Annotated in this window: 198 protein-coding genes, 1 tRNA gene, 4 pseudogenes and 1 riboswitch (2 of these 204 cut by a window edge); of the genes and pseudogenes, 95 read left to right on the plus strand and 108 right to left on the minus strand. The window is 68.2% G+C overall.

Annotated features, from left to right (window positions below; genetic code table 11):
* Positions 1–517: the 3' portion of an ATP phosphoribosyltransferase gene (hisG, locus tag ASF34_RS08445; protein ID WP_056160521.1), read on the plus strand. It extends 503 nt beyond the left edge of the window; the window shows 517 of its 1020 coding nt (coding positions 504–1020); the start codon falls outside the window, past its left edge; the stop codon is at positions 515–517.
* Between the two features lie 55 nt (positions 518–572).
* Here the strand turns inward: hisG and ASF34_RS08450 are convergent, their stop codons facing one another.
* The 4 genes from ASF34_RS08450 to hemE form a co-directional block, all read right to left on the minus strand.
* On the minus strand, positions 573–911 hold the full coding sequence (locus tag ASF34_RS08450; RefSeq protein ID WP_056148738.1) for a hypothetical protein: 339 nt from the start codon (positions 909–911) through the stop codon (positions 573–575).
* Between the two features lie 81 nt (positions 912–992).
* Complete coding sequence (locus ASF34_RS08455) at positions 993–1349, minus strand: lysozyme inhibitor LprI family protein (protein WP_056160523.1); 357 nt, start codon at positions 1347–1349, stop codon at positions 993–995.
* Complete coding sequence (gene hemJ, locus ASF34_RS08460; protein WP_056160525.1) at positions 1346–1798, minus strand: protoporphyrinogen oxidase HemJ; 453 nt, start codon at positions 1796–1798, stop codon at positions 1346–1348. The genes ASF34_RS08455 and hemJ overlap by 4 nt, the downstream gene beginning before the upstream one ends.
* 9 nt (positions 1799–1807) lie before the next feature.
* Positions 1808–2878: a uroporphyrinogen decarboxylase gene (gene hemE, locus ASF34_RS08465; protein ID WP_156465671.1), complete on the minus strand. Its 1071-nt coding sequence runs from the start codon at positions 2876–2878 to the stop codon at positions 1808–1810.
* 604 nt (positions 2879–3482) lie between these two features.
* On the opposite strand from hemE, the gene ASF34_RS08470 reads away from it, so the two are divergent.
* From ASF34_RS08470 to ASF34_RS08495, 6 genes are all read left to right on the plus strand, one after another.
* On the plus strand, positions 3483–4313 hold the full coding sequence (locus ASF34_RS08470; RefSeq protein WP_018045933.1) for a pyruvate, water dikinase regulatory protein: 831 nt from the start codon (positions 3483–3485) through the stop codon (positions 4311–4313).
* 20 nt (positions 4314–4333) lie between these two features.
* On the plus strand, positions 4334–4948 hold the full coding sequence (locus ASF34_RS08475; protein WP_056160530.1) for a Maf family protein: 615 nt from the start codon (positions 4334–4336) through the stop codon (positions 4946–4948).
* Between the two features lie 26 nt (positions 4949–4974).
* Positions 4975–5814: a shikimate dehydrogenase gene (locus ASF34_RS08480; RefSeq protein ID WP_056160531.1), complete on the plus strand. Its 840-nt coding sequence runs from the start codon at positions 4975–4977 to the stop codon at positions 5812–5814.
* Positions 5811–6416: a dephospho-CoA kinase gene (coaE, locus tag ASF34_RS08485; RefSeq protein ID WP_018045936.1), complete on the plus strand. Its 606-nt coding sequence runs from the start codon at positions 5811–5813 to the stop codon at positions 6414–6416. Before ASF34_RS08480 ends, coaE begins: the two co-directional genes overlap by 4 nt.
* 35 nt (positions 6417–6451) lie before the next feature.
* Entirely contained in the window at positions 6452–7177 is a 726-nt protein-coding gene (dnaQ, locus tag ASF34_RS08490; protein WP_056161142.1) for a DNA polymerase III subunit epsilon, read from the plus strand.
* Between the two features lie 207 nt (positions 7178–7384).
* Entirely contained in the window at positions 7385–8602 is a 1218-nt protein-coding gene (locus ASF34_RS08495) for an extracellular catalytic domain type 1 short-chain-length polyhydroxyalkanoate depolymerase (protein ID WP_156465672.1), read from the plus strand.
* A gap of 13 nt (positions 8603–8615) precedes the next feature.
* On the opposite strand, the gene panC is transcribed toward ASF34_RS08495, so the two are convergent.
* The 9 genes from panC to ASF34_RS08540 form a co-directional block, all read right to left on the minus strand.
* A complete protein-coding gene (gene panC / locus ASF34_RS08500; protein WP_056160536.1) occupies positions 8616–9479 on the minus strand; it encodes a pantoate--beta-alanine ligase in 864 nt (287 codons plus the stop codon).
* A gap of 92 nt (positions 9480–9571) precedes the next feature.
* Positions 9572–9988: a hypothetical protein gene (locus tag ASF34_RS08505; RefSeq protein ID WP_244478944.1), complete on the minus strand. Its 417-nt coding sequence runs from the start codon at positions 9986–9988 to the stop codon at positions 9572–9574.
* A gap of 111 nt (positions 9989–10099) precedes the next feature.
* Positions 10100–11353, minus strand: a complete 1254-nt coding sequence (locus ASF34_RS08510) for a BatD family protein (RefSeq protein WP_056160538.1) — start codon at positions 11351–11353, stop codon at positions 10100–10102.
* Between the two features lie 299 nt (positions 11354–11652).
* Entirely contained in the window at positions 11653–12564 is a 912-nt protein-coding gene (locus ASF34_RS08515) for a tetratricopeptide repeat protein (RefSeq protein ID WP_018045942.1), read from the minus strand.
* Positions 12564–13493, minus strand: coding sequence for a vWA domain-containing protein (locus tag ASF34_RS08520; RefSeq protein WP_056160541.1), 930 nt, complete (start codon positions 13491–13493; stop codon positions 12564–12566). Before ASF34_RS08520 ends, ASF34_RS08515 begins: the two co-directional genes overlap by 1 nt.
* Positions 13490–14503, minus strand: coding sequence for a VWA domain-containing protein (locus ASF34_RS08525; protein ID WP_056160543.1), 1014 nt, complete (start codon positions 14501–14503; stop codon positions 13490–13492). Before ASF34_RS08525 ends, ASF34_RS08520 begins: the two co-directional genes overlap by 4 nt.
* Positions 14504–14507: 4 nt before the next feature.
* Entirely contained in the window at positions 14508–14975 is a 468-nt protein-coding gene (locus tag ASF34_RS08530; protein ID WP_056160545.1) for a DUF4381 family protein, read from the minus strand.
* 3 nt (positions 14976–14978) lie between these two features.
* Entirely contained in the window at positions 14979–15911 is a 933-nt protein-coding gene (locus ASF34_RS08535) for a DUF58 domain-containing protein (RefSeq protein WP_056160547.1), read from the minus strand.
* Positions 15912–15937: 26 nt separating this feature from the next.
* Positions 15938–16951, minus strand: coding sequence for an AAA family ATPase (locus ASF34_RS08540; RefSeq protein ID WP_056160548.1), 1014 nt, complete (start codon positions 16949–16951; stop codon positions 15938–15940).
* A gap of 337 nt (positions 16952–17288) precedes the next feature.
* Between ASF34_RS08540 and ASF34_RS08545 the strand changes: the two genes are divergently transcribed.
* The 3 genes from ASF34_RS08545 (at position 17289) to ASF34_RS08555 (ending at position 19731) form a co-directional block, all read left to right on the plus strand.
* The gene (locus ASF34_RS08545) at positions 17289–18191 is read left to right on the plus strand and encodes an alpha/beta fold hydrolase (RefSeq protein WP_056160551.1); all 903 of its coding nucleotides are present in this window, start codon (positions 17289–17291) and stop codon (positions 18189–18191) included.
* Positions 18192–18239: 48 nt separating this feature from the next.
* Complete coding sequence (locus ASF34_RS08550) at positions 18240–18956, plus strand: MgtC/SapB family protein (RefSeq protein ID WP_018045949.1); 717 nt, start codon at positions 18240–18242, stop codon at positions 18954–18956.
* Between the two features lie 88 nt (positions 18957–19044).
* Positions 19045–19731, plus strand: coding sequence for an SDR family oxidoreductase (locus tag ASF34_RS08555; RefSeq protein ID WP_018045950.1), 687 nt, complete (start codon positions 19045–19047; stop codon positions 19729–19731).
* A gap of 4 nt (positions 19732–19735) precedes the next feature.
* Here ASF34_RS08555 and ASF34_RS08560 read toward each other — a convergent pair whose 3' ends face one another.
* Positions 19736–20068, minus strand: a complete 333-nt coding sequence (locus ASF34_RS08560) for a hypothetical protein (RefSeq protein ID WP_018045951.1) — start codon at positions 20066–20068, stop codon at positions 19736–19738.
* 289 nt (positions 20069–20357) lie between these two features.
* Here ASF34_RS08560 and ASF34_RS08565 point away from each other — a divergent pair, with 289 nt between their 5' ends.
* Entirely contained in the window at positions 20358–21245 is an 888-nt protein-coding gene (locus ASF34_RS08565) for a C40 family peptidase (RefSeq protein WP_056161144.1), read from the plus strand.
* Here ASF34_RS08565 and ASF34_RS08570 read toward each other — a convergent pair.
* From ASF34_RS08570 to ASF34_RS08585, 4 genes are all read right to left on the minus strand, one after another.
* Positions 21223–21684, minus strand: a complete 462-nt coding sequence (locus tag ASF34_RS08570; RefSeq protein WP_018045953.1) for an arsenate-mycothiol transferase ArsC — start codon at positions 21682–21684, stop codon at positions 21223–21225. The genes ASF34_RS08565 and ASF34_RS08570 overlap by 23 nt on opposite strands.
* A 39-nt stretch (positions 21685–21723) precedes the next feature.
* Positions 21724–22221, minus strand: a complete 498-nt coding sequence (locus ASF34_RS08575) for a UPF0262 family protein (RefSeq protein WP_056160552.1) — start codon at positions 22219–22221, stop codon at positions 21724–21726.
* 529 nt (positions 22222–22750) lie between these two features.
* On the minus strand, positions 22751–24046 hold the full coding sequence (hisD, locus tag ASF34_RS08580; RefSeq protein WP_056160554.1) for a histidinol dehydrogenase: 1296 nt from the start codon (positions 24044–24046) through the stop codon (positions 22751–22753).
* Entirely contained in the window at positions 24046–24555 is a 510-nt protein-coding gene (locus ASF34_RS08585) for a DUF2948 family protein (RefSeq protein WP_018045956.1), read from the minus strand. Before ASF34_RS08585 ends, hisD begins: the two co-directional genes overlap by 1 nt.
* 216 nt (positions 24556–24771) lie before the next feature.
* Here ASF34_RS08585 and ASF34_RS08590 point away from each other — a divergent pair, with 216 nt between their 5' ends.
* Positions 24772–25137, plus strand: coding sequence for a hypothetical protein (locus tag ASF34_RS08590; protein WP_056160556.1), 366 nt, complete (start codon positions 24772–24774; stop codon positions 25135–25137).
* 45 nt (positions 25138–25182) lie between these two features.
* On the opposite strand, the gene murA is transcribed toward ASF34_RS08590, so the two are convergent.
* Together murA and ASF34_RS23085 are read right to left on the minus strand one after the other, a co-directional pair.
* The gene (gene murA / locus ASF34_RS08595; protein ID WP_056148788.1) at positions 25183–26472 is read right to left on the minus strand and encodes a UDP-N-acetylglucosamine 1-carboxyvinyltransferase; all 1290 of its coding nucleotides are present in this window, start codon (positions 26470–26472) and stop codon (positions 25183–25185) included.
* Between the two features lie 138 nt (positions 26473–26610).
* Positions 26611–26778 carry a hypothetical protein gene (locus ASF34_RS23085; RefSeq protein WP_200913237.1) on the minus strand — a complete coding sequence of 56 codons (168 nt, stop codon included), beginning with the start codon at positions 26776–26778 and terminating at the stop codon, positions 26611–26613.
* A 343-nt stretch (positions 26779–27121) separates the two neighbouring features.
* On the opposite strand from ASF34_RS23085, the gene hemA reads away from it, so the two are divergent.
* A complete protein-coding gene (hemA, locus tag ASF34_RS08600) occupies positions 27122–28465 on the plus strand; it encodes a 5-aminolevulinate synthase (RefSeq protein WP_056160558.1) in 1344 nt (447 codons plus the stop codon).
* A 7-nt stretch (positions 28466–28472) separates the two neighbouring features.
* Here hemA and ASF34_RS08605 read toward each other — a convergent pair whose 3' ends face one another.
* Genes ASF34_RS08605 through ASF34_RS08615 form a run of 3 tightly spaced genes read right to left on the minus strand, consistent with a single transcriptional unit; the run spans position 28473 to position 29684 of the window.
* Positions 28473–28988, minus strand: a complete 516-nt coding sequence (locus tag ASF34_RS08605; RefSeq protein WP_056160560.1) for a TspO/MBR family protein — start codon at positions 28986–28988, stop codon at positions 28473–28475.
* Positions 28985–29413 (minus strand): helix-turn-helix domain-containing protein, encoded by a 429-nt coding sequence (locus ASF34_RS08610; protein ID WP_018045962.1) that lies wholly within the window; start codon positions 29411–29413, stop codon positions 28985–28987. Before ASF34_RS08610 ends, ASF34_RS08605 begins: the two co-directional genes overlap by 4 nt.
* Positions 29414–29429: 16 nt before the next feature.
* Positions 29430–29684 (minus strand): type II toxin-antitoxin system RelE family toxin, encoded by a 255-nt coding sequence (locus tag ASF34_RS08615; protein ID WP_056160562.1) that lies wholly within the window; start codon positions 29682–29684, stop codon positions 29430–29432.
* Positions 29685–29790: 106 nt separating this feature from the next.
* On the opposite strand from ASF34_RS08615, the pseudogene ASF34_RS08620 reads away from it, so the two are divergent.
* Positions 29791–30901 (plus strand): annotated as a pseudogene (locus ASF34_RS08620) (trans-sulfuration enzyme family protein).
* 98 nt (positions 30902–30999) lie between these two features.
* Positions 31000–31461, plus strand: coding sequence for a hypothetical protein (locus ASF34_RS08625; RefSeq protein WP_056160564.1), 462 nt, complete (start codon positions 31000–31002; stop codon positions 31459–31461).
* Between the two features lie 159 nt (positions 31462–31620).
* On the opposite strand, the gene ASF34_RS08630 is transcribed toward ASF34_RS08625, so the two are convergent.
* Positions 31621–32643 (minus strand): helix-turn-helix domain-containing protein, encoded by a 1023-nt coding sequence (locus ASF34_RS08630; protein WP_244474588.1) that lies wholly within the window; start codon positions 32641–32643, stop codon positions 31621–31623.
* A gap of 249 nt (positions 32644–32892) precedes the next feature.
* A complete protein-coding gene (gene mdoH / locus ASF34_RS08635) occupies positions 32893–34788 on the minus strand; it encodes a glucans biosynthesis glucosyltransferase MdoH (protein ID WP_156465673.1) in 1896 nt (631 codons plus the stop codon).
* A 238-nt stretch (positions 34789–35026) separates the two neighbouring features.
* Here mdoH and ASF34_RS08640 point away from each other — a divergent pair, with 238 nt between their 5' ends.
* The 3 genes from ASF34_RS08640 to ASF34_RS08650 all read left to right on the plus strand — a co-directional run bounded on the left by ASF34_RS08640 (position 35027) and on the right by ASF34_RS08650 (position 40317).
* Complete coding sequence (locus ASF34_RS08640; protein WP_026176309.1) at positions 35027–36502, plus strand: glucan biosynthesis protein; 1476 nt, start codon at positions 35027–35029, stop codon at positions 36500–36502.
* A gap of 163 nt (positions 36503–36665) precedes the next feature.
* Positions 36666–37769: a catalase family protein gene (locus ASF34_RS08645; RefSeq protein WP_056160566.1), complete on the plus strand. Its 1104-nt coding sequence runs from the start codon at positions 36666–36668 to the stop codon at positions 37767–37769.
* An 83-nt stretch (positions 37770–37852) separates the two neighbouring features.
* Positions 37853–38054, plus strand: a riboswitch (cobalamin riboswitch).
* 112 nt (positions 38055–38166) lie between these two features.
* On the plus strand, positions 38167–40317 hold the full coding sequence (locus ASF34_RS08650) for a TonB-dependent receptor (RefSeq protein WP_056160568.1): 2151 nt from the start codon (positions 38167–38169) through the stop codon (positions 40315–40317).
* 46 nt (positions 40318–40363) lie between these two features.
* Here the strand turns inward: ASF34_RS08650 and ASF34_RS08655 are convergent, their stop codons facing one another.
* Positions 40364–40921 (minus strand): DUF1993 family protein, encoded by a 558-nt coding sequence (locus ASF34_RS08655; RefSeq protein ID WP_056160571.1) that lies wholly within the window; start codon positions 40919–40921, stop codon positions 40364–40366.
* Between the two features lie 264 nt (positions 40922–41185).
* On the opposite strand from ASF34_RS08655, the gene ASF34_RS08660 reads away from it, so the two are divergent.
* A complete protein-coding gene (locus ASF34_RS08660) occupies positions 41186–41824 on the plus strand; it encodes a class I SAM-dependent DNA methyltransferase (RefSeq protein ID WP_056160573.1) in 639 nt (212 codons plus the stop codon).
* Between the two features lie 51 nt (positions 41825–41875).
* Here the strand turns inward: ASF34_RS08660 and ASF34_RS08665 are convergent, their stop codons facing one another.
* Positions 41876–42988 carry a hypothetical protein gene (locus ASF34_RS08665; protein ID WP_056160574.1) on the minus strand — a complete coding sequence of 371 codons (1113 nt, stop codon included), beginning with the start codon at positions 42986–42988 and terminating at the stop codon, positions 41876–41878.
* A 211-nt stretch (positions 42989–43199) separates the two neighbouring features.
* On the opposite strand from ASF34_RS08665, the gene ASF34_RS08670 reads away from it, so the two are divergent.
* Together ASF34_RS08670 and ASF34_RS08675 are read left to right on the plus strand one after the other, a co-directional pair.
* Positions 43200–45530, plus strand: coding sequence for a Tex family protein (locus tag ASF34_RS08670; RefSeq protein ID WP_056160576.1), 2331 nt, complete (start codon positions 43200–43202; stop codon positions 45528–45530).
* Between the two features lie 382 nt (positions 45531–45912).
* A complete protein-coding gene (locus tag ASF34_RS08675) occupies positions 45913–46365 on the plus strand; it encodes a BLUF domain-containing protein (RefSeq protein ID WP_056143771.1) in 453 nt (150 codons plus the stop codon).
* A gap of 108 nt (positions 46366–46473) precedes the next feature.
* Here the strand turns inward: ASF34_RS08675 and ASF34_RS08680 are convergent, their stop codons facing one another.
* From ASF34_RS08680 to ASF34_RS08715, 8 genes are all read right to left on the minus strand, one after another.
* Positions 46474–47820, minus strand: coding sequence for an L-serine ammonia-lyase (locus ASF34_RS08680; protein WP_018045977.1), 1347 nt, complete (start codon positions 47818–47820; stop codon positions 46474–46476).
* A gap of 119 nt (positions 47821–47939) precedes the next feature.
* Complete coding sequence (locus ASF34_RS08685; protein ID WP_056160579.1) at positions 47940–48446, minus strand: phosphate-starvation-inducible PsiE family protein; 507 nt, start codon at positions 48444–48446, stop codon at positions 47940–47942.
* A gap of 70 nt (positions 48447–48516) precedes the next feature.
* A complete protein-coding gene (locus tag ASF34_RS08690; RefSeq protein ID WP_018045979.1) occupies positions 48517–49074 on the minus strand; it encodes a DUF4337 domain-containing protein in 558 nt (185 codons plus the stop codon).
* A 93-nt stretch (positions 49075–49167) separates the two neighbouring features.
* The gene (locus ASF34_RS08695; protein ID WP_018045980.1) at positions 49168–50214 is read right to left on the minus strand and encodes a sulfate/molybdate ABC transporter ATP-binding protein; all 1047 of its coding nucleotides are present in this window, start codon (positions 50212–50214) and stop codon (positions 49168–49170) included.
* A gap of 4 nt (positions 50215–50218) precedes the next feature.
* Positions 50219–51100 (minus strand): sulfate ABC transporter permease subunit CysW, encoded by an 882-nt coding sequence (gene cysW, locus ASF34_RS08700; protein WP_056160580.1) that lies wholly within the window; start codon positions 51098–51100, stop codon positions 50219–50221.
* Positions 51093–51950, minus strand: coding sequence for a sulfate ABC transporter permease subunit CysT (gene cysT / locus ASF34_RS08705; protein ID WP_026176312.1), 858 nt, complete (start codon positions 51948–51950; stop codon positions 51093–51095). The genes cysW and cysT overlap by 8 nt, the downstream gene beginning before the upstream one ends.
* A 316-nt stretch (positions 51951–52266) precedes the next feature.
* Positions 52267–53349, minus strand: a complete 1083-nt coding sequence (locus ASF34_RS08710) for a sulfate ABC transporter substrate-binding protein (RefSeq protein ID WP_443136528.1) — start codon at positions 53347–53349, stop codon at positions 52267–52269.
* Positions 53350–54036: 687 nt separating this feature from the next.
* Complete coding sequence (locus ASF34_RS08715; protein ID WP_026176314.1) at positions 54037–54225, minus strand: hypothetical protein; 189 nt, start codon at positions 54223–54225, stop codon at positions 54037–54039.
* Between the two features lie 395 nt (positions 54226–54620).
* Here ASF34_RS08715 and ASF34_RS08720 point away from each other — a divergent pair, with 395 nt between their 5' ends.
* Positions 54621–54842 carry a hypothetical protein gene (locus ASF34_RS08720; RefSeq protein WP_018045985.1) on the plus strand — a complete coding sequence of 74 codons (222 nt, stop codon included), beginning with the start codon at positions 54621–54623 and terminating at the stop codon, positions 54840–54842.
* Positions 54843–55101: 259 nt separating this feature from the next.
* On the opposite strand, the gene ASF34_RS08725 is transcribed toward ASF34_RS08720, so the two are convergent.
* Positions 55102–55497, minus strand: coding sequence for a hypothetical protein (locus ASF34_RS08725; protein WP_018045986.1), 396 nt, complete (start codon positions 55495–55497; stop codon positions 55102–55104).
* Positions 55498–55571: 74 nt separating this feature from the next.
* Positions 55572–56018 carry a MerR family transcriptional regulator gene (locus ASF34_RS08730; protein ID WP_056160582.1) on the minus strand — a complete coding sequence of 149 codons (447 nt, stop codon included), beginning with the start codon at positions 56016–56018 and terminating at the stop codon, positions 55572–55574.
* Positions 56019–56086: 68 nt separating this feature from the next.
* Here ASF34_RS08730 and ASF34_RS08735 point away from each other — a divergent pair, with 68 nt between their 5' ends.
* Positions 56087–56860: a cation transporter gene (locus tag ASF34_RS08735; RefSeq protein WP_056160584.1), complete on the plus strand. Its 774-nt coding sequence runs from the start codon at positions 56087–56089 to the stop codon at positions 56858–56860.
* A 224-nt stretch (positions 56861–57084) separates the two neighbouring features.
* On the opposite strand, the gene ASF34_RS08740 is transcribed toward ASF34_RS08735, so the two are convergent.
* The 3 genes from ASF34_RS08740 to zapE all read right to left on the minus strand — a co-directional run bounded on the left by ASF34_RS08740 (position 57085) and on the right by zapE (position 61701).
* Entirely contained in the window at positions 57085–59436 is a 2352-nt protein-coding gene (locus ASF34_RS08740; protein WP_056160586.1) for a xanthine dehydrogenase family protein molybdopterin-binding subunit, read from the minus strand.
* Complete coding sequence (locus ASF34_RS08745) at positions 59433–59912, minus strand: (2Fe-2S)-binding protein (protein WP_018045990.1); 480 nt, start codon at positions 59910–59912, stop codon at positions 59433–59435. The genes ASF34_RS08740 and ASF34_RS08745 overlap by 4 nt, the downstream gene beginning before the upstream one ends.
* 643 nt (positions 59913–60555) lie before the next feature.
* A complete protein-coding gene (gene zapE, locus ASF34_RS08750) occupies positions 60556–61701 on the minus strand; it encodes a cell division protein ZapE (protein ID WP_018045991.1) in 1146 nt (381 codons plus the stop codon).
* Between the two features lie 332 nt (positions 61702–62033).
* Between zapE and ASF34_RS08755 the strand changes: the two genes are divergently transcribed.
* The 3 genes from ASF34_RS08755 to ASF34_RS08765 all read left to right on the plus strand — a co-directional run bounded on the left by ASF34_RS08755 (position 62034) and on the right by ASF34_RS08765 (position 63380).
* Entirely contained in the window at positions 62034–62624 is a 591-nt protein-coding gene (locus ASF34_RS08755; RefSeq protein ID WP_056161147.1) for a GNAT family N-acetyltransferase, read from the plus strand.
* Positions 62625–62746: 122 nt separating this feature from the next.
* Complete coding sequence (locus tag ASF34_RS08760) at positions 62747–63040, plus strand: hypothetical protein (protein ID WP_026176318.1); 294 nt, start codon at positions 62747–62749, stop codon at positions 63038–63040.
* Positions 63041–63110: 70 nt separating this feature from the next.
* A complete protein-coding gene (locus ASF34_RS08765) occupies positions 63111–63380 on the plus strand; it encodes a hypothetical protein (protein ID WP_156465674.1) in 270 nt (89 codons plus the stop codon).
* Positions 63381–63395: 15 nt separating this feature from the next.
* Here the strand turns inward: ASF34_RS08765 and ASF34_RS08770 are convergent, their stop codons facing one another.
* The 3 genes from ASF34_RS08770 to ASF34_RS08780 all read right to left on the minus strand — a co-directional run bounded on the left by ASF34_RS08770 (position 63396) and on the right by ASF34_RS08780 (position 66324).
* Complete coding sequence (locus ASF34_RS08770; RefSeq protein WP_056160590.1) at positions 63396–64082, minus strand: spermidine synthase; 687 nt, start codon at positions 64080–64082, stop codon at positions 63396–63398.
* Positions 64083–64195: 113 nt separating this feature from the next.
* Positions 64196–65869 (minus strand): formate--tetrahydrofolate ligase, encoded by a 1674-nt coding sequence (locus tag ASF34_RS08775; RefSeq protein ID WP_018045996.1) that lies wholly within the window; start codon positions 65867–65869, stop codon positions 64196–64198.
* Between the two features lie 233 nt (positions 65870–66102).
* Positions 66103–66324 carry a heavy-metal-associated domain-containing protein gene (locus ASF34_RS08780; RefSeq protein WP_018045997.1) on the minus strand — a complete coding sequence of 74 codons (222 nt, stop codon included), beginning with the start codon at positions 66322–66324 and terminating at the stop codon, positions 66103–66105.
* 283 nt (positions 66325–66607) lie between these two features.
* Between ASF34_RS08780 and ASF34_RS08785 the strand changes: the two genes are divergently transcribed.
* Positions 66608–68110 (plus strand): EAL domain-containing protein, encoded by a 1503-nt coding sequence (locus ASF34_RS08785; RefSeq protein WP_056160592.1) that lies wholly within the window; start codon positions 66608–66610, stop codon positions 68108–68110.
* 117 nt (positions 68111–68227) lie between these two features.
* Positions 68228–69142 (plus strand): TIGR01459 family HAD-type hydrolase, encoded by a 915-nt coding sequence (locus tag ASF34_RS08790; protein WP_056160594.1) that lies wholly within the window; start codon positions 68228–68230, stop codon positions 69140–69142.
* A 58-nt stretch (positions 69143–69200) separates the two neighbouring features.
* Here the strand turns inward: ASF34_RS08790 and ASF34_RS08795 are convergent, their stop codons facing one another.
* A complete protein-coding gene (locus ASF34_RS08795; protein WP_018046000.1) occupies positions 69201–69740 on the minus strand; it encodes a protein phosphatase CheZ in 540 nt (179 codons plus the stop codon).
* A gap of 55 nt (positions 69741–69795) precedes the next feature.
* On the minus strand, positions 69796–70179 hold the full coding sequence (locus tag ASF34_RS08800) for a response regulator (protein WP_018046001.1): 384 nt from the start codon (positions 70177–70179) through the stop codon (positions 69796–69798).
* Positions 70180–70455: 276 nt separating this feature from the next.
* Here ASF34_RS08800 and ASF34_RS08805 point away from each other — a divergent pair, with 276 nt between their 5' ends.
* Positions 70456–71469: a bifunctional riboflavin kinase/FAD synthetase gene (locus tag ASF34_RS08805; protein WP_018046002.1), complete on the plus strand. Its 1014-nt coding sequence runs from the start codon at positions 70456–70458 to the stop codon at positions 71467–71469.
* A gap of 39 nt (positions 71470–71508) precedes the next feature.
* Here ASF34_RS08805 and ASF34_RS08810 read toward each other — a convergent pair whose 3' ends face one another.
* The 3 genes from ASF34_RS08810 to ASF34_RS08820 all read right to left on the minus strand — a co-directional run bounded on the left by ASF34_RS08810 (position 71509) and on the right by ASF34_RS08820 (position 74171).
* Positions 71509–72279 (minus strand): anti-sigma factor family protein, encoded by a 771-nt coding sequence (locus tag ASF34_RS08810; RefSeq protein WP_043765038.1) that lies wholly within the window; start codon positions 72277–72279, stop codon positions 71509–71511.
* Between the two features lie 92 nt (positions 72280–72371).
* A complete protein-coding gene (locus ASF34_RS08815; protein ID WP_056160596.1) occupies positions 72372–73013 on the minus strand; it encodes a sigma-70 family RNA polymerase sigma factor in 642 nt (213 codons plus the stop codon).
* Positions 73014–73061: 48 nt separating this feature from the next.
* Positions 73062–74171, minus strand: coding sequence for a patatin-like phospholipase family protein (locus tag ASF34_RS08820; protein ID WP_244478946.1), 1110 nt, complete (start codon positions 74169–74171; stop codon positions 73062–73064).
* A 425-nt stretch (positions 74172–74596) separates the two neighbouring features.
* On the opposite strand from ASF34_RS08820, the gene ispG reads away from it, so the two are divergent.
* Together ispG and ASF34_RS08830 are read left to right on the plus strand one after the other, a co-directional pair.
* Positions 74597–75910, plus strand: coding sequence for a flavodoxin-dependent (E)-4-hydroxy-3-methylbut-2-enyl-diphosphate synthase (ispG, locus tag ASF34_RS08825; protein WP_187273356.1), 1314 nt, complete (start codon positions 74597–74599; stop codon positions 75908–75910).
* Positions 75911–76238: 328 nt separating this feature from the next.
* Positions 76239–78191: a potassium transporter Kup gene (locus tag ASF34_RS08830; RefSeq protein ID WP_018046007.1), complete on the plus strand. Its 1953-nt coding sequence runs from the start codon at positions 76239–76241 to the stop codon at positions 78189–78191.
* Between the two features lie 10 nt (positions 78192–78201).
* Here ASF34_RS08830 and ASF34_RS08835 read toward each other — a convergent pair whose 3' ends face one another.
* The 5 genes from ASF34_RS08835 to ASF34_RS08855 form a co-directional block, all read right to left on the minus strand.
* The gene (locus tag ASF34_RS08835) at positions 78202–79074 is read right to left on the minus strand and encodes a cell wall hydrolase (RefSeq protein ID WP_018046008.1); all 873 of its coding nucleotides are present in this window, start codon (positions 79072–79074) and stop codon (positions 78202–78204) included.
* Between the two features lie 160 nt (positions 79075–79234).
* Positions 79235–80074, minus strand: a complete 840-nt coding sequence (locus ASF34_RS08840) for an aldo/keto reductase (protein ID WP_056160597.1) — start codon at positions 80072–80074, stop codon at positions 79235–79237.
* Between the two features lie 59 nt (positions 80075–80133).
* Positions 80134–83031, minus strand: a complete 2898-nt coding sequence (gene secA, locus ASF34_RS08845; protein ID WP_056143710.1) for a preprotein translocase subunit SecA — start codon at positions 83029–83031, stop codon at positions 80134–80136.
* A gap of 158 nt (positions 83032–83189) precedes the next feature.
* Entirely contained in the window at positions 83190–84032 is an 843-nt protein-coding gene (locus ASF34_RS08850) for an aspartate dehydrogenase (protein WP_244478947.1), read from the minus strand.
* Positions 84033–84151: 119 nt separating this feature from the next.
* Positions 84152–84496, minus strand: coding sequence for a hypothetical protein (locus ASF34_RS08855; RefSeq protein ID WP_156465676.1), 345 nt, complete (start codon positions 84494–84496; stop codon positions 84152–84154).
* Positions 84497–84728: 232 nt separating this feature from the next.
* On the opposite strand from ASF34_RS08855, the gene ASF34_RS08860 reads away from it, so the two are divergent.
* A complete protein-coding gene (locus ASF34_RS08860; RefSeq protein ID WP_056160601.1) occupies positions 84729–85637 on the plus strand; it encodes a peptidylprolyl isomerase in 909 nt (302 codons plus the stop codon).
* Positions 85638–85733: 96 nt separating this feature from the next.
* Here ASF34_RS08860 and phbB read toward each other — a convergent pair whose 3' ends face one another.
* Positions 85734–86462 carry an acetoacetyl-CoA reductase gene (gene phbB, locus ASF34_RS08865; RefSeq protein WP_026176322.1) on the minus strand — a complete coding sequence of 243 codons (729 nt, stop codon included), beginning with the start codon at positions 86460–86462 and terminating at the stop codon, positions 85734–85736.
* Between the two features lie 226 nt (positions 86463–86688).
* Positions 86689–87870, minus strand: coding sequence for an acetyl-CoA C-acetyltransferase (locus tag ASF34_RS08870; protein ID WP_056143698.1), 1182 nt, complete (start codon positions 87868–87870; stop codon positions 86689–86691).
* Between the two features lie 326 nt (positions 87871–88196).
* Between ASF34_RS08870 and phaR the strand changes: the two genes are divergently transcribed.
* Both phaR and ASF34_RS08880 read left to right on the plus strand, forming a co-directional pair.
* Complete coding sequence (phaR, locus tag ASF34_RS08875; RefSeq protein ID WP_056161148.1) at positions 88197–88811, plus strand: polyhydroxyalkanoate synthesis repressor PhaR; 615 nt, start codon at positions 88197–88199, stop codon at positions 88809–88811.
* Between the two features lie 114 nt (positions 88812–88925).
* Positions 88926–89201 carry a hypothetical protein gene (locus tag ASF34_RS08880; RefSeq protein WP_056160603.1) on the plus strand — a complete coding sequence of 92 codons (276 nt, stop codon included), beginning with the start codon at positions 88926–88928 and terminating at the stop codon, positions 89199–89201.
* A gap of 97 nt (positions 89202–89298) precedes the next feature.
* On the opposite strand, the gene rpmF is transcribed toward ASF34_RS08880, so the two are convergent.
* Positions 89299–89487 carry a 50S ribosomal protein L32 gene (gene rpmF / locus ASF34_RS08885; RefSeq protein WP_018046018.1) on the minus strand — a complete coding sequence of 63 codons (189 nt, stop codon included), beginning with the start codon at positions 89485–89487 and terminating at the stop codon, positions 89299–89301.
* A 326-nt stretch (positions 89488–89813) separates the two neighbouring features.
* Between rpmF and ASF34_RS08890 the strand changes: the two genes are divergently transcribed.
* From ASF34_RS08890 to ASF34_RS08950, 13 genes are all read left to right on the plus strand, one after another.
* Positions 89814–90194 (plus strand): ComEA family DNA-binding protein, encoded by a 381-nt coding sequence (locus ASF34_RS08890; RefSeq protein WP_056143689.1) that lies wholly within the window; start codon positions 89814–89816, stop codon positions 90192–90194.
* 107 nt (positions 90195–90301) lie between these two features.
* Positions 90302–90928, plus strand: coding sequence for a ribonuclease D (locus ASF34_RS08895; RefSeq protein ID WP_018046020.1), 627 nt, complete (start codon positions 90302–90304; stop codon positions 90926–90928).
* A gap of 282 nt (positions 90929–91210) precedes the next feature.
* Positions 91211–91975 (plus strand): hypothetical protein, encoded by a 765-nt coding sequence (locus tag ASF34_RS08900; protein WP_056160605.1) that lies wholly within the window; start codon positions 91211–91213, stop codon positions 91973–91975.
* On the plus strand, positions 91972–92712 hold the full coding sequence (locus ASF34_RS08905; protein WP_018046022.1) for an LptA/OstA family protein: 741 nt from the start codon (positions 91972–91974) through the stop codon (positions 92710–92712). Before ASF34_RS08900 ends, ASF34_RS08905 begins: the two co-directional genes overlap by 4 nt.
* A gap of 92 nt (positions 92713–92804) precedes the next feature.
* Positions 92805–93602 (plus strand): LPS export ABC transporter ATP-binding protein, encoded by a 798-nt coding sequence (gene lptB, locus ASF34_RS08910; RefSeq protein WP_373321342.1) that lies wholly within the window; start codon positions 92805–92807, stop codon positions 93600–93602.
* Between the two features lie 505 nt (positions 93603–94107).
* Entirely contained in the window at positions 94108–95655 is a 1548-nt protein-coding gene (gene rpoN / locus ASF34_RS08915) for an RNA polymerase factor sigma-54 (protein ID WP_026176325.1), read from the plus strand.
* A 156-nt stretch (positions 95656–95811) separates the two neighbouring features.
* A complete protein-coding gene (gene hpf / locus ASF34_RS08920) occupies positions 95812–96423 on the plus strand; it encodes a ribosome hibernation-promoting factor, HPF/YfiA family (RefSeq protein ID WP_056160607.1) in 612 nt (203 codons plus the stop codon).
* A 123-nt stretch (positions 96424–96546) separates the two neighbouring features.
* Positions 96547–97014 (plus strand): PTS IIA-like nitrogen regulatory protein PtsN, encoded by a 468-nt coding sequence (ptsN, locus tag ASF34_RS08925; protein ID WP_027171308.1) that lies wholly within the window; start codon positions 96547–96549, stop codon positions 97012–97014.
* The gene (locus ASF34_RS08930; protein ID WP_156465677.1) at positions 97011–97346 is read left to right on the plus strand and encodes a hypothetical protein; all 336 of its coding nucleotides are present in this window, start codon (positions 97011–97013) and stop codon (positions 97344–97346) included. Before ptsN ends, ASF34_RS08930 begins: the two co-directional genes overlap by 4 nt.
* A gap of 137 nt (positions 97347–97483) precedes the next feature.
* Positions 97484–98896, plus strand: coding sequence for a Wadjet anti-phage system protein JetA family protein (locus tag ASF34_RS08935; RefSeq protein ID WP_056160608.1), 1413 nt, complete (start codon positions 97484–97486; stop codon positions 98894–98896).
* Positions 98897–99047: 151 nt separating this feature from the next.
* Complete coding sequence (locus tag ASF34_RS08940; RefSeq protein WP_018046029.1) at positions 99048–99314, plus strand: hypothetical protein; 267 nt, start codon at positions 99048–99050, stop codon at positions 99312–99314.
* Between the two features lie 91 nt (positions 99315–99405).
* The gene (locus ASF34_RS08945) at positions 99406–100041 is read left to right on the plus strand and encodes a DUF4194 domain-containing protein (RefSeq protein ID WP_056160611.1); all 636 of its coding nucleotides are present in this window, start codon (positions 99406–99408) and stop codon (positions 100039–100041) included.
* A 209-nt stretch (positions 100042–100250) separates the two neighbouring features.
* Positions 100251–103706, plus strand: coding sequence for an SbcC/MukB-like Walker B domain-containing protein (locus ASF34_RS08950; RefSeq protein WP_056160613.1), 3456 nt, complete (start codon positions 100251–100253; stop codon positions 103704–103706).
* 46 nt (positions 103707–103752) lie between these two features.
* Here ASF34_RS08950 and ASF34_RS08955 read toward each other — a convergent pair whose 3' ends face one another.
* From ASF34_RS08955 to ASF34_RS08980, 6 genes are all read right to left on the minus strand, one after another.
* Positions 103753–104691, minus strand: coding sequence for an ABC transporter ATP-binding protein (locus ASF34_RS08955; protein WP_056160615.1), 939 nt, complete (start codon positions 104689–104691; stop codon positions 103753–103755).
* Positions 104692–104716: 25 nt separating this feature from the next.
* On the minus strand, positions 104717–104980 hold the full coding sequence (locus ASF34_RS08960) for a hypothetical protein (protein WP_043765043.1): 264 nt from the start codon (positions 104978–104980) through the stop codon (positions 104717–104719).
* A gap of 213 nt (positions 104981–105193) precedes the next feature.
* Positions 105194–106885, minus strand: coding sequence for a SpoIIE family protein phosphatase (locus ASF34_RS08965; protein WP_056160619.1), 1692 nt, complete (start codon positions 106883–106885; stop codon positions 105194–105196).
* Complete coding sequence (locus ASF34_RS08970; RefSeq protein ID WP_056160621.1) at positions 106882–107742, minus strand: GGDEF domain-containing protein; 861 nt, start codon at positions 107740–107742, stop codon at positions 106882–106884. Before ASF34_RS08970 ends, ASF34_RS08965 begins: the two co-directional genes overlap by 4 nt.
* 5 nt (positions 107743–107747) lie before the next feature.
* On the minus strand, positions 107748–108143 hold the full coding sequence (locus ASF34_RS08975; RefSeq protein WP_018046036.1) for a DUF1987 domain-containing protein: 396 nt from the start codon (positions 108141–108143) through the stop codon (positions 107748–107750).
* Positions 108144–108156: 13 nt separating this feature from the next.
* Positions 108157–108708 (minus strand): SiaB family protein kinase, encoded by a 552-nt coding sequence (locus tag ASF34_RS08980; RefSeq protein WP_018046037.1) that lies wholly within the window; start codon positions 108706–108708, stop codon positions 108157–108159.
* Positions 108709–109054: 346 nt separating this feature from the next.
* Between ASF34_RS08980 and ASF34_RS08985 the strand changes: the two genes are divergently transcribed.
* The 6 genes from ASF34_RS08985 to ASF34_RS09010 all read left to right on the plus strand — a co-directional run bounded on the left by ASF34_RS08985 (position 109055) and on the right by ASF34_RS09010 (position 115269).
* A complete protein-coding gene (locus ASF34_RS08985) occupies positions 109055–110128 on the plus strand; it encodes an HD-GYP domain-containing protein (protein WP_338011528.1) in 1074 nt (357 codons plus the stop codon).
* A 319-nt stretch (positions 110129–110447) separates the two neighbouring features.
* Positions 110448–111071 carry an FMN reductase gene (gene msuE, locus ASF34_RS08990; protein ID WP_018046039.1) on the plus strand — a complete coding sequence of 208 codons (624 nt, stop codon included), beginning with the start codon at positions 110448–110450 and terminating at the stop codon, positions 111069–111071.
* Between the two features lie 71 nt (positions 111072–111142).
* Complete coding sequence (ssuC, locus tag ASF34_RS08995) at positions 111143–111931, plus strand: aliphatic sulfonate ABC transporter permease SsuC (RefSeq protein WP_018046040.1); 789 nt, start codon at positions 111143–111145, stop codon at positions 111929–111931.
* Positions 111932–111982: 51 nt separating this feature from the next.
* On the plus strand, positions 111983–112828 hold the full coding sequence (locus ASF34_RS09000) for an ATP-binding cassette domain-containing protein (protein WP_056160625.1): 846 nt from the start codon (positions 111983–111985) through the stop codon (positions 112826–112828).
* 46 nt (positions 112829–112874) lie between these two features.
* A complete protein-coding gene (gene ssuD, locus ASF34_RS09005) occupies positions 112875–114038 on the plus strand; it encodes an FMNH2-dependent alkanesulfonate monooxygenase (RefSeq protein ID WP_056143646.1) in 1164 nt (387 codons plus the stop codon).
* Between the two features lie 256 nt (positions 114039–114294).
* Positions 114295–115269 (plus strand): sulfonate ABC transporter substrate-binding protein, encoded by a 975-nt coding sequence (locus tag ASF34_RS09010; RefSeq protein ID WP_056160627.1) that lies wholly within the window; start codon positions 114295–114297, stop codon positions 115267–115269.
* Between the two features lie 7 nt (positions 115270–115276).
* Here the strand turns inward: ASF34_RS09010 and ASF34_RS09015 are convergent, their stop codons facing one another.
* A complete protein-coding gene (locus ASF34_RS09015) occupies positions 115277–115993 on the minus strand; it encodes a hypothetical protein (protein WP_200913241.1) in 717 nt (238 codons plus the stop codon).
* Positions 115994–116277: 284 nt separating this feature from the next.
* Between ASF34_RS09015 and ASF34_RS09020 the strand changes: the two genes are divergently transcribed.
* Both ASF34_RS09020 and ASF34_RS09025 read left to right on the plus strand, forming a co-directional pair.
* The gene (locus tag ASF34_RS09020; RefSeq protein WP_056160629.1) at positions 116278–116988 is read left to right on the plus strand and encodes a L,D-transpeptidase family protein; all 711 of its coding nucleotides are present in this window, start codon (positions 116278–116280) and stop codon (positions 116986–116988) included.
* A gap of 307 nt (positions 116989–117295) precedes the next feature.
* The gene (locus ASF34_RS09025) at positions 117296–118705 is read left to right on the plus strand and encodes a hypothetical protein (RefSeq protein ID WP_156465678.1); all 1410 of its coding nucleotides are present in this window, start codon (positions 117296–117298) and stop codon (positions 118703–118705) included.
* Positions 118706–118800: 95 nt separating this feature from the next.
* Here the strand turns inward: ASF34_RS09025 and pbpC are convergent, their stop codons facing one another.
* Positions 118801–120852: a penicillin-binding protein 1C gene (pbpC, locus tag ASF34_RS09030; RefSeq protein WP_443136529.1), complete on the minus strand. Its 2052-nt coding sequence runs from the start codon at positions 120850–120852 to the stop codon at positions 118801–118803.
* Between the two features lie 157 nt (positions 120853–121009).
* The gene (locus ASF34_RS09035; protein ID WP_056161152.1) at positions 121010–126262 is read right to left on the minus strand and encodes an alpha-2-macroglobulin family protein; all 5253 of its coding nucleotides are present in this window, start codon (positions 126260–126262) and stop codon (positions 121010–121012) included.
* A 285-nt stretch (positions 126263–126547) separates the two neighbouring features.
* On the opposite strand from ASF34_RS09035, the gene ASF34_RS09040 reads away from it, so the two are divergent.
* Positions 126548–127993: a trypsin-like peptidase domain-containing protein gene (locus tag ASF34_RS09040; protein WP_056160635.1), complete on the plus strand. Its 1446-nt coding sequence runs from the start codon at positions 126548–126550 to the stop codon at positions 127991–127993.
* Between the two features lie 87 nt (positions 127994–128080).
* Here the strand turns inward: ASF34_RS09040 and ASF34_RS22725 are convergent, their stop codons facing one another.
* On the minus strand, positions 128081–128236 hold the full coding sequence (locus ASF34_RS22725; protein ID WP_018046049.1) for a hypothetical protein: 156 nt from the start codon (positions 128234–128236) through the stop codon (positions 128081–128083).
* 133 nt (positions 128237–128369) lie between these two features.
* Positions 128370–129419 carry a cysteine synthase A gene (locus ASF34_RS09045; protein ID WP_056160637.1) on the minus strand — a complete coding sequence of 350 codons (1050 nt, stop codon included), beginning with the start codon at positions 129417–129419 and terminating at the stop codon, positions 128370–128372.
* A gap of 188 nt (positions 129420–129607) precedes the next feature.
* Here ASF34_RS09045 and ASF34_RS09050 point away from each other — a divergent pair.
* A tRNA-Arg gene (locus ASF34_RS09050) sits at positions 129608–129684 on the plus strand.
* Positions 129685–130298: 614 nt separating this feature from the next.
* A complete protein-coding gene (locus ASF34_RS09055; RefSeq protein WP_018046051.1) occupies positions 130299–130655 on the plus strand; it encodes a hypothetical protein in 357 nt (118 codons plus the stop codon).
* Positions 130656–130858: 203 nt separating this feature from the next.
* Here the strand turns inward: ASF34_RS09055 and ASF34_RS09060 are convergent, their stop codons facing one another.
* Positions 130859–131068 (minus strand): hypothetical protein, encoded by a 210-nt coding sequence (locus tag ASF34_RS09060; protein WP_018046052.1) that lies wholly within the window; start codon positions 131066–131068, stop codon positions 130859–130861.
* Between the two features lie 281 nt (positions 131069–131349).
* Between ASF34_RS09060 and ASF34_RS09065 the strand changes: the two genes are divergently transcribed.
* The 4 genes from ASF34_RS09065 to ASF34_RS09080 all read left to right on the plus strand — a co-directional run bounded on the left by ASF34_RS09065 (position 131350) and on the right by ASF34_RS09080 (position 135955).
* Positions 131350–132015 (plus strand): HAD family hydrolase, encoded by a 666-nt coding sequence (locus tag ASF34_RS09065; protein ID WP_056160639.1) that lies wholly within the window; start codon positions 131350–131352, stop codon positions 132013–132015.
* A 142-nt stretch (positions 132016–132157) separates the two neighbouring features.
* Entirely contained in the window at positions 132158–132610 is a 453-nt protein-coding gene (locus tag ASF34_RS09070) for an anaerobic typically selenocysteine-containing protein (RefSeq protein WP_081612715.1), read from the plus strand.
* Between the two features lie 483 nt (positions 132611–133093).
* A complete protein-coding gene (locus tag ASF34_RS09075) occupies positions 133094–134905 on the plus strand; it encodes a M10 family metallopeptidase (protein WP_056160641.1) in 1812 nt (603 codons plus the stop codon).
* 309 nt (positions 134906–135214) lie between these two features.
* Positions 135215–135955: an SDR family oxidoreductase gene (locus ASF34_RS09080; RefSeq protein ID WP_056160643.1), complete on the plus strand. Its 741-nt coding sequence runs from the start codon at positions 135215–135217 to the stop codon at positions 135953–135955.
* Between the two features lie 192 nt (positions 135956–136147).
* Here ASF34_RS09080 and ASF34_RS09085 read toward each other — a convergent pair whose 3' ends face one another.
* Complete coding sequence (locus ASF34_RS09085) at positions 136148–139897, minus strand: AAA family ATPase (RefSeq protein WP_056160644.1); 3750 nt, start codon at positions 139895–139897, stop codon at positions 136148–136150.
* Positions 139898–140567: 670 nt separating this feature from the next.
* Between ASF34_RS09085 and ASF34_RS09090 the strand changes: the two genes are divergently transcribed.
* From ASF34_RS09090 to ASF34_RS09105, 4 genes are all read left to right on the plus strand, one after another.
* Entirely contained in the window at positions 140568–140804 is a 237-nt protein-coding gene (locus ASF34_RS09090) for a hypothetical protein (RefSeq protein ID WP_018046058.1), read from the plus strand.
* A gap of 56 nt (positions 140805–140860) precedes the next feature.
* Positions 140861–141238, plus strand: coding sequence for a hypothetical protein (locus tag ASF34_RS09095; RefSeq protein ID WP_018046059.1), 378 nt, complete (start codon positions 140861–140863; stop codon positions 141236–141238).
* A 338-nt stretch (positions 141239–141576) separates the two neighbouring features.
* On the plus strand, positions 141577–145113 hold the full coding sequence (locus tag ASF34_RS09100) for a hybrid sensor histidine kinase/response regulator (RefSeq protein WP_056160646.1): 3537 nt from the start codon (positions 141577–141579) through the stop codon (positions 145111–145113).
* A 203-nt stretch (positions 145114–145316) separates the two neighbouring features.
* Positions 145317–146654 carry a calcium-binding protein gene (locus ASF34_RS09105; protein WP_244478948.1) on the plus strand — a complete coding sequence of 446 codons (1338 nt, stop codon included), beginning with the start codon at positions 145317–145319 and terminating at the stop codon, positions 146652–146654.
* 85 nt (positions 146655–146739) lie between these two features.
* On the opposite strand, the gene ASF34_RS09110 is transcribed toward ASF34_RS09105, so the two are convergent.
* The 3 genes from ASF34_RS09110 to ASF34_RS09120 form a co-directional block, all read right to left on the minus strand.
* Positions 146740–147720, minus strand: coding sequence for a catalase family peroxidase (locus ASF34_RS09110; RefSeq protein WP_056160647.1), 981 nt, complete (start codon positions 147718–147720; stop codon positions 146740–146742).
* Between the two features lie 122 nt (positions 147721–147842).
* On the minus strand, positions 147843–149069 hold the full coding sequence (locus ASF34_RS09115; RefSeq protein ID WP_056160649.1) for an exonuclease SbcCD subunit D: 1227 nt from the start codon (positions 149067–149069) through the stop codon (positions 147843–147845).
* A 109-nt stretch (positions 149070–149178) separates the two neighbouring features.
* Entirely contained in the window at positions 149179–149565 is a 387-nt protein-coding gene (locus tag ASF34_RS09120) for a hypothetical protein (protein ID WP_056160651.1), read from the minus strand.
* Between the two features lie 298 nt (positions 149566–149863).
* Here ASF34_RS09120 and ASF34_RS09125 point away from each other — a divergent pair, with 298 nt between their 5' ends.
* On the plus strand, positions 149864–150832 hold the full coding sequence (locus ASF34_RS09125) for a L,D-transpeptidase (protein WP_156465680.1): 969 nt from the start codon (positions 149864–149866) through the stop codon (positions 150830–150832).
* 362 nt (positions 150833–151194) lie between these two features.
* Here the strand turns inward: ASF34_RS09125 and ASF34_RS22730 are convergent, their stop codons facing one another.
* Positions 151195–151887: a hypothetical protein gene (locus ASF34_RS22730; RefSeq protein ID WP_156465681.1), complete on the minus strand. Its 693-nt coding sequence runs from the start codon at positions 151885–151887 to the stop codon at positions 151195–151197.
* 443 nt (positions 151888–152330) lie between these two features.
* Between ASF34_RS22730 and ASF34_RS23755 the strand changes: the two are divergent.
* The 3 genes and pseudogenes from ASF34_RS23755 to ASF34_RS09135 form a co-directional block, all read left to right on the plus strand.
* A pseudogene (locus ASF34_RS23755) lies at positions 152331–152738 on the plus strand (hypothetical protein); the annotation flags it as partial.
* Between the two features lie 201 nt (positions 152739–152939).
* A complete protein-coding gene (locus tag ASF34_RS23425) occupies positions 152940–153653 on the plus strand; it encodes a calcium-binding protein (RefSeq protein ID WP_082494120.1) in 714 nt (237 codons plus the stop codon).
* A 315-nt stretch (positions 153654–153968) separates the two neighbouring features.
* Positions 153969–154505 carry a Dps family protein gene (locus ASF34_RS09135; RefSeq protein ID WP_018046072.1) on the plus strand — a complete coding sequence of 179 codons (537 nt, stop codon included), beginning with the start codon at positions 153969–153971 and terminating at the stop codon, positions 154503–154505.
* Between the two features lie 98 nt (positions 154506–154603).
* Here the strand turns inward: ASF34_RS09135 and ASF34_RS09140 are convergent, their stop codons facing one another.
* The 13 genes from ASF34_RS09140 to ASF34_RS09200 form a co-directional block, all read right to left on the minus strand.
* Positions 154604–154801: a hypothetical protein gene (locus ASF34_RS09140; protein ID WP_018046073.1), complete on the minus strand. Its 198-nt coding sequence runs from the start codon at positions 154799–154801 to the stop codon at positions 154604–154606.
* Between the two features lie 360 nt (positions 154802–155161).
* The gene (locus ASF34_RS09145; protein WP_026176334.1) at positions 155162–155524 is read right to left on the minus strand and encodes a DUF6481 family protein; all 363 of its coding nucleotides are present in this window, start codon (positions 155522–155524) and stop codon (positions 155162–155164) included.
* 149 nt (positions 155525–155673) lie between these two features.
* The gene (locus ASF34_RS09150; protein ID WP_026176335.1) at positions 155674–155883 is read right to left on the minus strand and encodes a cold-shock protein; all 210 of its coding nucleotides are present in this window, start codon (positions 155881–155883) and stop codon (positions 155674–155676) included.
* Between the two features lie 290 nt (positions 155884–156173).
* Positions 156174–157457 carry a cation:proton antiporter gene (locus ASF34_RS09155; protein ID WP_056160654.1) on the minus strand — a complete coding sequence of 428 codons (1284 nt, stop codon included), beginning with the start codon at positions 157455–157457 and terminating at the stop codon, positions 156174–156176.
* Positions 157458–157722: 265 nt separating this feature from the next.
* Positions 157723–158943: a Gfo/Idh/MocA family protein gene (locus tag ASF34_RS09160; RefSeq protein WP_056160656.1), complete on the minus strand. Its 1221-nt coding sequence runs from the start codon at positions 158941–158943 to the stop codon at positions 157723–157725.
* Positions 158944–159126: 183 nt separating this feature from the next.
* Entirely contained in the window at positions 159127–160302 is a 1176-nt protein-coding gene (locus ASF34_RS09165) for an ABC transporter permease (protein WP_018046078.1), read from the minus strand.
* Between the two features lie 25 nt (positions 160303–160327).
* Complete coding sequence (locus ASF34_RS09170; RefSeq protein ID WP_156465683.1) at positions 160328–160828, minus strand: DUF4112 domain-containing protein; 501 nt, start codon at positions 160826–160828, stop codon at positions 160328–160330.
* A gap of 96 nt (positions 160829–160924) precedes the next feature.
* Positions 160925–162094 carry an aminotransferase gene (locus ASF34_RS09175; protein ID WP_056160658.1) on the minus strand — a complete coding sequence of 390 codons (1170 nt, stop codon included), beginning with the start codon at positions 162092–162094 and terminating at the stop codon, positions 160925–160927.
* A 178-nt stretch (positions 162095–162272) separates the two neighbouring features.
* Positions 162273–162572, minus strand: a complete 300-nt coding sequence (locus tag ASF34_RS09180; RefSeq protein WP_018046081.1) for a S4 domain-containing protein — start codon at positions 162570–162572, stop codon at positions 162273–162275.
* Between the two features lie 22 nt (positions 162573–162594).
* The gene (locus ASF34_RS09185; RefSeq protein WP_056160660.1) at positions 162595–166029 is read right to left on the minus strand and encodes a helicase-related protein; all 3435 of its coding nucleotides are present in this window, start codon (positions 166027–166029) and stop codon (positions 162595–162597) included.
* Positions 166030–166107: 78 nt separating this feature from the next.
* Positions 166108–166473 (minus strand): hypothetical protein, encoded by a 366-nt coding sequence (locus ASF34_RS09190; RefSeq protein ID WP_056160661.1) that lies wholly within the window; start codon positions 166471–166473, stop codon positions 166108–166110.
* Complete coding sequence (locus ASF34_RS09195; protein WP_056160663.1) at positions 166470–167027, minus strand: hypothetical protein; 558 nt, start codon at positions 167025–167027, stop codon at positions 166470–166472. The genes ASF34_RS09190 and ASF34_RS09195 overlap by 4 nt, the downstream gene beginning before the upstream one ends.
* Before the next feature lie 34 nt (positions 167028–167061).
* Entirely contained in the window at positions 167062–167955 is an 894-nt protein-coding gene (locus tag ASF34_RS09200) for a DUF3108 domain-containing protein (protein WP_018046085.1), read from the minus strand.
* A gap of 310 nt (positions 167956–168265) precedes the next feature.
* On the opposite strand from ASF34_RS09200, the gene rpmB reads away from it, so the two are divergent.
* From rpmB to ASF34_RS09220, 4 genes are all read left to right on the plus strand, one after another.
* Entirely contained in the window at positions 168266–168571 is a 306-nt protein-coding gene (rpmB, locus tag ASF34_RS09205) for a 50S ribosomal protein L28 (RefSeq protein WP_018046086.1), read from the plus strand.
* Between the two features lie 142 nt (positions 168572–168713).
* Complete coding sequence (locus ASF34_RS09210) at positions 168714–169643, plus strand: AEC family transporter (RefSeq protein ID WP_018046087.1); 930 nt, start codon at positions 168714–168716, stop codon at positions 169641–169643.
* 73 nt (positions 169644–169716) lie between these two features.
* Positions 169717–170190, plus strand: coding sequence for a nuclear transport factor 2 family protein (locus ASF34_RS09215; RefSeq protein ID WP_056160665.1), 474 nt, complete (start codon positions 169717–169719; stop codon positions 170188–170190).
* A 7-nt stretch (positions 170191–170197) separates the two neighbouring features.
* On the plus strand, positions 170198–170758 hold the full coding sequence (locus ASF34_RS09220) for a TetR/AcrR family transcriptional regulator (RefSeq protein ID WP_056160667.1): 561 nt from the start codon (positions 170198–170200) through the stop codon (positions 170756–170758).
* A 122-nt stretch (positions 170759–170880) separates the two neighbouring features.
* Here ASF34_RS09220 and ASF34_RS09225 read toward each other — a convergent pair whose 3' ends face one another.
* Complete coding sequence (locus tag ASF34_RS09225) at positions 170881–171267, minus strand: winged helix-turn-helix transcriptional regulator (RefSeq protein WP_018046090.1); 387 nt, start codon at positions 171265–171267, stop codon at positions 170881–170883.
* A 106-nt stretch (positions 171268–171373) separates the two neighbouring features.
* Here ASF34_RS09225 and ASF34_RS09230 point away from each other — a divergent pair, with 106 nt between their 5' ends.
* Together ASF34_RS09230 and ASF34_RS09235 are read left to right on the plus strand one after the other, a co-directional pair.
* Positions 171374–172126, plus strand: coding sequence for an NADPH-dependent F420 reductase (locus ASF34_RS09230; RefSeq protein WP_018046091.1), 753 nt, complete (start codon positions 171374–171376; stop codon positions 172124–172126).
* A 598-nt stretch (positions 172127–172724) separates the two neighbouring features.
* Complete coding sequence (locus tag ASF34_RS09235; protein WP_018046092.1) at positions 172725–173129, plus strand: limonene-1,2-epoxide hydrolase family protein; 405 nt, start codon at positions 172725–172727, stop codon at positions 173127–173129.
* A gap of 6 nt (positions 173130–173135) precedes the next feature.
* On the opposite strand, the pseudogene ASF34_RS22200 reads toward ASF34_RS09235, so the two are convergent.
* Positions 173136–173941 (minus strand): annotated as a pseudogene (locus ASF34_RS22200) (IS5 family transposase).
* A 348-nt stretch (positions 173942–174289) separates the two neighbouring features.
* On the opposite strand from ASF34_RS22200, the gene ASF34_RS09240 reads away from it, so the two are divergent.
* On the plus strand, positions 174290–176248 hold the full coding sequence (locus tag ASF34_RS09240; protein WP_082494121.1) for an autotransporter domain-containing protein: 1959 nt from the start codon (positions 174290–174292) through the stop codon (positions 176246–176248).
* A 107-nt stretch (positions 176249–176355) separates the two neighbouring features.
* On the opposite strand, the pseudogene ASF34_RS22205 reads toward ASF34_RS09240, so the two are convergent.
* The 5 genes and pseudogenes from ASF34_RS22205 to ASF34_RS09265 form a co-directional block, all read right to left on the minus strand.
* Positions 176356–176973: pseudogene (locus ASF34_RS22205) on the minus strand (transposase); the annotation flags it as partial.
* A 242-nt stretch (positions 176974–177215) separates the two neighbouring features.
* On the minus strand, positions 177216–179117 hold the full coding sequence (gene cobT, locus ASF34_RS09250) for a cobaltochelatase subunit CobT (protein ID WP_018046096.1): 1902 nt from the start codon (positions 179115–179117) through the stop codon (positions 177216–177218).
* A 5-nt stretch (positions 179118–179122) separates the two neighbouring features.
* Positions 179123–179620, minus strand: coding sequence for a DUF29 domain-containing protein (locus ASF34_RS09255; RefSeq protein WP_056160671.1), 498 nt, complete (start codon positions 179618–179620; stop codon positions 179123–179125).
* Positions 179621–179640: 20 nt separating this feature from the next.
* Entirely contained in the window at positions 179641–180624 is a 984-nt protein-coding gene (gene cobS, locus ASF34_RS09260) for a cobaltochelatase subunit CobS (protein WP_018046099.1), read from the minus strand.
* Positions 180625–180860: 236 nt separating this feature from the next.
* A complete protein-coding gene (locus tag ASF34_RS09265) occupies positions 180861–181493 on the minus strand; it encodes a J domain-containing protein (RefSeq protein ID WP_018046100.1) in 633 nt (210 codons plus the stop codon).
* Positions 181494–181633: 140 nt separating this feature from the next.
* Here ASF34_RS09265 and ASF34_RS09270 point away from each other — a divergent pair, with 140 nt between their 5' ends.
* Both ASF34_RS09270 and arfB read left to right on the plus strand, forming a co-directional pair.
* Complete coding sequence (locus ASF34_RS09270; protein WP_018046101.1) at positions 181634–181912, plus strand: BolA family protein; 279 nt, start codon at positions 181634–181636, stop codon at positions 181910–181912.
* A gap of 31 nt (positions 181913–181943) precedes the next feature.
* Entirely contained in the window at positions 181944–182366 is a 423-nt protein-coding gene (gene arfB, locus ASF34_RS09275) for an alternative ribosome rescue aminoacyl-tRNA hydrolase ArfB (protein ID WP_026176336.1), read from the plus strand.
* Position 182367: 1 nt separating this feature from the next.
* Here the strand turns inward: arfB and ASF34_RS09280 are convergent, their stop codons facing one another.
* Both ASF34_RS09280 and ASF34_RS09285 read right to left on the minus strand, forming a co-directional pair.
* Positions 182368–183102 (minus strand): YoaK family protein, encoded by a 735-nt coding sequence (locus ASF34_RS09280; protein WP_018046103.1) that lies wholly within the window; start codon positions 183100–183102, stop codon positions 182368–182370.
* Positions 183103–183350: 248 nt separating this feature from the next.
* Positions 183351–184307 (minus strand): methyltransferase domain-containing protein, encoded by a 957-nt coding sequence (locus ASF34_RS09285; protein WP_056160674.1) that lies wholly within the window; start codon positions 184305–184307, stop codon positions 183351–183353.
* Positions 184308–184377: 70 nt separating this feature from the next.
* On the opposite strand from ASF34_RS09285, the gene ASF34_RS09290 reads away from it, so the two are divergent.
* From ASF34_RS09290 to ASF34_RS09300, 3 genes are read left to right on the plus strand one after another with little or no spacing between them, the layout of a single operon-like run.
* Positions 184378–185445, plus strand: coding sequence for a ligase-associated DNA damage response exonuclease (locus tag ASF34_RS09290; RefSeq protein WP_056160676.1), 1068 nt, complete (start codon positions 184378–184380; stop codon positions 185443–185445).
* On the plus strand, positions 185442–187337 hold the full coding sequence (locus ASF34_RS09295; protein ID WP_056160679.1) for a cisplatin damage response ATP-dependent DNA ligase: 1896 nt from the start codon (positions 185442–185444) through the stop codon (positions 187335–187337). Before ASF34_RS09290 ends, ASF34_RS09295 begins: the two co-directional genes overlap by 4 nt.
* Positions 187334–187810 (plus strand): secondary thiamine-phosphate synthase enzyme YjbQ, encoded by a 477-nt coding sequence (locus ASF34_RS09300; RefSeq protein WP_056160681.1) that lies wholly within the window; start codon positions 187334–187336, stop codon positions 187808–187810. Before ASF34_RS09295 ends, ASF34_RS09300 begins: the two co-directional genes overlap by 4 nt.
* A gap of 36 nt (positions 187811–187846) precedes the next feature.
* Here ASF34_RS09300 and ASF34_RS22740 read toward each other — a convergent pair whose 3' ends face one another.
* From ASF34_RS22740 to ASF34_RS09320, 4 genes are all read right to left on the minus strand, one after another.
* Complete coding sequence (locus ASF34_RS22740) at positions 187847–188551, minus strand: response regulator transcription factor (protein ID WP_085984291.1); 705 nt, start codon at positions 188549–188551, stop codon at positions 187847–187849.
* Positions 188552–189234: 683 nt separating this feature from the next.
* Complete coding sequence (locus ASF34_RS09310) at positions 189235–190560, minus strand: O-antigen ligase family protein (RefSeq protein ID WP_056147013.1); 1326 nt, start codon at positions 190558–190560, stop codon at positions 189235–189237.
* Positions 190561–190814: 254 nt separating this feature from the next.
* Positions 190815–191990 carry a glycosyltransferase gene (locus tag ASF34_RS09315; RefSeq protein WP_056160683.1) on the minus strand — a complete coding sequence of 392 codons (1176 nt, stop codon included), beginning with the start codon at positions 191988–191990 and terminating at the stop codon, positions 190815–190817.
* 116 nt (positions 191991–192106) lie between these two features.
* Complete coding sequence (locus ASF34_RS09320) at positions 192107–193096, minus strand: NAD-dependent epimerase/dehydratase family protein (protein ID WP_018046111.1); 990 nt, start codon at positions 193094–193096, stop codon at positions 192107–192109.
* Positions 193097–193833: 737 nt separating this feature from the next.
* Between ASF34_RS09320 and ASF34_RS09325 the strand changes: the two genes are divergently transcribed.
* Positions 193834–195225: a UDP-glucose dehydrogenase family protein gene (locus ASF34_RS09325; RefSeq protein ID WP_056160684.1), complete on the plus strand. Its 1392-nt coding sequence runs from the start codon at positions 193834–193836 to the stop codon at positions 195223–195225.
* 290 nt (positions 195226–195515) lie between these two features.
* On the opposite strand, the gene ASF34_RS09330 is transcribed toward ASF34_RS09325, so the two are convergent.
* The 4 genes from ASF34_RS09330 to ASF34_RS09345 all read right to left on the minus strand — a co-directional run bounded on the left by ASF34_RS09330 (position 195516) and on the right by ASF34_RS09345 (position 200776).
* Entirely contained in the window at positions 195516–196673 is a 1158-nt protein-coding gene (locus tag ASF34_RS09330) for a DegT/DnrJ/EryC1/StrS family aminotransferase (protein ID WP_056160686.1), read from the minus strand.
* Positions 196654–197928, minus strand: coding sequence for a glycosyltransferase (locus tag ASF34_RS09335; protein ID WP_056160687.1), 1275 nt, complete (start codon positions 197926–197928; stop codon positions 196654–196656). The genes ASF34_RS09330 and ASF34_RS09335 overlap by 20 nt, the downstream gene beginning before the upstream one ends.
* 111 nt (positions 197929–198039) lie before the next feature.
* On the minus strand, positions 198040–199131 hold the full coding sequence (locus ASF34_RS09340) for an NAD-dependent epimerase/dehydratase family protein (RefSeq protein ID WP_082494122.1): 1092 nt from the start codon (positions 199129–199131) through the stop codon (positions 198040–198042).
* An 847-nt stretch (positions 199132–199978) separates the two neighbouring features.
* A complete protein-coding gene (locus tag ASF34_RS09345; protein WP_162240033.1) occupies positions 199979–200776 on the minus strand; it encodes a response regulator transcription factor in 798 nt (265 codons plus the stop codon).
* Between the two features lie 424 nt (positions 200777–201200).
* Here ASF34_RS09345 and ASF34_RS09350 point away from each other — a divergent pair, with 424 nt between their 5' ends.
* The 4 genes from ASF34_RS09350 to ASF34_RS09365 all read left to right on the plus strand — a co-directional run bounded on the left by ASF34_RS09350 (position 201201) and on the right by ASF34_RS09365 (position 214535).
* Positions 201201–202430, plus strand: coding sequence for a hypothetical protein (locus ASF34_RS09350; protein WP_156465685.1), 1230 nt, complete (start codon positions 201201–201203; stop codon positions 202428–202430).
* A 294-nt stretch (positions 202431–202724) separates the two neighbouring features.
* On the plus strand, positions 202725–207359 hold the full coding sequence (locus ASF34_RS09355; protein WP_056160694.1) for a MupA/Atu3671 family FMN-dependent luciferase-like monooxygenase: 4635 nt from the start codon (positions 202725–202727) through the stop codon (positions 207357–207359).
* A gap of 34 nt (positions 207360–207393) precedes the next feature.
* Positions 207394–213627 (plus strand): type I polyketide synthase, encoded by a 6234-nt coding sequence (locus ASF34_RS09360; RefSeq protein WP_056160696.1) that lies wholly within the window; start codon positions 207394–207396, stop codon positions 213625–213627.
* A gap of 53 nt (positions 213628–213680) precedes the next feature.
* Positions 213681–214535 carry an FkbM family methyltransferase gene (locus tag ASF34_RS09365; protein ID WP_056160699.1) on the plus strand — a complete coding sequence of 285 codons (855 nt, stop codon included), beginning with the start codon at positions 213681–213683 and terminating at the stop codon, positions 214533–214535.
* On the opposite strand, the gene ASF34_RS09370 is transcribed toward ASF34_RS09365, so the two are convergent.
* On the minus strand, positions 214513–216051 hold the full coding sequence (locus ASF34_RS09370; RefSeq protein WP_156465686.1) for a right-handed parallel beta-helix repeat-containing protein: 1539 nt from the start codon (positions 216049–216051) through the stop codon (positions 214513–214515). The two genes, ASF34_RS09365 and ASF34_RS09370, sit on opposite strands and share 23 nt — an antisense overlap.
* A 332-nt stretch (positions 216052–216383) precedes the next feature.
* Here ASF34_RS09370 and ASF34_RS09375 point away from each other — a divergent pair, with 332 nt between their 5' ends.
* Together ASF34_RS09375 and ASF34_RS09380 are read left to right on the plus strand one after the other, a co-directional pair.
* Complete coding sequence (locus tag ASF34_RS09375; protein WP_056160703.1) at positions 216384–218576, plus strand: GumC family protein; 2193 nt, start codon at positions 216384–216386, stop codon at positions 218574–218576.
* Positions 218577–218748: 172 nt separating this feature from the next.
* Positions 218749–220050 carry a lipopolysaccharide biosynthesis protein gene (locus ASF34_RS09380; RefSeq protein ID WP_157196530.1) on the plus strand — a complete coding sequence of 434 codons (1302 nt, stop codon included), beginning with the start codon at positions 218749–218751 and terminating at the stop codon, positions 220048–220050.
* Positions 220051–220210: 160 nt separating this feature from the next.
* On the opposite strand, the gene ASF34_RS09385 is transcribed toward ASF34_RS09380, so the two are convergent.
* Complete coding sequence (locus tag ASF34_RS09385; RefSeq protein ID WP_056160705.1) at positions 220211–221026, minus strand: HugZ family pyridoxamine 5'-phosphate oxidase; 816 nt, start codon at positions 221024–221026, stop codon at positions 220211–220213.
* A gap of 338 nt (positions 221027–221364) precedes the next feature.
* Here ASF34_RS09385 and ASF34_RS09390 point away from each other — a divergent pair, with 338 nt between their 5' ends.
* The 5 genes from ASF34_RS09390 (at position 221365) to ASF34_RS09410 (ending at position 225563) form a co-directional block, all read left to right on the plus strand.
* Positions 221365–222075: a response regulator transcription factor gene (locus ASF34_RS09390; RefSeq protein ID WP_018046124.1), complete on the plus strand. Its 711-nt coding sequence runs from the start codon at positions 221365–221367 to the stop codon at positions 222073–222075.
* Positions 222076–222243: 168 nt separating this feature from the next.
* Positions 222244–224001: a sensor histidine kinase gene (locus ASF34_RS09395; protein WP_018046125.1), complete on the plus strand. Its 1758-nt coding sequence runs from the start codon at positions 222244–222246 to the stop codon at positions 223999–224001.
* 12 nt (positions 224002–224013) lie between these two features.
* Entirely contained in the window at positions 224014–224538 is a 525-nt protein-coding gene (locus ASF34_RS09400; protein WP_056160707.1) for an HPr kinase/phosphorylase, read from the plus strand.
* A gap of 122 nt (positions 224539–224660) precedes the next feature.
* Entirely contained in the window at positions 224661–225062 is a 402-nt protein-coding gene (locus ASF34_RS09405; RefSeq protein WP_026176340.1) for a PTS sugar transporter subunit IIA, read from the plus strand.
* Positions 225063–225236: 174 nt separating this feature from the next.
* Positions 225237–225563 (plus strand): HPr family phosphocarrier protein, encoded by a 327-nt coding sequence (locus ASF34_RS09410; RefSeq protein WP_018046128.1) that lies wholly within the window; start codon positions 225237–225239, stop codon positions 225561–225563.
* A 39-nt stretch (positions 225564–225602) separates the two neighbouring features.
* Here ASF34_RS09410 and ASF34_RS09415 read toward each other — a convergent pair whose 3' ends face one another.
* The 3 genes from ASF34_RS09415 to ASF34_RS09425 form a co-directional block, all read right to left on the minus strand.
* Entirely contained in the window at positions 225603–226457 is an 855-nt protein-coding gene (locus ASF34_RS09415) for a hypothetical protein (protein WP_056160709.1), read from the minus strand.
* 138 nt (positions 226458–226595) lie between these two features.
* A complete protein-coding gene (locus ASF34_RS09420) occupies positions 226596–227714 on the minus strand; it encodes a CobW family GTP-binding protein (RefSeq protein WP_056160711.1) in 1119 nt (372 codons plus the stop codon).
* 31 nt (positions 227715–227745) lie between these two features.
* The gene (locus tag ASF34_RS09425) at positions 227746–229254 is read right to left on the minus strand and encodes a D-alanyl-D-alanine carboxypeptidase family protein (protein WP_056160714.1); all 1509 of its coding nucleotides are present in this window, start codon (positions 229252–229254) and stop codon (positions 227746–227748) included.
* 363 nt (positions 229255–229617) lie between these two features.
* On the opposite strand from ASF34_RS09425, the gene queE reads away from it, so the two are divergent.
* Positions 229618–229749 carry the beginning of a 7-carboxy-7-deazaguanine synthase gene (gene queE / locus ASF34_RS09430; protein WP_056160715.1) on the plus strand. It continues 501 nt past the right edge of the window, so only the first 132 of its 633 coding nucleotides appear in the window; the start codon lies at positions 229618–229620; the stop codon falls past the right edge of the window.

Genomic DNA, 229749 nt, shown 5'->3' on the forward strand with positions numbered 1-229749 from the left:
CGATTACCGCATCGTCGAGAGCCTCGGCGCCACGGAAGGCGCGCCCGCCTCGGGCTCGGCGGAGATCATCGTCGACATCACCACCACGGGGGCGACGCTCGCGGCCAACGCCCTCAAGATCCTCGACGACGGCATCATCCTGCGCTCGGAGGCCAATCTCGTCGCCTCGCTGACGGCGCCCTGGGGCCAAAGCCAGAAGAAGGCGTTGCGCACCGTGCTCGGTCGGATCGCGGCGGAGGAGCGCGCGCGCCTCACCCGCGAGATCCGTGCGGCGATGCCGGCCGACGGCGATCTCGATCTCGCCGGGATCAGCGCCCTGCACGATGCACAGTTGCCCTACGGCGTGCCGGAAAACCGGAGCGCCGAGATCGTGCTCCACTGCCCGGTGGACGCCACGTTTGACCTCGTGGACGATCTCGTGAAATCGGGAGCGAGCGCGGTCAGCGTCAGGCGGATCGACTACGCCTTCGGCCCGGACAACCCGCTGATCGACCGCCTGCTGACGCGGCTGGGCTGAGGCCCGGCCGACGACGACACCAGGAGGGATCCGGGTTCGGCTCCGCTGAAGGCGGTCATTGGCCGTTGTCGGCGAGCCATTCGTCATGGTCACGGCGCTGGCCCGTATCCGCCCAGGCCTGCAACGAGGGGTAGAGGACGGTTTCCGGCCAGCGCGGGTCAAGCTCCGGCGCCTGTTTCCATGTCAGGTGAACCTGCGCGACCCTTCCGTCCTGCATCTGAAAAAGGGCGTCGTCCCGATCGTATCGACGGGCGATCAAGGTGACCGCCAGGCCGTGGAGGACGTGCCCCGGCACGACCTCCTTGCGGAGTTCGGCTTCCCAGCCCCGGCCGAAGGCGGAGGGGTCATCCGTTCGTACCGGTTCCACCGACTCCCACGGCTCCAGCCATTCCACTCGGTGTCTCTCACGAAGCTCTTGCTGCGCCGTCATGCCGTGGGCGAGCACTGACCGGGACCGGGAGTGTTGGGCGGCATTCTAAAGCGGCCCCTGCTTGGCGAACTCCGAAAAGACGCCGCGCAGGGTCTTCAGGCGGGCCTCGTAGGCCTTGGTCAGGCACGTGACGTCCGCCGCGCAGCTGCGCCGTTCCTGCAGCCAGGCTTCCTGGTCGTCGCGCAGCTTGGCGTTGCCGCCCATGGGCAGGAGTCCGCGCAGGATCTCGAACCGGACCGCCATCTCCACGTCGAGGTCGTTGAGGGGGAGATGGCCGCAGATCGCCTTCTCGTCGGGCGTCTCCGCCTTTTCGCACGGGAAGCTCGCGGCCTCGGCGCCGGATGCGACCAGCATCATCGCGGCGGCACCCCACCAGACCCGGAAGCGATGCGATGCGATCATGACGCGAATCCCGGCTTGACGATGACGAGGATGACGATGGCCACCATGAGGAGCGTCGGAACCTCGTTGACCATTCGGTAGAAACGGTGATTCCGCACGTTCCGGTCGGCCGCGAAATCCTTGACCATCCGCGAGAACCAGCCGTGGCAGCCGCTCATGGCGAGCACCAGGGCGAACTTCGCCTGCATCCAGCCCGATGCGTAGAATCCGCTCTGCCAGACGAGGAACAGGCCGAGCAGCCAGGTGACGATCATGGCCGGGTTCATGATCGCCTTCATCAGGCGCCGTTCCATGACCTTGAACGTCTCGGACTGGGCCGAGGAGGCCGGCCCCTTGGGCAGGGACGCGTGGTAGACGAAGAGGCGCGGCAGGTAGAGCAGCCCCGCCATCCAGGAGATGACGGCGATGACGTGGATCGCCTTGATCCAGGGATAGAGCGTGTCGGCCATGGTCCGAGGTCAGCGCCGCAATCTGGCGAGCATCCGCTCCACATGGGCGATCGGCGTCTGCGGGGTGATGCCGTGGCCGAGGTTGAAGATGTGCGGCAGCCCCTCCGTCGCCTCGAGCACCCCGTCCACGGCCGCGTCGAGGGCCTCACCGCCCTCGATCAGCGTTTCGGGGTGGATGTTGCCCTGGGTCACGGTGCGCGGCGTCACGGCACCGCGCAGGGCCTTCAGGTCGACGCTCCAATCGACCCCGACGGCGTCCGCGCCGGTCTCCGCCATCACGCGGGCATGGCCTTCGAGGCCCGAGCCCCGGGCGAAGACGATGATCTTCGCGCCCGGCACACGTGCCCTGACCCCATCGACGATGCGGGCGATGGGAGCAAAACTCCAATGCTGGAGGGCATCCTCCGTGGCACCCGGCGCCCGCGGCAGCGAGCCCGCATGGGATTCGAAGATCTGGACCGCATCGGCGCCGGCTTCGAGCTGGCGCGACAGGTACTCGATCTGCACCGAGACCAGGCGGTCGATGAGTGCTTCCACCAGGGCGGTCTCGGTATCGGCGAGCGCGCGGGCCGGAGCGAGATCGGGCGTGCCGCGTCCGCCGATCATGTAGCTCGCCACCGTCCAGGGACCGCCGCAGAACCCGAGAAGGGTCGTCTCGGCCGGCAATTCGGAGCGCAGGCGCCGGACGGTCTCGAAGACCGGTTCCAGATGCTGGAAAATGCTCGGATCGTTAGCCTGTTTCAGGCGGGCGAACTCGTCTCGGCCATGGACCGGATCGAGACGCGGGCCTTCCCCTTCGACGAAGCGGACATTCTGCCCGAGGGCGTCCGGTACGACGAGGATGTCGGAGAAGAGGATCGCCGCGTCGAAGCCGAACCGCCGGATCGGCTGCAGGGTCACCTCGGTGGCGAAATCCGGATTATAGCAGAGGTCGAGGAAGGAGCCGGCCCTGGCCCTGACCTCGCGATATTCCGGAAGGTAGCGCCCGGCCTGCCGCATCATCCAGGCGGGAGGGATCCGGGACGGTTTGCCGTCGAGAACCTGAAGCAGCGCACGATCGGTGCCGTCACGTCGAGTCATCCGCGTATCCGCCCGGTCCATCTTGATGGGAAGGTACCCTCCCCTTGGAACAGAGCTATGACCTCCCTGCCCCGTCTCGGGAAGATGTTTTGCCGAGGGACGTTGTTTTACCGCAGGACGTCCCCGCTTCTCCGATGCCCACTTCCGAAAGCCCTCTTCCCTGCGAGAGCCTCTGGGCGTGGCCGAAAATCCCTGTCCCCGTCCCGTCTATCTAATAAGAAAAGAGAGATTCTAGGACTCTGTTTTTTCTTTTAGACGGGGGATGACGGGACCGCGAACTTGTCCACACCCCATCCCCGCGCCACTGCCGTTAACGGGGCTTTAACGGGTTCGCGCTAACTTTCGAGAACGGGAAGTCTAATCAGCGACTTGCGCGCCGTGATGGGTCCCCCGTGCCCGAACCCTCCCTGAATCTCCCAAATCGGGATCGGGCCGAGGGTCGTCGGTCTGCATGTTGACGCGAGAGTCGACAACGCGGGGGAAGGTTCCGCCCCCGGCCCGGACAGGGGTGCTTTATCCCCACCTGTCGACTCCGGCCGTCATGTGTGGTGGATAACCCGGAGATCCCTCACGCCCGTCCGCCGGCCTGGGATGGGAATTTCCGATGAGTCGCAGCTACTTCCACCTCCATCTCGTGTCGGATTCCACCGGCGAGACCCTCATCAATGTGGGTCGCGCCGCTGCCGCCCAGTACGAGGGCGTCTCGGCCATCGAGCATGTCTATCCGCTGGTGCGATCCTCGGCCCAGCTCGAACGGGTGATCTCCGAGATCGAGGCGGCGCCGGGCCTCGTCCTCTACACCCTCGTCGGGCACGACCTGACCGAGCGGCTGGAGGCGGCCTGCCGCGAGACCGGCTCGCCCTGCCTCTCCGTGCTCCAGCCGGTCCACGCCCTGCTGCAATCCTATCTCGGCGCGGAGACGACGGCCCGGCCGGGGGCGCAGCACATGCTGAACGCGGAGTATTTCAAGCGCATCGACGCGATGAACTTCACCCTCGCCCATGACGACGGCAACCTGCCCTTCGACATCGATGAATCCGACGTGATCCTCGTGGGCGTCAGCCGCACCTCGAAGACCCCGACGGCGATCTATCTGGCCAATCGCGGGCTGAAGACCGCGAATTTCCCCCTGGTGCCGGGCATGCCGGTGCCTCCCAATCTCGAGAATGCCCGCAAGCCCCTCGTGGTCGGCCTCCTCGCGTCTGCGGAGCGGATCGTGCAGATCCGGCAGAACCGCCTGCTGAGCCTGAAGGCCGACGACACCTCCCTCTACGTCGATCGCGACGCCGTCGCCGACGAGATCGCCGCCTGCCGCAAACTCTGCAACCGGCACCGCTGGCCGACCATCGACGTCACGAGGCGGTCCATCGAGGAGACCGCCGCCGCGATCCTCGATCTCCATCGCGAGCACCGGCTCAAGTTCCTCGTGGCGTGAAACGCGAAGCGAGATCCGTCATGACCCGTCTCTGGCTGCCCGAACGGCCGCTCGTCCTCGCCTCCGGCTCGCCGACGCGCAGGCATCTCCTCGAAGCCGCCGGCCTCGACGTGGAGGTCGTGGTCCCGAATGTCGACGAGCGCGGCATCGAGGCCGATTCAGGCCCCCTCGCTCCCGCCGATCTTGCCCGCCGGCTGGCCCTGGCCAAGGCACGGGCGGTCGCTGAAAAGGCACAAGACAGGATCGTCCTGGCCGCCGACCAGGTTCTCGCCGGCGAGGGGGAGGTGTTTCACAAATCCGCCTCCCTCGACGCGGCGAAACATCAGCTGAGCCGGCTATCCAACAGGACCCATTCCCTGCATTCCGCCGCCGCCCTCATCGTACCGGGACGGGAGCCGGATCTCCTCCACGACGAGGCCCGTCTGACCATGCGGGACCTGAGCGCGTCCGCCATCGACACCTATCTGGCGATCGCCGGGCATGAGCGTGTCACCGGCACGGTGGGGGGATACCAGCTGGAAGGCCTCGGCATCCATCTGTTCGCGGACATTGAGGGCGCCCATGCCACGATCCTCGGCCTCCCGCTGACCGGATTGCTCGACCGGTTGCGCAGCCATGGCTGCCTTGCTTTCTGATCCCGAACGCCGCGCGAGACCCCTTCATGATCAAAGCCTTCGTCGTCGGTCATCCGATCGCTCATTCCCGGTCGCCGATGATCCACGGACACTGGCTCTCGACCCTTGGGCTCGACGGCTCCTATGAGCGGATCGACGTGGCGCCGGAGGATTTCGGGGCCTTCCTGCGCGGCCTGAAGGCTGCCGGGTTCGCCGGCGGAAACGTGACCCTGCCGCACAAGGAAGCCGCCTTCGCCGGGGCCGAGGTGCTGACGGAGGCGGCCAGGCGGATCGGCGCAGTCAACACGCTCTCCTTCGACGAGGGGCGTCTTATCGGCGACAACACCGATGCCGTCGGCTTCACCGCTCATCTCGACGAGACCCTCGGGGCGGACTGGCTCGGCGCCGATGCGGGAGACGTCGTGATCCTCGGAGCGGGAGGAGCGGCACGGGCCGTCGTCGCGGGCCTTCTCGACGGTCCGGCGAACCGCATCCGGGTTGCCAACCGCACGCGCTCGCGGGTCGAGGCCATTGTGGAGCTCGACCCGTCCCGCGTCGAGGCCATCGACTGGGACGGGCTCGACGACGCCCTTCATGGCGCGCGGCTTCTCGTCAACACCACCTCCCTCGGTATGACCGGCAAGCCGCCCCTCGACATCAAGTTGGATCGTTTGCCGGTTGAATGTGCCGTGGCTGACATCGTCTATTCGCCCCTGGAGACGCCGCTTCTGGCGGCAGCTGCGGTGCGGGGGCATCGCGTGGTCGACGGACTCGGCATGCTGCTGCATCAGGCCGTGCCGGGTTTCGAGCGCTGGTTCGGGACCCGTCCGGTGGTCACACCGGAACTGCGTGCCCTCATCGTCGCCGATCTGGTCGCGAAGCGATGACCCGGCCGTTCATCCTCGGCCTCACCGGCTCCATCGGCATGGGGAAATCGACCACCGCCTCCCTATTCGCCCGGTGCGGCGTCCCGATCCATGACGCGGATGCGGCGGTGCGGCGTCTCTACGCGGCGGGAGGAGCCGGCGCCCGCCTCATCGCGGGCCTGTTCCCCGACGCCATCGCGGAGGACGGCTCCGTCGACCGCGCGCGCCTGCGGGACCACGTGCTCGGCCGGCCGGACTCTCTCGCCCGGCTGGAAGCCGCGATCCATCCCCTCGTCCGAGGGGAGGAACAGCGCTTCCTCGAGGAGCACGGCGACGCCTCCTTGGTGATCCTCGACATCCCCCTCCTGTTCGAGACCGGTGGGGAAGACAGATGCGATGCGGTTCTGGTGGTGACGGCCGATCCCGAGGTTCAGCGGCAGCGTGTGCTGGCTCGCCCCGGCATGTCCGAGGCGGCGTTTGCCGCGATCCTCGCCAAGCAGTTGCCCGATGCCGACAAGCGCGCCCGCGCCGACTTCCTCATCGATACCGGGCTTGGCCTTGCTGATGCCGAAAATCAGGTCGACGCTCTCATCCAACGCCTCGTCGGCGCAGGTACGGCCTGACCGCTTGCTTCGTATTCCCTCGAATGGACCGCACCATGCTCCGTGAGATCGTCCTCGACACCGAGACCACCGGGACGGATGCCAAGAACGGGGACCGGCTGATCGAAATCGGCTGCGTCGAGCTCATCAACCACATCCAGACGGGGGTGACCTTCCACCGCTACGTCAATCCGACACGGCCGGTCTCGCAGGGCGCGTTCGGCGTCCACGGTCTCTCCGACGCGTTCCTGGCCGACAAACCCGTCTTCTCGGCGATCGTGGACGATTTCGTCGCCTTCTGCGGCAATTCCCCCCTCGTGATCCACAACGCGCCCTTCGATGTGGGCTTCCTCAACATGGAGTTCGCCCGGCTCGGCGACAGCGGGCCGCCGCAGATCGACCTGGGGGCGGTGGTCGACACCCTGCAGATGGCGCGGCGCAAGCATACCGGAGCCTCCAACAGCCTCGATGCGCTCTGCGTCCGCTACGGGATCGATACGACGCGGCGCACCAAACACGGGGCGCTCCTCGACGCCCAGATCCTGGCCGAGGTCTATATCGAACTCCTCGGCGGCAAGCAGACGAGCCTCGGCCTCGCCATGGTCGAGACCACGGAGCCGGCCCGGGCCATCGCCTCGGGCGACGGACCCATCGCCGTGGAACCGCGCCGATTGCGCAACCGTTTGGACCCCCTGGAAGTGCGTCAGCATGCGGCTTTCGTCGCTACCCTCGGTTCCAGCCCGATCTGGCGCGACTACGTCAGCGAGAACGACGGTGAGTGAAACCCGTTAGGTGCAATGCAATAAAAGACATATTGCATTGCAATAGAACCAGCCTACATCTTTGCACATCGAGTCGGCGCGTAGGCGAATCAAGCCCATCGTCGATGCGGGATGTCTGTGTATCCAGCATCGATCGGATCCGTCTTCCACTCTCCCAGCACCCAAGAAAGCGATCATGCGATGGCTGATCACCCGAACCGGACGCGTATGGACGATCTCTTCGAAGCGACCAAACTGACGGGGGCAGGACGCCTGCAGGAAGCAGCCGATCTCATCCAGCGCGGCCTCTTCGGCCGGCACGATGCCGAGACGTCGGGACAGATGGTCCAGGTCGGAGGCGGCGACGCCGGAAAGCCCGGCCATCCGAAGGCCGGCTCGATGACGGAGGGCCTGCAGGACCATCTGCGCGAGGCATTGGATCAGGTGGCGCGGAAGTTCGGGCTGTCGTCGCCATCCGGGCAGGCGGGTCAGGGCGTGGTCGCGCCGGGATCGGCGCCGTCGGGATTCTCCGGGTTCGATCCCACCAACCTGTTCCGGGACGGCAAGGTCCCGGCTCCTCCCGCCGGCGAGGGGACTTTCACCGAGCATGCCTTCGCCAACGATGCGGGCGCACGCGACTACAAGCTCTACGTTCCGAGCAGGACGGTCGCCGAGCCTCCTCTCCTCGTCATGCTCCACGGCTGTACCCAGTCGCCGGACGATTTCGCGGCCGGCACCGGCATGAACCGTCTGGCCGAAACGGAGGGATTCCTCGTCGTCTATCCCGCCCAGAGCATGAGGGCGCACGGCCAGCGGTGCTGGAACTGGTACCAGCCCGGGGACCAGGAACGCGGTTCCGGTGAGGCCGAGATTATCGCGGGTCTCACCCGCGCGGTGATGAGCCAGTACAAGGTCGATGCGCGCAGGGTGTATATTGCAGGCCTCTCGGCCGGTGGCGCCGCCGCCGCCAACATCGCCCTGGCCTATCCCGACCTCTATGCCGCCGTCGGCGTGCATTCGGGTCTCGCCGCGGGTTGCGCCGGTGACATCTCCTCGGCACTGACGACCATGCGTCTCGGGCCGTCGGGGTCCGTAGTGGTCCCGCCGGCGGAGACCGCGCGGGTGCCGACCATCATGGTCCATGGCGAGAGTGACGGCACCGTCCATCCGCGCAACGGCGATCAGGTTCTCATCCAGGCCGGCGTCGAGGCCCTGCAGCCGTCCGTCTCGGATGGAACCGGCCCCGGCGGCCTGGCCTATATCCGCACGCGCTATGCCGACGCGTCCGATCGGGTCGTGGTGGAAAGCTGGGTGGTGCGCGGCCTCGGCCATTCCTGGTCGGGCGGCGACCCGGCGGGCAGCTACACCGATCCGCGCGGCCCGGATGCGTCACGGGCGATGGTCGACTTCTTCATGGCTCACCGTCTGGACCGGCCGCGCCACTGACCATCCGGTCCCGTCAAACGGCGACGTTGTCGATGAGCCGCGTCGAGCCGAGATAGGCGGCGACCAGGATGCGGGTCGGTCCCGTGGCGTGTTCCACCGGGGCCAGCGTGTCCGCATCGCACACGCTGAGATACTGGACCGTGCTGAACCCGGCCTCGATCAGCCGTTCGGTCGAGGCCGAGACGAGCGCCGAGGCCGCGTTTCCCGCTCTCAACCCTTCGGCGATGGTCGCCAACTCGCGGTGGAGAAGGGGTGCGATCCGCCGCTCGTCCGCATCGAGGTAGCGGTTGCGCGAGGAGAGGGCGAGGCCGTCCTCCTCCCGCAGCGTCGGCACGCCGCCGATGGCGACGGGGATGTCGAGGTCGCGCACCGCGCGGCGGATGACCTGCAATTGCTGGAAGTCCTTCTCGCCGAACAGGGCGGTATCGGGCTGGACCTGATTGACGAGCTTCGTCACCACCGTGGCGACGCCGGAGAAATGGCCCGGCCGAAAAGCGCCGCACAAGCCCTCGCTGATGCCCGCCACCGTAAGGCTGGTGGAGAAATCCGCCGGGTACATCGTCTCCACGGTGGGACAGTAGGCGGCATCGACGCCCGCCTCAGACAGGAGCGCGAGATCGGCCTCGGTGTCGCGCGGATAGCGCGAGAAATCCTCGCTCGGCCCGAACTGCGTCGGGTTGACGAAGATGCTGACGACGACCCGCTCCCCCAGTTCCCGCGCCCGGCTCACGAGGGAGAGGTGCCCCTGGTGCAGGGCACCCATGGTGGGCACGAGGACGACATGGTCGCCCGCCGCCTTCCAGGCGCGGATGCAGGCCCGCATGGGATCCACCGCGTCGAACCGGACCGGGGTGACGGGCGAGGCTTGGCTGCTCATCGGGGCTCTTCGGCAGGGCTCTGAGGGACGTCGATAGGCCTTCGACTATCCCAACTCGGCGCCGGAAAGCCAGATGCCGCGAGCGGCAGAGGTCAGTTGCAATAGGGCAGCAGGGACCGGCCGAAGGGATCGTCCACGCCCAGCGCCGGCTTGAAGCCGTAATAGCTCGGTTTCCCGAGCCCGTAGGTCGATCCGACATAGCTCGGATCGTCCGGCGCGTCGGTGGGGATGGGCACGCTTCTCGGGATACAGGCGAGCCGTCGGGGTCTCGCACGCTCCCGTCGCGGCGTGCTGTCCTCATCCGCGCGTGGGAAGTAACGCGGCGGCGGCTCAGCTCCCGGGACAGGGCGGTTGGCCTCCACGCCGTAGGGGGTGGACCAGCGCTCCCGCGCGTCGGCGGCCCGGGCCGGGCCGCACAAGACGGACGCGACGAGGCCTGTCACGACGAAACTCGCCGCGATCACCACCCTCGCGGTATGGCCTCCTGCTGTCTCGCGCCCTCGGCTCATGTCATCCCGCTGCGTGCTCCCGTCGCCGGAAGCCCTGTCGACGGGCGTTCACCGCCCAACTCACCGTCCCTGGACGAGGGTTGAAATTCTCAGAACAGGGTGAACGAAAGGTTACCGCCGCAAAGCCCGACCATCGAGATCCGCCAACCGGGTGACCGGCTCGTCGGAAGGCCTGTCGATCTTGAACGGCTTCGACAGGTTGCCGGCTAATCGAGCCAGGTCCGGCTTCGCTTCCTCGGCTCGGCCATAGAGCGACGCGTCGAGGGCCGAGAGCGCCTCGGCGATGACGGGAGTGGAGCGCCAGAGGCGCGCGAGGTCGGGTTCGCGCTCGAAGACCGGGTCGAGGGCGGCGCGGAAACCCGGTCCGTCGCCGGCCTCCGCGTGGCGTGTGAGCTCGCGGCGTGTCGCACGGTCGAGGCGCAGGGTCCGCGAGCGTCTCGGAACACCAAAGCCGATGAGGGCGAGGCCGAACCCGAAAGCGCCCACGGCCGCAGCCGCGACCAGCATCGGCGAGGCCGGAGTCACGGGTTTGGCGTCCTCGTCCCGATCGGGCAGGCCGCCACCGATCTGGCGGGCCGGGATTTCCGCTTCGCGCAGGGTCCGCGAGACGGTGTCGAACCAGGAAATGGTGATGGCATCGAGCGGGACGATCTCGGTGACGGCGGGGCGCACGTCCCATTGATAGGTCGCCCGCGCCACCGGCCCCGTCGGGGTGATGATGGTCTCGCGGGTCACGGGACCGGCGAAGGTGAGGATGCCGCGTGTGCGCATCACTGGCCGCGGTGGCAGCCCTTCGGCCACCAGCCCCTGCGCCTCCAGGGTGACGATGCGTCTCGTGGTCTCACCGATCTTCACCGTTTCGGGATCGGGGCTCCAGGAATCGGTGATGGTCACGTCCCGCGCCGGCAGCCACCACGGCTCCTTCACGTCCGGACCGCCCACCGGTTTCGTCCAGGTGGCAACGGGCAGCGAGACCGGTACTGAGGGAACGTCCACCACCTTGCGGGTGCCGCCATCGTTGATGGTGAGGCGGTGGATGAACGGGTCGATGGTGAAATCGCCTGGATGGTGCGGGAAGATCGCGATGGTGCGGTCGAAGGCCACCGCCACCTGTCCGTCCGGCAGGCGGGTCTTCGACCAGGTGTCGCGACCGAGCTGGGTCCAGCTGAAATTCGCCAGCGACGGCTGGAGCACCTCCTCCAGCAGGATCGCTTGGCGGTAGACGCCGCGAATGTGGAGCAGCACCATCTCTCGCGAGAACGGCGCCGCGTTTCCGTTCAGCTCCGGCGTCACCGTTAGGGTGAGGTCACCGGGGGAGATTTCGGCATGGGCCGGAGCGGCGAGGAACAGGAACGCGCCGAGCATGAGGATGCCGCGCCGGGCGTGATCCCTCCCCCCTTCGTGGGCTGGAAGGTCATGATCGGACAGCGTGAGACGTTCCCCTCTCCCCGCACGCGGGGAGAGGGCCGCGACGACCCCGTCGTCGTCGCGGCGAGGCGGCAGCCGAGGGTGAGGGGGCTCGTCCGAAGGAGTCGCTTTCGGACGAGCCCCCTCACCCTCGCTCCGGCTTTCGCCTCCGCTTACCGAAGGCACGACGAGGTGCCTTCGGCCCTCTCCCCGCGAGCGGGGAGAGGGGGGGTACACCGGCATCTCTCCGCTAAAGCTCACCATGGGTTGCTTCCCGCCGGGACCGCCGTGCCCGCTTCCACACGCACCGCCTGCTCGGCTTTCAGGCGCAGCTTGAGATACCGGCCCGGATCGTCGGGCAGGGTCTGGAGCCAGAGGCGGTCGGGGCGGATTTCGTGCGCCTCGAAACTCTTCGTCACGCGCCGCACCTCACGTTCCGGAGCGGCGGCGACCATGGCGGAACCGGCGCCCGTCCGACCGCGGCCAGCCGCGTCGCTGGCCGAGCCCCTCGCTTCACCTTTGCCGGAATCCACCGATTGCTGCTCGGCCTTGCCGCGCCGCGCCACCTTGCTGTTGCCCGGCGTCGAGGAGGAGGTGCCCCCCTCCTTGTTACCGGCCAGTCCCTCACCGACGGAGGAGGCCTTCATGTCGTCGTTCGGGTCTTGGTTCGAGGTCTTGTTGTAGCGCGAGCCCACCGTCGCCGTGGCATTGGCGAGGCCGCCGCCCTTGCCCGGATCGCCCGGCCCCTCGGCGACGAGACGCGCGACGAGGGAGCGGTTGGCCTGCGCATCCGCATCGCGCGGGTTGTATTGCAGGGCGACGTCGTAAGCGTCGATGGCGCCCTGGTAATCGCCGGAACGCGCGAGCGCATTGGCGAGATTGTAGGCGTTGCGCCGGCCGCCGTTCCGGAAGATGGCGATGGCCTCCTCGTAGCGACCCGCCTCGTAGAGCGCGGGGCCGCGCCAGGCCGGATCGGCAAGGATGGTGGCGGCGGCACCGGGCAGGCCGAGGCTCATCAGGCTGCGACCGAGCGTCGTGCGCGGCTCGGAGACCAGGGTGAGGCCGAGAATGCCGGCACCGGCCAGGGTGACGCCGGCGATCCTCGCCCAGCCGGTCCAATGCCGGGGGAGAGGAAGACGATCGGACAGGGAGAGACGCGCCGTGCTCATCAGGCGCTCCTGCGGAACAGGACGAGGGCGGGAAACAGGGCGAGCAGGATCAGCCAGCGTCCGAGATCGGCGAAGGCGAGCACGGTGTAGCCGCCCGCCGCCAGATGCTGCGCCGTGCTGGCACCCACGATGTCGAGGAGGGCGGCGGGCCTGTCGAGATCGACGGTCACGCCATTGCCCGCGCCGGTGACGCGGTCGAGAGCTGTCCGGTCGGGTTTCGGCGAACCGTCCGGCAGGGCCTTGGTGGCCGGCACGAACACCGCATGGAGATGCCAGCCCTTGGTCCGGATCGCAGTGGCCTCGCGCAGGGCCGCATCGCCGATCCCGTCGCCATCGGTGACGAGGACCACGTCCCCGGCGATGACCCCAGCTTCTTCCAGGGTCCGACGCGCAATGGCGAGGCCGCGCTCGGGATGGGTGCCGCGATCGGGCACGGTGTCGCCGTCGAGGGCGAAGAGGACGAGGCTGAGGGCGTCGCGGTCCGTGGTCGGCGGGGCGGCGAGATAGGCGTCGCCGGCATAGACCACCACGGCGACGCTGCGGGTGCCCGCCGCCTGGGCCACGCTGTCGGCGATCTGGCGGACCTCCTTGAGATGACCGCCCTCGGCCACGGAGCGCGAGAGATCGATGACGACCACCGTCGCATCGAGGTTGCGGAAGGTGGCCGCATCGGGACGCTCGATGGCCGGTCCGGTCAGAGCGACGGCGACGATCCCGGCCGCGATGGCGGCGGCGAGGTTGGCTTGGTGCCGCCCGCCGAGGACGGCTCCCCGCGTCTCGAGGAAGGCCATGAGGCCGGGATCGACGGCCTTCGCCCAATCCCCCAGCGGGGCCGAGCGCCAGGCCGCGCGCAGGGCGAGGACGAGGATGACGGGAATCGCCAGGAGCCACCATGGCCGCAGGATGGCGAGGGAGAGAAGGGCGCTCATGCCTTGCGCCTCGCCGCCAGCAGGCCCGCCGCGCACAAGAGAGCGAGGCCGGCCGGCCAGGGCCAGAGGTCCTGGCGCAGGGGGACCGGGGGGGCCTTGGCCCGGCCTCCCTCGATGGCGTCGATGGAATCGGCCATGGCGATGAGGTCGTCGGTGGTCTTCACGCGGAAGAAGGTGCCGCCGGTGGAAGCCGAGATCTCGCGCAGGGTCTCGGCATCGACGACATCCTGCTCGCCGTCGGCATTGGACATGTCGCGGGGGCCGAGCGCGATGGTGTGGACCTTGACGCCGAGTTCCTTGGCCAGGGCCGCCACGTCGCGCGGCGTGGTCTGGCCGGCATTGTTGGCCCCGTCCGTCATCAGCACCACCACCTTCGATGTGGCCTTCGGGATGTCGGACGCCTCGCCGGAGGTCGCCGGCACCAGCCGCTTGAGGGCGAGGCCGAGACCGTCGCCGATGCCGGTGGAACGGCCGACCAATCCGATCGTCGCCTCGTCGAGGGCGCGCGCCACGGTATTGGTGTCGAAGCTCGGGCTCGCGGCCACGTAGGATTCGTTGGCGAAGATCACGAGGCCGATCCGGTCCCCGGCCCGGCGGCGGATGAAGTCGGTGCCCACCCGCTTCACGGCGGTGAGCCGCGTCACGGTCTCGCCGTCGATGGCGAAGTCCCGCCTCTCCATGCTGCCGGACAGGTCCATCACCAGCATGATCTCACGGCCCGAGGCCGGAAGCGCGGTGGCGGGCAGGACGAGGCGGGGTCCGGCGAGCGCCGCGACGAGGGCGGCCCAGAGGGTCCAGATCAGGAACGAGCGACCGCGCCCGCGCGCCGCCACGCCGTCCCCCCGGGCGGAGCCCATCACGACGGTGGCCGGAACGCGCAAGGCGCCGCTCGATCCCATCCGCTCGGGCGGCAGCAGCCGCGCCGCGAGGAAGGGCAGCGGCAGGAGCAGCAGCGCCAGGGGTGCGGCGAGATCGAAGGCCGAGAGGAAGGCGGTGAACCAGGCTGGCATCGGCTCAGGCCCTGATCCGCGCGAAGAGGCGGCCGAGTTCGGAATCGAGGGTCTCGACGTCGGCCGGGGAGGAGCGCCGGTACAGGCCCTCCGTCACGACCCTGCCGACGCCCTCGCTGAAGACATCCGTGGCGAAGAGGCGGTCGAGGGTGGCGGCCCAGTCGCGTCCCTGGGTCGAGGCGGCCTCGTCGCCGGCGAGCGTCCGGGCGAGGCGCCGCAGCAGGCGGGCCTGCGCGATGAGGCGTGCCTCCGGGGGAAGCGCCCGCGTCTCGGCGAGGCCGCGCAGGGCCGAAGCCCGCACCGAGGCTTTCGAGCGCGCCCGCATCAGCCTGACGAGGCCGACGAGAAGGGCCGCGACGAAGCCCAGCGCGATGGCCAGCACCACCTCGCCCTGGGCGCCGCTGCCCGCATCGGCCGGCAGGTGCAGGCCGCGCAGCTGGGTGAGATCGGTGGGGGAGGCGAGGGGGGTCACGCGCTACAGCACCGCATCGAGACGTTCCATCAGCGGAGCATAGGCCTCGGGGCCGGCCTCGGCGTCGAGGCGTAACCCCTCGATCCCTCGCCGCGCATAGGCGATGAGTCGGTCGTCGGGTGCGCCGTCCGTATTGGCGGCGGAACGCCCGACCTGGACCGTGCCGCGCTGCCCATCCGGCGTGGAGAACGGAAAGAACCCCGCCGGCTTCCTGCGCTCGAACGCATCGCTGACGAGGACGAGGCGGATCGACAGGCGCTCGGCCAGCACGGTGAGCAGGTGGTCGAATTCAGGCCCCGGCGCGTCCAGCGCGCTGCCGATGACGAGATGTCCGCCGGACGGAAGCAGGCTCGCCGCCACGGTGAGGCTTCGGTCGAGGGGAGGGTCCGTCCTGTCCGAGGCCGCGAGCGCCTGGGCGTGGGCCATGGCCAGCGCACCCGTCACCGCCGTCATGGCCCGCTCGCCGCCGCCGGGACGGACCACCACCGGCTCCCCCGAGGACGCGGCCACGAGGCCGATCCGGCCGCCATCGCCGACGATGCGCCAGCCCAGCAGCACCAGGGCTTCGGCCGCCGCCACCGAGCGCAGGGCGCGGCGCGTGCCGAACAGCATGGAGGGGCGGAAATCCGCCAGCAGCACCACCGCGCGGTCGCGCTCGTCATGGTGGGTCCGCACGTGGAGGATGCCGGTGCGGGCGGTGGCGTTGCGGTCGATATGGCGGCGGTCGTCGCCCTCGGACCAGAGCCGCACGTCGTCGGGCTCCGATCCGCGTCCGCGCCGCCGCGTGACGATGCCGCCGGGAAGGCCCGCCAGGGTGCGGGTGGCCGGCGAGATTCCGCGCCGCGCAAGGTGGCGCAGGCCCATCAGGGCCTCGCCCGACAGATGGATGCCGGGTCCGTGCGCGGAACCTGTCGGGAGGCCGGGATTGGACGCCATGGCTGTGTCTACGCGACCATTCCGCCTCAGAGCGCCCGGACCCGCTGGACGAGGCCCGTGATGATGCCCCGCGCGGTCTGTCCCTCGGCGGCGGCGCGCCAGGTGAGACCGATCCGGTGCGCCAGGGCGTCGGCGGCGAGATCGGAGATATCCTCCGGGATCACGTGGTCGCGGCCGCGCAGATAGGCCCGCGCCTTTCCGGCGAGCATGAGCGCCAGCGTCCCGCGCGGGGAGGCCGGGTGCTCGATCGAGGCGCGGAGATCCGGCGCGGCCTTGTCGGTGCGGGTGCCGGCCACGAGCCGCACCAGATAATCCTTGAGGGCCGACGAGACGTGGACGTTGAGGGCCGCCGCGCGCGCGGCGCGGATCTCCGCCACGGTGAGCTTCACCGACATCGCCTCGGCATGGTGGTTCAGCTCGCCCTCGACGAGGTCGAGGATGCGGCGCTCGGAGGCTTCGTCGGGCATCTCCACCACCACGTGGAGGAGGAAGCGGTCGAGCTGGGCTTCCGGCAGGGGGAAGGTGCCCGCATGTTCGATGGGGTTCTGGGTCGCCACCACCATGAACGGGTCGGGTAGGACATGGGTGTGCCCGGCGACCGTGATCTGGCCCTCGGCCATGGATTCCAGCAGGGCCGACTGCACCTTGGGCGGCGCGCGGTTCACCTCGTCCACGAGGATCAGCGAATGGAACAGCGGGCCGGGCAGGAATTCGAAGTCGCCGGCATCCTGGCGCCAGACGGTGGTGCCGGTGAGATCGGCCGGCATCAGGTCGGGCGTGCACTGGATACGGGCGAAGCTGCCGTCGAGCCCGTCCGACAGGCGCTTGACCGCGCGGGTCTTGGCGAGGCCGGGCGCGCCCTCGATGAGGAGATGGCCACCGGTGAGAAGCCCGATGAGCAGGCGTTCCACCAGGGTCTCCGCGCCGATGAGTCCGTGGCTCAGCCCATCGCGAAGGGCGAGGATGCGAGCACGCAGGGCCTCGTCGGCGACCGGCACCATCGAGGTGGCGGGACGCGTGGCCAATGTTGCATCACTCATGAGCGGGTCATGATCGTGGCAGGGCCGGCGTACAGCACCATGCGCGTCTCCTCGAGCGGATTCTTAAGAGATCCCTATGTCGATCGGGTGTGCATGCAGCGGAGCACCGGCGTCAATCCCGTGGGACGTTTCCCGTGAAACACGAGGGGGAGATCGGGCAGAATGCCCGACCACCGGGATTTCATGAAGTCGAATGCATGCAGAGCGGATTTCTCTGCCGATCCGTAGGATTCAAGCCGGAATTCGGCGTTATGTCGCATCCCGCGCGACGCCGGTGGAAACCGAGGGACGGCTTCCCGGTTTCCGTCTCAACCCAGCGGGCAGACTGGAGCAGACCATGAGTACAGACCTCTTCCCCGGCTTCAGCGCGGACTGGATCGACATTCCGGAGGGGCGTTTCTTCGCCCGCAGCGGCGGCCGGGAGGACGCGCCTCCCGTGATCCTCCTCCATGGATTTCCGCAGACCCATGCCTGCTGGCACCGCATCGCGCCGGCTTTGGCCGAGACCCATCGCGTGGTGTGCCTGGATCTGAAAGGCTACGGCTGGTCGGAAGCGCCCAAGGGTGACGCCCGCCACGACGTCTATTCCAAGCGCCGCATGGGACGCGACGTGGTGGCGGTCATGGAGCGGCTCGGCCATGTCCGCTTCGCACTCGTGGGTCACGATCGCGGCGCGCGGGTGGGCTACCGCCTCGCCCTCGACGAGCCGGGCCGGATCGAGCGCCTCGCCCTCCTCGATATCCTGCCCACCCTCGTCCAGTGGGAACGGATCGAAGCCGATCCCGACGTGTCGTCGCATTGGGCATCCCTGGCCCGGCCGGCCCCCGGTCCGGAGGAGGAGATCGGCCGCGATCCGGTCGCCTATTTCGAGGGGCTCCTCCGGCAATGGAGCAACGCCCGAAGCCTCGACCCCTTCGCTCGGGAAGCCTTGCGCCTCTATCGCGACAACTGGACCGTTCCCGAGCGCATCCACGCCTTCTGCGAGGATTACCGGGCCGGCGCGACCCGCGACCGCGAGGCGGATCTCGACGACCTCGCGGCGGGCAAGACCCTCTCCTGCCCGACCCTGATCCTCACCGGAGACGGCTATCTCGACCATTCGCACGAGACCCCCCTGGCGGCCTGGCAGCGCACCTTCGCGCCGAAGGCCGAGGCCGTGGACATCACCTCCGGCCATTTCCTGGCGGAGGAGAACGCTCCCGAAACCCTCAAAGCCCTGCGGGCCTTTCTCGATGGCTGACGCGCGAAGCGTCACCGTTTCGTCATCGGCGGACGACATGCAGCGCTCATGACCGCGCTCTTCGCCTCGCCGCTCCCCGAATTCGTCAATTCCGCCATCAGCCTCGTCGTCGCGTTCGTCCTCGGCACGATGATCGGGGCCGAGCGGCAGTATCGCCAGCGCACGGCGGGCCTGCGCACCAACGTGCTGGTGGCGGTGGGGGCCGCGGCCTTCGTCGATCTCGGCATGCGCCTCGAAGGAACGCGCGGCGCGGTGAGCACCGTCGCCTACGTCATCTCGGGCGTCGGTTTCCTCGGGGCCGGCGTCATCATGAAGGAGGGGATGAACGTCCGCGGCCTCAACACCGCCGCCACGCTCTGGTGTTCGGCGGCGGTGGGGGCTTTCGCCGGGGCCGACTTCCCTCTGGAGGCCTGTTTCGTCACGGCGGCGGTCCTGTCCGGCAACACCCTGCTGCGGCCCCTCGTCAACGCCATCAACCGCGTTCCCATCGACGAGAGCCAGACCGAGGCCACCTACGAGGTCCAGGTCACGGTGCAGGCCGAACATGCCGGCCCCGCCCGCGACCTTCTCGTGGAACGGCTGGAGGCGGCGCATTATCCGGTCGGGGGAACCGAAGTGGTGGAACGCGGCGAGGAGACGGTGGAAGTGGTGGCGACCCTGGTGGCGACGGCGGTGGACTCCGCCGAACTCGATGCCGTGGTGGCCGGGTTGGAGCGCGACGAGCGGATCAGCCATGCGACCTGGTCGGTCCAGACCGCCGATTGAGCGCGCTCGCGGCCATTGCCGCCGCGTGGAAACGACCAACCTAGACCCGTGATGCCGGGCTCCGCCCCGGCGGTGGAGAGCCCTTGCCATGACCGAAGCACGCAAGAACGCATTGATCGTCGGGGCCTCGCGCGGCCTCGGCCTCGGATTGGTGGAAACGTTCCTCGCCCGCGGCTGGGCGGTCACCGCCACGCAGCGCTCGCCCTCCGCCGGATTGGCGGCGCTCGCCTCCGATGCGCTCTCCATCGAGACCGCCGATATCGACGATGACGGGGCGGTGGCCGCCCTCCATGGCCGGCTTGCGAACCAGCGCTACGACCTGATCTTCGTGGTGGCCGGTGTGGCGACCCAGGCGCACGACCCGGCCCACGACGTCCCGCGCGATGTCGCCGCGCAGGTCTACCTGACCAACGCCATCAGCCCGATCCGCTTCGCCGAGCTGTTCCGCGACCGGCTGGCGGGCAACGGCCTCGTCGCCTTCATGAGTTCCATCCTCGGCAGTGTCGCCCTCAACGAGAGCGGCGGATGGGAGACCTACCGCGCGAGCAAGGCGGCGTTGAACACGCTGGCGATCAGCTTCGAGATTCGTCACCGCGACGAGGGGTTCGGCGTCCTCCTCCTCCATCCCGGCTGGGTCCGCACGGAGATGGGCGGAGAGGAGGCGGATATCGACGTGACGACGAGCGTCACCGGACTCACCGATGTCATCGAGGCCCGGCTCGGCAAAACCGGCATCGCCTATCTCGACTATACCGGCGCGACCCTGGCCTGGTAGGCGCTCAGCGCCGTCCGTCGAGGGGGCGGCCGCGCCGCTCCACCACCACCGGTGGGCGGGTGCGGCGCTCGACGATGACGGTACGCGGCGCCCGGCTCGGGCCGCCGGCGGTGAGGATGCGCTCGGAGATCCGCTCGGGCTTCGGCTTCTCGGCGGCGAGCACGTGCGGGCGCACCTCGTCGAGGGGAAGACCGATCAGGCCGGCGGCGATCTCGACCTGCTGTTCGAGATCGTCGGCGAGATCCTGAGCGGCGGCGATCGCCTCGGGGATCGTCGGCGGTTCGCGCCGGACACGGATCGGCGGCAGATCCTGAAAGGATTTCGGCGTCTTCTTCACGACTCGGCCCGCGCTCCACACCGACCGAGGATAGCGCGACGGCGGAGAGAGTGCATTGCACCATTTCGACGACGCACCCACGCGTTCCATGCATCCCCCCATCACCGCCGGATTTTCCCGCAGATCCGGCGAAAGTTGCTCTGCCTGCATCCGCATGGTCGTCAAATTGCCCAGGGAACGGGCATCATATGGTGTCGATATGTCGCATCCGTAAAGCGATGAGCGACCCGATCCTCGCGCCGTTGCATGCGGCCACGCCGCCGCCGATACTGGCCGGACCATGTTTCCCATCACCGATCTCTCCGACGCCAGGCTGGTCCCGGCCCGCCCCGATCTGGCCGATATCCGGCTGCGGGGCCGTGTGGATGCCGCCCGCTACGTCGCCGGGCAAAGCGCCCGCCTCATCGCCGCCTCGGCCCCGTTGCGGCGCAGGCCGAGCGGGGACGCGGGGATCGAGACCGAGGCGGTGATGGGCGATCCCGTCACCCTCTACGACACGGGAGAGGGCTTCGCCTTCGTGCAGCTCGAAAGCGACGGCTATGTCGGCTACCTGCCGGAGGCCGCAATCACCCTGGATGTTCCGCCCCCGACCCACCGGGTGACGGCCCTGCGGACATTTCTCTATCCGGCCGCCAACATGAAGCTGTCGCCCCTGGGCCATGTGAGCCTCGGCGCGGGGCTCGGCATCGCCGGGCGGGAGGGCGATTTCCTGCGCCTCGCCGACGGTGCCCATGCCTTTGCCGACAGTGCTTACGTCTTCGCCGATCATTGCACGCCCGTCGGCATCGTGGAGCCCGATCCTGCCGCCACCGCCGAGCGTCTCGTGGGCACCCCCTATCTGTGGGGCGGGCGCACCAGCCTCGGGCTCGATTGCTCGGGCCTCGTCCAGCTCTGCCTCGCCCTGGCGGGCATTCCGTCTCCCCGCGACGCGGACCAGCAGGAGGCGGGTCTCGGCACGGCGCTGCCCACGCGTCTCGACGGCTTGGCTCGGGGCGACCTCGTCTTCTGGCGCGGCCATGTGGGGATGATGCTGGACGAGACCCGCCTCATCCACGCCAACGGCCACCACATGACGGTGGCGGTGGAGCCCCTGGCGGGAGCGGTGGAGCGCATCGCCGAGAAGAGCTACGGCGCCGTGACGTCGATCCGGCGGATCACGCCTTCAACCGGGTCTTGATGCGGGTGATCAGCCCGTCGCGGACGTCGCGGTAGGCGTCGAGGCGCTGCTCGCGGGAGGCTTCCTGCATCAGCGTCGGGTCCGGCGTCGGCCAGTACTCCACGTCCACGGCGTTGGTGCGGGTAACCTCCAGGGCCGCGTGGTGGGCCTCGGGCGACAGGGTGATGATGAGGTCGAAGTTCAGCCCCTCCCATTCCTCGAGTTCGAGGAGGGTCCGGGGCCGGTGCTTGGAGGCGTTGATGCCGATCTCGTCGAGGGCCGCCACCATGAACGGGTCGGCCGGCTCGCCGGAGCGGACGCCCGCCGACTGGACATAGGTGGACTTGCCGAAATAGTGGCGCGCCACCGCCTCCGCCGCGAGGGACCGCACGGCGTTGAAGTTGCACATGAACAGCACCGACTGCACGCGCGTCTTCTTCGGGCCGGCCTCTTCCGCCATCCGGTGACTGCCTCGGGCTTCAAACGACGGGGAGGGCGCTCACGCCTTCCAGTGCAAGGCGAAGACCAAGGTGAACAGGCGTCGCGCGGTGTCGTGGTCGAGATCGACCTTGCCCTCGAGGCGCTGCCGGAGGAGTTCGGAGGCTTCGTTGTGCAGGCCGCGCCGTCCCATGTCGATCGCCTCGATCTGGGTCGGCGAGGCGGTCTTGATCGCGTTGTAGTAGCTCTCGCAGATCATCTCGTAGTCGCGGATCACCCGGCGGAACGGGGTCAGCGACAGGAGGTGGGTCATCACCGGCTCGCCATCCTCGCGGCGGATCGCAAAGGACAGCTTGTTCTCCACGAGACCGAGGGTGAGGGCGTAGGGTCCCTCGCGTCCGGGAATGGAGAAGTGGTTCTCCTCCAGGATGTCGAAGATCGCGATGGCGCGCTCGTGCTCCTGGTCGGGGTTGCCCCGGCCGATGGAATCCTCGTCGAACGTCACCGCCGCGAGGCGGTGGATGGATTGTGACGCATCTTCAGTGGCTTTGGCCGTCATCCTACCCACTTTCTGAGGCCGCGCCGAGCATGCTGTCGTCCCATCATCGAAAACAGCGTCTCGAACCTGCCTGCGCCTATCTTCCACCAAAAACTGCCTTCGTCATGCCCGAGTCGAAGATCCATTCACCTTCATGAGCACAACGCATTAGAACCAGGACATCGTGGTGAGGCTCTAATCGGGCCACGCATTCGTCTTTATGATCGCTTTTACCGAACACCGCCCGTCTGATGAGAATCTTGCCGAGTTGTCTTCTCCAAGACGCTCGAAGATCGCCTCCATCTCCTGCATCAAACCAGAATCCGTCGATTTTCCCATTTGAGCGAAAACAATATGTCAGTTCGCTCGTCGGCCAACGGATCGTAGGAGAAAATCGCTCTCTTTTCCAACATTTGCCCTCTATGCCTGCGTAATCCGCCGAAGCAGTTCCACAAGCGAAAAGCATGGCGGTGCCGTGTAACAGGACGCCTACGACTCGTCTCGGTCTCACGACGGTTGCCAATACTTGAGCGCCGATCCGTAAATATCCTCACAGATTCAGGCGGATCGCCACCGAGCGGGCGTGGCCGTCGAGGCCCTCCGAACGTCCCAGCGCGATGGCTGCCGGCCCCAAGGCCCTCAGCGCCGCGGGATCGCAGCGCAGGATCGTCGTCCGCTTCATGAAATCGAGCACGCCGAGGCCCGACGAGAACCGGGCCGAACGGGCGGTGGGCAGCACGTGGTTGGGGCCGCCGACGTAATCGCCGATGGCTTCCGGCGTATGGCTGCCGAGGAAGATCGCGCCGGCATTGCGGACCTTGGCGGCCAGGGCCTCCGGGTCGGCGGTCTCGATCTCCAGATGCTCCGGGGCGAGGCGGTCCACCAGGGGGACGGCCTCGTCGAAATCGCGGACGCGGACGATCGCCCCGTAATCGCGCCAGCTCGCCCGGGCGATGTCGGCCCGGGGCAGGGTGGCCAGAGCCCGGTCCACGGCGCTCTCCACGGCGTCGGCGAGCTCGGACGAATCGGTGATGAGGATCGACTGGGCGGCCACATCGTGCTCGGCCTGGGCGAGGAGGTCGGCGGCGACCCAATCGGGGTTGGCGTGGCCGTCGGCGAGGATCAGCACCTCGGACGGGCCGGCGATCATGTCGATTCCGACCTGCCCGAAGACCCGGCGCTTGGCCGCCGCCACCCAGGCATTGCCGGGTCCGACGATCTTGGCCACGGGGGCGATGGTCTCGGTGCCGTAGGCCAGCGCCGCCACGGCCTGAGCGCCGCCGACGCGGTAGATATCGCTGACACCGGCGAGGTCGGCGGCGGCGAGCACGAGGGGGTTCATCTGCCCCTCCGGCATCGGCACCACCATGACGACGCGCGGCACCCCCGCGACGCGGGCGGGAATGGCGTTCATCAGGACGGAGGAGGGGTAGCTCGCGGTTCCGCCGGGCACGTAGAGGCCGACCGATTCGAGCGCCGTCCAGCGCCAGCCCGAGGTCACGCCGATCGCGTCGGTGGCCATGTGGTCGCCGGGTACCTGGCCGCGATGGAAGGCCTCGATGCGGGTCGCCGCGAGCCGCAGGGCGTCGAGGGCGTCGGCCGGACAGGCGGCGATGGCGGTGCGCACCTCATCGGGCGTCACCCGCAGGGTGGCGGCGGAAAAATCCTCGCCGAGCCGGTCGAAGCGGCGGGTGTAGTCCACCAGGGCCGCGTCGCCCCCGGAGACCACGCCGGCGATGATCCCGCGCACGGTCTCGTCCACATCCTCGGAAATCTCGCGCTTGACGCTGAGAAGACCGGCGAAGGCGGCGGCGAAATCGGCGTCGCGGCTGTCGAGGCGCATCATCAGGCGGAATCTTTCAAGACGTTGTCCTTGGCGGAGGGGACCGTGCCCGCTTGTCCCCGGATCGCGGCACGGCCGGCTTCCGCCGCCTCGTGGTCGGGGCGGCCTTCCACCTCCCAGACCGGACCGAGATCCTTCAGCCGCGCCTCGATGCATTCCACATCGAGCTGGATCGCCGCTTTGCCGGCAAAGACCAGGGTGACGGTGCCGGAGGGGTCCTCCTTCGGCTCGAAGGTGATGGCCAGCAGGCTGAGCGGCTCGTTGGAGGTGGAGCCGGGCGTGATTCCGCGTGCGCGCACGGCCATGACCCGCTCGAAATGCAGGCCGGTGAGGCGCCGGCGCGGGGCCTCGGCATCCGGCGTCGACCAGTCGAAACGCCGCCCGACCAGCACGAAGCGGTGCGACGACGCCAGATAGGCGAGGTCCTGCGGGCGCAGGACCGCATCCTGGAGATGAGCCGAGAGGATGGCGAGATCCTCCGCGTCGAGGGCAGCGAGCTTGAGGAGCTCCATGTCGGGTTCGCATCTGGCCGGACACCGCCGGATCGGGCGCCGGGTGTGGAAGTGGGTCGGCCGTAGGTAGCGAGGCGGCCGCCCTGCGGCAACCGCGCGGCCCGGAACAATTGCAGCGTGCCGGCGATACGGGCCGTTCGCGGCGGCGACGTCAGACGACGTTCATGCGGAAGGAACTATGCCTTCGCAGACTTCCGAATTGGGATATCCAAAGCCATGACCGCCGGACCTGTAAGTCGTATCGCCCTTGCTGCCGTCACCGTCCTGACGGTGGCGGCCGGCCTGGGGTCAGCCCAAGCCCAGGTTCCGCACTATCCCGACGACGGCTACAACCGGCCGACCTACGAGCGGTCGCCCTACGGCGACGACCGGTCGCGCGGCTACGATCGCTACGATCGCTATGCCCGGCCGTACGACGATGGCGAGCGCCGTCCCCTGCCGCCGCGATACGGACGCCAGCGCATGGGCAGCGTCTGCGTCACCTCGCGCGGCAATTGCCCCGCCTATCCGAGCCCGATCCAGTCGCCCTGCCGCTGCGACATCCCGGGCTTCGGCCCCAAGCGCGGCAACGTGCTGGAATAGGGCCTTCGTCCGGGAGGCGCGGACCGCCTCCCGGGTCGGACAGGGTCAGGAGCGGACCCGGCTGATCTCGGCGCCGCAGCGGCCGAGCTTGGCCTCCAGCGCCTCGAAGCCGCGGTCGAGATGGTAGACCCGGTTGATGCTGGTCTCGCCCTCGGCGGCGAGGCCGGCGATGACGAGGGAGACCGAGGCACGCAGGTCGGTCGCCATGACCGGGGCGCCCTTGAGGCGCTCCACGCCGTCGACGATGGCCAGATCCCCTTCGAGCCGGATCTTGGCGCCGAGACGCGCCAGTTCCTGCACGTGCATGAAACGGTTCTCGAAGATGGTCTCGCGGATGTGGGACTGGCCCTTGGCCAGGGTCATCAGCGCCATGAACTGCGCCTGCAGGTCGGTGGGGAAGCCCGGGAACGGGTCGGTGGTCACGTCCACCGCCGCGATGCCGCCGCCATTGCGCCGGATGCGGATCGTGTCGGCGGTGGAGGTGATCTCGGCACCCGTCGTCGTCAGCACGTCGAGTGCGCTGTGCAGCAGGTCGGCCCGGGTGTTCTCCAGGGTCACGTCGCCCCCCACCATGGCGGCCGCCATGGCGTAGGTGCCGGTCTCGATCCGGTCCGGCAGGACGGTGTGGCGGGCGCCGTTCAGGCGCGAGACGCCCTCGATGGTGATGCGCGGGGTGCCGGCCCCGGAGATCCTGGCGCCCATCTTGATGAGGCAATCCGCGAGATCGACCACTTCCGGCTCGCGGGCGGCATTCTCGATCAGGGTCGAGCCGTTGGCGAGCGACGCCGCCATCAGCGCCACATGGGTGCCGCCCACCGTGACCTTGGGGAAGTGGATCTCGCCGCCGCGCAGGCCGTTCTTGGCCTTCGCCACCACGTATCCGCCATCGATCTCGACGGTGGCGCCGAGGCGCTCCAGGGCCATCAGCATCAGGTCGATGGGCCGGGTGCCGATGGCGCAGCCGCCGGGCATCGAGACACGGGCCTCGCCGAACCGCGCGAGCAGCGGCGCGATGACCCAGAAACTCGCCCGCATGGTGGAGACGAGCTCGTAGGGCGCGGTGGTGTCGATGACGTTGGAGGCGGTGAGCCGGATGGTCTGGCCGGTCTCCGTCGTATCACCGGGGCGCTTGCCCACCACCATGTGGTCGACGCCGTGGTTGCCGAGGATGCGGAGCAGGGCGTGGATGTCGGCGAGGCGCGGCACGTTCATGAGTTCGAGGGATTCCCCCGTCATCAGGCTCGCGATCATCAGGGGCAGGGCCGCGTTCTTGGCGCCCGAGATCGGGATCACGCCGTGGAGCGGCTTTCCGCCGATGATGTTGATCCGGTCCATCGTCGTCCTTCGCGCGGCGTCCTGCCCGTTCCCGTGACGGGAGGGCGGTGCCGTCCTGGTTCTGCAAACAATGGCGGTGCGCTCGCGGCACGGCCTTATCGAGCCGCCTATACGTGAGTTTTGTCCGAAAAAGGATCGTCAGCCGTCTCCGTCGCGATCCGGCTTCGCGTCCGATCGCTCACCGGCATCGCCGGTTTCCGCCGCGGCCGTGGCCTGCCCGCGGACCCGCGTCTGGGCCTTGCGGCGCTTCAGGTTGTCTCGCAGGGCCGCCTTCAGCCGTTCGTTGCGCGTGGCGTCGTTCTTCATGGCGATCACTGCGCGACCCTTCGTCGCCAGGGCGAAATACCGGCTTTGCCACCCGGTCTCAACAGGTGCAGAGCTGGAATGCAGGAGTCGACTTGAACCAATTCCAAGTTCGCCTGTATCGTCGGGCTCGTGGCGTCGAAATCAGCACCGTCTGATTCCTTCCGCGCCATGCGAAGCGAGATCCTTGCGCCAGCGGGAATCATGGTCGTCGAGACCCGCAGCGGAGAGTTTGGTGCTTCGGAACAAGCCCTTTGTAACGATGCTGCTGCTGAATGCAGACGAGCGGATGCCGGAGCCGCCGAGAGCGGCGTTGCCATGCGGTCGGCCATAGCGTGAAGGACGGATGCCCGTGAATCGGATGCCCGCGATGACGATGATCAGCGATACGACGACGCCCCGCGATTCCTCGAGCCAGGGATCGTCCACCCGCGCGTCGTTCGGGCAGGGCCGGACCGATTACGAGAGCTACTTCCGCAAGGCCGTGGACCGTCTGCACGACGAGCGCCGCTACCGGGTGTTCGCCGATATCGAGCGGATCGCCGGGCGCTTCCCCACGGCCAACTGGCGCCGTCCGGACGGCAGCACCCGCGAGATCACCGTCTGGTGTTCCAACGACTATCTCGGCATGGGCCAGCATCCGGACGTGGTCTCGGCCATGACCAAGACCGCCGCCCGCTGCGGCGTCGGCGCCGGAGGCACCCGCAACATCGCCGGCAACAATTCGCCGCTGGTGGACTTGGAGCGCGAACTCGCCGATCTGCACGGTAAGGAGGCAGGCCTCGTCTTCACCTCGGGCTACGTCTCGAACCAAGCCGGCATCTCCACCATCGCCAAGCTGATTCCGAACTGTCTGATCCTGTCGGATGCGTTCAACCACAATTCGATGATCGAGGGCGTGCGCCACTCGGGCTGCGAGAAGCGCATCTTCCGCCACAACGATCTCGCCCATCTCGAGGAACTGCTGATCGCCGCCGGGGACCGCCCCAAGCTGATCGCCTTCGAGAGCGTCTACTCGATGGACGGCGACGTCTCCGACATCGCCGCCATCTGCGATCTGGCCGACACATACGGCGCCATGACCTATCTCGACGAGGTCCATGCGGTGGGCCTCTACGGGAATCGCGGCGGCGGCATCGCCGAGCGCGACGGGGTGATGCACCGGGTCGACGTGATCGAGGGGACGCTGGCCAAGGGCTTCGGCTGTGTCGGCGGCTACATCACCGCCTCGACGGTCCTGTGCGACGCCGTGCGCAGCCATGCGCCGGGCTTCATCTTCACCACCGCCCTGCCGCCGGCCATCGCGGCCGCGGCCCGCGCCTCTGTGCGCTACCTCAAGCGCTCGCAGGTGGAGCGGACGGCGCACCAGCGCCAGGCCGCCCTCACCAAGGTCGCGCTGGAAGAGGCGGGCCTGCCGGTGCTCCCCACCGAGACCCATATCGTGCCGGTGATGGTGGGCGATGCCGAGCTGTGCAAGGCGGCGGCCGACCACCTCCTCGAACAGCACGGAATCTACATCCAGCCGATCAACTACCCCACCGTGCCGCGCGGCACCGAGCGCCTGCGGATCACGCCCTCGCCGTTCCACGACGCGGCCCGCATCGCCAGGCTGACGGCGGCGCTCACCGAGACCTGGGACACCCTGGACCTGCCCCGCGCCGGCACCGTGTTCGTCGAGGCGGCGGAGTAGGAAGCGGTCAGTTCAGCCGCCAGAGCGTGACGGTGAGCACCGTCGCGAACGTGACCCAGGCGGCGTAGGGCACGAGCAGCCACGCCGCCAACCGGTCGAAGCGCCAGGACAGGCGGATGGTCCAGAGGATCATCACCAGCATCGCCGCTGCGACGATCCCCGCCCAGCTGAGGGCATGGGCCGAGAAGAAGACCGGCGACCACGCCGCGTTGAGCGCCAGTTGGGCGGCGAAGGCACCGACCGCCAGATTCCAGGCCCGCCGCGTCGGCCCCGTCGCCGGATACGCCCCGAGCAAGCGCCAGAACGACAGCGCGATCATCGCGTAGAGAATCGTCCAGGCCACCGGGAACAGCCAGTTCGGCGGGTTGAAGCCGGGCTTCGTCAGGCCGGCATACCAGCCCTCGATATTGGGCGTGGTGCTGAGAGAGCCGACGACGGACGTCGCCACCACCGGCAGGATGGCGACCGCGAGTCTCGCTATCGGAGAGAGCGGCGAGCGATACGGAATGTGAGACGTGGTCATGCCGATGTCTTACCCGTATCGCGATCCTCCGTTCCGGTGACGTGGGGGCCGAACCCGACGAGATCGTCGAGGGAGATGGCCAGGGCCGAGGCGAGCCTGCGCAGGGTCTCGATCGTCCCCTCCCGTTTCCCCGTCTCGATCTGCGACAGGTAGGCCTGTGCGATGCCGGCTTTGTCCGCGAGAATTGCCGCCGTCATTCCACGATGGTCGCGCCAGACACGGATGCGATTCTCGCCCGAAAGCAGTCGTTCGACGATCGCCGAGGGCACGAGTTCCTCTTCACCAAGGGCCAGCTTGCGCTGGAACTCGGTGACGGCGAGGCGATCCTCCGCATTCTCGGCGGCTTCGAGAAGAGCTTCGTATTCTGCTTCCGGCAACACGACGAGCCGCTCGCCTCCTGCCGTAACGATCGTCTGGGCACCCATGGCGAACCGTCCTGATTCAATCGTATGCGCTGCCGCGAGGCGCGATTCTGATGATGGCGAGGATCTGCCCGTCCTGGGTGAACAGGATTCGCCAGTCGCCGACCCGCAGGCGGTAGACGCCGAGCTGGCCTTTCAGAGCCTTCACGTTGTTGGCCTGAGACGCAGGATTTCCGGCATATTCGTCGATCTTCGTTCGAATGAGTCGCGCTACGTTCGCCGGCATGCGAGCCAGTGCCCTCACGGCATCCTTGCTGTAGGCGACCTGCATCATAACGTTAGCGGATAGCGAAACTCATCGCGGTCGAACATAGCATTCCGCTATTGTTTCGCCACGTCTCTCCCAAGGGTCAAGCGGCCCATCTGCCGGAACGAAACCCATGTCCGAATCCGCCGACGGCCCCTCCTCCGCACATCCCACCCCCCCCTTCACCAAGCGCACCCTGGCCGCGCAGGCCATGGGCCATGTCGATCCGGTGACGCGGGCGGTGGTGGCACCGCTCCATGTCTCGACGACGTTCCTCCGCGATCCCGACAACGGCTACAGTTCGGGCTTCTCCTATGCCCGGCCGGACAACGCCACGACCCGCGAGGCCGAGGCCGTCATCGCGATGCTGGAGGAGGCGGAGGCCGGCGCGATGCTGTTCGGCTCCGGCATGGCGGCGGCGACCGCCGTCTTCTCGGCCCTGGAGCCCGGAGACCACATCGTCGCACCCTTGGTGATGTATTGGGCGCTCAAGCGCTGGCTCCAGCAGGAAGCGCCGCGCCGGGGCTGGGGCCTCGACTTCGTCGCCATGGACGACCTCGACGCCCTGCGCGCCGCGATCAGGCCGGGCACGACGAAGCTCGTCTGGGTGGAGACGCCCGGCAATCCGCTCTGGACCATCACCGACATCGCCGCCGCGGCCGAGATCGCGCACGCGGCGGGGGCGCGTCTGGCCATCGATTCCACCGCCGCCTCGCCGATCCACACGCGGCCCCTGCGGCTCGGGGCCGACATCGTCATGCACTCGGCCACCAAGATCCTGAACGGGCATTCCGACGTGGTCGCCGGTGTCCTGGCCTCGGCCCGCGCCGATGCGTTCTGGGAGCGCATCGCTGCGGACCCTGCCGCTTCGCGTCGCCGCGCAATCGGCTTCCGCCGCAGACCTCGCCCGGCGCTTCTCGGCGCATCCGCGCGTGGCCTCGGTGCTCTATCCCGGCCTGCCGGGCGATCCAGGCCACGCGGTGGCGGCGCGGCAGATGGAGGGCGGCTTCGGCTTCATGCTGTCGATCCGGGTCGCGGCCGGCGAGGAGGCGGCCATCGCCACGGCGGCGCGGGTGCGCCTGTGGAAGCGCGCCACGTCGCTCGGCGGCGTCGAGAGCCTGATCGAGCATCGCGCCTCGGTGGAGGGGCCGTGCACGCCGTGTCCGCCCGATCTCCTGCGGCTCTCCGTGGGAATCGAGCATGTGGACGACCTCTTCGCGGATCTCGACGCGGCGCTGGGCTGATTTCCTCGTCGGTTCTTGGTGCGATCCCGCCCCTCGCGCATTGTGCGAGGGACGGACCGCCGCCGGGCGGTCGCCGCGATGCGAGCGAGGACGACCCGATGCGATACCCTGTTCCCCTCCTGACCGGCGCCCTCGCGCTCGTCGCCCTCACGAATGTGGCCCCGGCCGCCGATGGGCCGCCCACGCTCGACGTTCAGGCGACCTGCAAATCCTCGGTCCGTGCGGAGGCCAGCGTCAGCGACAATGCCACCGTCGAGGGCTGCCTGCGTTCGGAGGAGGCGGCGCGCAAGGAAGCCCAGCGCCGCTGGGGCGATTACTCGCCGGCCGCCAAGACCCAGTGCGAGAAGCAGTTCCAGGCCGGCGGCTTCCCGTCCTACGTGGAGATGGTGACCTGCCTCGAACTGGCCAGCGGCACGGTGCCGACCCAGGGCACCGGACCCGGCGCCGATACCAGCTCCGGCGCCCGGCGCGAGAAGCCGGACGGCAATGCCGGTGCGGCCACCGCCGAGCCCAGGCCGAGCCAGCGCACCAACCCGATCGAGGTGCTGGAGAAACCCTAGCTTATCGGGGCTCCCGCCGGTGCCTGCTCGAAGGCCCGGATCAGTGCGCCTCACACCGGACCTCGGTGGGCCTGACCTACGGGGCAGGAACATTGAGGCGTGGCATGACATGCGGCCGCCGTCTCTCGGCGTCGATCGACCGGGTCCATCTGGACGAGGTCATCGCGTTTCGCGAAGCCACTTCCAGACGTGCTGCACCGTCCCCTGACCGCTGATCTGCTGAACCACCCGACGCTCGACCCGCCAAGCCTGGGGTGGCGCGCCGAAGCGGTTGCGGAAGCTGCGGCTGAGCTGCGAGGCACTGCTGAAGCCGAAGACCTCGGCCAAACGGGCAAGGGTGCGCGTCTCCATCGGATCGGCCAGCGCGTCGCGCATGGCCTTCAGGCGCTCGCCTTGCACGAAGTGCATCACGCCTCCTTCCGGCTCGAACAGCCGGTAGAGCGTGGCCCGCGAGACCCGCATCTGTCCGGCGACGAAGGCGGGCGACAGATCGGACCGGGACAGGTTTTCCCGCACGATCATCCTGGCCAGCGCCATCAGGCCGCCGTCGAGTTCGCGGCCTTCGAGCACGTCCTTGGCCCGCGAGGGATCGAGCAGGCGGCGCAGGAAGCCAACGAACTCGACGGCGAGAGCCGGGGCGTCGTCGGGGCGCGTGGTCGGCAAGCGGCGGTAGAGGTCCAGAATGCGTGCGGCGAGCAACCGGTTGCGGGCCGCATCGAAGAGCATGTCATGGTCCTCGAGCGGTAGCCCGTGGAGGTGGGAGCAGGGGATCACGATGCCGGTCGTATCGGCCCGGTCGAGCATGCCATCGAGCAGATGACGGCGGCCGATGAAGGTCACGGTGCCGGCCGAGGCCGAGACCGCTTTGCCGGCGACGGTGCCCTGAAAGCGGCCGGACCGGTAGAGTTGGACGATGTACTGGTCGGAACCGGCATCGACACGTCGGCGATCGCGCTGGAGCCGCTGGGTCGAGAGCAGGGTGCGATGAGCGACGAGGTCGTCGATCGGATACGCGATGTTGGTGCCGAAAGGCAGGACGGCGGATCGCGTCGTCGGACTGACCTCGTACATCGGCGCCAGGAGTGTGCGCCATCGCTCGAAAGCCTCTCCGGGAGGCAAGCCCGACGTCGTCAGGCAGAAGTACGGCAGGCCCGGTTCAGCCGTCGTGTCGTCTGCACCCAACGAGCCAAATCCTTCGTCACCCGACCCGTCCGAGCCCCGACGTTAGGCATGAAGTCCTTGATGAGGCAACCGAAATGGATGTTGGGGGTCCGTGGAGCGTAAAAGGGTCGCAAGCGGGCGGATGACCGCTCCGGGCGACACCGCGCGCCCGCATCCACGGCAAGATCGGATCGGGTTCGGACCTGGCTTCCAGCCTCTCGCCCCTTCGTCGCCCCTTCGGCCTCATCGCGGCGCGGAGAGGCCGGTTCCTCAGCTCGCCCAGGCTTCCTGATGGAGGCGCAGGCCCCGCTCCTCGCCCCGGCGGACCGAGGCCAGGTCGAGGAGTTCGGGGGCGCGGTCCGTGTCGTCGATGGAGAGGAACAGGCCGTTCCTCTGCGAGGCGCGGCCGAGATCGGCGCGGCTGGTCAGCACGCTGAAGGCCGGGCTCGTGAGGAGCGCAAGGGCCACCGGCCCCATCCACAGGGCGAGCCAGAGGTCGCCCGCATAAACGAGCAGGCCGGCGAGCAGGGCGCCCGCCACCAGGGCGTCCACCTGCAGGCGGATCGCCTCGGACCACGGCACCTGACGGTCGTCGCGTGCCTGCGAATCCCAGCGCACCACGCGGCCGATGAAGGTGGTGGCGACGGCACCCGCGGCAAAGACCGTCATGACCGGCCAGAGCAGCACCCAGACGATCTGTTCGAGCACGGCGCTCTTCAGGAGCGAGGCGGTGCCGCCGAAGGCCGCGCGGCGGGTCGGCGAGGCCAGGACATGGCCGAGGCTGAGAAGCTTCGGCAGGGCCATCACGACGACGACGAGGGCAGCCAGCGCATGGGCGGCGAGGCCCGTCCCGGTGAGCCCATAGGCCAGCAGGCCGAGATCGCCGGTCACGGCGGCCTGGATCGAGGCGGCGGCGAGGAACAGCACCCAGAGCGGGCAGGCGAGGTAGGACAGGATGCCGACGATGAGGTGCCAGCGGCTCGCGGCCCGCAGGCCCGGCAGGGTGGTGACCCGCAGGTGCTGCATGTTGCCCTGGCACCAGCGCCGCTCGCGCCCGAGGAGATCGACGAGGTTCGTCGGCATCTCCTCCCAGGTGCCGCCCATCTCCGGCAGGAGGCGGACCTCCCATCCGGCCCGGCGCAGGAGCGCGCCTTCGACGATGTCGTGGCACAGGATCTCGCCGCCCAGCGGCGCCTTGCCGGGCAGCACCGGCAGTTCGGCATTGTCGGCGAAGGCCGCGACCCGCAGGATCGCGTTGTGGCCCCAATAGCTCCCATCCGCGCCCTGCCAGGTCTCGAGGCAGCGGATCGACAGCGGCGCGTAGAGCCGCACGGCGAATTGCTGGATTCGGGCGAACAGCGTGTCCCGGCCGGTGGCGTAGGAGACGGTCTGGATCAGCCCGACACGGGGGGCTTCCTCCATCAGCCGGGCGAGGCGGCGCATGGCGGCGCCGGTCATCAGGCTGTCGGCATCGAGCACGATCATGAAATCGTACTCGTCGCCGTAGCTCCGACAGAACTCCGCGATGTTGCCGGCCTTGCGGCCCGCATTGTCCTGGCGCCGCCGGTAGCGGAAGCGCGGCAGGCCGGGGCCGTTCAGGCGCGCCCAGGCCTCGATCCGCGCGAATTCATGCTCCTCCACCGCCGCGATGGCGCCGTCGCGCGTATCGGAGAGGACGAAGATGTCGATATCGGACCCGTCGCCGCCGCCACGCTGGAGCGAGCGGGCCATGACGCGAAGGGCGGCGAACACCGCCACCGCATCTTCGGCATGGATCGCCACCACGGCCGCCGTGCGGCTCAGGCCCGAGGCGGTGGCTGGCACCGTGGCCGAGCGGATCTCGATCGCGGATTTGGCGGCATCGCCGAACGCGACCGCCACGAGTCCGTAGACGTATTGCCAGGCGACGAAGGATTGCCACGCCATCACGAGGCCGAACAGGACCAGCACGGCCCAGCCCAAGGCGCCGTCGGGGCGTCCATAGGCGGACACGGCAAGCCACGCGATCGCCGCCGCGGTGACCAGGGCCGGCACCGCCAGCAGGAGCCGCCGCCACAGGAGCGACGGCGCCTCGAACGAGGGCGTCTCGCTCGGCCGGCTCGCGGGAATCACCGGGTCCGGGATTCCGGCTTGGGATGCGTCGTGCGACAACCGGGTGATGGACATGGGGCGATGGACACTCGATCAAGGCTGAGATGGGCCGTCATCCGTCACGACACGAAGGGCATCGATGACACGGGACGACGGTGGAGACGAGCGTTCGGGACGCGAGCCCCTCTCGCGGCGGCAGACCTTGCGAACCGCGCTCGGTCTGACAGCAGGCATCATAATGCCTAGTGCCGTCGACCTGAATACCGCCAGAACGATGGCCGCCGACACTCTCGACCCACCGCGCGACGCGCCGATGACCTTCGAGGGCGTCGTGGCCCAGGCCCGCCGCCTCGCGGCCTCACCCTACCGGCCCGCTCCGGACGATCTCCCGGCCCCGCTCGCCGCCCTCAGCTACGACGGCTACCGCGCGATCACCTTCCGCCCTGACGCGGCCCCTCGCCTCGGTGGTTCGTTCTCGCTGCAACTGTTCCATCGCGGCTTCCTGCAGAAGAAGCGCGTCGCCCTGTTCCTCCAGCCGCCGGACGGGCCGCCGCAGCCGATCCTGTACCAGTCGGGCCTGTTCGATCTCGGCTCCGACCTTGCCGGGCAGGACTTTTCCCGCGATCTCGGCTTTGCCGGCTTCCGGCTGCATCACGCCTTCGACGATAGAAAGCCGGCTCACCAAGAGGAATTCCTGGTCTTCCTCGGCGCCTCGTATTTCCGGCTTCGCGGAAAGACGCAGGAATACGGCCTGTCGGCGCGTGGTGCCGCGATCCAGACCGGCGGTCCCGGAGCGGAGGAGTTTCCGGACTTCACGGCGTTCTGGATCTGCGAGCCGAAGGCCGAGGCCCGCGCCGTCACGATCCTGGCGCTCCTCGATTCGCCGAGCCTCGCGGGCGCCTACCGCTTCGTGGTCGAACCCGGCGAGACCTCGCGGATGGTCGTCACCGCCTCGCTGCATCCCCGCGCCGCGATCCCGCGTCTCGGCCTCGCGCCGCTCACCAGCATGTTCTTGCACGGAGAGAACGGTCCGGGCGCGCGCGGAGCCGCGCCCTTCGACGATTTTAGGCCCCAGGTTCACGATTCCGATGGGCTGGTGGTGGCGACCAAGGACGACCGCCTATGGCGTCCCTTGAGTAACGGACGGCGCGATCCGCAGATCTCGGCGTTCCGGGTCGATTCCCTCGATGGGTTCGGACTTCTCCAGCGCGAGCGAAGCTTTGCCGCCTATCTCGACGTCCAGGCCCGACACGAGGCGCGGCCCGGCCTCTGGGTCACGCCCCAGGCGGGGTTCGGCGCCGGGGCGGTGCAGCTCTTCGAGATCCCGTCCCGCGAAGAGTATATGGACAATATCGTCGCCGCCTTCGTGCCGGACGCACCCGTCACGGCGGGAAGCGCCCTCGACCTCGCCTACACCCTCGCCACCATCGGGGCCGAACCGGACACCGCCGTACTGAGCGCGCTCGCCCGGGTGGTCTCCACCCGTGTCGGTTCGGCCGAGCGCCTGCGGCCGACCACGCCGCCGAGTCCGGAGCGGCGCCTCTACGTCATCGATTTCGAAGGACCGGGCCTGCCCACCGGCCCGGACGGTGACATCGCGGCCGAGGTCTCGGCCAGCGCCGGCGCCATGGTCGATCCGGTGGTGGAGCGGGTGCCCCAGACCGGGGGCTGGCGCCTCTACGTGGAATGGCGCCCGGCGACGCCGTTGCCGCCCGGCGACGTGATCCTGCGGGCGCGCCTCATGCGCGGCGGGCGTCCGATCAGCGAGACCTGGGACAACGCCGCCTGATCGCCGATTTCACGACTTGGCGAGTTGCCGCAGGGATCGGAACGGGAGCACCGGTCGGGGATTCTCAACTTGGAACACCACCAAGTTGCGGAGCCGCCCGGTTCCCTCAAGGCCATCGAAGCGCCTCGGGGCGCGGCATCCGCCATCCCCCGGAGCAGCACCCTTGGCGATCGAGTCCCCCTACCTGCGCTACACGCCCGCCGTCGAGACCCCTGACGCCGACGAGGCCGAGACCAGCCGGTCCCTGAACGAGACCATGCGCTCCATCAGCGAGACGACCCTCGCCCATGGCGGTCATGCCATCCGCAGCGTCCACGCCAAGGCGCATGGCGCCTTGAGGGCCGAGTTGGAGGTGGCGCCCGGCCTATCCCCCGAACTGGCGCAGGGCCTGTTCGCGAAGCCGGGGCGCTACCCCGTGGTGATGCGCTTCTCGACCATTCCGGGCGACATCCTGGACGACAGCGTCTCCACCCCGCGCGGGGTGGCGATCAAGATCGTCGGTGTCGAGGGCGAGCGTCTCGAAGGCTCGGAAGGGGATGCCACGCAGGATTTCGTGCTCGTCAACGGCCCGGCCTTCTCCGCACCCGGACCGAAGCAGTTCCTGGCGACCCTGAAGCTCCTCGCCAAAACCACGGATCGGGCGGAGGGGCTCAAGAAGGTCGCCTCGGCGGCGTTGCGCGGCGTGCAGAGCGCGGTCGTGGCGGCCACCGGTTCGCCGAGCCCGGCCCTGGCGACGCTGGGCGGACAGCCCGAGACGCATATCCTGGGCGACAGCTTCTACAGCCAGGTTCCGCTGCGCTTCGGCGATCACATCGCCAAGATCGCGCTCGTCCCGGTCTCGCCGGACCTGACGGCGCTCACCGACAAGCCGCTGGACGACACGAGCGCCCCCAACGCGATCCGCGAGGCGGTGCTGGAGCATGTCCGCACCCATGGCGGCACCTGGGAGTTGCGGGCGCAGCTCTGCCTGAACCTCGACGACATGCCGGTGGAGGACGCCTCCGTGGTCTGGTCGGAGGCAGCGAGCCCCTACCGCACCATCGCCACCCTCACCGCCGCTCCGCAGACGAGCTGGAGCGAGGCCCGCGCGGCTTTCGTCGATGACGGCCTGTCGTTCAGCCCGTGGCACGGGCTGGCTGCGCACCGGCCGCTGGGCGGCATCATGCGCATGCGCAAATCGGCCTACGAGATGGGCAAGCGCTTCCGGGCCGAGACAAACGGCCGCCGCATCGAGGAGCCGAGGAACCTCGACTCACTCCCGGAGTGATGCCGGACGTTGCCGTGATGCGACAGGGCGGCGGCGATGGTCGATGCGGGAACATCTCGCCATTGACCCTCCCGGCGCGGCCGACCTAGCCTGACGATGACGGTTCCTCTCCGGAGGATCAAAAGGGAACGCGGTGAGGATCTTGCATCCGAAGCCGCGGCTGCCCCCGCAACTGTAAGCGGCGAGCCCATCATCAACACGTCACTGGATGCTCCGGTATCTGGGAAGACGATGAGAGGGCGGTGACCCGCGAGCCAGGAGACCTGCCGTCAGTCGTGGTCACACGCGAAACGCATCGGGCGGGGTGTCTTGGTGGGGTGTCGGGGCGTTCGCATGTCGCGAACGCATCGGCTTCGTTCGCGGTGACGTGCCACTGCCGTCGCCCGAGGTTTCGCCCGTGTCCGCCCATCCTCCACGCGCTCTCCATCCCCTCCTCGTCCTCGCGCTGCTGACATCCGCGTCACCGGTCCTCGCCCAGTCCGGCGCGGCGACCACCGCCGAGGCGACCCTCGACGAACTTTCCGTGGCCGCCGACCTGCGTCCGCCCCCCGCTGCCGGTCCCGGCCTCGGCGGGGCCACGGGCGGAACCGGCGGGGCCGAAGCGTTCGGCGCCCTGTCCGCTCCCGCGCTGACGTCGAGTTCCGGCGTCATCACCGGCAAGGCCCTCAACGACCGGCCGGTCACCCGCCCCGGCGAGGTACTGGAAGCCGTGCCCGGCCTCATCGTCACGCAGCATTCCGGCGAGGGAAAAGCCAACCAGTACTTCCTGCGCGGCTTCAACCTCGACCACGGCAGCGACATCGCCATCACCATCGACGGCATGCCCGCCAACATGCGCACCCATGGCCACGGCCAGGGCTATGCCGACATCAACTTCCTCATTCCCGAGCTCGTCGGCGCGGTGGAGTTCCACAAGGGGCCGTATTTCGCCCGCGACGGGGATTTCGCCTCCGCCGGCTCGGTGCGGATCGACACGATCGACGCGGTGCCCCGCCCTCTCGCGCTCACATCCATCGGCAGCTTCGGCTACAAGCGGGCGCTCACCATCGCCTCCGCACCCCTCGGGGAGGGAACGCTCCTCGCCGCCGGCGAGGCTCAGGTCTATGACGGCCCCTGGGTGGTGCCGGACGACATCCGAAAGCTCAACGGCGTCCTCCGCTACAGCCAGGGCACCGCCCTCGACGGGTTCTCCCTCACCGGCATGGCCTATTCCAACCGCTGGACGGCGACGAACCAGATTCCGCAGCGGGCCATCTCGGAAGGCCTGATCGGCCGCTTCGGCACCCTCGACCCCAGCGATGGGGGCGATGCGAGCCGCTTCTCCCTGTCGGGCCGCTGGAGCCGGTCGGACGACGGCGGGGTCACCCGCGCCAGCGCCTATGTCCTCCGCTCGAACCTCAACCTGTTCAACAACTTCACCTATTTCCTCAACGATCCGGTCAACGGCGACCAGTTCCGCCAGCTCGACAGCCGCACCGTCGCCGGCGGCGAGATCGCCAGGGTGTTCAAGGGTGAGCTGTTCGGTCTCGCCATGGAGAACGAGATCGGCGTGCAGGCGCGGTTCGACGACATCCATGTGGGCCTGTTCAACACGCGGGCGCGCACCTCCCTCTCCACCGTGCGCGACGACCGCGTGCAGGAGGGCAGCGCCGCCCTCTACTTTGAGAACCGCCTGCGCTGGACCGACTGGCTGCGCACCAGCGTCGGCCTGCGCGCCGACGCCTACGACGCCACCGTGAGATCGAACAATCCGTTGAATTCGGGCCATGCGCGGGACGGCATCGTCAGCCCCAAGCTCGGCGTCGTGTTCGGCCCCTGGATCGGGACCGAGCTGTTCGTGAATTACGGCGAGGGCTTCCATTCCAACGACGCCCGGGGCGCGACCATCACGGTCGATCCGGGCAATCCCCTGTTCCCCCTCGACCGGGTGCCCCTGCTGGTGCGCTCGGTGGGCTCGGAAGTGGGCCTCCGCAACCGTTCCATCGCCGGCCTCGAATCGACGGTGACTCTGTTCCAGCTCGATTTCGACTCCGAAAACCTGTTCGTGGGTGATGCCGGCACCACCGAGCCGAGCCGCCCGAGCCGGCGCACCGGCATCGAGTGGACCAACCACTACGCGGTGACGCCCTGGCTCGCGCTCGATGCCGACCTCACCGTCACCCATGCGCGCTTTGCCGACCGCGACCCTGCGGGGAGCCGCATCCCCGCCGCCCCCACCGCCATCGCGGCCGCCGGCTTTACGCTGGGCGAGTCGCTGGGCTGGTTCGGTACGCTACGGCTTCGCTATTTCGGCCCACGCCCGCTCATCGAGGACAATTCCGTCCGCTCGAAGCCCACCACCCTGGTGAACGGCCGCATCGGCTACAATTTCGACAACGGCGTCACGGTGCAGCTCGACATCCTCAACCTGCTCAACGTCAAGGCGAGCCAGATCGACTATTTTTACGAGTCGCGGCTGCGGGGAGAGCCGGCGGGCGGGGTGGCGGACACGCATCTGCATCCAGTGGAGCCGATGGCCGTGCGGTTGACGGTGGCGGGGCGGTTTTGAGGAATGGGAGCGGGTTGCGGGCAGCCAAGCCGCTCTCCGGTCATGCTCATGGCAGCGATCCGGGCCGGAGATACGCGAACATGTGAGGCACATAGTCGGCTTTGCCGAGCGCGATGCCGTGATGTCGCAAGATGGCGTAGGCGGTGATGACGTGGAAGTAGAACTGAGGCAGAGCCCAATCCCGAGCGTATTGTTCGCCGCTCATATCGAACGTGATGTTGCCCGGAAGCTCGATCGCGATCTGCAGGGTCGCTCCGGCATCGAGAGCATCGTCCGGGAAGCCGTCCAGATGCGCCAATGCGTCGGCGATACGAGCCCGTGCATCCGCCATTGATCCGGGCACCTCGCCGGCATTGCGCCCTTCGGCTGCCACGGCGGCGAGCGATGGGGGAATGTCCTCACCACGAAGGCGGAACGTCGCCTCCTGGGCTTGGTAGGCGGCAAAGCATACTTGTGACGCCAACGGATACATGTCCTGTGCCAGACGCGCCGAAAGCAGACCATCGGCCTGATCCACCCTCTGATGCTCCGCCTTGTCCAGCAGCTCGGCCAGCGTCTGCAGCATGTTCCTATAGGTCGGTACCAGAAGGTTAGTCAGCGACATAATTAGTCTCGCGGTGACGGCTAATTTCGGGCTTATCCTATTTCCGAGAGAGCAAACACTATGAATCAAAGCCCACTTCTTCCCACTCCGACCTCTGCGGCCCTACAGCCCGCTTGCGTACCACCAACTCTCCCATAAGAAGAACATCTGCGCGTCTTCCCATGTCCACCTCCGTCGTGAGAACGCTGCTCCGGCTGTCGATGTCCTTGCGCCTGACCGTGGAGGAACGGTTCCGGGGGAGGATGAGACCGATGATGGGGTGCAATGGGTGAGGCGTCGGAGATTCGGAGCGCGGCCGACTCGGTGGTGGAGCTCTATCAGGAGCACGCTACCGCCTGGATCAAACGGCGTGGAAACGACCATCTCGAACGATCATGGCTGGATGCGTTCCTCACGGCTATGCCGCGGAACGGACGTGACGTTCTGGATATCGGCTGTGGTGCCGGCCAACCGATTGCGGGCTATCTGATCGAGAAAGACTGTCGTCTCACCGGGGTGGACGGTGCCACGGCATTGATCGACATCGCGAGCGAGCACTTTCCTGATCAGACATGGCTCACGGCCGACATGCGCGCCTTGCCGCCGCTGCCGCGATTCCATGGGCTCGTCGCTTGGCACAGCCTCTTCCACCTGAAAGCCGACGACCAGCGGCCGATGTTCGAAACCTTCGGCCGCCTTGGCCATCCTGACGCGACCCTGCTTTTCACCTCCGGTCCCGCACAAGGTGAAGTTATGGGCCTTTTCGAGGGGCGACCGCTGTATCATGCCAGTCTCGACGCGGCCGAGTATCGCCATCTGTTGCAAGCCAACGGCTTTAAGGTGCTCAAGCATGTCGAAAACGATCCGACCTGCGGCGGAGCAACGATCTGGCTGGCTCAAAAGGTGCCGAATGCTGGTTGTTAGGGCTCACCCAGAAGAGACGGGTTCGCCCCCGCCTTTATGTCGGATTCGGCGTCATGGCCCCACGGCCCGCTTCCGCACCACCATCTCCCCCCGGAACAAGAACTTCTGCGCGCGCTTGCCCGTGTCCACCTCCGTGGTGAACACGTTGCCCTTGCTGTCCACGGCGAGGTTGTGGACCCAGTGGAAGTCGCCGGCCATGCGGCCGTTGCGGCCGAAGGTGCCGAGCACTTCGCCGGTGTCGCGCTTGAGGGTGCGGACCTCGTTGTTGGCGCCGTCCGCGTTGAGGAGGTAGGTCTGGTCGGGGTCGGGCCAGAGCGCCAGTTCCCAGACCGAGCCGTTGGCGCGGGTGTTTGTCTCCACGAAGAACTCCTTCACGAAGCTGCCGTCGCGGCGGAACACCTGGACCCGGTCATTGGCCCGGTCGCAGACATAGACCAGCCCGTCGCGGGCGATCTGGACGCAATGGACCGGGTTGCGGAATTGCTGGGCCGGCGCGGCGGCCGGGTCGTAGGCGGGAAGGGCTTCGTCGGTGGGCGGCTTGCCGTAGGCGCCCCACATCCGCTTGAACGCCCCGGTCTCGGCATCGAACACGATGACCCGGTGGTTGTAATAGCCGTCGGCCACGAAGAGTTCGTTGGTCTCCGGGTCCACCTGCATGGCGGCGGGGCGGCCAAGGCGGGTGGTGTCGAGGCTGTTGGTCTGGGGACCCTGCTTGCCGATCTGCAGGACGAATTTGCCCTCCGGCGTGAATTTCAGGATCAGACCGTCCTGCTCGCCGTTGCCGGCGAGCCAGACGAAGCCCTTGTGGTCGATATGGATGCCGTGCTCGTTCTGCGGCCAGTCATAGCCTTCGCCCGGCCCGCCCCATGACCTGACGAGGGTGCCCGCCTGATCGAAGACGAGCACGGGCGGAGCGGGGTGGCAGCATTTGGTGCGCGGCGGCGTGAGGCTGGCGGCCTTCTCGTCATCGGTGAGGGAGCGCGGGCGCTGCACCACCCAGATCCGGTCCTCGGCATCCACCGCGACGCCGGAGGCCTGACCCATGATCCAGTCGTTCGGCAGCGGCTTCGGCCAGGCCGGATCGACCTGGAAGGTCGGGGGTTCCGCCGAGGCCGCCCCCGCGAAGGCGACGACGAGCGCGGCCAGAGCAAGCCTGAGCCTCATGGCATTTCTCTCCCAAACCCGTTTTTTGTTGAAGTAAGTCTCCGCCGGGCCGGGGCCTTTGTCCATCGACCGCACCTGACCGATCGGTATCGACACGCGGCATTTGTCACGAGGATCGGCCTTCGAGAATCCACCGGATCACCCCTCCGGTTTGACCGCTCTCCGGCCCGGCCTGTAGACACCGCGGCCCCTTCACGCGCGCGAGGAATCCATGGCCGCCATCACTGCAACCATCGCGGCGGAGCTCAAGGTCGCCGAGCGGCAGGTCGCTGCGGCCGTCGAGCTTCTCGATGGCGGGTCGACGGTGCCGTTCATCGCGCGCTACCGCAAGGAGGTCACCGGCGGCCTCGACGATTCCCAGCTTCGCGATCTGGAGGAGCGCCTCGCCTATCTGCGCGACCTGGAGGCGCGCCGCGCCGCCATCCTCGACAGCATCGACGGGCAGGGCAAGCTCGACCCGGCCTTGAAGGCGCGCATCCTCGCCGCCGACACCAAGGCGCGTCTCGAAGACCTCTACCTGCCGTTCAAGGTGAAGCGCCGCACCAAGGCGCAGGCCGCCCGCGAGGCCGGGCTCGGCCCCCTGGCCGAGGCGCTGCTCGCCCATCCCGAGCGCGCACCGGAACAGGCCGCCGCCGCCTTCGTCGATGCGGGCAAGGGCGTCGCCGATGTCGAGGCCGCGCTGGAGGGCGCGCGCACCATCCTGATCGAGCGGTTCGGCGAAGACCCGGAACTGGTGGGAAGCTTGCGCGACACGGTCTGGCAGCGCGGCCGGATGACCTCCACCGTCAAGAAGGGCAAGGAGGCGGCGGGCGAGAAGTTCGCCGACTATTTCGATTTCTCCGAACCGCTCACGCGCCTGCCCTCGCACCGCATCCTGGCTTTGTACCGGGGCGAGAAGGAGGACATCCTCGACCTCGACATCACCGATGCCCCCGGCGACGTGGCCGAGAAGGGCGTGCCCACCTGGCAGGAACTGCGCATCGCCCGCGCCTTCCGCATCGGCGATCACGGCCGGCCGGGGGACCGTTTCCTGATGGAGACCGTGCGCCGGACCTGGCGCACCAAGCTGAAACCCGCCCTCGACACCGACCTGCGCGGACGCTTGAAACAGGTGGCCGAGACCGGCGCGGTGAGCGTCTTTGCCGGCAACCTGCGTGACCTGCTGCTCGCCGCCCCCGCCGGTGCCCGGCCGACCCTCGGCCTCGATCCGGGGTTCCGGACCGGGGTGAAGGTCGCGGTGGTGGATGCCACCGGCAAGGTCGCGGCCACCGACGTGATTTACCCGCACGAGCCGCGCCGCGACTGGAACGGCGCCCTCGTCGCGCTGGCCAAACTCTGCCGCGCCCATAAGGTCGAGCTCATCGCCATCGGCAACGGCACCGCCTCGCGGGAGACCGACAAGCTCGCTGCCGAACTCATCGCCAAGCAGCCGGAGATGAAGCTCACCAAGGTGATGGTGTCGGAGGCCGGCGCCTCGGTCTATTCGGCCTCCGCCTATGCCAGCGCCGAATTGCCGGGCCTCGACGTGACCCTGCGCGGGGCGGTCTCCATCGCCCGGCGCCTGCAGGACCCGCTCGCCGAACTGGTGAAGATCGAGCCGAAGGCCATCGGCGTCGGGCAGTACCAGCACGATCTCGGCGAGGGTCAGCTCTCCAAGGCCCTCGATGCGGTGGTGGAGGATTGCGTGAACGGCGTCGGCGTCGACGTGAACATCGCCTCCGCGCCCCTGCTCGCCCGCGTCTCCGGCCTCTCCGAGCGGGTGGCGGCCAACATCGTGACGACGCGGGACGAGAAGGGGCCGTTCCGCACCCGCGCCAGCCTCAAGAAGGTCGCCGGCCTCGGCCCCAAGGCCTACGAGCTCGCCGCCGGCTTCCTGCGCATCCGCGACGGCGACGATCCCCTCGATGCGTCGGGCGTGCATCCGGAGGCCTATCCGGTGGTGCGCCGCATCCTCGCCGCCGCCGGGCAGCCCATCCAGGTCGTCATCGGCAACGGCCCCGTCCTGAAGAGCCTCGACCCGAAGCGCTTCACCGACGAGACCTTCGGCCTGCCCACGGTCACCGACATTCTGTCGGAATTGGAAAAGCCCGGCCGCGACCCGCGCCCGGCCTTCAAGACCGCGACCTTCCAGGACGGGGTGGAGAAGATCTCGGACCTCAAACCCGGCATGCGCCTCGAAGGTGTCGTGACCAATGTCGCCGCCTTCGGTGCCTTCGTGGATATCGGCGTCCACCAGGACGGTCTCGTCCACATCTCGGTCCTGGCCGACCGGTTCGTGAAGGACCCCCGCGAGGTGGTGAAGCCCGGCGACGTGGTCCAGGTGCGCGTCGTCGAGGTGGATGCCAACCGCAAGCGCATCGCGCTCAGCATGCGCTCGGAGGAAGCGGGCGCGCCGCGACCGGGGCGACAGGAGGAGCGCTCTTCCTCACGCCCCCAGCAGAGACCCGCGCCGGCCCCGGCGCCACGCGGCCCGGCCCCCGACGGGGCCATGGCCGAGGCCCTGCGCCGGGCGGCGGAGGGCAAGGACCGGGGACGCCGCTGACGGCGGCGTGCGTCTCCTCTCCCAGGAGACGATTTCGGGTACCTCGGGCGCGATCCGGACCCAGGCATAGGCTCTGAATCCCGTGATCGGGCTCTCGGCTGGACGGTGAGCGGTCATCGCGCCGTTCATGCCAAATGTTTCGCTGGGACCGTTTCCCGGCATCCGGCACGTCGCGTAAAGACCTCCGCCTGTCGCTGGCCCGAGCGGTGAAGAGGATTCCAAGAGCTGCTTATCGTTGCGTATTCGGATTTGATTAACTTAGCGATCAAACAAGACAATCGGGTCAAGGCCGATATCGTTCGTGCGGCGTTGGTGGGCTGCACGAGTGTAAGGGACGATCATTTTCTTACACTTCGCTTTTTAACGGAAGTGAAAATCGACGATGATTCACCAACTCGTCTATTATAGCCGTAACGTCGTGCAGGGTAACGACCGCGCAATGCTCACGAATTTGCGGGACATCGTTTCCGCTTCTCAGCGCAATAATAGCAGAGACGGAATCACCGGCTTCCTCATTTTCGACAAGACGTGGTTCATCCAGATTCTGGAGGGTGAGCAAGCCCAGGTGAGTGCCACCTATACTCGGATTGCACGCGACCCGCGCCACGCCACCGCAACCATCATGGATGCGCGCAATGTTCAGAGCCGCTCCTTCCCCAACTGGACCATGGGCGGCGCGATGCGAACGCCGGAGGTGGAAGAAGTCTACCTGCAGCACGGTATCGGAAGCGCGATCGAGCCGACACGCCTGAAGAGCGCTCACGTCATCAATCTCGCCCTCGATCTTCAGGCCTTCGATGCGGCCAAGCGTCAGGCGCAGCGTCTCGCCAGCTAGCCCCGGCACCCGAGGGTTCGCAGAGTGCACGGACGGCCATGGGTTTTGCTCGTCACCGTCTGGATGATCTGCAGAACCGGCCGTGACGGCCGAGACGGGATCGGCGGCTCAACACGCCGCCACGTTCACCGCGAGGCCGCCGAGCGAGGTCTCCTTGTACTTCGCCTGCATGTCGTGGCCGGTCTGGCGCATGGTCTCGATGACCTCGTCGAGGCTGACCCGGTGGATGCCGTCGCCGCGCAAAGCCAGGGAGGCGGCCACCACCGCCTTGTTGGCCCCGAAGGCGTTGCGCTCGATGCAGGGGATCTGGACGAGGCCGCCGATCGGGTCGCAGGTCATGCCCAGATGGTGCTCCATGGCGATCTCGGCGGCGTTCTCGATCTGCAGGGTCGAGCCGCCGAGCAGCGCGGCCAGACCCGCCGCCGCCATGGCCGCCGCCGAGCCGACCTCCCCCTGGCAGCCGACCTCCGCGCCGGAGATCGAGGCGCGGCTCTTGATGAGACCTCCGATGGCGGCGGCCACCAGCAGGAATTCGCGGCCGCGCTCGTCCGACCAGCCGGGGCAGAAGTCGCGGGCGTAGCGCAGGACGGCCGGGACGATCCCGGCGGCGCCGTTGGTGGGGGCGGTCACCACCCGGCCGCCGGCGGCGTTCTCCTCGTTCACCGCGAGGGCGAACAGGCTGATCCAGTCCATGATCTCGTGGGCCGGCCGGGCGTTGAGGTGGCGGTTGGCTTCCAGGTCCTCGAACAGCTTCTTGGCCCGCCGCCGCACCTTGAGGCCGCCGGGCAGTTCGCCGGTCTGGCGAAGCCCCCGGTCGATACAGGCGAACATCGCGTCGCGGATGGCGTCCAACCCCTCGTCGATGGCCTCGCGGCTGCGGCTCGCGCCCTCGTTGGCGCGCTGGACCTGGGCGATGGAGAAGCCGGTGCGCAGGCACGTGGCCAGGAGATCGGCGGCGCTGGCATAGGGCAGCGGAAACTCCACCGCCTCGCCCGCGCGGACCTCCTCCTCGCCGACGACGAAGCCGCCGCCGATGGAATAGCAGGTGACCGTGTCGAGGACCGTGCCCTGACTGTCGAGGGCGCGGAAGCGCATGCCGTTGGTGTGCACCGGCAGGACCTCGGTGAAGTTGAAGACGAGATCGCTCTCGAGGGCGAAGGCCGGGCCGCCGAGGCCGAGCCGGCCCGTCCTCTTCGCCTCGGCCACGTACTCGTCCACCCGGTCGGGGTCGATGGCGGAGGGGCTATGGCCGAGGAGGCCGAGGAGGATGGCGACATCGGTCCCGTGCCCGCGCCCGGTCCAGGCGAGGGAGCCGAAGATCTCGGCGCGGATGCGGGCGAGGCCGGGACGCCGCCGCGTCCGCTCGCGGAAATCGAAGGCCGCCACCATCGGCCCCACCGTGTGCGAACTCGACGGGCCGATCCCGATCTTGAACAGGTCGAAGGCGCTGATCATCGGTCCCGGTCCGTCTCATCCGCAACAGCGCGCGGCGTCGCGACCGCTCGTCTCATCGGCCTGATCTGAAGATCGGGCCTCGTCTTCGCAAGTGCGAAGCCAGTTCCAAGACGGCGGGATCATTCCTTGCCGGCCACCTCGTTGTCGTCGCGGGCGCGGTGCAGCAGGAAGATCGAGATCACCATGGTGAGGATGAGCCCGGACAGCACCCCGAGTTCGATCATGGAGGCGCGGAACAGCGCCTCGCGCTCGGCCGTCATCGGCGCGTGCATCACCTCGGAGGATTGCAGGGTGATGACGAGGACGCGCCGGATCGAGGCGATCAGCCCGACGATGAGGAAGGGCTCGCAGGTGAGCCGCCCCGAGCGCATCGAGACCCGCACCGTGTGCAGGATCTCCACCAGCATCAGCAGGAACAGCAGGCTGTCGACGATCTTGAGGAGTTCGCCCGAACCCCCGAGATGGCGAATCGCTCCGAAAAGCAGGCCCGTCGCGTCGATGAGCGCCAGGATCGCCGTCCCGGCGAGGAGCAGGCCGAGGGCGGCATAGACGGCGTGTTCGGTGTGAAGGAAGACGAAGGCCGAGATCCGGGTCAGCCGGCCTTCCTGCTCGCTGTCTTGCGCCATGTCTCGCCTCCCTTTCCTTCAACTGTCGCGAAGGAGGCGAGAGTCCAGGCTCGGTGCCGGGATTCGTGCGTCAGTGGAAGAACGGCAGAACGTGCGGCGCGTAGAGGCCGAAGCCCAGCATCACGAGGCCGGCAAGGCCCAGGAACCCGCCCGCCAGCGTCAGCGCGGCGATGCCGGTGATGACCTGGGCCGAGGCGAGCACGATGCCGATCTGGAAGGCGGCCGAGCCGAACTCGTAATGGTGGTAGCGATGGAGCGCGAGGTCGCGGTGCTCCTGCGAGGCCCGCGCCTTCTCCTGCAGTTCCTTGCGCCCGTCGCCGGTGGCGGGGTCGGATTCCCAGCGGGCCATGGTCTTGGCCCATTCGGCGCGCTTGGCCGCGATGGCCGGTGCGTTGGCCGTCTCCGGCGGGATCAGGGCGAGGGTCTCGTCGGCGGTCTTGAGGATGGTGCCGCGGATGGTGCGGGCCTGGTAATAGGCCCATTGGTTGGAGGATTCGACATTGGCGCTGAGCGCTTCCGTCTGCGCACCCTTGGCCAGGGTCTCGGCCAGCGCCAGGAACAGCGCCAGCACCGAGATCAGCAGCGCGACCTTCTTGTTCGAGCCTTCGATGGCTCCATGACCCGACATGCCGGATGCTCCCTCTCGATTTCGACGGCGGGAGTCACAGCCGATCCGCGGAGGAAGCGCAACCGTTTCCTCCGCGGTGCCGCTGCCGCCCCGTCAATCCTTGAAGACGTAGCCGGCATTGATCGTCAGGCCGACCTTGCGGCCGGCGGCGAGGCGGTGGGTGTCGGAGGCCTCCACCACCACGGTCTTGCCCTCGGAGCGGTCCACCTCGATCCGCTGGCGGCCCTGGCTGCGATAGGAGGAGCGGACATGGCCTTCGAGATGGGCCTGGTCGGGCTCGGCGAATTGCAGCTGCCACGGCCTCGCATAGAGCTTGACCGGGCCGACGAGGCCGGGCGGTGCCTTCACCGGGGTGAGGCGACCGTTGACGCGGACCTCGCTCCCCTGGGCGATGGCCTCCACCTCGATCGTGTCGCCGAGGAACTTCAGCACGGTGGAGGAGACCGGGTTTTCCTGGACTTCGTCCGGGGTTCCGATCTGTTCGAGGCGGCCCTTGGACAGGACGGCGACGCGGTCCGAGAGTTCTAGCGCCTCGTCCTGGTCGTGGGTCACGAAGATCGTGGTCTGGCCGGTGCGGTCGTGGATCTCGCGCAGCCAGCGGCGCAGGTCCTTCCTCACCTGGGCGTCGAGGGCGCCGAAGGGCTCGTCCAGCAGCAGCACGCGGGGCTCCACGGCCAGAGCGCGCGCCAGCGCGATGCGCTGGCGCTGGCCGCCGGAGAGCTGCGACGGGTAGCGGTCGGCGAAGCCCGAGAGCTTGATGAGGTCGAGGAGATCGCCGACCCGGCGCTTGATCTCGGCCTTGGCCGGCCGGTCCGCGCGCTTGCGGGCGTTGAGGCCGTAGGCGATGTTCTCGGCCACGCTCATATGCTTGAACAGGGCATAGTGCTGGAACACGAAGCCGACGGCGCGCTCCTGCACCGGAACGCGGGTGGCATCGTCGGCGCCGAAGATGATCCGCCCGCGATCGGGAAAATCGAGCCCGGCGATGATGCGCAGCAGCGTGGTCTTGCCCGAGCCCGAAGGGCCGAGCAGCGCCAGCAGCTCGCCCGCCCGCACGTCGAGGGAGAGGTCGTGCAGCACCGCCGCGGTGTCGAAGGTCTTCGACAGCCCCTCGACCCGGATCGCCGTGGACGATCCCACCGGGTCAGTGGCCCCGTGCGCCGGCTGCGATCTCGGCGCTGAAGCGCCATTCGAGAAGGGATTTGACGAGGAGGGTGACAAGAGCGAGGCCGGCAAGGAGGGAAGCGACGGCGAAAGAGGCAACGAAGTTGTACTCATTGTAGAGGATCTCCACGTGGAGCGGCAGCGTGTTTGTCAATCCGCGGATGTGGCCCGAGACCACCGACACCGCGCCGAATTCACCCATCGCCCGGGCGTTGCAGAGGAGCACGCTGTAGAGCAGCCCCCAGCGGATGTTGGGCAGCGTCACCGTCCGGAAGGCGTGCCAGCCGGAGGCGCCGAGGGTCAGCGCGGCTTCCTCCTCCGCCGTCCCCTGCTCCTGCATCAGCGGGATCAGCTGGCGGGCGACGAACGGGAAGGTGACGAAGATCGTGGCGAGCACGATGCCGGGAACGGCGAAGATGATCTGGATGTCGTGCGCGAGCAGCCACGGGCCGAGGACCCCTTGAGCGCCGAAGACGAGCACGTAGATCAGGCCCGAGACCACCGGCGAGACCGAGAACGGCAGGTCGATGAGGGTCACGAGCAGGTTCTTGCCGCGGAATTCGAACTTGGCGATGGCCCAGGAGGCCATGACGCCGAAGACGAGGTTGAACGGCACGGCGATGGCTGCGGTCAGCAGGGTGAGGCGGATCGCCGAGCGGGCATCCGTTTCGGAGAAGGCGGCGAGATAGGCCGACCAGCCCTTGGCGAAGGCCTGGATGAACACCGTCACCAGGGGCAGCACCAGGAACAGGGCGAGGAAGACCACCGCGATCCCGATCAGCAGCGCGCGGACGGCGAGGCCTTCGGTGACCACGCTCCCGGCGCGGGCGGGGGGCTGGGTGGTGGCGAGGGCGCTAGACATATCCGAATCTCCTGCGGCTCCAGGCCTGGATCAGGTTGATGGCCAGCAGCGTCACGAACGAGATGCCGAGCATGATCGTCGCGATGGCGCAGGCGCCCCCGTAATCGAACTCGGAGAGCTTGATGACGATGAGGAGCGGCGCGATCTCGGAGACGTAGGGCAGGTTGCCGGCGATGAAGATGATCGAGCCGTATTCCCCGACGCCGCGGGCGAAGGCGAGGGCGAAGCCCGTGAGCACCGCCGGGATCAGCGGCGGCACCACCACCTTGATGAGGGTGTGCCAGCGATCGGCGCCGAGGGTGGCCGAGGCCTCCTCGATCTCCTTGTCGATTTCCTCGATGAGGGGCTGCACCGTCCGCACGGCGAAGGGCAGGCCGATGAAGACCATGGCGATGTAGATGCCCACCGGCGTGTAGGCGGCCTCGATCCCGAGCTTGGCGAGCTGCTCGCCGACGAGACCGTTGGGCGCATAGAGGGAGGCCAGGGCGATGCCGGCGACGGCGGTGGGCAGGGCGAAGGGCAGGTCCACCACCGCGTCCACGATCTTGCGGCCGGGGAACCGGTAGCGGGTCAGCACCCAGGCGATGAGGAAGCCGAAGACCGAGGCGGTGAGCGCGGCGAGGAGCGACACGCCGAAACTCACGCGCAGGGCGCTGGCGACGCGCGGATCGGTGGCCACCTCCCAGATCCCCCACAGGCCGAGGCCGGAGGCGCGGGCGACGAGGGCGGCGAGCGGCAGCAGCACGATGATGCCGAGGCAGGTCAGGGTGTAGCCGAAGGTGATGCCGAAGCCCGGAATCACGCTGGGCTGACGGAAGCGTCGTCTCGGACGCAGAGGGGGCTCTGCCATGGGGTGGTCCTGAAGTGGGTCGCCTCGCTCACGCATCGGCGGGTCGGGAAGCGGGTGCGGTGTCCGGCGCAAGGTCGCCCTCCGCTCCGTGGCACCCTCCCCGTGATGGCTAAGAATCACACAAGTCGCGGGCTTCGCGGCCCTCCTCCCCCTTGTGGGGAGGAGTTGGAGGTGGGGGTGGTCGGGCAACCCTCAAGCTGTGGAGGCAAGCGGCGCCACCCCCACTCCTGACCTCTCCCCACAAGGGGGAGAGGGACGCGCTCTGCCTGCAGCCGCAGATGTAGGAATCCCGTAGCCGCGACGGGGGAGGTCCGCGTTACTGCGGCGGCTTGCTCAGCTGGTCGAACAGGCCGCCATTGTCGAAGTTCTTCTTCTGGATATCGTCCCAGTTGCCCTGAAGATCCTCAATCTTGAAGAGCTTCAGCTCGGGCAGCTGGGCGAGATGCTCGGGCTTGGCGGCCTCGCGCTTGATCGGACGGTAATGGTGCTTGGCGAAGATGGCCTGTGCCTTGTCCGTGTAGAGGAACTGCAGGTAGGCCTCGGCCTGCTTGCGGGTGCCCTTCTTGTCCACATTGGCGTCGACCAGGGCCACCGGCGGCTCGGCGTAGATCGAGGTCGGCGGCACCACGACGTCGAACTTGTCGCGGCCGAACTCGTCGAACACGAGATAGGCCTCGTTCTCCCAGGTCGGCAGCACGTCGCCGAGACCGCGCTGGGCGAAGGTCACGGTGGAGCCGCGCGCGCCCGTATCGAGCACCGGCACCTGCTTGTAGAGCTGGCCGACGAAGGCGTTGGCCTTGTCGGCGTTCTTGCCTTCCTTCTCGTAGGCGTAGCCCCAGGCCGCGAGGAAGTTCCAGCGCCCGCCGGCGGAGGTCTTCGGGTTCGGGGTGATCACCTTCACGTCCGGCTTCACCAGGTCGCCCCAGTCCTTCACGCCCTTCGGGTTGCCCTTGCGCACCAGGAACACCACGGTGGAGGTATAGGGCAGGCCTTCGTTGGGCAGCTTGGTGCGCCAGTCGGCCGGGATCTTCTTCGAGATGCGGCTGATCGCGTCGATGTCGGAGGGGATGCCCAGGGTCACCACATCGGCGGGGATACCGTCGATGACGGTGCGGGCCTGCGAGCCCGAGCCGCCATGGGCCGCGCGAATGGTGACCGTCTCGCCGGTCTTGGCCTTCCACTCCTCGATGAAGGCCGCGTTGATCTCCTTATAGAGCTCACGCGTCGGATCGTAGGAGACGTTGAGGAGTTCGGTCTGCGCCTGGGCGCTGCCGGCGGCGAACAGTGCGAAGCCGAGCCCCGCCGAGACCAGGCCGACCGAACCGGCGCACAGGGCGAGGATACGCCTTCTCTGGGAGAGACGGCGGGCGTTGGGCGTCGAGGACATGGTCGAGCTCACAGGGTTGTCTCCGGCTACGTCGCGGCGCGGGAACGTTGCCGTCCCGATGCCCCGGTGATGCTACGTTTCGTTCTTTTTAAAGAACAATGTCAAGCTTGGCCGGATTGGCGTTACTGAGCTTAGATAGGTAATTCTCCTTCAAAAAACGAGGTCTTGAAGAACTCTGGGCGGCATGGGGAACGAAAATCTCTCCGTTGCCGGCGATTTGGAACAAGATGCTCAGGGAGGCTGGTTCTTTAGAAAGGACGTTCCGCCCCGGATCACGCGCCGATCCGCATGCCATGTTCCGGCCGATCGCGAGGGCCGCTGGGCCGGCGAATCGGCGAAACGGAGAGCGGGGCCGGACGGCGTCGGACCGATCCATGGAGGCACGACGAAGCGCCGGTTGCGGCATGCCGCGACCGGTCGTCCGGGCTGGGTGGCTCACGCTACGTCGAGAGCCGTGATGTGGAGGCAGGCTGGAACGCCGAAGCGTCTCGCGAGGGCCGTTCAGTCGGAGGCGAGGGCGACCAGGGAGAACAGGGTCGCGAGCAGGATGTTTCCGGCGACGACGAGAACGAGGACGGTCATGGGATCGGGTTTCGCGGGTTGGCTGCGGACGGGCCGGGCAGGTCCGGCGCGTAGGCGGAACCCATAGCACCGCAATTCTGAACGGCGTGTGTCGTCCCGCTCATCCGGCGTGACGAGTCAGCCCTTCGTGCGGCCGAGCTTCGTCAGCAGCGTTTCGATCCGCTCGCCCACTGGTTCGACCAGTGAAGCCGCATAATGGGTGCGCAGGTTCAGCCCGAGATGGCGTCGTACGCTCGCGGAGAGCGCCACCGGTCTTGCCCGGTGTGCTCGACCGTCCTGCCCGTCATCCGGCTGCATTTTGGTCATGAGGGGTGGCTCCGCTCATACTCGACTTTCTCACGGGTGAGTGAGTCGGTCGTGACCAGAAGGCTCCCACGGATTGGTTAAGAACAATTTTATCGATTCCGCGAAAGACGCATGCGGCCGAGCTTTGCCGGGCGCCGCCAGTTTTCCTCTTTCCTGTCAATGACATTTTACATTTCCAGGGCGAAATAAATCCGCCGCCCGTCCCTCCGGGAGGAAATGGCACGCCTGCAAAGGGTTGCCTCCGGCCGACCCCTCGGCCGACCCGCCGACAGGGTTACCGAATGGTTTCCGGCTGTGGACGGCTGCACCGAAGCGGGGTTACAACGCTCTCGCTCGCTGAGTCGGATTCAAGTGTTCGGAGAGCAAAAACTGCACGAAGGGGAGATCTTCAAAGAATGCAGACCATCACCATCACAGTGCGAGAGCGCGACACCGTATTGGCGGCATTGCGTTACTATCAATTTTATCGCCTTCAGGGCCATCCCTTCGATCCTCGGCAAGATCACCTGATCGATGCAATTGCAAGCCACTCAGGTGAAAGTCTAGATCTTGCGGAGATCGATGATCTGTGTGCCGGCATTCAGGGCAACAAACACGCCCTCAGCGCCGCCGCCTAGGACCCCCGGAAGGATCCTCCATCGACGGCGGCGGCCTTCCCGCGCCGCCTGAAAGACAAGGGACGGCGAGCCGGCACGCAGTCCGCGTCCGTGCCGATACGACGCCGGTCGGGGCGGATGTCCGAGACGGCCTCAAAAGAAGAAACTTCTCTTTTCACGCTTTGCCGGGACATCCCCACGACCCGCCGCGCCATCGCGCAACGGGCCATCGTGCGGGCGACAGCACCGTGCCGGGCTCCCCCGGCCGGTGCGCCCGCGCTCACGGAGCCGTGGCGAGCTGGCTCTTGGCGCGCTCCAGCGCGGCGTTGCAGGCCTGGGCGTCGCCCTTGCCGTCGGCGGTGCGGGCCTCGTCCAGGGCGACCTTGGCCTGCATCGCCGCATCGGAGCCCTTGCCGGCCTCGGCGGATTTCTCCGGCGGAGCGGCCGGGGTCGAGGCGTTGCCTCCCTGTCCGGTCTCTCCCTGGCCTTCCCGCGCGCCGGCCGCCGCCTTGCCCGAGGTCGAGGCTGAGATGGCGCCGGTCGCCTCCTCCTTCACCTTCGCTTCGAGGCGCGCGATCTCCTCCGAACACGGGGAAGCGAGGACCGGGCCGGCCACGAGGCTGGCGGCGAATCCGGCGGCCAGCACGGCGGCGAAGGAACGGGGTCTCTGAAACATGGGGCATCCTCAACGGGGGGCTGTGACGGGACAACCCGCCGCCCGCCCCTTCGGCTCCGCCGGAGCGGCGAAGTTTACGCCTCGGCGAATCCCGGCCGCGCACCGCCATGGTCGTGGTCGCATTCGCCGTGATCCGCCAGAACCTGGATGACCCGGCACTCGCCCACCCGCCCGTGGCCGCATTCCGTCACCATGCGCTGCAATTCCGTGCGCAAGGAGACCAGCCGGGCGATGCGCTGCTCCACCTCCGCCAGGTGGCGCCGCGCCAGGCGGTCCACCTCGGCGCAGGATTCCTCCGGCTGCGCGCTCATGGCGAGAAGTTCGCGAATCGCATCGACCTCGAAGCCGAGCTCGCGCGCGTGCCGGATGAAGTTGAGCCGCGCCACCTCGGCGTCACCGTAGCGGCGCTGCTGTCCGTCGGTGCGCGGGGGCGCGGGCATCAGCCCGACCTGCTCATAATAGCGGATCGTCGGCACCTTCACTCCGGCGCGGCGCGACAGGATTCCGATCGAGAACGTCATTTTCCGCTTGATCCTCTAGTCGCTAGAGCTTGTAGGCTCCTGTCTAACGACGAAACGAGGAGAGAGCCATGGCCGAATCCTGCTGCGGCACGAGCCAGAACCAGCCCGACATCCACACGCACGCGCATGCTCATGCACCCGGCGACGGGCATCACCATGCCGTCGCGGCGCAGGCTCCGACAGCCTCGGCGCACGAGGAATCCTGCGGCTGCGGCGGCGGCGTTCCGGTCTTCGACGGGGTCGATCCGCGCTACAAGCGGGTGCTGTGGTTCGTCATCGCCCTCAACGGCGCGATGTTCGTCACCGAGATGGCGGCGGGCCAGGCGGCCGGATCGCAGGCGCTGAAGGCGGACGCCCTCGATTTCCTGGCCGACACCGTCACCTACGGCCTCAGCCTCGCGGTCATCGGCGCGAGCCTGCGCACCCGCTCGTTGGCGGCCCTGGCCAAGGGGGTGAGCCTCAGCCTAATGGCGGTCTGGGTCTTCGGCTCGACGATCTACCAGACCCTCGTCCTCGGCGTGCCGAGCGCGGAATGGATGGGCGGCATCGGCCTGCTGGCGCTCGCCGCCAATGTCGCCTCGGTCTTGCTGCTGATGCGCTACAAGGACGGCGACGCCAATGTCCGCTCCGTCTGGCTGTGCTCGCGCAACGACGCCATCGGCAACATCGTGGTGATGGGCGCGGCGCTCGCCGTCTGGGGCACCACGTCGGCCTGGCCTGACCTCGCGGTCGCCGCCCTCATGGCCGGCATCTTCCTCACCTCCTCGGTCCAGATCCTGAAACAGGCCTGGGGCGAGTATCGGGAGGGAGGCCGGGAGGCGCGGGCGGTGGCAGCTGAGTGAGGTCCGAAAGGCGAGTCTACCTTCGGCACTTCCAACCCGGCCCCTCATCCTGAGGAGCCGGAGCGCAGCGAAGGCCTCGAAGGAGGCCTCTAGGTCGCGCAGTCGGCTCTGGACCCCTCCTTCGAGGCCGCTTCGCGGCACCTCAGGATGAGGTGGAGGGCTGGACCACGTGTCGAACGATGTGACCCTCCAGCCCAAGTCTTCGGGCCGGAGGGTCTTTGTGTTTACGAGCTCAGCTGGTCGCGGATCGGCAGCTGCCGGATGCGGCGGCCGGTGGCGGCGAAGACCGCGTTGGCGATGGCCGGCGCCACGGGGGGGACGCCCGGCTCACCGACGCCGCCGAGCGGACGGCTGTAGTCGTTGTTCTGGATCAGGTGGACGTGCAGCTCCTTCGGGGCGGCGTCGAGACGGGTGATCTCGTAGCCGTCGAAGTTGTTCTGCTGCGCGCGCCCGTCCTTGAAGGTGATCTCGGCCGACAAGGCCAAGCCCATCCCCATGACGACGGCGCCTTCCATCTGCGAGCGGATACGCTCCGGGTTGACGTGCGGTCCGCAATCGACGGCGATGTCGATGCGCTTGACCGAGACCTCACCCTTGGCGCCCACCTCCACTTCGGCCGCCACCGCCGTGTGGGTGACGAAGCTGTAGTGTCCGGCAATGCCGAGGCCCCGTCCCTTCGGCAGCTTCCGGCCCCAGCCGATGCCCTTGGCCGCCGCCTCGATGACCCCGCGCAGGCGCGCGGTCTCGATCGGGTAGCGGGCGGGATCTTCGCCGTAATTCCAGACATCGCCGATGCTGGTCGGGTCGATCACCCGGTCGGGGCCGATCAGGGCCAGCAGGTACTCCTTCGGATCCTTGCCCGCCGCATGCGCCAACTCGGCGACAAAGGACTGGATCGCGAAGGCGTGCGGGATGTTCGAGACCGAGCGGAACCAGCCGATCCGTACATGCGCATCCGCCGCCGGGTTCTCCAGGCGGATGTTGGGCACGTCGAAGGGCGTGTTGGTCAGCCCCATCCCGAGCTCGAAAGGCAGCTCGTTCTTGGCGCCGGCCGCGAAGATCGAACCGATCGTCGGGGCGGCCGAGCGGTGGAGCCAGGCCACCGGCATGCCCTTGTCGTCGAGGCCGGCCTCCAGGCGCTCCACCGAGATCGTGTGGTAGTAGCCGTGATGGAGGTCGTCCTCGCGGGTCCAGGTGAGTTTCACCGGCGCGCCGTCCACGGCCTGCGAGCACAGGGCCGCCTCGAGCACGTAATCGGGCTTCGACTTGCGGCCGAAGCCGCCGCCGAGCAGCGTCACGTTCACCCGCACCTTGTCGGCGGGCAGGTTGAGCTTCTTGGCCAAGCGGTCATGGGTCGCCTGGGGTGCCTGGGTGCAGGCCCAGGCCTCGCAGAACCCGTCCTTGATCCGCACGGTGGCGGCCGGCGGTTCCATCGGGGCCTGGACGAGATGGGGCACGAAATACTCGGCCTCGATCCGCTGCTTGGCCTTGGCCATGGCGCCGTCGACGTCGCCCTGGTTGCGCACGACCTTGCCGGGCGCGCGCGCCGCCTTCTCCAACTCGCCCCGGAAGGCGACCGAATCGTAGGTCGCGTTCGGGCCGTCGTCCCAGGTGATCTTCAGGGCCTCACGGCCCTTCATGGCCGCCCAGGTGTTCTTGGCGATGACGGCGACGCCGCCGATCGGCTGGAACTCGTACGGGATTTCGGGCGCGTCGATCTTGAACACCTTGACCACGCCGGGGATCTTCATGGTCTCGGCATCGTCGTAGCTCGCCACCTTGCCGCCGAAGACCGGCGGGCGGGCGACGAGGGCGTAGAGCATCCCGTCGAGGCGGGTATCGAGGCCGTAGATCGCCTTGCCGGTGGTGATGTCGCGGTTGTCGATGAGGCCGATCTTGCCCTTGCCGATGAACTTGAAGGCCTTGGGGTCCTTCAGGATCACGCTCTCGCGGGCGGGGACGGCGAGTTCGGCGGCGGCCGCCGCGACATCGCCATAGCCCAGCGTGCGCTTCGACTTGGCGTGGGTGAGGACCGAGTTCTCGGCCTTCACTTCCGTTGCCGGCACGCCCCATTGCTTGGCGGCGGCCTGGACCAGCATGGCCTTCGCCGCGGCACCCGCATGGCGCAGATGCGGGAAGAAGTGGCGCAAGCTGCGCGAACCGTCGGTATCCTGGTTGCCGAACCGGGCTTCGTCACCCCAGGCCTGGGCGACCTTCACCTTGGCCCAATCGGCCTCCAGCTCGTCGGCGACGACGAGGGCGACGGAGGTGCGCACGCCCTGGCCCATCTCCGAGCGGTGGCAGGTGATGGTGACGGTGCCGTCCGGCGCGATGGCCACGAACACCTTCGGGTCGTCCTGCCAGCCATGCGGCATGGCATCGGCGCCGAATTTCTTCGGCTCGTCCTTCTTGTCTTCCGCCCGGGCGGAATCCTTCCAGGACAGGGCGAGGACCAGGGCGCCCAGGCCGCCGAGCATGGCGCGGCGGCTGACATTGGCGAGAGCGCTGGGCGCTTCCGAAGTGGCGGCGGTCGTCTCGGCGGCGAGGCCGGCCGTGAGCTGTGCGTCGTGAATCACAGGCGCTCTCCCTTGTTGGCGGCCGGCGCGTTTCCGGCGGCCTGATGGATCGCGGCGCGGATGCGGGGATAGGTGCCACAGCGGCAGAGGTTGCCGCTCATGGCCTCGTCGATCTGGGCGTCGTTGGGCTTCGGCGTATCCTTCAGGAGGGACGCCGCCTGCATCATCTGCCCGCACTGGCAGTAGCCGCATTGCGAGACGTTGAGGTCGCGCCACGCCGCCTGGACCGGGTGGTTGCCGTCGGGGGAAAGCCCCTCGATGGTCACCACCTCCTGGCCTTCGGCTGCGGAGATGGGGGTGACGCAGCCGCGCACGGCGGTGCCGCCGAGATGGATGGTGCAGGCGCCGCAGAGGGCCTGGCCGCAGCCGAACTTGGTGCCGGTGAGGCCCACTTCGTCGCGCAGGAACCACAGCAGCGGCATATCGGGATCGCCGTCGAAGCTGCGTTCAGCCCCGTTCACGGTGAGTTTGATCATCGGTGTATCCTGTCATCGCTCAGGCCACGGACCGGTCGAGATCGGCTGGCCACCAATCTGTCGGGCTCGCGAATACCTCGGAGGTCGTCAGTCAGGCGCGGGGCGCGCGCGACATGGTCGCCGTCCCGCATCGAAACATATGTGAGGTGCGGCAGCGGATCCGGCGCCCCTCGACAGGGAGCCGTCGCAGTGCACGAAGCACCCACGCCCCGTACCTCATAATGAATCCAATTAAACGGTAGGGGTGCTGCAGTGCAACGGCCGGCAGCCACGAGCATCGCTTTCGCGAAGCTCGGCTGCGGATTCGATGTGCTGTTGCGCACGGCGCGTATCGGGACCGTGCAACGCATTCGACGGTCGCTTGTTGTCTGTGCCGGCTCGGCCGACATCGCTCCGGCTGCGGGCCAGAACTTTCGAATCACGTCGATCTCGTTGCGGTCACACCATATGATCGCTCGGTCCGCTCGGATGCGGATGCCAAGGTCGATCATCCCGGCGGACCACCTCATCCTGAGGTGCCCGCGTCAGCGGGCCTCGAAGAAGGCCTCCAGTCGTCGCGCGATCCTAAGGAGCCCTCCCTCAAAGCCGCTACACGGCCCCTCAGGAGGAGGCAAAGCCTTTCAGAACCACCGCGAACGCCCGCTCAGGTCTCCACGAGACCGGAACTGGATCCGCTCGCCTCGGAATCCCCCCGCCCATGGGGCAAGGCGAGGTATTCCGACGAGCGCATCTCGATGAGGCGCGAGACCGTGCGGTCGAACTCGAACGCCTCGCGGCCCTCGGTCGCCGTGTAGAGACCGGTCGGCTCGGCCGCCGCCGAGGCGATGAGTTTCACATGGGCGTCGTAGAACGTATCGACGAGGGTGATGAAGCGCTTGGCCTCGTTGCGGTTCGCCTCGCCCATCACCGGGATGTTTGAGACGATCACCGTCTGGAACGACTGGGCGATGGCCATGTAGTCGGAAGCGCCGAGCGGCTGGGCGCAGAGATCGGCGAAGCCGAACCGGGCGACGCCGGCGGCCTCCTCCGGCACGGCCACCTCGCGGCCCTTCACCCGGATCGTGGCCGGCTTGCCCCTCGCCTTGCCGGTGAGGCCCTTGAAGGCCTGAGTGAGGGCGGCCTCGGCCGCCTCGTCGGCGGGCACGTGATAGACCGAGGCACCGCCGAGCTTCTCCAGGCGGAAATCCGTGCGGGAATCGAGGCGCAGGATCTCGACCCGGTTCTTCAGCTCCGCGACGAAGGGCAGGAAAAGGGCGCGGTTCAGTCCGCCCTCGTAGAGCCGGTCCGGCTCGACGTTGGAGGTCGCCACCACGGTGACACCGCGCTTGAACAGCGCCCCGAACAGCCGGCCGAGGATCATCGCATCGGCGATGTCGGTGACCGTGAACTCGTCGAAGCAGAGCAGCGTCGCCTCGTCGGCCAGGGCGTCCGCCACCACCGGGATCGGGTCGTCACCCTTGGCCGTTCCCGCCTTGAGCGCCTGCCGGTGGGCATGGATGCGCTCATGGGCATCCGACAGGAAGCCGTGGAAATGGACGCGGCGTTTCTTGCCCGGCGCCGCCTCGTGGAACAGGTCCATCAGCATGGTCTTGCCGCGCCCGACGGAGCCCCAGATGTAGAGACCCTTGGGCGGGCCTTCGCCGTCGCCGCTGCGCCCGAACAGCCAGCCGAGCGCGCTGCCCTTCTTCGCCCGTCTGCGCCGGTCGAGATCCTGGACCAGCCTGTCGAGGGCCTGCACCAGATGGATCTGGGCCGGGTCGCGCTCGATGGCGCCGGACGAGACCAGCATGTCGTAGCGTGCCGCGACCGGACCGGGAGGAGAATCGCCGCCCTGCGAACCGGCGGACGGGGCTGAACCTGAGGGGGGACTCACGACGATGGCGACCTCGGATACGAGACGGCGCGATGGCCGCGCGCGCGTCAATGGAACCGGTCCGGCGACAGGCCCGAAGACCGGTCTGCCGCGCGTCGCCGGGGGGATCAAGCGCGGCGCGTCGGCGGGATGACGTTTTGTTGCATTGCACAAAACCGAGGCCGATGCCATCTGGTGGCCTCCTCGAGGGAGGTTACGCCCGGAGCCCGCGCAGCCTGCGCGTTGTCATTCCGGAGTACGGCACCACGATGCCCGACACGATTCCGACCGGACCGAATGTCCGGCGCCTCTGGCCCAGCGACCGTGCCATGGTCGAGGCCTATTTCCTACGGCTCGACCCCGATACCAGAGCCAACCGCTTCATGGCCGCCCTGAGCGATGCGGCGGCCGTCGCGTATGCGGCCCGCGCCCTCACGGTCGAGGGGCTGGTCTTCGGCGGCTTCGTCGACGGGACGTTGCGAGCGCTCGGCGAATTGCGCCCGCTCACCGGCCCCGTGCCGGGGCTGAGCCTCGGCCGCGACGCGGAGGCGGCCTTCGCCGTGGAGCGCGGGTTCCGCCGCAACGGCCTCGGCCACGCCCTGTTCCGGCGGATCGTCTCGGCGGCGCGCAACCGCGGCGTCCGCGACCTGCATGTCCGCTGTCTCAGCCGGAACGGACCCATGCGCGGACTCGCCACGAAGCTCGGCGCCGTCGTGACCCTGGCCGATGGCGATGCGGAGGGGGCTCTCGTCCTGGCCCGTCCGACGCCGATCTCCCTCTGGCGGGAGGGTCTCGACGAGGCGCTGGACTTCACCCTGGCGGTGGCCGCCGCGGCCGAGCCGCTGAAACGGGCGGCGTGAGAGAGGGCGTCACCCGGCGGATTGGCGGCGGTGCCGCCCGGCGCTATCCTCCGCTCCCACCGGGCGGCACATCCGCCCGGCACCCCGCTCGAAACGATCGCTCCGCCATGAGATCCTGTGCCATGAGATCCGCGCTCGCCGCCTGTATCGTCCTGGCTCCGCTCACTGTTTCGGCACAGGAGCGGCCCGCGACCCCCGCCATGCTCTGCGCCGACGCCGCCGCCCTGGTGAACCGCGTCGGCGCCATCGTGATGACCACGGGGCCGATCACCTACGACAGGATCGTCCGCGACGGCGGCTTCTGCCCCCTGCCGGAAGCGCCCAAGCCCGCCTACGAACTCACCCGTGACGTGGCCAAATGCTTCGTCGGATATGTCTGCCGCGACAAGTTCAACGAGGGCAGCACGCGCGACTGAGCACCGCCACGCGCCGGCGCCATGGCCAAGCTGTCACCGTGTGGCCCAGTCTCTACCCAATGGCCGCCGCATGGCGCAGTTAGACCCGGTCCCGTTCGTCATGATCGAGGGGGCTTGCCGCATGACCATTGCCGAGAATCCGGTCCAGGATCGGCGACCGCCGGACGGTGCCGCCACGGTCCGTCTGGAGCGTTGCGTGGCGCATACGCTGCGCGTCATCGCGGCGGCCCGCACCGAGCGCGACGACGCGCCGGTGAAGGCGGCCCGACGCCAACTCGCTGAAATCTATGGCGTAACCCGCCTCAACCGACGCCTGGAGCGCGGTCGACACTCGGCCTGACACGCTCCTCTGGCTTCAGCGCCGGGCGCGGCCGGACTTCGAAGCGAGCCAGATCGTGTGGCGGGCGCCGCTCGTGACATTGGCCCGCACCGGCACCTCCTCCACGGAAAACCCGCCCTGGCGCAGGCGCTGGGTGAAGTGCCTGTCGGGATGGGCGGACCACACCGCCAGCACCCCACCCACCCGCAAAGCCGCCATGGCGGCAGCCAGACCCAACTCGTTGTACAGCCTGTCGTTTTCGGGCCTGGTGAGGCCGTCGGGGCCGTTGTCGACGTCGAGCAGGATGGCGTCGTACGCCGAACTGTCCGCGCGGATCGCGGCGACCACGTCGCCGATCCGCAACGCCACCCGCTGGTCCGACAGCGCATCGGCCGACAGGTCCCGGAGCGGCCCGCGCACCCAATCCACCACGTTCGGCACCAGTTCCGCCACGACGAGTTCGGCGTCGGGCCGCAGGGCATCGAGTGCCGCCCGCAGGGTGAAGCCCATGCCGAGACCGCCGATGAGGAAACGCGCGCCCACGCGGCCTCCGACCCGCTCCGCCGCGAGGGTCGCCAGCGCCTTCTCCGAGCCGCTGAGGCGGCTGTTCATCAACTCGTTATGTCCGAGCTGGATCGAGAATTCGGTGCCGCGCTGAAGCAGCCGCAACTGGCCCGCATCCCCGGGGATCGGTGCGGTGTCGAGGACGAGCCAGGGAATCATGAGCGGGGCCGGCGGGACTGCATGCCGACCCAGCTATCACAACCGGGGCGAGGGATCACGCGAGGCCGGGCAGGCACCCCTCCCCCGACAGGGGAGGGGCCGCTGGCGTCCGGCTAGAACAGGCCTTCGATCTGCCCGTCGGCATCGAGATGGATGCCCTCCGAGGCGGGGACCTTGGGCAGGCCGGGCATGGTCATGATCTCACCGCAGATCACCACGACGAAGCCGGCGCCGGCCGAGAGCCGCACGTCGCGCACCGAGATGGTGTGGCCCGAGGGCGCGCCCATCAGGTTCGGGTCGGTGGAGAACGAGTACTGCGTCTTGGCCATGCAGACCGGCAGGTTGCCGTAGCCGTCCTTCTCGAACTGGGCGAGCTTGGTGGCGGCCTTGGATTCCACCTGGATGTCGCCCGCGCCGTACAGCTTGGTGGCGATGGTCTTGACCTTGTCGGTGAGCTTGGTCTCGGTCTCGTAGGCGAAGGTCAGCGGCTTCTGCTCGCCCTCGGCCAGCTTGACCACGGCCTGCGCCAGCTCCTCGGCGCCGGCTCCGCCTTCCGCCCAATGCTTGCAGGTGATGGCCTCGACCTGGAGCTTGTCGCGGCACAGCTCCTTCAGCTTGGCGTGCTCGGCATCGGTGTCGGCATAGAAGTGGTTGACGCCGATGACCACGGGCAGGCCGAAGCCGCGCACGTTCTCCACGTGGCGGGCGAGGTTGGCGAAGCCCTTCTCCAGGGCGTCGAGGTTCTCGGAGCCGAGTTCCTTCTTGGAGACGCCGCCATGCATCTTGAGGGCGCGCACCGTGGCGACGATGACCACCGCCGAGGGCTTCAGCCCCGCCTGCCGGCACTTGATGTCGATGAACTTCTCGGCGCCGAGATCGGCTCCGAAGCCGGCTTCGGTGACCACGTAGTCGCCGAGCTTGAGGCCGGCGCGGGTGGCGATCACCGAGTTGCAGCCATGGGCGATATTGGCGAAGGGGCCGCCATGGATCAGGGCGGGGTTGCCCTCCAGGGTCTGGACGAGGTTCGGCTGCAGCGCGTCCTTGAGGAGCACGGTCATCGCACCCGTGGCCTTCACGTCGGCGAGCGTCACCGGCTTGCGGTCGCGGGTCTCGGCGATGACGATGCGGCCGAGGCGGGCCTCGAGGTCGTCGAGGTCACGGGCGAGGCAGAACACCGCCATGACTTCCGAGGCCACGGTGATGTCGAACCCGTCCTCGCGCGGGAAGCCGTTGGCGACGCCACCCAGCGACTGGGTGATCGACCGCAGGGCGCGGTCGTTCATGTCGACGACCCGGCGCCAATGGATGCGGCGCACGTCGATGTTGAGCTCGTTGGCCCAGTAGACGTGGTTGTCGATGAGGGCGGCGGCGAGGCTGTGCGCCGAAGTGATGGCGTGGAAATCGCCGGTGAAGTGCAGGTTGATCTGCTCCATCGGCACGACCTGGGCCTTGCCGCCGCCGGCGGCACCCCCCTTCATCCCGAAGCACGGGCCGAGCGAGGGCTCGCGCAGACACATCACCGTTTTCTTGCCGATGCGGTTCAGCGCGTCGCCGAGACCCACCGTCGTGGTGGTCTTGCCCTCGCCGGCCGGGGTCGGGCTGATGGCGGTGACGAGGACGAGCTTGCCCTCGGGCTTCGATTCCAGCGACTTGATGAAGGCGTGGTCGATCTTGGCGATGTGCCGGCCGTAATGATGCAGCGCCTCGTCCGGAATGCCGATCGTCTCGGCCACCTGCGTGATCGGCTTCAGGGTTGCCGCGCGGGCGATCTCGATGTCTGAGGGCATAAGTCTCTCCCGGTCTGTCGTCGCGATGGCGTGTCGCGCGGGCGTTTATTGTGGAACGTCGTGTGTTCGGGGCGTCGGGCATCGGCGCCGCGGGCACCATGCTTCACCGTTGTCATCACTGTGAGCGATGGAGCAAGCAAAAGCGCGTCGGAATTTTTCAACGCGTCTGCAAAATTTCATTTGAAAGCACGGAATCGCGCATGGATCGCCCGCAACGGTGGATGGGGCCGACGTCAGCCCGACATCGCCGTCGCCGTGTAGCCGGCCTGGTCCAGGGCCTCGGCGATCGTCAGGGACTGGGCATCGGTGGTGATCGCCACGCGCCCGTGATCGCGGTCGACGGCGATATGCGCCTCCGGATCGATCCGGAGGATCGCCTTGCGCACGGCCTCGGCGCACCCGTCGCAGGTCATGCCGTCCACCTGCATCAGCAGGTCCACCCGTCTCGCGTCCATCCACCCGCTCCCGTCGCTGGGTCATGTCCCGCACTCATGTAGAGCCAAATCCCCTCCCGCCGCGAGGGGCAATGGCCCCGGCGGCCTCCGCGCCGATGCCAGGCTGGCTGAAGCCAAGCTTGGAAGCTCATGCAACACATGGCAAAAAACCGGTTCACGCAGCCTGCGCCCATCTTGTGGGACCTCGTCGTCTCGGCGACAACCGGAGCCTGTCCCGACTTGCGGAATCCGTGACCGGGACCCTGCATCTCCGCTCGATCGTCGTGAGGGTAAGAGTATTCCGATGGCCCGGATCGTCGGCCGACGCACGGTCCCGTGGCTCCTGAGTCTCATCGGGTTCGTGGTCCTGGCGCCGCTTGCAGTGATCTCCCCCATCGGCGGCGCCTTTGGATTGGCGGCCATGGGCGGCTTCGTCGCCATCCTGGCCTCGCGCCGGGCGCGTCAGCTCGACCAGCGCTGCGAGAAGCTCTCGGGGGAATTCGACATTCTCTCGCAACGCCTCGTGCGCCTGGAGACCGTGGCCCGCCTCATCGCTGACCAGCAGATGCGGATCGAGCGTGCCCGCGCCGACGAGGCCGAACCGGCACCGGCACAGGGCAAGCAGGCCGGGAATGCCGCGGTGGAGGCCGCCGTCGAGGAAGTCACGGCGGAAATCGGCCTGCTCAGCGGCATCGTCCGCGAACTCGCCGCCGTGGTCGCCACGCAGGATGGTGAGATCGCCCGCCTCAAGGCGACACCGCCAGCGGCTCCCGCCCCGACCCCGGTCGTGCGCCCGGCCTCCCGTCAGGCCGTCCTCGATGCCCACGTCGTCCCGCCGCCTTCCCCGGCATTCCGCAACGAGACGGGCGGGACCCCCTGGGTGCCCCGAGCCTGGCCGCCGCTCGAGCGGTCCGAGCCCGTCACGGACCGGGCGCGACCGGACCGGAGCCGCGATGCGGTCATGGTCGCGGCCTTCGACGGCGACGGGCTCGAGGTCCATCTCCAGCCCATCGTCTCCCTGCCCCAGCGCAAGGTCGTGTCCTACGAGGCACTGGCGCGCCTGCGCCTCGGCGCCGACATCCTCAAGCCGGAACTGTTCCTGCCGGTCCTCGAACGCCATGGGCGGACGACCGAACTCGATCGACGCATGCTTCCCCTGGTCGCCACCGTGGCACGCCATCTCAGCGGGCGCGGCAGTCAGGCCGCCGTGACCTATGCCCTGTCGCCGCATTCCCTGTTCGAGCCCGGCTTCCTGCGCACGCTACCTCGGCTGCTCGTCGGCGAGCCCGGCCTGTCGGGCCGCCTCGTGATCGCGCTGCCCCAGTCGAGCTGGCGCAGCCTCGACGCCGAGCAGGCGGGCGCGTTGGCGGAACTGCGCGGCCGTGTCGGCTTCGCCCTGGACCGTCCCGTGGACCTGCGCCTCGATCCGCTGGCCCTGGCCGACCGGGGCGTCAGCCAGGTCAAGGTCCCCGCCGATCTCCTGCTGCGTCCCGATTCCCGCCAGGCCATGCCCGATATCGCCCTCGACGATCTCGTCGCCTCCCTGTCCCGGGCCGGCATCCGGCTCGTCGCGGAGTCGGTGGAACGCGAGAGCGACGTGCCGGATCTCATCGATCTCGACGTGCCGCTGGCGCAAGGCACCGTCTTCGCTCCGGCGCGGGCCGTGCGGGCCGAAGTTCTCGCCGCCGCTCCGCCACAGGCCGCGCCATCCCCGGCGCCGCCTCCGTCCCGAGAACCCGGCGGCGACGATCCGGAACCGCCGCCGCAGCGTCGGCCGTTCCGCGATTTCCTGCGCCGCGCCGGCTGAGGCAGACTCGCCCGGATTCCGGCGCGTCGATAGCGCTGCGTTGATTTCAGGGCGTGGGCGGCCTAACCGGTCAGCCATTCTCGATGCCCCCGATACCTTGCCAGTCAGGCCAGATTCATGAGCGAGACGATCGCGCGCGCCGCATCCTCGGCGCCGGTGCCGATTCTGGGCGGGCTTTCCGCCGTCGCCGAGCGCTACGATCTCATCCTGTGCGACGTCTGGGGTGTCCTGCATGACGGGACGCGGGCCCATGCGGGGGCGGGCGAGGCGCTGATCCGATTCCGCACCCTGCCCGAGGACGGTCGCCGGCGGCGCGTCATCCTCGTCTCCAACGCGCCCCGCCCCTGGGCCGGCGTTCGGACCATCCTCGACGGCTACGGCGTGCCGCGGGAGGCCTACGACGCCATCCTCACCTCCGGCGACCTGACCCGGCGGCTGATCGCCGAGCATCCGGGCGAGCGCATCCACCATCTCGGGCCGGAACGCGATGCCACGATCTTCGATGGCCTCGACATCCGCCTCGTGGCGGCTGGGGAGGCGGATCGCCTAGTCTGCACCGGCCTGTTCGACGACACGACCGAAACGGCGGACGATTACCGCGAGACGCTGGCCGGGTTCCGGGCACGGGACGTGCCGATGATCTGCGCCAATCCCGATCTGGTGGTCGAGCGCGAGAAGAAGCTCATCCCCTGCGCCGGTCTGATCGCGCAGGCCTATGCGGAGATCGGCGGCGCGGTGACCTATGCCGGCAAGCCGTACCGCCCCGTCTACGAGGCGGCGCTCGCCATGGCGGCGGAGCTCGACGGTGGCTCCGCGCCGGACGTCGCCCGCGTCCTCGCCGTCGGCGACGCCCTGCGCACCGACATCGCAGGGGCGGCGGCCTACGGCATCCCGAACCTTCTGGTGGCGCGAGGCATCCACGCAGAGGAACTCGGCGTTCTCGCCGAGCACGACACGCTCGGCGAGGTGTCCGAATGGCTCGCCCGGCAGGAGGTTCGCCCGGATGCCGTCATCGAGCGGCTGATCTGGTAGCGTTGCCGGATCTCATCGGCCCCGGATCTCATCGGCCCCAAGCGGCGAGACCCGCCGATCAGGAGAACAGGGCGTCGATCTCGTCCTGGGCGGTGGCGGGCCCTTTGATCTGTGGTCCGTTGAGGAGGAGGAGCTCGGCTCGCACCCGGCGCTCCACCTCGGCCGGGTCGACGCCGCCCTCATCCTTCGCCTTCACCGCGGCGGCAAAACGCGTGAGGCGGCTTTCGAGCTGGCGCAGGGATTCGCTCACCTTGGCGATCCGCTGGCCCGTGATGTCCTGGAACGTGCACGCCTCGAAGATGTCGTTCATCCGTGCCTCGACGGCGGCGCGGTAGTTCTTGTCGTTGGGCAGGCTGAGGATTTCCTCGGCCGCATTCATGATGGAGTTCGTCGCCCCCGCCGTCGCCTCGACGACGCTGCCGAGCTCCTCATGCGCCATCGGCAGACGGTCACGGGTGAGCTCGTTCGCCCGCAGGGCCGCGATCTCCCTGCGGACATGCGCGATGTAGTCGGCGATCTCGACCAGCTCCCGGATCAGCGACGGTCGCGTCGATGCCGGGTCAGGGCTGGCCTTCCGTGACTTTTCCGCCATGGCCATCGCTTGTTGCTCCACGATGCTGTGAGTCGCCGAAGAAAGAGATCGGGTCTGCGGCTCAAGCGCCGCAGACAGCCTCGATCTTGCTCTTCAGCGTCGCCGCATTGAAGGGCTTGACGATGTAGTTGTTCACGCCGGCCTTCTTGGCCGCGATCACGTTCTCGGTCTTCGATTCGGCGGTGACCATGATGAACGGCGTGGTGCGCAGGGCCTCGTCGGCACGCACGTGGCGCAGCAACTCGTAACCGGTCATGGGCTCCATGTTCCAATCGGAAATCACGAGGCCGTATTTGCGGTTCTTCAGCCGGGCGAGGGCGGCGGTTCCGTCAGAGGCATCGTCGACCTCTTCGAAGCCGAGCTGCTTGAGCAGGTTGCGGATGATGCGGACCATCGTCTGATAATCGTCCACGACGAGGATCGGCATGCCGAGATCGAGGGCCATGGGTCGGGGTGCTCCGTCGGTGCAGGGCCGGTGCGGCATGCCGCGAACCGGGAAAGTGGCAAAAAATTGGGGGAAGCGCCGCCTCGCGCCGCCTCTCGTTCGTGAAAGTACCTCGCCCAGCATTGCGAAGCGGTTAACTGCGCAAGGGATCGCGCATCCTCCGTCGATCGGGCGGCCGCTTCCCTTGACCCCCCTCCGGCTTTTCGACAGGTTCCCGCGCGGAATCCCCCACGGTCGCCGCTTCGGCCGCAGCTTCTTCGAGACCATTTGAACCCGATGGCGCCAGCCGACGATCCTTCCGTGCGCCCCGGAGCCGCCTCCCCGTCGGGGCGGCCCTTCACGATCTGCCGCGAGGACGAAGCGGTGCCGGCGGCCCTTGCCGGGGCCATCGCGGCGATCGGCAATTTCGATGGCGTTCACCGGGGCCACGGCGCTCTCGTGGAAGCCGTCCGCGAGGAGGCCGACCGGCGCGGCGTGCCGGCGGTGATGCTGACCTTCGAACCGCATCCGCGCGCCTATTTCGCCCCCGACCTGCCGATGTTCCGGTTGACGGGACCGGCCGCCAAGGAAATCGTCTTCGCCCGCCTCGGCCTCGACGGCCTGATCGTGCGCCGTTTCGACGCTCTCATGGCGGGGACCACTGCCGCCGAGTTCGTCCACGGCCTGCTCGTGCGCGATCTCGGCCTCACCGGGGTCGTGATCGGCCACGACTTCCATTTCGGGCGGGGACGCGAGGGAACGCCGGAGGTGCTGGCCCGGCTCTGCGCCGAAGCCTCCCTGGCATGCCGGATCATCCCGCCGGTCTCGATCGGGGAGGGCGAGGCTCCCGTCTCGTCGAGCGCGATCCGGGAAGCCCTGCGACAGGGCGACGTCGTTCGCGCGAACCGGCTTCTCGGCTACCGCTGGTTCGTCTGCGGAGAAGTCCGGCACGGCGACAAGCGCGGTCGGACGCTGGGCTATCCCACGGCGAACGTGGCTTTGCCCGATTGTGCCCTCTCTCACGGCATCTATGCCGTCCGCGCCGGGTTGCCCGATGGAACGGTGCGGGACGGCGTGGCGAGCTATGGCCGTCGTCCGACCTTCGACGACGGCGCTCCCTTGCTCGAGGTGAACCTGTTCGGTTTCTCGGGCGATCTCTACGGCCGGACCATCGCCGTGGAGTTCCTCGGCTACATCCGCGGCGAGGAACGTTTCTCCGGCGCCGAGGCGTTGATCGCCAGGATGGATGTGGATGCGGCCGAGGCGCGCACGCTCATCGCGAACGACCGAGTTCCGTCGATGATCGGCTGAGATCCGACGCGCGACGGCCGGGCCGCACTATCCGGCGGATCAGCGCTTGGCGGGATCGATCGAGGCGAGGCGCCGCGCCGCCTCTTGCAGCGCGTCCTGGTGGCCGTTGCCGCTGAGCGCATAGACCGAGCGACCCGCCGTCCAGTAGACGGTCTCGCCGTCGCCCGGGCTCGTCACCTCTCCGGTGAAGGCCGCCTCGTTGGTGCCCCGTGCCGCGAACAGGGAGATCTCGCCGAGATCGGGTGCGTCGATCATGACCTCGACCCCGGCCCCGTGACGCGCGGGCACGATCTGGACGTCGCGCACGGACCAGTCCCCCGGCAGGTCCGGCAGGACGATGCCGGTGGCACCGGAGATGCCGGCCTTGTCGTAGCTCGGCGAGGCGGGCGAGCCGAGGCGGGCGCGGATCTGGGCCACCTCTCTCGCCTGGCGCGCATCGGCGACCAGGGCCGGATCCACCGGGGCGGCGAAGGTGTCGGGCACGCCGAACACGCCGGTGTCCGAATGCGCGATCCAGCCGGCACCCACGAGAAGCACGATCACCGCCGCCCGCTTGAGCCGCTCGCCCACGCGCCGCCAGGCCATGGATCGGTCGAGGCGGCGGGCCGCCGCGCGGTTGCGCTCCGGTCCCGGTCCCGGCAGTTGCGCGAAGGCTTGGCGCAGGGCGTCCCTGTCATGCATCTCGGCCATCACCCGCGCCGCCGCCTCCGGCGTACGGGCGAGATGAGCTTCCACCTCGAGCCGGCGCATGACGTCGAGTTGGCCGTCGACGAAGGCGGCGAGGTCACTGTCGGTGATCGGGTCGATCATGACGGTCGTATCCAGTTCAACGATTGGAAACGGCGATGCTTCCATACAGTCCTGGTACTCGGAGGAGCCGAGTACCCTCGAATTCTGTGCGGTTAAGAGCCGCCAATGGCTTTCGACGCGAGCCGGACGTCCTGCCGGGAATCCTGGCCGTTCCAGTCGCTGACGAGGCGCAGATGCGGTCGTTCGGGTCTGGCCGTCCCCGAACCCGGCGAGGATTCGGAGCGGCCGCGGCCGGTCTGGCCTTCCTCGAAGGCGCGCAGGGCGGCGCGACCGCGACCGAGGCGGGACATCAGCGTGCCGATGGGAATTCCGAGCACGGCCGCGGCATCCGCATAGGCCATGCCTTCGAGGGTCACGAGGTGGAGCGCGGCGCGCTGCTCCTCCGGCAGGGTCAGGAAGGCCTGACGGATCTGGGCGAGACGCACCTGTCCCTCCTGGGCGGGCGGCACGCTCTCGTCGCCCATCTGGACGAGGGCTTCGGCATGGCGGGCTTCCACCCGCTTGCGGCGCTGGTCGTCGATGAAGACGTTGTGCAGCACCGTCATCATCCAGGTCCGCAGGTTGGTGTTCGGCCTCACGGAGAGACCGGATTCCAGCGCGCGGACGAGGGTGTCGTGGACGAGGTCGTCAGCCTTCAGTGCGTCGCGCGTCAGCGAACGCGCATAGCGTCGCAGCGGGACCAGAAGGTCGACGATGGAGGAAGCGGAGGCGGTCTGGGTGGGTTCGGCCGTCATGCTCAGTTAACGCGCGAGCCCGGCCGGCTAATCCGGCCGGCCGGAACCCTATTGATAGGTCGCCTTGAGATTGAGCGTGCAGGTTCGTCCGATGCCCTCGTAATGCTCGGCGAGCCAAGCCTGCGCCGCCGCGCGGCCCTTGTCGCGCAGCCCTTCGAACACGCGCATCCGGGCATCCATCCGCGAGGAGGCCTTGTAATCGTCGAGGGCCCCAGTCCCATCGATGCGATGGACCAGCATACGGTGGTAGTCGTTGCGGCCGAGCACGCCGTCCTCGATCAGTCCGTCGACGAAATCGATGGCGCGCAGTTCCCGCATCAGGTTGGCGTTGAAGGTGATCTCGTTGAGCCGGTCTTGGATCTCCTCGCGCGAGCGAGGGGTCTCGCGGCGTTCCACCGGATTGATCTGAACCAGCACCACGTCACGGGTCCGGGCACCGTGGAAGAGCGGGTAGATCGGCGGGTTGCCGAGATAGCCACCGTCCCAATAGGGCACGCCGTCGATCTCCACCGCCTGGAACACCGTCGGCAGGCAGGCCGAGGCCATCAGATGGTCGATGCTGAGGGAATCCCGCTCGAAGACGGCGAGCTTGCCGGTCCAGACATTGGTGGCCGAGACATAGATCCCGGCGGTCTCCGCCGTCCGGAGGCGTTCGAAATCCACGTGCTTGGCCAGGGCCTTGCGCAGTGGGTTCACGTTGAGCGGGTTGGAGACGTAGGGGCTGGTCCTGAGCGCCCGCGTCCAGAAGTCCAGAACCGGGTTCTCGTTCCAGAAATCGAAGAGCCGGTCGAACACGCCGCGCTGAGCCGGCCACAGGTCGCCGTCGAGGCTCGCCTCGCGCCAGAACCGGTCGAGGGCGGTGCGGGCGCCCTCAGGCCCTCCGGCGATCCAGCCATCGACCATCACGACCGCGTTCATCGCCCCGGCACTGGCACCGGTGACGGCCTCGAAGGCGAGGCGGCCATCCTCGATCAGGGCATCGAGCACGCCCCAGGTGAAGGCGCCGTGGGCGCCGCCGCCCTGCAGGGCCAGCGCGACGGTCTTCTCGGCATTCGGACCGGCCAGGCTGACGGGCGGGCGCGAGGCGGGGCGCGGCGGCGCCACTTCCCTATCGGTAGAGGGCGAATCGACCGGGGCAGGCTGTTGGGAATCGAGCATCGTCAGCTCCACGTGGCAGAATTGCACAGACGCATCGATAAAGTGCGCATGGGCATGCTGCATTGCAGCATCAAAGGTCGCAGGGCAGCAAAACGGTGGCTGCATGGATCGGTTCCGCTTGGGCCGTTCCTGTGGCGGACATGTCGCACTGCGCCAATTCCCTCGACATCGCCCATGGGATAAGACATGTCAGCCGACGCTGAGCCAACGTGTTGCGCGTGGTCCGTCCTGCCCCCTGGTTTCACCATGCGGTAAGCGGGCTTGACGCATGCGGCGCGCCATCTCAGCTAACCGGCAGGGGTCTCGATAACCGGACCCTTCACCCGATCTTCGCAAAGGATCGGCAGGATTCGATACCAGACGACCATGGCCGGGCGCTCGCTTCAGGGCAGGCCAGGCCATAAGCAAGGTCAGTGATGGACGCCATGATGGAAGCCACTTCCGCCGATCCGTTCGGCCCCGGCATTTCGATTACCGGCCCGGAGATCGCCGGTCCGACGCCGCGTCACCGCACGGTGGGGGTCACGGTGGGTGAGGGCGAGGGGGCCGTCACCGTCGGCGGAGGCGCCCCGGTCGTCGTCCAGTCGATGACCAACACCGACACGGCCGACATCGATGCCACCGTGGCGCAGGTCGCCGCCCTGTCGCGGGCCGGCTCCGAACTCGTGCGCATCACCGTCGACCGCGACGAGGCGGCCGCCGCGGTCCCGAAGATCCGCGACCGTCTGGCCCGCATCGGCGTCCATGTGCCCCTGGTAGGCGACTTCCACTATATCGGCCACAAGCTCCTCTCCGATCACCCGGCCTGCGCCGAGGCCCTGGCCAAGTACCGGATCAATCCGGGCAATGTCGGTTTCAAGGAGAAGAAGGACACGCAGTTCTCGACCATCGTCGAGCAGGCGATCCGCTACGGCAAGACCATCCGCATCGGCGCCAATTGGGGCTCGCTGGACGAGGCCCTGCTCACCCACCTGATGGACGAGAACGCCCGGTCCGCGCGTCCCATCGATGCCCGCGCCGTGATGCGCGAGGCCATGGTGCGCTCGGCCCTGTCCTCGGCTCAGCGCGCCGAGGAACTCGGCCTTCCCAAGAACCGGATCATCCTCTCGGCCAAGGTCTCGGCGGTGCAAGATCTGATCGCGGTCTACCGCGAGGTCGCCAGGCGCTCGGACTACGCGATCCACCTCGGCCTCACCGAGGCCGGCATGGGCTCGAAGGGTCTGGTCGCGGCCTCGGCAGCCATCGGCGTGCTGCTCCAGGAAGGCATCGGCGACACGATCCGCTATTCGTTGACCCCGATGCCCGGCGGCGACCGCACCGTGGAGGTCAAGGCCTCGCAGGAACTCCTGCAGACCATGGGCTTCCGCACCTTCGTGCCGATGGTCGCCGCCTGCCCCGGCTGCGGCCGCACCACCTCGACCACGTTCCAGGAACTCGCCCGTGACATCCAGAACTGGATCGTCACCTCGATGCCGGAATGGAAGAAGACCTATCCGGGAGTCGAGGGCCTGAACGTTGCGGTGATGGGCTGCATCGTCAACGGACCCGGCGAATCGAAGCATGCCGATATCGGCATCTCGCTGCCCGGCACCGGCGAGACCCCCACCGCACCGGTCTTCATCGACGGCAAGAAGGCGATGACCCTGCGCGGCGCCACGCTGGCCAAGGATTTCGAGACGGTGGTGATCGACTATATCGAGCGCCGTTTCGGCCAGGGCGCCCGCACCGCCGCCGAGTGAGCCCGTCCGTCGTGACGCCCGTCGCCCCGCGCTGCTCCGGCACGCGGGGCGACTTCGCTCGCCTTCCCGGGGAAGCCTTCCCGGACATCACGGGATCGTCGTTCTCGGCGCCACACCCGCATGATACGACTTTGGCATGCTTCGCGCTGGGAGCCGTCGTGCACCGGTACCTCAGCGGCCGGCCGCCGGTTCGGCCGCGACGTGTCCGTGTGAGGCGGGACAGAGGAGCGCTCACGGCTCGCCCGTCTCCGTCGCTACGTCACGCTCCAAAAAATCCGAGCCTCCCCATTCGATTCCTTTCCCCGTCGCAGAAGCCTGATCGCAGCGCATGACGCAAACCTCCATCCCGAGCGTCCCCGGCGCTCAGCCAGGCCCCGCGTCCCATCCCGAGACGGGGTCGGGCGAGCATGGGTCGGGCAATCACGGGCATGGGAAGACGAACTTCTGGACGCTGGTCGTCGGCTCTGTCGGCGTCGTCTACGGAGACATCGGCACCAGCCCGCTCTACGCCTTCCGTGAGGCGCTCGGCCCGGCGCGGGCGGACGGCATCCTGCTGACCGAGGAAGTCCTCGGCACGACGTCGCTGATCCTCTGGGCACTCCTGCTGATCGTCACAATCAAATACGTCGTCATCCTGCTGCGCATGGACAATAACGGCGAGGGCGGAATCCTCTCGCTGATGGCCCTGGCCCGCAAGGCGCTGGGCGGGTCGCGCATCGTGTTCATGCTCGGGCTGCTCGGCGCCTCTCTGTTCTACGGCGACGCCGTCATCACGCCGGCCATCTCCGTGCTCTCGGCCGTGGAGGGCCTGAAGCTCGTCACCCCGGCCTTCGAGCATTACGTGCTGCCGATCACGGTGGCGATCATCTTCGCCCTGTTCATGGTCCAGAGCCGGGGCACCAGCAAGGTGGCGGCCTTCTTCGGCCCGATCATGGTGGTCTGGTTCCTGGCGCTGGGGCTCGCGGCCCTGCCGCACATCGTCTCGCGACCGGAGGTCTTCCAGGCGTTCAATCCCTGGTACGCGGTGCACTACCTCCTCGGTCACGGCACCGGGGCGCTGGTGGCGCTGGGCGCGGTCTTCCTCGCGGTGACCGGCGCCGAGGCGTTGTTCGCCGATCTCGGGCATTTCGGACGCCGGCCGATCCAGGTGGCGTGGCTCGGCCTCGTGGCGCCGTGCCTGACCCTGAACTATCTCGGCCAGACGGCGCTGGTCCTCAACGTGCCCGACACGACGGATCCGTTCTACCAGCTCGTGCCCGAATGGGGCCTTCTGCCCATGGTGATCCTGGCGACCATCGCCACCGTCACCGCGAGCCAGGCCGTCATCACCGGGGCGTTCTCCCTGTCGCGCCAGGCTATCCAGCTCGGCCTGCTTCCGCGCCTCGAGATCCGCCACACCTCGGAATCGCATTCCGGCCAGATCTTCCTGCCGCAGGTGAACATCCTGTTACTGATCGGGGTCGTGGTCCTGGCGATCCTGTTCCGGTCGTCCTCGGCCCTGGCCTCCGCCTACGGCATCGCCGTGACGGGAACGATGCTGCTGACCGCGAGCATGGGCTTCATCGTGCTCTGGAAGTCGTGGAAATGGTCGCCGATCGCCGCCGCCGCCGCGATCATGCCGTTCATCGTCATCGAGTTCCTGTTCCTGCTCTCGAACCTGCTCAAGGTGTTCGAGGGCGGCTACGTGCCCCTCGTGCTGGCCGGGATGCTCATCATCGTGATGTGGACCTGGGTGCGGGGCGTGAACATCCTGTTCAACAAGACCCGCAAGACCGACGTGCCGCTGCTCGAACTCGTGGGCATGCTGGAGAAGAGCCCACCCCATCACGTGCGCGGCACGGCGGTGTTCCTCACCAGCGACCCGTCCATCGCCCCGGCGGCCCTGCTGCACAACCTCAAGCACAACAAGGTGCTGCACGAGAAGAACGTGATTCTCACGGTCGAGACCGTGGACACCCCCCGTGCAAGCGAGGCGGACCGTATCCGCATGGAGCCGATCGGCCCGCACTTCTCGAAGATCGTGATGAAGTTCGGCTACATGGAGCAGCCCAACATCCCGCGGACGCTGACGCTCCTGAAGAAGCAAGGCTTCAAGTTCGACATCATGGCGACGTCGTTCTTCCTGTCGCGCCGTTCGATCCGCCCCGCCGCGCATTCCGGTATGCCGCTCTGGCAGGACCGGATCTTCATCACGCTCGCCAAGAACGCCAACGACGCCACCGACTTCTTCCAGATCCCCACCGGCCGTGTCGTGGAAGTGGGGACTCAGGTCACCGTCTGAACCGGCCGGGTCACGGCCTCGGCAGGTTGATGACGGGCGGCGGCAGTGGCGCCTCGGGGGCAAGGGCCGCCAGCGTCGCCGGGCTCTTGGCATGGGCGGCGACACGCGTTCTCGCCACCGGCTTCGATGAGGCTTTGAGGTGCGCGCCCTGGCCTACGGCGGAGTGGGAGGCGGTGACCGCGCGATCCGGTTCCGCCTGAGCCGTCGAGGCGGGCTGCGTGCCCGTCACCTCCGGTAAGGCGGAGGCCACAGGTGTCGCCGGAACACCGGCGGGAGCAGGATTCGCGACGGCCTGGACCGGTGCGGCTGGAGCTGCCTCCGAGGCCGCCGCCGCATAGGCCAGGGCGGCCGGCGGCCGGGCCTGCTCCACGGCGCCGGGCTTGCGCTTCTCGTAGAAGGCGTTGCCGCCGGCCACCGCCACATAATGCATGTTGTTGTAGTGGAACGTGCGGCCCGCCGTGTGGAAGTACATGGCGCGACCGACCTTCGGGTGGCGCTGGCCGGCCAGGACCGCGTCGGCCGCGTCCGCGACCTTGGTCAGGTCCTTCTCCGCCATGGGCTTGGTGAGCACGCCGGTGGCGAACTGGCGGGGCTGGCCGACGACGGCGCAGATGCCGCCATTCGGGAAGGCGGCGGCTTCGAGGCGGTTCATCACCACCGTGCCGACGGCGAGCAGGCCTTCGGAATCGCTGCGGTTCGATTCGAAATACATGGCGCGGCCGAGACAGTCGCGCTCTTGGTCGCTCACCGCCATGGGTTTGGCCGCAAGGCCCGGGCCGCCGAGGGAGCCGGTCGTGGTGGGGGAATTACAGGCACCGAGGCCCATCGTCGTCATCAGCAGGACCCCGTAGAGTCCCGTCGTCGCCGATCGGGGATACCCCATGCCGTCTCGCTCCCGTCCGTTTCCTGGACGGTCTAGCTCGGCGGGAAATGTGGTTTCTTTTCGGATACGGTCCGGGAGGTTCGCTCATCTTCCCGATGCTGTGGCTTGAGGGTCACGCCCGGCTTTTCTCTCTCCAGCCAGGGCGAACCCGATCCGTGCCTCAGAGCATCGGCAGGCGCGCGGGTTTGGCCCCGCGCGGAAAGGCATCGTCGAGGCGCTGCCATTGACCATCGGTCAGCGTCAGCTCGCCGGCGGCGGCGTTCTCCTCCAAATGCGCGATTCGCGCGGCCTTCGGGATCGCGAGGACGGAGGGCGACCGCGTCAGCGACGCGAGGGCGACCTGCCGCTGCGTCGCTCCCGTCTCGGCGGCGATCTCTCCGAGCACGCGTCCGCCGGCCGAGTCCGGCTCGGGGAAGTCGTCATGGCCGAAGGGGCTGTAGGCGACCAATGCGACGCCATGCGCCGCGCACCAGGGAAGGACGGCGTGTTCGATCGCCCTTTCCCCGAGATGATACAGCACCTGATTGCAGGCGATGCGGCCCTCGCCGGCTACTGCGAGAGCGTCTTCGAGATCGGGGACGTCGAAATTACTGACGCCCCAGGAGAGGAGCTTGCCCTGCCGGACCAGGCCCTCGAAGGCGCCGATGGTCTCTTCCAGCGGGGTCGCGCCCCGCCAGTGCAGGAGATAGCTGTCGAGCCGGTCCGTCTTCAGGCGCGCCAGCGAACGTTCGCAGGCGGTGACGACGGAGCGTGCCGAGGCATGGTTCGGCAGGACCTTCGAAACGAGGAACACCTCGTCGCGCCGCCCAGCGATCGCCTCCGCCACCACGAGTTCGGCCTCGCCATACATCTCGGCGGTGTCGATATGGCTCATCCCGCGATCGAGGCCCCGCTGCAGGGCGGCGACGGCGTCGGGCCGGTGTGCCTCGTCCAGATACCACGTGCCCTGGCCGATGACGGAGACGGGGCGTCCGGTCTGCCCGAAAGTCGTCTGCCGCATGCGGATCTCCCCTTAGAATCCTTCACCGCCGGATGCAGGTCCGGCCGTGCGGGCTCGCCTCAGGTCGTCAGGGTGCCGTGGCAGTGCTTGTACTTCTTGCCCGAGCCGCAGGGGCAAGGCTCGTTGCGCCCGACGCGGCCCCAGGTGGTGGCGTCGTTCGGGTCGCGCTCGATGACCGCCGCATCCGTGGACATCGCCTGCGCGGCGTAGCCGTAGGCCGGCCCGCCGCCCCCGGCGCTGCCCGTGCCGCGATCGGAGAAGTCCATCTCGTTCTCGCCGGTGACGGGATCGAGGTGCTGGGCGAACATGGACGGCAGTTCCGGGCTCGCAAACGGGTTCGCGCCTTGTGAATCCTGCTCCTGGTACGTGATCTCGATGCGGGCGAGCTGCTGGGTCACTTGCTCGCGCAAGGCGCCGACGAGGCCGTTGAAGAGCTCGAACGCCTCCGACTTGTACTCGTTGAGCGGGTCGCGCTGGGCGAAGCCGCGCCAGCCGATCACCTGGCGCAGGTGGTCGAGGGTGACGAGATGCTCGCGCCAGAGATGGTCGAGGGTCTGCAGCAGGACCTGCTTTTCGACATACGTCATCACCTCCGGCGTGTTCTTCTCGGTGCGGGCGGCATAGGCCTCGTCGGAGGCGGTGCGCAGGCGGTCTCGCATCTCCTCGTCGGCGATGCCCTCTTCCCTGGCCCAATCTTCCACCGGCACGTCGAGGTTCAACACCTCGGTGACGCGCAGGCGCAGGCCTTCGATGTCCCATTGTTCGGCATAGGCATTCTCGGGCACGTGGACGGCGACGAGATCGTCGACGACGCCGTGGCGCATCTCGTCCACGGTGTCGCGCACGCTGTCCTGGCCCATGAAGTCGCGGCGCTGCTCGAACACGACCTTCCGCTGGTCGTTCATGACGTTGTCGTACTTGAGCACGTTCTTGCGCATGTCGAAGTTGCGCGCCTCGACCTTCTGCTGCGCCTTCTCGATCGCCTTGTTGATCCAGGGGTGGATGATCGCCTCGCCCTTCTCCAGGCCGAGGCGGGTGAGCATCCCGTCCATGCGGTCGGAGCCGAAGATCCGCATCAGGTCGTCCTGAAGCGACAGGTAGAATTTCGAGCGGCCGGGATCGCCCTGTCGGCCGGAGCGGCCGCGCAGCTGGTTATCGATGCGCCGCGATTCGTGACGCTCGGTGCCGATGATGTAGAGGCCGCCGGGCAGGGCCTTCTTGCGCCCGGCCTCCGGGTCGGCCGGCTCGCCCGAGGCTAGCACCTTGGCGCGGTTCTCTTCGATCTCGGCCTTGATCGCCGCCGCCTTCGCATCCCGCTCGGCGCCTTCGGGCAGGCCGGCGAGCTCCTTCTCCAGGCGCATCTCGAGGTTGCCGCCGAGTTTGATGTCGGTGCCGCGCCCGGCCATGTTGGTGGCGATGGTGATGGCGCCCGGCACGCCGGCTTCGGCGACGATATAGGCCTCCTGCTCGTGGAAGCGGGCGTTCAGCACCGCGAAGGTCTTCGTCACGCGTCCCTCGCGGGCGGCGGCATAGACGTCGGTGAGCGCATTGAGGTCGGAATAGTCGAGCTGGCGGAAGCCGGCCTTGGTCAGCATCTCGGCCAGGTGCTGCGACTTCTCGATGGAGCCGGTGCCGACCAGGATCGGCTGATGGCGCGCATGCGCCTTCTCGATCTCGGCGATGATGCCGTCGTACTTCTCGCCCACCGTCCGGTAGACCTCGTCGTCCTCGTCGACGCGCTCGACCTCCTTGTTGGTCGGGATGTCGACGACTTCGAGCTTGTAGATCTCGGCGAATTCATCGGCCTCGGTGGAGGCGGTGCCGGTCATGCCGGCGAGCTTGGAATAGAGCCGGAAGTAGTTCTGGAAGGTGATCGAGGCGAGCGTCTGGTTCTCGGGCTGGATCGTCACCCGCTCCTTGGCTTCGAGCGCCTGATGCAGGCCCTCCGAGTAGCGCCGGCCCTGCATCATGCGGCCGGTGAACTCGTCGATGATCACCACCTCGTCGTTCTTGACGATGTAGTCCTTGTCCAGGGTGAACAGGGTGTGGGCGCGAAGCGCCTGGTTCACGTGGTGGACGAGGCTGACATTGTGGGCGTCGTAGAGGTCGCCCTCCTTCAGCAGGTCGGCGCCGCGGAGCAGATCCTCGATGAACTCGTTGCCGCTCTCGGTGAGCGAGACCGAGCGCTGCTTCTCGTCGAGGTCGTAATGCTCCTTCTCGAGATGGGGCATCAGCGCGTCGACGGAGACGTAGAGCTCCGAGCGGTCGTCCACGGGACCGGAGATGATGAGCGGCGTGCGCGCCTCGTCGATCAGGATCGAATCGACCTCGTCGACGATCGCGAAATTGTGCCCGCGCTGCGACAGCTGCGAGAGCTCGTACTTCATGTTGTCGCGCAGGTAGTCGAAGCCGAACTCGTTGTTGGTGCCATAGGTGATGTCGCAGGCATAGGCGTCCCGACGCTGCTCATCGTCGAGCCCGTGGACGATGGTGCCGACGGTGAGGCCGAGGAAGCGATAGACCCGGCCCATCCACTCCGCATCGCGGGAGGCGAGGTAGTCGTTCACCGTGACCACGTGCACGCCGAGGCCCGACAGGGCGTTCAGGTAGACCGGCAGCGTCGCCACCAGGGTCTTGCCTTCGCCGGTGCGCATCTCGGCGATGCCGCTCTCGTGAAGGACCATGCCGCCGATGAGCTGCACGTCGAAATGGCGCTGGCCGAGGGCGCGCTTGGCCCCCTCGCGCACCGTGGCGAAGGCGGGAACGAGGATATCGTCGAGGGTCTTCCCGGCAGCGAGCTCGGCCTTCAGCATGTCCGTCCGGGCACGCAGGGCCTCGTCCGACAGGGCGGAGATCTCCGGCTCCAGGGCATTGATCTCGGCGACGCGGGGGCGATAGCCCTTGACGCGGCGATCGTTGGACGAGCCGAATATCTTCTTAGCGAGGGCGCCGAGCATCGTGAACCTGCGGTCGATCGAAATATCAGAAGGCGTGAGTTGGCCGGGCTTATAGAGGTAAATATTGTAGGACGCATCCGAAAGGGCGGACTGCCTTCAACTCCGAAAGCCAAGGGGGCCGCGTCCGCCGTCGTCGCCTTTGGACGGCAGTCGAAATGCTAAAGCGCCAAAGCGGCTCTTTGGTTCTCGATGATGCGGACCAGAGCCAGGGCCGTGAGCTCCGAGGATTTCGGATTGGCCGGCAGGGCCTGATTCTCGATGCTCATGTCGAGGGTCCCGAAAGCGCCCGTCGCCTGGAGGCGATGTCCATTGCCGGTGGCGCGGGGATCCGCCACCAGGGCGATCCGCGTCCTGTCGAGGCCGATGCCGGCGAGCGCCGTGATGACCGCGACATTGGCGTTGGCCGGGAACAGCCGGGCTGCCTCCCGTGCCGTCCCTTCGAAGAAGGTCGTGGCCTCCGTCAGGCCATCGAGATCGATCCATTCTTCCGCCGGGGTACCGATCCAGGCCACGGGCGGCTTGACGATGCGATGCGTCACCGAGTCCAACGGCAGGATCGAGGCCGCCGCGAGGGCGTCGACGGCGGCGAGTGCGCCGGTCGGCACGAGGATCTGGCTTCCCTGCGCCTCCGCGGCGGCGACGAGCCTGTCGAGAAGACCGGCCTCGCAGAAGGCGCTGGTCGACGAGACGGCGAAGCTCTCGGCGTGCCGGAGCGCCATGAGGCCCCAGGGCTCGACCGCCGCCCGTCCGGCCGCTTCGATCACCATGTCGGGCTCGGCCCCGGCCAGGGCAGCCGGTTCGGGTAGCCAGGGGATCCAGGCGGGAAGGTCCGCCTCATCGGGCCTCACCCGCGTCCCGACGCCGGCCAGGACGACGTCGCTGCCCCGAGCGTCGAGTAGGTGTGTCACGCGGCGTGCGATGGCTCCCCAGCCCACCAGGGCGATACGAAGCGGCCGACGGCGATCCGGCCGCGCCGCCAAAAGATTGGAGAGCAGAGACAAGGACCGGTATCCCCATGACTGGCGAAGGCTGACGCGGCCCGACGCCCTGCTGCGCGATCTCAAGAAATCTTCGGTCGCGGGCCTGTCAAGCTTCCTGCCGGCCGCTGGACATACAGGCGTCAGTTGATCTCGCAGAAACCGGCGCCGGTGCCGACGACGCGCTTGTCGGCGCACCATGACGCGGCCGTGCGGATCTCCTTCGCCGCCGGCGCGGGGACCGGGAGGACCGGGCGCAAGGTCACGGAGTGTCCCGCTGTGGCATCATTCTCTGGCGCAACCGCAATGGCGCGGACGGGCCGCGACGCGCCGATTCCGGCACCCAGGGCGGCCGATCGGGCGGGAGTGACGGAGGGAGCCGGGCGGGAGACGGAGATGGAGCGTCCGCCCTTGAAGCGGGCCTGCGCCGTCGTGATCGAGGCGGACAGAATGAGGCAAGCGGCGGTGATGATGACGCTGGTCCGCATGCCGCTCTCCCACGAAACCCGGAAAGGATGGCGCATGCGGGCTTAAGACCGCTTTATCGTGATCGGACGGATTCGCCCGAAACCCCATATGCGCTTGTCTTCCGCCCTTGCCCGCGCCACTTCTCGCCCACAGATGCCTACGGCGTCCCTCCGCTCGCTGTTGCCACGTCTCCAACCTGGCCGGACAGAGCTTCGTGGACGCGGCATCCACCTGTTCGAGGAATCCCCATTGATGACGTCGCCTCTCCTTCTCCGGCGCTCGGGCGCCCTGGCGCTGGCCGTTGCGCTGCCCTTCGCCTCCGTGGCCTTGCCGCTGCGGGCCCTGGCGCAGACGCCTGCCCCGGCTGCGGCTCCCGCCCCGGCCGCCCCGGCGCTGCCGCCCGAGACGGTTGTGGCCAAAGTGAACGGCTCGCCGGTCACCGCGGGCGACCTCGCCATCGCCGCCGAGGACCCGGCGCTCTCGCTGCCCGGTGTCGACGAGGCCCAGAAGAAGAACCTGCTCATCGATTACATGGTCGACCTCAAGGTCGGCGCGCAGGCGGCCGAGGCGGCCAAGGTCGGCGACTCGCCCGAGTTCCAGCGCAAGCTCGCTTACTTCAAGAGCAAGCTCCTCCTCGACGAATACCTGGAGCGTGAGGCCAAGAAGGCGGTGACGCCGGAGGCCGCCAAGGCGCTCTACGACCAGACCCTCACCACGATGAAGCCCGAGGAAGAGGCGCATGCCCGCCACATCCTCGTCGACAACGAGGAGGAGGCCAAGAAAATCTCGGCCCGGATCAAGGGCGGCGAGGACTTCTCCAAGATCGCGGCGGAGGTCTCGAAGGATCCCGGCTCGAAGACCGAGGGCGGCGATCTCGGCTGGTTCACCAAGGAGCGGATGGTCGCCCCCTTCGCGGAGGCCGCCTTCAAGCTGCCGGTCGGCCAGGTCTCCGACCCGATCAAGACGCAGTTCGGCTGGCACGTGATCAAGGTCGAGGAGCGGCGCACCAAGCCGGTGCCGACCTTCGCCGAGATGAAGGAGCAGGTGGACCAGTACCTCACCCGCAAGTCGCAGCAGGACCTCATCCTGAAGCTGCGTGAAAGCGCCAAGATCGAGCGCACCGATGCGGCCACGCCCGCCGCGGCGCCCAAGGCTCCCTGACGTTCGGCTCCCTGAATCAGGACGCTCTGCGAAAACGAAGAAGGCCTGCCCCGTCGCCGGGGCAGGCCTTCTTCCCGTCGATGACGCAAGAAGGCGTCAGGCGATGTACTGGGCGCCGTTGATCGTCAGGGTCGAGCCGGTGATGAAGCCCGAATCTTCCGCCGCGAGGTATTCCACCGCGCGGGCGATCTCGGCGGCCTCGCCGAGGCGGCCCACGGGAATCGTCGAGATGATCTTGTTGCGGATGTCCTCCGGCACCGCCATCACCATGTCGGTGGCGATGTAGCCCGGTGCGATCACGTTGACGGTGATGCCCTTCGAGGCGCTCTCCTGGGCCAGCGCCTTGGCGAAACCGATCACGCCGGCCTTGGCGGCCGAGTAGTTGGTCTGGCCGGCCTGGCCCTTCTGGCCGTTGATCGACGAGATCAGGATGATGCGGCCGAAGTTGCGGGCGCGCATTCCCTCGATCACCGGGCGGGTGACCGTGAACATCGAGTCGAGGTTGGTCTTGATGACCGCCTGCCACTTCTCGAAGGTCATCTTGTGGAACGCGCCGTCGCGGGTGATGCCGGCATTGTTCACCAGGATGTCGATCGGGCCGAGTTCGGCCTCGACGGCCTTGATGCCGGCCTCGCAGGCGGCGGCGTCGCCGACGTCGAACTTGAAGACCGGGATGCCGGTCTCGGCCTTGAAGGCGTTGGCCGCCTCGTCGTTACCGCCGTAATTGGCGGCGACCTTGTAGCCCTTGGCCTTGAGACCCGTCGAGATCGCGGCACCGATGCCGCGCGTTCCACCCGTGACGAGGGCAATGCGTTCCTGAGCCATGGCTTCCTCCAATTTTCTTTGATGTTCGATGGCGTGCGTCATGCAATTTCTTGCAGATTCTCGGCGCGGGCGGGCTTAGCTCAATCGGCTCCGCCCGCCCATGCCATTTAAATTTGCTGCGTCCTCAAGAATTCTCCAAGACGATGTCCCCAATGTTTGCGGGCATCCTTGAAGATCTGTCACGAGCGCAGAAATTATACTGTATTCAATCGAGCCCGATGGGGCTTCAGACGCGCTCGATGCACATGGCGACGCCCATGCCGCCGCCGATGCAGAGGGTGGCGAGGCCCTTCTTGCCGTCACGACGCTTGAGCTCGTGCAGCAGCGTGACGAGGACGCGGGCGCCGGACGCGCCGATCGGGTGGCCGATGGCGATGGCGCCGCCATTGACGTTCACCTTGTCGGTGTCCCAACCCATGTCCTTGTTCACGGCCAGCGCCTGGGCGGCGAAGGCCTCGTTGGCCTCGATCAGGTCGAGGTCGGAGGGCTTCCAGCCGGCCTTGTCCAGCGCCTTGCGCGAGGCCGGGATCGGGCCCGTGCCCATCACCTTCGGATCGACGCCGGCGGTGGCCCAGGACACGATCCGGGCCAGCGGCGTGATGCCCCGGCGCTCGGCTTCCGAGGCCGACATGAGCACGATGGCGGCAGCGCCGTCGTTGAGGCCGGACGCGTTGGCGGCCGTCACGGTGCCGTCCTTCGAGAAGGCGGGCTTGAGCTTGGCCATCGCCTCGATGGTGGCGCCGTCACGGATGTACTCGTCGGTGTCGACGATGGTGTCGCCCTTGCGGCCCGGAACGGTGACGGGGACGATCTCGTCCTTGAAGCGGCCTTCCTTGCGGGCGGCCTCGGCCTTGTTCTGCGACTTCGTCGCGAACTCGTCCTGCTGCTCGCGGGTGAGCTGGAAGGCTTGGGCCACGTTCTCGGCAGTCGTGCCCATGTGGTAGCCGTTGAAGGCGTCCCACAGGCCGTCCTTGATCATGGTGTCGACGAGCTTCACGTCGCCCATCTTCTGGCCGCCGCGCAGGTACTGCGCGTGGGGGGAGAGCGACATCGATTCCTGGCCGCCGGCCACGATGACCGTGGCGTCGCCATTGGCGATCTGCTGCATGCCGAGAGCGACCGTGCGCAGGCCCGAGCCGCAGACCTGATTGACGCCCCAGGCGGTGGCCTTCTCCGGGATACCGGCCTTGATGGCGGCCTGGCGGGCCGGGTTCTGGCCGGCGCCGGCGGTGAGGACCTGACCGAAGATCACTTCGTCCACATCGTCGGGAGAGACGCCGGCACGCTCCAGGGCGGCCTTGATGGCGACGGCGCCGAGTTCATGGGCCGGGACGGTGTTGAAGGCACCTCCGAACGAACCCACTGCGGTCCGCGCCGCTCCGACGATGACGATGTCTTCCGCTGCCATTGACGTTCTCCTCTTGAGGGCCGGCGCGACGTTGAAGCCCTCTGATGGGCATGCGCGCTTGAGGCCAACTCAGGCGATGAAAGCGCTGGGCAGGGTGAAGTCAAGCGCGTGCGGAAGGTCGGCGAGTGACCGGCCGGCGTTTGTCACCGGAGGCGCCGCGCGGCGTGTGGCACTATTCTGCGGGGATCGGGGTCAAATTGCTGTTTTCGTCAGCGGGCGAAAGCCTTAAGGTCTGCTCACGCGCAAATACGAATGATACCCGGACGGCGCATCGGGCCTCGAAGGGATTGGGCGCTGGAATGAACGTGTCGGGAAAGGCCACGAGGATGGCGGACAACGGTAAGTCTCAGCAGACCGTCATCAAGAAATACGCGAACCGGCGACTGTATCATACCGGAACCTCGACCTACGTCACGCTCGAGGACCTCTCGACGATGGTCCAGAACGGCGAGGATTTCCTCGTCTACGACGCCCGCTCGGGCGACGACATCACCCGCTCCGTGCTCACGCAGATCATCTTCGAGCAGGAGAACAAGGCCGGCGACGACAATCTGCTGCCGGTGGCCTTCCTGCGCCAGCTCATCCGCTTCTACGGCGACAGCATGCGGACGATGGTGCCGAGCTTTCTCGAATTCTCCATGGCCAATTTCGCCCGCGACCAAGACGGCCTGCGCGAGAAGATGAACCAGAGCTTCGCCCCCAAGGTGTTCCAGAGCGCCATGGAGGAGCAGGTGCGGGCCAACATGAGCTTCTTCGGCGATGCCATGAAGATGTTCACGACCTTCGGCACCGGGCCGCTCTCCGGCATGAAGTCCTCCGCGTCCGCGCCGACGCCGTCCCAGCCTGCGACCCCGGTGGCTGCGCCCGATAGCGACCTCGACGAGTTGAAGCGGCAGATGGCGGAAATGCGCAATCGCCTGGAAGACCTCGCCAAGAAGTAGGCCGGCGACATCTGCGACGGGTCCTCCGACCGCGTCCTGAGAGAGTGCTGACGAACCGTTAACATCGGCCCACCCATTGCGCTTTTCCGCCAGTAACAGGCGGAAGGGCAGCAGGTGGCACAAACCGGCACGGGAAAGCGTACCATAACGGGACGCGCCGTCCCCGAGGGGGACCGCGACACGGCGCGGACGCTCGTGGTCGTCGATGGCGGTGAAACGGTGGCCCGCAAGGCGAGTGACGCCTATGGCAGGCCGAGCGCAGAGTTCCTGACCCAACTTCTCGTCAGCTGCGAGCCGACCATGCGCGCCTCTCGGACAGAGCGCATGCGCTCGGCCACGGCGCGTTACGCCGAGACCACGCGGATCGGGACGAACAGGCGCCGCGCCTGATCCGTCGAGGCGGATAACGCAAAAAACCGCCCGAAGGCGGCTCTCGCAGACATCGTCTCGTTCCGGTCCCTGGCGGGACCGTCGACGACGCGTAGGATCAGGCCTCGGCCGACTTCACCTTGAGGACCTGGCGACCGCGATACATGCCGGTCTTCAGATCGATGTGGTGGGGACGACGCAGCTCGCCCGAATCCTTGTCGGCGACATAGGTCGGGGCCTTGAGGGCGTCGGCGGACCGGCGCATGCCGCGCCGCGAGGGGGAGGTCTTTCGCTTCGGAACGGCCATGGGGTAGTCCTGCTACGACAAAAAGGGTGCACGGGCGCCGCCCCGCGAGGGAAGAGGCAACCTCGGCACCGTGTTCAAACGGAGATTCGATGGCGGCTGTATAGCGGCAGATCGGCCGTCTGGCTAGAGCCGCCCGAGGCCGGACTTCCGAAAATGGCGGATCGATCCACGAAGGGGCAGCCGGCCCCGGTTCGCGGCGGGGCTCGCGAGGCCGTGAAGTCTCGTTAAGCGCCGGTTCAACCGTCGTGTCCTACCTGCGAATACGGAGACGCCTCAACGAAGACTGCGCCGCCGCATCTCGGGAGATTGCCGTGACTTCATCTCGCATGACTACATCTCTACTCCGCACCCTGGCCGTGCTGGGCTGCCTCGCGGCGGCTCCCGCCCTCGCCCAGGCGCCGAGCCCCTCGACCTCCACTCCTCCCACCGTCGCACCGAAGGCGCCCACGGCTCCGGCCGCCCCGGCCAAGCCGACGGCGGACAAGCCCGCCGCTCCCGTCGCGCCGGCGGCCAAGACCGATCTCATCGATCTGAACAGCGCCTCGCCCGCCGAACTCGAGGCTCTGCCCGGCATCGGTGCGGCGCGCTCGGCCGCGATCGTCAAGGGCCGCCCCTATCACGGCAAGGATCAGCTCGTGTCGAAGAAGATCCTCACTCAGGGCGTCTATGACGGGATCAAGGACAAAGTCATCGCCAAGCAGAAGTAACCCTTCCGCTCGGGCAACCCGGCGCCGGTCCGGTGCCGGGTTGTTCGCCGGGGGGCACGGTGTTACGCGGCCGGAGACCTCGGTTCCCGCCGGAAGACACAAGCCAGATGCCTCCCCAGCCCATCATCCGCGTCCATCGCGGTGATCTCCCGGCCGATTACGTGCCGGGCACCGCCATCGCCATCGACACCGAGACGCTGGGTCTCAATCCGCATCGGGACCGTCTCTGCGTCGTCCAGATCTCGCGCGGCGACGGCAGTGCCGACGTGGTGCAGATCGTCCCCGGATCGAGTCCGCCCGACATGCTCAAGGGCGTGCTGGCCGATCCGTCGGTGACCAAGATCTTCCATTTCGCCCGGTTCGACCTCGCCGTGCTCTACAAGGCCTTCGGCGTGATGCCGGGGCCGGTCTATTGCACCAAGGTCGCCTCCAAGCTCGCCCGCACCTATACCGACCGGCACGGCCTCAAGGACGTGGTCCGCGAACTCGTGGGCGTCGACCTGTCGAAGCAGCAGCAATCCTCCGATTGGGGCGCCGAATCGCTGAGCCAGGCGCAGGTGGACTATGCCGCCTCCGACGTGCTGCATCTGCATGCGGCGCGCGCCCGCCTCGACGCGATGCTCGACCGTGAGGGACGCACGGATCTCGCGCGGCGCTGTTTCGAGTTCCTGCCCACCCGCTCCCTCCTCGATCTCGAAGGCTGGGCCGAGACCGACATCTTCGCCCACACCTGATCGGGGACGCGCATGCCGCAGGCGGGCACGCGGGGGACGGTGCGGCGGCGCACATCGATCGTGTCGCTGCGATCCCGTCCGGTTGATGATTCCTCAATGCTCCGGTCATAAGGTTCCGGTACGGCCACAACTTCGCCATCGGCCGCGCGCATCCGGCGCTGGACCATGGGGTAAGCGGGTTCCCACGGTTCAGTACATCATGGGCGAGACGTGGCATGTTGCGGGGCGCAACCTGCCGGTGTCCCATCGGATCGGTCAGGCGGAGCGGCTCGGATCATCACCATGCACGGGGTCGACGCCATCGACGCGACAGGGACGACGGGATCGGGCGCGGATGCGCGCCGTCACCGTGCCCATGCGCGGGCTCGCAACCACAGCACGCAGGTGCGCTACCTGCGTCGTCTCATTCCCCTCTCGGCCGGAGCCGCGGTCGTCGCCCTCGCCGTGGTGACGCTGTTCAACCCGTTCGGCAGCGCCCTGCCGGCCGTCACCATGGGGCCGGTCACCCTGTCGGGGACCAAGGTGAAGATGGAGAACCCGCGCCTCTCCGGTTTCCGGAAGGACAACCGGGGCTACGAGGTCATCGCCACGGCCGCCTTCCAGGACGTGCGCAAGCCCACGCTGATCGAACTCCAGGCCATGAAGGGCCATCTCGTCACCGACGATTCGGGCGGGCTCGCCCATATGGAGGCCGCCTCGGGTCTGTTCGATTCGGCACGTGAGACCCTGTCCCTCGAACGCGACATCAAGTTGTGGACCGACAAGGGCGAGGACATCCGCCTCCTGACCGCCGCCATCGACTTCAAGGCCGGTACGGTGAAGTCCGACCAGGCCGTCGCCGTGACGCTTCCCACAGGGACGGTGGCCTCCGACGGTCTCGACATGGTCGATAACGGTCGCGTCATCTCCTTCGTCGGCAATGTCCATGCGGTGTTCCACGGATCGGACAAAGCCGAGACCGCCGGATCCGAGACCAAGCCCGATGTGAAATCGCCGCGCATCCTCACCTCCGCCGCCGAGCCGCAGGATGGGGAGGCACGCCGATGAGCCGTTCCGCGCTGATCTCTACCCTCGCCCTCTGCAGCCTCCTCGCGGCAGGGAGCGCGATGGCGCAGATTCCGTCCGGCACGTCTCCGGCGCCCGCCGCGAAGGCGACCAAGCCGACCGCGCCGGGGAGCACCTTCGGCGCCAGCGGGGGCAAGGAACCGGTCAAGATCGACGCGGACCGGCTCGACGTGTTCGACCGCGAGAACAAGGCGATCTTCGCCGGCAACGTCGTGGCTGTGCAGGGCGACAGCACCATCCGCTGCTCGACGATGACGGTGCATTACAAGCGCGGCAAGGATGCCAAGCCGGGGGCGCCCGTGCCAGCCGCCGATGGTGCCAAATCGCCGGCCGGCATGGCGGAGAACGGCATCCAGAAGGTGGAATGCGCCGGCCCCGTCACCGTGGTGCAGAACGACCAGGTCGCCACCGGCGACAACGCCGTGTTCGACCAGGAGGCCAAGCGCATCGTGCTCACCGGCAACGTCGTGCTGAGCCAGTGCCAGAACGTCACCCGGGGCAGTCGCCTCGTCTACGACATGAATACCGGCCGGGCGAACATGGACCCGGTGGCCGGCGGCCGCGTCTCGGCGATGTTCGTGCCGCAGAAGGAAGAGGCCGCCAAGGGTGGGGCCAAGGGGTGCGCCCAGCCGGCGAGTGCCGCGGGCAAGCCCGCGCCGAAACCTTCCGAGGCCGGCGCGGAGAAGCCGGCCGCAAAGCCGAGAGCGCAGGCCAATTGACCTCCGCCCTGCCGGTGGCCCCTGCGCCAGACCCGATCAGCTCCCGGATCGGCGATGCGGCTCCTGCGGGAGCCGTGCGCGCGCCCTCCCTCCTGTCGCGCCTCTTTCGCCGCGGCAAGGGGCGGGCGGCGGGTGGTGAGGCTGGCCTGTCCGAGAGTGGCGGCGGTCCGGGCATTCTCCACGTGGAAGGGCTGCGCAAGAGCTACGGCGCGCGCACGGTGGTGCACGAGGCCGGATTGACCGTGCGCAACGGCGAGGCCGTGGGCCTGCTCGGCCCCAACGGCGCGGGCAAGACCACGATCTTCTACATGATCACCGGCCTCGTCTCGGCGGATCGCGGCTCGATCAGTCTCGACGGACTGCCGATCACCCACCTGCCGATGTATCAGCGTGCGCGCCTCGGCATCGGCTACCTGCCGCAGGAAGCCTCGATCTTTCGCGGCCTGTCCGTGGAGGACAACATCCGCGCCGTGCTCGAAGTGGTGGAGCCCAGCCGTAAGGAGCGCGAGCGCAAGCTCGATTCGCTGCTCGAGGAATTCGATATCGCGCGTCTGCGCAAGGCGCCTTCGATCGCGCTGTCGGGCGGCGAGCGGCGTCGCTGCGAGATCGCCCGTGCCCTGGCGACATCGCCGAGCTTCATGCTCCTCGACGAACCCTTCGCCGGCATCGACCCCATCGCGGTGGGCGACATCCAAGATCTGGTGAAGCACCTGAAGCAGCGCGGCATCGGCGTGCTCATCACCGATCACAACGTCCGGGAGACCCTCGGCCTCATCGACCGCGCCTATATCGCCCATTCCGGCCGCATCCTCACCGAGGGCACGCCGGAGGAGATCGTCGCCAACGAGGATGCACGGCGTCTCTATCTCGGCGAGGGGTTCCGGCTCTAAGCAGGTTCGCGTTGGCGCGCCAACGCTTCACGCTGCTTAGCTCTTTGATGTCTCGCAGGTTTTTATCGCAGAACCGGAGGCCACTTCTGCGAAACCTGTTTAGGCCACCGGCCCGATCCGAATCCGCGAATCACGCGCCCGCCCGTGCTGCCCACATCCTCTGCTGCCCAATTTCTCACCACATTACATGGCGACCAAAAGATGCATGCGTTTTGTGCATGTCTTTAGGCTGGTCGTCCGCGCATGCCAGCGGAGGGGGAATTTAATTTCTCTTTGGTACGAGACAGTTGCGCGAGCATGAGCTGCGTCCGTCCAACCCCGGCTGCGCCGCGCCCGATGGTGCGCCGCAGCATCGCGGTGGAAATCGCGCGCATCGCGCTTTGACGGCGGCGCAAGATGGCGATAGACCTAGGCGAAGATAAAAAGAAGCAACATTCATGCCGAGCGGCGTAGGGTTTTGTGCGCGCCTTCGGCTGGGCTCACCTGAAGGCGTCGGGGCAACACCATGAGCTTGCTGCAGCGACTGGAAATGCGTCAGGGCCAAGCCCTGGTGATGACGCCACAGCTTCTCCAGGCGATCAAGCTCCTTCAGCTCTCCCAGATTGATCTCGCCACCTATGTGGATGCCGAACTGGAGCGCAATCCGCTCCTGGAGCGCGTCGAGGGCGAGCCGGACGGTGAACGCGCGAACGGCGAGGTGGCCCCGGAGGCCGCGGGCGACGGGGATGGCGAGTTCGACTCGGCCGAGCCCGACAACTGGATGTCGACCGAACTCACGGCCAGCAGCGCCGAAATGGAAAGCGTCCTCGACACCCGTCTCGACAACGTCTTCTCCGATGAGAATCCGAGCCATGCCCGCGAGGCTGCCTCGGGCGACATGCTCACCCTGACTCCGGCGCCCTACGGCAATACTGGCGGCAGCTTCGATGGCGAGGCGCCGGATTTCGAGGCGACCCTGACCTCGGAAGTCTCCCTGCGCGAGCATCTCAGCGCGCAACTCGACCTCGCCACCCGCGATGCCGGCGACAGGCTGATCGCCGGCTTCCTCATCGATGCGGTGGACGATGCCGGCTACATGCGCGAGTCCATCGACGAGGTGGCCGAGCGCCTCGGCGCCAGCCTCGATTCCGTGGCGCGGGTGCTCAAGCTGATCCAGACCTTCGACCCGCCGGGTATCGCCGCCCGCGATCTCGCCGAATGTCTGAGCCTGCAGCTGCGCGAGCGTGACCGGTTCGATCCGGCGATGCAGGCCCTGGTCTCCCGCCTCGACCTCGTGGCCAAGCGCGACTTCCCGAGCCTGCGCCGGCTCTGCGGCGTCGATGACGAGGATCTCGTCGACATGCTGGCCGAACTGCGCCGCCTCGACCCGAAGCCCGGGCGGGCCTTCGGCTCGCGCGCCGTGGAGGTGCTGATCCCCGACGTGTTCGTCCGGGCGGCCTCCGACGGCTCCTGGCTGGTGGAGCTCAATGCCGAGGCGCTGCCGCGCGTTCTGGTGAACCAGAGCTACTATGCCCGCGTCTCGCGCGGGGCGGCGGCCGAGGGCGACAAGGCGTTCCTGTCCGAATGCCTGCAGACCGCCAACTGGCTCACCCGCAGCCTGGAGCAGCGGGCGCGCACCATCCTCAAGGTCGCCTCGGAGATCGTCCGCCAGCAGGACGCCTTCTTCGTGAACGGCGTGGCGCATCTGCGCCCCCTCAACCTCAAGACGGTCGCCGAGGCCATCGGCATGCACGAATCCACCGTGTCGCGGGTCACCTCCAACAAATCCATCGGCACCAGCCGGGGCACCCTGGAGATGAAATACTTCTTCACCGCCGCCATTCCGGGGGCGGCGGGCACGGCTTCGCATTCCTCCGAGGCGGTGCGCCACCGCATCAAGCAGCTCGTGGACGGCGAGGCGACCGGCGACGTGCTCTCGGACGACGCCCTGGTGCAAAAGCTCCGCGACGAGGGCATCGACATCGCCCGCCGCACCGTGGCGAAATATCGGGAATCCCTGCGCATCCCCTCGTCCATCGAGCGCCGCCGCGAGCATTTCGCCTACGCCCGCTGAGGGCTGCCGCGTTCTGCGGATGACGTCTGCCCGCCGGGGAAAGCTTCAGGCTCTCCCGCCTGTCGACTCCCGTGCAATGCCGGTTCGCCATTCCGTTGACTTCTCCTCCCGGGGCTCCTTTACTTGCCTCCCGAACGCAACAAAACCGGAGGATACATGGGGTCATTGCGCGTCACAGGCCACGGCCTGGACCTCGGCGAAGCCCTTCGCGGGCGTGTCGAAGAGCGAATGGCCGCCACCTTGTCGAAATATCTCGACAGCCACATGAACGGCACCTGTTCCGGCCATGTGACGCTTCGACGGGATGGGACGGCCTACCGTACCGATTGTGTGCTTCACCTCGTCTCGGGCCTGACGCTCGAAGCGTCCGCCGCTTCGCACGACGCGCATTCGAGCTTCGAGCAGACGGCGGACAAGCTCGAGAAGCGCCTGAGGCGCTACAAGCACCGGCTCAAGGATCATGGCGCCGCCCTGCATGAGGGCGCCACCGTCCAGGCGGCCTACGCCGTCTTCGCCGCGCCGAGCGACGCGGAAGAGGATGTGATCGACGACGATCTCGCCGAGGACGAGGGGGCGCATCCGCCCGTGGTCGCCGAGAGCACCAGGGCGCTCAAGCGCCACTCGGTGAGCGAGGCGGTCACCGCCCTCGATCTCACGGGGGCACCGGTCATCGTGTTCGTTCACGCTGGTACCGGCCGCATCAACGTCGTATACCGCCGCAGTGACGGAGCGATCGGTTGGGTGGATCCGCCGGAGGCGGCAGCTTAACGCGCTCTGCCGGCCGCGTGCCGACCATCGGCCGCCTCGGGATGCGTGGGGACCACGCATCCGCAGCGCTAATGTAGACGAGCGGGGGCCGGTGGGTCGCCGCCGATGGGGCGATGGTCCTTTATGCCGATTCTGGAATTCCTGAGTCCGGATTCCGTGGTGACCTCTCTGCGCGCTCGCGCGAAGAAGCAGATCCTCCAGGAATTGAGCACCCATGCGGTGCGCCAGCTTCCCGCTCTGGACGAGCGTGAGGTGTTCGAGACTCTCCTGCAGCGCGAGCGCCTCGGCTCCACGGGCATCGGCGACGGCGTCGCCATTCCCCACGGCAAGCTTCCGGGCCTCGACCGGCTGTTCGGCCTCGTGGCACGGCTGGAAAAGCCGGTGGATTTCGAATCCCTCGACGGTCAGCCGATCGACATCGCCTTTCTCCTCCTCGCCCCGGAGGGCGCGGGCGCGGAGCATCTCAAGGCGCTGGCCCAGGTGGCGCGTCTCCTGCGCGAGCCGGGCGTTCTCGACCGGATCCGGGCCGCGAGGGACGCCAGCGCACTCTATGCGCTCCTGACCCAGCCTACGAAATCCGAGGCGGCATGATCCCGATGGACGTGAAGGCGAAGTGGGCGCCGGCCGCGATCGCGGGGCTCGTCCTGTCGCTCACGCCGGCGCGGGCCGACGTGACCTGCGCCCGCGACGTGCTCGTGGCCAACTCGATGCAGCGTCAGGCCATCGACCAGCTCGAGCAGGCGGATGGCGACGATGCCAACCGCTGCCGGGTCTGGCGCCGCCACGTGGAGACCATGCGCCGGGTCGCCAGCGTCTACGGCCGCTGCCTGTCGGGGGCCGAGCGCGCCGCCAAGCTCGCCGAGGTGCAGACCTCGGAGAAGGATTTCTCCGGCATCATCCGGACGCGCTGCCGCGGGCTGTAGTACGTCGGCCCGAATGGCCGGTACCTGGTTTTCAGACGGGCCGATGCTGCAAGGGTAGGGTGCGCTCGGCACACAGTCCGTTACGGCCGGTCGATTGACTCCGGCCCGTTGCACTGGCTGTCCTCACCAGCGCCGCCATGCTGTTCACCCGCCTCCCCGACGATCTGTTCAAGCCGCTTGCCTCGCCGAGCCGGGCCTTCAACGCGGCGCTGCTGCTGCATCTGCATGCCAGGGTGTTCGCCGAGACCACCGAACCCCTGCGCAAGAGCGAGCTGCTCGCCTCCATCGGTGATTTCTCCGCCGACTGGTCCCAGGGCGAGATCGCCGACGACGAGGCCACGCCGGTCGATCCGGTGGAGCGACGCTCGGCGGTCTACCGGCGGCTTCTCGACGCCGGCTGGCTGGTGGAACGGCGCGAGCGCTACGTGCCGGTGGTCGATTTCGATCCGGATGCCCGCCTCGTCATCGAGGAACTCGCCCGTCTCGACCGGGGCGAGACCCGCTCCTATGGCGGCGCGGTACTGGAGGTACTGGGTAGCCTGGAGAGCGCGGTGGCCAACCCGGCCGAACGTTCGGAGGCCCTGGTCAATGCGGCCAAGGCCTCGCGCGCCTTCCTCGGACATCTGCGCAGCCTCGCCGGCTCGATGCGCAAGATCGAGGAGCGGATCCTGCGCGAGGAAGACCAGGGCGTCGCGTTCCGCCTCTATTTCGAGGAGTTCGTCGCGCGCCATCTCGTCAGCGACTACCGCACCCTGCACACGCGCCTGAACCCGTTCCGCTTCCGCTCCGGCATCGTCCGCGAGGCGGGCCGCGCCCTGCGCGACGACCTCACCCTGCGGGCTCTCGCCGAAGCGGGGCTGCGCGAAGGGAGGGCACAGGACCTGTCCCTGGCCGAGCGGGCGGTGCGGGCGGATCTCGCCGAAATCCTCTCGATCTTCGAGGGGCTCGACCGGCATCTCGACGCCGTGGCCGACATCGTGGCACGCCTGGAGCGCCGGATCGCGGCGGCCCTGCGCTACACCGACCATCGCGATTCCGACCGGATCGAGCGTACCGCCGCGGCGTTGCGGGCGGTGGGCGCCGCCGAATGGTCGGAGACCGGTCCCTTCGCCGAGGTCTCGCTCCTGCGTCCGCCCATCGGCGAGCCGCATCTCTACACCCCCCGCATGCGGCGCGCGGCGATCCTGTCCGAGCCGCTGCCGGAGATCCATCTCGACCCTGCCATCGAGGCCTTCATCCTGGCCAAGGACGCCTTCCGCCAGCGGGTGATGGTGACGCCGGAGCGCGTCATCGCCTTCGTCGAGCGCAAGCTCGGGGCGAGCCCCGCCGTCCGGGGTTCCGAGATCGTGGTGGCGGATGTGGACGAGTTCGTGGTGTTCCAGCGCCTGCGCGAGATCGACGTGCTGTTCGACGGCATCCTGACCACGCGCTACCGCCTCTCGCGGGTCGCGGGCCGCGTCTCCAACGGCTGGCTCGACTGCCCGGACTTCCTGGTGGAGCGCCGAAACCCGGCAGTCCGCCCGGCATCGGTTCGCCCACGCGGCGCCTGAGCGGGGACGAACTCCGCATCGGGTCACAATCGGTGACGATCTTGGACCGCCGCCTGATCACATTGATGTTTTCGGACTTGGCAGACGCTGGAAGGGGGATCATGCTTGCCGAAGGCCCGCCGAAGATGCGGGAATACCGGGAGATACGCCGATGACATCCGGGAAATGCTTGATCAAGTCCGCCTGGATCGCGGTCGAGGTGGGCAAGGAGAGATCCGAGCGCGTGCTCGTGGTCGAGACCTATATCGCCGTCAGTCCGCTGGAACGGAACTTCGACCCCTCCCGCTACGACCGGGTCGTGGCGGAGGTCCAGCGCGTGCTCGCCGAGAATCCGTCCATCGACCGCGCCTCGATCCTGAGCATGCACCGCGACACCCAATGCCTCTCGCTGTTCAAGGCGACTCAGCAGGCGGCATGAACGCCGGGCCTTTGTGAAAGGACCGCGATCCGGGTAACGAGGCGCCACGGCGGGACGGGTGTTCCGCCTCAACGCTTCATGGATTGTCGGGATGATCGAGGCCTTCCGCGCCATCGTCGACGGCGACGAGCCTCCGCCTCCGGGGACGCGCGCGCCCTCCGGGGAGGATCTGACGCGGGCGCTCCAGGTGCTGCTCAAGAGCCAGTGCATCTATTCCGATACCCCCGGCATCGGGCGCTCCTACGAGCTTGCCCGGCACTACGCTCCCTTCTTCAAGAGCTACTTCGCCTGCCTCGGATACGGGTTCGAGGTTTCGCCCCGCGACCAGATGGTGTTCCTGCGCGTGCCCCCGGACGGGGTGCGCCACGACGGCCAGGCCGAACGCCTACGCAAGGACGAGACCCTCGTCCTTCTCGCCCTGCGTCTCGCCTACGAGGAGGGGCTGCGCGCGCACCGCGTCACCACCGACGGCGTGGTCGAATGCACCACCGACGACATTGCCGAATCGATCCGCACCGCCGCCCGGAGCGAGGCGCCGGAGGAGGCGCGCCTCACCGAAATCCTCCGCCTCTTCGCCCGCAAGGGTGCCCTGCGCTTGGGCGAACGCGACAAGGCCGAGAAGATCACGCCGCTGATGCTGCTACCGGGCATCGCCGTGCTCTCGCCCGATGCCTGGATGGAACAGGTCCGCGCCTGGGCCGCGGCGCGCCTCGACGACGACGGCTGACAGCGGGTCACCGGTGCCGGCGAACGCGCCGATGTCGGCCTTCGGTCGGGATCGGGACTGCTTAATAAAAGATTTCACATGAAAACATTGCGGTGCGGGGACGGACCCTCCCGCCCCTATAGGAGGTGACGCTGCCACCCGACTTGCATCGCGAGCCGACGGCGTCCATGCCGGGCGACCGACACGCCCCGCAGGGAGCCGCCCGACCGGTGTACCGCCTCACCGACATCGTCCTCTCCAACTGGTACCTGATCCGGCGCGAGCAGATCCGCATCCGGGGGGCGGCTGCCCTGGTGGGGCCGACGGGCGCCGGCAAATCGACGATCTTCGATGCCGTTGGAACGGTGCTGGCCGGAAACAATGCCAGCCGCCTCGCCCTCAACGCCTCCGCCTCGGGGCGCAGCGCCCGCACGGTCCGCGATTATTGCCTCGGCTGGATCAGCGACCCGGCCGAGGGCGGACGCCCGACCCGCGAGGCCTGCGAGACACTGATCGTTCTGGTCTTCGAGAACGAGACCACCGGCCGCGTCGTCTCGGTGGGCCTCGCTTTGGCGGCCCGTGCCGAGGACAGCCGCGAGACCACGCTGTCGCGCTTCATCGCGGTCGGCCATCGCTTCGAGATCGCCGATTACGTCCGCGAGACCGCGGAGGGCAGCTTCGTCGCGCCCTGGCCGGAGATCGCCAAGGACCTGCGCATCCAGGCCGACCGGTTCGAGGAATTCCGCTCGTCGGGCGAGCGCTTCACCGCCGAATTGCTGGCGCTGATGCGCGAGGGGGCGTCGAGTCCGGAGCCACGGCATTTCCTGCGCACCTTCTCCAACGCCGTGGCGTTCAAGCCGATCTTCGATTCCTCCGCCTTCGTGCGCTCCTTCGTGCTCGAACCGGAGCCCCTGGACGTCGCCCGCATCCGCCAGTCGGTGGAGAACTGGCGCCGCCTGCTGGAGACGATCGAGGAGTTGGAGCGCCGACTCACGCATCTCGGGCGCATCCTGAAGCGCTACGAGACCTGGGCCGAGGCCAGCCTCTCGGCCACCCTCGACGATCTGCGCGCCGCTGGCGCCGATCTGCGCCGGCGCATCCTCGATTACGCGACCGCCCGCTCCAGGCTCGGCGAGGTAGCCGAGCGCCTGCGCATCGCCCGCGAGAGTGTGGCCACCAGCCAGGGGTTCGTGCGCGAGATCGACGGGGAGATCGCCGGCAAGAAGGCGATGCTCGCCGGGAGCCAGGGCGAGGGGCGGCTCGCCGCCTCCAATGCCGGCCTCGCCATGCTGGCGCGCGACAAGCGCGACCTCTCCGCCCGCGTCGCCGACCTCGTGGGGATGGTGCAGGAGGCGGGCAAGCTCAACACCCTGTTCTCCGAGATTCAGCGGATCGATCCCGACGCCGCCAGGATCGTGGCCGCGTGCTCGCGCTCCGGCCTGCGCCGCGAGGCGCCCCCGGAGGAATCCCTGCGCATCGACGGCCCCCTCGGCGGGTTGATCGAGATGCTCGCGGCCCTGCCCGACATCGCCACCCCCCTCGACACCGCCGCCGAGGATATGGCCCTGCGCGCCCGGGCCCAGGAGAAGGAGGCGCAGGCCCTCTCGGCCGAGATCGGCACCGGGCGAACGGGCGGCGCCCGCCTCTCCTCCGACACGGCGGGCTTTCGCGACGAGCTGGCCCGGCTGGGGATCGAGGCCACGCCGATCTGCGAGCTCGCCGAGATCACCGATCCGAAATGGGGGCCGGCCCTGGAGGGTCTGCTCGGCGGCGCCCGTGAGGCCCTGGTGGTGGAGCCGGACAGGCTCAACGAAGCCTTCGCCCATCTCGAGGCCCGCAAGAGCCAGTTCTACCGCTGCCTGCTGGTCAAGACCACTGACACCGCGCGGCGCCGGGGCGGGCGCGACGACGAGGGGCCGATCTCGCTGATCGAGACCCGCGATCCTCACGCCCAGGCCTTCCTCGCCGCGCGTCTCGGGGGCTACGATCTCGCCCCCAACGACGCGGCCCTCGCCCATATGAGCCGCGCCGTGGCGCCGAGCGGCCGCTCCACCTCGGGCATGGCCTATTCCGTGGTGCGGCCGGTCCAGTTGATGATGACGCGGGGCAGCCGCGGCCCCACGGCCGAGGGACGGCAGAACCTGGAGCGCGCGGTGGCCGAGGCGCGGCGCCTGCGCGGTGAGGCGGGCGTGCTGCGCGAGGCCGCCCGCATCGCCGCCATGCTGCGGGTCCGCCTCGCGGAAGCGAATCTCGACATCGTCTCTCTGCGCCAGGAGGCCGACGCCATGGAAGGGCGCCGGCGCAGCCTCACCACCGAGCGCGAGGCGGTGGAGAAGGCCGATACCGGCGCGCTGGAGGCCGAGCTCAAGGAGCTTGCCAAGGAGCGCTCGGCCTATCTCACGGAGCTGGTCCAAGTTCTGGAGCCCAAGCGCGACGCGCTGCTCGGCGAGGAAGCGGGGCTGAAGGCGAAGGTCGCCACCGCGCGGGAGGCGATACGCGGCGCGCTCCAGGCAAGGCGCAGCGCCCATGCACGCTGGATCGCCGGTGATTCCGTCCGCATCCGACTCGTCCGGCCGGGCGGGTTCGATCCGCTGGCGGTGGCGAAGGCCCGGGCCGACGCCGCAGGCCTCGAATCCAAGGAACTGGCGGCTTTGGCCAATGCGGCGCGCGGCGCCGCCCGCGAGGCGATGGAGACGGCGCGCACGCAAGGCCGTGCCGCCGAGCGCGATCTCGCCGAATATTGCGTGCAATGGCGGATCGAGAACCCGCTCGGCAACGGCGACGCCCCGGCCTCCTTCGGTTTCTCTTGGGTCGCCCGCGCCCATGACGAGGTCGCGGGCCACGAGTTGCGGCGCTATCGCGACCAGGCGGTGCGGGCAGAGGGCGAGATGCGCCGCCTCATGACCGAGGACCTGCTGACGCGCCTCGCCGACAAGTTCGAGCGGGTCCGCACCCGCCTCGACGCCCTGAACGAACGCCTCTCCACCCAGACCTTCACCGGCCAGACCTACGCGTTCGAGGCGACCGTCGACCGCCGCTACGCCGCCGTGCATGCCCTCGCCACAGAGGTGGCTCGCTCGGCCGACGCGGCGCAGGCGATTCTGCCGGGGGAAGGCGAGGAAGCGCCTTCGGGGCCGCTCGCCGCCGCCATCGAGGAGATCACCGCCCTGATCGCCGGGGACGAGAGCGCGGCGCGGCTCGCCGATTACCGCAACTATTTCGTCTACGAGATCGGCATGCGCGACAAGGCGGGCAACCGCACCACCATGTCGAACCGGGCCCTGCGCGGCTCGGGCGGCGAGGCGCAGGCGCCGTTCTACGTGGCCATCGCCGCCTCGCTCGCCTCAGCCTATTACCCCGGCGACCGGCCCGGCGACGAGAATCCCGGTCTGGGCCTCTGTCTCCTCGACGAGGCCTTCTCCAAACTCGACGTGCGCAACTCGCAGGCCCTGGTGGACCTCTATCAAGCCTGGGGGCTGCAACTCCTCATCGCCGCCCCGGAGGACAAGCGCACCACGCTCACCGAGGTGATGGACACCATCGTCACCGTCTATAAGAGCCCGGACCTGACCTCGGTGCGGATCGAAGCCGAGCATCCGCTGGAGACGGCCAAGCGCGCGCTGGCGGCCATCAACCCGGAGCGGCAGGGAATCGAGACGTTCCGGGTCTCCGACGCGGCGGAGTGAGGGGGGTTATCCTCCCTCGATGCGCTCGGCCTTGACGAACGCGCGATCAGGTCCGCCGCGATGCGGTTTCCCGGATCGCGGTGAGAGTCAGAATGGCGGGGGCACCGTTCCCTGTCACCGCGAGGTGATCGGCGCCAGTGGAGAGAAGCAGCGCCAGGGCGTCCTTCAGCGATGTCTCGGCCGTGACGGACGGCGCATCCGCGGCCTCACCGGGAACCGCGACGACACCCGCTTGCGTCAGCGCGAGACGCCGCAGAGCACGGTCCTCGCCGACGAAGCTCTCCACGAAGGCGTCGGCGGGGGCGATCAGGAGGCGGTCCGGCGTGTCGGCCTGGACGATCCGGCCCTCGCGCATCAGCACGACGCGATCCCCCATCCGCATCGCCTCGTCGATATCGTGGGTGACGATGATGACGGTCTTATTGAGCCGGCGAAGTATCTCGCCGATCTCGCTTTGTAGCCGGCTACGCGCTACCGGATCCACGGCTCCGAAGGGCTCGTCCATGAGGAGGACGGCCGGGTCAGCCGCGAGCGCGCGGGCGACGCCGACGCGCTGGCGCTGACCGCCGGAGAGTTCGTCCGGCCTCCGGTCGCGGTAGTCCCGCGGATCGAGGCCGACGAGGGCGAGCATCTCGTCCACGCGATCCGCGATCCGGGCGCGGGACCAGCCCGACAGCTTTGGCACGGTGGCGACGTTCTCGGCGACGGTCCGGTGGGGGAACAGGCCGATACCCTGCAGGACATAGCCGATGCCGCGGCGCAGCCGCACCGGATCGACCCCCGCCACGTCGCGTCCGTCGAGGAGAATGCGCCCGGCATCCGGTTCCACGAGCCGGTTGACCATGCGCAGGGTGGTGGATTTGCCACAACCGGAAGGGCCGATGAGGACGCAGGTCGTGCCTTCCGCGATGTCGAGGTCGATCCCGTCGACGGCCGGTCGATCCGCGCCGGCAAAGCGGCGGGAGACGCCTTCGAACCGGATCATCGACCGAGCCTCGCGGGCTCGGATTTCAGCAGCCGAGGCAGATCGAACCCATCGTTGTCCGCATCTTCCGGTCCCAGGCCTTGTCGCGGGCGGCGGAGACCTTCTGCGCCTTGAGCATGTCGCCTTCGGTCGAGGCCCGGTTGAAGGTGGAGGTCGGCGGCTTCGTCACACCCATGGCGGTGGTCATGCGCTTGGGGGCCGGCTGCTGCGCCGTGGTGGAGGGCTGCGCCTGGACGGGCATGGCGACAAGCAGGCCCAGACAGACGGACGCGGCAAGGAAGCGTGTCATGATCGATCTCGACTTTTCGAATGTATAGAAACGCAGCAGAGGCAAACCAAGATCGCGCCCCGAATACCAGCTCTCTTCGTCCATCATGACGGCAAGGTTGAGGCGTTGCGATGCGATCTCTCGAATGGCAGGCGTAGATAGTGCCGAATTGTCATGGGGCTTAGCGTGTGCCAGCGCACCGGGCGACGATCGTTTCGGTCACGGAGCGGTGGGTCACGCCTGTCGTTTCGGGCGGAACGCGACCAGGGTCATGTCGTCCCGGGGTGTCTCGGAGCCGCGATAGGCGGCGAGCTCGGTTTCCAGTGTCCCGATCTGCCGGCCGAGTTCCTCCCCGCGGGTGCGCAGGAGGATCTCCGCGACGCCGCGATACCCGAGCAATCGACGCTGCGTACCGTGGATACCCATCTGGTCGGTGATGCCGTCGGTCATCAGGTAGAAGGTGTCGCCCGGCGCCACGTCCAGGGTGACGTTCCCGGTGCTGAAGCTCTCGCTCCCCTGGCGCGGATAACCGAGTCCCCGCTTGGCCCCCCTGATCCGGGTCACCCCCGCATCCGTGACGGTGGTGAGCGACAGGCCGGCGCCGGCGAAAGTCAGGCGCCGTGCCTCCGGGTCCCAGATGCACAGGCCGCAATCGAGCCCGTCATCGGAATCCGAACCGCGCCCGTCCTGGCGCAGCTGCGCGCGGACCATCTCGTCGAGGACCGTCAGGATCTCGGCCGGCGAGCGCAGGCCGCGCTCGTGCAGCACGCGGTCGAGGGCGGTGGCGACGATGAGCGTGATGAACGCGCCCGGTACGCCGTGGCCGGTGCAATCGGCCACGACGATGATGCTGACGTCACCGAGGCGTTCCAGCCAGAAATAGTCGCCGCCGACCTGATGCAGCGGCTCCCACAGCACGGCGACATCGAGTCCCGCACCGGCCAGTGCCATCCGGTCGGGCAGGACGGAGGTCTGGATGCGACGGGCGTAGCCGATGCTCTCCATGACCTGGTGGTTGGCGTCGGCGAGCTTGGCATGAGCGAGTTCGAGGTCGGCGAGGAGCTGCTTCGCCTCGTCGCCGGCGCGCAGGCCCTCCACCATGCGGTTGAAGGCCGAGGAGATCACGTCGATCTCGTTGCTGGCCCGTATGGCGCCGTCGAACGCCACCGTCGACCAGCGCTTGTGCTCGACCTCGCGCATGGCGAGCAGCAGGCGCTTCAGGGGGGCGAGGACGTGCTTGCGCACGTTGGCATGCAGGGTCAGCACGAAGGCCAGCATCAGCACCAGGCTCGCCCCGACCGCCAGGAGCGCCTGCTTCTCGGCATTGGCGCGCAGGGCTTCGGTGGAAAGTCCCAGCGTCAGGCTTCCCACGGGCTTCGCCTGGCCCGCCAGGGTGATGGCGGTGGAGGCGCGGATGAGCTCGATGCCGCGTCCCCCCGGCATCTCGCCGATGGACATCACCAGGCCGCCCTCCGCGTTCCAGGCACGGACGAAGCGGAACGCCGGATCGAGGGTCAGCGCCTGGACCTGGGTCGTGTAGACGTCCGGCCGCTCGCTCCAATCGGGTCGGGCGATGGCCTGGGCGGTGAGGGCGACGAGAAGGTTCGCCCGTTCGGTATAGAGCCTGAGACTGTCGTTGTAGTTCACCCAGGCGATGCCGACCTGCGTCGCCAGCACCACGATGGCGATCACCGGGTAGATCCGCAGGAACAGGGTGTGCGCCAGACTGTCGAGGTCGCGCCCGCGGGCCGAACCGCGCAGGGCGCCCGGCCGCATCGTACCGGGCGCGGATGTCGACACGTCGGTGAAACCGGCCAGTTCCAGGAAGTCGTCGCCGCGCAGGGGACCGCCTCCCCTCAAGGAGCGCTTGCGGGTGGGGGAGGCGACGGCGGGCGATGCCGTCTCGGCCGCAGGATCGAACGTCATGGCGGCGGCGGTCCGTCTGCAGAAGGGCCGCGGGACGGGCGGACACAGCCCCGTCCGGCATGTTTGGCCGCATAGAGCGCGGCATCGGCCCGGCCCAGGGTCTGCTCGAAGGTCTCGGTTCCCTCGATGGCGGCGATGCCGATGCTGACGGAGAGCGCCAGCGGTCCTCCGGGCCACGCCACGCCGGTTTCCCCGACGAGGCGGCAGATGTCTTCGGCCACCGTGAGCCCGGCATCGGCCCCGATCTCGGTGAGCAGGATCGCGAATTCCTCGCCGCCCATGCGGCCGATCACGTCCACCTTGCGCAGGCGCCTCCGGCAGGTCTCGACGAAACTGGCGAGGGCCGCGTCTCCGGCGGCGTGGCCGAACTCGTCGTTGAGGCGCTTGAACCGGTCGAGATCCGCCATGAGGAGGCAGGCGGGAATCCGGTCGCGCTCGTATCGCAGCCATTCACGCTGGCTGATCTCCATGAAACGGCGACGGCTCACCGCGCCGGTGAGGTCGTCGGTATCGGCCAGATGCCTCAGCTTCGCTTCGAGCCGGGTCCGATGCTCGATCTCGCCGGACAGCGCCTCGTTGAGGGCCTGCAGGTCGCGTTGCTGCTCGGCGAGGCGGTGATTCGCCTTCTGCAGGTCGAGCTGCATCCGGTCGCTCATCCTCACGAGGCGGCGCTGCTCGCGATAACTGCGCCGGTAGGCTTCGGCGAGTTGCTGGACGCCGCCCGCGACCTGCGCGAGCCCCGCCAGCATCCCATCGGTCTTCCCCAGGACCGCTTCCTCGGTATCGTACAGACTGAACGCGTCGCCGACGACGGGGGGATGGTCGGTTGGCGGAACGACCCCGGGCTTGACCTTCATCCGTGTCAGTTCCCCGCCTGCGAGGTCTCGACGAGATCGAAACGTGCATGGGAAAAGTCGGAGGCGAAATCCTCCCCGGCCTCGGCGATGGTCTCGTCGCCCTCGGCGTAGAGCCAGCGGATGGTGACGCCACGGCCTTCGCCGGCGGCGGCCTCGAGGGGCATGAACAGGTTCATCAGTCCCTTGGCGCTGGAACTGTTGAAATAGACGAGGGCGACCTCGAACACGATCGGTTCCGGACCCGACAGGGCGAGGTAGGACCGCAGGGACTGGAGCAGGGGGCCGAAGAAGGCTGCGGCATCCTCCGGATACGATTCGCCACTCAGCCTGAAACGGCCGGCTGCGAAGTCGAAATCCACCTCGGGGGATCGGGCGGTCGCCGGAATTTGAATGCGGTCCATCGCCGGGGCGCCGTCAGATATAGGCTTTGAGGCAGAACAGACTGCGCTCGTCGCCGAGATCGTGAAAATCGAACTCGACGGGAGCACTCGACCGGCGAGCGATCTCGATCAGGCCGATGCTCCCTCCGAGGCTGCCCTCGTCGGGGGGCTGGCGCAGCTTCTCGCGGTAAAAACGCTTGAGTTCTTCGCTGGACATGCCGGCAATGTGGTCCAATCGCTCATGCAGAACGGCGGCATCGGCCTTGGGGACCTCGTTGCCGCACACGACGAAGAAGCGCGCGTTCTCGACGCCGACCACGATCATCCCGGCACTGATCATGCCGCAGGACGCCTTGTCCCCGGGGAGCTTGTCGGCCGAGTAACGAATGATGTTCTGGGCCTGCTCGACGAAGATCGAGAACACCCGCTTGGCGATGGTCGCGTCCGTCTCACCCTGGATCATCCGAAGCTTCAGGACTTCGCCGAGGGAAAACAGCACGTTCTCCGAGATGTCGCCGCCGAACGACAGGATGATACCGTTACGCTTCGATGTCTCGAAGAAGGATTTGAAGTCCCGCGCGAGCACAGCATCCTCCTCCCGATGGCGGAAGGTGCCGCACGGTGAGCGCCCACCTTCACTGCCCGACAGCACTAACCCAAAGGCCTCTACAGACAGTTACCGCCTCGCAATCTGGCGGAGTGCGAGCAAATTCCATTCCATCCGGTTAACCAGGACGACAGGATTGGACGACCCCGCGCCATGGTTCCGACAGGAGAACTATCTCGGTTCAAGGTGTCGATGATAGATCGGACGGCATCGGGTTCGTTCTGCGAAAAGAAACAATTTATAGGGATTTGTTTCTGTAAAACTCGCGAGCGCGCCTGTGTTTGGGCACGAACCCAGACCTTGCCGGTCTGAAGCGGATCGGATCGTGACACAAGACAAGTCCGTCCTCATCGTATCGGATCGACCGGACCGGGTGAGACTGCTGGCGCGCGCCATCACCACCATCATGCCCTGCCGCAGCGTTCTCGGGGACCAGTCGGCTCCCGCCATCCTGCCCGTCGTCGCCGTCATCGATCTGGATCCCCGTGACGGCGTAGCGGCGGCCTGGGTGGTCCGTCTCCTGGAGATGCGCGTGCCCTGCCTCGTTCTCACGAATGCGCCCGCCCACATCCCGGACAGGGCGAATCCGGCCCTGCGCGTCACGGCGGCCGATACCCCACGCCCGACCATTCTCTCCCTCCTGTTCAGCCTCATCGATGCCGGCGAGAAGCTGCGCACGCGTCACGCCGGCGAGACCGCCGCATTGGAAGGCAGGGCGCACCGCGCCTGCTCCGTGGTGGCGGACCTGTTCCATGCGGCGCAAGCCGATCGGCCGATCTCCTCGGAGGAGGCCGATGCGGGAACCGACGTGATTCTGGAGGCCGTTTCCGAGGGTGGCATCCGCGCGTGGCTCGAGGTGATCGGACGCTACGACGAACTCCTCTACCAGCACTCCCTCAGCGTCGCCGGCTTTGCCGCGGCCTTCGGCTTCCACCTCAAGATTCCCCGGGCCGACCGGAAGCGCCTCGCGAAAGCCGCGTTGCTGCACGATATCGGCAAATCGAAGATTCCTCTGGCCATCCTCAACAAGCCCGGTGCGCTGACCTCGGCCGAGATGGCGACCATGCGCACCCATGCCGCCGCCGGTGCCGACATGCTCGCCAGGCAGGAGGGGTTCGATGCCGCCATGCTCGACGTGGTCCGGCATCATCACGAGATGCTCGACGGCAGCGGCTACCCGGCCGGCCTCACCGGCGATGCGATTCCGGATCTCGTCCGCCTCGTGACGATCTGCGACATCCACTCGGCCCTCACCGAGCGGCGGGCCTATCGCAATCCACTCCCGCATGCCGAGGCCCATGCGATCATGCTCGGCATGACGGGCAAGCTCGACATGCCGCTCCTGCGGGCCTTCCAGCCCATCGTCCTGCAATCGAGCCATGGCGACGCATTGGTCTAGCGCCTCGCGGCGTTCGGTTTACCGAACCCTGTCCGGTTCAGGTGGAGCGTTCTTCCAGGCCGACCCCGTCCATGGGCCGTGATTCTGCATGAAATTGCCAAGTTGAAAGTTTCATCTCCTACGGGGACGTCTTGCCGAAGACCGATCTCCCATGCATCGTTCTTTTAAAAGCACGTTTCGTTGACCCGGATCGCCGCTGCCATCACATTTCGGTAACGATGCCGAGGGGCATTCCATGACCGGACGGCCCGCCATGACTGGACGGCGCGTTCGGATCAAAGTCCCCGGCGCATTCCCGTACCCGATCGGTAGGCGCTCGATGTCCCTTCAAGGCAGCTCTTTCTCAGGCCCGCTTCCGCGCATCGTCGGCTTCAGCGCCAACCTGCAGCGTCCCTCCAAGACGCGGGCGCTGGTCGAAGCCGTTGCCGAGGCGACCGGCGCGCGGCTGCGCGCCGACATCCGCCTGTTCGACGTGGTCGATGCCGGGACAGGCCTCGGCGCGGCCTGGTCGCGCGACCAGCTCTCGCTGCCCGCTCGGCGCATCCTGGAGGCGATCGAGAACGCGGACGCGCTCATCGTCGGAACGCCGGTCTACAAGGGCGCCTATACCGGCCTGTTCAAGCACCTGTTCGACTTCGTCGATCCGGCGGCCCTGGCGGGCAAGCCCGTCGTGCTCTCGGCCACGGGCGGGGGCGCGCGGCACGCCCTCGTCGTCGAGCATTCCCTGCGGCCCCTCTTCGGCTTCTTCAGCGCGCAGACCGTCCCGACCTCGGTCTATGGCAGCGACGCGGACTTCTCCGACGGCGTCCTCGTCGACGAGGGCGTGCGGGGCCGCGTTTCCGATGCTGCGGCCCAGCTCGCCGCGCTGCTCGGCGCACGGGAGAAGCCCTCGGCTTCGTTCGAGGCCGCGCCGGCCACCGCCTTCGCCGCTCCGAACCGATAGCCCGCTCGGACGACCGGGAGGCGCCGGGATCGGCGCCTCCTACAGAGCCTCAGTCAGCAAGGGCTGGACACATGTCACGGCAGACAACCCTCGGTTCCGACATCCTCGGCCGCCTGACGCCCTGGCTCGTGCCGGTGGCGATCATCGCCGGCTGGCAGGCCGCGGCCTCCACCGGCCTCGTCTCCACCCGTTTCATGCCCGCCCCCTCGGACGTGATCGCCGCGGGCTGGCAGGCGAGCAAGACCGGTGAACTCTGGACCAACCTCTGGATCAGCTTCCTGCGCGCGGCCGTCGGCTTCCTCATCGGCGGCAGCATCGGCTTCGCCCTCGGCCTCGCCAACGGCCTGTCGCAGCTCTCCGAGAAGCTCACCGACACGACCCTGCAGATGGTGCGCAACATCCCGCACCTGTCGCTGATCCCCCTGGTGATCCTGTGGTTCGGCATCGACGAGGAGGCCAAGCTCTTCCTCGTGGCCATCGGCGTGTTCTTCCCGATCTACGCCAATACCCTGCACGGCATCCGCTCGGTGGATCCGCAACTGGTGGAGATGGGCCGGGTCTACGGCATGTCGCCCACCACCCTGTTCCTGCGGGTGGTGCTGCCCGGGGCGCTGCCATCGATCTTCGTCGGCCTGCGCTACGCGCTCGGCATCATGTGGCTGACGCTCATCGTCGCCGAGACGATCTCGGCCTCGTCCGGCCTCGGCTACATGGCGATGCAGGCGCGCGAGTTCATGCTGGTGGACGTGGTGGTGCTGGCCATCGTCATTTACGCCCTCCTCGGCAAGATCGCCGACACCCTGACCCGGCTGCTGGAGCGTTCGTTCCTCGCCTGGAACCCGGCCTACCGGAACATCTGAGGGGCATCGCGACATGCCCCCGTTCTTCGATCAACCCCACGGACGACGTCCATGACCGCCTCCACCCTGCTGCGCGCGCCCGACGCCGCCCTCGCGCCGCCCCGCGAGGTTCCCGTCGCGCCCCAGGCCCGCCAGGCCACGCGCCCCGCGCCCGTCACGGGCACGGGGGTCGCCGTCACCCTGCGCGGCCTGTCGAAATCCTTCGACGGCCATCAGGTGATCGAGGGGCTCGACCTGCACATCCCGGCGGGCCAGTTCGTGGCCATCGTCGGCCGCTCGGGCTGCGGCAAGAGCACCTTGCTGCGCCTGATCCTCGGGCTCGAACAGCCGAGCGCCGGGCGTATCGACCTGGAGAACCCCGGTGCGCGCTCGGCCACGAAGCGCATCATGTTCCAGGAGCCGCGCCTGCTGCCCTGGGCCAGGGTCGTCGACAACGTCGCCGTAGGGCTCGGCGGGGCCGGGCGGCGCCAGGAACGGCGCGAGCGGGCGGCGGCGGTGCTGGCCGAGGTCGGCCTCACCGACAAGGCCGGCAACTGGCCGGCGACCCTCTCCGGCGGCCAGCGCCAGCGCGTCGCCCTGGCGCGCGCCCTCGTCAGCCGGCCGGGCCTGCTCGCCCTGGACGAGCCCCTCGGCGCGCTGGACGCCCTGACGCGCATCGACATGCAGGACATGATCGAGCGGATCTGGCGCAACCAGGGCTTCACCGCCATCCTCGTCACCCACGACGTCGCCGAGGCGGCGGCCATGGCCGACCGCATCCTCGTGTTGGAGGAGGGCCGCGTCGCCCTCGACCTGACCGTGGACGTGCCCCGCCCGCGCCGGCGCGGCGACCCCGAACTCGCGCGGCTGGAAGGCCGTATCCTCGACCATCTGCTGAAGGACCGTGCCCCGGTCTGATCCCCGGACGAGCGCGATTCCACCGGCACAACATCAGGAGCATGCCATGACCGCAGAGACCGACGTCCTCTGGTTCCTTCCCACCCACGGCGACGGCCGCTACCTCGGCGCGCAGGAAGGCGCCCGCGACGTGTCGCTGGCCTATCTCCGCCAGATCGCGCAGGCCGCCGATGAACTCGGCTATTACGGCGTGTTGCTGCCCACCGGCCGTTCCTGCGAGGATTCCTGGGTCATCGCCTCGGCTCTCGCCGCCCTGACGAAGCGCCTGCGTTTCCTCGTGGCGGTGCGTCCCGGCCTACAGGAGCCGTCCATGGCCGCGCGCATGGCCGCGACCCTGGACCGGATCTCGGACGGGCGCCTCCTCATCAACGTCGTCACCGGCGGCGATCCGGTGGAATTGCGCGGCGACGGCGTCTTCCTCGATCATGACGAGCGCTATGTCGTCACCGACGAGTTCCTGCATGTCTGGCGCGGGCTGATGTCCGGCGAGACGGTGAATTACGAAGGCAAGCATCTCAAGGTGGAGGATGGCCGGCTCATCTTCCCGCCGGTCCAGAAGCCCTATCCGCCTCTGTATTTCGGCGGCTCCTCGCCGGCCGGCATCGAAGTCGCGGCCGAGCATTGCGAAGTCTACCTGACCTGGGGCGAGCCTCCGGCGGGTGTCGCCGAGAAGATCGCCAAGGCGAAGGAAGCCGCCGACCGCAAGGGCAAGACCTTCTCCTACGGCATCCGCCTCCACGTCATCGTCCGCGAGACCGAGGGCGAGGCCTGGGCGGCGGCCGAGAGCCTGATCTCGCGCCTCGACGACGAGACCATCGCGCGGGCGCAGGCCACTCTCAAGCGCCAGGATTCCGTGGGCCAGAGCCGGATGATGGCGCTGCATGGCGGCGACCGCTCGAAGCTCGAAGTCTCGCCCAACCTCTGGGCCGGCGTCGGCCTCGTGCGCGGCGGCGCCGGCACGGCGCTCGTCGGCTCGGCCGATCAGGTGGCGGACCGGATGAAGGAATACATCGATCTCGGGATCGATCGCTTCATCCTCTCTGGCTACCCGCATCTGGAAGAAGCCTACCGCTTCGCCGAACTCGTCTTCCCGAAGCTGCCGCTTCGCGCCACCACCGGCGTTCCCCCGAGCAACGCCCGCAACAACGGCCCGTTCGGCGAAGTCATCGCCAACGACATCGTCCCCAGCCGGCGCATCGCGGCGCATTGAGGGAGAGCATCGCCTCTCCCCGCTCACGGGGACAGGGCCGCGACGACTACTCCGTCGTCTTCGCGGCGAGGCGGCAGCCGACGGTGCGGGGCTGACGCCGAAGGAGGTTTTTCCGGTGAGTCCCCCCTCACCCTCGTTCCGGCTTCGCCTGCACTCACCGGATGCACGACAAGGTGCATCCGGTCCTCTCCCCGCCAGCGGGGAGAGGCGGCGCTCTCACCGGTCACCTGTTCCAGACGCTGTACGAGGACATTCCATGCCCCGTTCCACCGCGCGCACCCTCTCCCCGCCTCGGCAGACGACCCTCGCCTTCCTCACCGCCCTCGCGTTCCTGATCCTCGGTACGCTGCTGGCGCGCGCCGAGGACAAGGTCATCCGCATCGGCTACCAGAAATACGGCACGCTGGTCCTGCTCAAGGGCAAGGGCCTGCTGGAGAAGAAGCTGGCGCCGCTCGGCTACCGGGTGAGTTGGGCCGAATTTCCCTCGGGGCCACCGCTGCTGGAGGCGTTGAATGCCGGGGCCATCGATCTCGGCTCTGCCGGGGAGGCGCCGCCGATCTTCGGGCAGGCCAACAACCCGGATTTCCTCTACGTCGCCCACGAGCCGGCGGCACCGTTGGGCGAGGCGATCCTCGTCGCCAAGGACAGCCCGATCAAGACCGTCGCCGATCTGCGCGGCAAGAAGATCGCCCTGAACAAGGGCTCGAACGTCCATTACTTCCTGGTCGAGGCTCTGGCCAAGGCCGGCGTGCCCTACGAGGCGGTGACGCCGGTCTTCCTCGCGCCCGGCGACGCGGTCGCGGCCTTTTCGCGCGGCGCCGTCGATGCCTGGGTGATCTGGGACCCCTTCCTCGCCTCGGGCGAGCGGGCCACCAGCGCGCGGACCCTCGTCAACGGCACCGACATCGTGCCGAACCGGCAGTTCTACCTGTCGACGCGCCGGTTCTCCGACGCGAACAAGGAGGCGCTCGATACCACCCTCGCCGCGATCGGCGAGATCGACGCCTGGGCCAAGGACAACACCGCCGCGGTGGCCGCCGAACTGGCCCCCGCCATCGGCATCCCGGCGCCGGTCCTCACCGTGGCCCTCAAGCGCCTGACCTACGGCGTGACTCCGCTGGACGCGGCCGTGATCGCCGATCAGCAGAAGGTGGCCGATACGTTCCACCGCCTCGGTCTGCTGCCCAAGCCCATCACCGTCTCCGACGCCGTGCGGAAATCCGGGAGCTGATGGGGCTCTACCGCCCGGCCGGCGCCGGCATGAGCCAGCGCAGGACGAGATGGGTCGTCCCGCACAGGACGAGGGGGATGACGACGAGAAGGCTCGTGAACCAGGCCCAGGCCGGCATCATCGTCTGGGCGACGGCGTCGCTCATGCCCCAGACGTAGTTGATGTTCACGGGCGTGAGCCCGGCATCGGGGCGCGGCCCGGGCATCAGGAAGAAGCACACCAGCAACACGGCGATGGCGAGGCCGGACCACGCCGCCCAGGCGCGCCGGTCGTAGCCGAGGCGCCGGACCAGGTAGACGAGCAGGAACGGCAGCCAGCCGTGGAACAGCGAGAGCCCGCGCAGGAACAGCGGGTTCTCGGCCTTGAACATGTAGGCGGTCATGCCGGTGAGCGGCACGCCCACGAGTTCGGCGACGAAATCCGCCACCCACAGGATCTGCGGCGCCAGGATGCCCACCGTCGGCATGGAGACGAGGAGCGGGCTCTCCCGCCAGATCCCCACCAGGGTGAGCAGCAGGGCGACGTCGCAGAAATAGAGGAAGTTGGTCGGCCCGTACCAGCTCCAGTAGACGGGCACGAGCACCGCCATGAAGGCCGTATAGGCGAGCTTGAGGGCCAGCGGCAGGCGTCGTGCGCTCGCCGGTTCGAGGGATGAAGCGACGTCGGCCAGGGCCGCTTCCGCGACGGCGAGGGGATCGGTCGCCGGGACCATGCTGCCGCTCATGTCCGATCCTCATTCATGTCCGCCGCCCCTTCGTCCGTCGAATCACTCGGCCGCTTGGAAGCTTGGCCGAGCCGGAGGACATACGAATTCGTGCGCCTTTGGCGTGACGTGCCGCACGCGAGGATCGCCGCCGTTGCAGGAGCTACCCCTTGCTTCGAGAGGATGGATCGAGAGGAAGTGCCGAGCTTGCCAGTCAAGTCGGGGGTCGGTTAACTCAGCTTGGCAGGCAGCTCGTTCGCCGGAGCGTTGTGCCGTCGGGCCACAGGACAGGAAAGTCCGGAATCATGACGATGGACGCTGGGAAGGCCGCTGCCTTCGGGATGGACGAGAGTGCCCGGCTCGGTGGAAGGACGGGGCGTCTCAGCCGCCGTTCGTTCCTGGCCGGCTCGGCCGCCGGGTTCGGCGCGCTGGGGCTCGCCGGTTGCGCGACGACCGACGGCCTGATCCTCGCCGAGGCGGCGAAGATCTACGGTCCGATGCCGGACGAGAAATTCCCGATCCCGGCCACCGACATCAGGAAGGTCGACCCAAAATACTATCGCCGGACGGTGCGCTACGAAACCAAGGAAGCGCCCGGCACGATCATCGTCGATCCCGGCAACTTCTACGTCTACCGCATCGAGGAGGATGGGGCCGCCACCCGCTACGGCGCCAATGTCGGCCGTGCCGGGTTCCTGTGGAGCGGTGACGCCTATGTCGGCCGCAAGTCCGAATGGGCGACTTGGACGCCACCCAAGGAGATGATCCAGCGCCAGCCGGAGGTGGCCAAATACGCCCGCGGCATGCCGGGCGGCCTCGACAACCCTCTCGGCGCCCGCACCCTCCATCTCTACCAGAACGGCGCCTACACGCTCTACACGATCTACGCCTCGAGCGAGCCCGACTCGATCGGCTCGGGCATTACGAGCGGCTGTGTCGGCCTGCTCAGCCAGGACATGATCCACCTGTACTCGCGGACGCCGGTGAAGACGAAGGTGGTCGTCCTGCCCGGTTAGGTCAAAGCGTCGGCGTTGTTCCGGACGCCCCCGCCTCGGACGAGCTCGCAATCGATCTGGTGCCTCCGAGTCGCGCCAAAGTTCGCATGCCGCCTGTTCGGCGGTGCGCCCTGATTTCTGAAGTGGAACATGATCCTCCGCGCCGGCCCTCCACCTTCGAAGCTTGGCCGAGCCGAAGGACGCACGAATTTGCGATAGTCCGGCGTGACGATCGGCATGCCTGGGTCATTCTCGGCTTGCGGAGTGCGTCGTCCTCAATCAAATTTCGCATATGCGCGACTGCAAATTTGAGCGAGCCGCCACGCTCGTGATCGAGGACCCGGATGGGAGGCAGCTGCAGGTCTCAGCAGTGTTTCATCAGGACGCTCACTATCTCTATGACAATCGCATCACATTAATTGGATCTAGGGAGAAAGCAGTCGAGTTGCTTGGGCTCAACACCGACGGCGTGATCCAGTGGGAGTTATACTCACGGTCAGATTGGATACTGTCAAATGATCCCAGCTACAGCTGCCGCCAACTAGGAACCGGTTGGCTGCGCACAAGTGGAATGACAGAAGGCATTACAATCGGCCATGATTCGATTCAGCCCTTCGCCGACATCGAGATTCTGAAGGCGCATACCCATCAACGCGCCGGGGGGCTTGGTGGCCTAACAGCCGAGTATATTTTTCTTCAACGGCCGCGCGACTGGCGCGTGCCGCGCATCAACTCGCGGGTGCCGTATCCACTTAGGCTGGCAGGGTCCTGGCAGCCGATCAGGGCGCTCAACATTCGTTTTCGTCTCTTGCGCCTCGCACAATACCGCGACGACAGCCGTACTGCGCAGGAACAAGAGCGGATCGAATTGCCAGGCATTGAAATAGCACCGATCGGCCCATGCGCTGACGAAACTTTATTTTTTGCTGCAGCCGAGCGGTTGTGGTTGCTTCTGCGTGTACTGCTCGTTTTCCGCTTCCGGCAATTCATCGACTTACTTGCGGAAGTAAAGGCTGGAACGGGCTCGCACGATATGACTTTTTACAATGTCCGGCTGGAGCCTCGTGGGCGCGATCCAGAGCGGCTTGATCCTCCTTTTTTCGCTAGGATCGAACCTTATCTTGCAAAGGGTGCCACAGCGCTGCTTGCAATGGAGAACAATTGTGAACTCCTCCATGCCGCAGCATATGGCTATGCAACCTCTTACAGTTCAGGCGTTATGGAGAGCAGGCTTACAGCGTGTATCGAAGCCATCGAACGCCTGATCGAGGCCTTTGAGCAATATAAGGGGTTTACTCGCGAGACGATCAATCGCAGGCGCTGGAAGAAACTGTCCAAGGACGTCCGCCGTGAGGCTGCGCAACTCACTCTAACGCAAGCGGAGCGTGACGCAATCAACCGATCTCTCTCGGTCGTACCCACGATGCACCTAATCGAGCGCATTGTGCGGATGATTAAAGCTATACGACATAATTGGCGCAAAATTCCCGAAGAAATGCTTCATCGCGCACCGGACATGATTAAGGCGCGGAATGACATCGTGCATGGCCGCCTTATCATCGATCAAAATGCTCTTCACATTGAGATTCTGCGGGCTCAGGTTCTGTTCGAGAGGCTATGGCTTGGTCTCCTAAACTGCGGCGATCTAGATGGGGCCGGCTGGCCGCTACATATGATCCGCGCGCATGAAGCGCAGCAAAAGGTGCGGAACCATGAGCCAAACCCTTTGAACTCGTAGCGTCTGCCTTCAGGTGACGGGACAACTTCGCGTCTTCCCCGTTCTGGACCTTTCGCCCAGACGTTACACCAAGACACGCCGCGACGGAGCGCCCCTCACTCCAGCCTCACAACAACGCTGTCGCTGGCCCCCGACGCGTCCATCACCGAGATCCTGGCGAAGCCCGCGCCGTCCGGTGCCCATTCCGACTGGCGCCGGGCGCTCTCGGCCACCGGCAGGCTGTTGACCATCCAGGTGAGGGGCGGCACCCCGCCCAGCGCCTTGAGGGCGAGGCTCGGCGCGGGGCCTGGCTCGGCGAGGCCGAGATCGATCCGGGCGCCGTCCGGCGGGTAGGCGATCTTGAGGGCCGAGCCCAGGGCCGCCGACAGGGTCTTGGGCACGTCCTTGCGGATGTGGCGCAGGGGCGGCGGCAGGCCGGCGGTGGTGGTCACCAGGGCGTCGCGGGGCATCGGCACGGAATCGGGCTCGCCGCCGAAGCGCGAGAAGGCGTCGAACAGGATCGGCGCCGCGACCACGCGGCCGACGAGACCCGGCACGGCGTTGCCGTCCGGCCGCCCGACCCAGACCGCGATGGTGACGCGCCGGTCGAACCCTACCGCCAGGGCATCGCGATAACCGTAGGAGGTGCCGGTCTTGAACGCGATCCGGTTCGGCAGCGCGTTCTCCGGCGGGGGCGCCCCGCGCAGGGTATCGGCGACGTACCAGGCCGACACCGGCTCGGTGACGCGCAGCTCCGGCGGGGGCGATGCGGCCGGCCCGTCGAGGCGGCGGATCAGGTCGGGCACCGAACCACCCCGGGCGAGGCCGGAGAACAGCCGCGCGAGATCGGTGAGGGTGATGCCGAGGCCGCCCAGAGCCACCGGCAGGCCGGGTGCCGTGTCGCGCGGCAGGTCGATCCGCGCGCCCGCGCCGCGCAGGCGGGCGATGAAGCGGGCGGCGCCCACCGCCTCCAGCAGGTCCACCGCCGGCACGTTCAGGGAAAGCTGGAGCGCGCGCCGCGCCGTGACGGTGCCCTGGTAGCTGAGATCGAAATTCTCCGGCGCGTAGGAGCCCGCGAAGCGCACCGGGCGGTCGTCGAGGAGGGTCTCGGGATGGGCGATGCCGTTCTCGAAGGCCAGCGCGTAGATGAACGGCTTCAGGGCCGAGCCGGGCGAACGGATCGCCCCCGTCATGTCGATGGCGCCGGAGCGGCTGGCATCGAGATAGCCGGCGCTCCCCACCTGCGCGATCACCGCGCCGGTGCGGTTGTCGATGGCGAGGATCGCCGCCGAGATGCCCGGCCCCATGGCGGCGGCGCGCTCGGCGGCCAGCCGTTCGAGGCTCGCCTGCAATCGCCCGTCGAGAGAGAGGCGCTGGACCCGCGCGTCGGGATCGGCCGCCAGAGCCGCTTCCGCCGCATGGGCCGCCAGCATCGGGAAGGGCTTTCGCTGGTCCGGCACCGGTTCGGCCTTGGCGGCTTTCGCCTCGGCGGACGTGATGACCCCGCGCGCGGCGGCGATGTCGAGGACCCTGTCGCGCGCCTGACGCGCGCGGGCGGGGTAGCGATCCGGCCGGCGCACCTCGGGCGCCTGGGGCAGGCCGACGAGGAGAGCGGATTCGGCGAAGGAGAGCCGGGCGGGCTCGCGCCCGAAATAGGCGAAGCTCGCCGCCCGCAAGCCCTCCACCGGGCCGCCATAGGGCGCGAGCGCGAGGTAGAGGTCGAGAACGCCGTCCTTCCCCAACCGGCGTTCCAGCTGGACCGCCCGCACCATCTGCCGAAGCTTGGCGCTGAGCGAGCGTTCGGGCCGCGGCTCCACGAGGCGAGCCACCTGCATCGACAGGGTGGAGCCCCCGGAGACGATTCTGCCGTGCCGGAGCCATTGCCACGCGGCACGCAGGGTCGCGGCGGGGTCGATGCCGGGATGGTCGGCAAAGCGCCGGTCCTCGTAGGCCTTCAGCATGGCGAGCATGCGCGGATCGACGTCCGCCCCCGTCACCGGCAGCCGCCAGCGCCCATCGGCGGTGGCGAAGGGGCGCAGGAGATGGCGGTCCCGATCGAGGATGACGGTGGAGCGGAGGCTCGCCTGGGTCAGGTCGAGGGGCGGGAGGGTCGCGACGAAGCGCCAGAGGGCGAGGGCGGGGAGGAGGATGAGGAGGGCGATGACCACGTAGATCGGACGGAGCGCGAGGCTCTCCTCCCCCTTGTGGGGAGGAGTTGGAGGTGGGGGTGGTTGCGTAGAGGCCGCGCCGCATCCGGCACCACCCCCACCCCTGACCCCTCCCCACAAGGGGGAGGGGAAGCGCCTCCGCGCACGATCCATGGCCCTACTTCGCGCTCACCTCGACCGAACCGAAGGCGGTGCGGCCGAAGCGTTCGGGGCGGTACATGTCCTCGATGGTGGCCCCGGGATGGACGTAGGTGCCGGGCGAGACCGCCCGCACGGTATATGCCACCGTGAAGAAGGCGGATTGACCAGGGGTGCGCTCGTAGGCCGCCACGAAACGGTCGTCGCGGAACTCGGTGCTCACCGGCTGCACGTCCGACTTGGCGAAGGCGAGCCCCGCCAGGGCATCGGAATCGAGGAGCTTCGGATTGTCGATCTCGAGGCCGGCGGGCAGGCGGTCCACCAGCAGGAGGCGCCCCGCGCTGGCCTTCGCCTCGGTCACCTTGAGCACCACCACGAGGCGGTCGTTCTGGCGAACCCCCTGAGCGAGATCCACCACCGTGCCGTCGAGGCGGTGATAGGTCCGCTCGATGGAGTAACCCCGTGATTCCGCCGGCTCCGGGGCGATGGGATTGCCAGACACGCTCACCACGGTCTGGGCGGCGCCCGTCCCGTCATTGGTGATGGTGACGGGCCTCGCGTCGAGGGCGGGGGCGCGGTAGAGCCGCGAGACCGGGCCCGATTGCCGGGTGCCGTCGACGCTGAAGCTCAACGCTTCCGCCTCCTTGGCGAGCCCCTCGGCGGCGAGCACCATCCAGGCATTCTCCTGGGTGCTGGTGAGGCGTCCGCTGGCCCGCTCCTGGGTGATGACCTGACCCAACGGCCGGATCGTGTCGCGGGCGAGGCCCGTCTCGGCGGCGAGGGCGAGAAGGCCGGCCCCGTCGCGCAGGCGCGAGCCGTAATCGGCGCGGTAGGTCGAGGTGTCGCGCGCGGATCCGAGCGCGGTCACCGCCGACTCGAACGCCTTGGCCGCGCGGCCCCGGTCCCCGAGGAGGGCGAGAGCCGCCGCGATCTGGCCGCGTCCGAGGGGGGTCGCGAACTCACCGAGCTTGGTGTCGGCGAGGTAGCGCAGGTCGCCCATCACCGGCCGCCCGTTCCGGGCCAGCACGTAGGCCGCGTAGGCGATGTCCATGCCGCCGTCGCGCACCTCCGTGGTGTTGGCGACCGTGTTGCGCAGGCGGTCCAGGGCATTGGAGAAGGCGGTCTGCGGCACGGCGAATCCGCGTTCGCGGGCGCGGGTCAGGAAGTCGGTGACGTAGGCGTTGAGCCAGACGTCGCTCAACCCGCCGACGCTCCACAGGCCGAAATCGCCCGAGGCGTCCTGGCGCGAGAGCACGCGGTCGATGGCCTCGCGCACCCGTTCGTCCACTTTGTCGTCGATGCCGAGCCTGTCGAGGGAGGCGAGCTTGTTGACGTAGAGGAGCGGCATCGCCCGGCTCACGGTCTGTTCCGAGCAGCCATAGGGATAGCGGTCCAGCGCCTGGAGCAGGGCGGGCACGTCGAGGGCGGCGAGCGAGGAGGCCGTCACCGAGACCGACCCGGTGCTGGGGAGGATGTCGGCCAGGAGGTCGCCCGTTACCTGCAGGCTGGCGCCGGGTTCGAGGGAACTCACCGAGCGACGGACCAGGGCGCCGGTGCCGGGGCCGATGTTGAGCGAGAAGCTCTGGCCCACGGTGCCGGCGATGCCGGGGCCGGACAGGTTCACGTCGAGCCGCGACAGGCCGGGGCCGGCGGCGGTGATCGGGATGACGAGCGAGGTCTTCGCCCCGCGTTCCAGTTTCATGGTGCTGTGAACCGCGCCGGCCGAGACCAGGACCGGGCCGGAGAGGTCGAGATCCACGGTGTAGTCGCCGGCCTGCCCCTCGACATTGTCGATGGCGATGAAGAAGCGCGAGCGGTCGCCGACATTGAGGAAGCGCGGCAGGGTGCCGGTGAGCACGACGGGATCGCGGATGATCACGTCGGCCTGGGCCGAGCCGACCTTCGCCTTGCTCCAGGCGGTCACCATCACCCGGCCGGTGCCGTTGAAGGCGGGCAGGGGGAAATCGACGCTGGCGCGCCCATCGGGGCCGACGCGGACCACGCCGGAATAGAGCGCCAGCGGCGCCTGGGTCGGGGGCGAATCGGAGAGTTCCGCCGCACCGCCGTCACCGCCCGAGCGGATCGCGCCGAGCGTGCCCTGCATGCCGTCGATCAGGTATCCGTAGATGTCGCGGATCTCCGGTCCCAAGGCCTTCTGGCCGAAGAAATAGCCGAAGGGATTGGGCGATTCGTAGCGGGTGAGGTTGAGGATGCCGACATCGACCAGGGCCACGCTCACCCGCGCCTCCTCGCCGGAGGACAGGCCGGCGAGCTGGATAGGCAGGGTCAGGGTCTCGCGGGGCCGCGTGGTCGCGGGCGCCCCGACGGTCACGGCGAGGCTGCGCCTGTCGGTATCCACCGAGAACCAGGCAAGGCCGAGCGCCCGGCCCGGCAGGCGCTTGGCCGCCTGGTCGAGGGGCCGGTAGGCGGTGGCCACGAGATAGGCGCCCGACCCCCATTCCGCCTTCACGGGAATGTCCACGTTGGTGCCGGCCTCCGACACCGTGACGTCGAGGATGTCGTGGACCTTGTCGCTCACCACGGCGAGGGTGGCCGTGCCCTTGAAGCGTGGCTGGAGGCGCGCCCGCAGGGTCTCGCCGGCGGCATAGCTCGGCTTGTCGAGCTTGAGATCGAGGAGATCGGGCACGTCCGCGGTCTCGGAGCCGCCCCAGCCCACGGTGAAGGTGACGCTGACGGTGGCCTCGGGCCGGCCGGCGACCAGGGCTTCGAGGCGGTAGGTGCCGAAGCCGACGGTGGAACTGACCCGGCCCGGCGCGTCGGCGGCGAGATCGAGCCGTCCGTCGGCGATGCGCCGCGTCGAGGTCACCGGCTCGAACGACCAGCGCCCGCCTTCGCGATACCATTGGTAGTTCCGCTCGACCTTGGACAGGGTCCAGACGACGCCGTTCTGCGGGATTTTCCGTCCGTCGGGGCTCGCCATGACCACGTCGAACGTGGCGACACTGGCTTCCGTGAGGTCGCCCGAAAAATTCTTGCGGATGGCGAGGACGGGGCCGGAGGGCAGGATCGGCAGGGTGACGCTTCGGCTCAGCGCCCGCCCGCCCGGCTCGCCGACCTGCAGCGTGATCTTCGCCTCGGTGGCGCGCGGGGCGCTGAGCGCCTGGACCGGCACCGTCACGGTCGCCGATCCCTTGGCGTCCGTGGTGGCCTTGGCCTCGATCTCGGCCGAGGTCGCCTCCACCTTCTCGTCGTCGAGGCCGATGGAGAAGCCGTCGAGCCCCTTGATCCCGCTCGTCGCGGCTGCCTGGACCAGGACCGTGCCCGAAACGTCGAGGCCCGAGCCCGGCGCGCCGTAGAGATAGCGCGCGGCGACGTCGATGGTCGCGGGCTCGCCCTTCGTCAGGGTCGGGCTCTTCGGGGTGAGAGTGACCTCCAGGCGCTCGGGCACGTAATCCTCGACGAGGAACGTGGCCTCGCCCACGGGCGGTGCCTTCGCATCGGTATAGGCGGCGATCCGCCAGGTGCCGTGCATCGCGCCCGGCATCAGGGCGAGGGGCAGGGCGCGGCCGCCGAGGCCGGCATCGGCGACCTGGACACGGCGATACTCGACCCCGTCCGGACGCTTCACCACCAGGGTGAGGGGAAGGTTCGGCACGGCGATGCCGGCGGCGTCGCGCAGCAGGGCCGTGACCTGAACGGTCTCGCCGGAGCGGTAGACCCCGCGCTCGGGGAAGACATAGGCCTCCACCGCGCCCGGCTGCGGCCGGCCCTTCACGCCCCGGTCGGTGAGGTCGAAGGCGCTCTGGGAGAAGTCGAGGAAGCCGTAATCGTCGCCGAGCTGGGCGACGACGAGGCCGGGGGCGATTCCGCCCTCGCCCCGTGCGAGGCCCGGATCGAAGGCGGCGTGGCCCTGGCCGTCGGTCTTCTTCGTGGCCAGCACCTCGTTGTTGCGGGCCACGAGGCGGATCTCGGCGCCGGGCACCGTCTTCGCGCTGGCGAGCGAGCGGGCGAAGACGTGGATGCCGTCGCGGCCCTTGAAGGCGGTGAGGCCGAGATCCGAGACGACGAACCATTGCGTCGCCTGGGCCTCGTAGCCGCCGTCCTCATCGACATTCGTGGCGACGCCGCTGGCCTGGGCCAGCATGATGTAGATGCCGGGCTCCAGCTTGCCGACCGCCTGCAGCACCGGGAAGGCCGTGACCGCCTCGTGGTTCAGCTCGGCCTTGGCCGTGTCGAGGGTGCCCTTCCAGACGCGGGTGCCCTTCTGGTCGGCGATGGTCTTCGCGGTCATGCCGCTGAGCTGGCCGAGGAACTCCTCAGAGCGCAGGGACGGCAGCAGGCCACGGTCGCCGACGCGCAGCACCTCCACGTCGATCTTCGGCGCGTTGACCGAGACCAGCGGCACGCCGGCCTGTCCGGTGCGCGGCAGGACGTAGTTGCGCCCGGTGAAACGCACCTGGGGCGAGCGGTCCCGCACATAGACTTCGTAATCGGCCGATTTCAGCAGGGCCTCGCCCACGGAGGACGGGATGCCCGAGCGCAGCACGAAGGCGTAGCGCTGGCCGTGCTTCAGCCCGTCGACGCAGATCTGCTGGCCGCTGCCGGTGACGGCGGCATTGGCGGCACCCGAGACGGCGACGTAGGGCGTGAAATCGGTCTTCGGGGCCAGGCTCTCGGAGAACTGGAAGCAGACGCGCGGGGCGGCGGCGTCGGAATCGACTTTATAGTCGAGGATGCGGAAGCCGTGCTCGGCGCGCAGGCCCTCATAGGTCTCGCGCACCGTGGCGTCGTCGGCGAGCGCGAGGCTGGCGCGGTAGGCCTCGAGCGAGGGCCGCCATTCGGATTGATCGGCATAGACCTCGCCCAGCACCGCCAGGGCCTCGGCTTCGGCGGCGGCGCCGCGCGCCTTCAGGTAAGCCTGATAGGCGGCGGCCCGTGCCTGGCCGCGCAGGCGCTGGCGGAAGGAGTAGTCCCCGGTTTCGTTATCATTGCCCACCGTGCTCGCGGCGCGGGCATAGGCGAGCCAGTTCAGCGGGTCGCCCGCATCGGCGGCAATGGCCCCGGCGAGGGGCTTGAGGGCATCGGCCGGCTTCTCCGCCTGCACCAGGGCCTCGCCCTCGGCGCGCAGCTTGGCTGCCGGTCTGGTCAGGCCCGACGTGGCGGAATCCGCCCTCACCGTCGCTTCGAGACGGACCGCGTCACTGGCCAGCGCGTCACGCACGAAAGCCTTGGGGGATGGCGCTGGTTTCGGGGTAGCGATCCGCGCCACCGGACGATCGGGCGCCTGGGCGAAAGCCGGTGCGGCGCCCATGCCGCCGAGGGCCAAGGAGCCGGCAAGAACGCCTCGGGCAAGAAAATTTCTGGCAAGAAAACTTTTGGCAAGACGGGCGGTCGCGCGCCCGAGCCCGGTTGATCCCGACATTGCCCACCTCGTCCTTGGCGGCATCCGATCCTCCCTCGGTGCCGCGCCGGACCCTAGCACCTCGGGCGGCCGCCGCAACGACGCGTTCGCCCTGACGATCCGCTGGAAATCCGGCGATCCCTCTGCCACACCTTCGCGAACGGCATCGGCACAGGCCATCGGGGAGCGTAGACCATGACGCAGCGCACGCCATGCGCAGGGGTTGCGGCGGCTCTGGCCCTCCTCGTCCTACCGGTTCAGGCGCAAGGCCCCGCCCAGGCGCCTGTCCGCCCGGCTCAAGCGCCTGCCCGTGCGGCACCGGCGGCCAACCCCGCCTTCGAGGCGGCGAAGGCGGCCTTCGAGCCCCTGCCGGAGGCGGAGAGGAAGGGCCTGCAGGACGCCCTGGTCTGGACCGGCGACTACAACAGCGTCATCACCGGCACGTTCGGGCGCCGCACCTACGACGCCCTGCTCTCCTACCAGAAGCGTGCCGGAAACTCCGCACCCGGCTTCCCCGACGCGAGGATGCGGGCGGCGATCCTCGCGGCCGGCGACACGGCCCGGAAGGCGGCGCGGTTCAGCGTAAAGCCCGATCCTGCGAGCGGCATCGTCATCGGCGTGCCCGAGCGGCCGCTCGCCAAGCGCAGCCCTCAGGCCGGCGGAACCCGCTGGCAGAGCGGGGATGGCCGCGTCACCCTCGACACCAAGTCCTTCGCCCCGGAAGAGACTACTCTCGATGCCCTGTTCGCCCGCATCACCGCGCCGGGCGCCGACCGCAAGGTCACCTACAAGATCAAGCGGCCGGATTTCCTCGTGGTCACCGGCGAGACGGCGACGGGCAAATCCTACATCCGCTATGCCGCCGCCCCGGGGGGAGTTCGCGGCTTCACCATCGGCTACGACAAGGCCCTCGGGCCGGATGTGGACCGCCTGGTCATCGCCATCGCCAACAGCTTCGTGCCGTTCCCAGAGACGGCCGATGCCGCCCCTGCCGAGGTGGCGGCCAGACCCGGTGCGACGCCCGGCAGGCCCTTGCCGGGCCCGGCCGTGAGAGCCCTGCCGCCACTGATCCGAGCCGCGACGAATGTGGGAATCGGCCTCATCGTCGCCCCGGGACGCGTCCTGGCGAGCTCCTCGGCCCTGGAGGCCTGCGCGGCGCCGCGGATCGCCGGTGTGGCCGCGCGGATCGTCAAGGTGGATGCAGGGCGTGGTCTGGCGCTTCTGGAAGCGGCCGGCGCGAAGGGCCGCGTCGCCGCCCTGGCTGTACGAGAAAGTGCATTGGCGCCGGGTGAAGCGCTCGTGGTTCTGGGGGGCGATGGGGGAGGGGGCATCGCCGTCTCGTCGGGCCAATCCGGCGGGGATAGGCTATCGGCGCCGCTCCAACCCGGATCGTCGGGAGCCGTCGTGCTGGACCGAAACGGCGCCCTGGCCGGCCTCGTGGCCAGCTATCCGTCGTCGCCCCGGCTCGTGGCCGGTGTGGCGCCGCCGATGAGCTACCCTCTGGTCGACGGCCGTGTGGCACTGGCGTTCCTGACCGAGAACGGCATCTCTCCGGGGGCGGCCATGGACAAGTCGGGCGCGACGTTAGGCGCGGTCGCCTCCGGGGCGGCCGGTTCGGTGGTCGGCCTCACCTGTCCGTAGGGAATCCACTTGGTCCTCCCGGGACCGCGACGTCCCAGATGCATGAACGGCGGGGCGCCGGAACACCCCGCCGGTTCGGACGTGCGATCAGAGGCGTCCCGTGACCAGAAGCACGATCAGGATGATGATGAGGATACCGCCCAGACCGAAGCTCTGTCCGCGATAAGCACCGCCACCGAGGAAGTTGCCGCCGCCGAGGACGGCGAGGATCAGGATGATGAGCAGGATGGTGGTCAGGGTCATGGGGAAGAAACTCCGGTCACGCCCAACCAACATTGCTTGAGCTTGACCGGTGAAACGCCCGTCCGCCGATTCCGTTCAACGCTTGGGCGCTTCAATGATGCAGATTGATGACGGTGTTGCAGGAAAGTCGATGTCAGGCTCGCCAGTCCGGCAGGTCGCCCGCCGTTTCCGTGAGCCAGGCCGGCACGGGCAACCCGCGCTCCGTGAGGAAGGCCGGGTTGAACAGCTTCGACGCGTAGCGCGCCGCCCCGTCGCAAAGAATGGTCGCGATGGTGTGGCCGGGGCCGAGAACCCGCGCCAGCCGGATCGCGCCGGCGACGTTGATTCCCGATGAGCCACCCAGGCTGAGCCCCTCCTCGCGCATCAGCCCGAACACGATGTCCAGGGCCTCCGTGTCGGGGATGCGGAAGGAATGGTCCGGCCGGAACCCTTCGAGATTGGCGGTCACCCGGCCCTGGCCGATCCCTTCGGTGATCGAGGAGCCTTCGGCCTTCAGCGTGCCGGTGGTGTAATAGGCATGCAGCGCGGATCCCTCGGGGTCGGCGAGCGCGACGGTGATTCCGGGCTTGAGCGCCCGCAAGGCCTGGGCGGTGCCGGCGAGGGTGCCCCCCGTCCCGGCCGCGCAGACGAAGCCGTCGATCCGCCCCTCCGTCGCGGCGAAGAGCTCGGGGCCGGTCGTCTCCACATGCGCCTGGCGGTTGGCGACGTTGTCGAACTGGTTGGCGAAGAAGGCGCCGGCCGGTTCGGTGGCAGCGAGGCGCTCGGCGAGCCGCCGCGCCACGTGGACGTAATTGTCCGGGTTGGAGAACGGCACGGCCGGCACCTCGACGAGGCGGGCGCCGGCAAGGCGCAGCGTCTCCTTCTTCTCGGCGGACTGCGTCTCCGGGATGACGATGACCGTGCGGTAGCCGCGGACCGACGCGACGAGGGCGAGCCCGATGCCGGTATTGCCCGCCGTCCCCTCGACGATGGTGCCGCCCGGCCGGATCGACCCGCGTCGCTCCGCATCCGTGACGATGGACAGGGCCGCCCGGTCCTTCACCGACAAGCCGGGATTGAGAAACTCGGCTTTGCCGAGAATGGTGCAGCCGGTGAGGTCCGAGGCACGGCGCAAGTGGATTAGCGGCGTTCCGCCGATGGCGGCGAGGACGTCACCGGAGAGGGTAGGGGTGCGCGTGGTCATGACGGGTCGGGCGTATCCTGCGATTTGAGGCGCGACGAGCATGACTGACACGGCGTCCCGCGACCACCCACGATCACGCGGATCGCAGAAAGGCACGCCGATCGGTCGAGAAGGGGTTGCCAAGCTGAAAAGGAGATTCTAGACACCCCCACCGACGGCGGAGCGCACAACTCTCCCCGGTCAGGTCGGCGCCCGTAGCTCAGCTGGATAGAGCACCAGACTACGAATCTGGGGGTCAGAGGTTCGAATCCTTTCGGGCGCGCCATTACTCAGCTGGATTTCCAGTCCGGTTAAATTCACCAGGGTTGAACCGACGATGAGCGTCGTGAGTCCCCTGAAAACTCCAGAGAGCTTGTCAGTTTCAGCCAGATCGGCGACGGCTGCTCTGTGGCCTGTGCCAAGGCCGGCAGCTTGATGAGCTGGCTTTGAGCCGTTCCTCGCGGTTCTCGACGACCTTGGGCCCCGCTAAACCATTCGAGGGGCTGCTGAAGCATCGGTCCCACATCGGCCCCGAGTGAGCGGAGCGGTGACCGCTCCGGGCGTCTCGCTTACGGAGGCGCGCATTGGCACGTCACCGCTTCCTCCCACTCAAGTCGCTGGAACAGCGTCGGTTTTCGGCCTTCGGCCGGTGCCGCCGTTGCAAAGACGGCTGGGACGATAACCCACGAGATACGGCCTGCCACGGCGCAGCGCGCGGCCTGAGAATCGAGGGTGGCGCGGTTCGGGCCGCGGCCCCGGCCGCGCAGGCCGATGCCCAAAATAATGGAGCTTCGAGGCCGTCGGCACGGTGGTTCGTCCGCCGGGACAACGAAGCGTCTGGCGCATGTAGGGGGATGGCGGTTAATGGGGTAAGCACTTGGTGGGGGAGGAACATTTGTCATGACCGAGAGCCCGGAGCCGTCCTCCGCCGCCGCGGACCCCGCCGGGCGGCTGTCCGAGGTGTCACGCCTCGCGAGCCTTCTGGCGGACCGCGTCCTCAGCGCGCAGATCGCCAGCCAACCCATTCCAAAAGCTCACATTCACGCCTTGCTGGACGCGGCCATCATTCTCGAAAAATACGAGGTCAGGCTGCCGCCGCTGCTCGAACAGATGGTCGAGACGCTGGAAGACGAGGATGCCGGGAAGCCGGCCGGGGCCGGGGCCGAAGAGGCGCCGACCGAGCCTGTCGAGGGCGAAGAGGCCGATGCCAAGCGCCTCGCCTGGTTGTTTCGTCCCTTCCAGGGGACGAAGAGCTGAGCCGGTCCGCTTCGGCGAGCCGACGCTCGAACTCGCTCAAGACTTTGAAACGTAACAGGTTTTTGCGCCCGGCGCCGGCTGGGTGAAGCCCGCCCCCAGAGCGCCGCAGGAGGTGGTGGCGCTCTGGAGGCGATGCGCGAAAGAACGTGTGGACGGCGCCAAGGGCAAGGCAGCGTCGTCGAAGGTCTTGCGGCGATCGATGGTCACGCTGCCGACCGCGCTCCGTAGTGGAACTCGGCGATTTCCTGGATCAGGTCGCGCCTCTGCTCGTCGATCAGGTCCGGAAGGATGTCGTCACCTTCGCCGTCGATGGCCGAAAGGAGATGGACGTCCGGGAATACCCCCTCGAACGTGACCAACACCTCCGCCTGTGCGTAGGAATCATGGGGGTCGAGACAGCGGTGGCTCATCATCGGGCAAACGGCGCTCCGTGAGATAAAGCAAAAAAGTGCCATACACCTGGCCTGAGAGAGAAAAAATATAGCATGATAATGCTTATTGGCGTCTCGAGGCGGCACGCCGCCACACCCTGAGCGGGGTCCGGACAGCAACGGCGATCCGCCCGGTACCGCCACGCACCCCCCGTTTCGACCGCCACGCGCCCCCCTCTTCGACCGCCATCCCTCGGTCCGTGGCATCCGCACCGCGGAACGGCGCATTCCCCAAGATGGTTGTCGGCGCGGGAGGGCCTCACATGCGCGCAGTGATCTTCGACATCGACGGCACGCTGCTCGACAGCGTGGACCTGCATGCCAAGGCCTGGGTCGAGGCCTTCGCCCATTTCGGGGTGGATGCCGATTTCGTCGCGGTCCGGCGCCAGATCGGCAAGGGCGGCGATGAACTCATGCCGGTGTTCCTGCCGCCGGAGCGCGTGGAGCGCGAGGGCAAGACCATCGAGGCCTACCGCTCCGACCTGTTCAAGCGCGACTACCTCGACCGGGTGCGGCCGTTCCCCGGGGTGCGCGCCCTGTTCGAGCGGATCGGGGCGGCGGACATGCGGATCGCCCTGGGGTCGTCGGGCAAGAAGGACGAAGTCGAGCATTACCAGGAGATCCTGGGCATCGCCGATCTCGTCGACGTGGTGACCACCTCGGACGACGCGGAACGCTCCAAACCCCATCCCGACATCTTCGAGGCGGCTTTGAAGAAACTCGCGCCCCTGAAGGCAAGCTCCATCCTCGTGGTCGGCGATACCCCCTACGATGCGGAGGCCGCAACCAAGGCAGGCCTGTCGACCATCGGCGTCCTGTGCGGCGGCGTCCCGGCGGCGGACCTTTCGAGGGCCGGCTGCATCGCCCTCTACCGCGACCCGCAGGATCTCCTCGACGGTTTCGATCGCTCGCCCCTCGCCGCCGGCTGACATGCGCTCATCGGGCCGAGGCCTGGTGGGAGCGCCGGGGAGGGGGCTCGCTTCGTCGCAGCCCGGAACAGGGACGGGTGGTCGTTCTTGTCAGAGCGACACCGCGCACCGCCGGGATGCGAAGCAATCGGAGCCGACAACGATGATGACGATTCGTCGAAGCCTTGCCGTCATGGTGGCTGCACTCATCGCAGGCCCTGCTTATTCTCAAAGCAAGCCTCTGGCGCCGCCGGCGAGCGATGCGATGCCGCCGGTCGAGCTGACCGTGACACTCGAAAACGGAAAGCCCGTCTGCGCACCGGCCGAGCTGAGATTGCCCGCCGATACGAATGTGGAGCTCCATATCGTGAGCACGGCGAACGCCCCGGTGACGATCACCGCCGAGGGCCAGTTCGAGAACGCCAAGGTGCTGCACGCGGATGGCGACCTCGTCCATGTCATGAGCGAGAAGGGCTACACCGTGAAGCAGAACGGCAAGGGCGTCCTGCGGCTGCGGACGATGAAGGCGGGCGAGACGGCCTATGGCTGCACCAGCACCCGCAATGCCGACGCCCCCTTCGTCGGCAAGCTGATCCTCACTCCGCCCGCCGGCTGACCGGGGGACGGGCCGTTCCATGCTTGCTCAAAGCCTGTTTGAGTTGATTGTCCAACGCCTTACCTCATCCTGAGGTGCCGCGGAGCGGCCTCGAAGGAGGCCTCCAGAACTAACCGAGCGAACTGGAGGGCTCCTTCGAGGCCCTTTGCTCCAGCAAAGGGCGCCTCAGGATGAGGTGGTCTGGCTGGATGATCCGCTCGGGCTTGAGCAGCCTTCCCGCGTGACCGCGTAGCGGCAGCTGTCCGCCGGACTTCAGTGAACCCGACATATGGGTCGGATTCACCCAAACTTGGTAGAAGCTCCGATACTCGGCCTCACGCCGGGGATCGGCACCTTGGGGCGCTCGCGATCTGCCAGGTTTCTAAGCCATGTTTTAACCGGGAAGCCTCAAGACCTGCGTCCTGAGCGCTGTCGATGCGAGCCATCACCCTGACCGGCCATCACGGCGCGGACAATCACGCTCGATTGTGAAGGCGCGAGACGATGGCCGTACCGAGTTCAGCACAAGCCAGCCGCACCGACGGAAAGACGGCCCTGCTGCTTCAGTCTAAGGACCGCGACGGGACGTATCATTTCGCCGGCGACGATCATATCGATGGTGTTCTGATCGGCTCGAAATGGACGATCGGCACGCTGACCTACAGCTTTCCGGCGAGCGGGAGCTTCTACGAAGGGTCCGGCTACGAGAGTGATCCGCACCAGAGTGGCGACCCCGTCTATCACCAGCCCTTCAATCCGCAGCAGCAGGAGGCGACGCGCTACACCCTCGATCTCGTCTCCTCCTATACCAACCTGACCTTCCAGGAGATCACCGAGACCGCCACGGTTCATGCCGAGCTGCGTTTCAGCCAGACCGCCTGGATTGACGAAGGATCGGCCCATGCCAATTTTCCGTCGAGCAATCTCCAGGCCGGGGATGTCTGGTTCGGCACCTATACCAACCAGCCGTTCTACAGCGTTCCGGCGATCGGAAACTGGGGGCAGGCGACGAACATGCACGAGATCGGGCATGCGCTCGGCCTGAAGCATGGCCATCAGGATTATACGGACGCCCCCCTGAATGCCGAGCTCGGCCTCGCCGGCAGCCCGCCCCGCTACGGCACGGCGGCGCTTCCCCTGGAGAAGGACGGGCAGGATTGGTCGCTGATGACCTACCGGTCCGACCCGACCAATCTCGGCGTTTCGTTCGAAGGCGAGGGGTTCAACCAGCCTCAGACCTACATGCAGGACGACATCGCGGCCCTGCAGTTTCTCTACGGCGCCAATTTCCAGACCCAGAGTGGCGACACGACCTATCGCTGGGACACCAAGACCGGCGAGCTGTCCATCGACGGCATCGGCCAGGGCGCTCCCACCTCCAACACGATCTCGATGACGGTCTGGGACGGCAACGGCCGGGACACCTACGATCTCTCCAACTATGCGACAGCCCTGGACGTGGACCTGCGCCCGGGAGCCTTCTCGACCTTCTCCACCGCCCAGCTCGTCAACCACCAGGCCTATAGCGGCGGCGACGCGATCGCGCTCGGCAACGTCGCCAACGCGCTCCTGCACCAGGGCGATCTCCGCTCCCTGATCGAGAACGCCATCGGCGGCCGGGGGCATGACCGGATCGTCGGCAACACGGCCGATAACCGCCTCGACGGCGGTCTCTCCCCGGACAGGATGTTCGGCCTTGCCGGAAACGACACCTACCTCGTCGATAACGGGCGCGACATGGTGGTGGAGAGGGCCGGTCAGGGCACCGACTATGTCCGCAGCACCGTCTCCTACGCCCTCGGCGAGAATGTCGAGCACCTGATCCTCATGGGCGACGCCGCCAGGGCCACCGGCAACGATCTGGCGAATGCCCTGCGGGGCAATGCGGGCGGCAACGTGCTGAACGGCGGTGCCGCAAACGACCGGCTCTACGGCAATGGCGGCGCGGACACGCTCCTCGGCGGCCAGGGCAACGACCGGCTCGATGGCGGCGCGGGCAACGACACGCTCCATGGTGGATGGGGCGACGACGTTCTCATCGGCGGCCGGGGCAGCAACGTCCTGACCGGGGGACGCGGCGACGATGTGTTGTTCCTCGGCGCGGGCGCCGACCGAACCGTGTTCGGCCTCCATTCGGGCGACGACAGGCTGTTCGATTTCAGCGCCTCGAGCGGCGACCGGATCGATCTCTCCGGGCAGAGCTATGCCGTCGGGCGATCCTCCGACGGCTATGTCCTGCTCGCCCTGTCGGGCGGCGGTACGGTCGAGCTCGACCATATCCGAGTCTCGCAGGTCGATTCAGGTTTCTTCGTCTGAGGCTCCTGCCCGCCCTGCCTCGGGACGAGGATCAGGGCGGCCGGCACGGAAGAGGGGCGTCACCGCACGGCGACTGTCAGCGGTGATTTAGCCTGCTAGATCTGATTTTCTCAACGTATGATCCTATCAAATCAGATCGTCCAAATAAGACCTCCTCATCCTGAGGTGACCTTTGCTTGAGCAAAGGGCCTCGAAGGAGCCCTCCAGAAACCAAAGCGATCTCTGGAGGGCTCCTTCGAGGCCGCTACGCGGCACCTCAGGATGAGGTAAAGACTTGGACAAGCAACTCAGGCAGGCTCTATTTTATCAATGGCGAGATTCAACGACAAGCGCGTCCTGATAACGGGCGGAACGAGCGGCATGGGGCTGGCAGGTGCCAGGCGCATCGTCTCAGAGGGTGGCGAGGTCATCGTCACCGGGTTGAACGAGGCTCGGATCTGCGAGGCGCGCCGTCTTCTTGGCGCCAAGGGGCAAGCGATCGCGAATGATGCTGCCATCGCCACTGCGGCCGTTGCGTTGGCGGAGATCGCGCAGGTCGCAGGCGGGCTGAATGGTCTGTGGCTGAACGCCGGCCATGCTGCCCTCGGGGCTCCGGAGGAGGTCGATGCCCATGCGTTCGATCGCATGATGGCGGCGAATGTCCGGGGGCCGGTACTCCAACTCGCGGCTCTCTCTCCGCATTTGAACGCGGGGGCGTCGGTCGTCGTCACGTCGTCGTCGTCCACCTACGAGGGAGCCGCCGCGACCGGCCTCTACGCGGCGACCAAAGGCGCTCTCGTCGCGATGGCACGATCATGGGCCACCGCGCTTGCGCCGCGCGGTATCCGCGTCAACGTCGTCGTGCCAGGGCCTATCGACACCAATTTCCGCCACTTCCTACCGGATGAGGCGAAACAAGGTTTCGAGCAGTTCGTGATCGGGCAAGTCCCCCTCGGACGTGCCGGCACACCCGACGAGGCCGCAGCCGTCGCCCTGTTCCTTTTGTCCGACGATGCGTCCTATGTGACTGGTAGCCAGTACGCAGTCGATGGTGGATTGGTGATGCAATAGCGGCGCTTTCCCATTCTGCATCGGTTGCGGGGAAAAGCGAGGAATGCTTGCCGATGGTCGCATTCACCATCGCCCCGCCTGAAAGCCGACCGGTCGTCTCGCTCTCCGACGTTGAGGATGGGTACCAGGCTCATCTCGATCACGGCGGCGCTCGTACCGGCCGGGTATGATCGGACCGGTTCCGAGACCGCCTCACCCCGCCCCCGCCTCCACGACACTCACCACGCTGCGGCCGTTGCCGCGCTTCTCCACGCGGACCTGCACGGCGATGCGCTCGATCATCGCCGCCACATGGGTGATGACGCCGACCTTGCGGCCGCGGCCCTGGAGCGTCTCCAGGGCGTCCACGGCGAGGTCGAGGGTTTCGGCGTCGAGGGAGCCGAAGCCCTCGTCGATGAAGAGCGTGTCGACGAAGGAATCGCGGCCCTCCAGGCCCGACAAAGCGAGGGCCAGCGCCAGGGAAACGAGGAAGCGCTCGCCGCCCGAGAGGCTGCGGGTGGCGCGCACCTCCTCGCCCATGTCGCGGTCGACCACGTGGAGGGAGAGGTTGGCCGGGTCGCCGCGCACCAGCCGGTAGCGCGGGCTGAGCGCCAGCAGGTGCTCGTTGGCGAGCCGGACCAGATGTTCCAGCGTCACCCCTTGGGCGAAGAGGCGGAACTTGACGCCGCTGGCCGAGCCCACGGCCTCGTTCACCGCCTCCCAGACGGCGTAATCGGCCCGCGCCCCGGCGATCGTCGCCTCCAACCCGGCCGCCCGCTCCCGCGCCGCGTCGTCCCGCTGGAGATCGGCCGTGATGGCGCCGAGCCCCTGTTGATGGGCGGTGATCGTCTCGGCGAGGCCGGAGGCCGCCGCTTGCGTGGCGGGAGCGTCGATCTCGGGCGCATCGAGGAGGAGGGCGAGGTCGGCCCGCCGGGTGGCGAGGGCGGTCTCCGCCTCGCGCGCTTCCGCCATGCGCGCATCGACGGCCTGGCGCAGGGAGGCGCGGATCTCCGGGGGCAGGGTCAGGGCCTCCCGCACCGCCTCGACGCCGCGCGGGGCGCAGGCGGCGAGGAACGCGACATCGGCCTCCTCGCGCTGGCGCCGGGCCGCGTCGCGGGCGGCGGCCCCGTGCTCGGCCGCCGTCACCGCCGAGGCGAGGGCGGCCTGGGCGGCGGCGCGGGCCTCTTCCGCCTGTTTCAGCGCGTCGCGGGCGCGCTTGCGCGCGTCGTTGATCCGGGTCCGGTGCGCGCCCGTCTCCTCGCCGCCGAGGAGGGGCGCACGTTCGGCCCGCAGCCCGGCGAGCTTGTCGGAGCGGGCCAGCGCCTCGCGTCCGGCCGCGTCGGCGGCGGCGCGGGTGAAGCCCAGGGCCTCGGCCGCGCCGGCGCGCCGCGAGGCGAGGGACTGGGCCTCGCGCTCGAGCTTTTCGCGATGCCGGTCGAGGGCACGGTGCGCGGCGGCGACCTCGGCCACGCGCTCGGCCGCACCGGCCCCGTCCCGCTCGAGATCGGCCAGCGACAGGCCGGCACCCGCCAGATAGGGCGCGATCTCGCGGCCGAGGGAGACGACCCGCTCCGTATGGCCCGAGACGCGGACCGTCTCGCCATTGGCGGTGAGTTCGGCCAGACGCAGGGCCTCGCGCTCGGCGGCGCGGGCGTGTTCCGCCGCCTCGATCTCACCGGCTCCCGCCTCGATCCGCGCGGCGAGGGCGTCGATCTCGGTGCGCAGGGTTCCGGCCCGCTCCAGGGCGGAGAGCAGCGGGGCGCGGTCGCGCTTCAGGGCCTCGACGAGGCCGGCGAGGGCGGGAGCCGTCTCGGCATCGAGCCGTTCCGGGATGGTCCCGTCCACCCCCGCTTCGCCCTGCGTGGCGAGGAGCTGCGGGCGCAGGTCGGCATAGGCAGCCGCCGCCCGACCCTGCGTCTCGCGCGCCGCCGCCACCACCTGTTCGGCATTGCGCGCCCGCGCGCCGGCGGTGGCGCCGGCCGAGGCGGCCTCTGCCAGGGCGTCCCGCGCGGCGGCGATGGCCGCGTCCTGCTCCGCGCGCTGGGCTTTCAGGGCCTCGGCCACGAGCCCCAGCCCATCCTGGTTCCGGGCATGCGGATGATCGGTGGCGCCGCAGACCGGGCAGGGCTGGTCCTCCACCAGCAGGCTGCGCAGATGCGCCGCCTGCTGCGAGACGGCCTCCTCCGCGAGCTCCGCCAGGGGGGCGACGGCCGCCCGCCGCTCCACGGCGCGGGCCTGCCGGGCGGCGGCCTCCTCCCCGGAGAGCCGCGCGGCCTCCTCGGCGCGGCGGGCGGCCTCGGCCTCCATCGAGGCGCGCTCCATGGCGAGGGAGGCCTCCGCGTGGCCGCGCGCCAGGGGCAACGCCTCGCGCAGGTGCTCGGCGAGGCGGTCGATGGTGCCCAGGCGCGCCCGCGCCGCGCCTTCGCCGATCTCGTCCAGGGCGGCGGCGAGGCCGGCCCGGTGCTCGGCCGCCTGCGTCCGCGCGGCCTTCGCCTGCGCGATCGCCCGGTCCCCCGTGGCGATCGCGGCCGAGCGGCGGGCGGCCTCGTCCGTGGCCGCGCGGAGAGTGGCCTTGGCCTCGGCCAGTTCCGCGCTCAGGGTCGCGCGCTTGGCAAAGAGCTGTTCGGCCTCCTCCGTCCGGCCGACGAGGAAGGCGCCGCCCGTATCGGCCGCGAACCGGGCGGCCACCTCGGCGCGCGCGGCCTCCGCCGCCGCGAGGCCGGCATCGAGCGCCTCCAGGGCTGTCCGCGCGTCCAGCGCCTTCGCCTCGGCGGCGGTCGCCGCCTCGGTGGCATGGGCGGATTCGGTGGCCGCCTCGGCGATCCGGGTGTCGAGCTCGGCCGCCCGCGTCCAGACCGGCCCGAACGCCTTGAACCCGATCTCCGACGCCTCGTCCGCCGTGGCGGCGGCGTCATGGGCCTCCCGCGCGGCCCCGGCCCGCGCTTCGGCCTCGCCGCGTGTCGTCAGTGCCAGTGCCAGGGCGGCTTCAGTGGCGGCGAGATCCCGCTCCGCTCGCGCCGCATTCCGCGCCGGTTCGCGCAGGGGCTCGACGGCGTCGAGTTCGGCCAGCCGCAGGCTGTCGGGCCGATGGGTCTCCAGGGCTTGCCGCGCGACGGTGAGGCGACTCTCGGCCGCCGAGACCAGGCCCCGTGTGTCGGCGATGCGCCGCGCATGGGCCAGCGACGCGTTCAGGTCCGCCAGTTGGCCGGAGAGCTCCGCCACCTCGGCCTGGAGACGCGCCCGCTCGGCGTGCTTCTCCGCCCGTGCCGCCTCGTCGAGGAGGCCGACGGCGTCGCGATGCGCCTCCAGCTCCTTCACCGCGGCGCGCTGCGCCTCGGCCCCGGCATGGATCCGCTTCGAGATCTCGGAATAGATCGCCGTGCCGGTGATCTTCTCCAAGAGTTCCGCGCGCTCGCCCTCGGCGGCGAGGAGGAAGGCGTCGAACTCCCCCTGCGCCAGCAGGACGGTGCGGCGGAACTGGTCGAAGGTGAGGTCGGTGAGCTCGCAGATCGCCGCGTCGACGAGGCCGGCCTTGCTGTCGCCGACGGAGCTCCCGTCCGCCAGCCGGGTGAGGGAGCGCGTCTTGTTCTGGAGACGGCCATTGGCCTTGCCCCGCGCCCGGTAGACCGACCACCGCGCGCAGTAGCCCTGCCCGTCCCGGCCGATGAAATCGACCTCGGCGAAACCCTCCGTCGCCCCCCGCCTCAGGATCGCCCGCTCGTCGCCGATGGTGATGGGATCGCCGCCGGGATCGGGCGCCCGCTCGCGCCCGCCGGTCGCCACGCGCGGATAGCGCCCGTAGAGGGCGAGGCAGAGGGCGTCGAGGATGGTGGACTTGCCCGCCCCCGTCTCGCCGGTGATGGCGAAGATGCCGGTGGCGCCGATGGGGCCGCCGGACAGGTCGACGGAGAAGGGAGCCGCGAGGCTCGCGAGGTTCTCGCCGCGGATCGCCAGGATGCGCAAGGGTCGTGGCCTCGTCTCAAGAAATCGGGGGGATGCGGGGACGAGTGTCATAGCCCAGGATGACGGGCGGACGAGGGCGATGCAGTCGCCGCGCAACGATGTCCACACGCGGCGGCATGGCGGCAGGGCTTCGAACTCGGGTTAGTCGGGTTCGGTATGACAACGAGCAGGCCACGTCGTCATTCCGGGTCCGCATCGCGGAGCCCGGAATCCAGAGCCGCTCCGTGGGCTCGATAGGGCACCCCCGGCGGATCTGGATTGCACGCCTCTGGCGCGGCCCTCCGAGTCCGGGCTCGCCTTCGGTGCCCCGGAATGACGGCGCGGATGTCACAATCGGTGTGAACGGTCCCGCAGATCGGCTGGCATCGACCCGAATTCGGAGCCCCTGGGATGGCGGGCACCCATCGTCGCTCATCTTGAATTCGCCCCCTCTGAGAATGCCGGGAGAAAACGAGAGGTCTCTTCGGAGGAGATCAAAGAGATCGAAGAGTGCGGCGTCTGCCTCGTGGCGCGCTTGGAAGCTTTTCGGCGCCTGTCATGAGGCCACATCTCTCGACCTTATCGCTGACGACCCGTCCGCAATTCACCCAACCCAGCCGTAGAACGGACAGGCGGGTCCCGACGCAATTCAGACCTTGACCCCACACCACTCTCAGCGCCCTTGATGGTGATGACTCACGAACTCTTCCGCGTAATCCGCCTGCTCGAACGGGATCAGGTCCACTATCGTCTCGACCGTCATCGCGACGACAGCATCATGGTCACGGCGACCCTGGTGGGCGAGCGGATCGAAATCGACGTGTTCGAGGACGGGCACATCGAATACTCTCGCTTCCACGGGAACGAGGATGTGGAGGGCGACGTCCCCCTACTCGAAGCGCTGCTGTGCGAGGGCGGCAAGGGGTAATGAACAGCCGCTACCGACCCATTGCGGACGTAGGCACTTCGCCTGAAACTGCTCGCATGGCCGAGCAGTCGAAACCTCCCGTCAATGCCGTGGTGCGCGTTCCAGCCGTCACTATCTCCCGAACGTCGATGGAGGCGACAGTAGGCCCCCTTGATCGGTTCGAGGCATCCAAGGTGAGCGGCTTCAACTACGCTCAGATCGGCACGTCCGAAGACTGCGCATGGTCAGACGTGCTCGCTCTCATTGAACGGGTCGGTCCAGCATTGCTGGGGCACGTCGAGCGCGGAGAGGTTGGGCGGCCGTCCCTAGACGTTGCCTTCTTCGTCCAGGAGGATCGCGTGACTGCTTCGTTGCTCGTGCCGAACGACGTGGTGGCAGCGATTGGTCGCTTCGGTTTTGACCTAGAAGCGTCGGCCTATCTCGCGAGTGACTGACGACCGCTTTCCCACTCTTCTCGGACGTTCAGGGATGAGTACCAAGCGTCGAATGTCCACCGCTCGGAATCGGAACGGGAGCGTGGGGGCGATCCTTCAAGACGACATGTCGAACGGAGAGACTGACCGGCGGACGCCTCGACTTTGACATCGCACACCGGCTCGTGTCATCGGGCCGCGATGTCGATGCCGGGCCGTCCCACCGGTGAGGCGGGCTCTTGCGGGGAACGGCGGGTCGACCTTGGCCGTTGGCAGGGACGTCGGTCCTGTGCGGGCGCGCGATCCGATCCCGCGTCGCGCCATCCCGCATCGACCCTCGCGACGGAGAAAGAGTGGCAGTGAGTGTCCTCGTGAACGGGGGCGAGTGTGGTGCGCTGATCGAGGCCATCGATTGGTCCGCGACTCCCCTCGGACCCTTCGCCTCCTGGCCCGCGTCCCTTCGCACGCTGACGGGGATGATGGTCGCCGCGCGCCAGCCCATGTTCGTCACCTGGGGGCCGGGGCAGGTCGTCCTCTACAACGACGCCTATGCCCGGCTCATGGGCGCCAAGCATCCGGCCGCCATGGGGCGGCCCATCGCGGAGGTCTGGTCCGACATCTGGAGCGACCTCGCCCCCATCGTGGCCGATGCCTATGCGGGACACTCCATCCAGATGGACGACGTCGCCTTCGTCATGGAGCGCAACGGCTTTCCCGAGGAGACGCATTTCGCCTTCTCCTACACGCCGGTGCGGGAGGAGGACGGCACCGTCGCCGGCTTCTTCTGCGCCTGCACCGAGACCACCGGCCGGATCGGTGCCGAGAGCCGGCTGCGGCAGAGCGAGGCCGAGGTCCGGGGCGTCCTCGACGGGATGGGCGAGGGTTTCCTCCTGCTCGACCACGATTTCCGGGTCCGCCGCATCAACGCGGAGGGCCTTCGCCTCGACGGGCGCCCCTCCGAGGTGATCCTCGGCCGTCACCTCCTCGACGTGTGGCCGGATGCCGAGCGGATGCCGACCTGGCCGCTCTACCGCCGCGCCATGGCGGAACGCGCCTCGGCCGAACTCACCTACCGCCACAGCTCGACGCAGCGGGACATCTGGATCGAGGTCAGGGTCTATCCCTCCGGCAGCGGCCTCTCGGTGTTCTACCGGGACGTCAGCGGGCGCCGGGCGGCGGAGGAGGCCCTGCGCGAGCGCGAGGAGCGCCTGCGCCTCGTCATGGAGGGCGCGCGCGATCACGTGGTCCTCACCATGAACCCGCAGGGGATCATCACGAGCTGGTCGGCGGGCGCCGTCGAGGTGCTGGGCTGGACAGCCGCCGACGCGCTGGGCCGTGACGGAGCGATGATCTTCACAGCCGAGGACCGGGCCGCCGGCATCGATGCGGCGGAACTCGCCGAGGCGGTGAACCAGGGCCGCGCCGATTCGGAGCGCTGGCACCGGCGCGCGGACGGGATGCCGGTGTTCCTCGCCGGCTCCCTCCACCGCCTGCCGCCGGACCTGCAGGGCCGCTCGCCCGGCTTCCTCCGGATCGCGCGGGACGAGACCCAGCGCAGGGCGCAGGCCGAGGCGCTGACGGAGAGCGAGGCGCGGTTCCGCAACATGGCCGACCACGCCCCCGTGATGATGTGGGTGACGATTCCCGACGGGTCCTGCATCTACCTCAACCGGCGCTGGTACGAGTTCACCGGGCAGACCGAGGCGGAGGCCCTCGGCCTCGGCTGGACCAAGGCGACGCATCCCGACGACGAGGGGCTGGCGGCGGACACGTTCCTCGCCGCCAATGCCGCGCACGAGCCCTTCCGGGTGGAGTACCGCCTGCGCCGGGCCGACGGCACCTATCGCTGGGCCATCGACGCCGCGACCCCGCGCTTCGGCACCGAGGGCGAGTTCCTCGGCTATGTCGGCTCGGTCATCGACATCGACGAGCGCCGGGAGGCGGAGGAGCGCCTGCGCCAGAGCGAGGGGCGCTTCCAGGCCATCGCCGATTCCATCGACCAGATGGTGTGGTCGACCCTGCCGGACGGGCACCACGATTACTTCAACCAGCGCTGGTACGATTACACCGGGGTGCCTGCGGGCTCCACCGACGGCGCGGGCTGGAACGGCATCTTCCACCCCGACGACCGGGACAAGGCCTGGACGGTCTGGCGCCATAGCCTGGAGACGGGCGAGCCCTACCATATCGAGTATCGCCTGCGGCACCGCTCCGGGCAGTACCGCTGGGTGCTGGGGCGGGCGCAGCCCGTGCGCGACACAGACGGGCGGATCGTGCGCTGGTTCGGCACCTGCACCGAAATCCAGGAGATCGTGGAGGCCCGCGAGGTCCTGGCCCGCTCGCGGGCCGAGCTCGAGCGCGAGATCGCCGAGCGCATCAAGGAGCGCGACCGCATCTGGACGCTGATCCCCGACCTCCTGATGTCGGGCACCCTCGACGGCCGCCTCCTCAACGTGAACCCGGCCTGGACCGAGGTGCTCGGCTACGACGAGGCGACCCTGCTGGCGACGCCGTTCTGGGAGATCATCCACCCCGATTTCCTCCCCCACAGCGCGGAGGCGGTGGAGGCGATGCGGCAGGGCCGCACCGTACGGCACCAGAACCGGGTCCGCACGGCGAGCGGCGACTATCGCTGGTTCGATTGGGTCAGCGCGCCCGTGGGCGAGGTATTCTACGCGGTGGCCCGCGACATCACCGACGAGAAGGCCCGCGAGGCGGCCCTCGCCCAGACCCAGGAGGCCCTGCGCCAGTCGCAGAAGATGGAGGCGGTGGGCCAGCTCACCGGCGGCATCGCCCACGATTTCAACAACCTGCTCACCGGCATTTCCGGCAGTCTCGAATTGCTGCAGACCCGGATGGCGCAGGGGCGGCTGACCGAACTCGACCGCTACATCAACGCGGCGCAGGGCGCCTCGCGCCGGGCGGCGGCCCTCACCCATCGGCTCCTCGCCTTCTCGCGGCGCCAGACCCTGGACCCGAAACCCACCAACGTGAACGCCCTGGTGGCGGGGATGGAGGAACTGATCCGCCGCACGGTCGGCCCGGCGGTGACGATCGAGGTGGTGGGCTCCGCCGGTCTGTGGCCGGCTTTGGTGGACCCCAACCAGCTCGAGAACGCGTTGCTGAACCTCTGCATCAACGCCCGCGACGCCATGCCGGATGGCGGACGCCTCACCATCGAGACCGCCAACAAGTGGCTCGACGGGCATGCCGCCCGCGAACGCAACCTCGAACCCGGCCAGTACCTCTCCCTCTGCGTCAGCGACAACGGCACCGGCATGACCCCGGAGGTGATCGCCCGCGCCTTCGATCCGTTCTTCACGACGAAGCCGCTCGGCGAGGGCACCGGCCTCGGCCTGTCGATGATCTACGGCTTCGTGCGGCAATCGGGCGGCGAGGTGCGGATCTATTCCGAACTCGGCGAGGGCACGACCATGTGCCTCTACCTGCCGCGCCATTACGGCGAGGCCTCGGAGGTGGACGAGGCCGGCGCCTTCGCCGCCGCGCCGCGCGCGCAACGGGGCGAGACCGTGCTCATCGTCGACGACGAGCCCACCGTGCGCATGCTCGTCACCGAGGTGCTGGAGGAGCTCGGCTACACCGCCATCGAGGCAGCCGACGGCGCCTCCGGCCTCAAGGTGCTGCAATCTGACGTGCGCATCGACCTCCTCGTCACCGATGTCGGCCTGCCCGGCGGCATGAACGGCCGCCAGATGGCCGACGCGGCGCGGGTGGCCCGACCCGACCTCAAGATCCTGTTCATCACCGGCTATGCCGAGAACGCCGTGGTGGGCAACGGGCATCTCGAGCCCGGCATGCAGGTGCTGACCAAGCCCTTCGTCATGGAAGCGCTGGCCGGCCGGATCAAGGACATGATCGCCTCCGGCCAGGGCTGACCTCGGCTCCCAAACCCTCGTCTCCCCTCGGGGCGGCCCGGCGCGAGGCGGCGGCGGTCCTCTCCTGCCCGTGGGAGACCGGCTCTTCGTTCCGGAGCGCTTTATCTCGGTAGCACGAGAAAAGGGCATAACTGTATTTTAAAAACTTCCCACTATATCGAATTAGCACAGTTTAATGCCGAACCTGTTCTGATGAGATAAAGATGGCTGAGTTTCGTTATACGTTGGGCAAAAACTACAACCCCAACAGTTATGTATTAGGATATCAGGAATCCATCAACTTGGGGGCCACATCGCTCGATTTCGGCCCCGGTACGTCGGTCGAGGGATTTGAGGACAGTGGAATCCAATTAGTCTATGCCGTAAATGGTTCGAATATCGCGCCCGAGTTCCAGGTTTTCCCCCTGACGACCCAGATAGTCGGCCTCTACGGTGATTCCAGCGACTTCGATGGCGTCACGCGGGTCACCGGCGGGGATTTCGGTGACGTGTTCCGCACGGGCGACGGCGACGACGTCCTGAAGGGCGGCGGCGGCAACGATACCCTGGAGGGCGGTCGCGGCACCAACACCTTCGACGGCGGAGCCGGCACGAACACCCTGAGCTACGAGCATTTCGATACGTCCGCTGGTTCGTTCGGAATGATCATCGACTTATCGACCGGCCAGGCCACCGATTGGTCGACTGGCACAGCCGTTGTCGATACGTTCTCGAATATCTCCAATGTTCGAGGATCAGTGCGTAAAGATGGCATAACTGGTGACGATAACGGCAACGTCATAGAAGGCGGCGCGGGGGATGATGAACTGGTCGGCGGCGGTGGCGTCGATACGCTGAGCTATGCGCATTCGGGCCGGAGCGTGAATATCGATCTCGTTCGAGAATTCGGTATTGGAGGCGACGCGGAGGACGATCGATTTACATCGTTCGAGAACGTCATCGGCAGTACGTTCGGCGATACCCTCTACGGAGACGGCGGCGCCAATACGTTGAACGGCAATGGCGGCAGTGACGAATTGTACGGGCGGGATGGCAACGATCGCCTCGTCATCGGCGACTCGCCCGTGAAGGTGGAGGGCGGCGAGGGGACGGACCTGCTCTTCATTCTCAAGGACAGCACCGTCGAGCTCAACGTCGAATCGTTCTCCGTCGATGCCAGTATCGAGAAGGTCTATGTCCGCGACGGGGCGYACCTCAGCATGTCGGGTGTGGCGGTCGGYACGAAGCTCTATTCCCAGAGCCAGACCGGCGGCAACGCGACGATCATCGGCACGGACGGCGCCGACCGCATCCAGGCCGGAAAGGGCGACGACGGCATCACCGGCGGCAAGGGCGGCGATCGATGGCCGCGACGTCATCCGCAAGTTCGACGCGCTCAACGACAAGATCGACCTCAGCAGCCTCGGTGGCGACACGGGTGGCCTGGACGTCCGGTCGTTCCACGGCGGCGACAGCACGCTCATCACCCTGACCCACGAATCCGGACCGACCGACAARATCATCYTGATCGACGTCGGGTTCGGCGCCCTGTCGGAGGGTAGCTTCATCCTCTGACGGCCGCACGATGATCCCGCCTGTCCGGTCGCGGGATCTCCTCGCGACCGGACAGGCGGGTCGAGCGTCTCTTTATTGCGCGCGGCGCGACAGCGACACGGCGTAGGCCGGGGAGCGGATCGCGAACATCGGGTCGTCGGCCGGGCCGGCGATGCCGGCGGGGAGGTCCACCACCGGATCGAAGGTGGCCGCGTCGCAGGTGGCGTCGGGCTCGAGAGCCGTGATGGCGAGGGTGCCGAGCGTCGTGCTCTTGCGGTTCTCCTCGGGCCACAGAGCGGTCGGGTCGGCGGTGGGGTCGCCGGCCTCGCCGTGGATCGCCACCAGGGAGAAGCTGGCCGGCCCCTTGGCCAGGCGCTCCTTCAGCTCATCGGCATAGAAGCTGTCGGGCTTGGCCTTCAGCTCCTCGTCGGTGAGGCCGAGCTGGCCCGCATCCGCCACGGTCTTCAGCTTGACCACCTTGGCCTCGCCCTTGGCGTTGGTGAGCGTATAGGCATGGACGCCCCAGTAATCGACGCCGGCAAAGCTCGCCGGGACCGGGCGCGCATTGAGCCAGGCCGCCTGTTTCGTGGTCTCCGGGTTGGCGGCGGCGAAGGCCTTGACCTTCTCGGCATCGGGTTTGCCGTCGGGGCCGGGCGCGCGGACGGAGACGAAATCGAACAGCTGCTGGGGCGTCCGCGCCGAGAAGACCGGCGCGGAAATGATGACGAGGACGAGGTCGCCCGCCGGGTCGCGCAGGCGCAGGGCGAAGCCCCGCGTCACCGGCTTGGCCTTGTCCGAGATGCCCGGGTTGCTGCCGCCCATGGAGAAGCGCGCGGTCACCGGCACGGTCTTGGCGAAATGCGGTGCCTTCGACAGCCCCGCCGCCTCGGCCGAGGGGGTGAACTGCCCGGTGAGGCAGACGCCCTTGGCGCCGCTGGCGCGCACGCCGGGCTTGTTGCCGCCGGCCACGAACTGGCCGTTGACGATGGCGGCGGCATCCGCCTCCTCGGCCCGGACCGGAGCTGCGAGGGCGAGCGCCATGGCGCAGCCGGTGGCGACGATCGAGACTTTCATGGCGCTGTTTCCCCCGGCGCCCGGCTCGCATCGGCATGGGCCGGCGAATCTCGATGGCGCACAATCGAATTGTAATACCTACAGGGTAACGGGCGCGTGACAAGAGACCGGTGCGGCGGGCTTCAGCCTTCGGCCTCGGCCCGGACGCGGTGGAACACCTCCAGATGCGCCGGCTCCGGCGGCGCGCCCCGCACGCGGGCGAAGGCGAGGCGGAAGAGGTCCTCCGGGTCGCGTTCGGAGAGGCGCACGAGGGGCGCCGCCTCGACGGCCTCCGCCACCGGATCGGCGGCGGGCGCCACGCGGGTGTCGACGATGCGCACGGGAAAGCCGTCCGCGATCCGGTCGACCTCGGCCCGGTGGCCCGGCCCCAGCCCCTCGCGGGCGAGGCGGACCTGGATGTAGGGCCGCTCCTCCATCGGCAGGGCCGGGTCGAGGTCGAGGGCCTTGAGATGGTCGGCGAGGTCGGAGAGCCGCATGTCGCCGCGCGGCGGTAGGCGCAGGAACGGGACCGGGCGCGGGATCGGGATGTGCTCCACCCGCGCCGGTCCGTCGCCCAGGGTCACGAGGCTGACCCCGTGGATGTAGGGCTGCTCGGTGGCCGAGAGCGGGATCAGCGAGCCGGAATAGCGCACCATCCCGCCGCCGATGGTCTGGGCCTTGTGGAGATGGCCCAGCGCCACGTAATCGGCCTCCGCCGGAAACACGTCCGGCGGCACGGCGTGTTCGCCGCCGACCAGGATGCGGCGCTCGGCCCCCTCCGATTCGGTCCCCCCGGCCACGTGCAGATGCCCGGTGAGGAGGAGCGGCAGGCCGCAGAGATGCGGCGTCGCCGCCTCCATCACCTGGGCGTAGAGGGCGCGCACGGCCCGGACGATGGGCGATCCCTCCTCCCGGCGCAGGGGGGGCAGGCAGGCGGCGGTGGGATAGGACACCGCCAGGATCTGGGCCGCCACGTCGCCGTTCCTCAGGACCGGCACGAGATGACGCTCGATGGACACGGCGCCGTCGCGGCGGCGGACATTGCCGATGACCCGGACCCCGATGGCCTCGAGGATCGGGCTCGGCGCTTCGAGGCGCCCGGCCGCGTCGTGGTTGCCGGCGGTGAGCACGATGGTCATGGCGGGGCGCGCCCGGTGCAGGCGCACCAGCACGTCGTAGAGCAGCGCCTGCGCCTCCCCCGACGGGTTCTGGCTGTCGTAGACGTCGCCGGCCACCACGAGGGCGTCGACCTCGTGGCCGACGACGATGGCTTCGAGATGGGCCAGCGCCCGCGCATGCTCGTGGGCGCGGGAATAGCCGCGCAGGGACTGCCCGATATGCCAGTCGCCGGTATGCAGCACGCGGATCACGTCATCGCTCCCACCTCGCCCGGACATCGCCCGTGCGGGCCGGGGCCTTGTAGCGCGCCGCCGCCACCGGTCCTACCCGGCGGCCCGCCTCGGCTTGTCACAGAGAGGCTTAACGGCAGACGGTCACGGTCTTGACCACCCAGCCTTCGCCCGCCTGCCACAGCTTGCGGCGGCTGCGCCCGCACCGGAGCTCGTCCGGCTCGGCCGAGGTCCAGGTGACGGCGGGCGCCTCCGTCGACGGGGACTCGTCGGCGGCGGCCTCCTTGGCGGGGGATCCGGCGGCGGGCGCCGTCTTGGCCTTGCCCGTGTTGGCCTTGACCGTCCGCGACCGCTTGGCGGCCGTCTTCCGGGAAGAGTCGACGGCCTTCGCCTTGGCCGTCGACCACGAGGGGACCGGCTTCGGGCCGGCCATGGCCGGGCCGGGCCCGGCGACGAGAAGCCCGAGGGCGAGCGTCAGGGCGGACGCGCCAGAGCGTGCGAACGAAGAGATCGGCACAGGATTCGTCCGTCTTCCAAGGATTCGATGGTGTTGAAATACAGAGACCTATGTCGATGCGAACAGAGGTTTTTGCAATCGCAAGACTCGATGAAATCCCGACATCTCCCGCTCATTCTCGCGCCATGATGAAAGGTCCGTCGCCGGGCCGGCCTCGTGCCTGCCCGGCGACCCCACCCGGCCGCAATGCTGATGAGCGACGGGCCGGCGTGACGCCGGCCCCCGGGCTTGCTAAGTCACCGCACGATCTTGGCTTTAGTCCTCGCGCCCTGGCGAGGGGCCCATCCTCGAGTACCCCATGTCCGAACGCTCCGAGCCTGAACACACCGAGTCCGAACGCTTCATCTCCGACCCCCCCGTTCTCCCCGTCAGCCGGCGGACCCTGCTCAGCGGCGCGGGCGCGGCCCTGGTCCTGATCGGTTCTCCGCTCGCCGCCCTCGCCCAGGTCCGCGGCCGGCTCTCCATCGAGGCGGAGGACGGTTACGGCCCCTATGACGACGACCGTCTCTACCGGGACGAGGCCGGGCGGCTCTACCGCCGGCGGGGCGGGCGCTACGAGCCCTATGGCGAGCGCACGGCCGCCCCGCGCTTCGAGGACGATCCCGACGCGGACCCCTATGCCGATCCCAATGCCCGCCGCCGGGCGCAGCAGCCGCCGCCGGCCAACCAGGGCAACGCGGTGGCGCGTCCGGTGGATGACGGGCCGATCGACTACGCCAAGGCCTATGCGGCGATCACCGACGAGCCGTTCCCGGTCCATGCCTTCAACTGGCGCAAGGCGAACCCGGTCTTCCTGCGCCAGGAGATCGCCTATACCGGCCGCGAGCCCCCCGGCACCATCGTGGTCGATCCGCGCGCGCACCACCTCACCCTGGTCCAGCCCAATGGCCGGGCGCGGCGCTACGGCGTCGGCGTCGGCAAGCAGGGTTTTTCCTGGTCGGGCGTCTCGACGGTGAATTCCAAGCAGATGTGGCCGGACTGGTATCCGCCCAAGGAGATGATCGCCCGCACGCCCAAGCTCGCCCGCTCGGTGACCCAGCTCCAGAGCGGCCTCGGCGTTCCCGGCGGCTCCCGCAACCCGCTCGGTGCGCGGGCGCATTACCTGTGGCAGGACAACAAGGACACGCTCTACCGCATCCACGGCACCCTGGAGCCCGAATCCATCGGGCTCAGCGTCTCGTCCGGCTGCATCCGCATGATCAACCAGGACGTGATCGACCTCTACGGCCGCGTCGAGATCGGCACCCGCGTCGTCGTGCTGACCTGAGGTCGCCCGTCCCCGGCGGGCACGGCCCGCCGGGTTCTCTTTTCGCGATGGCGTGAATCCGGGCAGATAGGGCGATCCCTGGAAAGCACCTCGGGACGACGCAAAGCCTCGGGCAAACACGTCGAACGGCTCACGGCAATTCCGCACGCGTATCGCGTGCTCGAACGGATTCCGGGCGAATGACTCCGCCCGGTGATGCCATGGCGACGCCGGAACCGGTGGTGGAACTCCGACGCTTGGGACCCGCCGAACGTCCAAGTTGGGTGGCGACCCGTCCTTGGTTCTCGATTCCAAAGCGGACGTATCATCTCAGACCCATCTGCATTGTCTGCGAATAGCGCTGCGGCACTTAAAAGCAATTACTATGACTTCGCAGCCGGGCTTGGTCTGGGCCGCGATATAGGAGGGAGCTTTGGGATTGGACGCGGGGGAGGCGTAGCATTATCAGAGGGCGGCGATTGTATAAGTGTAGTTGAGTTGAGATCGCTTGTGTCCCCCGAGAGGTCTTGCTCAGCAGATACTATTGACTTTAGCGCTTTTTTAAAATCAGCGGTGTCTGTTGTTAGTACGTTAAAAAATTCTGAAAGATCACGAAAATCTTTCTCCTCTACGTCATTCCAATTTTTTGTCCCCTCTGAAGAAATCACTTCTAGATAATTATCTTTCGGATTAGATTGTAAAGAAAGACATTTGATGCAGGCTCCCTCATCTAGGAAGTTTTTAAAAACGAAAACAACGAGCAATGCTCCCCAGTGTTTGGCCTGAGGTTGTAGTTCATTGAACAGCCGTTTTCGATTTAATGTCGACCACTTGTTTCTGAATTTAACCTCTACTAAATGAACGGAATTCATATCCATAGAAGCAATTATATAATCAGGCATAGTTCTGATAATCTTAGGTAAGCGAAGTTCTTTATACTTTTCCTTATCTAGAGTTACAACTTCGCGCAGTGTTTCTTCTATGCCAAACGGAATAACTCTATATCGCCAATGCGAGAATACTGCTTTGACAACGGCCTGCGCTAAGCTGCCTTTTAGCCGCGATTCAATCTTCATTGTAATCTGCCATTTCATAAAATAAAAATATTTTACTTGATTGAGAAAGACTAGGAGCGCGTCTCGCTATATCTATAATATTGGATTCCCGCGATCGATCTAGCCAAAACCGAATCGTTGCATAACGATCCGTTACAACTTCAAGTCGCTGCCTCACCGGCCAGCCAGCGAGCGGACGTTCCCTACTTCGGTAATGGGTCCCGATCGCACCCAGTCCCTGGGTTCCACCCGTCAGATTTCGACCGAGAGAGACGTGCCGGATCATCCGGCCTCGTCCTTAATAGTTCTCTTCAATTGTTCGGCTGCATCATCGACAGGGTGCTTATCGGTACATTTGCCGATGCGGAGAAAGTCTGCTTTCTAATCCCCCTCGGCGATCAATAGCGTTCACGCCAATTGTTGCGTCTGGCTATGTTCTAGAGTTTTATTGCCTGGGGGATTCTATGCCTGTCGTTCATTATACGCGCGGACCCGTATTCGATTCGGAGCGTTACAGTTTTGTGTATATTGACGGTCAAATCTACGATTCGAGCACGTCGTCTTACAGTTATATCGCGAATTGGACACCCAGGCACGATGCTCCTTTCAATGGAGCTTTAGTGAACGAGGATACCGGCGCGAGATACGATCACAAATTCTATTATTGGGAATTGAGTTATCTCATCGACTTTTCCGACAACAAAGGCTCTGTTTTCCTGCAGGGGCACGTGTTCGACGACATCCTTCGCGGCGGGTCCGGTGCGGACACCCTTCTCGGCCTCGACGGCAATGACGTTCTCGAAGGGGGGAGGGGCCAGAATCGCCTGGACGGTGGGGGCGGCAACGACACCCTGCGCAGCACCGGTGAGGCGGATACGCTCCTGGGCGGGGATGGCAACGATCGTCTCGTCCTTCACCGCGCCGGAGCGGCCGTCGATGGCGGCGCGGGCAACGACAAGCTGTTCCTGCAGGGAGCGGACGCGTTCAGCTTCACCGACGACACGTTCAGGAGCATCGAGGCCGTCCATGTCGGATCGGGGTCGTCCCTGGATCTGTCGGAGGTCACTCAGGGCGTGGCCATCGTCCTGTCGACGACGGCAAGCGCACCCCGCACCCTCTACGCGACCCAGGGTGCCGACCACGTCACCGGCGGCAACGGCCTGTCGACCATAAGGGGTCAGGACGGCGACGACGTCATCGAACTGGCCGGCGGAATGGCGTCCGTCTTCGGCGATGGCGGCGACGACACGATACGCCTCGGTTCCGGCGGACGCTATGCGAGCGGGGGGATCGGTAACGATCACATCACCGGTGGTGCCCAAAGCAACTTTCTTCAGGGAGACGCGGGCGACGACTGGCTCAGTCTGGGGACGGGGTACGGTAGCATTTCCGGGGGAGCCGGCAACGACGTCATCATCGGGAGCAGCCGCTACCCGAGCGATCTCAGCGGCGAGGCCGGCAACGACCGCATCGTCGCGCGGTCCGGCGATGCCGAAATCCGTGGCGGCAACGGCTCGGACAAACTCTTCGGCGGAGGGGGGCGAGACACCTTCACCTTCGCCGGCGACTTTGGGCGGGACGAGATCTTCAAATTCGCTGTCGCCCACGATTATCTCGACGTATCGGCGCTCGCGTCGAAGATCGAAGACCTGACCTTGACCGCGGTCCACAGAGGCGCCGACACGCAGATCACCGTCGTGGGCGACCCCGACCCGACGCATAAAATCATCCTGCACGACGTGACGAAGGCAGAGTTGATCGATGCCGGGCACTTCCTGTTCGGGTGAGCCGGCGGTCGGAGATCGCGCTCCGACGTCCCCGGCATCGGCCCGATCGACCCCGAAAGGCGCGGCGCGGATCACCCCGGGCCGCGCCATGGGCCGTCAGCCCTGCGCGAGCGTTCCATCCGACTCCGAATCATCGATGCCGAGCAGAGGGGTGCCGAACCCCTTCTTCGGGGGCATGGAGCGAGGGCAATCGACGGGCCTCGCTCCGCTCATGGCTGGGATGCGGAACTTTCCCCCCTGTCTCCGGCTTTTTCTCGTCATGGGGCGTGCGCTGGACGCCGCCCGCGATCGGAATTCAAACGGAGTTATGACGTCATGGCAAAGAGCTTGAGCGGACGCACGCGCGTCGACGGGGATCGCCTGAACACCCCGACCGATCTCGCCCCCGAGGCGACGAAGAAGATCGCCGAGGGCCTGACCGTCCTGCTGTCGGACCTCTTCGCGCTGTATGTGAAGACGAAGAACTTCCACTGGCACGTGAGCGGCCCGAACTTTCGCGATTACCACCTGATGCTCGACGAGCAGTCGCAGCAGATCTTCGGCATCATCGACGATGTCGGCGAGCGCGCCCGCAAGATCGGCGGCACCACCCTGCGGTCGCTGGGTCAGGCCTCGAAGCTGTCCCGCGTCGAGGACAACGACGCCGAGTATGTCGGCCCCCTCGAAATGCTGGCCGAGCTGCGCGACGACAACAAGACCCTCACCGCCAACATGCGCGAGCTGCACGAGGTGACGGACGAGGCCAAGGACGTCTCCACCACGAGCCTGCTGGAGGAGTGGATCGACCAGGCCGAGGAGCGCACCTGGTTCCTCTACGAGGCGACCCGCAACGCCACCGAGGGCGGTCACTGACCTCGACCGGCCGAACGCAGCACCCATGAAAAAGGCCCCGCATCCTCGGATGCGGGGCCTTTTTCGTCTCTGCCTCCGGCCGGGCCGGAGGCCAAGTCTCACGAGGCGAGGGTGATCTCGCCTTCGCGGACGGCGCGCTCGCCGCCGCCGGACTTGATCCGGTAGAACGGCTCGCCGGTCTGGTCCTCGGGAACGAGGCGGACGATCTCGAACACGTCGGCGGGATCGGCCTTGACGTCGGCATAGCCGATGCGGGCGCGGCGCACACGCTGCCCGAGCTTGAACTTATGGGCCATGGGAGTGCCTTTCTGTAGTCGACGCGAAAGGGGCTCCGCGTCCCCGGACGGGTGTTCGTGGTCGCGCGTCGCCTTGCCGAAAGCCTGTGGCCGAAAGCCCGTGACCTTGCGAAAAAAGGACGAGATGGGTGGCAGCTCCGTCCGGCGATGCCACCCTGCGCCCGAACCCTCACAAAGGACCGAGCCAACCCATTCGACGTGACGGGCCGATCGCTGACGAGCGGCCCCGACGTCGAACCCAGTGGATGCCCGTCCCGAACCTATGGGTCGGGACGGCTCTCCGGGATTTCGTTTCGCGGCACCGGTCTCGGGGAAGCGGGATACGCCCCTCACTCAAGACCGATGCGGCACCGGTCCGCCCTACTTGCGGGCCTTGGCCTTGCGGGCGGCGTAGCGCGCATCGCGCTGCTGCTTCTGCTCGATGCGCGCGGCGGCGGCGAGGGCGATCTTCTCCTCGGCGACGCGAGCCGCTTCGATGGCCTGACGCTCACGCTCGGCCTCGGCTTCGGCGACGGCCTGCGCAGCGGCGGCGGCGCGCTCGGCCTCGCGGGCGGCGACGCGGATTTCGCGCTCGCGGGCGATGGCCTCACGCTCGGCCTTGCGGGCGACCACCGTCGGATCGTCGGCGGCCGGGCGGTCGCGGAAACGCGCCAGCGCGGCCTGACGGGCTTCCTGCGAAGCCTTGAGGCGGTCGGTCATGGAGTTTTCGTTGAATTGGCTCACACAGAATCCTGGTTTGGAATGCGGCGGGGCAAGGCCGCATAGGAAAAAGACGTCATCGAAAACGCAGGAAGCCGCTCTCCAATGAAGAGCGGCTCCGTAACCATTGTCGGATTCTCAGGGAACCCGGCATGGCTCATGCGGCACGTGGCTCAGGCGGCCTGGAGGCTGCCGGCGGACTGCTTGCCGCTACGCTTGTCGGTTTCCATTTCGTAGGAGACCTTCTGGCCTTCGGCGAGACCGCGCATACCGGCGCGCTCGACGGCGGAGATGTGCACGAACACGTCGTTGCCGCCGTTATCCGGCTGGATGAAGCCGAAGCCCTTTTGCTCGTTGAACCACTTAACAGTACCGACAGCCATCATAATCCTTCGCCCTTGCGGGCATCATAGTTCGGAGGTCCGGACGAAGATGTCAGGCCTTCTCCGTTGTCTCGATTCGCACCCGACTTTCGTTCAGCAAAAGCCGTTTGGCTTCAGCAAATGAAAATCTGATCACGCTTCGATCACCGTCATGTACTCCCAATGGCGGGATTTAGCAAATGCCATGAAAAACTTGGGCTTTGTTTTTGGTCGGGCGGAGGAAAATTTGCAGGGTATCCGGCCAATACGAGCACCGATGTCGCTCGGGCGACAGGCCCCGTTCCCCGGCTTCATTCGGCGCGGCGTGAGGCCAGCGGCAGGTCGAGCTGGGCGCTCTCGGTATCGCGCCCGCTGCGGCGGTCGAGAAAGCCCAGCACCGGCGAGACGCTGACCCCGTGCAGGACGATGGAGAGGAGGATCGTCAACCCCGCGGTGCTCCACAACAGGCCCGCCCCCTCGAACCGCGCATGCCCGAGGGCGAAGGCGAGATAGTAGATCGTGCCGAGCCCCCTGATCCCGAAGACGCTGATCACCGCCCGCTCGGCGAAGGGCTGGTCGTGCCCGACGAGGCTGACCCAGCCGCAGAGCGGACGCACCACGAAGATGACGAGACACGCGAAGGCGGCCCCCGCCCAGGTGAGGTCGCGCAGGAGCCCGCCGCCGAGGGCGAGGCCGAAGCCGACGAGGAGGATCATCATCGCCAGCCGCTCGAACGCCTCCGCAGACCCGTGGAGGGCGTGATGGTAATCGTGGCCCTGGTCGGACCAGCGCATGGCCAGGGCCGCGACGAAGACGCCGATGAAGCCATAGCCGTGCACCGCCTCCACGGCGGCATAGGTGAGGCAGGTGATGCCGAGAGCCACGAAGCCGTCGCCGGTGCGCGACAGGCGGGCGCGGTTCGGCAGGTGGAAGGTCAGCCAGCCGAAGCCCCGCCCGATGGCGGCGCCCAGGGCCACCCCCGCCAGGATCTTCCAGACCAGCGAGAGGCCGACCCATTCGGTCCACCCGGCGGCATTCAGGCCGGAGGAGGCGGCGAACGCGATGGCGAGGTTGACGAAGGGAAAGGCGAGCCCGTCGTTCAGCCCGGCCTCGGAGGTGAGGCCGAAGCGCATCTCGTCTTCCTCTCCCTCCGACGGCGGGCCGACCTGGACGTCGGAGGCGAGGACCGGGTCGGTGGGCGCCAGGGCGGCGGCGATGAGCAGGGACGCGGCGATGCCGAGGCCGAGGAGATGCGAGGCCAGGAATCCGAGGGCGAGGATCGTCAGGGGCATGGCGATGGCGAGGAGGCGCCACGTCACCATCCAGCTTTTCCAGCCGACCCGGCGGTCGAGCTTCAGCCCGGCCCCCATCAGCGAGATGATGACGACGAACTCGCTGACCTTCTCGATGAGGCGCAGGTGATGCTCCGGCCGTGGGGAGAACTCGCCGATCCCCGGGATCAGCGACAGGCCGGCCCCGATCGCGACGCAGCAGATCGGCAGTGACAGCGGCAATTGCCGAAGCACCATCGGCAGCCAGGCGGTGAGGAGCACCAGAGCCCCAAAGCCGCCGAGCGTGATGACATACGTGTCCATGGTACCCGATTCGTTCCTGTGCGCCCTCCGCCGGAATCGCCACGATCCACACGCAAGACCGATTTTTTCGAGTTGTCCGTTTCCGGATGGGAGCGCCGCCCTGCCCTCCTCCCCCTTGTGGGGAGGAGTTGGAGGTGGGGGTGGTTGGGCGACCCTCGGCCGGCGGAGGCCAGCGGCGCCACCCCCACTCCTGGCCTCTCCCCACAACGGGGAGAGGGACGCCGTCTGCCTGCATGCCGAGATGCGTTAAACCCGATCGCCGCCGTCAGGGCGTGCCCGGCCGCATCGTCATGTCCGGGTTGAGATCGACCCATCGGCGCGTCGCCGCCGCCTGGTAGAGCGCCTCGATCAGGCGGACGTCGCGCAGGCCCATCTCGCCGGGCGTGCGCAACTCCCCACCCTCCGCGATGACCTGCGAGAGGTGGTCGATCTCGCCGGTGAACTGCACCGCGTCGCCCTCCGCCGTCAGGATCTCGTCCGCGCGTTTGGCGTTGCCGACCACGAGGCGGTTGCCCTGGTAGGCGGTGCCGGGATCGAGGGTGGCGACCGCCTTGTCGCCCCACAGGTCGATCCGCTTCTTGTCGGCGCTGTAGCCCGACGAGACCGTGGCGTGCCGGCCCGAGGGGAAGACGAGCTGGGCCGTGAACACGTCCTCCACCTCGGCGAAGCGCGGATCGCCGGCAGGCGCATGCATCGAGGCGGAGACCGAGGACGGGCTCTCGCCGAAGAACCATTGGATGCCGTTGAGGCCGTAGATGCCGATATCCACGAGCGACCCGCCGCCGGCCACGGCCTTCAACATGCGCCACTGGTCGCGGGGCTTTCCCGGCTCGAGGGGCCGGTGATGGTCGGAGGAGGCGAAGCGCACCTCGCCGAGCTCGCCCGCATCCATCATCGCCTTGGCGCGCAGGTTGTGCGGCTCCCAATGCACCCGGTAGGCGATCATCAGGCGGCGGTCGGCGGCCTTGGCGGCGTCGATCATCCGACGGCACTCGGCGGAACTCGTCGCCATCGGCTTCTCGCAGAGGACGTGCTTGCCCGCCTCCAGGGCCTTGATGGTCAGGTCGGCATGGGTGGAGTTCGGCGTGATGACACAGACGGCGGCGATGTCCGCGTTGTCGGCCATCTTCCCCATCGAGGCGTAATCGTAGAGGCCGCCCGGTCCGATCCCGTAGCGGGCGGCGACGGACTTCGCCTTCTCCGGGTTGCCGGAGACGAGGGCGACGGCCCTGGAGCGCCGTGCGCGCTGGAAGGCGGGCAGGATCTGGGCCTGGGCGAAATCGCCGAGGCCGACCACGGCCCAGCCCAGATGCTTGTCGCGCGGCAGGGGCGGGGGCTGGTCGAGCTTGGGCTCGGGCCGGCCGGTGGGGGTGGCGGGGATCGCCTGCGCGGCGGCGCGCTCGGAGGCCAGCACACCGCCGATTCCGGCGAGGCTGCCGGCCATGAAGAGGCGGCGGGACGGCGTCGTATGCGAGGCGTCGGACATCGTATCTCCGGATCCATGAGGATGGAATCTCGCGGCCGGATCGAGGATGCCGCCCCGGACAACGCATGACGCTCCGATCGGATTCCATCGGAACCTGCGGTGGAGGCGCGCGGGGGGGATTAAAACCTGAGACCCACCTCGGCGGGTCTCAGGCGCCAGGCGGTTTTTACTGGGACGTGGTTTTTACTTGAACGTCTTGCGGGGGTCGAAGGCGTCGCGCACGGCCTCGCCCGCGAAGATCAGCAGGCTCAGCATCACCGCCACCACGAAGAAGCCGGTCAGCCCGAGCCAGGGGGCCTGGATGTTGTCCTTGCCCTGCGCCAGCAGCTCGCCCAGCGAGGCCGAGCCGGGGGGCAGGCCGAAACCGAGGAAGTCGAGGGAGGTCAGCGTGCCGATCGAGCCGTTGAGGATGAACGGCATGAAGGTCAGCGTCGCCACCATGGCGTTGGGCAGGAGGTGCCGGCTCATGATGCGGATGTTGGACAGGCCCAGCGCACGGGCGGCGCGGACATATTCGAAGTTGCGCGCCCGCAGGAACTCGGCCCGCACCACGCCGACCAGGGCCACCCAGGAGAACAGCAGCAGGATGCCGAGCAGCACGAAGAAGCCCGGCGCGATGAAGGCCGAGATGATGATGATGAGGTAGAGGGTCGGGATGCCGCTCCAGACCTCGATGAAGCGCTGCAGGGCGAGATCGACCCAGCCGCCGAAATAGCCCTGCACCGCGCCGGCGATGACGCCGATCACCGAGGAGACCAGGGCCAGGATGAGCCCGAACAGCACCGAGATGCGAAATCCGTAGATGACCCGCGCCAGCACGTCGCGGGTGGTGTTGTCGGTGCCGAGCCAGTGCATCTCCAGGCCCTTGCACCCCTCCCGGCCCGCGGTCTCCGCGCCATCCTGCTTGGCCGCGGCCTGGCACTGCTCGTCGGTCAGCATCCAGGTGGGCGGCGAGGGCGAGGGGGTCGGCAGCCCGTCGATGATCGTGTCGTAGGAATACGGGATCGGCGGCCAGACCGCCCAGCCGTTCTCGGCGATCTCTTTCCGCGTCTCCGCAGAGCGGTAGTTCGGCCGCGCGTAGAACCCGCCGAACTTCTCGTCCGGGTAGTCGATGAGGACGGGAAACAGGATCTCGCCCTTGTAGGACACCACAAGGGGCCGGTCGTTGGCGATGAACTCGGCGAACAGGCTCAGGCCGAACAGGCCGACGAAGATCACGAAGGACCAGAAGCCGAGCCGGTTGCGCCGGAAATTCGAGAGCCGCCGCCGGTTCAACGGCGACAGCCCCCGCACCACCGGCGCGAGGGGAGGCGGGGCGGTGACGGGGACGGCTTCCGCGGGGCGGGCGATCTCGTTCATGAGACCGCCCCTATTGGATTGTGCGTCAGCCGTCGAGACGGACGGCCGTTCCCTCGATCTCGTTGGGGCGCAGGCCGCCGGTTTTCTCGAGGTGGCGGCGCAGCAGACGGACGTTGCGACGATTGGCCTTGAACGCCGCGTCGAAGATGTCGCCGGCGAGCGGCACGGCGCCGATCACCCCGTCGAAGGCCACGTTCATGGCCATCCGGGCGAGCAGCCATTTCGGGGCGCCGAGGCGGCGCGCCTCGTAGACGATGTAGGAGGCGAGCAGCATGCCCGCCGCATCGCCGATGATCGGAACGAGGCCGACGACGGCGTCGAGCCCCACCCGGCGGTTGATGCCGGGGATCACGAACGCCGAGTCCATGAGGTGGGCGAACTGCTCCAGCCGCAGCAACGCCGCTTCCCGGCTGTCGGGCTCGGCGCGGAAGCGCGTGGCGGTCCCCTCGCGCCGGCCGAAGGCGCCGTTGGGCAATTCGCGGGAGGGCAATTCGCGAGTGGGGAAGACGGCGTCGTTGAAGGCCATGGCGGGGCTCCGGGGGATGCGCGTCGTGGTCATGATGCAGGATGTGGCCCTGCCCGGTGCCGTCCGCAAGCGGCGGGGCCCTGAGACCTCCCGGCCTCACGCGGCCCGACCCCGCATCAGGCCGGAGAGCCGCTCCAGGGCGGCGTCGAGGGTCGCGTCCCGCTTGGCGAAGCACAGCCGCACCAGGTTGCGCACCGCCCCCCGCGCATAGAACGCGCTGATCGGGATCGCGGCGACGCCGTGCTCGCGCACCAGGGCCTGGCAGAAGGCGACGTCGTCCGCATGCCCGAGGCGCGGCCCCAGCTCGCCGATGTCGATGGTGAGGAAGTAGGTCGCCTGCGAGGGCAGCACGGAAAAGCCGAGGCCGGTGAGGCCGGCGCTCAGCCGGTCGCGCGAGCGGGCGAAGCGCGCCCGCATGTCGAGGAAATAGGCCTCGTCCTTGGCCAGCCCGTAGGCCACCGCCTCCTGGAGGTTCGGCGGCGTCGTGAAGGTGAGGAACTGGTGCGCCTTCGAGACCACCTTCAGCAGGGGTGGTGCCGCCATGACGAACCCGACCTTCCAGCCGGTCAGGCTGAAGATCTTGCCGGCCGACCCGATCTTCACGGTCCGCTCCCGCATGCCCTCGAACCCGATCAGCGGGCGATGGGGGCGTCCGTCGAAGGTCACGTGCTCCCACACCTCGTCGCAGACGGCCGTCACGTCGAACCGCTGGCAGAACCGCGCCAGCAGGGCGAGGTCCTGGTCCCCGAACATCGTCGCGGTGGGGTTCAGCGGGTTGTTGAGCACGACGACCCGCGTGCGCTCGGAAAAAGCTTCCGCCAGCGCCTCTTCGTCGAGGCGGAAATGCGGAGGCCGCAGGGTGACGAAGCGCGGGATGCCGCCGGCCTGCCGGACGATGGGCAGGTAGGCGTCGTACATGGGCTCGAACAGCACCACCTCGTCGCCGGGCGAGACCAGGGCGAGCAGGCTCGCGGCCAGGGCCTCGGTGGCGCCCGACGTCACCATCACCTCGGTCTCGGGGTCGAGGGCGAGGCCCTGATGGCGCTCGTAATGGTCGGCGATGGCGCGGCGCAGGGTCGGCAGCCCCATCATCGGCGGGTATTGGTTGTAGCCGTCGCGCAGGGCCTCGGCGGCCTTCTCGCGCACGTCGGCCGGGCCGGGATCGTCGGGGAAGCCCTGGCCGAGATTGATCGCGCCGAGGTCGCGCGCCAGCACCGACATCACGTCGAACACCGTATTGGGGAGATCGGCGAAGACAGGGTTCATCCGCAAAAACGCTCGTGGCTGGCGGGAGCTGACCGGCGGGACGTCCATCGTGCGCCGCCCGAGGGCCTAGGATATGCGCACATCCGGCAGGCGTCACCGCCCCCTCCCCTGGAAGGAGAAGGGGACGGGAGCGTCCTGCGAGAGCGTGTGACTGTCGTAGCCGTGCGGGAGAGGCGGATCACGCCGTGCCGTCGTCGGGTTCCGGGGACGGGCCGCCCGACAGGATGGCGTAGAGGCCCCGCGCCTCGGGGGCGGGGCCGCGCCGCTCGCCGAGTTCCAGCACCCGAACCACCGCCGTCACATGGGCGGCGGCGACGGTGACCACGTCACCGATGCCGATCCCCTTGGCGGGATTGTCGGCGCGCGTCCCGTTCACGCGGACGAAGCCGTCCTCCACCAGGGCGGCGGCAAGGGAGCGGCTCCGCGCGAAGCGGGTGAACCAGAGCCACTTGTCGAGACGCTGCCGCCCCGGCTTCATCCGCCCTCTTCAGATCCCCGGTTCAGCGCTTGCCGCCGTCGCCGGCTTCGAGCTGTGCCTTGAGTGCCGCCAGCTTGGCGAAGGGCGAATCCGGGTCCGGAGCCCGCTCGCGGCGCTGCGGACGCTGCTCCTGCTGCGCGGCGGGACGGCCTTCGTCGCGGCGTTCGGGACGGACCCGGCCGGGCTCGAACCGCTCGCGGCGGGGGGGACGTCCACCCTCGGGCCGGCCGCCATCCCGGCGGCCTCCCTCGGGCCTGTCGCCCTGGCCGCCGCGGTTGCGCTCGGCCCCCTCGGGACCACCCGCGCGGGGAGCGCCGGCATGAGCGGGGCGCCGGTCCTGACGGCCTTCGCCCGGAGCGCGGTTGCCCGCCGGTGCGCCGTCACGGCCGCCGCGTGGGCGGTTCTGCCGCGGGGCGGAACTGCGCTGATGCCGCTGGAGACGCCAGATTTCCACCAGCACCGGCTCGGCCGGGACGGAATCCGTGGCGGCTTCGGCCTCGGCCGCGTCGCCGGAGGCCGTCTCGGCGGTTTCCGGCTCGATACCCGCGAGGGTCGCGGATTCCGCCACGGGGACGGGGGCCGCCTCGGGCTCTTCAGTGGCCTCCACCACCGTCTCGGCGGCGGCCGGTGCCGGCTCGTCCTCGGCAGGGACGGCCTCGACGGTGCCGGTCTCGGCAAGGGCTGCCTCGGAGGACGCGGCCTCCTCGGACACCGCCTCGGGATTCGGCACGCCTTCCGCCACGGGCTCGGCCGTGTCGGTCGAGGCCTCGCCTTCGGAAGTGGTCTCGCCTTCGGAAGTGGTCTCGTTTTCGGAAGCGGTGTCGCCTTCCGGCTTGGCTTCGTTCTCGGGCTTGGTCTCGTCTTCCGGCTTGGCCTCCTCGTCGGTCGCGGGGGCGGCCTCCTCGGACACCGTCGCCGACCCGTCGGTCGATGCGGTCGCCGGGGCGATGGGCTGGGTCGCGGCGGCGGGGCGCAGCGGAACGGTGATGGCCGGGCCGGGGCGGCTCTCGGCGACGTAGCCGAGGGATTTCAGGATCGATCCGAAATCCTCGCCCGAACAGCCGACCAGGGAGGTCATGCCTACGGTGGCGACGAAGGCGTCGCCGTCGGCGGTGCCGGCCGGGGCCTCGCCGGGAGTGGTGCCGGGCACATAGGTCACCGCCGGGCGGATCAGGTCGGCCAGACGCTCCAGGATGTCGACGCGCACGGCGCGCTCGCCGCAGACGCGGAAGCCGGCGGCGCGGTAGAGGCCCTTGGCGATCTCGGGATCGACCTTGATCGAGGTGCGGCCGGAACCGGCCAGATGCGCGATCTCGTCGAGGCCGCGCTGGTCGAGGCCGCCGTTCTTCAGCGCCCAGAGCTGGGCGGCCAGGGTGCGCGGCGCCGGCTTGAGCAGGGCCGGCAGGAAGATGTGATAGGCGCCGAAGCGGACACCGTGGCGGCGCAGCGCCCCGCGCCCTTCCTGATCGAGGGTGCGCATCTCGTGCATCACCTTCGAGCGCTCCAGGACGCCGAGCGATTCCACGACCTGGTAGCCGATGCCCTTCGAGAGGCCGACGAGGTCGGCCGCCGTCTCGATCTCGATCAGCGGGCCGAGGAGGCGGACCACATAGGCCTTGAGCCAGGCCACCAGCCGGGTCTCGACCTTGTCGCGGGCCGGGCCCGTGAGCTGCTCGTCGGCGAGCAGCCGTACATGCGGCTCGAACAGCTTGTCGCCCGGCATCAGCTTGGCGACCGGGTCTCCGGTCCAGCGGATGATGCCGTCATGGGACAGGACCAGGGACGAATCCGCCGCGGCCGAGAAGCGCTCGGCGCGCGCCTCGATCTCGCCGCCCAGCGCCTTTTCGGCGGCGCTGCGCAGGGTCTTGGCCTCGTGGCCTTCCGCGCCCGGGTCGGCGACGAACTGAAACCCGTGCAGATGGCCGACATGCTGGCCCTCGACGGTAACGTCCCCGCCGGCGGTGATCTCAGCTTCCAACATCGTATTCTCTCTCAGGCGCCGCATCAGGACGCTAGTGCGCCGATCGACGAAACGGCTCGCAAGGCGCTCGTGCAGGGCGTCGGACAGCCTGTCCTCTACCCGACGCGTCTCGCCCTGCCAATGCACCGGATCAATCAGCCAGTCCGGACGGTTCGCGACGAAGGTCCAGGTCCGCCCCTGGGCGATGCGCTGGGACAGGGCATCGATGTCGCCGTCGGTGCGGTCGATCATCGCCACGTGCTTGGCGAACCAGTCGTTGGGGATGCGCCCGGCCATGCCCCGCATGAGGAAGCGGAACAACTGGGCCACGAGATCCGCATGGGTCTGGGGATGGACCTTGCGGTAATCGGGCACGCCACAGGTGTCCCACAGGCGGCGCACCACCGTCGGATTGGTGGCGATGTCGCGGATGTCGTCCTCGCGCATCAGGATTTCGAGGGCGGACTGGTCCTCGCCCATGGGCGCGCGGGTGAGCCCCTTCTCGTTGGGATGCGCGTCCAGGCTCTCCTGAAGGGCCTTCAGCGAGGAGAAGTCGAGATCGGGGTTGCGCCATTGCAGCACCCGGAGGGGCTCGAAATCGTGGTTCTCCAGGGCCTCGATCATCTCGGGCTCGAACGGGGCGCAACGCCCGGTGGAGCCGAAGGTGCCGTCCGAGAGGTGGCGTCCGGCGCGCCCCGCGATCTGCCCCATCTCGGGGGGCGTCAGCCGGCGGAAGCGCGTGCCGTCGTATTTCCAGTTCGCCGCGAAGGCGACGTGATCGACATCGAGGTTGAGGCCCATCCCCACCGCGTCGGTGGCGATGAGATAATCGACGTCGCCGGACTGGTAGAGCTCCACCTGGGCGTTGCGGGTGCGCGGAGACAGCGCACCGAGCACCACGGCGGCCCCGCCGCGCTGGCGCCGGATCAGCTCGGCGATGGCGTAGACCTCCTCGGCCGAGAAGGCGACGATGGCCGTGCGCCGGGGCAGGCGCCCGAGCTTCTTCTCGCCCGCATAGGTCAGTTTCGACAGGCGGGGGCGGGTGGTGGTGTGCACGCCGGGAATCAGCGATTGAACCAGGGGCAGCATGGTGGAGGAGCCGATGAGCAGCGTCTCCTCGCGCCCGCGCTGGTGCAGCAGGCGGTCGGTGAAGACGTAGCCGCGGTCCATGTCGGCGGCGAGCTGGATCTCATCGATGGCCACGAAGGCGACGTCGAGGTCGCGCGGCATCGCCTCGATGGTGGAGATCCAGTAGCGCGGCCGGTCCGGCTTGATCTTCTCCTCGCCGGTGACGAGGGCGACCTGATCCACCCCCACCCGCGCCACCACGCGCAGGTAGACTTCCCGCGCCAGCAGGCGCAGGGGCAGCCCGATCATCCCCGTCGGATGCGCGAGCATCCGCTCGATGGCGAGATGGGTCTTGCCGGTATTGGTCGGCCCGAGCACCGCCGTGACGCCGCGCGAGCGGGCCTGCGGGGGGAGGGAGCGGCGCGTCATGTGCGAGGGGCTGGTCCCTTCGGCCGAGAAGCCGGCGGCAGGTTCTTGCGGCGGCCCGTGGAGGAAGGCCGCCTGGTCTCAGTCGTCGCTGCGCAGGGGCCGCCCGGGTGGCCGGACCCCACGCTGCGTCTCCCCGCCATATGGGGCGCCACCGCCGCGATAGCCACCGCCCCTCTGTCCATAAGGATCGACGTAGATCTCCACCGGGTCCGCCGGCCGCTGCGGCGCGAGATCGGCGCAGAGCGTGTCCGGCATCGCCACGAGGGGGCCGCGCCGTGGCGGGCGGCCCTCGATCACCTCGGCGGAGGAATAAGCGTCGCCCCCGCAGGGCGAGATGTCCGTGCTCAGCCCGCCGGCACGGGCGGGGCCGGGCCATGCCGGCGCGCCGATCAGGATCGCGGCGAGCGCGACGACGCCACGCAGAGGGAAGGGGCGGCGCGTCATCGGGTGGTTCCGGTTCCGGGAGGGATGCGCCAGGCGGCCGCAGCGGACAGGGCCTCGCCGAGGGCCGCGAACCCGCCCTCCAGATCGTTGCCGGACAGGGCATAGCCGTGCGCCCCGAGGCCGGTGAAGCGCGCGCCCGCCCTGCGCCGGGGGAGGATCGGCAACGCGGCCGACCGCGCCGGATCGACGCGCAGCACGAAGAAGCGCTGGCGGCTGAGCATGACCGGCCGCAGGTCCTCGATCGCGTCCCAGGGGATCCAGTCCGTCGACAGGCGCCGGTCGAAGATGCCCCGGCGCCCGACGGAGACCAGCGTGCCCGAGCGGAACATCCGGGGCGCGCCGACGAGGCTGGCCGCGCCGAAGAAGATCAGCCCGAGCCACAGCATGAATTCGGTGTACCCGCCGGGCGCCATTGCATGCCCTCGCGTCTCGGGACGCACATGGAGCATCCATGCGGCGGTGGCGGTGAAGCCGACGGCGATGAGGAACAGGCCCGCCGAGCGAAGGCGCGAGACCGCGATGTCGACCTGCCCGTCCACGACCTGCCCATCCATCGTTCAGACGATTCCCGCCCGGCCGGAGCCGCGTCTATTGGTCGACCAGGGTCGCCTGCGCCACCTGGCCCGACGCCTGCCCTGCGGCTTGGGCGGTCACGGTCTGGGCTCCGCCCCGGTTCCACCGGGTCGCCTCGATGATGTTGGTGCCCAGCGTCGTGCGCACGGCGATGCGCACCGGCAGAAGCACGCGGGTGCCCTCCACGGGGGCGAGCCACACCGACATGTCGCGGTTGTCCTCCATGAACTTCACGCCCGGCCGGTCGGGGCGGTGCCCGGCGATGGCCTGATAGCGGGCGTTGCAGACGAGGACGGGGCCGGAATAGCCGGGCTTCTCGACATTGCGCGTCTCGCCGTAGCTGAGCACCACGTTGAAGCGCGTCGCGCCGTCGAAGACCGGGATGGTGCGGTTGCAATTGGCCTGGTCGGTGAGCTCGCCCCGGCTCACCGCCGGCATCATCAGGGCGCTGGCCGGATCGACGATGCCGCGCTTGTTGGCCGGGGTCACCGGCACGCGGTCGCCCATGTCGATCAGCGGCGGCGTCACCTCCGATTGGGTGACGTTGCCGCGCGCCAGCGCCATCCGCACGGCGATGCCGGAATTCGAGGTCTTGGTGGAGATGGCAAAGGCGCTCGGCTGCGGCCCCTCCGCGATGAGGCCGCTGGCGCGGGCCGAGCCCATGCCCCCGGTCACGGCGCCCACGAGGCCGGTGAGCCTTGCCGAGACGTCCATGCGGTAGCGCGCGCTCTCGAACTGTCCCGACACCTGGGCGGTGCCGATGGGAATGCCGGCCAGAGCGATGCCGTAATCGACGGTGACCGTCGCCGGGGCGGCGGCGGTGGCTTTCGGCCGCGCGAATCCCTCGGAGGCGGGAATCGCCCCGAGGGTGGCGAGGAGGCTGGCGCGAAGGAGGCGCGTGGCACGCATGGCTTGAGGCTCTGAGGTTCCAGGGCGTGGCGCCGTGCGGCGGAAGAGACCGGGCGGCATTGTTCCGCCATCGTCTCCGCTCGTGGTTAACACATCGTATGGACGGCGCGGCGCGAGCCTCCGAGTGCGGCGTTTCCCATGGGCAAAACTCGGCTCCGCCCTTGACGGATACCCTGCCGCTCCCCTATAGGCTCGCGCCTTCAATGAGACGCCGCTCGATCGGTTCTGGCGTGCGTGAGGCCCGTGGCGCATTGCGACCGGCCTTCCGCCATCGCCTGGTCTGACGCGGAACGAGACGGGAATTAGAACAATGTCGCGCCGTTGCGAACTCACGGGCAAAGCCGTGCAGACCGGCCACCTCGTGAGCCACTCGAACCGTAAGACCAAGTGCCGGTTCCTGCCGAACCTGTGCCAGGTCACGCTGCAGTCGGACGCTCTGAAGCGTCGGGTGCGCCTGCGCGTCACGGCCCATGCCCTGCGCTCGGTGGAGCACCGCGGCGGCCTCGATGCCTTCCTCATCAAGGCCCGTGAGATCGAGCTGTCGCAGACGGCCCGTCTGATCAAGCGCGAGCTCCACAAGAAGCTCGCCGAAGTCGAGACCCCGGCCGCCGCCTGAGGCTGCGATATCGAAGCGCCGGCGAGAGCCCGCTTCGATCACGCTCGACGTCTCATTCTGATTTCGAACGGCCGCCGCATGCTTTGTGCATGCGGCGGCCGTTCGCGTTGATTCCACCGTCCCTGCTCTCCGGCTCCCTCCGATGACCGTGCTCTCGCTCATCGCCCCGATCTTCGGGCTGATCCTCATCGGCTGGGTCGCGGCGCTCGCCGGGTTCCTGTCGGAGAAGGTCAGCGACGGCCTCTCGGAATACGTCTTCGCCATCGCGGTGCCGGCGCTGATCATCGCGACGCTGACGCGGCCGGGTCTCACCGGCGAGGTCACCTGGTCGTACTGGTTCAGCTATTTCGGCGGTGCCGGCCTGTCCTGGCTCGTCGGCTCGCTGATCGGCCTGCGCCGCGAGGGCGTCGGGCGGACGGGGGCGATCCTGCACGGATTCGCGGCGAGCCAGTCGAACACCATCTTCATCGGCGTTCCGATGATCCTGCAGGCCTATGGCGACGCGGGCGCCTTCCCGCTCTTCATGCTGCTCGCCGTCCACCTGCCGCTGATGATGGGCTGCGCCACCTTCCTCATCGAATCGGATGGGCAGCGATCGGTCCTCCAGCGGGTGAAGGGGCTCGGCCTCGTCCTCTTCCGCAACCCGATCTTCCTGTCGCTGATGCTCGGTCTCGTCCTGAGAAGCTTCGGGCTCGCGCCCGGCGGTATGGTCAAGTCGCTGGTGGATGCGCTGGCCGGCACCGCCTCCACCTGCGCGCTGATCGCGCTCGGCGCCGGCCTCGTGCGCTACCGGGTGTTGCACGACCTGCCCGGCGCTATGGTGGTGACGAGCCTGAAACTCGTCCTGCATCCGCTGGCGGTCTGGGTCCTGGCCTTCCACGTCTTCACCATGCCGCCGGCCTATGCCGGGGTCGCCACCCTGTTCGCGGCGATGCCCGTGGGGATCAACTCCTACCTGCTGGCCGTCCGCTACAAGGCCGAGACGGGGTTGATCGCCGCCGCCGTCATGCTCTCGACCCTGCTCGCGGTGGCCACCACCGTGGCTTGGCTGGCGATCCTCGGACACCGCTGAGACATTCGACGCCTTGACCGGCGCGGGCAGTGTTTGTACCGATCGGTACAGACAAGCGTAGGAGCCCGAGCCCATGTCCGAATCCCGCCCGCCACTGCCCCCCTTCACCCGTGACACCGCGATCCAGAAGGTCCGCGCCGCCGAGAACGGCTGGAACGGCTGCAACCCCGAAAAAGTCTCGCTGGCCTACACGGCGGACAGCCGCTGGCGGAACCGGTCGGAATTCTTCTCGGGCCGTCCCGCCATCGTCGCGTTCCTCACCCGCAAATGGGCGAAGGAGCACGAATACCGGCTCATCAAGGAGATCTGGGCCTTCACCGACGACCGCATCGCCGTGCGCTTCGCCTACGAATTCCACGATGCGGCCGGCGACTGGTTCCGGGCCTACGGCAACGAGAACTGGGAGTTCGACGCCCATGGCCTGATGCGGCTGCGGCATGCCAGCATCAACGACCTCGCGATCTCCGAATCGGAGCGCAAGTTCCACTGGGACCGCAGCGCGCCGCGCCCGGAGGATCATCCCGGCCTCACCGATCTCGGGCTCTGACCTAACCATGACGAAGAAGCCGGGGGCGCGGGAGGATGCGCTGCCCGCCATCGCCGAGGTCTTTCGCGAGTACGGCTACGAGGGCGCGAGCCTCGCCCTCATCGGTGCCCGCACCGGCTTGGGCAAGGGCAGCCTCTATCACGCCTTTCCCGGCGGCAAGGCCGAGATGGCCGAGGCCGTCCTCGCCGCCATCGGCGCGTGGTTCGAGGAGACGGTCTACGCGCCGCTGCGCGACGATCCCAATCCACGGGCGGCGATCCGGCTCATGCTGTCGGAGACGGATGCCTATTTCCGCTCGGGCCGGAGGGTCTGCCTTGTCGGCGCCTTCGCCCTCACCGAAGGACGCGACGGGTTCGCGGACCGGATCGCCGGCTACTTCCGGGATTGGCGCGAGGCCCTGGCGGAGGCGCTGATCCGCGCCGGGCGCCCGGCCGCCGAGGCGGACTCCCTCGCCGAGGACGCCGTCCTGACAATCCAGGGCGGCCTCGTCCTCGCCCGCGCCCTCGACGATCCGGCCGTGTTCGGGCGGATGCTGGGGCGGTTGGAGACGCGCTTGATGTCCCGATAGGCGACTTCCGATCGGGTATGCCAGCTAGGGAGCGGCGGTCATCGGCGGGGGCGACCCGGTTCTAAAACGATCAATGGACCCATCTCATCGCCGAGCCGACGCCCGTCGATGCGCCGACTCCATCAGCTGGCGACATCCTCGGGCGCGAGGCCCATCGCCTCCCGGCGTGTGAAGGCCCATTCGATCAGTGCCTCGAGGGACGGCTCGAGGGCGATCCCGATCGGGCTGAGCGCATATTCGACCTTTGGCGGCACCTGCGGGTAGACCGTCCGGGTGACGATGCCGTCCTTCTCCAGCTCTTTGAGCTGTTGGATCAGCATCTTCTGGTTCACGCCCTCGATCCGTTTTTCCAGCTCCGAGAACCGAAGCGGCACCTTCGCGGCGAAGAGCTGGACGATGATGACGATCTTCCACTTGCCCTCCAGCACCCGCAGGGTCTCGCTGGTCGCAGCCGCCCATATGCGCTGCTGCTCCGGGTCGTCGCAACGCCATTCGCGCTCCGCGTTCATACTTACCTCCAGGTGGGGTACACACTTTTTAGTGGGTTCTTGCAGATATAGCAACCTACCTTTAGTTCCCGCTGTGTCGCAACCGACAAAAGTTAGGAACTGAACCATGAAGATCGGCATCATCGGCATCGGAAACATCGGCAAGACCTTGGCCACGAAGCTCAGCGCCGCCGGACACGAGGTCAAGGTCGCCAACTCACGCGGACCGGAGACCATCGGGGCCGACGTGCTGTCGACGGGCGCCCGCGCCGTCACCACCGCGGACGCCGTCGTCGACGTCGACGCGCTGATCCTCTCTATCCCGCTCCAAGGTATTCCGGCCCTGGCACCCCTGATGGCCAAGGCCAATGCGGACACCGTCATCATCGACACCTCGAATTACTATCCGATGCGCGACGGGCAGATCGCGGCCCTGAACGAAGGGCAGGTCGAGAGCGAATGGGTCTCGGCACAGTTGGGCCGGCCGGTTGCGAAAGCGTGGAACGCCATCGGGGCCGGATCCCTGGCGACGAAGGGCAAGCCTGCGGGCGATCCCGACCGCATCGCCATTCCGGTCGCCGGCAATAGCGAGCGGGAGCGCGCCGTCGCCATGACGCTGGTGGAAGACACCGGCCTCGACGCGGTGGATGCCGGCTCGCTTGCCGAATCGTGGCGTCAGCAGGGCGGCGCGCCCTGTTACTGCACGGATCTCAGTCGCGACCAGATGCCGGCCGCTCTTGCGGCGGCCGAAGCCGCGCGCTTGCCCGCCCGGCGTGACCTCGTGATCTCCGTCGTCATCGAGCGCATGATGGGCGGTACGTCACCCGTTATGCTGGATGCGGAGCATTTCGTCCGCGTAGCCCGCGCGGTATTCCTGTAATATCTCTGATGTCGAGGCTTTCGCCGTGACCGTGCGAAGCCTCGACATCGGCAGCCACCTAAAGGTGGCGAGCGGGCGCCGTGACTACGTCCACGGGCGCTAGAGTTGTGCCCGACCACGTTGGGTCGGGGGCAGCTCCAGGCGTTTGTTTTGCCGCGCTCTTTTTCGCCGAACCGGCATCCACTTCGGCGTTGAGCGCTCCAGCGCGAAGCTGCGCTGGTCACGGGTGAGGGGACAAAAGACCCGAACCTCCTGAACGAGGCCATCCGCGCGCGGAGTCGCGAGAAAGTCTGTCGCGAACGGAAGGGTCTCGAGACGAACCTGATTATAATGTCGTCGCTGACCTCCCGTACGCTTTCTTGTTTCCTGAAGACAAAGAGAAGACAATTTAACGCTGAAATGCGTTGAATTCCAAAGATTAGATTCGCCTGGCCCCGCGATGCCAGCGATGCCAGCGATGCACGATTGGACAATCTGAATCGATTGGCGCGCGCAGCGAGATCTTTCGAGCGGCGATCATCAGGCGGCGAATTAATCACTCAACGACGTGTTCTGAACAACCGGTTCAAATCCAACTCTTTTGGTATAGGAGGCTGATATGCATGATGCTCTTACTGTCGTCAGTGAGTTCATGGCCGCTCTGGACGCGGATACGAACGGCATTGCCGCTGCTTACCGTCGTTGGTTCACGCCCTCGACCGTCTGGGACAATGTTGGATTCGCGAAGACCGAGGGGGTGGACCAAGCGATTGCGCTCATAGACCAGATCGCTGTCAACTTCGGAATGGCAACGATGAAGTTCGAAGTGCTTGCCATTGCCGCCGTCGGCAACAAGGTTCTGACTGAACGGATCGATTACATGTACGATGCGTCGGGCAATCTGCTGGCCACCATTCCCCTGATGGGAATTCTCGAAGTGGACACGGACGGCAAGATCACGCGCTGGTCGGACTATTTCGACACCGCCGGATTTCAGGCGGGATTGGCCAAGCCGGCCAACTAAGAGCGCCTAACAGAGCCGTTTGGTCTGTTTGAGAATGGCTGCGAGGCCGGTGAAGGCCTCGTGGCCATCGCTTCGCGATTCTTCGGTTCCGCGCGTCGCTCGTAGCGGACGCGAAGGAGGCGGAAGCGGTTGAACCCGGCATGGGTGCGCACCACGCCCCAACGGTGACGACCGCGTGTCTCGCTGCTCTCGCTGCTCTCGATGCTCTTACGCGCAATGCGCGGCACGGTCCCCCCGCCCGGCCCCCCTGGCGGCGGGGCCTGGCATCGGAGGCTTTGTCGGCGCGCACTGTCCCCGGGCGGCGTCGCGGCCGCCCTCTTCGACCGCCCCGCAGAGACGGGATGGCATCGAGGGTCGTCGCCATCATCACGCTGTCGGATCGCTTGGCCGCACTCAGGCCGAAGCCGAGCGATGTGCCTCACGCGTCGGTGACGAGGTGGCGGCTTCCGGCCCGGCTCGCCCCGGTCCGCCGGGTTCGGGCCGGTGGCAGGCCTCCCTTTTTGGCCGGGACTGACGCGCTGTCCAGGCAAGCCCGGCTCCAGTCGATCTCACCCGCTGCGTGGAGGCGCTCCAGCAGCATGTGATGCAGGCGACTCCATACGCCCGCCGCTTGCCAATCCCGCAGCCGCCGCCAGCATCTCATGCCGGAGCCGCAGCCCACTCCGCCGGCAGCCCCGACCGCAGCACGAACAGGGTGCCCGTCAGTGTGGCCCGATCCCCGATCGGAAGACGCCCCCATTGGGACGGGGCCGAGGCGGTGGGAGGAACGGAGCGAACTCATCCCAGAGATCATCGGGGAGAAGCGGTCTCACCTTCCCCACCAACGCTCGACATCCGCCTCGGTGCCGTTCCGTCAGGCGCTCTTAGAGGGTTCTTGCGACGAAGTGGCGTCCGCTTTGTCAAAAGAGCCCAAGACGACGGAAACACTCAGAGACGAAATCCCCTCTGACTGATCAGCCACGGCTCCCGGAGGTCAGGACCGCATCAGATGCACATGCGGGAAACTGCTTATGAAAGAATGTAATAATAATGCAACATTGATAAATAGTTCGTCTATCGGTCTCCTATTCTGATAAAACTATGCACAATAGCGAGGCCGTCGAAGTTGGGTGCTGCCCATATTTGGCGTTGCCAAACACAAAACTGGGGAGCGAACTGTCATGACAAGACAACTCGGCTATGCACTTTTGGTGACCTCGGCCCTCGTTGCCGCCTCGGGCGCACAAGCCCAGCAAGGGTATCACACCCGATATTTCGGCTTCGGCGACAGCCTGACCGACAATGGCCGCATCCCACGGGAGTCCAACGGGTTCAGCCCACCCGAAAATCTGCAGAGCGCGTTCGGCACGCGCGTATACGAACGCGGCCTCTGGTCGAACGGGCCGGTCTTCTTCGAGGTCGTGCCGCGCCTGATCGGAACTCCCTACGATGCCAACGCGGATTTCGCCGTGGGCGGCGCGGAATCGGTCCGTCAGGCTCCGACACCCCTCAACTCGCCCACCTTCGCATGGGGCTTGCCGGATCAGGTCGATCAGGCGCTGGCGCGCTTCGGGCGATTCGGACCGCGCGATCTCCTGAACGTCTGGATCGGCTACAACGACATCACCCCCGTCCAGTTCGGCTCGGACCAGCAGAAGGCCGAGACCGTCACGGCCATCGTCGGCAACACGGTCACGGCCATCAACCGGCTCGCCGGCGCGGGGGGACGCACCTTCGTGGTGTTCAACCAGAGGGTGGATCGCTTCGAGGCCAATCTCGGCGGATTCCGGGTTCCCCTCGCGGGCAACGACGTGGCGCTCGCGGTCAACGGCGTCCTGCCCGGTGCTCTCGCACCCCTCTCCGCCGCCGGCCTGAACATCCATTATTTCGATGTCGCGACCCTGATCGACCGCCTGCGTGCCAACCCGACCGCTTTCGGATTCGGTGCGGACGCGAACACGCCCTGCTCGTCGGTTCCCGCCTGCGCGGCTCGGGGCATCGACAACAACGGCGCCCTCGCGAACCAGCACATCTCGCCGGATGGGATCCATAGCAGCGGTCGCACCAACCAGATCATCGCGGCCTTCCTGGCCAATCAGATCAATGCCCCGCTGACGATCGGCCCCCAGGGCGAACTCGGCCAGAGCGCCGGCCTTGCCTTTTCCTCGACCCTCATCGACTTCCTGAGCGCCGAGCGCCGCCGCAACATGGCGATGTCCGTGCCGGCCACCTACGCCGCCGATCTGCCGGGCCGCACCGCCCCGCCGGTGATGATCCCGGTTCAGGTCGGCAGTCCCCTGTCGGTCTTCGCCCTCGGCACCTACCTCAACGTCGACCGCACGGCACAGAACCGGTCCGGCGGCAGCCTCGGCAACAGCTTCAGCGCCGATTTCGGCGGTGTCACGGCCGGCATCCTGTATCAGGCCACTCCGAACCTGGTGCTGGGTGCCGCCTTCAACTACCTCAACACCAGCGTCGACCTGCGCGGCCCGACCAACGGTCGGATCGACATGGACAGCGTCCAGGGGGCCGGCTTCGCCTCGCTGTCGTTTCCCGACGTCTTCGCGGATGCGGTGGTTACCTACGGACGCAACATCTTCACGCTCGACCGCCCCGGCGCCATGGGGGACCGGCTGAGCGCCGCGCCCTCCGGCGAAACGGTGACGGCGGCCGGACGCGTGGGCTACTTGTTCGACTTCGGCTCTTTCAAAGTGGGACCGGTGGGCGAGGTCGCCTATGCCCATGTCAGCGTGGATGCCTACCGCGAGCGGGGCGATATGCTGCTGGCGATCGGCACGCAACGGCAGGATCTCGAAGGCCTGTCGGCCGGCGGCGGCGTCCAGATCCGCTCCACGCTCCCGCTCTGGGGAGGCCTCGCCAGCCCGTTCGTGACCGTGACGGCGCAGCACGACGTGCTGAATGGCGTGCGCACCGTGACCTCGTTCCAGACCTACGCGCCCAACCTGCTGATCCGAACCGAGACCGGGCGGCAGGGGAACGACGTCTACGGCCGGCTCGCGGGCGGTCTCAATCTCGACCTCGGCAACGGCCTGAGCGGGGTGCTCACCGGCTCGACCAGCTTCGCCCGGTCCGGCGGCGACGATGCCACGCTCAGTGCCGGCCTGCGTTACCGGTTCTGAGAGTGTTCCGGAGCGTTTCCGGGTTGCACCGAGTCGCGGAGACGGGCTTCGCGGCGAGATTGCGGGCGCATCCACTCAGAGCGCCTAACGGAACGGTCGTGTCCCCTTGCGTGGTGTAGCTCGCTGAGAGCCACCACGATCACCGGCTTGGGCCGGAGTTGATCGGCGACCCGCCGCGTTTACTGACGGGCCGCCTCCGCATTGTCTTGGGCGAATGCCGTGGCGATGAAGGCTGACACCACCCGGTGGCCTGAGCGGCCGGCATGGGCCAGGACGGTCCTCATGAAGTCGACGCGGCAGCCTTGCCAGGTCGCGTTCGTCACCTTGGCCACTGAGGCTGTGATGCCCTCGTGCGCGTCCGAGTTCACGAGCTTGACCCCGCGCAGGCCGCGCCGGGCCGGCTTGCGCAGGAACGCGGTCCGATGCGTCTCGGCCTCCGACGGGCCGACATCCAGGCCGAGCGCTTCCCTGCGACCATCGCCGTTCACGCCGACCGCCTTCATCCTGAGCCTGTCGAAGGGCTCGGCCATCCGGCGCGGCTCCAGGAAGGCCGGGATCTAGGAGCCCTTGCGCAGCTTCGGAAGGCGCAGCTCGACCGTGCCGGCGCGTCTGCCAATGCCGGTCGCGATAGCCGTTGCGCTGGACCGACCGCTCGGCGCTCTTCTCGCCGTGGGCCGCCCCGGTTAGAGGCCGCCCACCTCCGGCTCGATCAGCCGTTCGGCAGCCTCGGTGCCGTTCCGTCAGGCGCTCCAAACGGCGTGATCGATACCGCTCGCCGGAATTCGTGAGCGAGCGTTCGGTGACGTCCGCATCGATGCATCCGCCGCTCGGAAGCGGAAGGTCGCAAAGCCACCCGGACCGCTCGCACCTTCTGCTCCATCCGGTCGCGTGGAAACGGATACTCCAAGGCCTTCCGAGGGGCGATGCCCGCCCCATGACAGCGGCTTCACCCGTCGGACGAGGATGGTCAGCGCCGCCCGCCCGCTGCCCTGCGCATGGGGACGCCGCCACCGGCATCCTCCTCGAACAGCTCCGCCAGCTTCTCCGTCATCGCCCCGCCGAGCTCCTCGGCATCGATGATGGTGACGGCGCGGCGGTAGTAGCGCGTCACGTCGTGGCCGATGCCGATGGCGAGGAGTTCGACCGGTGAGCGGGTCTCGATGTCCTCGATCATCCAGCGCAGGTGGCGCTCGAGATAATTGCCCGGATTGACCGAGAGGGTCGAATCGTCGACGGGCGCGCCGTCCGAGATCACCATCAGGATCTTGCGCTGTTCGGGCCGCGCGAGCAGGCGCTTATGCGCCCAGTCCAGGGCCTCGCCGTCGATATTCTCCTTGAGCAGCCCCTCGCGCATCATCAGCCCGAGGTTTTTTCGCGCCCGGCGCCACGGCGCATCCGCCGACTTGTAGACGATGTGGCGCAGGTCGTTGAGGCGGCCCGGCGCGTTCGGCTTGCCCGCCGCCAGCCACGCCTCGCGCGACTGGCCGCCCTTCCAGGCGCGGGTGGTGAAGCCCAGGATCTCCACCTTCACGCCGCAGCGCTCCAAGGTCCGCGCCAGGATGTCGGCGCAGGTGGCCGCCACCGTGATAGGCCGGCCGCGCATGGAGCCGGAATTGTCGAGCAGCAGCGTCACCACCGTGTCGCGAAAGTTGGTGTCCTTCTCGCGCTTGAACGAGAGCGGCTGGAACGGGTCGGTCATTACCCGCACGAGGCGGGCGGGATCGAGCTGGCCCTCTTCGAGGTCGAATTCCCAGGCCCGGTTCTGCTGCGCCAGCAACCGGCGCTGCAGCCGGTTGGCGAGGCGCCCGACCACGCCCTGGAGATGGGCGAGCTGCTTGTCGAGATAGGTGCGCAGGCGCGCGAGCTCTTCGGCGTCGCACAGGTCCTCGGCGTCGATCATCTCGTCGAAGCGCGGGTTGAACACCTTGTATTCGGGGCCGCGCGGCTCGACGGGCCGGTTGTTGGGCGGACGCTTGGCCTCGGAGGCCTCCTCGGATTCGGCGTTCTCGGACTCGTCCGGCAGCTCGCCGGAGGGCGCGTCGGCGGCTTCCGTCGCGCCGTCCTGCAACTCGTCCGAGGCTTCCTCGGAGGTCTCCATCTCGGACTTATCGCCCTGGGACTGCTCCTCGGCCTCGCCCTCGCTCGGGGTCTGCTCGTCGTCCTGCCCTTCGTTCTCGTCCTCGTTGTCGTCGTCCTCGGGGTCCAGCGGCGTCTCGTCCGCCATGTCGAGGGAGGACAGCAACTCGCGCACGGAGCGGGCGAAGGAGCGCTGGTTCTCGAGATTGCCGATGAGGCCATCAAGGCTGGGACCGGCCTTCTCCTCGATATGCGAGCGCCACAACTCGACGATCTTGCGCGCGGCCTTGGGCGGGGCTTCCCCGGTCAGGCGCTCGCGCACCATCAGGGCGACGGCATCCTCCATCGGGGCATCGGCCCGGTCGGTGATGTCCTCGTACTTGCCGCCGCGATGATAGCGGTCCTCCAGCATGGCCGTGAGGTTCGAGGCGACGCCGGCCATCCGGCGTGAGCCGATGGCCTCCACGCGGGCCTGCTCGACGGCATCGAACACGGCGCGCGCACCGGCATTCTCCGGGGCGAGGCGGCGATGGACGGCCACATCGTGGCAGCCGAGGCGCAGCGCCATCGAATCGGCGTTGCCGCGCAGGATCGCCACATCCTCCGGCGTCAGCTTGCGCGGCGGCTCGGGCAGGCGCGCCTTGTCGCCGGTGAGCGCCGGCCGGTCGCTGGCATAGACCACCTCGATCTCGGAGCGCTTGGCGATGGCGCGCAGGCATCCGGCCACCGAGCGCTTCAGCGGTTCGGCGATGGGCTCCCGGCGTTCGCCGGCTTTGCGGTTCGAGATGGCCACGATCGCTACTTCTTCACCGAGTCGAAATCGAAGGGGCGGTCCAGGATGTCGTCCCAGCCGTAGGGGCATTCGGAGGGAAACTCATCCGGCGGCAGATGGGTCTCGTCGGCGGCCCAGTCGCGCGCGTCCGGGTAGGCGTCGCTTAGCGCCTCGTCGATGCGAGGCTTCAGCCCCGGATTGCTCGACAAGATCCGGGCATAGCGCCGCCGCTGCTCACGGATCGAGAAGATCCAGCTCGGGGTCCGGTGCTCCGGCTGCTGGTCCCATTTCAGCATGTGCATGACGAGGACGCGCAGGGCGCTCTGGAGCTTGGCGAACTCGCTCTTCGACAACCCTTCCAGCTCCTCGGCGATGTGTTCGACGTCGAGCGCATCGACCCGCCCGGCCCGGAGCAGGGCGACCTGCTCCTGAACCCAGGTGTAGAGGTCGTCCTCGTAGCGCGTCCGGCCCGAGCGGGAGGTCGCGCCTTCGGTCGGTTCGCCCTTCAAGGCCGGTTCGGCCATCGCGTCCTCCGCGTCGATCCTCAGCTCAGCGCCACGTTCATCGCGCTCTCGGGCAGCTCCTTGCCGAAGGCGCGCTGGTAGAACTCCGCCACCAGGGTGCGCTCCAGCTCGTCGCACTTGTTGAGGAAGGTCACCCGGAAGGCGAAGCCGATATCCTGGAAGATGTCGGCGTTCTCGGCCCAGGTGATCACCGTGCGCGGGCTCATGACGGTGGAGAGGTCGCCGTTCATGAAAGCGTTGCGGGTCAGGTCGGCCACGCGGACCATGCGGCTGACGATGTCGCGCCCGCCGTCGCGCTGGTAATGCAGCGCCTTCGACAGGACGATGTCCACCTCGCGGTCATGGGCGAGGTAGTTCAGCGTCGTCACGATGGACCAGCGGTCCATCTGGCCCTGGTTGATCTGCTGGGTGCCGTGATAGAGGCCGGACGTGTCGCCCAGCCCCACCGTGTTGGCGGTGGCGAACAGGCGGAAGGCCGGATGGGGCCGGATCACCCGCTTCTGGTCGAGGAGCGTCAGGCGGCCCGAGACTTCGAGCACGCGCTGGATCACGAACATCACGTCCGGGCGGCCGGCATCGTATTCGTCGAAGACCAGCGCCACGTTGTTCTGCAGCGCCCAGGGCAGGATGCCGTCCTGGAAGGCGGTGATCTGCTTGCCGTCCTTCAGCACGATCGCGTCCTTGCCGACGAGGTCGATACGGGAGACGTGGCTGTCGAGGTTGATCCGGATGCAGGGCCAGTTCAGGCGGGCGGCGACCTGTTCGATATGGGTCGACTTGCCGGTGCCGTGATAGCCGGTGACCATGACGCGGCGGTTGCGGGCGAAGCCCGCCAGGATCGCCAGGGTGGTCTCGCGGTCGAAGATGTAATCCGGGTCGAGATCGGGAACGTGCTCCTCGCTCTGCGAGAAGGCCGGCACCTGGAGGTCGAGATCGATGCCGAAGGCCTCGCGGACGGAGACGGTCCGGTCGGGCAGCGAGGCGGGGGTGTCGTCAGAGAGCATACGGGACCTCGTCGGGGCGGGCTCCGGCATGGACCGGGCTCGCGGGATCTATCACGATGGACATTGCCGGTTCCCGCGCGGGGCAGGACGTGGAATGCCACCTTGTAAGGGGCTGCGTCGGCGGACGCCAAGGGGTGCGAGGACTCGATATAGGGCCTCCCGCGCGGATTGCCGCCTCACGCCGCACGAGATTTCGAAAAACGCTGCATCGATCGTGCCGGTTCGCGGCAACCTGTTCAGCACAGGCCGGCGGCGCGCAGGGTGTCGTGGGCGCGGATGATGTCGCGCAGGCGCTCCTCGAACGAGCGGTCGCCGCCATTGGCGTCGGGGTGGAAGCGCTTCACCAGCACCTTGTACTGCGCCTTGATGGCGGCGGTGTCCGCGTTCTCGTCGAGGCCCAGCACGTCGAGGGCCTTCAGGGCGGCCACCGTGAGGCGCGGCCGGCTCGGCTCGGGCTTGGCCCGCCGCGAGGTCTCGCCGACGCCTTCGCTGCGCAGGATGTCGAGCGGGTCGACATAGGCCCAGTCGCGCTTCGGCTCGCCCGTTTTCGCGCCGGCCGCCCGCGTCGCCGGGTTCACGCCCATCGCCCAGGTCGGGCGGTGACCGATCACGGCGTCCTTCTGGTAGGCCTGGACGGCGGCGTCGTTCATGCCGTCGAAGTAGTTGTAGGTCGCGTTGTAGGCGCGCACGTGGTCGATGCAGAAGCGCCAGTACTGGCCTTCCGCCTTGCGGCCCTTGGGAGCGCGGTAGAGCCCGGCATTGGTGCAGCCGGGGGTCTCGCAGCCCGTCTGGGACGCGGCCTTGGCCTCGTCGCAGGTGGGCTTTCGCTTGATGCGGATGCTGTCGAACAGGCGCGAGTTGAGATCCATGGTGGGGCGATTATGAGAGGGCGTGTCCGAGACACAAGGGCGGCGGGCCTGATGACGCATGCGGAGATCGGGGGTTGACGACCCCGAAGCCTCCAGGCGCCTACGGGACGGGAACGAAGCGACGGAAAGACGAGGACACGATGGCCGGCACGCTCAAGGATTGGATCACCGGAGCGCTCGACGCGCAACTGGCGCCGCAGGCTCTGGCGGTGGTGGACGAATCCCACCTCCATGCGGGCCATTCGGGCGCGCGGCCCGAGGGGGAGACGCATTTCCGGGTGGAGATCGTCTCCGCCGCCTTCGAGGGGAAGAGCCGGGTCGATCGCCACCGCATCGTGAACGGCGTCCTCGACGAGGCGTTCAAGCGCGGGCTGCACGCCCTCGCGGTCAAGGCGAAGGCGCCGTCCGAAGCCGCCTGAACGGTCCCGGCATACGAGGAAGATGGTGGCGATGGCCCTGCAATGCACCCCGCATCTCGCCATCGACGAGGCGGAACTCGAAGAGACCTTCGTGCGCGCCTCGGGGCCGGGGGGGCAGAACGTCAACAAGCTCTCCACGGCGGTGCAGCTCCGCTTCGATGCGCGGCGCTCGCAATCCCTGCCCGACGCCGTGGCGGTGCGCCTGATGCGCCTCGCCGGGCGGCGGCTGACGCTCGACGGCGTCATCGTCATCATGGCCCAGCAGTTCCGGACGCAGGACCGCAACCGGGCCGATGCGCGCGAGCGCCTCGCCGCCCTCGTCGCCGAGGCGGCGGTGCCGCCGACGCCGCGCCGGGCCACGCGCCCGACCCTCGCCTCGAAGAAGCGCCGCCTCGACGAGAAATCCCGCCGCGGCGCCACCAAGCGCCTGCGCAGCGACGGCGGGGGCGATTGAGTTACTTCACCGGTCCCCTTGCGTCCGGCGGATGGTATTCCTCGGCGCCGGTGACATAGGCGCTGCCGGGCTTCAGGACGGTGAGCGCGATGGCCACGAGAGCGAGGAGCGCCGCGAGGGCCGCCGGGAACAGGAAGGCATCCTCGCCGTAATGGGTCTGGAGGAAGCCGCCGGTCACCGCGCCGGTGCTCAGGGCGCCCCAGAGGGGGGCCTGGATCCAGAACGAGGGCGCGACCTTGCCCATCAGGAGGTTGGCGAGCCCGGTCCCGAACCGCACCACCGCGCCCGTGACATAGGTGAGGGCGAGGCTGCGCCCGGCCTCGTCCTGCAGCGTGGCGTTCTGGAGGCCGAGCGCGATGACGATGGGATAGACGTGCAGCGGCCAGGAGAAGGTGCCGTAGGGCATGACGAGGCCGATGGCGAGGAGCACCGCCTGGAGCAGCAGCATCACCGAGAGCCGCCAGCGCCCGACCCAGGCCGCGATCAGCGTGCCCGCGAAGGCGCCGAAGCAGAACATGACGATGACCGAGCTGACCCGCGCCGTGCTCTCCCAATCGAACTTGCTCACCGAGACGCCGAAGCGGGTGGTGTTGCCGCTCATGAACGACATGAAGAGCTGTGAGAATTCGAGGAAGCCAATGGAATCGGCGCAGCCGGCCAGCGCCGACAGGGCGAGGGCGAAGGGGATGCGCGTCGTCGGGCTGGCGGGAAACGACTTGTCGGTCTTGTCGGCCATGCGTCTGCACAGGCTCCTTCGGAAGAACGGATCGGACTGAGTGAGGCCCGACCTTACCGATCGGGCGCCGCGGAGGAACCGCTGGCGTCCGCCCGATGGGCAGGGCTTGGGGAGTGCCGTGCCGTGCAACACATGACGAGAGGGTTCGGTTCAACCCAATCGCGCGCAATCGGGATTACGGCGCGCCAGCCTCGGAACGGCTCGCATTGGCATGCCAGCGCGACCTTCGCTCAGGCCTTCGGGGTGCCTCAGGGTCTGGGACGCAGCACCGCCACCCGTCCCTCGACGTCGATCCCGCGTTCGCGGCGGATCGCCGCCGGTTCGAGGCGCGCGAGGTCGAAACCCGCCTCGTCCGCCACCTGCCGGAGATAGCGCTCGCCATGGGCGTAGCGGGCATCGGCGCCGAGGACGAGGCCGCCCTCGGAATGCCACTGCACCGTGAAGGCGACGAGGCCCGAGGGCCGCAGGATGCGCGCTGCGTCCGCCATCACCCGCGTGAGGCCGCCCACATAGATGAAGACGTCTGCCGCCACGACGAGGTCGGCACTGTCCGAGGGCTCCTCCGCGAGAAGGCGGGTGAGATCCCCCTCCACCAGACGGTCGTAGCGCTTGCGCCGGGCGGCCTGCGCCAGCATGCCGGGGGAGACGTCGATCCCCGTGAGGGTCCGGGTCCGGCCGGCCAGCGCCTCGCCCATCAGGCCGGTGCCGCAGCCGAGGTCGAGCACGTCGCCGAAGCTCTCCGGCGCCGCGTCCAGGGCGTCGAGGGCCTCCACCAGGAGTTCCGGCCCGCGATAGTGCAGGTCGTTCACGAGGTGGCGCTCGAAACGCGGGGCGTAGCCGTCGAACAGGGCGCGGATATAGGCCGGCGAGATCGAGCCGAGGGCGTCGCCCTGGCCGATCTGAACGAGGCGCAGCCGGGCCCCGAGTTCGTCGTGCGGATCGAGATCGAGGGCGTTGCCGTAGGCCCTGAGGGCGGCGTGGTGGTCGCCGGGGTCCGCCGTGGCGAGGTGGCGCGCTTCCCGTGCCCTCCCGAGGAGGAACCACGCGGCGGCGTAACGCGGCGCGATCTCCAGGGCCTGCTCGGCCATCTCGGCCGCGCCCTCTGCATCGCCCTCGGAGAGACAAGCCTCCGCATAGGCGTAGCGCCGGTCGGCGAGGAGATCGCCCGAACTGTTCTGAAGTGACGTCTGCGCTCGCGGGTTCATGCGAGCGCCCTATATCACATCGCATGATCCGCCATCCCCATGTTCGGCCCCTCTCAGTTCGGCCCCCCGCATGAGTCTGAGTGCGAGCGACCTCCTGACCCTGACCCGCGAGGGCCTGTATTGTCCGCTGGGCGGATTCCACGTGGACCCGACCTGGCCGGTGCCGCGTGCGCTCATCACCCACGGCCATGCCGACCATGCCCGGTCCGGCCACGGCAAGGTGCTGGCCACGGGCCAGACCCTGCGGATCATGGCCGTGCGCTACGGCGAGGATTTTTGCGAGACGCGCCAGGAGGCGGTGCTTGGCGAGGAGATCCGCATCGGCGACGTCACCGTGCGCTTCGCGCCCGCCGGCCACGTCCTCGGCTCGGCCCAGATCGCGATTCAAGCGCAGGGCGTCCGGGTGGTGGTGTCGGGCGATTACAAGCGCGCCTACGACCCGACCTGCCTGCCCTTCGAGGTGGTGCCCTGCGACGTCTTCATCACCGAGGCGACCTTCGGCCTGCCGGTGTTCCGGATGCCGGACACGAAGGACGAGGTGAAGAAGCTTCTCGACTCGGTCGCCCTGTTCCCCGAGCGCGCCCACATCGTCGGCGCCTACGCGCTCGGCAAGGCGCAGCGGGTCATGGCCCTGCTGCGGGAGGCCGGATACGACGAACCGATCCATCTCCACGGCGCCATGGAGAAATTGACCGAACTCTACAAGCGCGAGGGCATCCCGCTCGGGGAGACGCCGAAGGTCGTCGCTGCGGAGCGCGGAAAACTCCACGGGGCCATCGTGCTCTGCCCGCCCTCGGCGATCCAGGACGTGTGGTCGCGCAAATTCCCCGATCCCGTCACCTCCTTTGCTTCCGGCTGGATGCGGGTGCGGGCGCGTGCCCGGCAGAAGGGCGCCGAACTCCCCCTCGTCATCTCTGACCATTCCGACTGGCCGGACCTGTGCCGCACGATCCGCGAGACCGGGGCGGGGGAGGTCTGGGTCACCCATGGGCAGGAGGACGCCCTGGTGCATTGGTGCGGGACGCAAGGGATCAAGGCCAAGCCGCTGCACATGCTGGGCTATGGCGACGACGGCGAGGGCGAGCCTGTGGCGTCATTGGAGGAGCCTGCGGCGGTTTCGGACGAGGCCGTGGCATGAACGACTTCGCCCATCTCCTCGACCGCCTCGCCTACGAGCCCCGCCGCAACGCCAAGCTGCGCCTGCTGCAGGATTACTTCGCCCATGCCCCCGACCCGGAGCGGGGCTGGGCGCTCGCCGCCATGACCGGCAACCTCAGCTTCCGCGAGGCCAAGCCGGCGATGATCCGCGGGCTGGTGGAGGCGCGGGTCGACCCGGTGCTGTTCGCGCTCTCGCATAACTATGTGGGCGATCTCGCCGAGACCACCGCGCTGATCTGGCCGGTCTCCGCCGCTTCCCCTCTCCCCGCCGGGCGGGGAGAGGGCCGCGACGACCTCGGCGTCGGCGCGGCAAGCCCGGAGGGCGAGGGTGAGGGGGTGTCTCCGGACGAGGCTCCTCCGGCTTCGCCCCCTCACCCTCGGCTRCCRCCTCGCTCTGCCGACGACGAGGTCGGCAGAGCCCTCTCCCCGCGTGCGGGGAGAGGGGTTGGTCCGGGCCACAACAACCCGCCCCCGCACATCCCCACCCTCGCCGAGGTGGTGGACACGCTGCGCATCACGAAGAAATCCGACCTGCCGGCCCATATCGCCGGCTGGCTCGACGCGCTGGACGAGACCGGGCGCTGGGCACTGTTGAAGCTCATCACCGGGGCTCTGCGCGTGGGCGTCTCGGCCCGCCTCGCCAAGACGGCGGTGGGGGCGCTCGGTGGCCACGAGGCCGATGCGGTGGAAGAGGTCTGGCACGGGCTGGAGCCGCCCTATCTCGGCCTGTTCGCCTGGGTCGACGGGAGGGGTGAGCGCCCCACCACCCTCAATCCCGCCCCGTTCCGCCCGCCGATGCTGTCCCACCCCATCGACGAAGAAACGGACTTCGAAAAACTCGACCCGGCCGCCTTCTCGGGCGAGTGGAAATGGGACGGCATCCGCGTCCAGCTCTCGGGCGGGCGCGACGAGGCCGGGGAGCAGGTGGCGCGGGTCTATTCGCGCACCGGCGAGGACATCACGCATGCCTTCCCCGATCTCGCCGAGGCGATCACCTTCACCGGCACCGTCGACGGGGAATTGCTGATCCTGCGGGAGAGTCGCGTTCAGAGCTTCAACGTGCTGCAGCAGCGCCTCAACCGGAAGGCCGTCACGCCCAAGCTGCTGGAGGAATTCCCGGCCCATGTGCGGGCCTACGACCTCCTCACCGCGGAGGGCGAGGATTTGCGCCCGCTGCCCTTCGCGACCCGCCGCGCCCGGCTGGAGGGGTTCGTCGCCGCGCTGGATCATGCCCGCATCGACCTCTCGCCGCTCGTGACCTTCGCCACCTGGGACGATCTCGCCGAGGCCCGTGCCGACCCGGCCTCGGTGGGGGCGGGCGAGGATGCCGACGCCATCGAGGGGGTGATGCTGAAGCTGCGCGACAGCCCCTATCTCCCCGGCCGCCCCAAGGGGCCGTGGTGGAAGTGGAAGCGCGAGCCGCATCTCGTGGACGCGGTGATGATGTATGCCCAGCGCGGCCACGGCAAACGCTCGTCCTTCTACTCGGACTATACCTTCGGGGTCTGGCGCGAGCGGCCGGAGGGCGGCCGGGAACTGGTGCCGGTGGGCAAGGCCTATCACGGCTTCACCGATGCGGAGCTGGCCAAGCTCGACCGCTACGTCCGCAACAACACGACAAAGCGCTTCGGCCCGGTGCGCGAGGTGGCCTACGGAATCGACGAGGGGCTGGTGCTGGAGATCGCCTTCGAAGGGGTGCAGCGCTCCACCCGGCACAAATCCGGCGTCGCCATGCGCTTCCCCCGCGTCCATCGCATCCGCTGGGACAAGCCGGCCGCCGAGGCCGACCGGATCGAGGCCCTGGAGACCATCCTGGCCCGCGGCGAGCGCGAGATCGCGCCGGGCGCCGTCATCGAGGGAGGGACACCATGAGAGGTTCGGGCAGGATCGGCGGGATCGAAGGCTTCCGGGAGGGCGAGATCCGGCGCCAGGCGAGCGCCCGCGTCACCGTCTCGACGCCGGGCCAGGGATTCACGGACATCACCGCGTCCGTGGCCGATTTCCTGCGGCGCAGCGGCATCGGGCAGGGCCTGCTCACCCTGTTCTGCCGGCATACCTCGGCCTCCCTGACGATCCAGGAGAATGCCGACCCGGACGTGCGGAGCGACCTGATGACGGCGCTGGACGGCCTCGCCCCGCGCCTCCCCGGTGGCGGATACATCCATGCGGCGGAAGGCCCCGACGACATGCCGGCGCATATCCGCACCCTCCTGACCGATTCGGGGCTCACGATCCCCGTCACCGACGGGCGGCTCGTCCTCGGCACGTGGCAGGGCATCTATCTGATCGAGCATCGCGACCGGCCGCATCGGCGCGACATCATCCTGCATGTGGCCGGAGAGTAGGCGGCGTGCCGTCATCGGGCACGCCGCCGGTTCGGATCACGCGGTCCGCCCGTTGCGCCGGGCGCCGACCTTGGGCGTTCCGTGCTTCGAGACCCAGACCGCGGCCTGCGTCCGGTTGCTGACGTTGATCTTTCTCAGCACGTTCTTCACGTGGATCTTCACGGTCGCCTCGGAGATCCGCAATTCCCGCGCGATGGACTTGTTCGAATGCCCGGTGGCCAGGCAGGCCAGAACCTCGATCTCGCGGTTGGAGAGATCCGAGACCGTCGCCGGGGACGCGTCGGCGGTCTTCGGGAACGTGGCGAGGGACGGTTTCGGGAAGCCGTACGCCCCGCCGGTCAGGTGAGACGCGGCATCGATGGAGATCACGATGTTGCCGCCCATCACCACGTTCAGCGAGCGGATCAGCGCGATCGGCTGCGCGCTCCGGTTGAGGCAGGCCTGGATGCCCATCTGGAGCAGGTAGCGTGGCACCGCCGGATCGGTCTCGGCCGTCAAGGCGACGATCCGGGCCTGGGGAAAGTGGGATTGCACCACCGGGACCAGCGCCGCCTCCATCTGCTCCGGGCCGAAATCCGTGAGGATGACCAGGGCCGGCAGGTGTCCGGGGCTCAAGTTGGAGATGTCGTCGATGGAGTCGAGGATCGAATAACCGTTTTGATTTAATATTCCGACGAGCCCGTCGCGCTCCAGGCCGCGCGGCCCGATAATGATGGCGGGTATGCTTGCAAGGGAAGGCATTCGACCGTCCGGTCTGCCGATGAGGCTGGGAATGAAATCGGATTTGAGAGGTTCGGAGGCGGCTGTGACACTGAGTGACATCTGACTTGCTCCAAATTGCATTTGGTAAATCGCTGACAGTGGCAACATTCTGCCGATAGCGACGGATCGGGCCGCCGCTCGATTGGCAGGATCGTCCTTGCGCCGAAGAGGCAAAACTCACTCGTACTTCAGCAAGTCCGAAATAATCGTCCGTATCGGGCGATGGGACTTAGAATGTTCGAAGTTATTATTCTATGTTAATAAATCTACTGATGTCCCGGCGCCCTTCAAATATTGAATTTCGCTGCGGTCAGCTAACACGACAATATCGAGCGTCACAAGCAAAAATGGGAACTCTAATTCCTGGCATTCGTGCCGTCGAAATTGGTGTAGCCCGATGTCGCCGGAGTCCGGCAAAGCATCCGTTTCGGATAGATTCGCCCCTTGCGGCGCTCTTACTCGCGGATCGAAACCTCGACGTGCCCCGGTGGATACGCGCCGGCAACGCGGCCCCGGACAGCCTGGATCGGCGAGATCTTGTCGGAATCTATGCCGTGGTATAACTACTTAGACCGAATTCTATCGAAGACTGTCGATGATCGAATCGCGGCGACGACCCTCGATTGTGCGGGGACATCTCGAATTGTGCGGTCGGCGATATTCTACCGGACGTTGCGCCCGAGAGGTGAGCGGTAGATCATGCTGGCGCCGATGCCGAAACCGAAAACGCACCAGAACCAGATACCCAGCATCGGTCCTTCGAGCGCCACGTCGAAACACCCGTCCACGAACATGCCCAGCGCGTAGCAGCCGATCCAGATGAACAGCTTGGCCCAGTGCTCCTCCCCGCGCCGGCGGGCCCAGAGCAGGCTGTGGAACAGCATCGCGAACCAGGTCGCCAGCACGCCGAGCCAGAGCACGAGACCGGGGACGCCCGAGCGCGCCAGATAGGTCATGTTGACGTTGTGGGGGCTGCGTAGCACCGCGTCCGCCGTCACCCATTGCTTGTAGCCGTCCTCGAGGGCGATGTTCACCCCGAAGCCCTTGCCCGTCCAGAAAAACGGCCCGCGCAGCGTGTAGTCCTGGATCGTCGCCCACCAGCGCAGGCGGAACTCCTTCGTCGCCTCGAAATTCGAGGCTTCGCTGACGCCGACGACGCTCTTCAGGCCCTCGACGAGCTGCTTGGGGCCGGTCGCCCGCTCGTTGCCGGGGAGCTGGATGCTGAGATCGAACACCGTCGCGATGATCGCGGCGACGAAAAACACCAGGACGATGGGCATGAACTGCCGCAGCCGGCGCCCGGCGATGGCCGCGACCACCACCGGCACGAGGCAGGTCAGCATGGCGCCGCGGCTCGACGTGACGATGATCATGCTCGCCATCAGCACCGCGATCCAGAGCCGCGAGAAGCGGCCGAGCCCGAGCATGACGAAGACGGCGATGGCCGCGAGGTGGCTGGCGGCCTCGCCGGCCCGGACGCTGGGGATCTGGATCTCGGTGCCCGGGATCTTCAGGAGCGCCGAACTCAGGCCGTACACGATGCCGCCGGCCAGGGCATAGAACCGCGCGAACCGGCCATAGGTGTCGATGGCCCGCCAGAACCGGCCGGGCTCCTCCAGCAGCAGGGCGACGACGATCAGGGCGAACAGGCCGTAGAGGGCCAGCACGCTGTCGCGGGGGGCGTCCATCCCGTAGGGACCCACATACGGCACGGTCCGGTAGAGGATCCAGCCCATCAGGACGATGAGCATCCGGCTCGCCGGCGTCGCCAGGATGGCGAGCCAGCATCCGGACCGCAGCAGCGCGATGAGCCCCCCGGCCAGAGCCATCTCGCCGACGAAGAGCGGCGGGATTCCCAGATAGGCGAAGGTCTTGCCCAGGATGGCATAGCCCAGGAGCACGATGACGAGGGCGCGGGAGTAGCGCTCGTTGAAGTCGTCGGCGGACCGGCCGAGGGGGAGGGCGGTGTCGAGGCGGGACTGGATCACGCGGGCGACTTCTTCAGAGGGGGGCGGGAGTTATGTCGGCACTCTCAGGGGTATTCGATGGGATGGTTCGGCCGATTCACTGGGCAAAGTCGATCGTCCCACCAGACCACCTCAGGATGAGGTGCCCTTTGCTTCAGCAAAGGGCCTCGGAGGAGCGCTCCAGTCTGCTCAGTGGGGTCTGGAGCCCTTCTTCGAGGCCGCTACGCGGCACCTCAGGATGAGGTCGAGCCTTGGAAAACGGTTCAAAGAGGCTCCTAGACCGCGATCGGCATCGTCCGGTGCGAGTCCATCGCCTCGGCGTAGATCCCCAGGAGCTGGTTCGTGGTCACGGTCTCGCTCCAGCACGATTCGTATTTCGACCGCGCCGCCCGGCTCATGCGCTCGGACGCGGCGCGATCGGTGAGGATCCGCGTCATGGCGCGGGCGAGGTCGGCGGCGTCGCCCGGGGCGGCATGCAGGCCGGTCACGTCGTCCGAGACGATCTCGGCCAGCGAGCCGATCCGTGACGCGATCACCGGCAGGCCCAGGGCGAAGGCTTCGACCACCACCATCGGCAAGCCCTCGTACCAGAGCGAGGGGACGAGGAGGGCGCGTGCCTCCCTCATCGCGGCGCGAACCTGCGCGGGGGTGACCTGGCCCCGGTAATCGAGATCGGGCGAGGCGGCGACCTTGTCCGCCAGCGGCCCGGTGCCGACGACCGTGACCCTGCGGCCGGCGATCTTCGCGGCGGCGATCAGGGTCTCGATGCCCTTCTCGCTGGTGAGGCGCCCCACGAACAGCAATCCTTCCCGCTCGCCCTCCCGGACCGGACCGGGATCGGCGAGCCCGTTCGCCTTCACGGCGATGCGGCCGCCGGGCAGGCCGGCCGCGATGAACCGGCCGCGTTCGAATTCGGTGAGCGCGACGAAGCGGTCAACATGGTTCGCCCATGTGCCGATCTGCTTGTGATGCTGGATCGATCGCGCCACCGCCAGCGATCCGAGCCGGGAATCCCGGTAGCACCGGTGCAGCACCGCATTGTAGGCGGAGCCGCCGACGCAGACCTCGCAGGGCGCGCCGTTCCGCGTCAGCATCGCGTTGGCGCAGATGATCCGGTAATTGTGCAGCGTCTGGATCGTCGGCGTTCCCGTCTTGCGGACGGCCACATGCACCATCGGCGAGATCAGCGGGAAGTAATTGTGCACGTGGACCACGTCCGGCCGGAAATCGTCGACCTCCTTCAGGACGAGGCCGATGTTCTTCGGCGAATTCACCGACTGGAACGCCGCGCGCAGGCGGTCGATCGGCGTGACGATGGACGTGTTGCTCAAGGTGAAGAGCCTGACCTCGCAGCCGGCCCGTTTGAGGGCGCCGATCTCCTGGGCCACGACGGAATCCTCGCCGCCGTGGAACTGGTACTCGTTGTGGACGATCAATACGCGCTTCGACATCCGGATCGCCTCACGGTCGTTACTGTGGCTGCTGCATCTTCGTCGCGAGGCGGTCCGCCGAATACGTCGGTGCCGCATCCGTGCCCGTCGAAGCGGATGCGGCGCCGGGCGCGGGGTTATTCGGCCGCGACGGAATGCCGGACCGGATGGGCCTGGGCGATCTCTTCCTCGATCCAGCGATAGGTCGGCACGAGCCCCTCGCGGATCATGATCGTGGGTTCCCACTTGAGGACCTTGCGGATCAGGCTGTTGTCGCTGTTGCGCCCGCGCACGCCCTGCGGCTTGGTCAGGTCGTGGCGCTTGGTGATCGTCTTGCCCGCGATCTCGGCCGCGATCTCGACGAGGTCGTTGATGGTGATCATCTCGTCGGTGCCGAGATTGATCGGGGCGCAGTAATCCTCCGCCATCAGCCGGCACAGGCCCTCGACGCAATCGTCGATATACATGAAGGAGCGGGTCTGCAGACCGTCGCCCCAGACCTCGATCTCGCCGCCGTCGGGGCAGAGCACCACCTTGCGCGAGATCGCGGCGGGCGCCTTCTCCCGGCCGCCGTCATAGGTGCCGAGCGGACCGTAGACGTTGTGGAACCGCACCGACCGGGTCGGGATCTTCCAGTCCTCGGTCATGTATTGGCACAGTTTCTCCATGTAGATCTTCTCGAGCCCGTAGCCTTCCTCCGGCTGGGCCGGCCAGGCGACGTCCTCGGCGAGGGGGGTGACGTCGGGCGAGAGCTGGAGGTGCTGGGGATAGACGCAGGCCGAGGAGGAGAAGAGGAACTTCTCAAGGCCGCTGTAGCGCACGGCCTCGACCATATGGGCGCTGATCAAAGTATTGTTGAGGGTGATCTCCGCATGCGAGCCGCTGATGAAGCCGATGCCGCCCATGTCGGCCGCCAGATGATAGACCTCGTCCATGTCCTTGACGGCGATGGCGCAATTGTCCCGCATGCGCAGATCGACCTGCATGAAGTCGTGCGCGGCCGAGGCTTCGTATTGCGGAAGCTTGATGTCGGCCCCGCGGACCCAATGGCCCTGGCTGACGAGGCTTTTCACGAGATGGTGCCCGATGAACCCACCGGCCCCGGTCACAAGTATCTTTTTCTCCATGACAGACCGTCCTTATTCAATGCGTGCCGCCAGAAGGACTGCATGATCGTCGACTGTATTGGTAGGAACCTTGAGAGTTAGATCGAACGCGCTCGACCAGCCGCCATAGTACCCTTGCGCCGGACGGGGCGACGTTGCGGGGGCGATGCCGACATGGCGGCCTCGAGGAGCGGGCACAGGGGCGCAGACGCATCCGGCCTCGTCCGGATGCTCATGCCGAAGTCGGTCATCTGTCAGAGCAGGTCATCCTAGAGCTGCGCCCGACCACGTTGGGTCGGGGCACATCTCTAGGCCTTTGTTTTGCCGCGCTCTATTTCGCCGAACCGGCATCCACTTCGGCGGAGAGCGCTCTAGCCGACCACCCCATCCTGAGGTGCCGGAGCGTAGCGGAGGCTTTGAGGGAGCCCTCCAGTGGTCGCGCGATCCCTGGAGCTCTCCTTCGAGGCCGCTGCGCGGCACCTCAGGATGAGGTCGTGCCTTGGAAAAACAACTCGAAGATGTCTTGGATTCCGTCCCGCCCGGACCTTGTCGGGCCACCGAATCGGGATGACGCACCGTCGAATCGCGTATTCGCCATCAATAATCGGCGCCGATCCTGTAGCTTTCGGACTAGTTTCCGCCCACTCGGAAGAGATGTTCTCCAAGACAGGATGATATTTTAAGGTTGTCGCTTGCGGCGGTTGCTGTTCGATACGAGCGGCCGCCTTTGCTGATCTGAACGATCCATGGAGGCTGGAATGCGGGTGGCGGTCATCGGCGTCGGATATGTCGGGCTCGTATCCGGGGCGTGCTTCGCCCAATTCGGGCACCATGTGCATTGCGTGGACAAGGACCCTCAGCGGATCGCCGCCCTGTGCGCCGGCCGGATGCCGATCTACGAGCCGCATCTCGATGCCCTCGTGGCCGACAACGTCGCGGCCGGGCGGCTGACTTTCGGCACCGATCTCGCGGCGGCGGTCCGCGACGCGGAGGTGGTGTTCATCGCCGTCGGCACGCCCGCCCGGCGCGGTGACGGCCACGCCGACCTCGCCCACGTCTTCGCCTGTTGCCGCGACATCGCGCAAGCGATCCAGGGCTATACCGTGGTGGTGACGAAATCGACCGTCCCGGTGGGCACGGGGGACCGGGTCGAGCACATCATGCGCGTCGTCCAGCCCCAGGGGGCCTTCGCCGTCGTCTCGAACCCGGAATTCCTGCGCGAAGGCGCGGCCATCGCGGATTTCCAGCATCCCGACCGGATCGTCATCGGCACCCAGGACGAGCGGGCGCGGGCGATCATGACCAACCTCTACCGGCCCCTGGCGGAGGCCGCGGTGCCGCTGTTCTTCACCACCCGGCGCACCGCCGAGCTGGTGAAATACGCCGCCAACGCCTTCCTCGCCATGAAGATCGGCTTCGTCAACGAGATGGCCGATCTCTGCGAGCGGGCGGATGCGGATGTGGCGGGAGTCGCCTACGGGATCGGCCTCGACCGGCGGATCGGCGCGCAGTTCCTCCAGCCCGGCCCCGGCTTCGGCGGGTCGTGCTTCCCGAAGGACATCCAGGCGCTGATCAAGTCGGCGCAGGATTACGGCGTCCCCTCCCGCATCATCGAGACGGTGGCGGCCGCCAACGAGCAGCGCAAGCGATCGATGGCGCGCCGCCTCATCAAGGCCTGCGGCGGCTCCGTGCGGGGGCTGACCATCGCCGTGCTCGGCCTGACCTTCAAGGCGGATACCGACGATGTCCGCGAGGCGCCGGCCACCTCGATCATCACCGCCCTGCAGGACGAGGGCGCCGAGGTGCGGGCCTACGACCCGCAGGGGATGGACCAGGCGAGGGCGCTCATGCCCGACATCGCCTACGCCACCGATCCCTATAGCTGCGTGGCCGGCGCCCACGCGGTGGCGGTCGTGACGGAATGGAGCGCGTTCCGCACCCTCGACCTCGCCCGTCTCCGCTCGCGCATGGCGGGGCCGGTCCTCGTCGATTACCGCAACATCATCCCGGCGGCGGAAGCCGCGGAGGCGGGCTTCCGCCACGTGGGCATCGGCCGGCGCAGCGTCGCGGTAGAGCGCCCGGCGCCACGGATCGACCTGACCGAGCCGCAGGGCGCGGTGCTGCCGGAACTCGCGGTCGCCGCGGGGTAGTCCCGCGAAGGCACCGACCGAGCGAAAGCCGCCCCGCGACTGCGGGGCGGCTTTCGTGTGTCGGTTCTACTTGAGGAGTTTACTTGGGGAAGTCGGTATCGTTGCAAGACGACCGATCTTCCCACCCTCTCACCTCATCCTGAGGTGCCCTTTGCGCACGCAAAGGGCCTCGAAGGAGCCCTCCAGTTCGCTTGGCGAATACTGGAGCCCTCCTTCGAGGCCGCTTCGCGGCGCCTCAGGATGAGGTCAGGGGTTGGAAGGACGGGGAACGGGTTTCGGGAGGCCCGTGTTCACCGTCGGGTCGCGGTCCGCAGGGCGGGTTTCGGCCAGAACGCGGAGGCCTGGGCCAGCACGGTCTCGATCACCTCGTCCTGCTCGTCGATGCGCAGATCCGGGAAGAGCGGCAGCGAGAGCGTGCCCTCGCCCCATTCCCGGGCGACGGGCAGGGACGAGGCTTCCGGTACGTCGCGGTAGAGGGTCAGGGTGGGCACGCTGCGGTAATTCACCGTCGTGCCGATGCGGGCCTCGCCCAGCGCCCGGAGCATGTCGTCGCGGCGCCCGTCTGGGACGTGGATCGGGAACAGGTGCCGGGCCGAGACCACGCCCGGCTCCAGGGCCGGCCAGGTGAACGGGGTGTCGGCGAGCGCGGCCTCGTAGCGCCGGCTCAAAGCCTCGCGCCTCGCGCACTGGACCTCGACCTGCTCGATCTGGGGCGCGAGCAGCACGGCGAGCAGGTCCGGCAGATTGGCCTTGGTGCCGAGGCGGTCGATGTCCCAATGGTTGTAGGTGCCGCCCTGGAAGCGTTGGGCCGCGCCGGCGGACATCCCGTGCAGCACCGTTTGCACCAGGGTCCGGGCGAGGTTGGGATCACTGGTGACGACGGCGCCGCCCTCGCCGCAGGTCACGTTCTTCGTGGCGTAGAAGGAGAAGATCGCCGCGTCGCCGTCCTGCCCCGGCCGGCGCCCGTTCCGGCTGCCCTCGAAGCAATGGGCCGCGTCCTCGATGATCCGGATCGAGGCCGGGATCGCCGTCCTCAGGGCCGGGATGTCCACCATCTGGCCGTAGAGATGGACGGGGATGATCGCCCGCGTCCGCTCCGTCACGGCCGCCGCCGCGAGAGCGAGATCGATGAGGAGCGTGTTCGGGTCGCTGTCGACGAAGACCGGCGTCGCGCCGACGAGGCGCACCACGTTGGCGGTCGCCGCGAAGGTCATGGCCGGTACGATGACCTCGTCGCCGGGGCCGATCCCCAGGGCGAGGAGGGTCGCCACCGCCCCTTGCGTCCAGCTCGAGGTCAGCTTCGCATGCGGCACGCCGAAGAAGTCCCGCAGCAGGTCCTCCACGCGCGCCCCCTCGGGGCCGGTCGTCAGGAACGCGCTCCCCAGGACCGAGGCGACCCGCACGGCGTAGTCGGGCGAGAGCGCATGCCTATAGAACGGGACTGCCATCCGTTGCCTCCATGTCTTCGGTGAGGGCCGGCGATGCCGGTGTGGTTCGGTAGAGGGCGTGCAGGCGCGCCGCGACCACGGTCCAGTCGGCCGAGCATCCCATCCGGTGGGCGCCGCGCGACATCGCCTGCCATTCCGCGGAATCGAGGGACGCGGCCCGGGCGAGGGACGCGGCCACGGCCTCGGCCGTCAGATCCTCGATGAGGAGGCCGGCGCCTTGCCGTGCCATCGCCTCGGTCATCCCCGCCTCGGCGGTGATGAGGAGCGGTACGCCGAGGATCTGGGCTTCGAGCGCCGCCGTCGGCCAGCGGTCGAGGCGCGAGGGAAAGGCGAAGAAGTCCCAGGCCCGGACGACCTCGTCCCGGTCGGCTCCGTAGCGCGGCCCCTCGAAGGTCACGGCGGACCCGATTCCGAGGCGGAGGGCCGTCGCCGCCAGCGCCTCGCGCTCGTCGCCGGGACCCATGACGACGAGGCGACCCGCGCCGCCCTGCCGCCGGTAGAGGGCGAACCCTTCGATCAGGAGGTCGAGGCCCTTGTGGAACGTGGCGAGCCGGCCGCAGAAGCCGAAGACCGGCGAGCCTCCGGCCGGGCCGGGCCTGTCGACCAATCCCGGCCGCCCGCCGAGCGCGCTCGAATAGACCCCGTGGGGCACGAGGACCGACCGGGCCTTGGGCGCCAGGCGGCGCAGCTCGGCCTGTTCCAGGGCGGTGATGACGTGGACGAAGCGCGCGCCTTCCAGAACCCGCCGCTCCAGCAGCCGGACGTAGAGGGCGGTCGACGGCTTCACCAGCCGGCCGGCCCGGTCGTAGAAATGCGAGAAGCAGGCGTGGAGGCTGATGACGTAGGGGATGCCGCGCCGGCGCAGCATCCGCGTCAGCGAGACCAGGAGCGGTTGGCGCGCGCCGTGGAAGTGGAAGACCGTCCGCGTGTCGGCCCCGTCGAGGAAGGCCTCGCGGGAGCGGCGCGACAGGCTCACCGTGCGGCCGAGGATCCTGAGCCCCTCCAGCGGGACATGATCCATTCGGATGCCCGCCGGCACCGTCATCCCGTGCGGATCGCGCGACAGGAACAGGATGCGGGACGCCTCGCCCGACAGGGTCTGTTCGGTGACGAGGGAGCGGGTATTCTGATGAATACCGTTGGCGAAGGAGGGATATCCCTCCTTGTTCTCGATGATGACATGACGGACGGAGAGCGGGGAGCCGCCATCCGGCCGTCGGACCGGGGACGAGGAAGGCACGTCATAGGCTCGCATGGCTGTCCTCCAAAGCAGGTTTCGCAGGAGTGGCCCCCGGTTCTGCGATCGAAAACCTGCGACACGGCGCTCTTGAGCCGGTCGATGGGAGGCGCGGGTCCGGATCGGCTCTCAGGCGCGCGCCCCGTCCGCGGCGGTCTCGAATTGCGGGCGGGGGAAGACGCCCGGGCTCGCGGCGACGGTCTCCTCGGCCGCGAGGGGCAGGCTCAACCCCTGGAGCGGATCGGCGAGCAGCATCTTGTACCACTTGACCGTGTTGCAGGCCGGCGTGTTGCGCAGGAGCTTGGCTTCGATGGCGTTCTGGATCTCGATGACGGCGTCTTCGATCCGGTACCGTGCCCCGAAGCCGAAGTGTTCACGCGCCTTGGCGAAGCTCACATGGTAATCGCGCCGGTCGGGTCCGCCGGGCATGAACTCGATCTCGCTCGGCCTCGTGACGGTGTTCTTCACCGCGAGCGCGATGTCGACGATCTGGCGATTGTCCCAGCCGACGTTGAAGGCCTCCCCGGCGACGGCTCCGGCGGGAGCGCGCAGGGCGCCGAGGAACGCGGCGGCCACGTCCCGCACATGGACCAGGGGGCGCCATTGCGAACCATCCCCCCCCACCGTGATGCGGCCGCGATCCAGGGCGTCGACAGTCATCTGGTTGACGACGAGGTCGAAGCGCATGCGCGGCGACAGGCCGAAGACGGTGGCGTTCCTCAGCGCGGTGGCGACGAAATGGCCGGTATTCAGGGCGAGCACGGCCTCTTCGGCCCTGGTGCAGGTCTGCGCGTAGATGGTGAGCGGGCGCAGCGGCGTGTCCTCGGCGAGGAACAGGTCCTGGCCGGCACCGTAGACCGCGCAGGAGCTGGCGAAGAGGTAGCGGCGGACGCCGGCGCGCTTGGCGGCCATCGCGGCCCGGATGCGGCCCTTCTCGTTGATGGACCGTGTCAGTTCCGGGTCGAGGTCGCCGGACGGATCGTTGGATAGAGCGGCCAGATCGATGGCATAATCGCAATCGTCATAGGCGCGGTGATCGATGGTCCTGATGTCCTGCTTGACGATCTCGAGTTTCGGATGGCCGTCATACTTCGAAAGACATGGCGTTCCAAAGTAGAATGCGTCGATGGCCCTGACCCTGTACCCGCTGCGCAGCAACTCTCCGACCATGACGGATCCAATATATCCGCCCGCCCCCGTGACAGCAATTTTTGCGTTCATGGCTCTCTTTCCATCACGTCATGAAAACGATCTACATCAGTCTTGATATTCAATTTAAAGTGATGGTTCTGGTAAATCAAAAGAACAATCGGACTAATAACTATGGAACCGTGATGTCTTCGATAGTGTCAAATCAAGCCGATCTGGTGCGCGAAGGGGTTAGTCGAGACAATTCCCGGTGCGGCAGGCTTCATCCACTCCGATCGACCGGCGATGAGCGCTGATGTGCGGTGCCGGCGGGGCGCGGGCGTCGCGTCATCCGAAGGGCCACGCGACGCGATGGTGTACGGTTGGGCGTGGCGGGGTTGGCCGGGGCATCGCGATATAGCGTGCGAGGGCAAGCGCCGGCCTGACAGTGTGCCGGTCGGGCCGAATGTTATGAGGTGTAGTTCAAGTCTTCATTGGGAGGATTGTCGCCCTGCATCGACCAGGTGCCGGCCGAGAGGGGAGGTCGCGTGAGGCCGATTTGGTTGGATGTCTCAGCTGTTGCTCATGCCAAAGCAGAACATCCAATCAAACCACCTCATCCTGAGGTGCCCTTTGCTGCAGCAAAGGGCCTCGAAGGAGCCCTCCAGGGATCTCGCGATGACTGGAAGTCTCCTTCGAGGCCGCTGCGCGGCACCTCAGGATGAGGTGAAGCCTTGGATAAACAACCCATCTGTCTGATCGGATTCTTAAGCGGATGTTCCTGCCAAAGCGGAGCATCCAATCAGACCACCTCATCCTGAGGTGCCGGAGCGTGGCGGAGGCTTTGAGGGAGCCCTCCAGAGACCAAAGCGGTCACTGGAAGGCTCTCTCACAGTCGCTACGCGGCGCTTCAGGATGAGGGAACGCCTCGACGGTACTGTTAGACGGTCGCCATCTCTTCGAGCACGTCGTTCAGGGACGCCACACCCGGATGATGCGCGACCAGACGGCTCCGGTCCCCGGCGTTGCAGTATTTGATACCCCAGAGCGCGGCCTGTGTTCTGTTTCGTACATTGATCTTTCGGAGGATCGCCTTGACGTTCCCCTTCACGCGTCCCTCGGCAATGGACAGGCGCTCGGCGATCGCGCGGTTCGAATCGCCCTTGATCAGACAGGCGATGATGCTGAGCTCCCGCTCCGAGAGATGGAACGCCTGATCCTCCGAGGGAGCTCGATCCTCGCCGGTGGGCGCCTGATCCTCTTCCTCGCATGGCTCGGCCTTCACATGCGCGCGAACCGACAGGTGCGGCACGACGCAGTGATCGAGGAGGATCAGTTCCAGCGCCTGCACCAGCGTATCCGAACCAGCGCTGGACAGAAGGATGGCCGCCGCGCCGCATTCCAGCATCGGTGCCACATGCTCGACTTCACAGGTCGCGCAGATGCAGATGATGAAGCTATTCGGGAAGCGAAGACGAGCATTGATGATCTCTTCGGTCGGCGCGTCCGCGGTCGGTTGAATACTCATGATGATAATCAAATTCGAATCAAATGTTTCGGTAAAATCCTGGGCCTGATCCAGGCTTCCCACCATGGAAACGACATCGAAGCCGCTCTTTATCAAGATGTAGCGTAAGCCTTCTCTGTAGAGCGCCGTTCCACCGCTAATGACGGTCGCCGGACGTTTTGCGGGAGCAATAGTGAGTCGTGGAAAGGTAGTTCCGGATACATGAATCATCGCTGGACCCCCACCGATTCGCATTGAATAAATCGACCACTCCGTTTTCAAGTAATGTACAAATCGATACATTAAATTGAGAGTCAGGTATGAATTGGAACAATCTGATCGTCAATGAAAAATGGGTTAGCTAATCCTTTTTTGGTCATCCCATTTGATCGATGCCGGCTTCCGACTTCGCCGAGCCATCCGAAAGCTCTATGCGGATGTTAATGTGTGGTGGTTCTTGGTGCGAACATTGAGAGGTGCACTCGGGGATTCCTACGGCGTCTCAAATTCAGCGACTGTATAGATTCCGCTCGGATCGTTCGGGGCCGGTCATACGTCGAGATCGTCCGTTCGGAGTAGGTCTCTTTCGATCTCCAACGACTGGCAGCGCGAGGTACAATCGGCGTCATACAGCTGCGGTGATGTGAGATTCGATATGTTGGGCAGGTGGTTGCACGCTCATGACAGCTTTGCCGGCTCCAAAAGATCGCTCGGTTCCGGCGATGCGGCGCAGGTCGGTTCGGTCCGCGCGCCGCTCCCCGGGGGAGGGGGGTGGGCCGAGTCGTTCCGGCACGACCATGCCGACCTCGTCGGCCCGATTCGGCCGGGCTCCCGCTTCTCGGGCAACCTCTATTGGCTGCTGGCCACCACCTCCATACTCAGCGCGATCGTGTTCGGCCTCGTGGTCGAGACGACCCGGTCCGTGGGAGCGCGCGAGGCACGCCAGGAGCAGGACGGGCATCGGGCCGCCTTGCAGCAGGCCGAGGACAGGATCACGACCCTCGCCCTGGCGCTTCGCTCCGAGAAGGACGCGGCCGAGATCGCCCGCTCCCTTCTGGGCCGGCAGGTCGATGAAGGGCGCCGGGCTTTGGAGGCCGTGGAGGCCGACCTGAAGCGGACGCAATACGATCGCCAGCTTCTGTCCGCCCGCGCGGATGACCGCGAGCAGGCGCTCCGGCGCCTCGAAGGGCAGTTCGAGGCCAGCCGCGGGGAGGTCTCCACCCTCCGGTCCGAGGCCGCGGATCTCCAGGCCCGCGCCGATGCGGCGATCCGCGCGCAGGCGCTGGCGGATGAGGGGCGCCGGGTGGCCGAGACCGCCCTGGCGGAGGTCGGGCTCGCCCGCGATGGCGATGGCCCGGCGCGGATGGAGCTGGCGTCGATCGATGCCGATGCGAAGGGCGACGTCGCGAAAGCCGACGCCGCGGAGGGCGGGTCCGGCGCGGCGCGGGCCGCTGCGGCCAGGGTCCGGGAGGTCGCGCCGGTGGACGACGCGCCCGTGAGCGACCTGCGCCCGAGATGGCTGACGCTCGGCGGCGCCACCTTCGCCTCCCTCGACGCGCTGACCTTCGCGAGGGGCATCGCCCCATCGAAGCCGAAAGCGCTGCCGACGCCCTCCGTCCTCCGCCGCGTGGCTCCGCGCCCGAATCGCGGGCGGCCCCAGGCGAACGCCGCCGCGCCGTCCTCCGCCAATGCCGCCCCCGCCGGGAAGGCGTTTCCCGACGACGGAGGTGCCGGCCCGGACGGCGAGGCCCACGACACGGTCCGGGCCTCGCGTCTTCCGGTTTCGTCGCTCATGCGCCCGCCGCTGGCCCAGGGGGCGCCGCAATTGAAATCCGCCCGCGGCGACGGGGCGCCATCGGGGAAAAAGCTCAGTAATCCGAAGTAGTGCTTCTCTTGAGGGGATTAACGCCGCATCTTTTATTTGAAAGGTCGAGGAAACGAGTTCGGCCCGTCATGCGGGTCCGGGTTCGTCTCAATAATCCCTTTCAGGAATGACGGTCGGTACGATTTCTATCCGGATCGTTGGCCCCTATTCGATCATTGCCTCAATAATTCGTCGAAATTCATGTCTTTGTTTGCCGGAACGAGCATTTTGTCTCGAATTTGAAAATTCGAAATCTCGTTTCTTGTTCCCAATCATCGATCCCCCTGACGTACAGCGGTGCCGGAGCCTGTCGAGATGGAATTCATCGGGAACCGTCCTCGGGACGATACGGTCGCCCATCACGCCGAGGACGATGCGAGACCCACCGCCTGCTTCATCGGCGACGGGACGCTGCTGATCCGATGCGCGGAGCTTTTTCTCGCCGCCGGGCATGCGATCTCCGCCGTCGTCACGCGAGATCCCCGCGCCGCCGACTGGGCGCGCCGTGTTGGACTCACCCTCATCGACAAGGACGCGTACCTGAAAGCGGGCCAGGGCCACGTGCCGGTCGATTTCCTGTTCAGCGTCGGCAACCTCGACGTGATTCCGCCCGCCATCCTCGCCCGAGTCCGGCGCCGGGCGATCAACTTTCACGATGGCCCCCTGCCGAGGCATGCCGGCCTCCATGCCACGACCTGGGCGATCCTCGCCGGGGAGACCTCGCACGGCGTGACCTGGCATCAGATCGACGAGACCATCGATACCGGCGCGATCCTGGCGCAGGAGCATTTCGACATCCTGCCCACTGATACCGTCTTCAGCCTCAACGGCCGCTGCTACGAAGCCGGCGCCTCAAGCTTTTCCGCCCTGCTCGACGGGCTCGTCTCGGGCCGCGTGGAAGCGAGTCCGCAGCGGGGCGAGCGCCTCTACCATGGCCGGCTCAAGCGCCCAGATGGCGCGGCGACCCTCGATTTCCGCCAGCCCGCCGCCCGGATCGCCGCCCTCGTCCGCGCCCTCGATTTCGGCCCGGTGCCCAATCCGCTGGCGCGCCCGAAGATCTTCACCGGGCAGGATCTGGTCCTGGTCCGGGGCGCGGAGATCGGTCCCGCCTCCGGTCACCTCCGTCCCGGCACGATCACGCGGGTGGGGCCCGATCTCGTGTCCGTCGCGACGGCGGATCGCGAGATCGTCCTTTCCGGCCTCACGACCCTGCGCGGCGAGCCGGCCGGCTCCCTGTTCAGCCCCGGCACGGTCCTGCCCGAGATCGAAGGCCCGCGCGCCGAGGCGATCGCCGCCGCCCAGCGCCTCGCCGCCGCCCACGAGGCGTTCTGGATCGAGCGCCTGGCCGATGTCGCCGCGCCGACATTGCCCTATCCCCGTCGCGGGGCCGGGGGCTCCGAGGCCGCACCGCATGCCATCGCCATCCCGCTTGCCCGGACGGCGAGCGCGGACGACGCGGCGGCGGCTTTCCTCGCCTGGATCGGCCTCGTCTGCGACACGCCCCGGATCACGCTGGGGCTCAGCGAGGCCACCGCAGATTCCGAACGCGATACTTGGCCGTGGTTCCTGCCGGACCGCCCCCTGACCCTGGCCGTCGACCGGGACGGTTCTGTCGCGGAGCTCCGGGCGGCGTTCGCAGCCGAGCGCGCCGACCTCGCCGCCAGGGGCCTTCTGGCCGCCGATCTCCCGCAACGCGCCGCCTCGCCGGACATGCGCGAAAGGGCCGTCGCATGGCGCAAGATCGGCCTGGTCCATGGCGGTACGAAACCGGGTCTCCTGGCGCGTACCGGCTCCGAACTTGTGCTGGTCCTGAGCGAGGGTGAAAGCCGGGCGGAGCTCCTCGTCTGCGGCCGGACCTTCGAGGCCGAGGTCGCGCAAGCCATAGCCGGGCAGTTCGCGGCCTTCCTCCAAATCTTCCTGGCCGATCCCGAGATTCGCCTCGGCGCGCTCCCCCTCGTGCCGGAGGAAGAGGCGGCCATCGTGGCGGCGCTCAACGCCACCACCGCGCCCTTCGCGGAGGATCGCGGCATCCACGACGAGATCGCCGCCAGGGCGGCCGAGCTGCCCGAGCGGGACGCCGTGGTCGCCGGCAAAACCCGCCTCACCTATGGCGAGCTCGACCGCGCCGCCGGGGAGCTCGCCGGCCGCCTCGTCGCGGCCGGCATCGGGCCGGGCACCATCGTCGGCATCTGCCACGAGCGGATGCCCGACCTCGTCGTCGCCGTCCTGGCGACCCTGAAGGCGGGGGCGGCCTACCTGCCCCTCGATGCCGAATACCCGCGCGAGCGCCTCGCCTACATGCTGGAGGATTCCGGCGCCGAGGTGCTGCTGACGAGCCGCCCGATCCAGGAGCGCCTCGCCTTCGCTCCGGCCACGGTGCTCTACACTGCGGAAGCCCAAGGCGAGGCCGCGCCGCCGCCCGGTCGCGCCGGCGGGCAGGATCTCGCCTACGTCATCTACACCTCGGGTTCCACCGGCCGGCCCAAGGGTGTGGCGATCACCCATCGCAACCTGATGAATTTCTGCGCCGGCATGGATGCCCGCATCCCGCACGACCCCCCCGGCATCTGGCTCGCGGCGACGAGCCTGTCCTTCGACATCTCGGTGCTCGAAATCCTCTGGACCCTGGCGCGCGGCTTCACGGTGGTGCTGCACGGCCAGCGCTCCGAGCCGAGTCCCGGCCCCGGCTTCAGCCTGTTCTACTTCTCGAACGACGACGCGGCGGACCCGCAGGACAAGTACCGCCTGCTGCTGGAGGGCGCGCGTTTCGCCGACCGCAACGGCTTCGAGGCGGTGTGGACGCCGGAGCGGCATTTCCACGCCTTCGGGGGCCTCTACCCCAATGCCGCGCTGAGCGCCGCCGCCCTCGCCGCCTGCACCGAGCGCGTCAAGATCCGCGCCGGCAGCTGCGTCCTGCCGCTCCACCATCCCCTGCGCGTGGCCGAAGACTGGGCGATGATCGACAACCTGTCGAAGGGCCGGGCCGGGATCGCCTTCGCCTCGGGCTGGCAGCCGAACGACTTCGTGCTGGCGCCCGAGCGCTTCGCCGAGCGCAAGGAGAGAATGGCGGGGCAGATCGACGACATCCGCCGCCTCTGGCGCGGCGAGCGCCTGCCGTTTCCCAATCCGCTGGGCAAGGTCGTGGAGATCGGCACGATGCCCCGGCCGATCCAGCCCGAACTGCCGATGTGGCTCACGGCCGCCGGCAATCCCGACACCTTCGTCCAGGCCGGGCGGCTGGGATGCGGCGTCCTCACCCATCTCCTCGGCCAGACCCTCGAGGAACTGGCCGACAAGATCCGGCAGTACCGCCAGGCCTGGCGGGATTCCGGACATGCCGGCGAGGGCCATGTGACCCTCATGCTCCACACTTTCGTGGGCGAGGACGAGGATGCGGTCCGCGAGACCGTCCGCGAGCCGATGAAGCGCTACCTCGGCAGCGCGATGGATCTGGTCAGGCAGGCCGCCTGGACCTTCCCGACCTTCGTCCAGCGCGCGGCCTCCGACGGCCGCACGCCGGCCGAGATCCTCGACGCCGAAGACCTGTCGCCCGCCGATCGCGACGCGCTGCTGGACCACGCCTTCGAGCGCTATCACCGCACCGGCGGCCTGTTCGGCACCCCGGAATCCTGCCTCGGCATGGTCGAGGCGGTGCGGCGCATCGGGACCGACGAGATCGCCTGCCTCGTCGATTTCGGGGTGCCCACCGATCTCGCCCTCGACCATCTCGAGCATCTGAAACGCCTGATGGTTCTGGCCGGAACCCTCACCTCCACCGCGCCGGCCTCGGTGCCGGAGGACATCGTCCGGCACCGGGTCACCCACTTCCAGTGCACCCCCTCCATGGCCCGGATGCTGGTGGCCGATGCGGCGGGCCGGCGCGCCCTCGCGCAGCTCGGCACCATGATGGTGGGCGGCGAGGCCCTGAGCGCGGACCTCGCCCGCCGGCTGCGCGACCTCCTGCCCGGCAGATTCCTCGGCATGTACGGGCCGACGGAGACGACGATCTGGTCGGCCGTGGTCGAGATCGACGGCGTGGAACGCGGCGTGGCCCTCGGCGAACCCATCGCCAACACCACCTTGCACGTGCTCGACGCGCACCGGCGCCCGTGCCCGGCCTATCTGGCGGGCGAGCTCCATATCGGCGGCGAGGGCCTCGCCCGTGGCTATCTCGGACGCGACGCGCTGACGGCGGAGCGGTTCATTCCCAATCCGTTCGGTCCGGGACGGCTCTACCGGACGGGCGACCTCGTCCGCCGGGACGCCTCGGGAGGGCTCGTTTTCCTCGGGCGGCTCGATCACCAGGTCAAGGTCCGGGGGCACCGGATCGAGCTCGGCGAGATCGAGGCCGCATTGGCGCGGCAGACCGGCATCGCCGCCGCCGTCGTGGTGGCGCGGGAGGATACCGACGGCGACCAGCGCCTGGTGGGCTACGTCACCGCCAGGGACGGCGCGACCCTGCGGCCCGAGGCCCTGCGCGAGGCGGTGGCCTCGACCCTGCCCGCCTTCATGGTCCCGGCCGTGATCGTGGTCTTGCCTGCCCTCCCGATGACCCTGAACGGCAAGGTCGATCGCGGCGCGCTGCCGGCGCCGCATCGGTCACCGGAGACGCAATCGGCATCGCCCGAGGCGCCGATGAGTGCGCTGGAGGCCCTGATCGCCGGCATCTGGGGTGAAGCGCTCGGTCGCCAAGTGGTCGCCACCACGGAAAACTTCTTCGACCTCGGCGGTCACTCCCTCCTCGTGGTTCAGGTCCAGCGCCGCCTCGGCGAGGAGCTCCGCCGGGACATCGCGATCACCGACCTGTTCCGCTTCCCCACGATCCGCACCCTCTCGCTGCATCTCGGAGGATTCGCCACCGGTCCCTCGGCGTCGGACCGGGGACACGACCGGGCCAAGGCGCGGCAGGCGCTCCGACGCCGCCAGGAAATGCCGGCGACGGTCGCCTGAGCCCTCGGTCACCACAGAATACGTGAGGTACGCCATGTTTTCGCCGACCCCCGACACAGCAGGTGATGCACCGGGCCGGATCGCCATCATCGGCATGGCGGGGCGTTTCCCGGACGCCGCCACGACCGGCGAGCTCTGGCGTCTGCTGAAGTCGGGACGCGAGGCGACCCATTGGTTCAGCGACGAGGAACTGCTGGCCTCCGGCGTCTCCGCCGCGCATCTGCGCGACCCGCGCTACGTCAAGGCCGGCATGGTCCTGCCCGACATGGAAGCGTTCGATGCGGGCTTCTTCGGCCTGAGCCCTCGGGAAGCGGCCATCCTCGACCCCCAGCACCGGCATTTCCTCGAATGCGCCTGGGAGGCGCTGGAGGATGCGGGCCATCGTCCCGAGGCGTTCGCGGGGGCCATCGGCGTCTTCGCGGGCTGCGGGATGCAGGCCTATTTCGCCAACAACCTGCTCACCAATGCCGAGCTCGTCGAACAGGTGGGGCTCTTCCTCCTGCGTCATACGGGCAACGACAAGGACTTCCTCGCCACCCGGGCCTCCTACCTCCTCGACCTGCAGGGTCCGAGCATCTCGGTGCAGACCGCCTGCTCGACCTCCCTGGTCGCGGTCCATTTCGCGATCCAGAGCCTGCTCTCGGGTGAATGCGACATGGCTTTGGCCGGCGGCGTCACCATCGAGGTGCCGCACCGGCAGGGTTATCGCGCCGCCGAAGGCGAGATCCTGTCGCCGGACGGGCATTGCCGCGCCTTCGACGACGAGGCCAACGGCACCCTGTTCGGCAGCGGGGCCGGCATCGTGGCCCTGCGCCGGCTGGAAGACGCGGTCGCCGCCGGCGACCACATCTACGCGGTCATCTGCGGTTCCGCCGTCAACAACGACGGCTCGACCAAGGCCGGCTACCTCGCACCCAGCGTCGAGGGACAGGCTCGCGCGGCGGCCGAGGCCCTCGCGGTCGGGGGGGTCGACCCCGGCAGCGTCAGCTACATCGAAGCCCATGGGACCGGCACGCCGGTGGGAGACCCCATCGAGCTCGCGGCCCTGAGCGAGGCCTATTCCGTCCCCGGCCGGCGCCAGTTCTGCGGCATCGGCTCGCTCAAGACCAATATCGGGCATCTCGACACGGCGGCTGGCGTCGCGGGCCTGATCAAGGTCGCCCTGGCGATGCACCACGAGGAACTCCCCGCGAGCCTCAACTGCGCCCGGCCCAACGGCCGGTTCGATTTTTCCGCGAGCCCGTTCACCGTGGTCACGACGGCCAGGCCCTGGCCCCGCACCGGGACGCCCCGGCGCGCCGCGGTGAACTCCCTCGGGGTCGGCGGCACCAACGCCCACGTCATCCTGGAAGAGGCCCCGGCCGCGCCTGTGCCGGGTTCCGCGCGGGACTGGCAGATCCTCGCCCTGTCGGCGCGGACCGCCGAGGCCCTCGACGGGGCGAAGCGCAAATGGCGGGAGACGCTGGCCGATCCCTCGCCGGACCTCACCCTGGCGAACGCGGCCTTCACCACCCAGACCGGCCGCCGCGCCTTCCCGCATCGCTGCGCCGTCGTCGCCCGCGATCATGCAGGTGCGTGCGAGATCCTCGCCAGCCACACCCACCGCCGCATGGGAACGGGCAGCGCCGGTGCCGGGACCGTCGGCGCGGTCTTCATGTTCCCCGGCGGCGGGGCGCAATATCCTGGCATGGGCCGCGACCTCTACCGGGACGTGCCGGCCTTCCGCGAGGCGCTGGAGGCCTGCCTCGCGCTGCTGCCGCCCGATGCCCCGGACGGCCTGCGGGCGCTGCTCCTCGACAGCGAGCCGGGCGATGCCGCCGCGGCCGCCCTCCTGGCGCGGCCGCGCTACACCATCCCGGCCCTGTTCATCGTCGAATACGCCACGGCGCGCATGATGCTCGCCTGGAACATCCGCCCCGCCGCCGTCATCGGGCACAGCATGGGCGAGTATGCCGCCGCCTGCATCGCCGGCGTGATGTCCCTCGCCGATGCCCTGTCCGTCGTCGTCCTGCGCGGGCAGATCTTCGAGGCCGCGCCCGCGGGCGCCATGCTGGCGGTGTCGCTGCCCTCGGCCGAGCTGCGCGAGCGGATGGGTGACGCCCTCGACATCGCGGCGGAGAACGCCGCGACGCTCACGGTGGCGACCGGCTCCGTCCATGAGATCGCCGCCCTCGAACGGCGGCTGGCGGAGGACGGGATCGAGTTCCGCCGCCTGCGCATCAACGTCGCCGCCCATTCGCGCATGCTCGACCCCTTCCTCGACCGGTTCCGCGCGCGCCTGGACGCGATCGCCCTCCGCGAGCCCACGCTCCCCTTCGTCTCGAACCTCAGCGGCGCCTTCGTCGGGCCGGGTGAACTCACGCGGCCGGATTACTGGGTCTCGCATCTCCGGCAGACCGTCCGCTTCGCGGCCGGCGTTTCGGCGATCCTGGCCGAGCCGGACCGGGCGCTCCTCGAGATCGGGCCGGGCCACAGCCTCGGTGCCCTCGCGCGTCTCGCGGAGGGCGGGGGCTTCGCGCCTCTGGCCATCGCTCCGACCATGGGCCAGCCGGGGGACACGGAATCGGACGTCTGCGTCGCCCTGACCGCGATCGGCAAGGTCTGGGCCTGCGGCCATGACGTCGATTGGGCGGCGATCCGTGGGAGTGACGACGCGCGCCGGGTTCCCGTGCCGACCTACGCCTTCGAGAAACACCGGCACTGGATCGAGCCGGTGCGGGCGGCGACGATGCCGGTGGCCTTCGATGCCGGGGCGGACGGGCTCCAGCGGCTCGAGTCCATGGAGAACTGGTTCTCGGTGCCCCACTGGATGCCGGTGCCCGTCGCCCCCCGCGCGGCCGCGCCGGACCGGACATGGCTGATCTTCGCCGACGCCTCGCGACTGAGCACCGCGATCCTGGCGGCCCTGGAGAACCGGGGCGCGCGTGTGACCGTCGTGCGTCCAGGCGAGGCCTTCAGCGACCGCAACCGCCTGTTCCAGCTGACGCCCGACCAGCCGACCCAGTACCGGGACCTCGTCGCGGCCCTCGACCGGGATGGAATGCCGCCGGATCACATCCTCCACCTCTGGTCGACGAGCGCGCCGGACCCGTCCCCGGAGCGCCCCTGCGCCGAACAGGCACTGGGCTTCGACAGCCTTCTCGCCCTCTGCCAGGCGATGCAATATTGCGACGTCGCGGTGCCCAAGCGCCTGAGCGTCGTGACGCGGGAGAGCCAGTCGCCCCCGGACCATGCGGCCCGCCACCCGGAGCGCGCGACCCTGCTCGGCCTGTGCCGCGTCCTGCCCCGTGAGATGCCGGGTCTGGCGACGCAGCTCATCGATCTCGGCGGCGAGGATGTCCCCGGCCGCGACGCGGATCCGGTGGCGGAGGCCGCCCTCGTCCTGGCGGAGTGCGACGCGGAGCACGGCGTCGACCTCGTGGCCCATCGCGGAGGCACGCGGTTGGTTCAGCGGATGGTGCCCACGCGCATCGAGGGGCCGGCGGGGCTTCCCCATCGGCTGCGCCGGCGCGGCGTCTATCTCGTCACCGGCGGGTTCGGCGGCCTGGGCCTCGCCCTCGCCGGGTGGCTGGCGCGCGACGTGTCCGCGCGGCTCGTGCTGGTGGGGCGCGATGCCTCCGCCCATGTGGCGGCGATCCGCGACCTCGAGGCCGAGGGGGCCGAGATCCTCGCGGTGAGCGCCGACGTGACCGACCGCGCCGCCATGGAGCGGGTCGTCGTCGCCGCGCGGCAGCGCTTCGGCGCGCTCCACGGTGTGTTCCACGCGGCCGGCTCCATCGACGATGGCCCGATCATGGAGAAGACCGTCGAATCGAGCCGCCGGGTGATGGCGCCGAAGCTGGCCGGGGGGCTGGTCCTCGACGCGCTGCTGCCGGAAGGAAGCCTCGACCTGTTCGTGGTGTTCTCCTCCACCAGCGCCCAGATCGGGCCGCCCGGCCAGGTCGATTACGCCGCCGCCAACACCGCCCTGGACGCCCTGGCCGCCCGACGTAGTGATGGCCTGTCGGTGGCATGGGGAATCTGGGGCGATATCGGCATGGCGGCCCGGATCTACGGGGGAGCGGCCCTGTCCGGTACCCCCGAAGGTCACCCGCTCCTCGGGGTCGAGACCGGCCGCACCGAGACCGCCATCACCTTCCAGGCCCTCTACGACCCCGCCCGCATGTGGGTGCTGGCGGAGCACGTCCTCGACGGCCGTCCGATCCTGCCCGGCGCGGCCTATGCCGAGATCGCGCTCGCGGCCGCCACGGCGGGGTTCACGTCCTCCGGCGTCGATCTGCGGGGGCTCACGGTCGATCTACCCCTCGTGTTCGAGCCGGGCGTGAAGCGTCTCGTGCGCACCACGCTGACGGCCCTCGACGGCGGAGGCTTCGCCCTCTCCGTCGAGAGCCGCCCCCTCCTGGGCGAGGAATGGGTCGAGCATGCGCGCGCCACCCTGTGGCCGGGATCGACCCTGCCCTGGGCGGTCCGGCGGGTGGCCCGCCGGGCGGCGCGCCGGGAGGGGGTGCACGCGCTTCCGGGCCTCGGCTTCCCGCAGGGCGAGACCGTGACGTTCGGGCCGCGCTGGCACACGATACGCTGGATCGAGCGCGGCGATTGGGAGGCCGTGGCCGAACTCGAACTGGCCGCCGAGTTCGCGGGCGACCTCGACGGGATCACGGCGCATCCCGCGCTCACCGATATCGCGACCACCTTCGGGCTGCATCTCCTCGCGCCCCCGGCCGACGACATGGTCTACGTTCCGACCTCGATCGAGCGCATGCGGATCGCGCCGGGGCGCTGGCCCTGCCGGATCCGCAGCCACGCCCGGCTCACGGCGTTGCAGCACGGCGCCTCCGCCCGGTTCGACGTGGTCATCGGCGATGTGAACGGCGTGCCGCTCGCCGTCTTCGAAGGCTTCACCCTGCAGAGCGTGTCCCGCGCCGTGAAGTCCTCGCAGGCCGACGCGCATCCGCCGAGCCTCGAAGCGCGGCTGAAAGCCGGCATCATGGCGGCGGACGCTCCCGACCTGTTCCGCCGGGTCTTCGATTGCCGGGGCGCCGGGATCGTCGCGTCGTCGATCGCCCTGTCCGACCTGCGCCGGGAGGCCCTGTCCGCGATCCGCCCGAAGCCGCCGGCGGCACAGCGTTCGGCCCGGCCGGAGAGCGGCGAGGCGGATTACGCGAGCGAGATCGAACGCCAGATCGGCGGGTACTGGGCGGACCTGCTCGGCGTCCCCGCGGTGCGTCCCCAGGACGATTTCTTCGAGCTCGGCGGGTTCTCGCTCCTGGCGGTCCGGTTGTTCGCCCGCATCCGCAAGAACCACGACGTGGACCTGCCGATCGCCACCCTGTTCCGCGCCTCCACCCTGCGCCAGCTGGCGAGCCTGGTCGGCGGGATGATCGCCCCGGAACCCGCGGCGGACGGGGCCGAAGGGGCGGCGGCGTCGGACAAGGTGCTGGCGATGCCGGCCGTCGCCTGGTCGCCCCTGGTGGAGATCTGCCGGGGCGTGCCCACCCGTGCCCCGATCTTCTGCATCCATGGCGGCCAGGGCAACGTCCTGAACTTCGAGAAGCTGAGCCGGCGCCTCGGCCGGGACCAGCCCTTCTACGGATTGCAGGCGCGCGGCGCCGACGGGCGGCTCGCGCCGCTGGACTCCATCGAGGAGATGGCAGCCTCCTACATCGCGGCCATCCGCGAGGTCGATGCGCACGGTCCCTACCGGATCGCGGGCTATTCCGGCGGCGGGGTGATCGCCTACGAGGTCGCGCAGCAGCTGACCCGCGCGGGCTATTCCATCGCGCTCCTGGTCCTCTTCGACACCCTGTCGACCACCAGCGTCGCGCAGCAGCACAGCACGGTCGAACGGCTCTGGGCGGTCCGCCGCTGGAGCCTCGGCTACACGCTGGGCTGGCCGTCCCGCCTGATCGAGCGCCGCCGCCGCGCTGCGGAATTCGCGCGGGAGCGCTTCGACCCGAACGTCCCGATCCCCGACATGTACCGCGCGCAGTTCATCATGAACGCCTATCTCGCCGCGCAGGGCCGCTACACGCCCGAGCCCTATGCCGGGAGCATTCTGCTGTTCCGCTCGACGGACGCGTATGTCCCCTATCTCCTCGCCGGGCCGGATCTCGGCTGGGGCGGCCTCGTCCGGGGGGGGATCGACATCCACAAGATCGCGGCGACGCACGAGACGCTGTTCCAGGAGCCCGCCGTCGACAAGCTCGCCGGCATCCTCCGGCGCAGGCTCGACGGCCTGATGCACTATCCCGTGCGCAAGAGCGCCTGATCCGCCCCGTTCCGCGATCGACGACACCCCGTTGCCCGGTAGGGAGACCGAAGATGGATTTCGTCGATCGCGCCTACAGGCACTACAGCGACGTCAAACAACTCGGCCTGCCCGTGCTCCTGCGCGGGCTGCACTGCCGCGCCTCCTCCCGCGAGGCCCGTCTGGTCCGGACGGTCCACGGCGCGTTCTACATCCGGCCGCACACGTCGGACATGGAGGTGCTGAGATCCGTCTTCGGCCGCATGGTCTACGACCTCGACCGGGTCCGCCAGGGGGCGGCCACCCGGAGCGAGTACGAGAGGATCTGCGCGGCGGGACACACGCCGATCGTCATCGACGGAGGCGCCAATGTGGGAATCGCGGCGCGCTACTTCGCGCGGGCCTATCCCAGGGCGGTCGTGCTGGCGGTGGAGCCGGACGAGGACAACCTCGCCGTCTGCCGGAAGAACACCGAGGTCTGCCCCAACATCTGCGTCGTCCCCACCGCCCTCGGCGGCCGGAGCGGCTGCGTGAACCTCGAACACGGCAGCGGCGACGCCGACAGCGGGCGGACCGAGCGGGCGGACCACGGCATCCCGATCACCGTCATCGCGGAACTCAAGGACCTGATCCCCAACGGCGAGCTGCTGATCGTCAAGATCGACGTCGAGGGCTTCGAGAAGGACGTGTTCTCCGGCGAGATCGGCTGGGTCTCCGAGCCACATGCGATCATCGTCGAACCGCACGACTGGATGCTGCCGGGCGACGGAACCAGCTTTCCGCTGCAGGACATCCTCCTGCGCGAGCGGCGGGAGATGATCCTGTCGGGCGACAACCTGATGCTCTTCAAGTCCCGCGCCGCATCCGCGAGGGGCGACACGTCGCACTGGCCGACGAGGGGGCTTCTCAAGGTGGTGCCGTCCGCGTGACGAGGCGGCCGAGCTTCTCCTGCCCGGCCTCGCGAAAACCCGCATAGTCGATGGGCGTCCGCCCCCAGATGAAGACCGGCTTCACGTCGGCGGGCGCGGCGTAGGTGTTCCTGTCGAAACTGTTGCCGCCCTCCTCGATGATCCGGGCATTCGGGGCGGCCTCGTTCGTATCCGTGACGCCGCCGGCGCTGCCCCTGCCGGTGAACAGGATCCGGTTGTCGTGGACGCGGTTGCCGGTGGTCCTGTAGAAGCCGCCGCCGTCCTTCTCGCGGCCCTGGTCGACGAGCACGATGGCGCGGCCGTCGGGCCGGACGGTGATGGTGTTGTCGGAGACCTCGACGCCGCTCGAGGCCGCCACCTGGATGTCGGCCCCCCAGAACCAGACCGGATGGCCCGCGCCGTTGAAGCGCAGCGTATTCCCGCGGATCACGGCGTCGTAGGAGATCTCGAAGAAGATCCCGGCGGTGGAATTGTTCTCCACGGTATTCTTCTCGAACAGGACGTCGCGGCAATCGATGTCGCACCAGAGGCCCGGACCCGCATTGTCGTGGACGTGGTTCCCGCGCAGGACCACCTCCTGGCTCTGGGTGATCTTGAGGCCGCCTGCCTCCCATTCGGGGTCGAAGCCGGCCGTGTTGTTCCAAGCGATGCGGTTGTTCTCGATCAGGATCCGCCGCCCTTGCGCGGCCGCGCCGAGCTGGCCGTTCCGCTCGATCGTGCTGCCGGTGATCGCCCCGTCGGAGCCCACATCGACGCCGAGCCCGGCATTCAGGCGGATCTGCGAATCCTCCACGCGCCACCCGGTGCCCTCGCCGCCGCGGATCGCCCCCATCTGGGTCGGCGTGTCGTATTTCTCCACGACGAGCCCCTTGATCCGCACATCGGCGGCCCGGCTGCGGAAGGCGAAGCGCGCCGCGCTGACCTCGACGCGGCGTCCCTCCGGGTTGTCGGCGAGGATCGCGCGGCCGGCCGCCGCCTCAACCACGTAACGTCCGGGACCGAGGTCGCCGCGGGACGCGACGCGAGTGAGCGGCTGGCCGTCGAGGAACACGGCCAGCGACAGCAGGCAGAGCGAGCCGCCGCCGCGACATTGGCCGGCGCCCACATGGCGCGGGTACGATCCGGTGAGGGACCAGTACGGACCCGCCCGTTCGAACTGCCGGACGATGCGCGAACCGTCGAGGACGCTGCCCGGCTCGCCGAGGAACGTCTGACCGCGCAAGGGCGCGATCTCCTGCATCCGGTAGAGGCCGGCGCCGATGCAGATGGTCCCGCCCTCACCGGCGCGGATCGCGGCCCGCTGGATCGACTCGCCGGCGGCGACGCGCACGGCCTTGCCGGGGCAGGCACCCTCCGCACCCTCTCCCCGCGCCGGGTCGCCCCCCTGCCAGAGGATCAGCCCGGCCAGGGGCAGCGCAAGGCGGAGCGCGCGCCGCCTCATGGCTCCCGCCGCCCGGTGAGGGGAGCGGGCGGCGGGCATCGCCGGCGGTGAGGCCTGTGCCGAGCGGTCATGCACCGGTCCGATCCTTCGGGACGCTGTTCTCGCCCGCCGCGACAGTCACGGCCGTGTCGAGATTCCGACGCCGCCACCCCTGTGCCGGGTTCTGCGAAACTGTGCGGGTTCCCGCTCGCGGAAAGGAAGACGAAAAACGGTCTAGAGCAGGGGGGCGAACGGGTTAGTCCGTGATCTCACTTCCCAAGCCAAGTCGAAATCCCGCTCAATCGCCCCGACCAGACGGCGGATCGGCCGGGTGCTGGATGGAAGCTCCGCCGTCACGGACCGGATGCTCGGAAGACGGCCGATCCCCCGACCGGAGCGTCGCGCCAGCTACGATCAACGAGGACCGAATGAACCGGGTTCTGGACCACTCCAAGGGCGGGGTCAGCGTCGTGCTCCGCCAGACCTACGAAGCCCAGACCCTGGGGTTCCTCACCGCGATCCTTCGGCATCGCCGGGTGATCGTCGGGCTCGCCGCCGCCGCCCTGGTGCTCGCGACCGCCATCTGCTGGTCGCTGCCCGACAAGTACAGCGCCGAATCCCTGATCCAGGTCGATCTCAGCCGCGTTGTCGCCTCACAGGCCACGTCGCCGAACCAGCAGGCGGCGACCAGCCTCGATGCCGGGGCCATCGTCGAGAGCGAGGCGCGGGTGATCCGTTCGCTGGCCACCGTCAGACATGCGGTCGAGGACCTCAAGCTCCAGGACGACCCGGCCTTCGCGCGGGGGCCGGGCCTCGTCTCCCGCATCCTGTCCACGGTACTGCCCGGATCGGCGAAGGAGCCCGCCGATTCCACCGCCTCGGTGGAGGCGGTGACCCGCGAAGTCTCGCGGAACCTCGCCGTGACCAACGACACACGGGCCTACCTGATCAACGTGTCCTACAACTCGACCTCGCCGGAGCGTTCGGCGCGGATCGTCAACGCCGTGGTCGACGCCTATCTGCGCAACCGCCTGGAGATGGGGGTGGCGGCGGCCGAGCGGACGCGGACCTGGCTCGAGGAGCAGATCGGCGAGAGCCGGCGAGAGCTCGAGACCGCCGAGGCGGCCGTCGACCGCTACAGGCGGCAGACCGGCTATGTGGAGGGCGGCACGCAGGGCATGAGCCTGCCGCAGCAGGAGGTGCGCGATGCCGTGGCCCAGCTCGCCGCCGCCCGCCAGACCCGGCTCGCCGCCGAGGCGCGCCTGTCGCGGGCCCAGGAGGTCTTCGCCGCCGGCGGCACCCCCTCCGCGCAGGACCTTTCCGGCGCGCCCCTGATCCAGAGGATGCTGGAGAGCGCGGAATCGGCCACGCGGGAATTCGCCAACGTCGCCGCGACCGGACCGCGTCATCCGGCCTACCTCCAGGCCAAGGCCAATATCGAGGCCGCGCAATCGCGGCTTCGCGAGGAGATCAAGCGCGCGATCGGCAATCTCGAGAGCGACGTCAAGGCGGCCACCGCCGACGAGGCGAACCTCGCCGACAGGGTCGACGTGCTGAAGGCGAACCTCGTCGAGGGGATGGGGCAGGACGCCAAGCTGCAGAGCCTGCAGACCAACGCGGTGGCCATCCGCGAGCGCCTCAAGCTCCTGAGCGACGGCCACGCCCAGGCGCTGGCGCTCACCGGGATGAAATCATCGACCACGCAGATCGTCATGGTGGCCAAGCCGGTGACGGTCCCGTCGGGGCCGAACCGGCTCCTGCTGATCTGCCTCGGCGTCCTCGGGGCGGGCGGCGTGGGGGTCGGCTACGCCGTCATGATGGACCGGCGCGACACCGGCTTCCGGTCCGATGCCGAGATCGCGCACGAAACCTCCCACCGCTGCCTCGGCATGGTGCCGGAACTCACCGGCGGTTCGTCGGCCGCCGAGGTCCGGATGTTCGACGAATCGATCCGCCTCGTCAGCGCGGCGCTCACCGGAGCCCGCGCCCTGGCCGAGCCCCGCGTCGTCATGGTGACGTCCTCGGTGCCCGGCGAGGGCAAATCGCTTCTCTGCATGGCGATGGCGAGCCTCCTGGCTCAGCGCGGCATCCGGACCCTCGTGATCGACAGCACGCCACGCCTCCATGGGGAGACCGACCGGCCCAGCCTCGATGATGTCGTGTTCGGCGACCCGGCGGGCTTCCCGCTGCGGAGCGACCCCGGCAAGGTCGTCGTGCTGCATCGGGCCGAGCACGGCGACTCGCACGACCTCTTCCTGACACCGGCCTTCGAGAGCTTCATCGAGCGGGCGCGGGAGAGCTTCGATCTCGTCCTCTTCGAGGCTCCCCCCGTGATGCTGTCCGTGGATGTCCTGACGATGGGCGGCCTCGCCGATGTCGCGATCCTGGCCGTTGCCTGGAACCGGACCCCCCGCGAGACGGTCCAGGCGGCCCTGCGGCGGCTGCAGGACAATTCCGTGCGCCTGCGCGGCCTGGTCCTGACGCATGTCAATCTGACGGAGCACAAGGACTTCCGCGTGGTCGACCAATGCTCCCACTACAACGATTACCGGGGGCATTTCGAGGAAGCCGGGGCGCATCACGCCCGCGGCGACCTGCTGCCGTCCAGGCTGTCCTCATAGGACCGGCCCGACGGACCCGTTCCCTGTCTGCACGACTTCTTCTCGGCGGCCATCCAGCGGATGTCGATCATGGCTTCGATCATCATCGTGTTCACGCCTGTCGGCGGAGGCGGCGCGCCGTTGTCCCGCGCGGTCGTGGCCTGCCCGACGCCGCCGGCGGTGGAGCCGGCCGGTGCTCGCTAGAGTGCGGGCTGCACGGATCGCCTGGCCCCTGATCGATCAAGGCGTCGCGAGCCTCGGCAACTTCCTGTTCACGATCGCCCTCGCGCGGACGTTGCCGCCGCAGGAATACGGCGCCTTCGCGCTGCTCTTCGGGATCCTGATGATCCTCTACACCGTCATGGCGTCGGTGCTGTTCTATCCGATGTCGGTCCTGGCCGATCCCGCGGACCGGGGCCGCATCGGCGAACTGATGAGCGTGAGCTTCATCCTGCTCGTCGGCCTGTGCGTTCCGGCCGGTCTCGTCCTGGCCGTCACGGCCTTCCTCATCGGCCGGCCGGACCTCATCGCGGCCCTGCTCGTCTACTTCTTCGTCTGGCAGGTGCAGGAGGCGTTCCGGCGCTACCTGTTCGTGGAACTGCGCTTCGGAGCCGCCGTCCCCGGTGAGATCGTCAGCTATATGGGGCAGATCCTGATCGCCGTCTGGCTCGCGCTCCGGGGTGACCTGACCCTGGAAACCGCCCTCTATGCCATGACCGTCACATCGGCGGCGGCGGCCGTCCTCCAGGGGATACAGGTTGGGTTCTCCCTGCGCCGGCATGCGATGACCCGCATCCGGGCCGTCGCCCTGGACTTCTGGCGCCTCGGCGGATGGGCGCTGGCGAACAACCTCTGCGCCGCCCTGCGGGTCCAGTTCCTGTTCTGGTTCCTGGCCGCCCTGTCCGGGGCCGCTCTGCCGGCGCTGCTGCAAGCCGGCTTCAACATCGTCAACCTGCTCAACCCGCTCATGATCGGGCTCGGCAACGTCATCCTTCAGGTCTCCTCACGGGCGCATGCCGGGGGAAAGGCGGAGGCTTGGCGCGCCACCCACCCCCTCGCCCTGTCGGGGATGCCCATCGTGATCGTGTTCCTGGCGGCCATCGTGGCATTTCCCCACGAGGTGCTGGGCCTCATCTACGGTGCCCATTCTCCCTATGTGGACATCGCGACCCCGGTCCGGCTCCTCGCCATCGCGGCCCTCGCCGCGTTCGTGACGGACATCGTGTGCGCCTATTTCCACGGCGTCTCGCAAGCCAAGCAGGCCCTGATCGTGAACGCGGCCGGGGCCGTGGCGACGATCCCGATCGCCATCCCGCTCATCATCGGGTTCGGCCTGAACGGAGCCTGCATCGCCCTCTGCCTCGCCAACGCCGTCCGCCTCGTCGTGCTGCACCTCCTCTTCACCAGGATGATCGCTACCGACACCGCCGACGCCTCCTCCGGCCGGGTGCGGGACCAGGCCGTCCCGGCCCCGCTCCGCGGACGATCCGGGTGAGGCCATGCCGGCTCCGGAACCGATACCCGTCGGCGATGATCGGGACACGGGGGATTTTCCCCGGGCGACGGCCCTGGGCCGATGAGGCGGACGGCCCGGGCGAGGGGGAATGCCGGACGGGGCCAACCCGCTCGGGCGCCACGTCGTCGCGACTGCGTCGTCATTCGCTCACTACAGGGGCCTCGCGCGCCTTCGCGGCCATCTCGACCAGGACCTTGCGCAGGCCGCCCATGTCGGTGACCGGCGCCGGATAGCGGATGCGCGCGGTGCGGTCGCCGGCCAGGAGGTCCATGCCCTCCGGGTCGAGGCCGGTCAGGCGCCAGGGTCCGTCGCCGCCGCCCTCGCCCTTGGCGTAGAGGGCGAGCGCGTCGGCATGGTCCGCATTCATGTGCTCCACCGCCCCGCGCTCGCCGGCGATCAGGGTCTCGGCCCCCGACAGGTCGAGGCGGAGTTCGGCGGGGGTCAGCGTGGCCGCCTTGGCGAAGCCCCCGTTGAGATGCCCGGCGCCGGGTTCCAGGGCGAAGAAGCCGAAATCGGGGAAGTCCGCGTAGAGCTTCGCCTTCGGGTGGCGGGCGACGAAGCGCTCGCGGATGCGCGGCTCCGTCGTTTGGCTCACCCGGCCGGTGACGGTGAGGCGGGGATGGGCCAGGGGATCGCCCTTGCCCCCGGCGCTGAACAGCAGCGAGGCGCGGGGATCGGCCAGGAGGTTGCGCGTATGGGCCGAGAGGCGCGAGAGCAGCATCAGGGGGGTGCCGTCCACATCCGTGGCGATCGTCACCAGCGAGGCGAAGGGCGTCCCGTCCTCGGCGTCGAGGGTGGCCAATGCCCCGGAGCGGATGCTGCGCAGGAGATGCCGGGCGAGGCCGATGGCATCGAACGGGGCCTCCGAGGCCGGGAGCGGAGCGGCGGGACCCCGCCGCTGCGGCGGTGCCTCGCCCCCGCCCCGACCATCCTCGATCCGGTTTCCGTCAGCCATGGTGCATCCTGCTTTCATGTGGGCTCGGGCCGGGCTTTTCCGACCGCCGGCCTTCATTCAGAATCGCGATGATAGGGGTTCTCGGACCGCTTGCGCGAGGCCGCCGGACTGCGGCGCGGCGGCCTCAGTCAAGCGTCAAACCGACATATCCACCGGGCAAGCTCGCTTTTTTCAACCGAAGTCTTTACACAGCCTGACTCTCCGCGCGAATGCGGCCCCGTTTCCGACGGGTTCGCCAGCGCGCCTTGCCGGCCCTCGTCTTCTGAGGGCGGGATGCGGAGACGACAAGAGCGAACCGACGTCCGCGAAGGCCGCATCCGAGCAACAGGGAACGCGAAATGCCCACCATCGCCCTCGTGGACGACGATAGAAACATCCTCACCTCGGTCTCGATCGCCCTCGAGACCGAAGGCTATCGGATCCAGACCTACACCGACGGCGCCTCGGCCCTCGACGGCCTGAAGCACTCGCCCCCCGATCTCGCGATCTTCGACATCAAGATGCCGCGCATGGACGGGATGGAGCTGCTGCGCCGCCTGCGCCAGAAATCCGACCTGCCGGTGATCTTCCTCACCTCGAAGGACGAGGAGATCGACGAGCTCTTCGGCCTCAAGATGGGCGCCGACGACTTCATCCATAAGCCGTTCTCGCAGCGCCTCCTGGTGGAGCGGGTCAAGGCCGTGCTTCGCCGCTTCGCCCCCAAGGACGGGCCGGGCGCCGCCGCGCGCGAGGCCGATGCCGCCGCCCGCTCCCTGGAGCGGGGCCTGCTGATGATGGACCCCGAGCGGCACACCTGCACCTGGAAGGGCGAGGCCGTCACCCTCACGGTGACCGAGTTCCTCATCCTGCAGGCACTGGCCCACCGGCCCGGCGTCGTGAAGAGCCGCAACGCCCTGATGGACGCGGCCTATGACGATCAGGTCTACGTCGACGATCGCACCATCGACAGCCACATCAAGCGCCTGCGCAAGAAGTTCAAGGTGGTCGACACCAATTTCGACATGATCGAAACCTTGTACGGCGTCGGCTACCGCTTCAAGGAAGGCTGAGCCGGACTCACGGACGTCGAACTCCCTCGAGAACGTCACCGCCACGCGCCGCCCGCCCGAACGGACGGGTTTCGCCGTCGCATGGCGGTGTTTACGGGCGTCGCGTGGCGGTGGTTTTGCTGCAGCGATGGCGCCCATTCCGGGCAAAATCTCCAACTTCGGACGATCGTGGATTCCCAAGACCAAGCCGACGCTCCGCAACGCGGCCTCCTCTCCCTGCCGCGCACGATCTGGCGCGGCATCGGCCAGCGCGCCTCCTCGAGCCTGACGCGCCGGATCGTCGTCCTCAACCTCGTCGGGTTGATCGCTCTCCTGTTCGGTTTCCTCTACCTGAACCAGTTCCGGCAGGGACTGATCCAGGCGCGGGTGCAGAGCCTGCTGATCCAGGGCGAGATCATCGCCGGGGCGATCTCCTCCTCGGCCTCGGTGGACACCGACGCGATCCGCATCGATCCCGACAAGCTGCTCCAATTGCAGGCCGGAGAAGGCGGTGCGGGCGACGACACCCCCTCTCCGCTCACCTTTTCCCTCAACCCCGAGCGGGTGGCGCCGCTCCTGCGCCGTCTCATCACGCCCACCGGCAACCGCGCGCGGGTCTACGACCAGGATGGCGGCCTGCTGTTCGACACCCGCACGCTCTCGGCCCGCGGCGAGATGGGCCGCAGCGACGGCATCGTCGTGCGGAGCAAGCACAACTTCCTCGAACAGGCCTGGGAGTTCGTCCAGGCCAAGCTGTTCGGCACCGCCCGCACGTCGGTCCTGGAAGAGGTCGGCCCGGCGAGCGGCCACAGCCTGAAAGAAGTCCAGGTCGCCCTCGGCGGCGCCCGCGGCACCCTGGTCCGCCGCAACGAGGCCGGGGAGACAAACGTCTCCGTGGCGGTCCCGATCCTGCGGTCGGGGGCGGTCCGCGGCGCGCTGATGCTCTCGACCCAAGGCGGCGACATCGATCGCGTCATCGCCTCGGAGCGGTTCGGCCTGCTCCAGGTCTTCCTCATCGCCGCCTCCGTGATGCTGGTCCTGTCGATCCTGCTGGCCGGGGCCATCGCCGGCCCGGTGCGCCGCCTCGCGGACGCCGCCGAGAAGGTCCGCCTCGGCATCAAGTCGCGCGAGGAGATTCCCGATTTCACCGGCAGGACCGACGAGATCGGCCACCTGTCCGGTGCCCTGCGCGACATGACCCAGGCCCTCTACCGGCGCATCGACGCCATCGAGAGCTTCGCCGCCGATGTCAGCCATGAGCTGAAGAACCCCCTCACGTCCCTGCGCAGCGCCGTGGAGACGCTCCCCCTCGCCAAGTCCGACGATTCCCGTTCGCGCCTGCTCGCCATCATCCAGCACGACGTGAAGCGCCTCGACCGCCTCATCAGCGACATCTCCGATGCCTCGCGCCTCGATGCGGAGCTCGCCCGCGCCGAGGCGCGCAAGGTGGACCTGCACAAGCTGATGACGACGGTGGTCTCCGTCGCCAACGAGCGGCGGCGCCCGAAGGACGCGCTCATCCAGTTCGACGTGGACACGCCGCCCGGCGACGTGGAGGCGCCCTTCATGATCTTCGGGCATGACAGCCGGCTCGGACAGGTCGTCAACAACCTCCTCGACAACGCCCGCTCGTTCTCCCCCCCCGATGCCAAGGTACGGGTGGCCCTGCGCCGGGTCCGCGCCGAGGTGGAACTGATCGTCGAGGACGAGGGCCCCGGCATCCCCGAACACGCCCTGGAGCGGATCTTCGAGCGCTTCTACACCGACCGGCCGGAACAGGGGTTCGGCCAGAATTCCGGCCTCGGCCTGTCGATCTCGCGCCAGATCGTCCAGGCCCATCGCGGCACGATCAGGGCCGCGAACCGCCCCGGACCCGCCGACGAGAACGGGGAGGCGACGGTGCGCGGCGCGCGGTTCGTCGTGCGCCTCCCCGCGGCGTCCCGCTAGGCACGCCGGCCCGTGGAGCGGCCCCCTCCCGCATCGGCCCTCACGGTCCACGCCACCTGCCTGGTCCTGGGTGAAGCCGGCATCCTCATCAGGGGCGAATCCGGTGCCGGCAAATCGTCCCTGGCCCTCGCTCTCCTCGACCGGGCGCGGCAGGAGGGCGGCTACGGCGCGCTGGTGGGCGACGACCGTATCGGGCTCACCCCCCATCACGGACGCGTGGTCGCTCGCGGCCACCCCGCCCTTCACGGGTTGATCGAGATCCGGGGCATGGGGCTCGTCCGGGCATCGCCGCTGGCCGATGCGGCCGTCATCCGCCTCGTCGTCGATCTCGTCGGGACGCTGCCGCGACTGCCCGACACGCCCATGGATTCGGTCGATGTCCTTGGCATCGCGATTCGCCGGATCATACTGGACCGCAACATCCGCGACCGCGCGTTGGCGCCGGGTCTCGTGCTCTGTGCTCTCATCCCCAGTGCGAGCGTTGCCCCACGGACGCACCTCCGCACCGTCTCATGCGAATTCGGCTCTCCCATATAGCGTGGCGCCCACCCACATGACATGATCCTGGGGCTAGGAGACGCAAAACGTCACTCTCGTCTTGCGTCCGACCTTGCGCTGCACAAAATGGCGGCTCCCACTGGGTGTCGGAACACGCGTCTATGATTGGAATGGTGCTCGTCACCCACGGGCTGCTCGCCACCGAGTTCAAGGCTGCCCTTGAACACGTGGTCGGTCCGCAAAAGCAGATCGAGACGATCACGATCGGCCCCGACGACGATATGGAGCTTCGCAGGCTCGACATCGTCTCCGCCGTGGACCGGGTCGATACCGGCAAGGGCGTCGTCGTGCTCACCGACATGTTCGGCGGCACGCCCTCCAACCTCGCCTTGTCCTGCATGAATGGCGGGACCGTGGAGGTGGTGGCCGGAATCAACCTTCCGATGCTGATCAAGCTCGCCAGCGTGCGCGATGCCGAGCCCCTGGGGGATGCGGTGCTTCATGCCCAGGAGGCGGGCCGGAAGTACATCAACGTCGCCTCGCGCGTCCTCGCCGGCAAATAACACGTCCGCGAGACGAACGGACTTTCCCAAACATCCTCTGTCGGCTTATCAGGCAAGCGTGGCGATTTCGCGCGGCGTTGTCCCGGCTCGGCCGTGCCATCACTGGACGAGGATCGGGCCGGGCTCACCGTTGGCGCGCCGGGCACAGGGACGGGACAGGGACGGCACAGGCCCATGAGCGACGCTTACGACGACGACGATGTCGAGCCCGAGATCACGGTCCCGGAGGGCGGCCATTTGAGGATCCTTCCGGTCATCAACCGGCGCGGCCTGCACGCTCGGGCCTCGGCCAAGTTCGTGCAGACGGTGGAGAAGTTCGAGGCCGCGGTGACCGTCACACGCTCGGGCGAGACCGTGGGCGGACGCTCGATCATGGGCCTGCTCACCCTCGGCGCGGCACAGGGTACGTCCATCGCCGTGGTGGCCTCTGGCAGCGATGCCGAAGCCTGCCTCCAAGCCATCACCGACCTCCTCGCCAACAAGTTCGGCGAGGACGAATAGGCCGGGAGCGGCCTTCGATATCCGAAGCTTATGGGGGGGTCAGGCCGCCCGCGTCTCGGCTTGCCGCCATACGATCGAGCCCGGACCGGCGCCGAGGCGCAGGACCGCGGCGACGATGACGCCATCCTTGCGCGCGAAGTCGACGCTGGTCTGGCGCCTCTGGGCGAAGCGCCGCGTCACCACCCTGACCATGGACGAGGCGGACGGATCCCGCACGATCGGGTTTCCGGACACACGCGCATCGAACGAGAGATAGGTCTCGACGGCATCGCGGATGCGGAAGGGCTCGGTGATGCGCTCGATCTCGACGCCATCGCGGGTCCACTGTCCGGCAAGCCGCACGCCCACGCGATCCCGCGCCGGCACGACCTGGGCATCGGACGCATCCGAAAGAAGGACCGTCTCCTCCGGTAGGGGCACCGCGGGGGGCGGTATCATGATCAGCGTCGAGCGGGGATGGACCGCCTTGACCGCCGCACGCAACGCGCCCTCGACCTCATCGAGGAACCCGGGCTCGATGGTGGGCGCGACGACCGGACCGGGCGGGTACCAGCCCTGTGCCCGGCCATTGCCCCACAGGCCGTGCGGCATGGATAGGGGAATGACGCCGCGCAGGCGTGCGAGCTCGCCTTGGCCGCTCCATGCGAAGGCGAAGACGAGATCGCGACCGCCGGATTGGTGCACGGCCGCGGTGAGCAGGTAGTCCGGGTCGGCGTAGATCGGTTCCGGCCAGCGGATACGGGTGAGGAGCGCGCGCCACGCGTCGATCTCCACCGGCTCCACCACGTTGGGCCGCCTTAAGACGATGCGACACTCCTCCGCGTCGACACCCGTCCCGATTCGCCCCGCTTCGACGAACCGGCCACCCTCAATGATGCTCAGCCCCTGTCTCATTCGGCGATTCCGCTACCGATGTGTTCCGAAATGGAACATCATCCTCGGCCATAAGGCCAAGCATGGTATATAGAATCAAAATGAATGCCGCCCAGCTATTCTCAAAATAGGACGGCCGCTGCCGAAGAGACCGGTGAACTAGCCCCCGGGGATCGCCAGCGGATTGGCCGTCAGCGCGGCGGCATCGGGCGCATCGATCCTCGGACGCCCCAGAAAGGCATCCCACAGGCCGGTGACGAAGGCCGGATCGAGATCGCGCACGATCAGGACGAGGCGAGAGCGGTGATCGTCGTCGGGCCATGCGGCGAGCTGGACCGGCATATGGATCACGTGCTGGACGCCGTGGACCACCACGGGACGATCCGGTTCGTCGGCGAGCGCCACCAGCCCCTTCAGGCGCAGGAGCTTCGGGCCGTGGCCGGACCGCAGGAGATCGAGGAACATCTCGAGAGCGGCCCGCTTCACCGGCACGTCGCTGGTGAGGGTGAAGGCCCGGATCGCGGCGTCGTGCCGGTTCACGTCGTGATGGTGGTGGCCGTGATGATGATCGTGGTCCGGGAAGGCCTCGGCGCCGAGCCAGGCGCGGACATCCGCGCTCTTGCCGTCCAGACCGAAGAACCCGCCGAGAAGCTCGGCCGGCGCCACGTCGGGACCATGAATGGGCGCCGTGGGATTGAGAACCCGGAGGCGGTCGCGCAGGGCGTCGCTTCCCGTGTCGACGAGATCCTCCTTCGCCAGCACGATCCGGTCGGCCACGGCGGCCTGGCGCACGGCCTCGGGATGAGCGTCGAGGGTGGATGCGCCGTTGACCGCGTCCACCACGGTGACGACGGCCTGCAGCCGGTACCGCAGGGCGAGATAGGGATGGTAGATCAGTGCGTGGAGGATCGGGGCCGGGTCTGCGAGGCCCGTCGTCTCGATGACGACTCGCCGGAACGGCGTGATGCGGCCGTTGTCGCGCTTGCGCAGCAGATCTTCGAGGGTGGCGATGAGGTCGCCGCGCACGGTGCAGCACAGGCACCCGGCGCCGAGCAGGATCATGTCCTCGTCCACCGTCTCGATCAGCAGGTGATCGAGGCCGATCTCGCCGAACTCGTTGACGATGACCACGGTGTCCGACAGGGCCGGATCGCGCAGCATCCGGTTGAGGAGCGTGGTCTTGCCGGCTCCGAGGAAGCCGGTGAGCACCGTGAGCGGGATCGGCTCCGGACGACGGGGATCGTCGTTGGGAGACGTGGGCTGGGAGGGATTGGGCATGGAACCGGCCTACCCCGCCGCCGCCGCCGGCTCAATCCTCGGCGGATCGCGCAGCGGAGGTCTTGCCGGTGCCTGATGCCTTGGCGGCGCTTTTTGAAGACTTGGCCGCAGGCTTGGCCGTGGACTTGTCCGCAGCCTTCGCCGCAGGCTTTTCCGGGGACTTGTGGGCCGGCTTCGTCGCGGCTTTCGCAACGGGCTTCTTGCCGGCATCGGCTTTGGCTGAGGATTTCGCGCCGCCCGCGATCACGGGCGTCGTCTCCACCGGAGCATAGGCGCTGGCGGTGGCCGGCACGGCGCCCTTGCCGTTCGCGGCCGGCTTGGCGAGCCTCGATGCCTCGCGCTTGGCGTTCGCGGCCTCGAGCTTCGTCTTGCGGGCCTCCGCGATCTTGGCGGCGCGTTCCGCCTTCTCGGCCTCGGCCTGCTCGTTCAGGGCGATGGCGCCTTCGGCCGGATCGCGGCCGATCCAGACCAGGATCGGCTGCAGGGGCGCGCGCGGTGGCAGGGCGCGGCCCTTCAGGGAGCCGTTGTTGAGGGTGGCGAAAGCGAGCGCCGAGCCCACGGGCGCGGCGGCGGCGAGGATCGAGGCATTCTCGCTGCCGGCCTGCGAGGCGATGGGACCGGGGCCTTCGTCGACCGGCAGGGCCTTGCGCTTGTCGCAGATATAGGGGCGCAGGTCCGGCGGCTCGGAGATGGCGGAAGCGGGCAGGGAATCGATGGTCTGCGCGGTCCATCCCGCCGATTGGCCAAAGCCGTAATCGAACAGGTCGGACGCTTTGAGGTCGCGCTCGCGGGCGCTCGGCTGGCCCATGACGATGGTGATGAGACGGCGGCCGTTGCGGGTGGCGCTGGCCACCACGTTGAAACCGCCCGAACAGATGAAGCCGGTCTTCATGCCGTCGGCCCCGGCATAGCGGCCGAGCAGGCCGTTATGGTTGGCCATGATCGACTTGCCGAACTGGATCGCGCTGATCGAGAACAGGGCGCGGTTGTCTGGAAAGTCGCGGATCAGTGCCCGGCCGAGCACCGCCATGTCGCGGGCCGAGGTCCATTGCCGGGCATCCGGAAGGCCGTTGGGATTGGTCCAGCGGCTCTCGCGCATGCCGATCCGGGCGGCGGTCTCGTTCATGAGGGCGGCGAAGCCTTCGACCGAGCCGCCGAGATTCTCGCCGATCGCCCAGGCGACATCGTTGGCCGACTTGACCATGATGATCTTCAGGGCGTTGTCGAGGGTCAGTTGCGTGCCCGGCCTGAAGCCCATCTTCGAGGGTGGCTCGGCGGCGGCGGCGGGCGAGATGGTGATGAGGGTGTCGAGCGAGACCTTGCCCTGCCGCACCATGTCGAGAGCGACGTAGGCGGTCATCAGCTTGGTGATGGAGGCGGGGAACCACGGGTCGGTGGCGCCCTGAGCGTAGATGACCTTGCCGGAATCGACCTCGACCACGAGGATCGGCGCCGTCACCGCGCCGGCCGCACCCGCTCCGAGCAATCCCGCGGCCGTGGCGAGACCAAGAACGAGGCGGCGCAACAATCGGTTCGACATCAGGCCCGTCTCGAAAGGGAACGCCCCGACGCCATCATGGTCGGTCCGTCCGAAGAAAAATAGCGCAACGGCCGAGCTTTGGCGAGGGATGCCAGCCTGCGGCCAACCCTGCGAGAGGGCTCGGCGCGAATGCCCATCAACGCCGTCTCCATGGCGAGACCATGGCGATGCGGCCGAACGATTGGTGCGATGCACAGGTCCGGACGGGCGGACGTTGCCGCGCGCGCATGGTTGCGTTGGGCTCCGCGCCATGGCCTCGGAGCGAGGAGGCGTCTATGGGCTGTCCCATCGCGTCGCGATGTCGGAAGCAGGCCGTTGCCCAGCGCGGGACGGGGTCTTCCGGGGAGATCGGCTGAGAGAGCGATGGGCTACGCGGTCAAGGAACTGTTCCACACCCTCCAGGGCGAGGGGGCCCAGGCGGGCCGGGCCGCGGTGTTCTGCCGGTTTTCCGGCTGCAATCTCTGGTCCGGCCGCGAGGAAGACCGCGCCACGGCC

The sequence above is a fragment of the Methylobacterium sp. Leaf106 genome (assembly GCF_001422895.1).
In the GTDB taxonomy this organism is placed as follows: Bacteria; Pseudomonadota; Alphaproteobacteria; order Rhizobiales; family Beijerinckiaceae; genus Methylobacterium; species Methylobacterium bullatum.

Coding starts and splice junctions, on each gene's coding strand:
- ASF34_RS08670 (WP_056160576.1), top strand. CDS start 43,200: ATGGCCGCCATCACTGCAACCATCGCGGCGGAGCTCAAGGTCGCCGAG.
- ASF34_RS08870 (WP_056143698.1), bottom strand. CDS start 87,870: ATGGCAGCGGAAGACATCGTCATCGTCGGAGCGGCGCGGACCGCAGTG.
- ASF34_RS08550 (WP_018045949.1), top strand. CDS start 18,240: ATGACCGCGCTCTTCGCCTCGCCGCTCCCCGAATTCGTCAATTCCGCC.
- arfB (WP_026176336.1), top strand. CDS start 181,944: ATGGCCCTGCAATGCACCCCGCATCTCGCCATCGACGAGGCGGAACTC.
- ASF34_RS08930 (WP_156465677.1), top strand. CDS start 97,011: ATGATCCCGATGGACGTGAAGGCGAAGTGGGCGCCGGCCGCGATCGCG.
- ASF34_RS09235 (WP_018046092.1), top strand. CDS start 172,725: ATGCATGATGCTCTTACTGTCGTCAGTGAGTTCATGGCCGCTCTGGAC.
- ASF34_RS09420 (WP_056160711.1), bottom strand. CDS start 227,714: ATGCCCAATCCCTCCCAGCCCACGTCTCCCAACGACGATCCCCGTCGT.
- ASF34_RS09325 (WP_056160684.1), top strand. CDS start 193,834: ATGCGGGTGGCGGTCATCGGCGTCGGATATGTCGGGCTCGTATCCGGG.
- ASF34_RS09060 (WP_018046052.1), bottom strand. CDS start 131,068: ATGATGAGCCACCGCTGTCTCGACCCCCATGATTCCTACGCACAGGCG.
- ASF34_RS09225 (WP_018046090.1), bottom strand. CDS start 171,267: ATGAACGCGGAGCGCGAATGGCGTTGCGACGACCCGGAGCAGCAGCGC.
- ASF34_RS08805 (WP_018046002.1), top strand. CDS start 70,456: ATGGCGCCAGCCGACGATCCTTCCGTGCGCCCCGGAGCCGCCTCCCCG.
- ASF34_RS08535 (WP_056160547.1), bottom strand. CDS start 15,911: ATGGCGTCCAATCCCGGCCTCCCGACAGGTTCCGCGCACGGACCCGGC.
- ASF34_RS08800 (WP_018046001.1), bottom strand. CDS start 70,179: ATGGCCCTCGATCTCGGCATGCCGATCCTCGTCGTGGACGATTATCAG.
- cysT (WP_026176312.1), bottom strand. CDS start 51,950: ATGGCAGAGCCCCCTCTGCGTCCGAGACGACGCTTCCGTCAGCCCAGC.
- ASF34_RS09415 (WP_056160709.1), bottom strand. CDS start 226,457: ATGAGACAGGGGCTGAGCATCATTGAGGGTGGCCGGTTCGTCGAAGCG.
- ASF34_RS09190 (WP_056160661.1), bottom strand. CDS start 166,473: ATGACGCGCCGCCCCTTCCCTCTGCGTGGCGTCGTCGCGCTCGCCGCG.
- ASF34_RS08505 (WP_244478944.1), bottom strand. CDS start 9,988: ATGAGCCGAGGGCGCGAGACAGCAGGAGGCCATACCGCGAGGGTGGTG.
- ASF34_RS09360 (WP_056160696.1), top strand. CDS start 207,394: ATGTTTTCGCCGACCCCCGACACAGCAGGTGATGCACCGGGCCGGATC.
- ASF34_RS08675 (WP_056143771.1), top strand. CDS start 45,913: ATGATTCACCAACTCGTCTATTATAGCCGTAACGTCGTGCAGGGTAAC.
- ASF34_RS09110 (WP_056160647.1), bottom strand. CDS start 147,720: ATGAAAGTCTCGATCGTCGCCACCGGCTGCGCCATGGCGCTCGCCCTC.
- ASF34_RS08840 (WP_056160597.1), bottom strand. CDS start 80,074: ATGCGGCAGACGACTTTCGGGCAGACCGGACGCCCCGTCTCCGTCATC.
- ssuC (WP_018046040.1), top strand. CDS start 111,143: ATGTCACGGCAGACAACCCTCGGTTCCGACATCCTCGGCCGCCTGACG.
- ASF34_RS08760 (WP_026176318.1), top strand. CDS start 62,747: ATGAGATCCGCGCTCGCCGCCTGTATCGTCCTGGCTCCGCTCACTGTT.
- ASF34_RS08960 (WP_043765043.1), bottom strand. CDS start 104,980: ATGACACGCTTCCTTGCCGCGTCCGTCTGTCTGGGCCTGCTTGTCGCC.
- ASF34_RS09285 (WP_056160674.1), bottom strand. CDS start 184,307: ATGAACCCGCGAGCGCAGACGTCACTTCAGAACAGTTCGGGCGATCTC.
- ASF34_RS09200 (WP_018046085.1), bottom strand. CDS start 167,955: ATGCGTGCCACGCGCCTCCTTCGCGCCAGCCTCCTCGCCACCCTCGGG.
- ASF34_RS08790 (WP_056160594.1), top strand. CDS start 68,228: ATGAGCGAGACGATCGCGCGCGCCGCATCCTCGGCGCCGGTGCCGATT.
- phbB (WP_026176322.1), bottom strand. CDS start 86,462: ATGGCTCAGGAACGCATTGCCCTCGTCACGGGTGGAACGCGCGGCATC.
- ASF34_RS08610 (WP_018045962.1), bottom strand. CDS start 29,413: ATGGGTGCCCAGACGATCGTTACGGCAGGAGGCGAGCGGCTCGTCGTG.
- ASF34_RS08495 (WP_156465672.1), top strand. CDS start 7,385: ATGGACGATCTCTTCGAAGCGACCAAACTGACGGGGGCAGGACGCCTG.
- hisD (WP_056160554.1), bottom strand. CDS start 24,046: ATGATGCGCCTCGACAGCCGCGACGCCGATTTCGCCGCCGCCTTCGCC.
- ASF34_RS09345 (WP_162240033.1), bottom strand. CDS start 200,776: ATGATTCATGTATCCGGAACTACCTTTCCACGACTCACTATTGCTCCC.
- ASF34_RS08755 (WP_056161147.1), top strand. CDS start 62,034: ATGCCCGACACGATTCCGACCGGACCGAATGTCCGGCGCCTCTGGCCC.
- ASF34_RS08475 (WP_056160530.1), top strand. CDS start 4,334: ATGACCCGTCTCTGGCTGCCCGAACGGCCGCTCGTCCTCGCCTCCGGC.
- ASF34_RS08690 (WP_018045979.1), bottom strand. CDS start 49,074: ATGTCGGGTCATGGAGCCATCGAAGGCTCGAACAAGAAGGTCGCGCTG.
- ASF34_RS09230 (WP_018046091.1), top strand. CDS start 171,374: ATGAAGATCGGCATCATCGGCATCGGAAACATCGGCAAGACCTTGGCC.
- ASF34_RS08785 (WP_056160592.1), top strand. CDS start 66,608: ATGGCCCGGATCGTCGGCCGACGCACGGTCCCGTGGCTCCTGAGTCTC.
- zapE (WP_018045991.1), bottom strand. CDS start 61,701: ATGCTGGTCTCGTCCGGCGCCATCGAGCGCGACCCGGCCCAGATCCAT.
- dnaQ (WP_056161142.1), top strand. CDS start 6,452: ATGCTCCGTGAGATCGTCCTCGACACCGAGACCACCGGGACGGATGCC.
- ASF34_RS08855 (WP_156465676.1), bottom strand. CDS start 84,496: ATGCGGACCAGCGTCATCATCACCGCCGCTTGCCTCATTCTGTCCGCC.
- ASF34_RS09185 (WP_056160660.1), bottom strand. CDS start 166,029: ATGACGCGCCGCTCCCTCCCCCCGCAGGCCCGCTCGCGCGGCGTCACG.
- coaE (WP_018045936.1), top strand. CDS start 5,811: ATGACCCGGCCGTTCATCCTCGGCCTCACCGGCTCCATCGGCATGGGG.
- phaR (WP_056161148.1), top strand. CDS start 88,197: ATGGCGGACAACGGTAAGTCTCAGCAGACCGTCATCAAGAAATACGCG.
- ispG (WP_187273356.1), top strand. CDS start 74,597: ATGATGGAAGCCACTTCCGCCGATCCGTTCGGCCCCGGCATTTCGATT.
- ASF34_RS09090 (WP_018046058.1), top strand. CDS start 140,568: ATGACTCACGAACTCTTCCGCGTAATCCGCCTGCTCGAACGGGATCAG.
- ASF34_RS08895 (WP_018046020.1), top strand. CDS start 90,302: ATGCCTCCCCAGCCCATCATCCGCGTCCATCGCGGTGATCTCCCGGCC.
- ASF34_RS09405 (WP_026176340.1), top strand. CDS start 224,661: ATGATTGGAATGGTGCTCGTCACCCACGGGCTGCTCGCCACCGAGTTC.
- mdoH (WP_156465673.1), bottom strand. CDS start 34,788: ATGTCCATCACCCGGTTGTCGCACGACGCATCCCAAGCCGGAATCCCG.
- ASF34_RS09055 (WP_018046051.1), top strand. CDS start 130,299: ATGACCGAGAGCCCGGAGCCGTCCTCCGCCGCCGCGGACCCCGCCGGG.
- murA (WP_056148788.1), bottom strand. CDS start 26,472: ATGGACCGGATCAACATCATCGGCGGAAAGCCGCTCCACGGCGTGATC.
- ASF34_RS09010 (WP_056160627.1), top strand. CDS start 114,295: ATGCCCCGTTCCACCGCGCGCACCCTCTCCCCGCCTCGGCAGACGACC.
- ASF34_RS09350 (WP_156465685.1), top strand. CDS start 201,201: ATGTTGGGCAGGTGGTTGCACGCTCATGACAGCTTTGCCGGCTCCAAA.
- ASF34_RS08730 (WP_056160582.1), bottom strand. CDS start 56,018: ATGACGTTCTCGATCGGAATCCTGTCGCGCCGCGCCGGAGTGAAGGTG.
- msuE (WP_018046039.1), top strand. CDS start 110,448: ATGTCCCTTCAAGGCAGCTCTTTCTCAGGCCCGCTTCCGCGCATCGTC.
- ASF34_RS08815 (WP_056160596.1), bottom strand. CDS start 73,013: ATGACGGCCGAACCCACCCAGACCGCCTCCGCTTCCTCCATCGTCGAC.
- ASF34_RS08780 (WP_018045997.1), bottom strand. CDS start 66,324: ATGGACGCGAGACGGGTGGACCTGCTGATGCAGGTGGACGGCATGACC.
- ASF34_RS08940 (WP_018046029.1), top strand. CDS start 99,048: ATGACATCCGGGAAATGCTTGATCAAGTCCGCCTGGATCGCGGTCGAG.
- ASF34_RS09125 (WP_156465680.1), top strand. CDS start 149,864: ATGTCCGAACGCTCCGAGCCTGAACACACCGAGTCCGAACGCTTCATC.
- hemE (WP_156465671.1), bottom strand. CDS start 2,878: ATGACTCGACGTGACGGCACCGATCGTGCGCTGCTTCAGGTTCTCGAC.
- panC (WP_056160536.1), bottom strand. CDS start 9,479: ATGAGCAGCCAAGCCTCGCCCGTCACCCCGGTCCGGTTCGACGCGGTG.
- ASF34_RS08605 (WP_056160560.1), bottom strand. CDS start 28,988: ATGACCACGTCTCACATTCCGTATCGCTCGCCGCTCTCTCCGATAGCG.
- ASF34_RS09220 (WP_056160667.1), top strand. CDS start 170,198: ATGACGAAGAAGCCGGGGGCGCGGGAGGATGCGCTGCCCGCCATCGCC.
- ASF34_RS08955 (WP_056160615.1), bottom strand. CDS start 104,691: ATGATCCGGTTCGAAGGCGTCTCCCGCCGCTTTGCCGGCGCGGATCGA.
- ASF34_RS09000 (WP_056160625.1), top strand. CDS start 111,983: ATGACCGCCTCCACCCTGCTGCGCGCGCCCGACGCCGCCCTCGCGCCG.
- ASF34_RS08575 (WP_056160552.1), bottom strand. CDS start 22,221: ATGACGGCCAAAGCCACTGAAGATGCGTCACAATCCATCCACCGCCTC.
- ASF34_RS09045 (WP_056160637.1), bottom strand. CDS start 129,419: ATGACCACGCGCACCCCTACCCTCTCCGGTGACGTCCTCGCCGCCATC.
- ASF34_RS08590 (WP_056160556.1), top strand. CDS start 24,772: ATGACCGCCGGACCTGTAAGTCGTATCGCCCTTGCTGCCGTCACCGTC.
- ASF34_RS08455 (WP_056160523.1), bottom strand. CDS start 1,349: ATGATCGCATCGCATCGCTTCCGGGTCTGGTGGGGTGCCGCCGCGATG.
- secA (WP_056143710.1), bottom strand. CDS start 83,031: ATGCTCGGCGCCCTCGCTAAGAAGATATTCGGCTCGTCCAACGATCGC.
- ASF34_RS08480 (WP_056160531.1), top strand. CDS start 4,975: ATGATCAAAGCCTTCGTCGTCGGTCATCCGATCGCTCATTCCCGGTCG.
- ASF34_RS08795 (WP_018046000.1), bottom strand. CDS start 69,740: ATGGCCATGGCGGAAAAGTCACGGAAGGCCAGCCCTGACCCGGCATCG.
- ASF34_RS09170 (WP_156465683.1), bottom strand. CDS start 160,828: ATGGCCTTCAACGACGCCGTCTTCCCCACTCGCGAATTGCCCTCCCGC.
- ASF34_RS08655 (WP_056160571.1), bottom strand. CDS start 40,921: ATGTCGCTGACTAACCTTCTGGTACCGACCTATAGGAACATGCTGCAG.
- ASF34_RS08625 (WP_056160564.1), top strand. CDS start 31,000: ATGCGATACCCTGTTCCCCTCCTGACCGGCGCCCTCGCGCTCGTCGCC.
- ASF34_RS08935 (WP_056160608.1), top strand. CDS start 97,484: ATGCTGTTCACCCGCCTCCCCGACGATCTGTTCAAGCCGCTTGCCTCG.
- ASF34_RS09280 (WP_018046103.1), bottom strand. CDS start 183,102: ATGGCCGACAAGACCGACAAGTCGTTTCCCGCCAGCCCGACGACGCGC.
- ASF34_RS22740 (WP_085984291.1), bottom strand. CDS start 188,551: ATGCCTTCCCTTGCAAGCATACCCGCCATCATTATCGGGCCGCGCGGC.
- rpoN (WP_026176325.1), top strand. CDS start 94,108: ATGAGCTTGCTGCAGCGACTGGAAATGCGTCAGGGCCAAGCCCTGGTG.
- ASF34_RS08540 (WP_056160548.1), bottom strand. CDS start 16,951: ATGAGTGATGCAACATTGGCCACGCGTCCCGCCACCTCGATGGTGCCG.
- ASF34_RS09150 (WP_026176335.1), bottom strand. CDS start 155,883: ATGGCTGTCGGTACTGTTAAGTGGTTCAACGAGCAAAAGGGCTTCGGC.
- ASF34_RS09355 (WP_056160694.1), top strand. CDS start 202,725: ATGGAATTCATCGGGAACCGTCCTCGGGACGATACGGTCGCCCATCAC.
- ASF34_RS08860 (WP_056160601.1), top strand. CDS start 84,729: ATGACGTCGCCTCTCCTTCTCCGGCGCTCGGGCGCCCTGGCGCTGGCC.
- ASF34_RS09270 (WP_018046101.1), top strand. CDS start 181,634: ATGGCCGGCACGCTCAAGGATTGGATCACCGGAGCGCTCGACGCGCAA.
- ASF34_RS08965 (WP_056160619.1), bottom strand. CDS start 106,885: ATGACGTTCGATCCTGCGGCCGAGACGGCATCGCCCGCCGTCGCCTCC.
- ASF34_RS08665 (WP_056160574.1), bottom strand. CDS start 42,988: ATGAGGCTCAGGCTTGCTCTGGCCGCGCTCGTCGTCGCCTTCGCGGGG.
- ASF34_RS08900 (WP_056160605.1), top strand. CDS start 91,211: ATGCACGGGGTCGACGCCATCGACGCGACAGGGACGACGGGATCGGGC.
- ASF34_RS09040 (WP_056160635.1), top strand. CDS start 126,548: ATGACGCAGCGCACGCCATGCGCAGGGGTTGCGGCGGCTCTGGCCCTC.
- ASF34_RS08970 (WP_056160621.1), bottom strand. CDS start 107,742: ATGAAGGTCAAGCCCGGGGTCGTTCCGCCAACCGACCATCCCCCCGTC.
- ASF34_RS09240 (WP_082494121.1), top strand. CDS start 174,290: ATGACAAGACAACTCGGCTATGCACTTTTGGTGACCTCGGCCCTCGTT.
- ASF34_RS08975 (WP_018046036.1), bottom strand. CDS start 108,143: ATGGACCGCATTCAAATTCCGGCGACCGCCCGATCCCCCGAGGTGGAT.
- ASF34_RS09335 (WP_056160687.1), bottom strand. CDS start 197,928: ATGCGAGCCTATGACGTGCCTTCCTCGTCCCCGGTCCGACGGCCGGAT.
- ASF34_RS08810 (WP_043765038.1), bottom strand. CDS start 72,279: ATGATCGACCCGATCACCGACAGTGACCTCGCCGCCTTCGTCGACGGC.
- ASF34_RS08615 (WP_056160562.1), bottom strand. CDS start 29,684: ATGATGCAGGTCGCCTACAGCAAGGATGCCGTGAGGGCACTGGCTCGC.
- ASF34_RS08510 (WP_056160538.1), bottom strand. CDS start 11,353: ATGCTCGGCGCGTTCCTGTTCCTCGCCGCTCCGGCCCATGCCGAAATC.
- ASF34_RS08660 (WP_056160573.1), top strand. CDS start 41,186: ATGGGTGAGGCGTCGGAGATTCGGAGCGCGGCCGACTCGGTGGTGGAG.
- ssuD (WP_056143646.1), top strand. CDS start 112,875: ATGACCGCAGAGACCGACGTCCTCTGGTTCCTTCCCACCCACGGCGAC.
- rpmF (WP_018046018.1), bottom strand. CDS start 89,487: ATGGCCGTTCCGAAGCGAAAGACCTCCCCCTCGCGGCGCGGCATGCGC.
- ASF34_RS09425 (WP_056160714.1), bottom strand. CDS start 229,254: ATGTCGAACCGATTGTTGCGCCGCCTCGTTCTTGGTCTCGCCACGGCC.
- ASF34_RS09035 (WP_056161152.1), bottom strand. CDS start 126,262: ATGGGCGCCGCACCGGCTTTCGCCCAGGCGCCCGATCGTCCGGTGGCG.
- ASF34_RS08640 (WP_026176309.1), top strand. CDS start 35,027: ATGACCTTCGAGGGCGTCGTGGCCCAGGCCCGCCGCCTCGCGGCCTCA.
- ASF34_RS09410 (WP_018046128.1), top strand. CDS start 225,237: ATGAGCGACGCTTACGACGACGACGATGTCGAGCCCGAGATCACGGTC.
- hemJ (WP_056160525.1), bottom strand. CDS start 1,798: ATGGCCGACACGCTCTATCCCTGGATCAAGGCGATCCACGTCATCGCC.
- ASF34_RS09265 (WP_018046100.1), bottom strand. CDS start 181,493: ATGGATCTCAACTCGCGCCTGTTCGACAGCATCCGCATCAAGCGAAAG.
- ASF34_RS08770 (WP_056160590.1), bottom strand. CDS start 64,082: ATGATTCCCTGGCTCGTCCTCGACACCGCACCGATCCCCGGGGATGCG.
- ASF34_RS09155 (WP_056160654.1), bottom strand. CDS start 157,457: ATGGACACGTATGTCATCACGCTCGGCGGCTTTGGGGCTCTGGTGCTC.
- ASF34_RS08820 (WP_244478946.1), bottom strand. CDS start 74,171: ATGCTCGATTCCCAACAGCCTGCCCCGGTCGATTCGCCCTCTACCGAT.
- ASF34_RS09075 (WP_056160641.1), top strand. CDS start 133,094: ATGGCCGTACCGAGTTCAGCACAAGCCAGCCGCACCGACGGAAAGACG.
- ASF34_RS22730 (WP_156465681.1), bottom strand. CDS start 151,887: ATGAAGATTGAATCGCGGCTAAAAGGCAGCTTAGCGCAGGCCGTTGTC.
- ASF34_RS09175 (WP_056160658.1), bottom strand. CDS start 162,094: ATGAACCCTGTCTTCGCCGATCTCCCCAATACGGTGTTCGACGTGATG.
- ASF34_RS08585 (WP_018045956.1), bottom strand. CDS start 24,555: ATGGAGCTCCTCAAGCTCGCTGCCCTCGACGCGGAGGATCTCGCCATC.
- ASF34_RS08555 (WP_018045950.1), top strand. CDS start 19,045: ATGACCGAAGCACGCAAGAACGCATTGATCGTCGGGGCCTCGCGCGGC.
- ASF34_RS09315 (WP_056160683.1), bottom strand. CDS start 191,990: ATGTCGAAGCGCGTATTGATCGTCCACAACGAGTACCAGTTCCACGGC.
- cysW (WP_056160580.1), bottom strand. CDS start 51,100: ATGTCTAGCGCCCTCGCCACCACCCAGCCCCCCGCCCGCGCCGGGAGC.
- ASF34_RS09160 (WP_056160656.1), bottom strand. CDS start 158,943: ATGTCCGACGCCTCGCATACGACGCCGTCCCGCCGCCTCTTCATGGCC.
- ASF34_RS08745 (WP_018045990.1), bottom strand. CDS start 59,912: ATGATCAAACTCACCGTGAACGGGGCTGAACGCAGCTTCGACGGCGAT.
- ASF34_RS09320 (WP_018046111.1), bottom strand. CDS start 193,096: ATGGAGAAAAAGATACTTGTGACCGGGGCCGGTGGGTTCATCGGGCAC.
- ASF34_RS09390 (WP_018046124.1), top strand. CDS start 221,365: ATGCCCACCATCGCCCTCGTGGACGACGATAGAAACATCCTCACCTCG.
- ASF34_RS09255 (WP_056160671.1), bottom strand. CDS start 179,620: ATGGCCGAACCGGCCTTGAAGGGCGAACCGACCGAAGGCGCGACCTCC.
- ASF34_RS08525 (WP_056160543.1), bottom strand. CDS start 14,503: ATGCCAGCCTGGTTCACCGCCTTCCTCTCGGCCTTCGATCTCGCCGCA.
- ASF34_RS23085 (WP_200913237.1), bottom strand. CDS start 26,778: ATGAAGAACGACGCCACGCGCAACGAACGGCTGAAGGCGGCCCTGCGA.
- ASF34_RS08715 (WP_026176314.1), bottom strand. CDS start 54,225: ATGACCAAAATGCAGCCGGATGACGGGCAGGACGGTCGAGCACACCGG.
- ASF34_RS08835 (WP_018046008.1), bottom strand. CDS start 79,074: ATGGGGTATCCCCGATCGGCGACGACGGGACTCTACGGGGTCCTGCTG.
- ASF34_RS09365 (WP_056160699.1), top strand. CDS start 213,681: ATGGATTTCGTCGATCGCGCCTACAGGCACTACAGCGACGTCAAACAA.
- ASF34_RS08470 (WP_018045933.1), top strand. CDS start 3,483: ATGAGTCGCAGCTACTTCCACCTCCATCTCGTGTCGGATTCCACCGGC.
- ASF34_RS09215 (WP_056160665.1), top strand. CDS start 169,717: ATGTCCGAATCCCGCCCGCCACTGCCCCCCTTCACCCGTGACACCGCG.
- ASF34_RS09195 (WP_056160663.1), bottom strand. CDS start 167,027: ATGGATGGGCAGGTCGTGGACGGGCAGGTCGACATCGCGGTCTCGCGC.
- ASF34_RS09290 (WP_056160676.1), top strand. CDS start 184,378: ATGAGTCTGAGTGCGAGCGACCTCCTGACCCTGACCCGCGAGGGCCTG.
- ASF34_RS09135 (WP_018046072.1), top strand. CDS start 153,969: ATGGCAAAGAGCTTGAGCGGACGCACGCGCGTCGACGGGGATCGCCTG.
- ASF34_RS09070 (WP_081612715.1), top strand. CDS start 132,158: ATGATGACGATTCGTCGAAGCCTTGCCGTCATGGTGGCTGCACTCATC.
- ASF34_RS08735 (WP_056160584.1), top strand. CDS start 56,087: ATGGCCGAATCCTGCTGCGGCACGAGCCAGAACCAGCCCGACATCCAC.
- ASF34_RS09300 (WP_056160681.1), top strand. CDS start 187,334: ATGAGAGGTTCGGGCAGGATCGGCGGGATCGAAGGCTTCCGGGAGGGC.
- ASF34_RS09165 (WP_018046078.1), bottom strand. CDS start 160,302: ATGAACGAGATCGCCCGCCCCGCGGAAGCCGTCCCCGTCACCGCCCCG.
- ASF34_RS09375 (WP_056160703.1), top strand. CDS start 216,384: ATGAACCGGGTTCTGGACCACTCCAAGGGCGGGGTCAGCGTCGTGCTC.
- ASF34_RS09385 (WP_056160705.1), bottom strand. CDS start 221,026: ATGGCTGACGGAAACCGGATCGAGGATGGTCGGGGCGGGGGCGAGGCA.
- ASF34_RS08765 (WP_156465674.1), top strand. CDS start 63,111: ATGGCGCAGTTAGACCCGGTCCCGTTCGTCATGATCGAGGGGGCTTGC.
- ASF34_RS09020 (WP_056160629.1), top strand. CDS start 116,278: ATGACGATGGACGCTGGGAAGGCCGCTGCCTTCGGGATGGACGAGAGT.
- ASF34_RS08720 (WP_018045985.1), top strand. CDS start 54,621: ATGCAGACCATCACCATCACAGTGCGAGAGCGCGACACCGTATTGGCG.
- ASF34_RS08725 (WP_018045986.1), bottom strand. CDS start 55,497: ATGTTTCAGAGACCCCGTTCCTTCGCCGCCGTGCTGGCCGCCGGATTC.
- ASF34_RS09080 (WP_056160643.1), top strand. CDS start 135,215: ATGGCGAGATTCAACGACAAGCGCGTCCTGATAACGGGCGGAACGAGC.
- ASF34_RS08685 (WP_056160579.1), bottom strand. CDS start 48,446: ATGGCGCAAGACAGCGAGCAGGAAGGCCGGCTGACCCGGATCTCGGCC.
- ASF34_RS08775 (WP_018045996.1), bottom strand. CDS start 65,869: ATGCCCTCAGACATCGAGATCGCCCGCGCGGCAACCCTGAAGCCGATC.
- ASF34_RS09340 (WP_082494122.1), bottom strand. CDS start 199,131: ATGAACGCAAAAATTGCTGTCACGGGGGCGGGCGGATATATTGGATCC.
- hpf (WP_056160607.1), top strand. CDS start 95,812: ATGGGGTCATTGCGCGTCACAGGCCACGGCCTGGACCTCGGCGAAGCC.
- ASF34_RS08680 (WP_018045977.1), bottom strand. CDS start 47,820: ATGATCAGCGCCTTCGACCTGTTCAAGATCGGGATCGGCCCGTCGAGT.
- ptsN (WP_027171308.1), top strand. CDS start 96,547: ATGCCGATTCTGGAATTCCTGAGTCCGGATTCCGTGGTGACCTCTCTG.
- ASF34_RS09065 (WP_056160639.1), top strand. CDS start 131,350: ATGCGCGCAGTGATCTTCGACATCGACGGCACGCTGCTCGACAGCGTG.
- ASF34_RS08905 (WP_018046022.1), top strand. CDS start 91,972: ATGAGCCGTTCCGCGCTGATCTCTACCCTCGCCCTCTGCAGCCTCCTC.
- ASF34_RS08515 (WP_018045942.1), bottom strand. CDS start 12,564: ATGAGCACGGCGCGTCTCTCCCTGTCCGATCGTCTTCCTCTCCCCCGG.
- ASF34_RS08945 (WP_056160611.1), top strand. CDS start 99,406: ATGATCGAGGCCTTCCGCGCCATCGTCGACGGCGACGAGCCTCCGCCT.
- ASF34_RS08520 (WP_056160541.1), bottom strand. CDS start 13,493: ATGAGCGCCCTTCTCTCCCTCGCCATCCTGCGGCCATGGTGGCTCCTG.
- ASF34_RS08830 (WP_018046007.1), top strand. CDS start 76,239: ATGACGCAAACCTCCATCCCGAGCGTCCCCGGCGCTCAGCCAGGCCCC.
- ASF34_RS22725 (WP_018046049.1), bottom strand. CDS start 128,236: ATGACCCTGACCACCATCCTGCTCATCATCCTGATCCTCGCCGTCCTC.
- ASF34_RS08545 (WP_056160551.1), top strand. CDS start 17,289: ATGAGTACAGACCTCTTCCCCGGCTTCAGCGCGGACTGGATCGACATT.
- ASF34_RS09330 (WP_056160686.1), bottom strand. CDS start 196,673: ATGGCAGTCCCGTTCTATAGGCATGCGCTCTCGCCCGACTACGCCGTG.
- ASF34_RS09095 (WP_018046059.1), top strand. CDS start 140,861: ATGGCCGAGCAGTCGAAACCTCCCGTCAATGCCGTGGTGCGCGTTCCA.
- ASF34_RS09140 (WP_018046073.1), bottom strand. CDS start 154,801: ATGGCCCATAAGTTCAAGCTCGGGCAGCGTGTGCGCCGCGCCCGCATC.
- ASF34_RS08890 (WP_056143689.1), top strand. CDS start 89,814: ATGACTACATCTCTACTCCGCACCCTGGCCGTGCTGGGCTGCCTCGCG.
- ASF34_RS09210 (WP_018046087.1), top strand. CDS start 168,714: ATGACCGTGCTCTCGCTCATCGCCCCGATCTTCGGGCTGATCCTCATC.
- hemA (WP_056160558.1), top strand. CDS start 27,122: ATGCCCGTGAATCGGATGCCCGCGATGACGATGATCAGCGATACGACG.
- cobS (WP_018046099.1), bottom strand. CDS start 180,624: ATGCTCTCTGACGACACCCCCGCCTCGCTGCCCGACCGGACCGTCTCC.
- ASF34_RS09180 (WP_018046081.1), bottom strand. CDS start 162,572: ATGAAGCCGGGGCGGCAGCGTCTCGACAAGTGGCTCTGGTTCACCCGC.
- ASF34_RS09015 (WP_200913241.1), bottom strand. CDS start 115,993: ATGAGCGGCAGCATGGTCCCGGCGACCGATCCCCTCGCCGTCGCGGAA.
- ASF34_RS08570 (WP_018045953.1), bottom strand. CDS start 21,684: ATGGCGGAAGAGGCCGGCCCGAAGAAGACGCGCGTGCAGTCGGTGCTG.
- rpmB (WP_018046086.1), top strand. CDS start 168,266: ATGTCGCGCCGTTGCGAACTCACGGGCAAAGCCGTGCAGACCGGCCAC.